Origin of the sequence: Pseudomonas sp. DE0010 (assembly GCF_007680745.1) — a bacterium.
Lineage (GTDB): Bacteria > Pseudomonadota > Gammaproteobacteria > Pseudomonadales > Pseudomonadaceae > Aquipseudomonas > Aquipseudomonas parafulva_B.
In genome coordinates, this window is sequence record NZ_VEJQ01000004.1 from 1 (window position 1) to 230686 (window position 230686).

Consider the following 230686-nt stretch of genomic DNA (forward strand, 5'->3'; position numbering starts at 1 on the left):
TAGGGGCCGTATGAATGGAGCGCAGCGTTTTTTGGTTACTTTTTGTCGCGTTTGACAAAAAGTGACTCGCCGTAAGGCGAAAAGGTGACTCAGCGTCGCCATCGCAAATGGACTAAGCTCTCTTTCAATACCCACGCCAAAGCATTAAAGCTCTAAACTTAAAACTTAAAACATCACAAGCGTTAAAAGTCCGCCAACCGATAAACCTCATAGGCCGGCGTCTCATAGGGATGACTCTGCTTGAGCGCAGCAACGACCTGTAGAATCAGGTCATCGCCCACCACAAGCTCCACCCTCCACTCCTCCACCACCTCGACCTGACCCGCCCGTCCGAGAAACGGCGAACTGCCGTCCAACGGACGAAACTGGCCCTGGCCCAAGGTCTGCCAGGCGCAGTGGTCATAATCACCCACGTGCCCACCACCCGCGGCGAACACAGCAGCCTTGACCACCTCCACATGGCTGGCAGGAACGAAGAAGGCGAGCTTGTACACGCCTTAGTTCACCCACACCCGCGCATTACGGAACATGCGCATCAACGCCGCATCTTCCAGCCACTCATCCGGACGCCACGAGTTCTGCACGGCACGGAACACACGCTCAGGGTGCGGCATCATGATGGTCACGCGGCCGTCGCGGCTGGTGAGGCCGGTGATGCCTCGTGGCGAACCGTTCGGGTTGGCCGGATACTGCTCGGTGACCTTGCCGTGGTTGTCCACGTAACGCAGCGCCACGCAACCGGACACATCAGCCTCCAGCAAGGCCTCTTCACTGGCGAACTCGGCGTGGCCCTCGCCGTGGGCAATGGCGATCGGCATGCGCGAACCGGCCATGCCCTGCAGGAAGATCGAGTTGGACTTCTGCACCTCGACCATGGCCACCCGTGCCTCGAACTGCTCGGAGCGGTTACGCACGAAGTGCGGCCAGTACTCGGTACCCGGAATCAGCTCGTGCAGATTGGACATCATCTGGCACCCGTTGCACACGCCCAGGGCGAAGCTGTCGTTGCGCTCGAAGAACGCCTGGAAGGCATCACGCGCACGGCTGTTGAACAGGGCCGACTTGGCCCAGCCCTCGCCGGCACCCAATACGTCGCCGTAGGAGAAACCGCCACAGGCGACCAGGCCCTTGAAGGCCTCGAAGTCCACGCGACCGGCAAGGATGTCGCTCATGTGCACGTCGATGGCTGCGAAACCGGCACGGTCGAAGGCAGCCGCCATTTCGACCTGGCCGTTGACCCCCTGCTCGCGCAGGATGGCCACTTGCGGGCGCACGCCTTTCTTGATGTAGGGCGCGGCGATGTCATCGTTGACATCGAAGCCCAGCTTGACCGACAGCCCCGGGTTGTCTTCTTCGAGCAGCAGGTCGAATTCCTGATCGGCGCAATCGGCGTTGTCGCGCAGGCGCTGGATCTGGTAACTGGTTTCAGCCCACTGGCGCTGCAGCATGCGGCGGTCGTCATCGAACAGCACTTCGCCGTTCAGGCTGATGGAGACTTCGGCGTTGTTGACCGGCTTGCCGATCACCGCCACGCACTGCTCACCCAGGCCTGCGGCGCTGAACTGGACCAGTACGTCCGGAGTAGCGTCCTGGCGCACCTGGATGACCGCGCCCAGCTCTTCGTTGAAGAGGATCGCCGGGATGTCGGCCTTGCTGTCGGTCAGCGGATCGAGGTGCAAGTCCAGGCCGCAGTGGCCAGCGAAGGCCATTTCCAGCACGGTGGTGACCAGGCCGCCGTCGGAACGGTCGTGGTAGGCCAGCAAGTGACCGTCGGCGTTAAGACCCTGGATCACGGCGAAGAACGCCTTGAGGTCTTCGGCGTCGTCGACGTCCGGCGCCTGGGCTGCGATCTTGCCGTAGGTCTGGGCCAGGATCGAGGCGCCCATGCGGTTCTTGCCACGGCCCAGGTCGATCAGGATGAGGTCGGTCTCGCCCTTGTCCATGCGCAGTTGCGGGGTCAGGGTCTTGCGGATGTCAGTGACCGGGGCGAAGCCTGTGATGATCAGCGACATCGGCGAGGTGACGCTCTTCTCGACGCCCTCTTCGCTCCACTTGGTCTTCATCGACATCGAGTCTTTGCCGACCGGGATGGTGATGCCCAGCTCAGGGCACAGCTCCATGCCGACAGCCTTGACGGTGTCGTACAGGCGCGCGTCTTCACCTGGGTGGCCGGCAGCGGACATCCAGTTGGCCGACAGCTTGATGTCGGACAGCTTGTCGATGTGCGAAGCGGCCAGGTTGGTGATGGTTTCGCCGATGGCCATGCGCCCGGATGCCGGGGCATCCAGCAGTGCCAGCGGAGTACGCTCGCCCATGGCCATGGCTTCGCCGGTGTAGACATCGAAGCTGGTGGCGGTGACGGCGCAGTCGGCCACCGGTACCTGCCAAGGGCCGACCATCTGGTCGCGGGCGACCAGGCCGGTGATGGTGCGGTCGCCGATGGTGATCAGGAAGCTCTTGCTGGCCACGGCCGGGTGGCTCAGCACGCGCTGTACAGCGGTGTCCAGGTCCAGCTCGCTCGGGTCGAAATCATCGCCCAGCTCGGCTTCGCGGGTGACCGAGCGGTGCATGCGTGGCGGCTTGCCCAGCAACACGTCGAGCGGCATGTCGACCGGAGTGTTGTCGAAGTGGCTGTCGGTGACGGTCAGGTGCTGTTCTTCGGTGGCTTCGCCGACCACGGCGAACGGGCAGCGCTCACGCTCGCAGATGGCCTTGAAGCGCTCGAAGTCGACAGCGCTGACGGCCAGCACGTAACGCTCCTGCGATTCGTTGCTCCAGATTTCGTGCGGGGCCATGCCCGGCTCGTCGTTGGGCACATTGCGCAGCTCGAAGCGACCACCGCGGCCACCGTCGTTGACCAGTTCCGGGAAGGCGTTGGAGATGCCGCCGGCGCCGACGTCGTGGATGAAGGCGATCGGGTTGGCGTCGCCCAGCTGCCAGCAGCGGTCGATGACTTCCTGGCAACGGCGCTCCATCTCCGGGTTTTCGCGCTGTACCGAGGCGAAGTCCAGGTCAGCCGAGCTGGCACCGGTGGCTACCGACGAGGCAGCGCCGCCGCCCAGGCCGATCAGCATGGCCGGGCCGCCGAGCACAATCAGCTTGGCGCCGACGGTGATCTCGCCCTTCTGCACGTGGTCTTCACGGATGTTGCCCATGCCGCCGGCGAGCATGATCGGCTTGTGGTAGCCGCGCACTTCTTCACCGTGCGGGGTGTTGATGCTCTGCTCGAAGGTACGGAAGTAACCGGTCAGGGCCGGGCGACCGAATTCGTTGTTGAACGCGGCGCCGCCCAGCGGGCCTTCGATCATGATGTCGAGGGCGTCTACGATGCGCTCAGGCTTGCCGTAGGCCTGCTCCCAGGGCTGCTCGAAGCCTGGGATGCGCAGGTTGGACACGGTGAAGCCGGTCAGGCCGGCCTTGGGCTTGGCGCCGCGGCCGGTGGCACCTTCGTCACGGATTTCGCCGCCCGAACCGGTCGAGGCGCCGGAGAAAGGTGCGATGGCGGTCGGGTGGTTGTGGGTTTCCACCTTCATCAGGATGTGTACCGGCTCCTGCACCGCACCGTACTGGCGGGTTTCAGGGTTCGGGTAGAAACGACCTGCAACGTTGCCGACGATGACAGAAGCGTTGTCCTTGTACGCCGACAGCACACCTTCGCTGTGCATCTGGTAGGTGTTCTTGATCATGCCGAACAGGCTCTTGTCCTGCGCCTGGCCGTCGATGTCCCAACTGGCGTTGAAGATCTTGTGGCGACAGTGCTCGGAGTTGGCCTGGGCGAACATCATCAGTTCGATGTCGTTGGGGTTGCGCTTGAGGCCCTGGAACGCGGTGACCAGGTAGTCCACTTCGTCCTCGGCCAGTGCCAGGCCCAGGTCGATGTTGGCCTGGGCCAGGGCGTCGCGGCCGCCGGCAAGGATATCCACCGACGTCATGGGCCTTGGCTGGGCGTGGCTGAACATGTCGGCGGCCTGCTCCAGCTGGCCCAGCACGCGCTGGGTCATGCGGTCGTGCAAGTGCGCCGACACCTGCTCGGCATCGGCGTCGCTGAGGTCACCGGCAACGTAGTACGCAATACCGCGCTCCAGGCGCTGGATCGACTGCAGGCCGCAGTTGTGGGCGATGTCGCTGGCCTTGCTGGCCCAGGGCGAAATAGTGCCCAGGCGCGGCACGACCAGGAACAGGCGACCGGCGGGCTCCTGCACCGGTACGCTCGGGCCGTACTTGAGCAGACGGCCCAGCACCTGCTGCTGGTCGGCGGTCAACTCGCCGTCGGTATCGGCGAAGTGGGCAAATTCGGCATACAAACCAGTAACAGCGGGGACTTTCTGGCTCAGTTGCTCGAGTAACTTACCGTGGCGAAAGGCAGAAAGGGCAGGAGCGCCGCGCAGGATCAACATCGTCGGGACAGCCTCAGAAGGGGTGTGCTTGGAGGCCGTGCATTCTAGCCTAATTCGTTGGCTTGCGGCACCCGCTGTAGCGCAGGGCTGCCGGGCGGCGGAACCGGACCTGCGGGTCAAAATTTCCGGGGGTTCTTGCACCTTGCCCAGACGCTGATACAGCCCCACAGGCAACCTCCGTCCAAGCTTTGCGCAGTGAGGTCCGAGTGCTCTGTTACAGGGCTTGCCCCATCAACCGGGCTTGGCTCACAACGCTGGACGGCACGATCAGACAGCAAACGCCTGAAAAGCGCTATCAGACAAGCTAACCGTTGTCGAGATATGGCACGGCCAGTCCTTTGCGTATACTGCAACCTATGTTCACCCACACTGCTTTGCGCCAGCGTTGCGCCAGATGGCTTTTCGCAACCGGACTCTTTCTGCTGCTTGGTGGCTGCGTTGAAAAACCCAGTACCCTCGAGCGCGTGAAGGAGGACGGCGTGCTGCGCGTGATCACCCGCAACAGCCCGGCCACTTATTTCCAGGATCGCAACGGTGAGACCGGCTTCGAGTACGAACTGGTCAAGCATTTTGCCGACGACCTGGGCGTGAAGCTGGAAATCGAGACCGCCGACAACCTCGACGAGCTGTTCGACGACCTTGGCAAGCCGTCCGGCCCGGTGCTGGCAGCCGCCGGGCTTGTCAGCAGCGAACGGCGCCAGGCCCAGGCGAAGTTTTCACACCCCTACCTGGAGGTGACGCCTCAGGTCATCTATCGCAATGGCCGCTCGCGCCCGACCAACGCCCAAGGCCTGGTCGGCAAGAAGATCATGGTGCTCAAGGGCAGCAGCCACGCCGATCAACTGGCCGAGCTGAAAAAACAGTACCCGGGCCTGCAATACGAAGAATCCGATGCCGTGGAAGTGGTGGACTTGCTGCGCATGGTCGACGAGGGGCAGATCGACCTTACCCTGGTGGATTCCAACGAACTGGCCATGAACCAAGTGTACTTCCCCAACGTGCGCGTGGCCTTCGACCTGGGCGAGTCCCGCGACCAGCGCTGGGCTGTCGCCGCAGGCGAGGACAACAGCCTGCTGAACGAGGTGAACGAATTCCTCGACAAGTCCCAGAAGAACGGCACCCTGCAGCGTCTGAAGGACCGTTATTACGGGCATGTCGATGTACTGGGCTATGTGGGCGCCTACACCTTCGCCCAGCACCTGCAGCAACGTTTGCCCAAGTACGAGAAGCATTTCAAGAGCTATGCCAAGGTCGAGCAGGTGGACTGGCGCCTGTTGGCCGCCATCGGCTACCAGGAGTCCATGTGGCAGCCGGAAGTCACCTCCAAGACCGGCGTGCGCGGCCTGATGATGCTGACCCAGCGCACCGCACAGGCCATGGGCGTCTCCAACCGCCTGGACCCCAAGCAAAGCATCAAGGGTGGCGCCAAGTACTTCATGAAGATCAAGGCCGAGCTGGACGACAGCATCCAGGAGCCCGACCGCACCTGGTTCGCGCTGGCCGCCTACAACGTTGGCAGCGGCCACCTGGAAGACGCGCGCACCCTGGCCAAGCGCGAGAAGCTCAACCCCAACAAGTGGCTGGATGTGAAGAAGATGCTGCCGCGCCTGGCGCAGAAGCAATGGTACCGCCAGACCAAGTACGGCTATGCACGGGGCGGCGAACCGGTGCACTTTGTCGCCAACATCCGCCGCTACTACGACATTCTCACCTGGGTTACCCAGCCTCAGCTCGAAGGCCAGGTGGCAGAGGGCAACCTGCATGTCCCGGGTGTGAACAAGGCTAAACCGGCAGAGCAGTCACCGCCGCTGTAGCCGGTCACGTCACGGCTTGGCCCGGCGAGCCCTGAAGAAGTCGCTGAGCACTTGCCCGCACGCCTCGGCCATCACGCCACCCTCCACCAGCACACGGTGGTTCAGAAAGCCCTGCCCGAAGAACTGGCCCTGGCTCTGCACGATCCCCGCCTTGGGTTCCAGTGCGCCGAAAACCACGCGCATCACCCGCGCATGCACGATCAAACCGGCGCACATGCTGCAGGGTTCAAGGGTCACGTACAACGTGCTGCCAGGCAGGCGGTAGTTGCCGACCGCGCGAGCTGCGGCGCGGATCGCCACCATCTCGGCATGGGCACTGGGGTCGCTGTCGATGATCGGGCGGTTGAAGCCCTGGCCGATGACCTGGCCGTCCTGCACCAGCACGGCGCCCACCGGTACTTCCCCCAGCTGTGCGCCCTCGGCGGCCAATGCCAACGCCATGCGCATGTAGGTCTGGTCGTGGCTGCGGTCGATGATCTGCGGTCGCATCAGACCACCGCGATCGCGGCCATCAGGCCGGTTTCCATGTGGTCGATGACATGGCAGTGGAACATCCAGGTGCCCGGGTTATCGGCGACCAGCGCAACCTGGGCGCGCTCGTTCTTGCCCAGCAGGTAGGTGTCGGTGAACCACGGCTCCTTGATGTCATGCCGGTTGGAACCAATCACTTTGAAGCTCATGCCGTGCAAGTGGATGGGGTGCTGGTACTGGGTCATGTTCTTCAATTCGAAAATGTAGCTCTTGCCCCTGGTCAGCGTTGCGATCGGGCGATCTGCGCAGGTCTTGTCGGTGATGTCCCAGGCCTGGCCGTTGATCTGCCAAAGGCTCGGCGGCTTGCCCTGGTCGGTGCCGACCGACACCTTGCCTGCCCACTCGAAGTTGAAGTTGAGCTTTTCGGCGTTTTCCAGGTCCGGCTCGGCGATGGGATTGGGCGGCAGCGCCGCTGGCCAGTCGCTGGGCGCATCCGGGTTGGCCACCGCGCGCAGGGTGCCCAGGCGCACGAAGCCGTCGCGCAAGGAAATTTCTTCACCGGCGTTGGGAATGCGGATCGCCAGGCAAATGCGCATGCCAGGCCCCAGCCAATAGTCATCTTCCAATGGCCGGGGGGTGACGGGGTTGCCATCGAGCGCGTAGATCCGCGCTTCGCAGTTGCCCTTGAGGTTGATGCGGTACGTCCAGGTGTTGTCCAGGTTCAGCAAGCGCACGCGCACCACCTGCCCTGCCGGTAGCTCGGTCACGGCATCGGCCTGGCCGTTGATGGTGATCAGCCGCCCTGCGGTGCCATTGCGCGCCGCCTCGCGCGGGATGCTGAACGGCATCCAGCCCCCCTGCTCGTCCACATGCCAGGTCTTGAGGTTGAGCGTACGCTCATGCTTGAAACCGGTGGGTTCGCGCTCCTCGACGATCAGCGGGCCTACCAGGCCACGGCCTAGCTCCTCGGAGCTGCTGACGTGGGGGTGGTACCAGTAGCTGCCGGCATCGGGCACCCGGAACTTGTAGTCGAAATACTCCCCTGGCTTGACCGGCAACTGCGACACATACGGCACGCCATCCATTTCCAGCGGCAGGCGGATGCCATGCCAGTGGATGGTGGTCTCGATCGGCAGGTGGTTGATGAAGCGCACGCGCAACCAGGTGCCCTGCCGCACGCGCAGCTCGGTCCCAGGGGCACTGGGCCCGAACGCCCAGGCTTCGGTTGTATGTCCAGGGACCAGTTCGACGTCCAGCGGCGCTGCGATCAGCTCGTAGTCATGGCCGGCATTGTCATCTTCGACCTTGCCCAGCCAGTACCGCGCGGCGCCCCCCGCGCCCAGGCCAACCACAACCAGGCCGGTCAGGCCCTTGAGCATTTGTCGACGGGTGAAGGACATCGCAGCGGGTACCTCGTGTTCGGCACAAACAGTTCACCAGCGGGCGCTGATGAGGAAGGGCGAATACGATACACCTGCAAATGGGAAAGATTAAGTGAATGATCGCCCCAATGTGCCCTGCCGCGCTCAATCGGCTTGCGCGCGCGGCGCTTTGCACAGTTGGCCGAACCAGTGACGTTCCTCAACGCCCGGCGCCCGGGTAGCGGCGCACAGCAGCGGCGGGTCGGGCACCACATTCAATGCGTGCAGGCGGGAAGCGGCTGCAGGGTGAGTGTCGAACGGGTGCGCCATGACAGCACTCAGCACCTCGTCACCGACCTGCAACGGGTGACGCTCGAGGTAGCCAGGCAAGGCTCGATCGACGCCTTGCCCACCACACGTCGCCAGCACCGTATCGACCGCAGGCTGCAGCGCAATGATGCGCAGCAGGGTCTGTGCGAACAGCCGTTGCCCGCCGACTGCAGCGCCTGCCTGGTCCGCCAGCAGCTCCTGCGACCGCCCCCAATGCAGCACCGCACGCTGGAAATGGTGCAGGAACTGCCAGGCCATCCACAGCGTTGGGCGCTGCGTCCAGGGCGCGGGCTCGTCGTGGCCGACCAGCGCCGAGAAATGGGCAAGCATCATGCTGAACTGTGCGTTGGTCTGGCTCGCGCGTTCGGTGTCCTGATGCCGGAAATGACCCAGTTCGTGTCCAATGACCGCGCCAGCTTCCGCCTGGCTGAGCATGCCCAGGTAAGGCAGCGGCAAGTACAGCGTGCGCCCCGTCAACGGCAAGCCGGCAGGCTGAAGCAGAATCGGCACGCTGGTGACGAAAAAGCCCTGGTCGAGCCCGACCACGATGTTGTCGGGGACCGGTGCCTGAAGCTGCGCCGCCAGGCCTTCGACCCAGCGCCATACGCCGGGTGCACTGTCCCGATCAAGCGCCCTGCCCAGAAAGGATGTGCTCTGATCGAGCACCAGCGGCCAGCGTCGATGCAACCGCCTGGCCAGTTGCAGGCAGACCAGCACGCACGAGGCCAGCGGCAGCACGATGAACAGCACCGTCAACCCACCCTCGGCCACCCGGCTGGTCGCAACGCTCAGCTCGTACAGCAAGGCCAGGCTCAACGCAGCAGCCAGCAAGCCCAGATGCAGTACCAGCCACTTGCCCAGGGCACGCCAACGCTGGGTCATGTGCCGCTGCAAGAACTCAATTGAGCGCAGCGCCCGCCAGGCGTCCAGCCTGAGCCTGAGCCATGCCCCGACCGCAGTCAGCAAGGCCAGCACCGCCAGCAGCCCGCTCGTGACGGCCAGGACCTTGCGCAGAGACTGTCCGCCAAGGCCCGCCTCATAACGGTCAAGCTCACGTTGAAGCCGCTCACGTCGGTCTGCTTGGGGGATGTAGGGGTTACGTTCGGCCTTGGGCAGGGCCTGCAAAAGCGTGTCGCTTGGCGCATCTAGCCACTGGCGTATCGCCTGCGCCTGCGCCTGGGCCACCTCGACGCGCCAGAGTTGCACCTGGCTCCACCCCAGCACCAGCAGCGGCAACAACAGCAGGGCCAAGCCCCAGCCTACGCGCCTGAACAGCCGTATGGCCCCGTTGCTCATGGCGCAGCCCGCCGCAAGGTATCGCCTTGGCGAGCCACGGCCGGGAACAACTGTGCCAAGGTGCGCCTGGCCTGTGCTGCCTGCAGGTAGGGGTAGAGTACGTCCACCAGTTCTGCCAGCGTGAGCCTGCACCCCGCCCGGGTGAAGTGGCAGGCCCACACCGTGAGCCGCAGGCCACCGGCGATCAGCTGGGCATCAGGTGCTACGAGCGCCTTGAAACCTGGGGCCTTGAGAACAGGTGCGGCGCCGAATGCGGCGAGGCTGAACACCAGGTGCGTACTCAGCCGCCGCTGTTCGACATCGAAGCCTTCGAACGCTTCCCATGGCACTGGGGCCAAGGCGTTGGCGAAAGCGACCGTGTCACGGGTCACCGCCAGTGCGCACCGTCCATGGCGCTGGTACAGCGCCCAGGCACTGACCAGGGCCACCAGCCCGATGCCGACCAACCCTGCGCCGAATGCCCACAGCAGCACCTTCACTGTGCTGGCGGTCTGCGGACCGAAGAGCATGGGCAGGCTCGCGAGCCAGCCACCGAGCCCAATCGCCACCAACCCGATGGCCGCACACGCAAGTGCCTTGCCCAGCGAGTGTTCAAGCAGCTCGAACGACTCATCCGGGCCGACGGCATGGGCCTGCAGGTAGGCCAGGTCGGCATCGGCGCCGGTATTATCCATTGGCCTGCAGCAACTCAAGTTGACGCTGGGCGTGGGCGGCATCGCAGTAGGCCGTCAGCACGGCCAGCACTTCTTCGTTGGACAGCTTGCGCCCGTTCTGCGCAAGCCCCGCCGACATGATGCGAACCTGGGGGCGCGGCTTTTTCAGCACCATGGCCTGGTTACCGAAGAACTGCAGCCTCGCCACCCGATGGGTCGGCAATACGGCATCGCTGCTCATCTCCAGCGTCTGCATCATCACCAACCCTTCATCCTTGACCGAGATATCCTGCACCTGCGCCAGGTCCACCGGCGCGTCCAACGTATCGACGAACAACTGCCGGCGCGTCAGGCGCATGAACACCTGGGTACCGGCGTTGCGATGCTGCCAGGTCACGGCAGCGGCAATGAGCACGATGAAGGCGGTGGCCACGATCGGCCCGGTGCGCTGCATGCTGATGCCGATTGCGAACAGAATCAGTGCACCGACCAGCAGCACCGGCCCCCACACGCGGTAACGACGAGAGTTGGTGAACTCGCTCTGCTCCGGCACGCGCTCGATCACTTGCCGAAGCTCGGCGATCACGCGCTCGCGCTGGGCCGTGCGCGACTGGTCGTAGTCATTGCCCAGCGAACCGGACAGGTCGGCCAATGGATCGGTATGTTCGCTCATGCTCGATGCCCCTCGATTATTTCTTGGCAGCCAGGTAATCGGTCAGGAACGCCTCGGCATTGCCTTGGTGCGACAGACCTTCCGAATAGCCGACCTGACGCGGTTGCGCCTCGCCCGGCAGGTACAGCTCGCCCCCCCACATGCCCTGGACGATCAGCACAACGAATTTCTTGCCGTCGACGTCGGTCCAGTAGCGGGTATCCTTGGCGGTTTTCTCGACGTGCATTTTCTGGATGCGCATATCCCAGTCGTGATCGACGCCTTCCACCTGCACCAGCGCCTCGTTGGCGGCGCGATCGCCAATGCGCAGCGTCCATACCTTGGCCCCTTCGGTGCCCAGGTAGGCGACGACGTTCTTGGCTACGTCCGGGCGGTCTTCGGCCTGAGCCTGACCGATACACAGGGTGAACGCGGCAACCAGCAAGGCGGCCCATTTTCGATAAGCGAACATGATTTTGTTTCCTGATCTGCAACAAAACGCGTATTGAAGGACTCAATAGGCAGGCTGCCAACCCAGTTGCCCGTTCATCACAACAAACAGCGGGTTGGTCACAACGACTGTTGTCGAAACTGTGCGCGCGTTACCATTTCCGGCCGACGCTGCCCCACCGAGAAACCGAGTCTGCATGCAATCGCTAACCCCCTACCTGGATACCGCCTTCTGTTTCGACAGCCCTGGCTCCCTGGCCCAGGCAGGCGTGCTGGATGCGCGTGCCGCCCATGTCATGGGCAGTGCCACGGGGCATTATCGGGCACAGACCGTGCGCCAGGGCCTGCAGTACTTCGATTGCCACCTGCACTTTCCTGAGCCCCTGCGCATCAACAAGGTGCTGCCCGAGAGCCTGTGCATCGTGCAGGTGTTCGACGGCGCCTGGCAGCACAAGGTCGATGGCAGGCTGAACCAGTACGATACCGGTCGGCTGCACGTGCTTGGCCTGAGCGAGAGCCTTGAAGCCCAGGACCAGTTGCCGGTCGATAGCCATGCGCGCATGGCCGGCGTGCGCATTGCCGGTGACGCATTGCGCGAGCTGGCCCAGGATGATCCGCAGTTTCATCCGTTGCTGGCGTTGCTGGCCGATGGCATGCAGTTCGACCAGTTGCCTCAGTGTCCCTCGCTCAGCCGCCTGTTCCAGCAGCTCTATCGCTCACCCTACAGCGGTAGCTTGCGCCGCCTGCACTATGAAAGCCTGAGCCTGGGGATCGTGCTGGAGCTGGCCAGCCATCTGTCAGGCCAGGCCCTGACACCTGAGCCGCAGCAAGACCGTGGCCGCCGTGACCTGGCCCTGGAAACGCGTCGGCTGCTGGACACCAGCCCCACTGCCCCGCCGTCCGTCGCCGTCCTGGCCAAGCAGCTGAAGGTGAGCGAGACCACCCTGCGCCGAGCCTTCAGCCAGCAGTTTGGTTGTTCGATCCTGCAGTACATTCGCCAACAGCGCCTTGAGCTTGCGCGCCTCCTGGTACTGGAGCGCAAATGGCAGATCTCGCAGATCGCCTATCACGTCGGCTATGCCAACCCGGCGAACTTCTGCCATGCCTACAAGGCTTATTTCGGGCACACCCCCGGCGCGGAATAACCGTCACTACTCACGGTGGCGTTGGCAGGCGGGAACGAAATCAAAGTGCCACCAGTCTGAACGATTGCAGCAACCAGAGGATCGGCCGATACGGTCCGTGAGAGCAGCGTCCCGCCCTGCTCGGTTCAAGCTGAAAAGGGCAATCCGTTCGGTATTTATCTGGTTGTATTTTCAGAGCGTCGCCTGATGAAAAAAACACTACTCGGCGTGCGAGCTTTGATGTCCGTACCCAAGGACAACCCCGACCTGGTCAAGGCGCAATACATCGCGCTGTCGCGCCAGCTGCCCATGATGTACTTCATCCTGCTGATCAACACGCTGATGCTGGCGGGCACCCACTTCACGGTGGCGCCGCGCTGGCTGGCGGTGTATTGCCCGATGATCATGACGTTGTTCGGCCTGGTCCGAGGCGTGGAGTGGATACGTACCCGCAGGCGCGTGCGCAGCCCGGCCCAGATGATCACGGCACTCAGGCGCACCAACACGCTCGCACCCTTCGTTGCCGTTGCCTTCACGGCCTGGTCGCTGGCGCTGTTCCCCTATGGCGACAGCTACACCCAGGCGCATGTCGCTTTCTACATGGCCATCACCGTGATCGGCTGCATTTTCTGCATGATGCACCTGTTGCCAGCGGCCTTGGCCACTACCGCAGTGGTCAACACGGCGTTCGTGGTGTTTTTCGCCTCCACTTCCATCATCACGTTCATTGCCACCGCGCTTGATGTACTGCTGGTATCGATCGCCATGCTGGTCATCCTCAAGGCGCAATACACCGATTTCACCCGGCTGGTGAACATGCAGGCGCAAACGGCCAGGCTCAGCGAGGAAAACCTGCAACTGGCCAACCTGGACAGCCTGACCGGGCTTGCCAATCGCCGGCAGTTCTTCTCCCGCCTCGACACGCTGTTGACCCATGCCGGCGAGCAGAACACTCGCCTGGCCGTCGGGCTGATAGATCTGGATGGCTTTAAACCAGTCAACGACCTGTATGGCCACAGTGTGGGCGACAGGCTGCTGTATCAGGTCGGTCAGCGCCTCACCGGGATGCTCGACCACGGTGTGCACCTGAGCCGGCTGGGGGGCGACGAGTTCGGCCTGATCATCACCCAGGCCCTGGATGACGAGCAGCTACGCGCCTTTGGCGAGAAGCTCTGCACGCGCATGCGCGAGCCGTTCGTACTGGTGGACATCCCCATTCAGATCAGTGCGTCGCTGGGCATCGCCACCTTTCCAGATCAGGCTTCGTCAGCCACGCAAGCGTACGAATATGCCGACTACGCGCTGTACCAGAGCAAGCGTAATCGCCCTGGCACGGCGTGCCTGTTCAGCGCTGCCCATCGCCAGCAACTCAATCGACAAGGGCTGACCGAGCAGGCCCTGCGCAGGGCGGACCTGGATCGCGAGTTTCACATGGTGTTCCAACCCATCGTGGATGTCCGCAGCGAGCGAACCGTTGCGTTCGAGGCACTGGCGCGCTGGGAAAGCCCAGAATTGGGTAATGTGCCACCCAGTGACTTCATCCCGATCGCCGAGCGCATCGGCATGGTCAATCGTCTCACCCTGCCTCTGCTGACCAAGGCACTGGACACGGCTGCCAGTTGGCCAGCAGGCATGCGCCTGTCCTTCAACCTCTCCACCCATGACTGTGGCTCGGAAGAGGCCGCCCAGCAGATCGTCGAGCTGATCAAGAGCAGCCGGTTCGACCCTACGTGCCTGGACCTGGAAATCACCGAAACCGCGGCCATCCAGGACCTGCCGCAGGCCCAGCGCGCCATCAGCCGCCTGCGTGAGCTGGGCTGCGGCATTTCCCTGGACGACTTTGGCACCGGTTACTCCAGCCTCAGCCAGATCCATGCGTTGTCGCTGACCAAGCTGAAGGTGGACCGCACCTTCGTTACCGGCATCCAGCTCAACCCGGCCAGCTTGAAAATCGTCAAGTCGCTGATTGCGCTGTGCCAGGACATGCAACTGGAATGCATCGTCGAGGGCGTGGAAACCGCAGCAGAACTCAGCACTTTGAAGGCCCTGGGCTGCACATGGGCACAAGGCTACCTGTTCTCCAAGCCAATGCGCCCCAACGCGATCGGGGCGTGGCTTGAGGCCGAGCAATCGGCCAGGGTGCAGGCGATCTGACTGGCCGCGCTTTGGGCCGTGACAGCCTGCCGATGTAACCGCGCTTCTAGCCTTGATCAAGCGCTGGTAGAACCGCTTGGCGAGCTGTGCAACGCCTCCAACCGCTCCTGCATGAACGCCAGCAGGGCTCGCACCCGCGCCGTCACTGAATGGCGGTGGCTGTATGCCGCCAGCAACTGCAAGGGTGCCGGGCACAGGTCCAGCACCACCTCCTGCAACCGGCCAGCCGTCAGATCGTCCTGGCAGGGATGAGCCGCCACAATGGCAAAGCCTATCCCCTGCCGCGCGCCTGCCACGGCCAACTCACCGCTGTTGACGCGGTAACGGCTGCGCACCGGCACCTTGACGGTTTCGCCCCTGGCGCCTTGAAACTGCCAGGGCTGACCTCCGAGCGCGCTGAGCGTGGTGATGCAAGGCAGCGACTTCAACGCTCGCACGTGCTGCGGGATACCCGTGCGCGCGAGCAGAGACGGGGCAGCGACCACAATGCTCGGCAAGCAGGCGAGCTGGCAGGTGATGAACTCACTGTCGTCCTGGCGGCCACGGTGAAAGAGGATGCACAGGTCCACGTCCTCACGCAGCACTTGCAGCCCAGTCACCCGGGTATCGCACTCAAGCTCGATGCCAGGGTGCAGGCTGCAGAATTCGGCCAGGATGGGCGCCAATAGCCTGGGGGCCTCACCTGGCATGCACAGTTTCAGTGGCCCGCGCAGCTCGCGCTGTACAGCACCGAGTTCTTCCTGGGTGCAGCACAAGGCGTCGAGCAAGGGCTTGGCTCGCGCGTACAACAGCCGCCCCGCTTCGGTCATGCGCAGATGCCGGGTGCTGCGCTCAAGCAGGCGCGTACCGAGCTGTCGCTCCAGTGAAGCGACATGGCGACTGACATTCGAAGACGGCATGGCCAACACACGCGAGGCGCCGACGAAGCTCTGCTCATCCACCACTGCTGCATAGACACGGACTGCATTCAGATCCAGTTCATTGCGCACTGACTATCCCACCTGAGGTATGAAAACGTCCCATTTTTGCACGCTAGTGATCTGGAACGGGGAAATCTACGATGGTTCTTTACCCCACGCGTCCGCTGACCTGGCGCGGGGCAGCGGATGAAACAAGGAGAACTGGCACGTGGACATTGCGATAGTGGGTGCAGGCATTGCAGGGCTGAGCGCAGCGTTGGCGTTGCGCAAGCAGGGCTTCAGCCCGCGGGTCTTTGAGCGTCGTAGGGTGCCAGCAGCCGGAGGCGCCGGCGTGACGCTTTGGCCCAATGCCAGCTTCGTGCTGGAGCAGCTCGGCGTGTTGCAGGACATCCAGGCCGTTGGCGGCAGGCCCCTTGCCATGCGCCGATACGATGCAGCCGGCAATGCGTTGGGAGGCCTGGACATCGAATTGCTGGACCGAACCATGGGCTACCCCACCGTTACGGTGCTGCGCCGGGATTTGCAGGATGTGTTGCTCGCCCATGCACGACGGATGGGGATTGCAGTCGAATTCGGGTACCAGGCAATGGCCATCGACCTGGATGCCCAGGGCAAGGCGGTGGCCCGCTTCGACACTGGTACACGCATCTGCCCGGACGTGCTGATCGGTGCAGACGGACGCATGGCCTCGGTGACGCGCCAGTTCGTCGCGGGTGACAACACCCCGCGCTATCAAGGGTTCGTGAACTGGATCGGTGTGGCACAAGGGTCGGGGGCGCTGGTGGACGATGTGTCGATCCAGGATTACTGGGGAACGGGGCAGCGCTTTGGTGCGGTGGCAGTTCGACCGGACCTGGTGTATTGGGCCGCAGCGCAAGCATGCCCGTTGAACGAAGGGGCTGGCCAAGCCGATGATCGGGCGCAGGTCGAGCACAGGTTCGCCCAATGGCCCGAGCCCGTTTCACGCATCATTCGGGCAACCCCCGAACAGGCCATCCGGCGTATCGCGGTCCACGACCTGGAACCGCTGCACACGTGGAGCCGCGCGAACGTGCTGTTGATCGGCGACGCCGCGCATGCGCCATTGCCCACCTCCGGGCAAGGCGCTTGCCAGGCCCTGGAAGACGCCTGGCACCTGGCTCGCTGCCTGGCCGTTGCCGGCAACGAACCCACCGAGGCTTTTGAGGTATTTACCACGATGCGCGCCCCTAAGACCGCACGGCTTTCGGAACAGGGCCGGGGCTTTGCGCGTGCCTTGTTCGCGACGGACGCCGAGACGTGTCGGTTGCGTGATGCGAGGGTCAGTGCGTGCGACCCAGCGCGGGACGTGCAGGTATTGGCTGCGGGATGGGCGCAGGGTTTGCCGATAGCAGGAAGGGTGCTCAATACGCCATTGACGGAAGACGGCCGGGACAGCGTTTATCGTTTGAGAGGATGACGATGCTTCATGCACATCAGAAGGTGTGCGCGGATTTGGCTGATTCCCCCTCGATTCATCGCCTTTTTGTCGCCATCGGTCGTCCGCTCATGCGAAACATGATGTAGCACCTCAACTATCGGGCTGGGCTGCCGTAATCATTGAGAGCCAACCTAAATTTTGTGGAGCTTCAGCATGTCGCTACTTCCCAATCGCATCTCCGGGCGCATGACCCTGGGAATCCTGACGTTGCTGGCACTCACCGCCTTGGCGATCTATTCGGTCATGACCCTGGGCGGCAAACCTGAGTTGGTGGCAGCCGGCACCGAGGCGGCCGAACAGTCGGCCAGCGCCATCACCCGCCAGCTGGCCATGCAGGTGAACCGCATCGAGGGCACCGCAACGGCCATGGCGCACCTGGCCGAGACCCTGCCCCACGATGAAAACCTGATCAAGGCCAGCCTGCCCAACGTGATCGACAGCCAAGGCGATACCGCCATCGCAGGCGGCGGGCTGTGGCCAGAGCCCAACGGCTTCGTTGCTGGTACCGAACGCCGCAGTTTCTTCTGGGCACGCAACGCCAGCAACGGCTTGGATTACTCGGACGAGTACAACGCTGCGCAAACGGCGCCGTATCAGGCTGAGTCGTGGTACACCGGCGCCAAAGCCGCGCCCTTGGGTCGCTGTGTCTGGTCGGACGGGTACCAGGACCCGGTCAGCGGCGTAGCCATGACGACCTGCAGCGTGCCCTACCACGCCCAGGGCGCGTTTGCCGGGGTCGCCACCATTGACCTGAAGCTCGACGGTCTTGCCGCCTTCCTCAAGGCCAACGGCAATGTCACCGGTGGCTACGCCTTTGCGGTGGACGCGTCCGGTAATTTGCTGTTCTTCCCCGATGCAAAGAGCGCCAAGGGCTTGCCGACCATTACTGGCCTGAGCCAGGAACAACCGTGGTTCAAGCCAGTGGCCGATAGCCTGGCGAGCAAGCCGGCTGGCACCACCACCCTCTACCTGGATAACGATGCGCGCCTCGATGGGCCGGCCTACGTCACCTTGGCCACCATGGAAGGTACGGGCTGGCGCATTGGCCTGGTCACCCCCGAGGCCCGTGTGGTCGGCCTGGCGAACAAGCTCACAGGCCAGATCCTGCTGTTCCTGCTGCCATTGCTGGCCGTTTTGCTGGGGCTGGCATGGCTGGCTGGCAAACGGCTGCTCACCCAGATCGAGGAAACCACGGCGCAAATCGAGAGCCTGGGTCAAGGCGGCCAGGCGGGTGCTCAACTGGAAATTATGGGCAATGACGAACTGGGCGCGCTGCGCACGGCCGTCAACCAGTACGCAGGCTCTCTGCAGGCCATGCTCCGTCACATTGCCGAGGAATCGGTGTCACTGGAAGAGCGAGCCAACGAGCTGGCGCAACTGTCCACCGGCCTGGCCGATCGGGCGGAGGCGCAACGGGTCGACAACACCCTGCTCGCTACCGCCATCACCGAAATGTCGGCCAGCGCCAATGAGGTCGCGCGCAACACCACGGACTGCTCGGACACGGCCCGCAGCTCATTGGTCGAAGCGCAGAAGAGTCAGGACCAGGTCAACCGCAACGGTGAATCCATCGAAAGCCTGGCGACCGACATCTCGGGCGCGGCCACCGCGATCACCCAGCTGGGCGAAGACATCGAGCGCGTAGGCGGCGTGCTGGAGGTGATCAAGTCGATCTCCCAGCAGACCAACCTCTTGGCGCTCAACGCTGCCATCGAGGCCGCACGCGCTGGCGAACAAGGTCGCGGCTTTGCGGTGGTAGCCGATGAGGTGCGCACGCTTGCCGGCCGCACGCAGACGTCTGCCAACGAAATCCAGGAAATGATCACTCAGCTACGCGAGGCATCGAACGCTGCCGTCACCACCATGCAGAACGGCGCGCAGCGCACCCGCGAGTCGGTGCAGCAGGCCGTGGGCGTGGCCACTACCCTGGGCACCACAGTGGGCAGTTTCGACGACATCGTCCAGCGCGCCCAGCAGATTGCAGTTGCCGCCCAGGAGCAGAGCCACGTAACGCAGGAAATCAACGAGCTGGCGGTACGGATCCATGCGGCCAGCGAGGAAGGTGCCCGGGATGCAAGTGCGCTCAGGGAATTGGGCAAGGGGATGCAGTCGATTTCGGCGCGGCTGGGTGGGTTGAGTCGAGGTGGTCGTTAGGGCCTAGGGCCTGACCGTCAGGCGTTGAGGGCGCTAGCCTACCGCTCAGCGATCAGGCGCTGCCAGGTATACGTGAACAGGGTCGCTAAGCGGCCCTTTCCATTCTGAATAGGGCTCGGACAAACTACCGCTGCCAATGAAGCTAACTGCCGGCACCGCCCACTGCATGTCATCTGCCTGAGCCCGGCAGATTCAGAATACGTTCTCGAGACCGTAGCTCGAGCCTCCCATAGCGGGCAAAGCAGCAACTCGGCAAGACGACTGCAGGACTCAGGGTACTGTGAAGGGGCAATCACTCATTTGTTTCCGATCAGCCCAGCTATCCAATCAGCGAACGAACTCACAGCGGGCGAAAGAAATCGCTGGTGTGGGTATAGCAGGCTCACCTGCACCGGAGCCGGCTGCCAATCGGCGAGCACTTCAATCAACCGCCCTTGCTGCAGGTGCTCGCTCACCACGTTCTCGGCGAGCTGAATCAACCCGAACCCATCAAGGCACATTTTGATGTAGAGCCCGGTCTCGTTGACGGCGGCCGTACCGCTTACCAAAACCGAGATCTTTTCCGTATCGCGTGCGAAGCGCATTTCACCTGCGTGTTTCGCGCCACCCGAAAAGTAGTGAATAGCTCGGTGGTGCGATAAGTCATGGGGTGTTTGCGGAATACCGTTTTCCTTGAGGTAGGCGGCTGACGCACAGGTCACCCAACGAAATCGGCCGAGTGGGCGCGCAACCAAGGTTGAGTCATGGAGCTCACCTGTACGAATAACGCAATCGATACCCTCCTGAAGCAGATCAACCTGTCGATCGTTCACGCCGATCATCAGATAGATATCCGGATAGCGCCGATAAAAGTCGCGCAGGTTCGGCATGACAATGGAGTGCGCAACGCCACCAGGCATGTCGACGCGCAAACGCCCCTGCGGCCGTTTTACGGAATCCGCCAGGCTGCTCTCCGTGTGTTCGATCAGTTCAAGAATCTCCCGGCATTGCGCCAGGTATTGTGCGCCTTCAGGTGTAAGGCTGACCCGCCGCGTCGTTCGGTTGAGCAGACGCACCTGCAAGTACTTTTCCAGGTTCTTGACACTGCTGGTCACAGTCGAAGCGGGTAAGGAGAGCGTCTGCGCCGCTTGGGTAAAGCTTCCCGCTTGCGCTACGCGTACGAAAATCTGCATCGCCTGAATTCGATCCACGACGGTTAATAACCTCAAACAGTGATCAGGGACGGCCTTATTATTCGTGCAAATTGAATAATAAAAACAGTTTATCCATCTTTTTCCCGCAGTGTTGCCTTGCGTACCTTTCTTGCAATCACATTTGAAGAGGTGTACCTCAATGGCTGAATACAATCGCGGCATCGTACAGGCGCAGACCGCACCGGTTGCCCGCACACTCATCCAAGGCGCCACTGTACTGAGTATGGATGGCGACATCGGCAATCTGGTACGCGGCGACATTCTCATCGAAGGCAGCACCATCAAGGCCATTGGTGAACATCTCGAAGTTGGCGACGCTATGGTGATCGATGCATCCGGCATGATCGCCATGCCCGGCATGGTCGACACGCACCGCCACTCGTGGGAAGGGCAACTGCGCCGGATCAATCCCAACGCAGCCACATTGGAGGACTACTGCAACGCCACTCACTTCTCGTTCGCCAAATACTATCGCCCGGCGGACATGTACATCGGCAACTTGCTGAGTGCGTTAGGGTGCATCGATGCCGGCATCACGACCTTGGTGGACAACTCGCATAACAGCCGCACCGGTGCACACTCCGACGCCGCCGTCGAGGCGCTGCTTGATGCAGGTATACGCGCCGTACATGCCTCCGGGGCGCCGGTGGCGGGTGAGTGGGATAAAGCCCACTGGCCGGGCAACCTGGAGCGTTTGCAGGAAAAATACATCAAGCACGGTGATAACCCGTTGCTTTCGCTGGCGGTGATGGCGCAGCTGGAACCTGAGCTGTGGGCTGAAGCCAGACGCCTGGGGCTGCCGATCATCACCGAGTTTTTTGGTGGGGGCATGGCGGCGCAATTGCCAGAATTGCATCGTAAAGGTCTGCTGCGATCCGATAACATCTTCAACCACTGCACCGCGCTGCCGGACGCCGGCTGGGAAATCCTTCGCGAAGCTGGGGTGCAAGTCAACGTATGCCCACGCTCAGATGCCCATTACGGCATTGAAGATGGAATGTTCGCCATGCAGTCGGCCCAGCGTCACGGCATCAGCCCGGGACTGAGTGTTGACAACGAAACCTCCTACAGCGGCGACATGTTCATGGAAATGCGGGTGGCGTTCTACCTGCAACGTGTCATGGGCATGCACCAGCAGCGTTGCTGCGGTGAGGACCATCATCCGGTGGTGACGCTGCCCGCCCACAGTCTGCTCAAATCCGCGACTATCGACGGCGCCTTCTGTGCCGGCTTGCAGGACAAAGTCGGTAGCCTGGTTGCGGGCAAACAGGCAGACCTGATCCTGATCAACGCACAGGACATCAACCTCTATCCTGTAGGTAATGCCTTCGGCACCGTGGTACATGCCGCCGAGCGCAGCAATGTCGATACGGTCATGATTGGCGGGCGAATCGTCAAACGCGACGGCAAAGTATTGGGTGTGGACAGTGAGAGGCTGCGTGCGGCGATCGATGAGTCACGTGAGCATCTGTTCGCTGCAGCAGGCTATGCGCCGGATATGTTTGCCGAGACGTTCCTCCCGCTCGACTCAGCCAACTAAGAGGGCACGAGATGAACGTAGCCTACTATGTGTTGGCCATCGCTGCGGGGCTCGGCATTACCCTGCAGACCACACTCAACGGCCAGCTCGCTAAAGGTGTAGGTGGAGACTCCGTTGCGGCGGCACTGTTCTCGTTCACTGCCGGCGCAGTGTGCCTGTGCATTTACGCATTGATGCGCGGAGGAATAGCGGCCTCACTGGCCGCGATTCCTGCCCAGCCCCTTTGGAGCCTGCTGGGCGGTTTGCTGGGGGCGAGTGCGCTGCTTAGCTATGTGGTGCTTGCACCGAAGATAGGCCTGTCCGCCCTGCTCGGCCTCGCTATCGCCGGGCAAATCGTTTCATCACTGGTCATCGATCATTTCGGCTTGATGGGGGCATTGGAAAGGCCAGTGTCTGCCATCAAGTTGGCTGGGGCGGTGGTGATGCTCGCAGGCTTGGCTATCGCGTTGTTCGGTGACAGGTGGTCAGCGGTTTTCTCCAACTGAGCGTCTTGATTACGCCGGATCCAGCTGGTATCCCGCACCATGCCGAACAATCATGCTGATGCTGGGAAACATTGCCTGTACTTGCCAGACCCAAAAAGCCAAAAGCCCGCAATTACGCGGGCTTCAGGGCTTTTTTTGCTAGATCGTGCCGGGCAGTGCCGGACGCGGGATCACTCCCACTCTATTATCAATTGATCACTTAAGACCTTATAAACCGGCGCATACAGAGATTAAAAAATTGAAAGACCATTTAAAATACCATGATGGCACCACAACACGCTCAAGAAGCAGGGTTTGCCTCTTTCATGGCAAAGGTAGCCAATAGCTGCCGCTCTAGGATGGCCAACTCTTCCGCATCACCATTACGAACAACCTCGGCCAGCAGCTCAGCCGCATACGCCGGATCAGCCCGGAAAAGCTCTGCCATCGCCACATCGTGACCACGGTCTTTCATCAATCGCCCCTAGTTCTTGGATGCCCTGAAACGTCAAGAATAGCCTGTTCAGGCCACTACAAAACCGTCCGACTCTCGCTGACTCCAGCTGCGCGATTGCTCAGTCACCTACAGTGGTCGCTAATGCTAAGCCGTATTGGCCGCTAGGTACGATGCCACCATTACCTTGGCAGCGGCAAAGCATTCAGCCCAAAGTCAGACCTACCAACGCTTTACGAAGTAGAAGCTTGGGTGAGCAACGTGTCGGCAGCTTCGTCAATTCTGCACCAGCTGCGACAAACAGAAGCCTTAGAAGAAGAGACGATGGCAGAGAGAGTCGCTAAGATCACATGAAATCGCGAAAAGGAGCTGCGCGTGACGATCCTCTACAAGTACTACGGCTGCGCCGGTGGCAAAGCCGCTCTTAAAAGTCAGAATTTGGGATTTCGAAAACCCGAATTCTTCAACGACCCTTTCGAGCTTACCGCGCTGTCCAACAGCGTCGGGCCGGCGAACAAGCAGGAAACGCTCAAAATAAGGATTGACCAGCTAAAGGATCAGGTAGCTGTTCTTTGCTTAACACGCAGCGCGTTTAACCCACTGATGTGGGCCCACTACGCCGATCAGCACAAGGGTTTTGTAATTGGTTACGATACCTCAGGCCCATTTCTCAATTCGCCGGAATACAACCTAATCACGGTTGATTCAGGCGATGTTCTGTACACAAATACAAAGACACCATTTGCTCTCAATCCTGAAAGCATGGAGGCGCTGAATGGGGTGTATCAACACGCTATGGGATTCGAAGTGGCTGCTGACCGAGCCTTGGCCAGGCGGCTCTTCTTAACAAAGCATGCTAGCTGGGTTTACGAAGAGGAGGTGCGAGTAGTCAAAAAGGTGATGGACTGGACGCATACCGTGGAGGACGACCAAGCTGACCCACTTCGTTCATTTTATATGCTCACCCGGAATCTTGAGCCACACGAGCTTCCTGACGTGGACTTCGAGCCTGGTTATTTTGTCACGGCCAGTAACGACAATGCCCGCGAGCTGTACCTGTACAGCCACAAAGTGCCGATTCGTGAGGTGTACCTAGGGGCAAGGAGCACTTATATGGATGATCCTGATTTTTCTGACATATTTCAGCCTGAACGCCATATATACAAGTTAGATGTCAACCAGACATCGTGGGATTTTGAACGGCGAGCGCTTACCCAAAGCTAATTCTGGGGGTGAGGACTGAAAATCATGCTATGGCGATCTATTAATGATCCCCAGACAGGAAATTGCACTGGCTAATTTGAAATCCTTTAAGCAACCGCCATATGAAAAACTTGCCCCCCCGTTGCGCTACTAGCTTATTTATAACGCATAAAAAAGATAATGGCTTGCAATTCTTAGCTACTACCCAAGTGAAGGTCGCACTGAAATGCTAATTGACATCCCTGAATCGAGCGACTTTTATACATCCGCCGAGAACCTAATCAACAGCGCATGGAATAGCTTAACAAAACTACTTGAAAATCATGAGGTATTTGAAGATCTGGGGTCGAAGCAAAATACCTTGGATAAGTTCTGGACGTATGCAAAGCCTGAACTTACATCCGCCCTAGCGATGGTACAGCATGCGGTAGAATTTTACTTAAAAGCCAAAATATTAGCTATTTCTCCTTACCTCTTGATCTCATTAGACCCTCGCTCTTTACCCAGCAAAAGTGAAACTATTGACATAAGCTTCAGCGAGTTCAGGACGCTTGACGCACAGGATTTATTGAAAATCCACAACAGCTTCTCGTCCGACAGGCTGCCCGATGAGTTCAAACAATGGTTTAGCGAAATGCGTACTATGCGGAATAAAATCATGCATACAGTTGACAAGAGCCTTTCCGTTGAACCAGGACGCCTCGCCCGATCAATACTGGAATGCCACGAATACCTCGTAGGCGAAAATTGCTGGATAAAATCCAGAATCAGTTATCTAAACCGTTCGCCCGAGCATGGCGAGGGAATTTTAATCGATGAAGACGAGCAAAACGACTCATCTATACATTTGACAATTCATAGGGAGCTTTCTTTAGTTATAAAATATCTGGCACCTTCTTACACGAAGCGTTTTTTTGGATACGATAAACGTATGCGCTCAGATGTATGCCCTGCATGCTACAAGGCATTTTCACAAAATGAATTCTTTGATTGCAAATGGATAGACTCCTATGTCAAAACCCTGCAACTAACAACAAACCCCGGTAGCGAGGCGAAATGTTTTGTCTGCGGTCATGTTGCAGTAATTTCGCAGACCCCCTGTGAGAAATGTGAGCACTTGGTAGTGGATCTGTCTACGAGAAAGTGCTCAATGTGCGCTCAGGGCTAACATGAAAATTCTTTGCCAGCAGCCAACGGGCTGCTCTTAGCCTGTAGTTGCCCCTCGCGAAGGTATGCCACCGGCTAGAAGGGCAGACTTAATCTTAGAAATAAATGCGTTCCCTTTTCTTGTAGGTGGCAGCAAGCAATCTGATTGCCGAGCCCGGGTGGTCGCTATATTGCCTTCAAGCTCCAAAAGTAAAGATTAACCATCCGGCTTAGCCCATAAATGTCCCTTAGGCATTCGCTAGTGAGTTTGTGCGCAACAGCGTATCGGTCGTAATTTTGATTGCGACCCGACACTGGGGTGGATAAACCTCTAATAGGTACAAACTAACCCAGCGTAAAGCAAGAGCACTCATTGAATAGTGGTAACTCCATAGACCTGGGGGTCGGCACAGAAAATATGAGAATGGGCCTGATACGCGGCAAGCACGTTAAACCGCTCAAGTAATATCATGTTATTGTGATGATGCTGTGCCGAGAATTTCATATTGAACGACTCCACTTGCCCCCTCATCTGCGGCGGGACCTCTACAAGAGTCTGCCTTGATAGGTCCACAACATTAAAGGAAGCAAATGCACTCCGACTCAAATTAAAGAGAAACATATTATGATTTGGATCCTGAGTTCCTTGAAGGTAACCAGTATCAGGTATAGCGACTCGGCAACCAGCAATGTCATCAAAGGTTGCCACTATCACATGGCCCATGTGACCTTTTGACTCAATAATCTTCTCAACGGACGATTCCAAAATACTTTTTGTGCCGCCAGGTGGGATCATCAGCGCCAGAAAAAGAATTTCCAGCCACTGGAAGTACTGATCACTCGTCACCCCAAACTCTGCACAAACACCAGCTAGGTGGGGCTTTATTCCCCTGCGTATTTCGCAGAAGTCGGCTAGCAACAGAGGATCAGTTGGATACATTCCTATCAGCCCCTTATACATATCAATAGTTCGAGCAATAGAATATGGATTTCTTATCCACCCCATGAACTTTGCCTTGAAAACTTGTTCAGCGGCGCGCTTCAAAACATCGCTTCCAGAATTGACTTTTGACTCAGAAACAAGAAGATCAGCGGCTGGAGCCAGACCCACTTCAAACCTATGAAAAAAACTCTCTAAATTTTTTCTGAGAGATGGGTTTTTTACATCAAAGCTAAAGAGATCATCAAAAGAGAGATTCTTCTTTATTCTGACGCCTTCAACATTTGTTAGACGAACAACGCTATTTTCTCGATCTGCTATTTCAAATTTGTAGATTCGCTGCTTTTCCTTTGGCCTGCTCTCGTCTATGGAATTACTACGTTGCTCAGACTGAGAGATAAAATGTTGATTCCTTGTTAGATTCTCCATAACTTCTCCTTGTTCCGGCAATCTACCGGACGCGCAACCAATGTTCCGTAACCACCATCACGCAAATTATCATCGAAAAAAGGAGACGCATTTATTTTTAGGATCGAGCAGCCGCTTTTGACCAAAACCAACTGTTCATGAGCTCAACCTTTCTCCTTGGCGTCCTGACGGATGCCATTCGTCAATTGCTCGACCAAATTAAGAGCTTCAGCCACAGCCTCGCGCTTGATCACCAACCGCTGCCCAGATTTATACCGTGTGTCACCAGTTTTCCGAATGTAATCATCATCGACGACACCCTGCGTATGAGCAAGCAGATGTCGCTGCTGAAAGGCCGTTATCAGTTGTCCCATCTCGAGTGACTTGAGATGCTTGTCGTACCCGCCTCCAGTAGCGTCAGCCCAAAGAGCTGACCCCTCGGCAAGATTCTGAAATGCGTTGCGCCGGGCCCTCGTTGTCGGCGCTATGCGCGCGTGAAGCGCTTCTGCAACCCTCTGAAATGCCGTCACTGCGTTCTGCAAAGCGCTCTCAACGATCAGACGGCACGTGTTCTCAGCAGTGTCTGCATCTGTAATGGCAGCTCTGATGGCGTCAACTGCTTCAAGCGACTGCCGAATGCCCTGGGCCGTGAGGTCGAAGACAAGCTCCGCAGCGTTTGCCCCGCAAGACGGACAAAAATACGCCGCTCCAACAACGGCATACCGACACCCACAATCACTACAGGTGATTTTGAGACGCATGGGTGCTGCCGCGGCATAGGGGATCGGGACATGCTCAGGTCTGCTGTCCACCTTCAAGCTCATCGAGATGAATCCACCCTTGGGCTGCCTCTGATTAAATCTCTGCGCATCAAGGCGAAGTGCACCACCTAACGCCGCTTGAACCTTCGCTAGAGCAACGTCCCGAGCATGATTGAGCTGTTCCTGCGTCCACCAACTCTGAGCATCAGCGGTATGGCCACAAAACGGACAAAAGACTTCTTCGTCCCTAACCTTGTCCTCCCAATCTGCCATCAGAACCTTAAACTGGGCTAAGCATTCTGGCGCGGGGCACTCTCGATCAAAGTAGTTGTCATCATCTGCTGAGATCGCAACGGTAGAGCTTTCTTCGCCAAGCTTTGTTAATGCGCGGACTGTTTCTTCGAACATCGCCTTTCTCCCTGCAGCGGCACCGTGAGCAAGCACTTCGTCACACCCAAGCTAGCATCGTCGGCCCTCTGTGCCATCCTGATAGTAGCTGCTCGCGAGAGGCTGCAAAAAAAGTCCTCGGGCGATGGTCAGGCAAGACGCAATTCTAGCAACTGCCATCCCTGAATTGGATTGCAATCCAAAGGATTGCAGGTGTCAGCGTCACGCTTTTCGGGCAAAAACGACGGCGCTCATTTTTTCCCGAATCCCCGCTTGCAGCTCACGAAACTCAATCATCATCCGCTCGATCTCGACCGAGCTTGCTCCCTGACCGTTTTTCTCCGAGAGCCAGAGCTTCAACAAGCCAGCAACACGTCCCAAGTCGCCACTGATCTTGCCTAGATCAGCTACCGCCTTCAGGTCGACGACTGAATGAATGGGCGTATTCAAACCCAACGCCCGCAGATAGCCCGAGCGGGACATGCCCGCCTCTTCGGCTCGCTCAGTGATCACGACTTTTTCTCCGTCCGTCACCCACACCTCTATCGGTTTCCCACGTCGTCGGGGCGTGGCCTTTCTTTTGGTGTCATCTGTCATGGCTTGTGCTCCTTCTTGTTGCTTTCAGCTTTAAAGCGCGGCAGCAGCTGTGGCCTCGCAGAGCAAGATTCCGTTGAGCCGAAGGCGAATAAGGGGCAGGGTTGGATGGGCGCGGGCTTGCCCGTACCCGTACAACACACATCTTGCCGTCCGAATAAACGCAGCTCAAATAAATTTAAGACAACTTCGATTCCTTACAGCATTACACCGCCAAAAATCCTCTCAAACTCAAGCTTTTATACCTGAGCTGCCTTGAGTTGCCTTGAGTTGCGTTGAATTTCGCTAAATTGCACTAAATTGCCTTAATTAAACACTGTCACACGCAATTAAGAACGCAGACCAAGGGCGCCTCCCCTCTGTTGATTTCGGTACACTTTCGGGACTTTTCAAGCGAGTGAAGGCGGATAGAAAACTATCCGCATATTTATAACCTCTGCATATCAGTGAATAATCAAAACTCGAGCGTCACAGATGAGGAATCCGATATGGAGCTGGAACCAGGAAAACCTTTGACTTATGCTTCCCGAAAGTCAGGTCGAAACGTAAGGCTTGCTATCGCGCTGGCGAGTACACTCGTCGGAGTGGGTATATACACTGCGCCCTCCCCTGCTTACGCCATCTACTGCGCAAACTGCTCGACGTTTTATCAACAGATGTTTGAGTATGCCGAACAGGTCAACACAGCACTAAATACGGCAGAGCAACTTCAAACTCAGATACAGCAGTACCAAAACATGGTCACACAAGGCACTGGGCTACCCAACTCGATGTTTGGGAGCATCGCTGCCGACCTTAAAAGCGTGGTCAATATTTATCAGCGTTCGCAGGCGCTGGGCCGTCAAATTGAGAACATGGATGCACAGTTCAATGCTGCGTTTCCAGGCTTCGAATCCTACCTTCAACAAGTGGCAAACTCGGCAGAAGCTCCGATACGGGATCGTTATAAAGAATGGTCGAAGCAAAGCCGCGACAACGCCAAAGCAGCAATGGAAGCTGCGAACCTCAACACCAGCACTTTCCAGTCGGAAGACGCCCTGCTCAACCGCATGGTGGCACGCTCACAAAGCGCCGCAGGACGGATGCAAGCCATTCAGGCGGGTAACGAAATAGCCTCGCAGAACGTGCAGCAACTGCAAAAGCTACGCGATCTGGTGGCCACGCAAATCAATATGCAGGGCAATTACATAGCTCAGCAGGGCGACCGAAAAGCCGCTAGCGAAGCAGCCGAGCAGCAATTTGAATCGCGTGAAAGTAAACGCGGCGGTGTGAAGGGGTACTGAGGATGGTTATCTCGAAATGGCTAATGACCCTCATTTGCGCCGGGGCCGCGATATTGGGCTCAGTTGTCACTGTGGTCATTCAAAGCGATAGCGACTGTGCAGTAGCGTCTGAGCAACAGAGAAAGCTGCATGACGCAGATGCTGATTTTGAGGCACGTCCTAACTCGCGCGGCGGCGTTAAGGGGTACTGATTATGGAACGTCGCCTGCTGTTGTTTATTGCCCTAGCAAGCATGCTCTTGGCCGGAAATGCGATGGCTGCAACAGACCTGGCCCATGCCGACACCTCGGTTCAGGGCCTGCTAGATCTTGTTTTGCAGCAATCTCACCAGTGGTCAGGAAAGTTGTACGACTACGCCATAAGATTATTTTGGCTGCTCGCCACCATCCAGTTCATCTGGACGTTTATGCCTCTGGTCATGAAACAAGCTGACTTGGGCGAGATAGTCGGAGAGCTGCTGCGTTTCATCATGGTGATCGGTTTCTTCCTGGCGGTAATGACCTACTCCGTGGAATGGTCGACAGCCATTGTTGACAGTTTCCGCGACGCGGCCGCATCGGCGAGCGGTCTTGGCCGAGCGTTAGAACCCGGCGATATGCTCGCGGTAGCCCTAGACTTCGGCCGCACTATGGTGAAGGGTATTTCAGTGTTCTCTCCGGGCAAAGGAGTTCTGATCGCAGTATGCGCAGTACTGGTCTTGGCGTGCTTCGCCTTTATCGCAGCGTTTATGTTTGTGACGCTCGTAGAGGCCTACGTAATCATCAACGCGTCAGTGCTGTTCTACGGTTTTGGCGGCTCGCAATGGACACGCGATTTCGCGATTGCGCCCATGCGGTTCACCGTGGCAATCGGCGCGAAGTTGTTCGTCTTGACTCTGATCGTCGGTCTGATCGTACAGTCGGCCAAAGAATGGTTAGCTGCCTACACCAACGACGAAGCCTCATTGATGACAATGGTCGGTTTAGCCTTAGTGTGCTGCTACCTTACGAAGACGATTCCTGACCTAATCGGCGGCATGATTAGCGGCACGTCAATGGGCGGCGGCTCGGCCATTGGTGGGATGGCAGTGGCTGGTGCTGCCGGGGCGGCAGCTGCTGCGGCCACTATCGCCACGGCTGGGGCTGCCGCTCCTGCAGCTGGTGCTCTCGGTGCTTCTGGGACTGGCGTTGCCGCCGGAGCCAGTGGGGCTGGCGGCGGTCTGGCCACCTCGATCAACTCCAGCTTTGCCGGTGCGCCTGCGGCGAGCGCCTCCAGTGGCGGTGCAACCGCTGGCATCGGTGCGAACACGGGCGGACAAGCAGCAGCCAAAGGAGCAGCGGCGTCCGGTGCTCGAGTAGGCGGCAGCGCGGCCCCACAACAAATGGCGAGCAGCGCTAAGCAGGCCATCGAGCAGGCTGGAAAAAACGCCCAGGGCAGCAATGACAAAGACCAACAAGCGACACAGCAAGGGAGCGTCGTCAGTTCCGGCAGCGCCCTTTCCCAAGCAGCCAATGGCGGAGCGAAGGCACTCGGGGTGATGGCCTCAATGGCCGTGCCGGGCATGGAAAACGCGCACTCTTTTTCTCTTGGTGCCGGCTCTTCATCACCAGCTTCTGATGAGTCCAATACCACCGTTCAGCCCAAAAGCGGAGATGCTGCAGAAGCAGAGTCCAACCTTATCCGTCCGGCCTATGAAAGCAATCCCGCCCCCGGCCAACTGACATCGCTAAATGTGCCAGGAATGGCCTCAAGCAACGACCAACCGGAGAAACAACCATGATGGCAATTTTGAAGTTCGCAGGATTCGCCGTGTTCGCATCAACCTCCGCAATCGCCTTGTGGGCGCTCGGTAAGTGGCTACGGAGCAAAGGCCATGGACCATTGCTCGATAGGCTGGATCAACAATGGACTGCTTTGCAGCTTCGGTTAAGTCCATTTGCCATGTCAGCTTCCTATCGGATGTTTTGCGGAGCACAAGCCTTGAATCGCCTACCACTGCTAGGAAGTAAAAATAGTGTCGCGTTGAACCAGCAAGTTCTGACAGCTATACGAGTTGCGCAGGAGGCTCAGAGACGGAAGGATCACGGCAATCGCTGACCACACAGAACCCTGCTTGAGTGCGGGGTTTTCTTTTTCAGACTCCCCCAATACGAGGGAGCTCCGATTCACAGCCACCTAGTAATACGCACGGACCTGTCTCAGCTCGCCCTATCACACTTGCCGCAAGCCATTAAAGTGCCCTCGGCACCGGGGGCTTATGTCGCGCGAATACCTCGATCAACCGGCATCGGGGTCACACAGATACGGAGCGCCCGCCATACCAGCAGAACAGGTTCTGACGGCGCAGATCAAAAGCTCAGAGGCTTCGCCATTAGTAATACGGACGGATGTGGGACACCCGTCGAGGCTTTGCCAGTAATACGCACGGGTTCTACCCAACGGACTTAGTACACCCATCGTCACCAACCTGAATCAGGGTGAACGGGTCGCCATCAAAGGCACTGAGGCTTCGCCATTAGTAATACGGACGGACATGGGACGCTTGGCTCAGCTGCCTAGATAACGACCTACGGCCGACTTGCTCACCCCCATCTGGGCAGCTATATCCCTAACGCTCAACCCCCTGGTTCTTAGCGCTTGGGCTTGAGCACGGCGGCCCTCTGCCGCTTTCAGGAAGGCTTCGCGGCTGACGGCACCGGCGGCACGCCTACGTGCCTCCTGCCGTGCCCTATCACGCTCTAGCGTTATCTCAGAGCTGATGATGGTTTTAAGCTGCCGCTGCTCATCTGTGGATATCCCAAACAGGTTTATCAACGTGTCATTTTTGGGCGTATATAGCGGCGGGTAGTCCTTGCCCGCGAAGCTGACACGTTCGCCTAATTCAAAAGCCTTAGCCTTGCTGAACAGAGTCATGAGCTCCTTGGAACGGCTGTTCCACTGCGGATCGAGTTCGCGGGCCAGCGCTGCGGCTTCGTGGTACATCTGCTTGCTGTTGGTCGCCCCGGACAGCAGCAGGAAGTTGAGCCGCCAGAATAGGTGCTGCATCCGGCTGCCTTCTCCGACGCCGCCGCGCAGCTCGGCCAGCTTGCGCAGGTCTTCGAGGCGATCCCAAGCAAGCTGTCGGCCTGAGAATCCGCGCAGATTGTCGGCTTTGTTTCCGTGCACCAAAAGGAAAGGCTTTTTCTTGGTGCGGGTCTCGGCCTGTTCCTGCCGTTGCTGCTCGATAGTCCAGCGGGCCGCCGGTAGCAGTGCCTCGGCCAGATACTCGAAGTTATAGCGGATTGGCTGGCCATCGGTTCCCGTCTGGACGTGAACCACGCGGCAGACCTCACCGCTCTTGCTGTTGACCGTCTCTACGGTACGCAGCACGCGGCTAGCGTCCTTGGCCATGGGATCGGCGCCGACGTGGGTAAGGCGATCGACAAGGTAGCGTTGGCAGGCGTTCCAGCGAGGTAAGGCTTGGCGAGGTATCGTACCCTCAAGCAGCCATTTGGCCTGTATGCCTCGGCCGCTGTAGATCAGTATCGAGGGCGCGGGTAACCCCGTGTCGGCGCATAGGAACAGCACCGAGGCGGCCAGCTCGTCGGGCTTACGGCTGGCCAGCGCGGGCACGCGGTAGGTATCTAGGTCAGCGAACAGCAGCCCCAGCCGCAACAGATTGACGACACGCCGATTGGGCCGGATGAACTCAGCCTGCGAAATCCAAGTGTCAATCTTTTTGTCCAACAGATTGAGCACCTTTGGCATGTCGGCCAAGCGATGAGAGGACTGCCGCTTTCCACCACGAGAATCGACGAGCAATGAGAAAAATCCGCTCCTAGTACTATCGTGATACATCTGCGCCTCGTCCCCGGGACTGAACAGCGCAAGCTGCGGGATAGCACCCCGCACCGCTTAGACCGCCCTTCCCGGCCTACGCGCAGGGCCTCCCTCCTTGCAAGTATCTATCCACTGTTCAACCTCAGCTAAATCCCAGACGACCTTGCGGCTACTCAACGCAATTCGGCGCGGGAACTTGCCCTTCATCTCAAAGTTATAGATCGTGCGCTCACACAGTGGAATCATCGTCAGGAGCGTCTTTTTGTCGATGAGTTTTCTATTCAATGTATGCATTGCTAGGCCCTACCAGTCACTGCGAATGAGTGCCTGATCGTGCCTTTGGGTGCCTATTGCTTCGACGGAATGATTGGCTAAAATGGTTGACATGAAAAAACAATCAACCATAGCTATTTGGGAAGGGTGTAACGCCACCGTTGCAGAGGCGATAGAACAGTTCCGTGACCGATGGAGCGCCTACTCCACGGCCTCGAAACGCTATCCAATCGCAAGGCTGGTAGAGGAGCTAATCGACCCGGCCGTAGCGGCGTACGCCAAAGAGATTCCTGCGCGCTACCAAGGGCATATACCCGGAGCCGGTACAGGCGTGGCGTTCAGTGCGATCATGAAACTGGTAGGGTTTCCCGCCATGATCCGCTTGCAGCGCCAATTACTACGCGCGTTTGTTTTGAGCCACGACCAACAGTCGAAGAAAGATCGCAGCTTTATTGCAACGCTTGAGACGCTGATTGAGTTGGTGATGGCGTGTAAGCGCAAGAAGCCGTCATCTGAAGCTGTAGGCGGCTTAAACAACCAGCGCTTGAAGGGCTTTTGTAGGTTCTGTGGCACTCAAGCCGAGCTAGCATCCTTCGCTACTGGAGAAGGTCAGCGCGACCCCGACGAGCACCTACGTTTGAGCAACCTTTACTGCACAACGCATCGTCCAAAGACGCATGATGGCAGCTGGAATCCCGCGTACAGGCAAGCAAAAAGGTCCGTAGAGCAGTTTGACCTTGAACTGGAGAGATTGAGCAGACAGTGCGCTATACGAGCGAAGCCTCAAGCGAAATCAGGTGACGAGCTTGTCGACTCATACTTCTTTCACTACATGCTGAGCCTGACGGTTCAGATGGCAGATGAGGCCGAGCTCAGAAATATCGCTCGCCTTATGGTCGACACACGATTTTCTGACCGAAAGAAGCAAATGGTTGTGCTTCAGAAACTCGGTTTTAACCAGTCAGAAATTGCGCGAAGGCTGGAAATCGAGCGCCAAGCAGTATCCAAAGCTCTCCGTTCAATTCCTGAATGCTTTCGACATATCCAGACATTCGACCGGACAAGTGTTTAACGCCGCTATGGGACTAAACAATCCGCAATCAGCAACTAACACCTCTTGTGGAGCCCTTATTTCTAAATAAAACCGTCCGCGTGATTATTTTCGCACTCATACGTCATGTGTCATAGCGGTCGCCTATAAAGTTGGGATTTTACAGATTATCTCAGACAACACCAGCCACCTCAATTACCTAGAGTTTTATTTACATGGAAATAGTTACGGAACCCAATGCAACCCTAGACTACGCAGCTGCGATAAAAGACTTGAAAAGAAGAGCCAATCGCTCTAGAACAGCAAGACTCTTTATAGCATTAGGCCTACTAATATTAATGAGCATTGCAGTGGCGGCAGTATTTAGTTCGAGTCAGAATGAGATATATTCACTCAGAACACTTGGCGAAAAAATATCATTCAACAAAATGCGTGACCCTGGATTATTTTTACGCAAGTCCAATGATCTTCTCGAGAAAGTCTATCCCGATGACATCATCAACATGGGAAGACGGATGGATGGCGAGAACGTCAAAGAAGAGAATTTCACAATAGATGAGCGGTCCGCTTACATGCGGGAGCTTGAGCAATTAGTGAGCTTTTACGAGCGCACTCAGACAGCATATTCGAAACAGCCATTCACACAAGAAACACCGGATTGGACAAGTTCTGTATCGTCAATGGCTTTTACTTTCGGCGCCATAGCTATTTCAATCCTATTATTCCAGACAGCAGTTTCCTTTATAAGATACTACTCACAGCTAGCGGAGCTTTATGACTCACAAGCTAGCGCACTACTGGCCGCCAATAACGATCTAGAAAAGTTTGTAAAATACTCAGAGATGCTTTCCCCTTCAGTAGTTAGTTTTGGAAAGCCTCCTTTGAGCGTTTATGAACGAGCATTTGAAGCGATAGCATCAATTAGGGGAAGCGCGGCGAAGTAAACGCCGAACATGGTTCTCAGAAGAACCCGCCTCTGGCGGGTTCCTTTTTGTTACTCATTTGTTTGCCGAGGTCTCTTAAGAGTCCACTCATCAATCATGTCGGCCCAATCCTGCAACATCGCTCGCCGTTGGTCCCGGTACTCGGCCTTGTTATAAACGGCTCGAACGCCTTTCTGCTCATGCGCGAGGCACTTCTCGATCCAGTCGGAGTTATAGCCCGCCTCATGCAGCAGCGTGCTGGCCGTGCGGCGTAGGTCGTGGGGGCCGAACTTTCCTAGCGGTACACCTTCCTTTTGAGCAAGACGGTAGGTAAGCGTCAGTACCTGGTTGATCGTGGCTGCACTCATTGGCAAGTCGGAGTCGTAGCGTGACGGCAGAACGTACTCAGAACCTCCTGCCAGGGTCTTCAACGCAATGAAGAAATCCAATGCTTGCCGTGACAGAAACACCAAATGAGGGTTTCGGCGCTTCATCCGTTCTTTGGGGATCGTCCATAGCGCCTCGCTGAAATTGATCTCACTCCACGTTGCGTTGGTCAGCTCGCTCTTGCGCACCATCGTCAGCAGCAGAAGCTTGGCTGCGGCGCGAACCGACGTCGCGGTACCAATCCTGTCCATGTACTGATACATCAGCGCAATTTCATCAGGCGTCAACGCCCGGTCGCGTGGCTCGAATTTAGCGATGCTGGAAGACCTTACTAGATCCGCGGGGTTCTCAACCTTCTGACCACGCTCAATGGCCCAACGAAAGACCTGCAGCACAATCTCACGCGAATGGACGGCGGTTGCAGGCGCCCCCCGCTCCACTATCGCATCAGTCAGCGCTCGCAGATCCTCATGAGTGATTTCAGCCAGCTTCTGATTACCAAACTTCGGCTTCAATTCGCGCTCGTAGACTGAACGGCGCATATCTCGTGTCGAGTCCGCCATCTGATAGCCGCGCAGCCATTTTTCAGCCCAATCATCAAAGGTCTCAGCACCTTTGGTGCGCGCCTTCGCACGCGCCTTTTCCTTAGCAGGCGACTTGCCTGCGGCAATCATCTTCTTCGCCTCCCCTAGCCGCTCGCGTGCCTCGGCCAAGGTGATCCCACCTAAGCCATAACGACCGAAGGTGACGGTCTCCTGCCGGCCATTGATGGAGTAGTTGTAGCGAAAGGAGATAGAGCCAGCCGGGGTGACGGCGACGTACAAACCATCACGATCAATCACCTTGTAAAGCTTGTCTTGCGGCTTGAGGTTTCTGAGCTTGGTATCAGTGAGCATGACTTCCATATATTCCATGAAAAAATACCATGCTCTGAAAGCGCGGAAGAATGGGGCTTAACCCCCAGTAAAACCGGGCCTCTTGGCCACTTCGATACCATGCCCATCCTGAAACAAGGAACATGGTATCAAGCGTCATGCATGGCATCAGATGCAGTTGGTACCCCGTACCATGCCATAAAAAAACCATGCTTGGCGATGCAGAACGCTACCTGAACTTGCCAGACCCAAAAAGCCAAAAGCCCGCAATTACGCGGGCTCCAGGGCATTTTTTGCTAGATTGTGCCGGGCTATGCCGGACGCGGGATCATTCCCACTCAATCGTTGCCGGCGGCTTGCTCGACACGTCGTAGGTCACCCGCGAGATACCGTCAATCTCGTTGATGATCCGGCCACTGACGGTTTCCAGCAGTTCGTAAGGCAGATGAGCCCAGCGAGCGGTCATGAAGTCCACGGTCTCGACGGCGCGCAACGCGACGACCCAGGCGTAGCGACGGCCGTCACCGACCACACCCACCGATTTCACCGGCTGGAACACCACGAAGGCCTGGCTGGTCTTGTGGTACCAATCAGCCTTGCGCAGTTCTTCGATGAAGATGTGGTCCGCGCGACGCAGGATGTCGGCGTACTCTTTCTTCACTTCACCCAGGATGCGCACACCCAGGCCCGGGCCTGGGAACGGGTGGCGGTAGACCATGTCGTAAGGCAGGCCGAGCTCCAGACCGATCTTGCGCACTTCGTCCTTGAACAGTTCACGCAGCGGTTCGACCAGCTTGAGGTTCATTTCCTCCGGCAGGCCACCGACGTTGTGGTGGGACTTGATCACGTGGGCCTTGCCGCTCTTGGCGCCGGCCGATTCGATCACGTCCGGGTAGATGGTGCCCTGGGCGAGGAACTGGATGTTCGGCAGCTTGCTAGCCTCGGCATCGAAGATGTCGATGAAGGTGCGGCCGATGATCTTGCGCTTCTTCTCCGGGTCGGCTTCGCCGGCCAGGTTGTCGAGGAACTGCTTTTCAGCGTCGGCACGGATCACCTTGACGCCCATGTTCTCCTTGAACATGGCCATCACCTGGTCACCCTCGTGCAGGCGCAGCAGGCCGTTGTCGACGAAGACGCAGGTCAGCTGGTCGCCGATGGCGCGGTGCAAGAGGGCCGCGACCACCGAGCTGTCCACGCCGCCGGACAGGCCGAGCAGGACGTTGGCCGAACCCACTTGCTCACGCACCTGGGCGATGGCGTCCTCGACGATGTTGGACGGGGTCCACAGGGCTTCACAGCCGCAGATGTCCTGCACGAAACGGGACAGGATGCGACCGCCCTGCTTGGTGTGGGTCACTTCCGGGTGGAACTGCACGCCGTAGTAGCCGCGGGTGTCGTCGAACATGCCGGCGATCGGGCAGCTCGGGGTGCTGGCCAGTACGTGGAAACCGGTTGGCAGCTGGGTGACCTTGTCACCGTGGCTCATCCACACGTCCAGGCCCAGTACGCCGTCGGCGTCGATATGGTCCTCGATGCCGTCGAGCAGGCGGCTCTTGCCGACCACGTCCACGCGGGCATAACCGAACTCACGCAGGTCAGACCCTTCGACCTTGCCGCCCATCTGTTCGGACATGGTCTGCATGCCGTAGCAGATGCCCAGCACAGGCACATTCAGGTCGAACACGGCCTGGGGTGCACGGGGGCTGTTGGCTTCGTGAACCGACTCGGGGCCACCGGCGAGGATGATGCCGCGCGGGTTGAATTCGCGGATCGCTTCATCATCCATGTCGAACGGGTGCAGTTCGCAGTACACGCCGATCTCGCGCACGCGGCGGGCGATCAGCTGGGTGTACTGGGAGCCGAAATCGAGGATGAGGATCCGGTGAGCGTGAATATCGAGGGCCATGGGGAATCTCTGATTCAGCTGCGAGCTTGAAGCTGCAAGCTGCAAGTTGATCGGGGAAAACGCAGTGGCTGCGCGAACGCAGCCACCGTCTGGAGCTTACCGCTGAGCTATCAGCCAACCCGGTAGTTGGGGGCTTCCTTGGTGATCTGCACGTCGTGAACGTGGGATTCGGCCATGCCGGCGCCCGTGATGCGCACGAACTCCGGCTTGGTGCGCATCTCGTCGATGGTGGCACTGCCGGTGTAGCCCATGGACGAACGCAGGCCGCCCATCAGCTGGTGAATGATCGCAGCCAGTGCGCCTTTGTACGGCACACGGCCTTCGATACCTTCGGGGACCAGCTTCTCGGCACCGGCCGAGGAGTCCTGGAAGTAACGGTCGGAGGAGCCTTGCGACTGCGCCATGGCGCCCAGCGAACCCATGCCACGGTAAGCCTTGTAGGAGCGGCCCTGGAACAGCTCGACTTCGCCTGGGGCTTCTTCGGTACCGGCGAACATAGAACCCATCATCACGCAGCTGGCACCGGCGACGATGGCCTTGGACAGGTCACCAGAGAAGCGGATGCCGCCGTCGGCGATCAGTGGCACACCGGTGCCTTCCAGGGCAGCGGCGACGTTGGCGATGGCGCTGATCTGCGGCACGCCGACGCCGGCCACGATACGGGTGGTGCAGATCGAGCCAGGGCCGATACCGACCTTGACCGCATCAGCGCCCGCCTCGGCCAAGGCCTTGGCAGCAGCGCCGGTGGCGATGTTGCCGCCAATCACCTGCACCTGCGGGTAGGTTTGCTTGACCCAGCGCACGCGCTCGATCACGCCTTTGGAGTGCCCGTGAGCGGTGTCGACCACGACCACGTCAACGCCAGCGGCTACCAGGGCGGCAACACGCTCGCCGGTGTCCTTGCCGGTGCCGACCGCTGCGCCAACGCGCAGACGACCCTGGTCGTCCTTGCTGGCCAGTGGGTAGGCCTTGGCCTTCTCGATGTCCTTGACGGTCATCATGCCCTTGAGGCTGAAGTGCTCGTCGACGATCAGCACTTTCTCGAGGCGGTGCTTGTGCAGCAGCTCGCGCACCTCGTTCTTGTCCGCGCCCTCGCGGACGGTGACCAGGCGTTCCTTGGGCGTCATCACTTCGCGGACCTTGGCGTCCAGGCGGCTTTCGAAGCGCACGTCGCGGGAGGTCACGATACCGACCAGGTCACCGTTTTCCAGCACGGGCACGCCGGAAATGTTGTTCAGCCGCGTCAGGTCGAACAGGTCGCGCACGGTGGCGTCGGCCTCGATGGTGATCGGGTCCTTGACCACGCCAGCCTCGAACTTCTTGACCTTGCGCACTTCGCCGGCCTGCTGCTCGATGGTCATGTTCTTGTGGATGATGCCGATGCCGCCTTCCTGGGCCATGGCGATGGCCAGGCGCGCTTCGGTGACGGTGTCCATGGCAGCGGAGACCAGCGGGATGTTCAGCTCGATGCCACGGGTCAAACGGGTCTTGAGACTGACTTCATTGGGCAGTACCTCGGAATAACCAGGTACAAGGAGAATATCGTCGAAGGTCAGGGCTTCTTGGCTGATACGCAACATCGCGGGGGCTCCCGGGCGGGAAAAATGGAAGCGCGCCATTATACTCATGCGTGCCCTGCCACTCAATGTAAATCAAGCCTGAAGTTACAAGTGGCCGTTGCCGCCCTGCGCACCAGAGCCCTGCCCCGCCCTCGTCAGGCGAGCCGGACCTGCACCACGGCCACCGGTTGGTCCAGCCAGTCGGCGAAGCTGTCGATGAAGGCCTGGGTGAACCCGGCATCGCCCCAGTTGTTGAAGATGAAGCCCAGGTTGGAGAAGGCGCAGGGTTGCAGGAACAAAAACCCGTTGATGTCGTCTTCGAACCCGCACAGCGGGCAGGTGAAGTTGTCACTGACCCCGGGCATCCACTCTTCCAGACTGTCGAACAACGGCTCGCCCACTTCCCGCCGGCACTGCGGGCAGCCCGCCTCTTCCTTGAAGCCTTCGGTGGGCGTATAGATGCAGCGCTTGAGCATCACCTCAAGGCCGTTGACCGGCGCATCGAAGGGCAGTTTTTCGGGGTGCAGCGCCACCTGGCGGGCACCTGGCCCAAGGGCATGGGCCATACGGTTGCCAGTACGCCCGCAGGTGGTCAGCTGCTCTTGCACGATCTTTTCGCGGACCAGCCAGCGCAGGATGGCGCGGGCGCGGGCCTCGTGCACCGGGACGGTGGACTGCCTGGGAACGATGATGCTTTGGGTATTCATGAGCGGACAAGCCTTGGATCGGGTAGTCGGCCAATTCTAACCCCTGCTCAAGCGCTCACATAGCGAGCGATGAGCGCCAGGCCGCTGGCCAACACCAACCAGGTGACCAGCCGGACGAAGGCCTCGCGTGACAGCCTGTGCGTGAGCCTGCGCCCAGCCCATAGGCCGATGACCATCACCGGCAGCAGGCAGGCCGCCATCAGCAGCAGTTGTCGATCGGCGTAGACACCGGCGACAAGGAACAGCGTCAGGCGCACCAAGGTGCTGCAACTGATCAACGCGCTCTGGGTGGCGCGCACCTGCTCCTTGTCGGGCAGGCGGGCGCTCAAGTAAAGGGCGTAGAGAAACCCGCCGCTGCCGAACAAGGCGCCGAACAACCCGCCCACGGTACCCACCGGTGCCGCCCACCAGCCGGCAAGCGACGCCGGGCGTACCTTCAGCGCCAGGCTATAGACGGCATAGGCCGTGATGAACAGGCCCATCAGCAGCATCAGCAGGTCCGACTTGAGCTGCAGCAGGAACGCAACGCCCAGGGTGCACCCCAGCGCCATGAACGGCAGCAGGCGCAGCAGTTCGCCCCGTATCACATCGCGCCGTGAGGGCAACAGGTTGCCGAACGCCGCCACGAAATCGAGTAACACCAGCAAGGGAATGATCTGCGACAGCGGCATGAAATGGATCAGCACCGGGCCTGCCACCAACGCCGTGCCGAAGCCGGCGATGCCGAACACCACATAGGCCGCCGCGGTACCCAACACGATGGGTAGCCAGTCAAGCCCCGAGAACGGTATAGCGAGGTCAGCGAGCATTGGCGCATTGTCCTTGAAGGTTCAGCGCACCATAACCAAACCCGCGCCAACCCGGCTAATATGCAATCTCGCCCTGATCCATCTCGAAATGGCATCGCTCATGATCTCGACCCGCCAGCTGCGTTACTTCGTGGAAATCGCCGAATGTGGCAGCTTCAGCGCCGCCGCCGAACGACTGTATGTCGCCCAGTCCGCCCTCAGTCGCCAGGTGCGCGAACTCGAACTGCAGCTGGACACCGCGTTGTTCGAGCGCACGGCCAGGTTGCCTCGCCTGACCGATGCGGGCCGGGCGTTCCTGCCGCGTGCGCGCAACCTGCTGCTGGACCTGGACAAGGCTGGCGAGCTGGCCCGAGCCGTCGGCCAGGGCCTGTGCGGCAGCCTGAACATCAGCCACTCCAGCACGGTGCCGCTGACCGGTCGGCTGCTCGAGCACCTGGGTGATTACCTGCGGACAAACCCTGATGTGAGCATGGAGATCGCCCAGCTGTCCTCCGAAGGGCAGCTTGCAGCACTGGCCGAAGGGCGCCTGGATATCGGGCTGCTGAGGCTGCCGGTGCTGCGCCAGCACGATGGGTTGACCATCGAGCCGTTGTTTGAAGAGCCCCTGTTGCTGGCGCTCGCCCCTACCCATGAACTGGCGGGGCGCGATTGCATTGCCTTGGCAGAGCTTTCCAGCCAGCCGTTCATCTCCATTCCCCACCACCAACGCGGTGGCCTGAGCTACCTGTCTGCCGAGTTGTGCATGGCGGCGGGGTTCTTTCCCCAGCCTGCGCGGGTGGTGTCACGCAAGACCACCCAGTTGCAGCTGATCCAGGCGGGGTTCGGGGTGGCCTTGCTGCCACGCTGCATGCAGGACATCGCCCCTGCGGCGCTGCGGTTCATCCCGCTGACGGACCCCGGCTGCGTCAGCACCGTCGCCATCGCCTACCGCCGCGATGCCGGGCCACTGGTGAGTCAGTTCATCGAGCACATGACCTGCGCAGCGTCGGCAATCGGTACGCCAGGGCAGGCACCAGCGGCCCAGGCCAGCTCCTGATCGACCGGGCACGACACTCGGCCCCCTCATCCTTTATAGTGCCTTCCCATGATCAAAGACCCTTTCGAACGCCTCGGCCTTGACCGTGATGTGCTCACCGTCAGCCAACTCAATGGCCGCGCCCGGGTGCTGCTGGAAGACGTGTTCCGCAGCGTATGGGTGGAGGGCGAGATTTCCAACCTGGCCCGGCCGGCCTCCGGCCACATGTACTTCACCCTCAAGGACAGCGGTGCCCAGGTGCGCTGCGCCCTCTTCCGGCAGAGCGCCACGCGGGTGCGCCAGGCGCTGCGTGACGGCATGGCGGTACGGGTGCGCGGCAAGGTGTCCCTGTTCGAAGGCCGTGGCGACTACCAGCTGATCCTCGATACCGTGGAGCCCGCCGGCGATGGTGCACTGCGCCTGGCCTTCGAGGCGCTCAAGGAAAAGCTTGGCGCCGAGGGCCTGTTCAGCACCGACAGCAAGCGAGCGCTGCCTGCGCACCCCCAGCGTATCGGCATCATCACCTCCCCGACCGGGGCCGTGATCCGCGACATCATCAGTGTGTTCGCTCGTCGTGCGCCCCAGGTGGAGTTGAACCTGATCCCCACCGCCGTGCAGGGCCGCGAAGCCATCGCCCAGATCGTGCGGGCCATTCGCCTGGCCGACAGCCGCGGTTTCGACGCCTTGATACTGGCCCGCGGCGGCGGTTCACTGGAAGACCTGTGGTGCTTCAACGAGGAAGCCGTGGCGCGGGCCGTGGCCGCGTGCAAGACGCCGATCGTGAGCGCCGTGGGCCATGAAACCGACGTGTCGATCAGCGACTTCGTGGCCGACGTGCGGGCCCCTACCCCGTCTGCTGCGGCCGAGCTGCTTGCGCCCGACAACAGCGGCCTGCAGCATCGCCTGGACGGCCTGCAACGGCGCCTGACCCTGCGCATGCAGAACCGGTTGGTGCATGATCGCCTGCGCCTGGAGTCCCTGATTCGCCGCCTGCGCCATCCGGGCGAGCGCCTGCGTCAGCAGGCTCAGCGCCTGGATGACCTGGACATGCGCCTGCGCCGTGCCTTCCTGCATAACCTCAATCAACGCCGCGAGCGCCTGGTGCGCCTGGAGACGCGTCTGGCCGCGCAACATCCCGGGCGTACTCTGGCTTTGCTGGGCCAGCGCCTGGACAGCCTGGCCGAGCGGCTGCCCCGGGCCATGCGTGACGTGCTCAAGGACCGGCGCCAGCGCTTCCAGGCCCAGTTGCAGACCCTGCAGATCGTCAGCCCGCTGGCGACGCTGGCGCGCGGCTACAGCATCCTACTCGACGAACAAGGCCAGGCCATCCGCAGCGCCGAACAGACGCGCAACGGCCAGCGCCTGACTGCACGCCTGAACGAAGGCGAGCTGCAGGTGCGGGTCGAAGACAATCACCTGGCTCCGGTCACGCTCTCACTTCTGGACTGACATATGCCCCGCTTGCTCGCGTCACTGCTCGCCCTCGCCTTCACCGTCCTGAGCGCCACAGCCCAGGCCAGCTACATCACGCGCACGCTGAACAAACCGGTGCCCGGCGGCGTTGCCGTGGTCGACCTGGGGCCGGCAGCCAGTGCTCCCAGCGCACGCTTCGATGGCAAGCCCGTGCTGGTGGTCAAGGAACAGGACAACTGGCTGGCCATCGTTGGCATCCCCCTGACCCAGAAGCCCGGGCAGGCGGTGGTGCAGCAAGGCAGCCGAAGCCTGCCTTTCACCGTAGGGCACAAGCAGTACCCCGAACAGCGCATCACCTTGAAGAACACCCGCCAGGTGAACCCCAATCCGGCCGACCTCAAGCGCATCGATCGCGAACTGGCCGAGCAGATCAAGGCCTACCGCAGCTTCAGCCCGGCATTGCCAAGCAACCTGATCCTCGACAAGCCGGTCAACGGGCCGCTGTCGAGCAAGTTCGGCGTGCGCCGGTTCTTCAATGGCGAGGAACGCAACCCCCATGCGGGGCTGGATTTTGCCGTACCGGCTGGGACGCCGATCAAGACGCCTGCTAACGGCAAGGTGATTCTGGTGGGCGATTACTTCTTCAATGGCCGCACGGTGTTCGTTGATCACGGGCAGGGCTTTATCAGCATGTTCTGCCATATGTCCCGTATCGACGTGCAGAACGGGCAGTCGCTGCGCCGTGGTGATGTGGTCGGGCGCGTGGGCTCAACGGGGCGCGCTACCGGGCCGCACATGCACTGGAACGTCAGCTTGAACGATGCGCGTGTTGACCCGGCGATCTTCATCGGTGCCTTTCAGCCCTGAGGCAGGGCTGACACTGCGTTGAGTGACGTTTGAGCCGCCCCGCAATACGGGCGGCGCTTGCCCCAACGCAGGGCCCAGGAGGCTCTCATGCGACTGACATACCATTGCGCCAAAGAAAAATACCGCGCAACAAAACCTAAGCATTTTATTCGTATCAACAATTAGATCTCGCCATATCACTTTTTTTAAGCATTCCTCTCAATTTTTTTTCAACGCTTGCCAACCCTCAGTGCACTGGTTAGGGTTGAGGCCATGAAAACCTTCAGCACCCTCATCTTGCTCCGACAACATCGCAGCCTCTGCCTGGTCAGCGCTCGACTACCAGGCTGAATCGCGTCGCCTCGCCCCCACCTCGTTACTGCTCGGCAGGCCCGATCTCGGCCGCACATAAAAGGATTGCTTCCATGACCATGCTCAAAGACCCGTCGAAGAAATACCGCGCCTTCCCTTCCATCGATCTGCCTGACCGTACCTGGCCGTCCAAGACCATCACCGAGGCGCCGATCTGGTGCAGCTCGGACCTGCGTGACGGCAACCAGTCGCTGATCGAGCCGATGGATGCGGAGAAGAAGCTGCGGTTCTGGAAGACCTTGGTGCAAGTGGGCGTGAAGGAAATCGAAGCCTCCTTCCCTTCGGCCTCGCAAACCGACTTCGACTTTGTCCGCACCTTGATCGAAGACGGTCATATTCCAGAGGACACCACCATCCAGGTGCTGACCCAGGCGCGTGAAGACCTGATCGCCCGGACCTTCGAGTCCCTGCGCGGGGCCAAGAAGGCCATCGTTCACCTGTACAACGCCACCTGCCCGGCCTTCCGCCGCATCGTCTTCAACCAGGACAAGCAGGGCGTCAAGGACATCGCGGTCAATGCAGCCAAGCTGTTCGTCAAATACGCCGCACAGCAGCCCGATACGCACTGGACATTCCAGTACTCGCCCGAAACCTTCAGCGCTACCGAGATGGAATTCGCCAAGGAAGTGTGCGATGCGGTGATCGAGGTGTGGAACCCAACGCCCGAGCACAAGATCATCCTCAACCTGCCGGCCACCGTCGAGGTCGCCACGCCCAACGTGTACGCCGACCAGATCGAATGGTTCTGCCGTAACATCAATCGCCGTGACAGCGTGATCATCAGCCTGCACTGCCACAACGACCGGGGAACCGGCATCGCCGCGACCGAGCTGGGCCTGATGGCCGGCGCCGACCGTGCCGAGGGCTGCCTGTTCGGCAACGGTGAGCGTACCGGCAACGTCGACCTGGTGACCCTGGCCCTGAACCTGTACACCCAGGGCATCGACCCGGGTCTGGATTTCTCCGACATCGACGGTGTGCGCAAGGTCGTCGAAGAATGCAATCAGCTGCCGGTGCACCCGCGCCACCCGTACGTAGGTGACCTGGTGCACACAGCCTTCTCCGGCTCGCACCAGGATGCCATTCGCAAGGGCCTGACCAAGCAGCAGGAAGGCGAGTTGTGGGAAGTGCCATACCTGCCGATCGACCCGGCCGACATCGGCCGCAGCTACGAGGCCGTGATTCGCGTCAACAGCCAGTCCGGCAAAGGCGGCATCACCTACCTGCTCGAGCAGGAATACGGCATCAGCCTGCCGCGCCGCATGCAAATCGAATTCAGCCAGGTCGTGCAGGGCGAAACCGACCGCCTGGGCCTGGAAATGACTGCCCAGCAGATCTACAGCTTGCTGCACAAGGAATACCTGCAAGCCAACGCACCGTACGCGCTGGTCAGCCATCGCCTGCAGGAAGAAAACGGTCACAGTGCCGTGGAAGTGGAAGTAGCCGGCGAAGGCGAGACCACGCTGCACTGGCGCGGCAAGGGCAATGGCGCCCTGGAAGCCCTGGTGGCCGGCCTGCCGGTTGCCGTCGAAATCATGGACTACAACGAACACGCCATCGGCGCGGGCACCAACGCCAAGGCAGCGGCCTATATCGAGCTGCGTGTAGCCGGCGGGCGTCCTGTGCATGGTGTGGGCATCGATGAAAACATCACCACAGCCAGCTTCAAAGCCCTGTTCAGTGCGTTGAACCGTTCGCTGAGCCAGCAAGAGGCCAAGGCGGCCTGAGTACCGTTAGGGAGAAAGCGGCCTCTTTAGCTGATGCTGTTGACTTGAGATTGTTGGGGCCGCCTTGCGGCCCATCGCGGCGCGAGGCCGCTCCCACAAATGACCGCGTGAGGCCTTGGCTGACAGGCTCAGGCAGTGTGGGAGCGGCCTCGCGCCGCGATGGGCCGCAAAGCGGCCCCAACGACCTAAGGGCGCGCTTACCCTTCGTATACGCGCACATAACCCGCAAACGCCAATCACCAGGCAAAAAAATGGGCGCCGACCAAGCGCCCAAAAAGCCGTAAAGCACACAACGAAATTCAGTGACCGTCCACCAGCGCCATGGCCTCGGCACTGCAGGCCTCGATGCGGGCCCAGTCGCCATTCTTGATCCAGCTGCTGTCGAGCATCCAGGTGCCCCCTACACACATCACATTGGCCAGTGCCATGTAGTTGCGCACGTTGGCCGGGTTGACGCCGCCGGTTGGGCAGAAGCGGATGTCGCCGAACGGGCCAGCAAACGCTTTGATCGCCGCCACGCCTCCGCTGATTTCGGCGGGGAACAGCTTGAAACGGCGGTAGCCCAGCGCGTAGCCCATCATGATTTCGGACGGGGTACTGATACCCGGCAGCAATGGAATTTCGCTCTCCACGCCCGCTTGCAGCACATCCTGGGTAATGCCGGGCGTGACGACGAACTGGGCGCCCGCGGCCTCGACGGCTGCGAACATGGCGCGGTCGAGCACCGTCCCGGCACCTACGCACAGCTCGGGGCGCTGCTCACGCAGCACTTCGATGGCCTTCAGGCCATGCTGTGAACGCAGGGTCACTTCCAGCGTGCGGATGCCGCCAGCCGCCAGGGCGTCGGCCAGGGGCAGGATGTCCTGTTCGCGGGCGATGGTGATCACCGGCAGGATGCGCGCCGCTTCGCAGATGGCGTCGACCCGGGCGGCCTTGTCGGCCATCGAGAGCTTGGGCTGTGGACGTTCGAGGGTGATCATTGCTGTGGATCCTTGGCTCATGGGCACCAGTAGATGTCCAGGGGTGCGTGAAGAAAAGCGCGAATGGGCATTTCGGCGAGGTCGTCATCCGCCAGCGCGGCGCGCAGGGTAGCGAGTTTGCCTGGCCCTTGCACGGACAATGCGGTGAACCCTGCGGTGGCCAGCAGCGCTCGGGTCATGGAAAGGCGCTGATGGGGAACGGTTGGCGCCATTAGCGGTAGGCAACGGCGAGGAGTGTTCGGATCCAGGCCCTCGGCCAGGTTAGGACTGGCTGGGAACAGCGAAGCCGTGTGGCCATCGTCACCCATGCCCAGTACCAGCACGTCGATGGGCGGCAGATCGGCCAGGGCGCGGTCAGCCTTGTCGGCGGCCTCTTCCAGCGAAGGCGCCTGCTGGTACAACCCGATGAAACGCGCCTTGGCGGCCTGCCCTTTGAGCAGATGCCGGGCCAACAGGCCGGCATTGCTGTCGGCGTGCTCCACCGGCACCCAGCGCTCATCGGCAAGACTGACCGTCACCTTGCTCCAGTCCAGGTCCTGCTTGGCCAGTTGCTCGAGAAAAGGCACCGGGCTCCGCCCACCGGACAGCACGACGCAGGCTTGGCCTTTATCGTCGATGGCTGCACGCAGGCGCTCACTCACATCCTTGGCCAATGTGCCAGCCAACGTGCTGGCGTCGGGCAGTTGATGCACCTCGGTGCTCGCCGGAAACTGCAATTCGGACAATGCTTCAGATGTCGCCATACCAGGCCCTCCCATCGCGGGTGATCAGTGCAATCGAGCTCATTGGCCCCCAGCTGCCCGCAGCATAGGGCTTGGGGGCATCGCCCGTGTTGCGCCAACCGGCAATCAGCTGGTCACACCACTTCCAGGCGTACTCGATTTCGTCCTTGCGCACGAACAGGTTCTGGTTGCCCCGCATCACTTCAAGCAGCAAGCGTTCATAGGCATCCGGAATCCGCGCGCTACGCCAGGCATCGGAAAAATTCAGTTGCAGCGGGCCACTGCGCAGTTGCATGCCCTTGTCCAGGCCTTGCTCCTTGGTCATCACGCGCAAGGAGATACCTTCGTCCGGCTGCAGGCGAATGATCAGCTTGTTGCCCACTTGCAGACGCTGTTCCGGGGCAAAGATGTAATGCGGCGTTTCCTTGAAGTGAATGACGATCTGCGACAGCTTTTGCGGCATGCGCTTGCCAGTGCGCAAGTAGAAAGGCACACCCGACCAGCGCCAGTTGCGGATGTCGGCGCGCAGGGCGACGAAGGTCTCGGTGTCGCTCTGGCTATTGGCATTGTCTTCTTCAAGGTAACCCGGAACCGGCTTGCCATCGCTGTAGCCGGCAATGTACTGCCCGCGCACCACCCGCGTGCTCAGCCCGTCTCCGGTGATCGGGGCCAGCGCCTTGAGTACCTTGACCTTCTCGTCGCGGATGGCGTCGGCCGACAGCTCGCTCGGCGGGTCCATGGCAATCAGGCACAGCAACTGCAACAGGTGGTTCTGGATCATGTCGCGCAACTGACCGGCCTTGTCGAAGTAGCCCCAGCGACCCTCGATACCCACCTTCTCCGCCACCGTGATTTCCACGTGGGAGATGGAGTTCTGGTTCCATTGGGTTTCGAACAGGCTGTTGGCAAAGCGCAGGGCGATCAGGTTCTGCACCGTCTCCTTGCCCAGGTAGTGGTCGATGCGATAGACGCGGCTTTCGGGAAAGAATCGCGCCACGGCATCGTTGACCCGGCGTGAAGACTCGAGGTCATGACCGATCGGCTTTTCCAGCACTACACGGGTGCGCTCGCTCAGGCCCACCTTGTCCAGGTTTTCGCTGATGGCACCATACACGGCGGCGGCCGTGGCGAAATAGGCGATCAGGGGGTGCCCGTCGGGCACTTGCGCGGCCAGTGCCTGGTAGCCTTCTGGCTGCAGAAAATCCAGGTGCTGGTAATCGAGCCTTGCCAGGAAGCGCTCGAGGGCCGCGGCCTCGATGTCAGCCTCGGGCACATGCTTGAGCAAGTGGGCCTCGATGCTATTCAGGTGCTCCTGGGCACTGCCGGCCTCCCGCGCCAGCGCCAGCAGGCGCGTCTGTGCGTGCAATAGCCCGGCGCGGTCGAGCTGGTAGAGCGCAGGGAACAGCTTGCGCAAGGCCAGGTCGCCCAGGGCGCCAAACAGGGCAAATGTGCAAGGTTCGACACTGATTGCAGCCATGATGTTGGTTCTTTCCTAAAGTTGATTTAGAAATACCGTTTTCAGTTAGGGTTTTCAAGGACAAATGTAGTAAAAACCATAACATTAGTCGGATGTATGACAGACAAGTGGTGCGCAACCGGCGCCGCCAGTACGATAGACGACCCTGCAAACAGGCCTGCTGCTCCCTCAGCCGGCTGCCTTCCCGACCCAAGGACACCCCATGGACCGCGTGAGAAACCTCCTGGAACAAATCCAGGGACGCCTCGACGAGCTGAACAAGGCCGAACGCAAAGTCGCCGAAGTCATCCTGCTCAACCCGCAACAAGCCACACGCTTTAGCATCGCGGCGCTGGCCCAGGCGGCCAAGGTCAGCGAACCGACCGTCAACCGCTTCTGCCGCTCATTCGGCGTGAGCGGTTACCCGGAGCTGAAACTGCAACTGGCGCAGAGCCTGGCCAGCGGCGCGGCCTACGTGAGCCGCGCGGTGGAGGCCGACGACGATCCGGCGGCCTACACCCAGAAGATCTTCGCCAGCGCCATCGCCTCGCTCGACAGCGCCTGCCAGCAGCTCGACCCCCAGCAGGTCAGCCGCGCGGTCGACATGATGATCCAGGCCCGCCAGATTCATTTCTTTGGCCTGGGCGCCTCTGCACCGGTGGCGCTGGATGCCCAGCACAAGTTCTTCCGCTTCAACCTGGCCGTGTCGGCGCACGCCGACGTACTGATGCAACGCATGCTGGCGTCGGTGGCCCATACCGGCGACCTGTTCGTGATCATTTCCTACACCGGGCGTACACGCGAGCTGGTGGAAGTGGCTCGCCTGGCCAGGGAAAACGGCGCCTCGGTGCTGGGTTTGACAGCGGCCGGGTCGCCGCTGGCCAACGCCTGCAGCCTTAGCCTGCACATTCCTCTGCCCGAAGACACCGATATCTACATGCCGATGACCTCGCGCATCATCCAGCTGACCGTGCTCGATGTGCTGGCGACCGGCATGACCCTGCGCCGGGGCGTGGATTTCCAGCCACATCTGCGCAAGATCAAGGAAAGCCTCAACGCCAGTCGCTACCCCATCGAGGACGACGAACTCAGCTGAGCCGGTGCGCCTGCAGACTCAGATGCGCGCGCTGCCCCGGTGCCAGGCTCAGGCCGTCGTCGCTGCCGCTGGCGGCCTCCACACACACGAAACGCTGGCACTCGCGCCCGGTAACCCCCAATAAGGGCCGGCTGCCGGGGTGCCACACGACCGTATCGTCGCTGTCGCCGGTGTCGATACACAGCTGGCGCTTCCAGGCCGGATCATGCAGTTGCACACCGGGAATGCCCGGATAGACCCGCTGACAGCCGCCCTTGGGCTTGAGCGCCCCTTCCTGGCGGCATGCCTGACGGTTGAGGTGGTCGTACCCCTCGATGTCTTCGAGGCCGGACAGCGCTACCTCCGAGACGTCACTGATGCGCCAGTAGGCCAGCAAGGCGTGACTCAACTGGCACGGTTCGCTGTCCTGGTGCTCGGTGCTCAGGCTCAACTCCATGCGGCTGCCCAGCCGCGCCTCCAGGTCGACCTGCCAGTCGCACAGTTCCAGGCGCCACTTGAGCACCACGCCCTGCGCGTCTTCATGGCTGTCCATCAGCTTCCAGTCCAGCAGGCGGGCCCAACCATGGGCAGGCCACAGGTCTTCGCTGGGATGGCGCCCGTACCAGGGCCAGCAGACCGGCACGCCGCCGCGAATGGCGCCCACCTGCGGCCACTGTTCGGCGCACCACAGCCAGGGCCGTTCACCTGTGGGTTGGAAATGCAGCAACTGCGCGCCCTGGCGACTGAACGCCGCCTGGCACAGGGGGTGATCGATGATCAGCACATCGCGCTGCTGGTAGCGCTCCCATTCGAACGTCGGCCGCGGCCGCCGTGCGGTGAAGAAGCGATGGAGCGGATGCTCAGGCATGGTGCAGGGCTCTTGTTGTTTGAGATAGCGCTGTCTTGGCCTGTCCACGGCAACCACTGCAGGTCAGTGGTTGCCGGGCGCCAAACGGGATTGGCGTAAATTTACAACAAATGGACTTAGAAAGACGACTGAATCTTCAAGCCCGCCACCAGGGCATTGTCCACTTCATCCACGCCGCCGGGGCTCTTGATGTACTGAAGGTTCGGCCGCACGGTCAGCCAATTGGTGACGTGGAAACCATAGTACAGCTCGGCGTTGTACTCGGTACGTTGCAGCGGGACGAAGCCTGGGTTGTCGTAGTCGTTGATACCGCTCATGTCGTTGAGCTGGCGCGCACGCTTGCGCACATCGTCGTTGACGTGGATGCGGGCGATGCCGAAACCGATGTCGTCCTTGGGCCGGGCGTCGAAGGCACCTTTGTAGACCATGCCCACCTGTTGGTAGTTGTCTACCACGTTGGTGGCCTTGTCGTGCACCGTAAAGTTGGCGAACAGGCTCAGCCCACGGTTGACGTCGCCCGCCTGGGCCGTGACCTGCTGCTGCGCCACCACCCACCAGCCATGCTTGCTGGAGTGAGACTTGAAGCCCGAACCACTGAGCCCCTGGGCGTTGCCGTTGACGTCCTTGTATACATCCTCGGCATCGGCGGTGCTGTAGTAGTAGCCCAGGCGGTATTCGCCCGGCAGGCCGTTGAGCTTGGGCGTCCAGACCATTTCCACCGGCAGGATCGCGCCCTTGGTGCCGCTGCCGCTCAGCTTGAAGCCATTGCCGGTTTCCAGGTTGGACGGGTTCTGCTCATAGGCACCGACTTGTACGTAGAACTCGGGGGTGACGTTGTACTTGACGCGCGTCGCCCATTGGCTGACGGGCCAGTTGTACCAGATGCCGCCCACCCAGTTACCCACTTGCGAGCCGCAGAACGCCAGGTTCTGGAAGTCGCAGGGGAAACTGTTGAAGTCCTCGCCCGGCCCGAAGCGGCCGAATTTCACGTCCAGCGCGCCGTCGAAATACTTCTGCTTGAACCACATCTGGGTCAGGCGCCAGGTCTGGCCACGCCCCCACACTTCCTGCACCGAACTGAACTGCCCGGCGCGTGGGTCGCTGATGCGGTCGTTGGACAGGTTGCGACCGCTTCGCTCGGTGATGGCCAGCTTGAATTCGGCATCGTGCCAGCCGAAGATCTTCTGCAGGTCCAGGTGCGCGCCCAGGGCGAACTGATCGCTGTAGCGGGCGGTCTTGTCGTGGTTGTAGCCACCGTGAAGGTTGCCGGCCACTTCGCCGACATAATCGACGGTGAAGTCGTAGCCTTTTTCCAGCAGCTCGGTGCGGGTACCGCCCCAGTCCCCGGTCATCCATTTCGACTCGCTGGAGAAAGCTTCGGCAGCCTGCAGGCCACTGCTGGCGGCCATCGCCAGCGGCGCAAGCAACGCCAGTGAGCCCCAGGTGGTAGTACGATTGCGCTGTTCCATTGCGTTGCGTCCTCTTTTTCTTATTGATGGTGTAGACAGTTCAACGGCCACCGAGGGCAGCCATGTTTTCCTTGACGGTGGTGGCGGTACGGTTTGCCTGCAGGCGCTCGCCGCTCTGGGCGTCGAACAGCAGCACCCGCGCCGGGTCCAATTGCAGGGCCAGGGTGTCGCCCACCTGGCAGGCCACGTCAGGGGCCAGTCGGCAGCACACTTTGGTCTGGTTGAGGGTCACGAACACCAGCATGTCCGGACCAGTGGGCTCGGTGACCTGTACCTGGGCGCGAATGCTTGGTCCGCCGTTGCCGCCCTCAGCGCCCAGGGCAATTTGCTCGGGTCGAATGCCCAGGACGATTTCGCGCCCTTCCAGGCCCAGGTCGGCGCCGGGCAGGGGCAGCTCGCAGCGTGCCTGGCCACTGTCGAGCACTGCATGCAGCTGACCGCCCTGGGCCACCAGCCGCGCCGGCACGAAGTTCATGGGCGGCGAGCCAATGAAGCTTGCGACGAACTGGTTGGCTGGGTCGTTATAGATCTGCTGTGGCGTACCGAACTGCTGGATGATGCCGTCTTTCATGACCGCCACCTTGTCACCCAGGGTCATGGCCTCGATCTGATCATGGGTGACGTAGACGGTGGTGGTTTTCAGGCGCTGGTGCATCAGTTTCATTTCGGTCCGCATCTCGACCCGCAGTTTGGCATCGAGGTTGGACAAGGGTTCATCGAACAGGTAGATCTTCGGTCGGCGCGCGAGCGCCCTGCCCATGGCCACGCGCTGCTGCTGACCGCCAGACAGCTGCGCGGGCTTGCGCGCCAGCAGGTGCTCGATCTGCAGCAGCTTGGCCACCCGCGCCACTTCCTCGTCGATGGCGGCCTGGGGCATCTTGCGGATCTTCAGGCCAAATTCGATGTTCTCGCGCACGGTCATGGTCGGGTACAGCGCATAGGACTGGAACACCATGGCGATGTCACGGTCCTTGGGGCTCATGCCGCTGACGTCCTGCTGGTCGATCAGAATAGCGCCGCCGGTGATCTGCTCGAGGCCGGCGATGCAGTTCATCAATGTCGACTTGCCGCAGCCCGAAGGGCCGACCAGGATCAGGAACTCACCGTCCTTGATCGACAGCTGGATGTCCTTGAGGGTATCCGGCAGCCCGGCACCGTAGGTTTTGTTCACGTTGCGAAGTTCGAGCGTTGCCATGACTTACCCCTTTACCGCGCCGGCCGTGAGCCCGCGCACGAAATATTTGCCTGCCACTACGTACACCAGCAGAGTCGGTAGGCCGGCGATCATCGCGGCGGCCATGTCGACGTTGTATTCCTTGGCCCCGGTGCTGGTATTGACCAAGTTGTTCAAGGCCACCGTGATCGGTTGCGAGTCGCCACTGGAGAACACCACGCCAAACAGGAAGTCGTTCCAGATCTGGGTGAACTGCCAGATCAGGCAGACCATGATGATGGGCGTGGACATGGGCAGGATGATGCGCCGGAAGATGGTGAAGAACCCTGCCCCGTCCAGGCGTGCGGCCTTGACCAGGGCATCGGGGATGCTGACGTAGAAATTGCGAAAGAACAGTGTGGTGAAGGCCAGGCCGTAGACCACATGCACCAGCACCAGGCCAGTGGTGGTACTGGCCAGCCCCAGCTTGCCCAGGGTAAACGAGGCCGGCAGCAGCACCGTCTGGAAAGGCAGGAAGCAGCCGAACAACAGCAGACCGAAGAACAGCTGCGAGCCACGGAAGCGCCACATCGACAGCACGTAGCCATTGAGCGCGCCAATGGTGGTGGAAATCAGCACCGCAGGCACGGTGATCAGAATCGAGTTCCAGAAGTAGCCGCTGACGGTGCCCCAGGCCTTGACCCAGCCAATGGCGGTGATCGCTGTCGGCCAGCTGAGCAGGTTGCCGGTGCTGATGTCCTCGGGGGTCTTGAAGCTGGTCAGCAGCATGACCACCAGTGGCACCAGGTACAGCACCACGGCGATCAGCAACACGGCATGAATGGCAAGCCGGCTGGGGCTGAGCGCGGGTTTGTCGACAGGGCTATGCATGGCGTTTGCTCCGCAGCTCCGAATACAGGTAAGGCACCAGGATGGCCAGGATCGCCCCCAGCATGAGGATGGCACTGGCCGAGCCCATGCCCATTTGCCCCCGGCTGAAGGTGAAGGCATACATGAACATCGCCGGCAGGTCGGACGAGTAGCCAGGCCCGCCTGCCGTCATCGCGGCGACCAGGTCGAAGCTCTTGATGGCAATGTGCGAAAGGATCATCACCGAGCTGAAGAACACCGGGCGCAAGCTGGGCAGCACCACGCGCCAGTAGATGCGCGGCAGGCTGGCACCGTCGATCTGGGCGGCGCGGATGATCGATGGATCGACGCCCCGCAGGCCGGCGAGAAACATCGCCATGATGAACCCCGATGCTTGCCACACCGCCGCGATCACCAGGCAGTACACCACCCGGTCCGGGTCCAGCAGCCAGTCAAGGCGAAAGCCCTCCCAGCCCCAGTCACGCAGCAGTTTGTCCAGCCCCATGCCTGGGTTGAGCAGCCACTTCCATGCCGTGCCGGTCACGATCATCGACAGGGCCATGGGATACAGGTAGATGGTGCGGATGAACCCCTCGCGACGAATGCGCTGGTCCAGCAGCACCGCCAGCAGCACGCCGATCGCCAGGCTGATGGTGATGAACAGCCCACCGAACACCAGCAGGTTCTTGCTCGCCACCCACCAGCGGTCGTTGTCGAACAGGCGCATGTACTGCGCCAGCCCTGCCCATTTGTAGGTGGGCAGGAACGTGGACGTGGTGAAGGACAGCACGAAGGTCCAGAGGATGTAGCCGTAGAAGCCCACCAGCACGATGAACATGCTCGGCGCCAGCACCAGCTTGGGCAGCCAGCGCTGTAGCGCATCCATGGGAGAGGCCCGCAGACGGGCGGTGGTAGTGGTCATGGTTCACCTCGAAGGCGCTGCTGCGCATGGCGCGCGGCAGCGACTGTCTTGCTCAGGTTGGAAGGTCGCTTGGGCGCTGCGTGGCGCCGTGTCGCGTGGCTGCGCGAGTTTGACGCAGCCACAGTTCGAAGGCCCCCGAAGCCTGCGTTTCACGCAGGGCCCGATGGCGCAGCGCCCCGTCAGGCACGCCCGGCACCGGGCCGCATTAGCCCGCCCGTGGGCTACTTGGCTGCTCGGATGGCGGCTGCCAGCTTCTTCGCAGCGTCAGCCGGATCGGCCTTGGGGTCGTTGATGTAGTTGGTCACCACATCGAAGAAAGCGCCCTGCACGGCCAGCGTCGTGGCCATGTTGTGCGCCATGCTCGGTTGCAGGCCGCCGGTCTTGGCGTCGGCGAGGAAGTCCTTGGCCGAGGTCTGGGCACACGCATCGAACCCATACTTGCCCATGTCGGCGAGCATGTCGTTGCGCACCGGGATCGAGCCCTTGTTGGTGCTGAACACCTTCTGGAACTCCTCACCCAGCACCTTGCGTGCGATGTCCTGCTGGCCGGCAGCAGTGCCCTCATTGCTCTGCTTGAACACCACCAGCGAATCAATGTTGTACAGGAAGGCCTTCTCGGTACCGGGGAACGGCACGCACTGGTAGTCCTTGCCGGCGGTTTTCTTGGCCAAGGTCCATTCGCTCTTGGCCCAGTCGCCCATGATCTGCATGCCGGCCTTGCCGTTGATGACCTTGGCAGCTTCCAGGTTCCAGTCCTGGCCTTTGCCATCAGGGTCCATGTACGTGGCGACCCGCTTGAGTTCGGTCAGGGCCTTGATCATGCCGGGGCCGGTCAGGGCGTCGTTGTCCAGGTCGACCAGGGCTTTCTTGTAACCGTCGACACCCATCACCGACAGCACGACGCTTTCGAAGACCGTGCTGTCCTGCCACGGCTGGCCACCGTGGGCGAGCGGGATGATGCCTGCGGCCTTGAGCTTGTCGGCAGCGGCATAGAACTCATCGAGGGTGGCGGGCGCCTTGTCGATCCCGGCCTTCTTGAAGGCTTCAGGGTTGATCCACAGCCAGTTGGTACGGTGGATGTTGACGGGAACGGCTACATAGTCGCCGTCGTACTTCACGGTGTCGGCGACTTTCTTGTCCAGCAGTGCATCCCACTTTTCCTGCTTGGCCACATCCTTGAGCACGTCGCTGTCGAGCAGGCCGGTCGCGGCCCAGTCCTGGATGTCGGGGCCCTTGATCTGTGCGACGCCTGGCGGATTGCCAGCCACCGCTCGGCTTTTGAGTACGGTCATGGCGGTAGCGCCGCCACCGCCGGCCACGGCCCCGTCCTTCCAGGTGAAACCGTCTTTCTCGACCTGGGCCTTGAGCACATCGACGGCCGCTTTTTCACCACCGGACGTCCACCAGTGCACCACTTCGACGGTGCCCTTGGCATCGGCAGCGTGCGCAGTCAGGGGGAACAGGGAAGCCAGGGAGATCGCGGCAGCGAGACGAAGGTAGGAAGTCATTTCTACACCTTATTGTTGTTATGCCGTGCAAGTCGTTCGCTTGCGTTGCATGGAGTCTAAACAGCGTGCGCGCACCGCCAGGTAACGAAGCGATGCGCGAATGTCATCGTTTGGTTACATTCAGGGCCACACCAGTCGCCAGGCTGCGTGCCAAGGGCAGGCCGGGTAGCAACAGGGCCTGGTAGGCATGGTACAGGTCGGGCTTGCCGGGCCAGATCGTGCCGGCTGGACGGTTGTCGGCATCGAGTTCGTGGTGCCAACTGCCGCCTGCAAGGTCGATGAAATGCTCGTATATGAAGTCCCAGCAGCGCCGGTACCACTGCTCGAAGCGCGCCTGCCCCGTGCGCTGCAACAGGGCCGCTGCGCATGCGCAGGCTTCGGCGTGAACCCAGTGCAGCCGCGCGCGTACCCGTGGTCGGTCATCCCAGCCAAGGGTATAGACGAGGCCAGGCTGGCCATCAACGCCCCATGCCTGTTCGCAGGCGGTGTCGAACAACGTGCGGGCACTGTCGACCAGCCAGGCCGGGGGCGCGTGCCCGCAGCGGGCCAGGCTGGCCTCCAGGTGAAGCAAAAGCCTCGCCCACTCGAAGGCATGCCCTGGCGTGGTGCCATAGGGGCGAAAGTGGTCGGTCGGGTGTGCCTGGTTGTAATCCTTGAGCGGCTGCCAGGCAACGTCGAAGTGTTCCACCACTCGGTAGCCGTTGGCAGCGGCGTGGGTATGGATGATGCGCTCGGCAATGCGCAGGGCGCGTTGCAACCACACAGGGTTGCCGGTTACATCGGCCAGGGCCAGGAACGCCTCGGTCGCGTGCATGTTGCTGTTGGCGCCGCGGTAGGGCTCAGGCGTCTGCCAGGCGCGATCATAGGCTTCGCGAAGCGCACCTTCCCCTTCGCTCCAGAAATGCCGCTCGATGACGTCGATGGCGTCGGTCAGCAATGCCTCGGCGCCCTCGATGCGCGCCACGACGGCGGAGCTGGCCGCCAAGGCGACGAAAGCATGCAGATACGCTGCCTTGCCGCTTCCCTCGCAGCCCCCCGCCTTGGCAAACCAGCCGCCGTAGCACGCATCCCTCAGGGGCCCGCGCAGGGCAGTCACACCGTGGGCAGCCAGCCCCAGGCAGCCCGGTAGGCCCTGAAGGTGAGCCAGGGCGAAACAGTGGGTCATCCGGGCAGTGGTCAGGGTCTGGGCGCTTGCATCATCGGCAAGCCTGCCTGCCGCATCCAGGTCACCAAACCCTTCTGGGAGCCTTGCAGCCCTGGCGAAGGCCAGTAACCGCTGCCCCTCGGCCAGACGCCATGCAGTGTGCCCAGGCGCTTGGAGCCAGGACACCTGTGAAGAAAGATCATTGTTCATCGCCAGCGAGGTCCTTGCCAGTCGTGTGCCGATTCTAGCCAGCCAGGCCACGGGGGATGTCACGAACGCGGGTATGATTGTCACGTGCCTGTGACGTTCGACCATCTGCGCGCAGTTGTACGTTCAACGCGTGCAGGTGCGTCAATCCACGCCCCGTGGCAGGTACAAGGTCACCCGCAAGCCGCCTTCGCGCAGGTTGAGCAGGCTGACCTCACCGCCATGGCTGTGGGCGATATTGCGGGCAATGCCCAACCCCAGCCCGTAGCCTTGCTGATGACCGGCCAGCCGCACATGGGGCTCGAACACCTGCTCCATCTGCTGTTGCGGCACCCCCGGCCCCTGATCATCGACCTGCAGCACGAAGCCTGCGGCACCGTCGATGATGCGCAGCCGCGCCCGCTCGCCGTACTTGATGGCGTTGTCGATCAGGTTGCCGATGCAGCGCCGCAATGCCAGCGGCTTGCCTGGATACGGCGCCAGGGCATGCCCTTCGAGGGTGATTCGGCCGTCTCGCAGGTACGGCTCAGCCAGCAGTTCGAGGACCTGATTGAGGTCCACCGGCTCGATGTTCTCGTGAATGTCGGTGTCCTTCACGCATTGCAGCGCGCCCTTTACCAGCAGCTCCAGTTCGTCCAGGTCCTGGCTGAACTTGGCTTGCAGGTGTTCGTCTTCAAGCAGCTCGACACGCAGGCGAAGCCGGGTGATGGGCGTGCGCAGATCATGGGAGATGGCGCTGAACAGTTGGCTACGCTCGGTGAGGTAACGGCTGATCCGTTCGCGCATGCTGTTGAAGGCCCGGCCCACCTCCACCACCTCGCTGCCGCCGCCTTCGGCCACTGGCGCTACATCGGCGCCCAGTGACAGCTCGCGCGCTGCACGGGCCAGGCGCTTGAGCGGCCAGCTTTGCCAATGCACCAGCAGCCCGATGAACAGCAACAACAAGGCTGTGGTCAGGACGATGAAGCCGATCTGCTGACGCGGCAGACGCTCGGCTTCCAGGCTGGTGTAGGGCTCGGGCAACAACGAGGCGATGTACAGCCATTCGCCTTCGGCCAGACGAATCTGGGTGACCAGCACCGGCGGGTTGAGCGGTTCGAGGGTGAGTGAGTAATGCGCCCATGACCTTGGCAGCTCGTCGAGCTTGAGCCCACTGTTGAAGATGCGCAGTTCATCGGGATCGACGAATTCGACGGAGATGTCCATCTGCGGCCCGAGGCGCTCATGCAGTACCTGCTGGAACACCTCCACCACGGCCTGCTTGCGCGGCGTGACAGGCAGTACCTGCATGTCCAGCGGCTTGGCGTTCAGAGAAACGAAAAACCGCGTGCCCCCCATGCTGCGCAACTGGTCGAGCACCATCGGCCGGTAGGCCACGGGCAGTGAGCGAAAGTAACTGACGCTGGCGCTCATGGAGTGGGCCAGGCTGCTGGCACTGGCACGCAGCCCTTGCAACTGGCTGGCGCGCAGCTGGGCCACCCAGATGATGCTCGACAAGCCTTGCGCCAGCAGAACCACCAGCAAGGTCAGCAGCAGCATGCGCCCCAGCAGCGAGCGTGGCAGCAGGCGCCAGCGCCGCTCAGGGTGCAGTGCAGACATGGGTCGCCAGCAGGTAGCCGCTGCCGCGCACGGTGCGGATCAGCCGGGGTGGCTTTTCGGTGTCGCGCAAGCGCTGGCGCAGACGGCTGACGGCCATGTCCACGATGCGGTCCAGTGGCATCGGCTCTCGTCCTCGGGTGGCGTTGCCAATGGTGTCGCGGTCGAGAATCTGCTGGGGGTGGTCCAGGAACAGCTTGAGCAGCGCAAAGTCCGCACCCGAGAGAATCACCTCCTCTCCATCGCGGTGGAACAGGCGATGGCTGACCGTGTCGAGCCGCCAGTCGTCGAATGCCAGCACCGCCCCGCCCGGCGCTGCCTGCCCGAACTCGGCGCGGCGCAGCAAGGCTTTGATACGGGCCTGCAGCTCGCGCGGGCTGAACGGCTTGCCCAGGTAGTCATCGGCGCCAAGCTCAAGCCCGATGACCCGATCGGTCTCGTCCGAGCTTGCCGTCAACATGATGATCGGCACCCGCGCCTGGCGCGGGTGCTGGCGTACCCAGCGACACAGGCTGAAACCGTCCTCGTCCGGCAGCATGACGTCCAGGATCACCAGGTCACACGCTGTGGTGTCCAGGGCATGACGAAACCCGGCGCCATCGGCCTGGGCATTGACCTGAAAGCCCGAACGGCTGAGGTAGGTTTGCAACAATTCGCGAATTTCCTGATCGTCGTCAACCATCAGGATGGATTTGCCGGCAGTGCTCAAGGGTATGTCCTTTTGTGCTGGCGGGTCTTGTTGCCCGCTGACCTGTGTCGCCTTGCAGGGTGCCCAGCCGGTTAACCTTGATCCAGCGCTTGCTGCAAGGCCACACCAGCGCCCAGCAGCCCGGAAAACTCGGCCGTCACCAGCCACACGGGCACGCCTTCGAAGTAACCGCTCATGCAGCCTTTGTCGCCGAAGCTGGCGGTGAAACCGCTGCGCAGGAACAGCTCGGCAAAACGCGGGATCACGCCGCCGACGATATATACCCCACCGCGCGCGCCCAGGGTAAGCACGTTGTTGCCCGCCACCCGCCCCAGGAACCGGCAGAACTGCTCGATCACCGCCCGCGCCCGCGGCTCGCCGCCCAGGGCTGCATCGGTGATCTGCGCCGGTGAAGTGTGCCGCGGGTTTTCGCCATCCAGGGCGCAGATGGCCTGATACAGGCGCACCAGCCCGCCGCCGCTGAGCACCGTCTCGGCACTGACATGGCCGATCTGGCCATGGATGTATTGGTGGATCGCCGCCTCTCGGGTATTGCCCACGGGCAGATCGACGTGCCCGCCCTCGCCTGGCAAGGCATGCCAGTGCTTGCCCCCCAGGCGCAACAGCGAGCCGACACCCAGGCCTGTACCCGGGCCGATGACCAGCGCCGGGCGCAACGGATCGGCCTGCCCTGGGCATACCTCTCGAAACTCACCTTCGCGCAGGCGGGTCATGCCAAGGGCCATGGCGGTGAAATCGTTGATCAGCAACAGGTGTCCGATCTGTAACCGCTGGCAAAAGGCGGTCCGGCTCAGGCGCCAGTGGTTGTTGGTGAAGCGAAATTCATCGCCATCGACCGGGCCGGCTACGGCCAGGCAAGCGGCGGCTACGCCACCACGGGGTATGGCCAGGGCTTCTAGATACGCCTCGATAGCCTGTTCGGGGCTTGTGTAGTCCTCGGTGGCGAAAACCTTCACCTCGTGCAGCTGGTTGTCACGCCATAACGCAAAACGGGCATTGGTGCCGCCGATGTCGCCAACCAGCAGGTCATTCATTTCAGGTTCTCCAGGGCAGAAGTAAAGGCGCTGGCGCCCTGTTCTGCCGGGCTGAACGCCATGCGCATGAAACCGAAGAGCTCGCGCCCGCAGCCCAGGTCATTGCCTTGGGGCGCGGTTGCCAGGTCACGCTGGGCCAGCTCGTCGGCCGGTACCATCACCCGCAACGTACCTTCAGCGCCGTCGACCCGCACGATATCACCATCGCGCAGCCGTGCCAGCGGGCCGCCATCATAGGCTTCGGGGCACACGTGAATGGCGGCGGGTATCTTGCCCGATGCACCGGACATGCGCCCATCGGTCACCAGGGCTACCTTGTAACCGCGATCCTGCAACACGCCAAGGAATGGGGTGAGTTTGTGCAGTTCAGGCATGCCGTTGCAGCGCGGGCCCTGGAAGCGCACCACCGCGACGAAGTCCCGCTCCAGCTCGCCTGCCTTGAAGGCATCGGCCAATGACTGCTGATCGTGGAAGATGCGCGCCGGCGCCTCGACCACACGGTGCTCCGGTGCCACGGCGGAGACTTTCATCACGCCACGTCCCAGGTTGCCCTCCATCACCCGCAACCCGCCTTCGGCGGAGAATGGCCGCGCCACGGGCCTCAGGATGCTTTCGTCCAGGCTCTGCTGCGGCCCTTCGCGCCAGACCAGCTTGCCGTCCTCCAGGAACGGCTCCTGGGTATAACGACGCAGGCCAGGGCCGGCGACGGTGTTGACGTCTTCGTGCAGCAAGCCGGCATCGAGCAGCTCGCGGATCAGGAAGGCCATGCCGCCAGCGGCCTGGAAGTGGTTGATGTCGGCCTTGCCGTTGGGGTAGACGTGGGACAGGGTCGGCACCACGTCGGACAGATCGGCCATGTCCTGCCAGGTCAGTTGGATACCGGCGGCCTGGGCGATGGCCGGAATGTGCAGGGTATGGTTGGTGGAGCCGCCTGTGGCATGCAGGGCCACGATCGAGTTGACCAGCGCCTTCTCGTCGACGATCTCGCCCAGGGGCATGAAGGTGCCGCTGGCCTTGGTCATGCGCGTGACCTGCTGCGCCGCCTCGGCGGTCAGTGCGTCGCGCAGCGGCGTGTAGGGGTTGACGAAGGAGGCACCCGGCAGGTGCAGCCCCATCACTTCCATCACCAGCTGGTTGGTGTTGGCCGTGCCGTAGAAGGTGCAGGTGCCAGGGCCGTGGTAGGACTGCATTTCAGATTCCAGCAGTTCCTCGCGGCTGGCCTTGCCTTCGGCATAACGCTGGCGCACATCAGCTTTCTGCTTGTTGGAAATACCCGAGACCATCGGCCCGCCCGGTACGAACACCGTGGGCAAGTGACCAAAGCGCAAGGCCCCCATCATCAGGCCCGGCACGATCTTGTCGCAGATGCCCAGCATCAGGGCCGCATCGAACATGTTGTGGGACAACGCCACGGCAGTGGACATGGCGATCACTTCACGGCTGGCGATGGCCAGTTCCATGCCCGGCTCGCCCTGGGTGACGCCATCGCACATGGCCGGCACACCGCCAGCGAACTGGCCCACCGAGCCGACTTCGCGCAAGGCACGCTTGATCTGTTCAGGAAAATGCAGGTAGGGCTGGTGGGCCGACAGCATGTCGTTGTAGGCCGAGACGATGGCCACGTTGGCCGCGTTCATCAGGCGCAGGGTCTGTTTGTCCTCGCTGCCGCAACCGGCCACGCCATGGGCGAAGTTGGCGCATTGCAGGCTGGCACGCATCGGGCCCTCGCTGGCGGCCCCGCGGATCAGCTGCAGGTAGCGTTCGCGGGTGGCGCGACTACGCTCGACCAGCCGTTGGGTGACCTCAAGGATGCGCGGGTGCATGTACTGGACTCCAGGCTAATTGTAAGGGCGGTTTACCAAGTGACCGTGCCCTGCCGATTGCCGCCTAGGCTCAAAGGGACAGGCGCGCACTGCTTCGGAAGGCTCACGATCGAACCGCTCGTTGTAGGTTTAAACAAAATACTGCCACTAAAAAGGCTTGTTTTCTATCTGCAACTGAATAATCTTGTAATTCCAACAACAAAACCGTTTCAGTGAAGCACCTTTGTGCCACAGGTTTGACTCGGACTGCCAGAGGTATCGCCATGACCCTTCGCATCGCCATCAACGGATTCGGCCGCATCGGGCGCAATGTCCTGCGCGCACTCTATACCCAGGGCTACCGCCAGGATATGCAGGTCGTCGCCATCAACGACCTGGGCGACAGCACCATGAACGCCCACCTGCTCAAGTACGACAGCGTGCACGGTACCTTCGAGGCCAGCGTCGAAGCCGACCACGAGAGCCTTACCGTCAACGGCGACCGCATCGCGGTCAGCGCCATTCGCAACCCGGCTGAACTGCCCTGGAAAGCCCTGGCGATCGATGTGGTCTTCGAATGCACGGGGCTGTTCACCGAGCGCGACAAGGCTGCTGCGCACATTGCCGCCGGGGCTGGCAAAGTGATCGTCTCGGCGCCAGCCAAGGGCGCTGATGCCACCGTGGTATATGGCGTCAACCACGACGTGCTGCGCGCCTCTCATCAGGTCATTTCCAACGCCTCCTGCACCACCAATTGCCTGGCGCCGATTGCGCAGGTGCTGCACCGCGAGTTCGGTATCGAGCAAGGCCTGATGACCACCATCCACGCCTACACCAACGACCAGGTGCTGACCGACGTCTACCACAGCGACCCCTATCGCGCCCGTTCGGCCACCCAGTCGATGATCCCGAGCAAGACCGGCGCTGCCGAAGCCGTGGGCCTGGTATTGCCGGAACTGGCCGGCAAGCTCACTGGCATGGCCGTGCGGGTACCGGTGATCAACGTTTCGCTGGTGGACCTCACCGTCAACCTCAAGCGCGAAGCCACGGCCGAACAGGTCAACCAGCTGTTCCTGGAGGCCAGCAAGCATTCGCGGGTACTGGGCTACAACGCTCTGCCCCTGGTCTCGTGCGACTTCAACCACAACCCGCTGTCGTCGATCTTCGATGCCAATCACACGCGGGCCAATGGGCGCATGCTCAAGGTGCTGGCTTGGTACGACAACGAGTGGGGCTTCTCCAACCGCATGCTGGACAACTGCCTGGCGCTCTGCCGCGCGCAGTAACGGCTGTGCCAGCACGCGCTGGCCACTGGAATGGGCCACACGGCTGGCACTCAATGCTGGGGTATATAGCCCGTATCGTCGTAGCCGCTTCGCGGCTTCGGCGAGACCCGCGGCGCCGTTACGATTTGCCTACATAGTGCAGCTTGACCTCAAGCAGGGATGATAAGCATTATCATTGGCCGCTTGTCAGGTCAGGTCGCTCCGTGAGTCAGTCCCGGTTCAATTCCGTATTCCTCAGCCAGAGGCCCATCTTGCTGCGCACGCTCCAGCGCATGGTCGGCAACCGCTGTACCGCCGAAGACCTGCTCCAGGAAACCTACCTGCGCGTCTCACGCGCACTGGGCGAGCGTTCGGTCCAGCACATCGAACCCTTCGTCTTTCAGACCGCGCGCAATCTTGCGCTCGACCATTTGCGTGCCCGCCGCGTACAGGCCCGAACCCTGGTCGAAGACGTGTCTGACGAGGTGGTAAACAATGTCGCCGTGCCCGCCAGCAGCAACGAAGAGGCTGCGCATGCCGAGCACCTGCTCCGTCACCTGAGCGAAAGCCTGAAGCAACTGACCCAGCGCCAGCAAAGGATCTTCACGCTAAGCCGGCTGCACGGTGCCACCTATCTTGAAATCGCCCAGCAGCTGGGGGTTTCTGCGAGCACGGTGCAAAAGGAACTGAAGTTGATCATGGGTATCTGCCTGGGTGTTGCCCAGCGCCTGGACGACTGACGGGCCACCGCGATGAGGCCTGCTTGCCACATCACGCCAGCGCCCTGATCATCTGCGCACGCCCGCTCAAGGATTCACCGTGACCGACAGCCCCGAACATCCTCCATCACCTGCCACGCCCAATGCGCGTCGTCGCGCCACGGACGAGGCCTTGGCGTGGCTGGTCCGTCTTGAAACCGCCGAGCCTGCTGACCACCTTGCCTTCGAAACCTGGCTGCACGCCAATCCTGAAAATGCTGAAGCGTTCGTGCAGGCCGAGGCCTTGTGGAACGGTGCAGCGCTCAAGCAGGCCGCTGCACAGCTGCAGGGCCACCCACCTAGCCCTCGCGCCGGTCGTCTGCGCCGCCATTGGAAACCACTGGCCACCGCCGCCGCGCTGCTGGTAGGCCTGTTCATGTTCGGCAACGTGCCAGTGCGCCTGCAAGCTGATCACCTGACGGTCGTGGGTGAACGTCACCGGGTGGAACTGCAGGACGATGCCCGGGTGCTGCTCAATACCCAATCAGCGTTAGCCAGCGAGCGCAGCGACGGGCAACAGGTCGCCCGCCTGCTGCAAGGCGAGGCATACTTCCAGGTTTCCAAGGGCGCGCCGGCCCCGCTTGAGGTGCAAGCCGGGCCTCTGCGCGCCCAGGCACGCGACACTGATTTTGCCGTCCGCCTGCTCGATGGCCAAGCTTGGGTCAAGGTGCAACGCGGCGACGTCGACGTACAAGGAGGACGCGATCAGCGTATCCGTTTGCAGGCCGGCGAGAGTATTCGCGTCGGGCCCGACGGGTTCGGTGCACGCAGGCAGCTGGACATGCGCAAGGACCTGGCCTGGGTCGATGGGCGCCTGGTCTTCGAAAATTGCCCCTTGAGCCAGGTGCTGGCCGAGCTGCGCCGCTATTACCCCGGCTGGATCATCAATCGCAATGAGCGCCTTGAGACTATCGCCGTCACCGGCAATTACCGCCTCGACCAGCCGCTTGAGGCGCTACGTGCCTTGGCCCACATCACCTCGGCACAGCTGCATGAGTATCCGGCGTTGGTCATCCTGAACTGAAGCGCTTGTTCGCGCAGGCGCTGCCTCGACCGCTGCCAGCCCACGCGTGGTTGCGCGCCACACGCCCTGCTGGGCGCCTGCAATTTATTTTTACGCGATAGCACCGCCCTGTCCGTCTCGTCATAGCCAATGCAATTGATTCTTGTTCAATCAAGAACGCACACCCTATGAACAGTTCGCGCGTCAGGGAGCGCTTTCGATGCCCACCAGTCCTACCCGTTCGACCCTACGTCCCCGCCTGAAGGGGCAACTGTCCCTGTTATCACTCGCCTTGCTCACCACAGGCGCCTACTCCCTCCCCACGCTGGCGGCCGAGCCAGCGTCGGTGAGCACCTCGCGCGTGGGCGCTTACCACTTCGGCATCGCCCAACAGCCGCTGGTATCGGCCATCAATGCCTTTAGCCAGGTCACGGGCTGGCAGGTGGGCTTCGACGCCCGCCTGGCCGAAGGGGTCGCCTCCCCCGGCATACAAGGTTCACTGCCCCCGGAGCAGGCACTCAAACGCCTGCTACAGGGTACTGGCCTGGTCCCGCGCACCATCAGCCGCGGCAACGTGGTGCTCGAACGCCAGTCAGGCCGCGGGGCCATAGCCCTGCAACAGGTGACCGTCAGCGCTACCCGCAGTGCCCAGGACGTAAGCCAGGTCCCCAGCACGGTCAGCGTGCAGACCCGAGAACAACTGGACCGGCAGAACGTCAACACCCTCCAGGACTTGGTGCGCTACGAGCCGGGCGTCTCGGTGGCGGGGACCGGGCAGCGTAGCGGCCTGAACGGCTATAACATTCGCGGCATCGACGGCGAACGGATACTCACCCAAATTGACGGTGTGGCCATCCCGGACAGCTTCTTCTACGGGCCCTACGCCCAGACGCAACGCAATTACGTCGACCCGGAAATCATCAAGCGTGTGGAAATCCTGCGCGGCCCAGCTTCGGTGCTCTACGGCAGCAATGCCATCGGCGGTGCGGTGAGCTATTTCACCCTTGATCCTGAAGACATCATCAAGCCCGGCCGAGACGCTGGCGCACGACTGAAAACCGGCTACAGCTCAGCCGATGACAGTTGGCTGACGTCCGCCACCGTAGCTGGTCGTGAGGGCAGCCTGGACGGCCTGCTGCACCTGAGCCAGCGCAACGGTCACGAAACCCAGAGCCACGCCGATCACGGCGGCGTGGGCCTTGCACGCACCCGCGCCAACCCGGTGGATGCGCGCACCACCAACGTGCTGGCCAAGCTGGGCTGGGACTACGCCGATGACGCCCGGCTGGGCGTGACCTACGAACGCTTCAAGGACGACCGCGACCAGAACCTGCTCAGCGCCGTAGGCGGGCCGTTCATTCCGGGTTTTGGTGCCATGAATTCGTACCGCATGCGCCAGGGCAACGACACCATCACCCGCGAGCGCTTCGGCCTGAACCACCGTTTCGGCCTGGACAGCCTTTTCGCGGACGAGGTCAAGTGGAGCCTGAACTACCAGATCGCCAAGACCGATCAGCGCACCGACGAGCTGTACGTCGCTTCGGGGCGTCAGGTACTGCGCGACCGCCAGACCACCTACAAGGATCGCCAGTGGATCTTCGATGCCCAGCTGGAGAAGGCCTTCAGCCTAGGCCAGACCGATCACTCGCTGACCTATGGCACCACCCTCAAGCACCAGGACGTCACCGGGGCGCGCAGCGGTACGGGCACGTGCGTGAGCATCGGCGGCACTTGCCGGGGTATCGGCCAGGACAGCCCGCGCGACGGCCAGGCGCTGGTCAGCGACTTCCCGGACCCGACCGTCAATACCTACAGTTTGTTCGTTCAGGACGAGGTTCGCTGGGGCAACTGGACGTTCCTGCCAGGTGCGCGCTACGACTACACACGCATGGCGCCTCACTTCACCGACGCCTTCCTGCGCGGGCTTGACGCCAGCGGTACGGCCCCGGCTTTCCAGGATGATTCGGATAAGAAGTGGCACCGCGTGTCGCCCAAGCTGGGGGTGACCTATGCCTTCAACGACCACTACACCGGATACGCGCAATACGCCCAGGGCTTCCGCACGCCCACGGCCAAGTCCATGTACGGCAAGTTCGTGAACCTGGAGCAAGGCTACCGCGTGGAGGGTAACCCTGGCCTGCAGCCTGAGCGCAGCAAGGGCCTGGAAACCGGCCTGCGCGGCCGTTTCGACACGGGCAGCTTCGATGTGGCGGTCTACTACAACAAGTACCGCGACTTCATTGACGAAGACGCCGTGCAGAGCGCCAACCTCGAGCAGACATTCCAGGCCAACAACATCAAGCGCGCGACCATCAAAGGTGCCGAGGTAAAAGGCCAGCTGGAACTCGACCGGTTTGGCGCGCCAGAGGGGCTGTATGCACAAGGCTCCCTGGCGTACACCTACGGCCGCAACGACGACAGCGGCCAGCCGCTCAACACCGTCAACCCGCTCAAGGGCGTCGTGGGCCTGGGCTACACGCAGGGCGACATGGGTGGGCTGCTGAGCTGGACGCTGGTCAAGCGCAAGACGCGGGTCGACGACAGCACCTTCTATTCGCCCGATGGCTCGGCGTCGAAGTTCCGCACGCCCGGCTATGGCGTACTGGACCTGACCGGCTTCTACAACGTCACCGATGACATCACTGTGAACGCCGGCCTGTACAACCTCACCGACAAGAAATACTGGCAGTGGGACTCGGTGCGCAGCTACGACGGCCAAGGGGAGGCCGCGGTGACCCAGCCGGCCAACATCGACCGCCTGAGCATGCCGGGCCGTAACTTCGCCATCAACGTGGTGTGGGATATCTGAGGGGCTGGCGCAGCTGGGGCTGGCCGGGCCGCTGTGCACCCGGCTTGGCCTCCAGCACCCACGCCTGCTCCTGCGGGGCTTTTTACGCCCCCGCCCCTGTTGATTCGTCTTGTATTGAAACACTCGCTTTCCAAGGACTGCATCATGAACAACCGCACTTCTTCGCGTACCCAACGCCTGAACCTGGTGACCCAGGCGCCCCATGCCGCACTCGACGCCCTGGTCAAATCCCATGCGCCATTCGATAGCCGCGAAAGTTTTGCCCGCTTCGTGGTTGCCCAGTACCTGTTCCAGGCCGAACTACAGCCGCTTTACAACGACCCGCAATTGATCGCCCTCCTACCCGACCTTGCCGAGCGCTGTCGAGCCCATCAGGCCCGCCAGGACCTGGCGGACCTGGACATGCAGGCGCCTGCCGAGCTACCGGGGGCAGTGCAACGCCCAAGCATGGCAGAGGCATTAGGCTGGATCTTCGTGTCCGAAGGCTCCAAACTGGGCGCCGCGTTTCTGATCAAGCGGGCCGCGGCGCTGGGCTTGTCGGAGACCTTCGGCGCCCGTCACCTGGGCGAGCCCGCCGGTGGGCGCGCCGAAGGCTGGAAGCAGTTCACGCGAACACTCGATGGCCTGATACTGTCAGCTGAAGAAGAGGCGGCTGCCGAACACGGCGCCGTCGCAGCGTTCGAGCGCTTCACCGTCTTGCTCAAACAGGCCTATGCCATGAATGCCGAGCAGGCTTGAAACACTTTCAAAGGCCCTCTGACCGGGGCCGTTCGTTCTAGCAGTGAGCCCATGACCCAACCTGCCCGCTCCAAAATTGCCCGTCTGCTGTATGCGATCCTGGCTTACGCAAGCCTGGGGGTAGGCTTGGTCGCCATTGTCATTCCGGGCTTGCCGACCACCGAATTCATCCTGTTGTCGGCGTGGGCGGCCACGCGAAGCTCGCCTCGCCTGTCCGCCTGGCTGGAAAGCCACCGGTTGTTCGGCCCTATTCTGTACAACTGGCGCAACGGCAAGGTGATCCAGCGGCGGGCCAAGGTCAGTGCGACGGTCAGCATGTTGCTCTGCGCGGTTTTGATGCTGGTGTTTCTTGAGCATCACTGGCCGGTATTCCTGGCCATTGCCGGTATGAGCCTGGGCAACCTGTGGATCTGGTCGCGACCGGAACGGCCGTTCACAGCCGGCTCACAGGCTCAGCAGCCCTGACCAGAGCGCATAGCCGGCCAGCACCGCACCCGATAGCACGGCGGCGAAGATCAGTTTCTCTGTCAGCGTGAAAAGCTTAAGCCCTTGTTCATGTTTGGCCCGGGCAAACAGGATCACCCCCGGTGCGTACAACAGCGCCGAGAGCAGCAGGTACTTCAGGCCACCGGCATACAGCAGCCAGACGGCGTACACCACCGCGAGCGCGGCCACGAGCAGGTCCTTGCGCCGCTGGGCCGTTTGGCCTTCGTAAGTCTCCCCCCGCACGGCCAGCCACATGGCGTACGCGGCGGACCACAGGTACGGCGCCAGGATCATGGACGAGGCCAGGTAGATCAGGCTGGTATAGGTACCGGCGGACACCAGCGTGATCAGTAAAAAACCCTGGATCATGCCGTTGGTCAGCCACAGTGCATTGGCAGGTACCTGGTTGGCGTTCTCCTGGGCAAGGAAACGGGGCATGGTCTGGTCGCGCGCCGTGGCATAGATAATCTCGGCACACAGCAGCGCCCACGACAGTAACGCCCCCAGCAACGACACCGCCAGCCCCAGGCTGATCAGCAACGCGCCCCAAGGGCCGACGATGTGGGCCAGGACCGCCGCCAGCGAAGGGTTCTGCAAGCCGGCCAGCTCCGGTTGCGTCATGACCCCTAGGGAGAGGACGTTGACCAGTACCAGCAGTGCCAGCACACCCACAAAGCCGATGACCGTGGCCCTGCCCACGTCGGCCCGCCGTCGAGCCCTGCCTGAGTACACACTGGCGCCTTCGATACCGATGAAGACGAACACCGTTACCAGCATCATGTTGCGCACTTGCTCGAGCACGCTGCCGAACGCCGGATTGCCCAGCCCCCAGATGTCCTGGGTGAAGATATCCAGGCGAAAAGCGCAGGCCGCGATGACGACGAACAGCACCAGGGGCACCACTTTGGCCACCGTGGTGACCAGGTTGATGAACGCCGCCTCGCGAATTCCGCGTAATACCAGAAAATGCACCGCCCAAAGCAACACCGAGGCACACCCGATGGCCACTGGGGTATTGCCTTCACCGAACACCGGGAAATAGAACCCAAGGGTGCTGAACAACAGCACGAAATAGCCGACGTTCCCCAGCCAGGCACTGATCCAGTAGCCCCACGCCGAGGAGAACCCCATGTAGTCGCCGAACCCAGCCTTGGCGTAGGCATACACGCCTGAATCCAGTTCGGGCTTGCGGTTGGCCAGCGTCTGGAAGACGAAGGCCAGGGCGAGCATGCCCACGGCAGTGATCCCCCAGCCAATCAACACCGCCCCGGCCTGGGCACGGGCCGCCATGTTCTGGGGCAAGGAAAAAATGCCGCCACCGATCATCGAACCCACGACCAGCGCCACCAATGCCCCTAGACGTAGTTTCTGTCCTTGTTCGCCCATAGGTCTCCAAATATTTCCTGACAGTCGTGCAGTTGTAACAAGACGCTGTTTATTAATAGAGGCTGACCTCAATTACAGCCGTACTTTCATTTAGCCACTAAGCCATTAACGTCTAAGCGTGCGGTTGTTAAGAACTCCAGAGTGCCAACCGGTTCACACTATTTCGATAAAAGCATAAATACCGGTAAAAAATTTGCGCTCTGCCCAGAAGCGACTAGTTTCAACCTTCGCAGGCTAGAGGGATGAAGCGTAGCAAGACATGGAGGTGCCAGCGTACAAGGCCTGCAACCATGGCAGTCGGCAATCTCCAGGAGTTCGGCAAGGTAATTCAACGGCCTTACCTTGCAATGCACTGATCCATATCAGCGTATGGCCACGGCATCAGATTTAATCTGGGGCCAACTTCCTCCTGGCAGGAGTTGTTAAATGTCTGATTCTCCCGCAAAACTAAAACTCGGTGCGTTAGTTGCGCTGGTCGTCGGCTCGATGATCGGTGGCGGCATCTTTTCCCTTCCGCAGAACATGGCCGCCAGCGCCGGCGTAGGCGCAGTGTTGATTGGCTGGGCTATCACCGCCGTGGGCATGCTGACCCTGGCCTTCGTATTCCAGACGCTGGCCAACCGCAAGCCTGACCTGGACGGCGGGGTCTATGCGTATGCCAAGGCCGGTTTCGGCGATTACATGGGCTTTTCTTCGGCCTGGGGCTACTGGATCAGTGCCTGGCTGGGGAACGTCGGCTATTTCGTGCTGTTGTTCAGTACCCTGGGCTACTTCTTCCCAGTGTTTGGCGAGGGCAACACGCCGGCCGCGATCATCGGCGCCTCGATCCTGCTGTGGGCAGTGCATTTTCTGGTGCTGCGAGGCATCCGTGAAGCGGCGTTCATCAACCTGGTTACCACGGTGGCCAAGGTGGTGCCGTTGGTGCTGTTCGCGCTGATCTGCCTGTTCGCCTTCCGGTTGGACATCTTCACCGCCGATATATGGGGCACCGGCACACCTGAACTGGGTGGCGTGATGAATCAGGTGCGCAACATGATGCTGGTGACGGTGTGGGTGTTCATCGGCATCGAAGGCGCGAGCATCTTCTCATCCCGTGCGGAGAAACGCTCCGATGTGGGCAAGGCCACCGTCATCGGCTTCATCACCGTGCTGTTGTTCCTGGTGCTGGTCAATGTGCTGTCGCTGGGCATCATGACCCAGCCTGAACTGGCAGGGTTGCAGAACCCCTCGATGGCGGCCGTGCTCGAGCACGTGGTCGGCCACTGGGGCGCCGTGCTGATCAGCGTCGGCCTGATCATCTCGCTGCTCGGTGCGCTGCTGTCCTGGGTGCTGTTGTGCGCCGAGATCATGTTCGCCGCTGCCAAGGACCACACCATGCCGGCCTTCCTGCGCCGCGAGAACGCCAACCTGGTGCCTGCCAACGCCTTGTGGCTGACCAACGCCATGGTGCAGATCTTCCTGGTGATCACGCTGTTCTCCAACAGTACCTACCTGTCGCTGATCTACCTGGCCACTTCGATGATCCTGGTGCCCTACCTGTGGTCGGCGGCCTACGCCGTGTTGCTGGCGGTGCGCGGTGAAACCTACCAACAGGCGCTGGCCGAACGCCGCAAGGACCTCTTCATCGGCAGCGTCGCCCTGCTCTATGCCATCTGGCTGCTGTATGCCGGCGGAGTGAAATACCTGCTGCTCTCGGCGCTGCTGTATGCCCCTGGCGCCATCCTGTTTGCAAAGGCCAAGCGTGAAGTGGGCCAACCCGTCTTCACCCCCGTGGAAAAACTGATTTTCACAGCCGTGGTCGTCGGTGCCCTGGTGGCAGCCTTCGGCCTGTACGACGGCTTCCTGACGCTGTGATCCCTCTTCGACTCAATGGAGGATTGAAACCATGTCCGCTGAAAAACAGAAATACGGTGTGCATTCCGAAGCCGGCAAGCTGCGCAAGGTCATGGTGTGCGCGCCGGGCCTTGCGCACAAGCGCCTGACCCCGACCAACTGCGACGAGCTGTTGTTTGACGATGTGATCTGGGTGGATCAGGCCAAGCGTGACCACTTCGACTTCGTCACCAAGATGCGCGAGCGGGGTGTCGATGTGCTGGAAATGCACAACCTGCTGACCGACATCGTGCAGCAACCCGAAGCGCTCAAATGGATACTGGACCGCAAGATCACCCCCGACACCGTCGGGGTAGGCCTGACCAATGAGGTGCGCAGTTGGCTCGAGGGCATGGAGCCGCGTCACCTGGCTGAATTTTTGATTGGCGGTGTGGCTGGCCAGGATCTGCCGCAAAGCGAAGGCGCCGAAGTGGTCAAGATGTACAACGACTACCTGGGCCATTCCAGTTTCATCCTGCCACCGTTGCCCAATACCCAATTCACCCGCGACACCACCTGCTGGATCTACGGCGGCGTCACGCTCAACCCCATGTATTGGCCGGCACGGCGCCAGGAAACGCTGCTCACCACCGCCATCTACACGTTCCACCCGCAGTTCACAGGCGCCGACTTCCAGGTCTGGTACGGGGACCCGGACAAGGACCATGGTCAGTCCACCCTCGAAGGCGGTGATGTCATGCCCATCGGCAACGGCATCGTGCTGATCGGCATGGGCGAGCGCACCTCTCGCCAGGCCATCGGCCAGTTGGCACAGAGCCTGTTCGCCAAGGGCGCCGTGCACAAGGTCATCGTCGCCGGCTTGCCCAAGTCCCGCGCCGCCATGCACCTGGACACCGTGTTCAGCTTCTGCGACCGCGACCTGGTCACGGTCTTCCCCGAGGTGGTCAGCGAGATCGTACCGTTCATCATCCAGCCCGACGAAAGCCGGCCCTATGGCATGGACGTGCGCCGCGAGCACAAGTCGTTCATCGAGGTTGTGGGCGAACAGCTGGGTGTGCGTCTTCGGGTAGTCGAAACCGGCGGCAACAGCTTTGCCGCCGAACGCGAGCAATGGGATGACGGCAACAACGTGGTGGCGCTGGAGCCAGGCGTGGTCATTGGTTACGACCGCAACACCTACACCAATACCTTGCTGCGCAAGGCCGGGGTAGAAGTGATCACCATCAGTGCTGGCGAACTGGGCCGCGGCCGCGGCGGTGGCCACTGCATGACCTGCCCTATCGTTCGCGACCCCATCGATTACTGACGTCCATCAACCAGGCCGCCCCTACTCGGTAGCGGCCCGGCGTTCACCACACCCAGGAGAAAAGTCATGGCGTTCAACATCCACAACCGCAACCTGCTCAGCCTGGAACACCACAGCACCCGTGAGCTGCGTTACCTGCTGGACCTGTCCCGCGACCTCAAGCGGGCCAAGTACACCGGCACCGAACAGCAGCACCTCAAGGGCAACAACATTGCGCTGATCTTTGAAAAAACCTCCACGCGTACCCGTTGTGCTTTCGAAGTGGCCGCTTACGACCAAGGCGCCAACGTCACCTACATCGACCCGAACTCCTCGCAGATCGGCCACAAGGAAAGCATGAAGGACACCGCTCGCGTGCTCGGGCGCATGTACGACGCCATCGAATACCGCGGCTTCAAGCAGGAAATCGTCGAAGAACTGGCCAAGTATGCCGGCGTGCCAGTATTCAATGGCCTGACGGATGAATACCACCCTACCCAGATGATTGCCGACGTGTTGACCATGCGCGAACACAGCGACAAGCCGCTGCATGACATCAGCTACGCCTACCTGGGCGATGCGCGCAACAACATGGGCAACTCGCTGCTGTTGATCGGCGCCAAGCTGGGCATGGACGTGCGCATCGCTGCGCCCAAGGACCTCTGGCCCCACGATGACCTGGTGCAACGCTGCAAGCAGTACGCCGAGCAAAGCGGTGCCCGCATCACCCTCACCGAAGATGCCAAGGCGGCCGTCAAGGGCGTGGACTTCATTCATACCGACGTGTGGGTATCGATGGGCGAACCCATCGAAGCCTGGGGCGAACGCATCAAGCTGCTCAAGCCCTACCAGGTCAACGCCGAGCTGATGAAGGCCAGCGGCAACCCCAGGACCAAGTTCATGCACTGCCTGCCGGCGTTTCACAACTGCGAGACCAAGGTGGGCAAGCAGATCGCCGAGCAGTACCCGGAACTCACTAACGGCATCGAAGTGACCGATGACGTGTTCGAGTCCCCGGCCTGCATTGCGTTCGAGCAAGCGGAAAACCGCATGCACACGATCAAGGCGATCCTGGTGTCGACACTGGCCGATCTGTAGATCGCCGCCTGCCGTGGCATTGCGGCTGTTAGCGGGCCGCAATAGCCGTCCTGCAGCCGCTCACGACTTTCGATAAAGGACATTCTCCATGCGTATCGTTGTTGCACTAGGCGGCAATGCCCTGCTGCGCCGTGGCGAGCCCATGACCGCGCAAAACCAGCGCGCCAACATTCGTACCGCTGCCGAGCAGATTGCCAAGATCCACCCTGGTAACGAGCTGGTAATCGCCCATGGCAATGGGCCGCAAGTGGGCCTGCTGGCCTTGCAAGGGCTGTCGTACAAGCCCGACGAGGCCTATCCGCTGGACGTGTTGGGCGCCGAAACCGAGGGCATGATCGGCTACATGATCGAGCAGGAACTGGGCAACCTGCTGGACGTCAGCGTGCCGTTCGCCACCCTGCTGACCCAGGTCGAAGTGGACGCCGAGGACCCTGCGTTCAAGGACCCGAGCAAGTTCATCGGCCCGGTCTACAGCAAGGATGAAGCCCAGCGCCTGGCTGCTGAAAAGGGCTGGGTGGTCAAGCCTGACGGGGACAAATACCGCCGGGTGGTGGCAAGCCCCAAGCCCAAACGCATCTTCGAAATCCGCCCTATCAAATGGCTGCTCGAAAAGGGCAGCATCGTGATCTGTGCCGGCGGCGGCGGCATCCCGACCCTCTACGATGAACACCGTAAACTCAAGGGTATCGAGGCGGTGATCGACAAGGACCTGTGCTCGGCACTGCTGGCCGAACAGCTCGAGGCCGACCTGCTGATCATTGCCACCGATGTGGAGGCGGCGTACATCGATTTTGGCAAGCCGACCCAACGCGCCATCGCCCAGGCCCACCCTGACGAGCTGGACACGCTAGGTTTCGCGGCAGGTTCGATGGGGCCCAAGGTGCAAGCGGCCTGCGACTTTGCCCGGCACACGGGCAAGGTGGCGGTGATCAGCTCGCTGGCCAATATCGAGCGCATCGTGAGCGGTACCGCCGGCACGCGGGTTTCGACCGCTGCCCTTGGGATCAGCTACCGTTGAATACCGTCGGCGGGCCATGTGCCCGCTCAATCTCATACAGGAGAGCCCATGGCCAAATATGAACCCGGTCACGTCCACATCGAGCGCACCGCGCTCAACAGCAGTGACCACAGCTATGACCTCAAGGTGGACTACGAGGCCTTTACCGACCCTCGTGAAGGCAGGGGCATTCAGTTCCGCATGAAGGGCAGTATCGAGGGCAAGCCTGTCGACGAGGCTTTCTTTCTGCCCAAGGATCAGGTGCTGCCCAGTTTTCTGATGCAACTGAGTCGCCGCGCCCAGGCTTACCTGGCCCCACCGAAGAAATTCGAAAGCCTGGCTTCACCCCACAGGATCTACGACTGGATGTTCGAGGACATCCGCGCCAAGCTGGACGTGAAGTCCGGTGACCCCATCAAGCCTGAGCATCTGGAGTAGGACGCGACCCGTCACGAGCAGGATCCGCTTGAGGCATACTAGCGCCCTACCCGGCCACTTCGTATCGCCCCATGCGTATCCATGTCAGCTTCATCGACCGCGTCGGCATCACTCAGGAAGTCTTGGCGCTGCTCGGTGCGCGCAACCTCAACCTCGATGCCGTGGAGATGGTGCCGCCGAACGTCTACATCGACGCACCGACCCTCAGCCCCGCCGTGCTGGAAGAGCTGCATGACGCCTTGTTCGACGTACAGGGTGTGAAGGCTGTGGAGGTGGTCGACATCCTGCCGGGGCAACGTCGTCACCTGCAGCTCGATGCACTGCTGGCCGCCATGAGCGACCCGGTGCTGGCGGTGGACAGGGCCGGCAAGGTGTTGCTGGCCAACCCTGCGCTGGTGGCGCTGTGTGGTCGGGAGTCGGCCGGGCGCTGCGTAGGCGAGTTGTTTGGCGACCCGGGCCTGCTGCAAGCGTTGCTCGACAGCAACTTTCACCTGCCCATGCGCGAAATGCAGCTTAATGGCCAGAGCCTGCTGCTCGACGCCATGCCAATCACCCACACCGGCGGCCTGCTGACACTTTACCCGCCCACGCGATTGGGTGAGCGGCTATCGGCCCTGCGCCATGACCATGCCGAGGGTTTTGACGCCCTGCTGGGCGAATCACCCGCCATCCGTACCCTGAAAGCTCGGGCCCTGCGTGTGGCCACCCTGGATGCACCGCTGCTGGTGCATGGCGAGACCGGCACCGGCAAGGAACTGGTGGCCCGCGCCTGCCACGCGATCAGCAGCCGTCACGCGGCCCCCTTTCTGGCCCTGAACTGCGCCGCCTTGCCTGAAAGCCTGGCCGAGAGCGAACTGTTCGGTTATGCACCAGGCGCCTTCACTGGCGCTCAGCGCGGCGGCAAGCCAGGGCTGATGGAGCTAGCCAACCAGGGCACGGTGTTTCTCGATGAGATCGGCGAGATGTCCCCCTACCTGCAAGCCAAGCTGCTGCGTTTTCTCAGTGACGGCAGTTTCCGCCGCGTGGGGGGCGACCGGGAAGTGAAGGTCAACGTGCGTATCATCAGCGCGACCCACCGTAACCTGGAGCAGATGGTGGCCGAGGGCACGTTCCGCGAGGACCTGTTCTACCGCCTCAACGTGCTGAACCTGCAGGTTCCCCCCCTGCGTGACCGCGGCCAGGACATCCTGATGCTTGCGCACTTCTTCATGCAGCAGGCCTGCACGCAGATCCAGCGGCCTGCCTGCAGGCTCACCCCCGCCACCCACAGCGCCATGCTGGCTAACCCATGGCCGGGCAATGTGCGGCAATTGCAGAACGTGATCTTTCGCGCCGCCGCTATCTGCGAAAGCAACCTGGTGGACATCGGCGATTTGGACATCGCTGGCACGTCTGTCAGTCGCACCCATGAGGGCGACGTGGCCAGCCTGGAACAGGCCGTGGGTGATTTCGAGCGTGAACTGTTGCAACGGCTGTATACCAGCTACCCCTCGACCCGGTTGCTGGCGGCCCGGCTGCAGACCTCACATACCGCCATTGCCCAACGCCTGCGCAAATACGGAATTCCTGGAAAAACCTGAGGTTGACGACAATTCCCTCTGTTTTAGCAGACTTTTCCTAGGCGTTCCCCGGATACGTCTTTCCTCACGCCTCGTAGAATGGCCCCAGTGCAATCCTGCCTGTCACCCCGCCAGACCGCCCCAGAGCGGTCAGCGGTCCGTTATGGATTCAACGAGAGTACCTGATGTTCGAACTCGATTTTTACGGCACGCTGGTGGCCGCTTCCCTGGTGCTGCTGCTAGGTCGCGGTCTGGTCGCACGCATAAGTTTTCTGCGTGCCTACAACATCCCTGAACCGGTCGCCGGCGGCCTGGTGGTCGCGATTGCCCTGCTGGTGCTGCGCACCTTCGATGTGCAAGTTCACTTCGACACCTCCCTGCAGACACCTTTGATGCTGGCATTCTTCGCCACCATCGGCCTGAACGCCGATTTTGCCAGCCTGAAAAAAGGTGGGCGTGCGGTGGTCGTGTTCCTGGCGGTGGTGACCGGCCTGCTGGTGGTGCAGAACGCCCTGGGCATCGGTCTGGCCACGGCGCTGGGGTTGGACCCGCTGATGGGCCTGCTGGCCGGCTCGATCACCCTGTCGGGAGGCCATGGCACCGGTGCTGCGTGGGGCGCCACCTTCACTGAAAAGTTCGGCCTGGCCTCGGCCTCGGAGCTGGCATTGGCCTCCGCCACGTTCGGGCTGGTATTGGGCGGCTTGATTGGCGGTCCCGTGGCCCGCCTACTGATCAAACGGGTCGCGACCCCTGGCTTGGCTAACAACACGCCCCAGTTGCCCTCAGGCTTCGAGCAACCGGAGAAAGAACGCCTGATCACCTCGTTTTCCGTGATCGAGACGCTTGCTTTGATTGCAGTGAGCCTGTTGACCGGCACTGTATTGAATGAGCTGCTCAAAGGCACTGCCTTCGAGTTGCCAAACTTCGTCTGCGTATTGTTCGTGGGCGTACTGCTGCGCAATGGCCTGTCAGCCTTCGGCTTTTATCAGGTGTTCGAGCGGGAAGTGTCGGTACTGGGCAATGTGAGCCTGTCGTTGTTTCTGGCCATTGCGTTGATGTCGTTGAAACTGTGGGACCTGGCTGCACTGGCACTGCCGTTCTTCGTGCTGCTGGCGGCGCAGACCCTGCTGATGGCGCTGTTTGCCATCTTCATCACCTTCCGGGTCATGGGCCGCACCTACGACGCGGCTGTCCTGTCCGCCGGCCATTGCGGCTTCGGGCTGGGTGCAACGCCTACCGCAATCGCGAACATGCAGGCGGTAACCCAGCGGTTCGGGCCTTCGCATGTGGCATTTCTGGTGGTGCCGATGGTGGGGGCGTTCTTCATTGACTTGATCAATGTGGTGGTGATCAAGGTGTATTTGGCGTTGCCGTTTTTTCAGTGATGAAGCCGTGATGGCGTTGCCGAACCGGTAAGCTGAAAGACTCCCGCTCGATGATCTGCGGGAGTCGTCTGTTTTGGATTCAGGATGGCTTGAAACCTGGAAGCCCCTGTTCAGCTCGCCACCGTTTCACTTCGTCAACTACCGCTTGAGGGGAGGATTCAATCCCGACCCTGTGTGGGCGGTAAATCAGATTTGATTTTGCGGGGTGCTGGACAAGGCGTTCGAATTCAAGTACGCCACGAGTATGCTCCCTGTCATTAGGGAAGTACTGAGGGTCACTGTGGTATAAGGCATACACCAATTGAAAAAATTCTCGCTCAGTATAATCACTTATTTCTTTAGGCATCGTTTCGATTCCGCTTATGCAGGGACTGATGGAATTTTGGTGATACTATTCTCAGGTTGTCAATGTCATACACGTCTCCGCCATCAGCAATACGTTTCACATGGTGAATTTCATATTTGATCTTTTTTCCAACTCGTTCGTCAAGTTCTGCCAACGGCGCAAGCCCCCTGCGCATACTCAACAATTCAGCTGGCATAAACTCGCTCTCGAATAACGGGCTTCTTCCAATAGTCTGCCACAGGCGACGCCTGAACGCCGCCCAACTGCTAAACTTCCTACCCCTCAATTTACTGGCAACTTGCTGCGGAATCGGCACCCCCTCGCGGTTCCCCGCCGTCAAAAAGGTGCCTGTGATCAGCTGTCCTTTACCTTTCACCACCCCCGGCATGTTTCGACGGCTCTTGAACATCACGTAGAGCGGTGGCAGCCCGGAGTCGCTGGGGAATATGATGACAACGTCATCGAACCCGAAGTCCGGCAAGTCCGGATACGTGTCCAACCGCCCTTGAAGGGGTTCGAGGATGGGGCCAATGAGGTGGGTAGGAGACGGCGGTGCAGGTGGCAGGCTTGTCGAACTGTCTGTCGGTTCGACCGCCGGTGTCCAGGTCAGGGTTCTGGGCGGCACATCCTCGGTGACGACCGTGTACTGACCGCTCTGGGCGTCGTAAGCGGCCTTCAATACGGGCACTGCCGAAGGGATCACCTGGCCATCTGTATTGGCCACGAACAGTTCGGTTGGCCCGCCCAGCGTCTGCACCTCGCCCATGCGCAACGGCAGGTCGATCACTGCCCGCTCGACCGCCTGCGTTTGAGCGGCGGAATCAAGCTCGATCGACAATTCGGTCAGAGGCACACTCAGCAGATAGTTGCCAAGCGGCAACACCTTTGACTTGCGCTCCCCATTACCCAGCTTGGGCGCATGCAACAGTGCGGCAATGCCGATCAGGAACGGGGTGGCAACCGCTTCCAATGATGCGGCGTTCAACGCGGAGATGGCACCGCGTACAGCGGCTCCAAGCGAAGCGCCAGCAGCGAGGCTAACCGGCGTAGCGCCAGCGGACAGGCCGAGATGCGCCTGTGCCTTTGAGATGGCCAGCGGCACTGGGTAGGTATTGGCCTGTTTGAGGGTTTGCTCGGCCAGGGCTTTTTCAGCGGCGGCTTTGGCGGCGGCTTCACGCGCAATAGCCTCGGCCTCGGCTTTTGCTTTTGCCAGGGCCTGTGCTTGTTTGAGGGCCTGCTCCTGAGCGCGTGCCTGGGCTTGGGCCTCAGCACGTGCCCGTGCTTCAGCCTCGGCACGTGCCTGTGCCTCAGCCTGGGCGCGTGCCTGAGCCTCGGCTATCCGCTGCGCCTGCGCGTCAGCGAGCGCCTGCGCCTCGGCTTGTGCAAGCGCTTGCTGCAATGCGCCGATCTGACCCTGGAGCATTTGAATTTCGGCATCGCGCAGTTGCGTTTGATAGGCAGCGGTGAACGATTCCTGGATCAGCGTGCGCAAAACGTCCTTTCGCACGACACCTTTTTCAAACCATCTGTAGGTGGCGTCGATATAGTCTTTTCGCGTCTTGCCCAGTGGCGTCGATCCAAAATATCGGTCTGCTACTTCAGTCTGAACATGACGGTCTTCAACTTTACGCGCGATCAACAGGTTACGTGCGGCAATGTCGTGTGCGAGCATGCCGGCGGTAGACGCGGGTGGCGGCCCTAGCGTCTGCTTTACCAAAGCGACATCATGCTCGAGGGTTTGAGCCGCACGTCCCAGCGCCTGGGTAAATGCTGCACTGGCATGGTCATTTACAGTTTCCAGAATCTGCGGTTCACTGTTTATCACATACCGGAAATGTTCAATTATTGTACTGCCAGGGTGATACTGGTCGGCGGGAAACAATGGCCCTGAATAGCCGGGAGGAAGAAGATTGGGCCCTGAGGGTGTACCTCCCACATAGGTAGGAGGCAATTCAACTTGCCTGCGCTTGCGTGTCATACATCATCCTTAATCAAGCTTACAAACAAGCCAGGCATCATGAACATGCCTGACGGTCGTCATGAGCGATCCGCCTGAATTGTCACTCAGGCATGTAGAGGATCACGCGTGAACCGTACAGGCGATCCATGCGGACAATGAGAGGGTCAAAGTTCCCGACAACTAAAGTTATGCAGGAAGTAGATCCTGCTAAAACGTTGTTGACCCCCGTCAGGGAATTCTGGCTATTGTTTACCATCTTTAATTTTTGACGAGTGCTGTGCAGCGTCATCCATTTCTCAAGTTGGAACAGGAAATCAGCCGTATCAAATTCAATACACCGTATCAAAAACGGTACACCGCCCCTCCCACACCGCGCTGAGAGATGAACGGCGCCCAACGGAATAACCAAGACTTGAGCGTATCGATTTCGTTACAGAAGCCTATTCGGTAATCAGCGAGCCAGCACTCCCTCCCCCGCTTTCATGGGTCTATGCCCAGTTGGCCACGTTATTGCTTACTGGAAACCCACCAGAGCGCGAACCTAATCGTGCCACCCGGTCCACGAGGATTTTTCATGAGCGAGTTGCGTTTCACCGACGACCACGAATGGCTGCGTGTAGAAGCCGATGGCAGCGTCACCGTAGGGATCACCGCCTATGCCCAGAATGCACTGGGCGATGTGGTGTTCGTGCAGCTGCCGGAGCTGCAGCACTATGACAAAGGCAGCGAAGCGTCGACCGTCGAGTCGGTCAAGGCTGCCAGCGGCGTGTACATGCCGCTGGCCGGCGAAGTGATTGAGGTCAACGCTCAGCTTGAAGATAGCCCCGAGCTGGTCAACGAGGACCCGCTGGGCGAAGGCTGGTTCTTCCGCTTCAAGCCTGCCGACGCCAGCGCTGTGAGCGCCCTGCTCGACCAGGGTGCCTACGACCGCCTGCTCAACGCCAACGACGACGCCTGAGGAACCACGCCATGACTATCAACCTCGGCACTGCCAATGAGTTCATTGCCCGTCACATCGGGCCACGCAGCGAAGACGAGCAGGCCATGCTCGCCACCCTGGGCTTCGATTCACTGGAGGCCATGACCGACGCCGTCATCCCCGCCAGCATCAAGGGCACCAGCGTGCTGGGCACGGACGATGGGCACAGCGAAGCGGATGCGCTCGCCGTCCTGAAGGCCATCGCCAGCAAGAACCAGCTTTTCAAAAGTTACATAGGCCAGGGTTACTACAACACCCACACGCCCGCGCCCATCCTGCGCAATCTGCTGGAAAACCCCGCCTGGTACACCGCGTACACGCCCTACCAGCCAGAAATTTCCCAGGGCCGGCTGGAAGCCTTGCTCAATTTCCAGACCCTGATCAGCGACCTCACAGGGTTACCGATCGCCAATGCTTCGCTGCTCGATGAAGCCACGGCGGCTGCCGAAGCCATGACGTTCTGCAAGCGCCTGTCGAAGAACAAGGCCAGCAACCGCTTCTTCGCCTCGATGCATTGCCACCCGCAGACCCTCGATGTACTGCGTACCCGCGCAGAGCCCTTGGGCATCGAGGTGGTGGTAGGCGACGAGCAGGCGCTCGATGATGCCAGCCCGTTCTTCGGCGCCTTGCTGCAGTACCCCGCCAGCACCGGTGGTATCTTCGATTACCGGGAAGTGGTGCAGCGGTTCCATCACGCCAATGCGTTGGTGGCCGTGGCGGCAGACCTGCTGGCCTTGACCCTGTTGACCCCACCTGGCGAGTTCGAGGCTGATGTGGCCATCGGCAGCGCCCAGCGTTTTGGTGTGCCCCTGGGCTTCGGCGGGCCGCATGCGGCCTACTTCGCGACCCGCGATGCCTTCAAGCGTGACATGCCAGGGCGCCTGGTCGGCGTGTCAGTCGACCGCTTCGGCAAGACGGCCCTGCGCTTGGCCATGCAGACACGGGAGCAGCACATTCGCCGCGAAAAGGCCACCAGCAACATCTGCACCGCCCAGGTGCTGCTTGCCAACATTGCCAGCATGTTCGCCGTCTATCACGGCCCTGAAGGCCTCAAGCGCATTGCACAACGTATCCATAGCTTGACCGCCATCCTGGCACAGGGCCTGCGGGCAATGGCTGTGACGGTGGTAAGCGACACTGCATTCGACACCCTGACCTTGGCTACTGGCGATGCCACCCTCGGCCTGCACGAGAAAGCCCGCGCCCAAGGCATCAACCTGCGCCAGGTCGATGCCGGCCATGTAGGCGTATCGCTGGACGAAACCACCACCCCGGCCGATGTACAGGCGCTGTGGCAGCTGTTTGGCGAGGGTCAAACGCAGCCTGACTTCCAAGCGCTGGCCGCCAGCAGCGGTGCACTGCTGCCCGAGGCCTTGCTGCGTCGCTCGACGTTCCTCGAACATCCCGTATTCAATCGCTATCACAGCGAAACGGAGTTGATGCGCTACCTGCGCAAGCTGGCCGATAAGGACCTGGCCCTGGACCGCAGCATGATCCCGCTGGGCTCGTGCACCATGAAGCTCAACGCTGCCAGCGAAATGATCCCGGTCACCTGGGCAGAATTCGGCAACCTGCACCCCTTCGCCCCGGTGCAGCAGAGCCAGGGTTACTTGCAATTGACGTCGGAGTTGGAGGCCATGCTCTGCGCAGCCACGGGCTACGATGCCGTATCGCTGCAACCCAATGCCGGTTCTCAGGGCGAGTACGCGGGCCTACTGGCGATCCGCGCCTATCATCGCAGCCGTAACGAAGGGCATCGCGACATCTGCCTGATCCCTTCTTCAGCCCATGGCACCAATCCGGCAACGGCCAACATGGCCGGCATGCAGGTGGTGGTCACGGCCTGCGACGCGCGCGGCAACGTTGACGTCGCCGACCTGCGTGCCAAGGCCATCGAGCACCGCGAGCGCCTGGCGGCGCTGATGATCACCTACCCGTCCACCCATGGGGTGTTCGAGGAAGCGATCGGCGAGATTTGCGCCATCGTCCACGACAACGGCGGCCAGGTTTACATCGACGGCGCCAACATGAACGCCATGGTCGGCCTGTGCGCGCCGGGCAAGTTCGGGGGCGATGTGTCGCACCTGAACCTGCACAAGACCTTCTGCATTCCCCATGGCGGCGGTGGGCCGGGCGTAGGGCCGATCGGCGTGAAATCGCACCTGGCGCCCTTCCTGCCGGGCCATGCCTCCCTGGGCACTGCCGAAGGCGCGGTATGCGCCGCACCCTTCGGCAGCGCCAGTATCCTGCCGATCACCTGGATGTACATTCGCATGATGGGCGGCGCGGGGCTCAAACGGGCTTCGCAGATGGCCATCCTCAATGCCAACTACATCGCTCGCCGCCTGGAGGAGCACTACCCGGTGCTGTACACCGGCAGCAATGGCCTGGTCGCCCATGAGTGCATCCTGGACCTGCGCCCGCTCAAGGACACCAGTGGCATCAGCGTCGACGACGTGGCCAAGCGCCTGATCGACTACGGCTTCCACGCCCCGACCATGTCGTTCCCGGTGGCAGGCACGCTGATGATCGAGCCGACCGAAAGCGAATCCCGGGAAGAGCTGGACAGGTTCTGCGAAGCCATGATCCAGATCCGCGAGGAAATCCGCGCGGTGGAGGACGGCACCCTGGACAAGGACGACAACCCGCTCAAGAACGCGCCGCACACCGCAGCGGAACTGGTGGGCGAATGGGCCCATGGTTACTCCCGCGAGCAAGCGGTCTATCCGCTGCCTGGCCTGGTACAAAGCAAGTACTGGCCGCCTGTAAGCCGGGTCGACAACGTCTTTGGCGACCGCAACCTGGTCTGTGCCTGCCCGTCGATCGAAAGCTACCAGGACGCCTGACAGCGCCAGATCGTGAGTGTGTCATTCGCCTGGCGGTCAATGTCCCGGGACATTGACCGAAACCCATGCAAGGAGTCATCGATGTCCGAAACACTGCTCAAAACCCCACTGCATGCCCTGCACCTGGAACTGGGTGCGCGCATGGTGCCCTTCGCGGGCTACGACATGCCGGTGCAGTACCCTCTGGGCGTGCTCAAAGAGCACCTGTACACCCGTGAACACGCCGGGTTATTCGACGTCTCGCACATGGGGCAGATTCTGCTCAAGGGCCGCGACGCAGCCAGTGCCCTGGAAACGCTGGTGCCGGTCGACATCATCGACCTGCCCGTTGGCATGCAGCGCTATGCCATGTTCACCAACGAACACGGCGGCATCCTCGACGACCTGATGGTCGCCAATCTGGGTGACGAAACGCTGCTGCTGGTGGTGAACGCCGCCTGCAAGGATCAGGACCTGGCGCACCTGCAGCGGCATATCGGTCAACGCTGCGAGGTCCAGCCGTTGTTCGACCAGCGTGCCCTGCTCGCCTTGCAAGGGCCGGCAGCGGTTGAGGTCCTGCAGCGTCTGGCGCATGAAGTGGCGGACATGACGTTCATGCAGGTGCGCCCTGTCAAGTTACTGGGCCACCTGTGCTGGGTCAGTCGGTCGGGCTACACCGGGGAGGACGGTTATGAAATCTCCGTGCCGGTGGCGGGCGCAGAGACGCTCGCCAGGGAGCTGCTCAAGCAGCCAGAGGTCCAGCCGATCGGGCTAGGGGCCCGTGACTCGTTGCGCCTGGAAGCTGGCCTGTGCCTGTATGGCCATGACATGAGCGGCGACACCTCGCCCGTGCAAGCCAACCTGATGTGGGCAATGTCCAAGCCACGTCGGGCCGATGGTGCCCGTGCCGGGGGCTTTCCGGGCGCGCAGGCCATCTTCGGCCAGCAACATGAGGGTGTAAAACGCAAGCGGGTTGGTTTGCTGCCCCAGGAACGCACACCTGTGCGCGAAGGCGCCGAGATTGTCGATGCAGAAGGTACCCCGGTCGGCACCATCTGCAGTGGCGGCTTTGGGCCCACACTCAGCGCCCCCGTGGCGATGGGGTATGTGGACACCGAACATGCCGCCCTGGACACGCTTTTATATGCCCTCGTGCGCGGTAAGAAGGTGGCCTTGAAAGTCAGTAAAACGCCATTCGTACCGCCCCGTTACTATCGCGGTTAAGGCAGTTTCATCGACGGCGTGGCAGCGTTCGGTATCTTCGGTTACGAACGTTGCGTGCGCCACTGCGAACATGGCGCCAGGCCAGGCGCCATGCACTTTTCGGCGATTTGGCCAAGGGTTATAAAACAGTCACTTTTACACCTGCTGGAAGGCTTGTTTTTCGCTCGGCAGTTGGCGTAGAGTCAATGCACTGTGTTTGCATGGGTCGCAACAGTTCGTGACCTGGGCCAGTAGCCGCAATCTGCTACAACCCGTTCGACGTCTCTTACTTTCCTGCAACCCAGCCCAGTACTCTTTTGCTTGTTTGAAAGCGAAAGAAAACTGTCATCCAAACCTAAGTTTCATAGGAAATAAGACCATGTCTCAGCGTCAGACCGGTACCGTCAAGTGGTTCAATGACGAAAAAGGTTACGGCTTCATCACCCCAGAAAGCGGTGCTGATCTGTTCGTGCACTTCCGCGCCATCGAAGGCAACGGCTTCAAGAGCCTGAAAGAAGGCCAGAAAGTCACTTTCGAAGCCGTACAAGGCCAGAAAGGTATGCAGGCTGACAAGGTACAGGTAGCTGAATAAGCCTTGTTACCCCCCAAAAAGCCCCTGCTCAGTGCAGGGGCTTTTTTTTGCCCGTAGAATGGCGGCTTTGCGTGATGGAGCTGTTCTACATGTCCAAGCCTGTGCTGCTTCCCCAAGGTGATTTCCCTCCGGTCGGCCTCGGCAGGCGCCTGGCGGCGGTGTTCTATGATTTCTTGCTGTGCACGGCCCTGCTGATCGTCACCGCAGGTCTCTACAAGATGGTCCAGATGGCGATCATCGGCCAGCAGCGTATGCGCGAACTCACCGAAGCAGGCGCGTTGGACGGCGACCCTTTGCTGTCCACGGTGCTGCTGTTCGTGCTATTCGGTTTCTTCGCCAAGTTCTGGACCCATGGCGGGCAGACACTGGGCATGCAGGTCTGGGGCGTGCGTGTGCAGAACGCCGATGGCTCGCCCATCACGCTCTGGCAGGCGCTGTTGCGGTTTGTCGTTTCCATCGCCTCGTGGCTATGCCTGGGGCTGGGTTTCTTCTGGGCCCTGGTCGACAAGCGCAAACGCAGTTGGCACGACATCTACTCCGAGAGCCAACTGGTTCGAGTCCCCAAGCCGAAGAAATGAGCGCTCTACTCAAGCGGCAGCGGCCCTGAAACACAAGGGGCCGCTCTAGCGGCCCCTAGGGTCAAGCACGCAGCCATGCGGCTGCGCAGCAGGTTTATCCAGCGCGGCGCAACAACCACAAGCCTGCCACGGCACAGATGCCCGCTGGCAGCACCACCGCAAGCAACGGCGGGAAGCCGAACACCTGGCTGGATGGGCCCAGCAGGTCCTGGGCAATACGGAACACGAAGCCCACCAGCACGCCGGTGAAGACACGCTGGCCAAGCGTTACCGATCGCAGCGGCCCGAAAATGAACGAAATGGCCATGAGTACCAGGGCTGCCGTAATGGCCGGTTGCAGGACCTTGGTCCAGAAGGCCAGCCAGTAGCGGGCGTTGTTCAGCCCTTGGTCGGACAGATAGTGGATGTAGTCCCACAGGCCGGTGATCGACAGCGATTCAGGCGCCAGCACCACCGTGTTGAGCAACTGCGGTGTGACCGACACATCCCACTGTTCTTCAGGGTTTTGCACGACTTCAGTACGGTCGCCATGGAACAGTGTGGTGCGCACATCGGTCAGCAGCCAGTGATCGTTTTCGTAACGCGCCCGGCGCGCGAAGCTGGAGCTGATGATATTGCGCTTGTCGTCGAACCGGTAGCGGGTCACACCCAGCAGAAGGCCGTTGGGCTGCACGGAGTTGATGTGCACGAACTCCTCGCCCTGCCGGTGCCACATGCCACGCTTGGAGCTTTGCGCTTCACCGCCACCCTGGGCCAGGGAGCGATCGGCCTGGGCTTTGTTTTCGGTGACCGGTGCCACGTACTCGCCGATCAGCAGGCCAACCAGCATCAGCACCAGCATCGGTTTCATCACCGCCCAGACGATACGACCGATCGACACCCCAGCGGCGCGCATGATGGTCAACTCACTGCTGCTGGCCAGCGTACCCAGGCCGATCAGGCAGCCGATCAGCGCAGCCATCGGCAGCATGTCGTACAGCCGCCGCGGCGCGGTAAGTAGCACATACTTGCCTGCTTCGAGCACCGTGTAGGTATCGCTCAGGTCGCCCATTTCGTCGATGAAGGCGAACAGCGAGGCCAGCCCCAGGATGATGCCCAGGACAGCCAGGATAGCCACCAGCACGCTCTGGCCGATATAACGATCGAGCTTAGCCACGGGCCACCTCCGCACGACGAGCTGCGCGCTTGAGGCGAAGAGGTTCCCAGTACATCAGGCCCAAGCCGATGAGCAGGAACAGCCCATGCACCCACCACATGCCAAGGGCGATGGGCAGCTTGCCCTTCTCGAGTGCACCGCGCACGGAAATCAGCATTGTCAGGTACGCCATGTACAGGAGGATGGCCGGCAGCAGCTTGAGGAAGCGCCCCTGCCGAGGGTTGGCCCGCGACAGCGGCACGGCAAGCAGGGTCACGATGAACACCAGGATCGGCAGGGACAGGCGCCATTGCAATTCGGCGCGCTCTCGCAAATCCTGGGCACCGAACAGATCGGTGGTGGGGATCGCCTCGCGCTCGGTGACCTCCTCGCTGACTTCAGGCTTGGGCAACAACACGCCATAGGTGTCGTACTTGATGGCGCGGTAGTCGGCCTGGCCTGGGTTGCCGTCATAGCGGTAGCCGTTTTCGAGCACCAGGTAACGGTTGCCGTCAGCCTGGATTTCCTGGTGCCCGCGCTCGGCCACCAGCACCGACGGGGCGCGGTCCTTGGTCTTGTCCTGGTTGAAGCGTTTTTCCGAGATGAACACGCCGCCCAGGTTTACCCGGTCATCGGAAAGCTGCTCGGTGTAGGTCACCCGCGAACCATCACGCAGGGTCTGGAAGCGGCCCGGCACCAAAGTGTCGAATTCGGTCAGGGCATCCTGCTGGCTGATGATCTTCTGCACCTGGGCCACGCCCAGGGGTGCCAGGCTCAGGCTCAGCCAGGCCACCAGCAGCGCCACCAGTGCCGCGGGCGCCATGGTCATGGCCAGCAGGCGCTGCTGGCTCATGCCGGTGGCCGACAGCACGGTCATTTCGCTTTCCAGGTACAGCCGGCCATAGGCCAGCAGAATACCCAGGAACAACCCCAGCGGCAGGATCAGTTGCAGGAAGCCCGGCAGGCGGAACCCCATGATCAGGAACAGGACGCCAGGGTCGAGCACCCCCTGTGCAGCCTGGGCCAGGTATTTGATGAAGCGCCCGCTCATGATGATCACCAGCAGCACGGCGCTGACGGCGCTCAAGGTCACCAGGACCTCGCGGGATAGATAACGAAAGACGATCAAACCAGACACTCCTGGGTTGTCAGCACGGACTGCCAATCGATGGCACCAGACGATGACTTAGTACATCCAAGGCCAATGCTGGTTCGCCCAAGGCGAACCTCCATATAAAGTGCGCGCATTATCCTGTGATTGACCGCGCCTGTCACTTGGCCGCGCATCGCACAGCACGCCGGGGTTGTCAGCACGCCGGCCGCAGGCTCAAACTGGCAGCTTTTCCACTGGCCTGCCACCGCGCAGCCAGTCGCGTTCCAAGCGCCGGCCAGCACGGCGCCACACGTATCGATCATTCGGGGACCCTGAGATGGAACTGGTTGTAAAAAGCGTAGCCGCTGCATCGGTCAAGACCGCAACGCTGGTCATCCCAGTCGGTGAAAAACGTGCCTTGGGCACCGTGGCCCAGGCCGTGGACCTGGCAAGCGAGGGCGCCATCAGCGCTGCGCTCAAGCGTGGCGACCTGGCCGGCAAGCCTGGCCAGACGCTGCTGCTGCACGCTGTTGCGGGCCTGAAGGCCGAGCGTGTGCTGCTGGTGGGTAGCGGCAAGGACGAGGCGCTGGGTGATCGCACCTGGCGCAAGCTGGTGGCCAGCGTTGCCGGTGTGCTCAAGGGCCTCAACGGCGCCGACGCCGTTCTGGCACTCGATGACATTGCGCTGAGCAACCGCGATACAGGCTACGGCAAATATCGCCTGCTGGGTGAAACCCTACTCGATGGCGAGTACGTATTCGATCGTTTCAAAAGCCAGAAGGCCGAGCCTCGGGCGCTGAAGAAAGTCACCCTGCTCACCACCAAACTCAACCAGGCCGACGTGGAACGCGCCGTGCGCCACGCCAGTGCCATTGCCACCGGCATGGCCTATACCCGTGACCTGGGCAACCTGCCTCCCAACCTGTGCCATCCAAGCTACCTGGCCGAGCAGGCCAAGGAGCTGGGCAAGGCGCACAAGGGCCTGAAAGTCGATGTGCTGGACGAGAAGAAGATCAAGGACCTGGGCATGGGCGCGTTCTACGCCGTCGGCCAGGGCAGCGATCAACCTCCGCGTCTGATCGTGCTCAACTACCAAGGCGGCAAGAAAGGCGACAAGCCCTACGTGCTGGTGGGCAAGGGCATCACCTTCGACACCGGCGGCATCAGCCTCAAGCCCGGTGCCGGCATGGACGAGATGAAATACGACATGTGCGGCGCAGCCAGCGTGTTCGGTACCCTGCGTGCGGTGCTGGAACTGCAGCTGCCCATCAACCTGGTGTGCCTGCTCGCCTGTGCCGAGAACATGCCCAGCGGTGGCGCCACTCGCCCTGGTGATATTGTCACCACCATGAGCGGCCAGACCGTGGAGATTCTCAACACCGACGCCGAAGGTCGCCTGGTGCTGTGCGATACCCTCACCTACGCCGAGCGTTTCAAGCCCCAGGCGGTGATCGATATCGCCACGCTCACCGGCGCCTGCATCGTCGCCCTGGGCAGCCACACCAGCGGCCTGATGGGCAACAACGACGAGCTGGTCAGCCAACTGCTCGAGGCAGGCAAGCGCGCCGATGACCGCGCCTGGCAATTGCCGCTGTTCGATGAGTACCAGGAACAACTGGACAGCCCGTTCGCCGACATGGGCAACATCGGCGGGCCGAAAGCCGGCACCATCACTGCCGGTTGCTTCCTGTCGCGGTTCGCCAAGGCCTATGACTGGGCGCACTTGGATATCGCCGGTACCGCCTGGATCAGCGGCGGCAAGGACAAGGGTGCCTCCGGTCGCCCGGTGCCCCTGTTGACCCAGTACCTGCTGGACCGTGCCGGCGCCTGAAGGCGAGCGCCGGCAGTGCCTCGGGCACTGCTGGCCAACGGAACCCACATGAGCAAAGTCGACTTCTACATACTGCCCACCGATTCGCTGGAGGCGCGCCTGGATTTCGCCTGCAAGCTGTGCGACAAAGCCTGGCGGCTGGGCCATCGCGTCTACCTGCATTGCCAGGATAACGATCAGCGTGCCGCCTTGGACAAGCGTTTGTGGGCATTCAGGGGCGAAGCCTTCGTGCCCCATGACCTGGCCGAAGACCACGCCGATGCGCGCGTGGCGCTTGGTGTCGGGGATCATGCACAGGGGCACCAGGACTTGTTGATCAACCTGGGCGCCAATGTTCCCGGTTTTGTCAGCCAGTTCGAGCGGGTTGCCGAGATCGTGGTTGAAGAGGCCGCCATCCGCCAATCGGCGCGTGAGCGATTCCGTTTCTACCGTGAACAAGGCTATGCTCTGCAAGACCACCGCTTACAGCGATTTTGATAACGATGGACAAGCACGCTCCCCTGCCCGGCTCCACCCACCTGCTCGACGACCTCGAGTCGATTCGCCAACTGCTTGGCGATGCCGACCTGCAACCGCCTTTGCTCACCGACACGGTGGAACAGGCGCCTTCGCCCGTTGACAGCGCTGCCGACCCGGCTGCCAGCGACAACCCCCTTGATGACCCGCAAGCACGTCGCCAGGACACCCTGCTGCACCTTGAAAGCGAACTGCGCGCTGCAGCGCAGATGATCATGCAGGATGTGATCAACGACTTTACCCCGCACATCGAAAACGAGATCAAGCGTCGCCTCGATGCGCGCATCGAGCGGTTGATCAAGCGTTCGGAGTGAAGGGGCTGCTGAGCCCTGGTCTTTACAACCCCTGCAAGCTACGCCCCTCTGGCAGGAGCGGCCTCGCCGGGGCGCCGGACCGGCCGCGATGGGCCGCGCAGCGGCCCCATTTTATATGTTGTGATTCAAATACTGGGGCCGCTTCGCGGCCCATCGCGGCCGGTCCGGCGCCCCGGCGAGGCCGCTCCTACGCGCCAATCGCTAACGCCAACTGCGATGAAGTCCGCTTGCCCACCCAGCAGCCGCTTGTCGCCTGCGCCCTTCGGCTTGGTTATACTTCCCGGCTTTCCCGAATAAATGCACAGGGTCCCGCCGCGCATGGATAAGACCTACCAGCCGCACGCCATCGAAACTTCCTGGTACAACACCTGGGAAGCCGAGAACTATTTCGCCCCACAAGGTGCAGGCGAGTCCTACACCATCATGATCCCGCCGCCGAACGTGACCGGCAGCCTGCACATGGGTCATGGCTTCAACAACGCGATCATGGACGCCCTGATCCGCTTCCGTCGCATGCAGGGTCGCGACACCCTCTGGCAGCCGGGTACCGACCACGCGGGCATCGCCACGCAGATGCTGGTCGAGCGCCAGCTCGAAGCCAAGGGCCTGAACCGTCATGACCTGGGCCGCGAACAGTTCCTGGAAAAAATCTGGGAGTGGAAGGACCAGTCGGGCGGCAACATCAGCCGGCAGATTCGTCGCCTTGGCTCCTCCGTGGACTGGAGCCGCGAGCGCTTCACCATGGACGATGGCCTGTCCGAAGCGGTCAAGGAAGCGTTCGTGCGCCTGCACGAAGACGGCCTGATCTACCGGGGCAAGCGCCTGGTCAACTGGGACACCAAGCTGCACACCGCCATTTCCGACCTGGAAGTGGAAAGCCACGACGAGAAAGGCCACCTGTGGAACCTGCGCTACCCGCTGGCCGACGGTGCCACCACCGCCGAGGGGCTGGATTACCTGGTGGTCGCCACCACGCGTCCGGAAACCCTGCTGGGTGACGCTGCCGTCGCGGTTAACCCCACCGACGAACGCTACCAGGCCCTGATCGGCAAGTTCGTCGAGTTGCCGCTGGTTGGCCGTCGCATCCCCATCATCGCCGATGACTACTGCGACCCTGAGTTCGGCACCGGTTGCGTCAAGATCACCCCGGCCCACGACTTCAACGACTATGAAGTCGGCAAGCGTCACAATCTGCCGCTGCTGAACATTTTCGACAAGAATGCCGTGGTACTGCCAGCGGCCCAGGCGTTCAACCTCGATGGTTCGCTCAATGACCAGGTAGACACCGCCCTGCCGTCCCAGTACGCCGGCCTCGATCGCTTCGTTGCACGCAAGCAGATCGTTGCTGACCTGGAAGCCCAGGGCCTGCTGGTCGGCATCGACGACCATGCCTTGAAAGTGCCCAAGGGTGACCGCTCGGGCACCATCATCGAACCGTGGCTGACCGACCAGTGGTACGTTTCCACCAAGCCACTGGCCGAGCCTGCCATTGCTGCGGTCGAAGATGGTCGTATCCAGTTCGTGCCCAAGCAGTACGAGAACATGTACTTCTCCTGGATGCGCGACATCCAGGACTGGTGCATCAGCCGTCAGCTGTGGTGGGGCCATCGCATCCCGGCCTGGTACGACGAGGCGGGCCGGGTCTACGTCGGGCGCAACGAAGAGGAAGTGCGCAGCAAGCACGGCCTCGGCGCGGACGTGAACCTGCGCCAGGATGACGACGTACTCGATACCTGGTTCAGCTCGGGCCTGTGGACCTTCTCGACCCTGGGCTGGCCGGAGCAAACCGAGTTCCTCAAGAAATTCCACTCCACCGATGTACTGGTGACCGGGTTCGACATCATCTTCTTCTGGGTTGCGCGCATGATCATGTTGACCATGCACCTGATCAAGAACGAGGATGGCACGCCCCAGGTTCCGTTCAAGACCGTGTACGTGCACGGCCTGGTGCGTGACGGCCAGGGCCAGAAGATGTCCAAGTCCAAGGGCAACGTGCTGGACCCGCTGGATATCGTCGACGGCATCACCCTCGATGCCCTGCTGGAAAAACGCACCAGCGGCATGATGCAGCCCAAGCTGGCCGAGAAGATCGCCAAGCAGACCAAGGCCGAGTTCCCCGAGGGCATTGCCAGCTACGGCACCGACGCCCTGCGCTTCACGTTCTGCTCCTTGGCCTCGACCGGTCGCGACATCAAGTTCGACATGGGCCGCGTCGAAGGCTACCGCAACTTCTGCAACAAGATCTGGAACGCCGCCCGCTACGTGCTGGACAAGGGTGAGGACTGCGGCCAGAACGGCGAAGCCTACGAGCTGTCGCTGGCCGACCGCTGGATCATCTCGCAGCTGCAGCGCACCGAAGCCGAAGTGACCCGTCAGCTTGAGCAGTTCCGCTTCGACCTGGCCAGCCAGGCGCTGTACGAATTCATCTGGAACCAGTACTGCGACTGGTACCTGGAGCTTTCCAAGCCTGTGTTGTGGGACGAGCAGGCCCCTGTGGAGCGCGCCCGTGGTACGCGCCGTACCTTGGTTCGCGTGCTGGAAGTGGCATTGCGCCTGGCCCACCCGTTCATGCCGTTCATCACCGAAGAGATCTGGCAGCGCATCGCGCCCCTGGCCGGCGTCGAAGGCAAGACCATCATGCTGCAGCCCTGGCCCCAGGCCAATGATGCACGCATCGACGTGGCTGCCGAGGGCGACATCGAGTGGCTCAAGGAGCTGATGGTCGGCTTGCGCAACATTCGCGCCGAAATGAACATCGGCCCCGGCAAGCCCCTGCCGCTGTTCCTGAAGAACGCCAGCGCCGACGACCAGCGTCGCCTGCAGGAAAACGAAGCCTTGCTCAAGAAATTGGCCAAGGTCGAATCGTTCACCGTGCTGGGCGACAACGACGAGGCGCCATTGTCCGCCACGGCGTTGGTGGGCGACCTGCAGGTGCTGGTACCGATGGCCGGGCTGATCGACAAAAATGCCGAACTGGCCCGCCTGAACAAGGAAATCCAGCGCCTGCAAGGCGAGGTGGCGCGCGTGGGCGGCAAGCTGTCCAACGCCGCGTTCGTCGACAAGGCACCGCCTGCCGTCATCGAGAAGGAACGCGCCAAGCTGGCCGAGTCCGAGCAGGCGTTGGCGAACTTCACCGAGCAGCATGCGCGGATTGCAGCGCTGTAACTTGACAATGCTGACCTGACCAGCGAGGGCTTCGCCCTCGTTTCGCGGCACAAGGCCGCTCCCACAGGAACGGCGCTGCCTTCAAGGAGCCCCACTATCCTGTGGGAGCGGCCTTGCGCCGCGAATGGGCCGCACAGCGGCCCCCTGGCCAGCACATGCAGCACCGGACCCGAGCATGACTCAAAATAAACCCACCCTGCACCCGCGCAACCGCCACCAGGGCCGCTACGACTTCCCGAGCCTGATCAAGGCCCACCCTGACCTGGCGCGCTTCACCATCACCAACCCTCACGGCAAACCCAGCATCGATTTCGCCAACCCCGAAGCCGTGCGAGTGTTCAACCGTGCCCTGCTCAAAGCCCAGTACGGGATCCAGCACTGGGACATCCCGGCCAACTACCTGTGCCCGCCGATTCCCGGTCGCGCCGACTACATTCATGTGGCCGCCGACCTGCTGGCTGCCGACAACGCAGGCCAGCCCCCCAAAGGCGCCCAGGTGCGCGTGCTCGACATCGGCGTGGGTGCCAACTGCATCTACCCGCTGCTGGGCCATAGCGATTACCGCTGGCGCTTTCTGGGCTCGGACATCGATCCCGTAGCATTGGCGTCGGCCAGGACGATCATTCAGGCCAATGGCCTGGACAAGGTCATCAACCTGCGCCAGCAGAGCAACCCTGCGCATATCCTAAGCGGCCTGCTCAAGGACGATGAGCGCTTCGATCTGACCCTGTGCAATCCGCCCTTCCATGCCTCACGCGAGGAAGCCACCCGTGGCAGCCAGCGCAAATGGAAGAACCTGGGCAAGCAGGACCCCAAGCGCAAGCTGCCCGTGCTGAACTTCGGTGGCCAGAACAACGAACTGTGGTGCGAAGGCGGTGAGATCCGCTTCGTCACCCAACTGATCAACGAGAGCGCGCCCTACGCCAGCCAGACACTGTGGTTCACCAGCCTGGTATCGAAGGCCAGTAACCTGCCGGCGCTGGAGGCCATCTTGAATAAGACCGGGGCCGCGGCGGTGCGCGTTGTCGAAATGGGCCAAGGGCAGAAACAAAGCCGCATGCTCGCCTGGAGCTTCCATGACGATGCTGCACGCAAGGCATGGCGCGCCAAGCACATTTCACAGGCATGAAAAAACCGCGCTCGGGCAACCCGAGCGCGGTTAGGTCACCGCATCGACAATTACTTGTTGATGGCGTCGGTCAGCACTTTGGCCGGTACGAACTTGACGACTTTCTTGGCAGCGATTTCGATGGCGGCGCCAGTCGAAGGGTTGCGGCCGGTACGGGCAGGACGCTCGGAGACTTTCAGCTTGCCGATGCCTGGCAGGGTGATTTCAGCGCCGTTTTCCAGTTGGTCGGCAACGATCTGGCCCAGTTGCTCCAGAGCGTTCTTGGCGGTGGCTTTAGGCGCTGCGATCGATTCGGCGATGTCGGCAATCAGTTGGTCTTTGGTCAATGCCATGGTGGTGTTCCTTCCCTATCAAATTCGATGGTTATGCAGCGAACGACGACGTTATCGGGCCAGCCCCGACGAGATTGGAGGGCCGCGCCAATTGGGTATGTAGATACGCAAATCAGCGTTTGGTTCGACACGCCGAGCGCGTACTGCAGCAATGCGCCACAACAGGGGCGCAAGACCGCGCAAAACTACCACAGCAGCGGACAAATATCCGCTGCCGCCCCTGATTTAATGCAGGTTTTCAGGCCCTACTGATGAAAACACCGCGAATTTGAGCAAAAAACCGCCAACCTTCATTTCTGCTACGATCCGGCCACTGAATCACCGAGCGTCTGAGGTAAACTTCAGCGCTTTTGCAGCTGGCCGAGAACCCCATGCCAATCCGACATTGCATCGTTCACCTGATCGACAAAAAGCCCGATGGCAGCCCTGCCGTGCTGCACGCACGCGACGCCGAGCTGGCAGCCTCCGACGCCATCGAGAACCTGCTCGCCGACCTCAATGACAGCTACAACGCCAAGCAGGGCAAGGCCTGGGGGTTCTTTCACAGCGAGTCCGGTGCCTACCCGCTCAGTGGCTGGTTGAAGCAGTACCTGGACCAGGAGCAGGATTTCACCGCCTTCAGCCGGCTGGCCGTGGAGCACCTGCAAAAGCTGATGGAAGAATCCAACCTGTCCACCGGCGGGCACGTGCTCTTTGCGCACTATCAGCAAGGCATGACCGAGTACCTGGCCATCGCACTGCTGCACCACAGCGAAGGCGTTGCCGTGAACGCCGAACTCGATGTCATGCCTTCGCGGCACCTGGACCTGGGTCAGTTGCACCTGGCGGCGCGCATCAACCTTTCGGAATGGAAGAATAACCAGAACTCCAAGCAGTACATCTCGTTCATCAAGGGCAAGAACGGCAAGAAAGTCTCGGATTACTTCCGGGACTTCATCGGGTGTCAGGAAGGTGTAGACGGGCCGGGCGAGACGCGCACGTTGCTCAAGGCGTTCAGTGACTTCGTGGAAAGCGAGGACCTGCCCGAGGCCTCTGCCCGTGAAAAAACCCAGACACTGGTGGACTACGCCACCACGCAGACCAAGCTGGGCGAGCCTGTGACGCTCGAAGAACTGTCCAGCCTCATCGATGAAGATCGGCCCAAGGCGTTTTACGACCATATCCGCAACAAGGACTATGGGCTGTCACCGGAGATTCCTGCCGATAAGCGCACCCTGAACCAGTTCCGTCGCTTCACCGGCCGTGCCGAAGGGCTGTCGATCAGTTTCGAGGCCCATTTGCTGGGTGACAAGGTGGAGTACGACGAAGCGGCTGGCACCTTGATCATCAAGGGTCTGCCCACAACGCTCGTGGATCAGCTCAAGCGTCGCAAGGACTGACTGCACCGCATGCAGGTTCGGCGTTGTAGGAGGACACCAGTGCCTCTTTCGCCGACTTGCGCAGGCGCTTGACCAGCCTTTCCTGGCGCAAGGCTTCGCCTTTGTCCGGCCACCGCTCCACGTAGACCAGGGCCTGGGCAGGGCTGGTCTTGAAAAAGCGTGCACCCTGGCCTTTGCAGTGCGCCTCGAAGCGCCGCCTCGGGTCATCGCTGATGCCACAGTAAAGCGCGCCATTGGCCGCCCTGACCAGGTACACATACCAAGGTTTTATTACCTGATCCGACACGTTTTCACTCACCACAACGGCTGTATCCATCATTAACTTCATGAGCCCACTCGACGAGGGCTCATCATGCTCCATTTACAGATCCGTTCACTGCTGGCCACTGCGGTACTCGCTGCAACCGCCAGCGCACAGGCTTCGATTGGCGCCCAGACCGCCGCCCGCATGCAGGAAAACTATAACGCCATCCCCACCCAGTGCGAGGGCAATGCCGTGCCGGCCCATGCCTGTTCCGGCGTCTTGCTGAGGTCCACGCTTCCATCCCCGCACTATCACACCTGGCATCATAGCCAGAACAGCAAGGACAAAGGTGGTGTTTCGTTTTCCTACCTGCGCAGTGACTTGCCGACCACTGGCCTGGCCGCCGATGGTCGCAGTGGCTTCACCTTGTATCCGCTGTTGCAGCGACCCGCCGGCTCCTTGCGCTATGAAATGCTCTGCGCATGGCCCACCGACGGCGACACGTGGGAACGAGACAACCGGGGATGCGGCGACAATCGACAAACACCCGAACGTGAAGCGGCCTGCCATGAGCAAGGCGTGCACACGGCCGAAGACTGGATCGCACGCTTCAGGCTGACCGGCGACTACAAGCGCCAATGCGCCTTCGATATACGCCGGACGCGCGTACCGGAACGTGCGCAAGCCTTCCACCAGACCCTGCGCGCGCAACGACTGTTTGCTGACGAGCTGCCCTTTGTCTGGAACGAGATAGTGATCGGCGCTTGGGATGAAGCCCACGCGGGCGAGTTGCCCATCCAGTCATTCTTCTACATCGACGGGGAGTACGGTGCCCTGGAGCAAGCTCAAGCTGATCAAAGAGACTGGCACCGCACCCATGGCGGCTTCATACCCGTGATCAAAATACGGCTACCCTGGCAGGCCGGCGAGCGTGCCACGTTCACCTATCACGAGCCTGATCAGGCGGTCGCCGCCCCTTGAGCGTGCTGGTACGCCCGCAAGCCCTTGAATGCCTGGTGGCGTACTTTCGCTTGCAGCCAGGGTGTCCAGCCCAGCAGCAGCCCTGGCGCACCCAAGGCCTGGCGGGACCAGGCCCACAGGTCGAAGTTGTCTTCATGCCGGTGTATCAGCCCATCGCGGATTTCAAAACGTGCCTGGATGGTGTTGACCACGCCTCGTCCGGTCTGGGCGAAAACGTAAGTGGCAATCCATTGCGCCGAACCACCGCGCTCATCGGCACGCACGTTGTCGTAGCGCAGGGAGAAATCCTTGGCGCGCCGGGTCAGCATCCGCCACATGTCGCCGGCGTCCTTGCCACGCAGCGTGCCGAAGACCGGATCACTGAACACCACGTCATCGCTGTAACAGGCGACCATGGCCTGGGCATCAAGCCGCTGGAAAGCCTGGTAGAAACGGGTGATCAACTCGCGGTTGGCATCGCTCATCAAAGGGGCTTCCTGAGGGTGAAAACCGCACGATAATCTGCCTCGCCCGGTTACGCCAGTACCACCGCGAAGCTATTGGACCTTCTCGCTGGTAACCTGCACATGCAACGCGCGCCCGGCCCCCAGGCCGAACACGATGGCCCCTGCACCGAGCACGGCAAACACCCAACCCAAAGCATTCCAGCCTCCGGTCAGGTCATGCACCAGGCCCACGGCGAACGGGCCCATCGACGCCAGCGTGTAGCCAACCCCCTGAGCCATGCTGGAGAGGTTCGCCGCCACATGCGCATCCCTTGAGCGCAGCACGATCAAGGTCAGTGCCAGGGCAAACGTGCCGCCTTGGCCCAGGCCCAGCAGCACTGCCCAGCCCCACAGCCCCGACAAGGGTGCGTAAAGGCAGCCGAACAGCCCGCACAAAGTCACCAGCATGACCACCACGATCGCCAGGCGCTGATCACGCCCACGGGTGGCCAGCCAAGGTGCCGCAAGCGAGCTGACCAGTTGCATGATCACCGACCCCGACAGCACCAGGCCCGCCTGGGTTGGGCTAAGGCCGCGGCCGATCAGGATCGAGGGCAGCCAGCCGAAGACAATGTAGGCGAGTGAGGACTGCAGCCCCATGTACAGTGTGACCTGCCATGCCAGCGGATCACGCCAAAGGCCACGCACGCGATAGGCGACCTTGTGCACGCCATGACCGTTGCGCGCCTGCGGCAGCCATACCAGCATGGCCAGCACGGCCGGTAGCATCCAGAACCCCAGTGCCGGGGCCCAGTTGTCGCCCAACGCGTGCGCCAACGGCACGGTCGCCCCCGCCGCCATCGCCGCCCCCAGGCACAGCGCCATGGTATAGACGCCGGTCAGCGTGCCGGCATGCTGTGGAAAGTCGCGCTTGACGATACCCGGCAGCAGTACACCGATGATGCCGATACTGGCACCGGCCACCAGGCTGCCCAGAAACAGACCTGTCGTGCCCAGGACACTGCGCAGTACGATGCCCAGCGCCAAGGTCGCCAGAATGCCCAGCACCACCCGTTCGCTGCCCAGACGGCGCGCCAGCATGGGCGCGAGCGGCGCGAACAGGCCCAGGCACAGCACCGGCAATGTCGTCAGCAGACCTGCCTGCGCTGCGCTGAGCCCCAGCCCGTCAGAAACCTGCCCCAGCACCGGCGCCACGCTCGACAACGCAGGGCGCAGGTTCAAGGCCACCAGTACCAGGCCGAGCAACAGCAGCCAGGGCTTGTGCCTGACCGGCGGCTGGCGCTGTACCTGCTCGTCGTCCGCCTCGGCGTCGATGAGCAACGGGTCGCGGTCAGGATCCACTGCGTGGGTTTGGGGCGTGCTAGGTTCAGGCATTGGTAACTCGTGTCAGAAGGCGAGCAAGATCAGGTGCGTAGCCTGGTCCGCACTCGTGGTTCGATAACCTTGAAAAAGACACTCGCCATGACCCTCGCGGGACATGGCGAACGCAACGGCGTCAGACCAGGGCGTCGAGCAACGCCTGATTCATTTCAGGAGTGCCAATGGTGATGCGCAGGAACTGATCGATCCGCGCCTGCTTGAAGTGACGCACGATCACCCCTTGCTCGCGTAGCCGGGCCGCGAGGGCGGCGGCATCGTGTTGGGGATGGCGGGCGAAGACGAAGTTGGCTGCCGATGGCAGCACCTCGAAGCCACGCGCTTGCAACTCGCCCACCAGCGCTCCGCGACTGTCGATCACTTTCTGGCAGGTCTGCTGGAAATAAGCGCGATCGGCGAATGCCGCTGCCGCACCGACGATAGCGGCGCGGTCCAGCGGGTAGGAGTTGAAACTGTTCTTGATCCGCTCCAGCGCCTCGATCAGGTCCGGATGACCTACCGCCAGGCCCACCCGCAGGCCGGCCAGGGAGCGCGATTTCGACAGGGTCTGGGTGACCAGCAAATTGTCGTAACGGCCTACCAGGCTGATCGCCGTCTGACCGCCGAAATCGATATAGGCCTCATCGACGACCACCACCGAATCTGGGTTCTGCTGCAACAGTTGCTCGATGGCCTGCAACGGCATCAGGCAGCCAGTCGGCGCATTGGGGTTGGGGAAAATGATGCCGGCATTGGGCTTGCGGTAGTCCTCGACGCGGATCTGGAACTGCTCGTCCAGGGGCACCTGCTCGTAGGCAATACCGTACAGCCCGCAATACACTGGATAGAAGCTGTAGCTGATGTCTGGGAACAGCAAAGGTGCATCGTGCTGGAACAGGCCATGGAAGATGTGCGCCAGCACCTCGTCCGAGCCGTTGCCGACAAACACCTGGGCAGCGGTGATGCCGTAGTAGTCCGCTACCGCCTGCTTCAGGTGATCGCCATTGGGATCAGGGTAAAGGCGCAGGCTGTCGTTGATTTCACCGCGCATGGCTTCGAGCGCCTTGGGCGACGGGCCATAGGGGTTCTCGTTGGTGTTCAGCTTGACCAGGCGGGCAAGCTTGGGTTGCTCACCAGGGACATAGGGCACCAGTGCCTTGACGAAAGGGCTCCAGAATCGACTCATGTTCAGTTCCCCTTCTCGGTAGTCAGAATGCGGTATTCGGCGCTGCGCGCGTGGGCGGTCAGCGACTCGCCGCGGGCCAGCACGGAGGCCGTTTGCCCCAGTTCGGAAGCGCCCTGCTCCGAACAGAAGATGATCGATGAACGCTTCTGGAAGTCATAGACCCCCAGCGGCGACGAGAAGCGTGCAGTGCCGGAGGTGGGCAATACATGGTTCGGGCCCGCGCAGTAGTCACCCAGCGCCTCGCTGGTGTGACGCCCCATGAAGATGGCGCCGGCATGACGGATGTGCGGCAGCCACGCCTGTGGATCTGCCACTGACAACTCGAGGTGCTCAGGCGCGATACGGTTGGCCACCTCGATGGCCTGCTGCATGTCGCGCACCTGGATCAATGCACCCCGCCCATTGACCGACTTCTCGATGATGTCGGCCCGCTCCATGGTCGGCAGCAGCTTGTCGATGCTCGCCGCGACGCGGTCGAGGAATGCAGCGTCCGGGCTTACCAGAATGGCCTGGGCGTCCTCGTCGTGCTCGGCCTGGGAGAACAGGTCCATGGCGATCCAGTCAGGATCGGTCTGGCCGTCACACACCACCAGGATCTCGGAGGGGCCGGCGATCATGTCGATCCCGACCTGCCCGAACACATGACGCTTGGCCGTGGCGACATAGATGTTGCCCGGGCCGACGATCTTGTCGACCTTGGGTACGCTGGCAGTGCCATAGGCCAGGGCAGCCACCGCCTGGGCGCCACCGACGGTGAACACCCGATCGACACCGGCGATACAGGCCGCAGCCAGCACCAGTTCGTTGACCTCGCCACGCGGTGTGGGCACCACCATGACCACCTCGCCCACACCAGCCACCTTGGCTGGAATGGCGTTCATCAGCACGGATGAGGGGTAGGACGCCTTGCCGCCAGGTACGTACAACCCGGCGCGATCCAGCGGGGTGACCTTCTGGCCCAGCACCGTGCCATCGGCTTCGGTGTACTGCCAGGAGTCCTGTTTTTGCCGCTCGTGGTAAAGGCGCACGCGCTGGGCGGCTTTTTCAAGGGCCGCACGCTGGGTGTCGGTGATGCGGGTCAGTGCGAGCTCAAGCCGCTGACGATCGAGGATCAAGTCCTGGATGGAGTCGGCTTGCAGGCCATCGAAGCGCTGGGTGAACTCTACCAGGGCGTCGTCGCCGCGCTCGCGCACAGCCTTGATGATGTCGAGCACGCGCTGGTTGACCGCCTCATCGGACACACTCTCCCAGCTCAGCAGATGATCCAGATGTCGGGCGAAGTCCGGGTCAGCAGCGTTGAGACGGGCAATTGCAGTGGACACGGTCATGGCGAGGGCCTCGGTTGATAGCGAATGCTCAGGCGCCCTAGGCTACCAGTCCATCCGCGCGGGCACCTGAGAAAAGTGGCTATGACGCGGATAGACGGGCGCGACAGCGAAGGTCGCGCGCAGAAGTCAGCCGCGGTGTCGCGATTCGACCGCTTTGCGCAGGGTGTCGATCAGGCTTTGGATGCGGGCGTGCTGCATTTTCATGGAGGCCTTGTTGACCACCAGGCGGGAACTGATGTCGGCGATCATTTCCTGGGGTTCCAGGCCGTTGGCACGCAAGGTGTTACCGGTATCGACCACGTCGATGATCTTGTCGGCCAGGTTGATCAGCGGCGCCAGCTCCATGGAACCGTACAGCTTGATGATGTCGACTTGGCGGCCTTGCTCGGCATAGTAACGCTTGGCCACGTTGACGAATTTGGTGGCCACCCGCAGACGCCCCTTGGGCTCTGGCGCACCGACCACCCCGGCCGTCATCAGCTTGCAGCGGGCAATCTGCAGGTCCAGCGGTTCGTAGAGACCTTGGCCGCCGTACTCCATCAGCACGTCCTTGCCAGCCACGCCCAGGTCGGCGGCGCCATGCTCGACATAGGTCGGCACGTCGGTGGCACGCACGATCAGCAAGCGCACGTCGTCCTGCGTGGTGGGAATGATCAGCTTGCGGCTCTTGTCCGGGTTCTCGGTGGGTGCGATACCGGCTTCGGCCAGCAACGGCAGGGTATCGTCGAGAATTCGGCCTTTGGAAAGCGCGATGGTCAGCATTGGAACGTCAGTCCTTAAGCGGCTACTGCTGGCCAGGTCAACGACCTGGCGGCATTCAATTCATGAGGCGCAGGCAGGACAAGCGAGGCTGCAAGCCCTCCTACACTGCGCCAAAGGGCTCCTAGCCCGGAACGCGACGGATCTTCGCGCCCAGCATCTGCAGTTTTTCCTCGATGCACTCGTACCCACGGTCGATGTGGTAGATACGATCGATCAGGGTGTCGCCCTCGGCAACCAGGGCCGACAGTACCAGACTGGCCGATGCGCGCAAGTCGGTGGCCATGACCGGGGCGCCCTTGAGCGCATTGACGCCAGTGACGATGGCCGTGTTGCCCTCAACCTGGATCTGCGCGCCCATACGGTGCATTTCATACACGTGCATGAAGCGGTTTTCGAAGATCGTCTCGATGACAGCGCCAGTGCCTTCGGCGATGGCGTTGAGCGAGATGAACTGCGCCTGCATGTCGGTCGGGAACGCAGGATAGGGCGCGGTGCGCAGGTTGACAGCCTTGGGCCGCTTGCCGTGCATGTCCAGCTCGATCCAGTCCGCGCCGGTGTTGATGTCGGCACCGGCCTCCTTGAGTTTTTCCAGTACGGCTTCAAGGATGGTTGGATCGGTGTCCTTGACCTTGACGCGGCCACCGGTCACGGCAGCGGCGACCAGGTAGGTGCCGGTCTCGATACGGTCGGGCATGACCCGGTAGTTGGCCGAACCCAAACGCTCCACGCCATCGATGGTGATGGTGTCGGTGCCCGCGCCCTGCACGTTACCGCCCATGGCATTGATGAAGTTGGCCAAGTCAACCACTTCAGGCTCGCGCGCAGCGTTCTGCAACACGCTGCGGCCTTTGGCCAGGGCTGCGGCCATCATGATGTTCTCGGTACCGGTCACGCTGACGGTATCGAAGAAGAAGTGCGCGCCGCGCAGCCCGCCTTCAGGCGCCTTGGCCTTGATGTAGCCGGCCTCGACTTCGATGGTTGCGCCCATGGCCTCCAGGCCGCGGATGTGCAGGTCGACCGGGCGTGAGCCAATGGCGCAACCGCCGGGCAAGGCCACTTCGGCTTCACCGAAGCGGGCTACCATGGGGCCGAGCACCAGGATCGAGGCACGCATGGTCTTGACCAGTTCATACGGCGCGACCAGGGTCTTGATGCTGCGCGGGTCGATTTCCACAGCCAGCTTTTCGTCGATCACAGGCTCGATGCCCATGCGCCCGAACAGCTCGATCATGGTAGTGATGTCGTGCAGGTGCGGCAGGTTGCCTACGGTGACCGGGCCATCGGCCAGCAAGGTGGCGGCCAGGATCGGCAGGGCGGCGTTTTTCGCACCCGAAATGCGGATCTCGCCGTCAAGACGAGCGCCACCAGTGATAATCAGTTTGTCCATTTGGAATCTCGCCGCCTTGTGGCTCAGGTGCGCTCAGCCCAAGCTGCGCTGCTGAAAAATTTCATGGTTACCGCATGAATGCTGCCATTGGCGATCCATGGATTGAGGTGGGCGTAGATCGCCTGCTGACGCTTGACCGGGCTAAGGCCAGCCAGCTCGTCGCTGATCACGTTCAACTGGAAGTTGCAGCCTTCGCCTTCAACTTCGACCCGGGAACCCGGCAATTTTTCTTCAAGGAAGCTTTTAACTTCTAGGGCCTGCATGCTCAACCTCAATCGGCGCCCGATGCGCACGGGTCGGCCATCATACAAAAAAGCCCCTCGCCTGCGAAGCCCAACGAAGGGGTTCACTGACCGAGGGGCGATTCTACCGCTAGCGCTTCAGCTCGCCAGCACCTCGTCGAGGTCATAAACCTGGGCGATGTCGCGCATGTCATCAGGCATGCCACGCACCTGGCAACGCTTGCCAGCGGCCTGGGCGTCGCGCAGGAAAGACAGCAACAGCGACAGGCCCACGCTCGTGGAGTGCTCGACAGCCGTGCAGTCGATGATCAGCTGCGCGTCACCGCTGGCCTTGATCAGCGCCTGGCCCTGCTTGCGCAGTGCAGGGCCACTGCGGTAGTCCAGCACGCCGGCCAGGCGCAGTACGCCAGGCTCGGCCATGCTTGCGGTGGCGGCCTGGCTCATTTGACAGCCTTTTCCGGCGAGCTGTCGGCGCTTTGCTTGGCCTTGGCCACTTCGCCGGCCCAGCCGTCGATGGTCTTGTCCAGGTCGTTGCCGTTGCGCTGCATGGCATCGGCGAACTGGTCACGGAACAGCTTGCCGATGTTGATGCCGTTGACAATCACATTGCGGACCTTCCACTCGCCAGCGATGTTCTGCAACGTGTACTGCACCGGGTATACCGCGCCGTTGTTGCCGGTGACCTTCATGCCAACGCTGGCACGCTTGCCATCATCGGCCTTGGCAGGGTCGACCACAATTCCTTCGTTGTTGTATTCGAGCAGGGCATTACCGTAGAACTGCAGCAGGCTGCGCTTGAAGTTTTCCTGGAAGCGCTGCATCTGCTCAGGCGTGGCCTTGCGCGAATACTTGACGGTCATGATGCTCCTGGAGATACCGTCGGCATCGACCACTGGACCGAGAATCCGATTGAGCGACTCGTAAAACGCATTGGGGTTGGCCTTGTACTGCTGCTTGTTGGCCTTCAGATCACTCAACAGCTCGTTGGTGGTGCTCTGGATCACATCGTGGGGCGATTGTGCCGCCACGGCCAGCAAGGGGAAAGCCGCCAGCAGAACCAGCAGGCCACGTCGCAGAATCGATATCATGGAAACTCCTCAGTTGTCCGGTTGCGCGTCTCTGGGTTCCTTGCCAACGGAGTTGAGCAGGAACTTGCCAATCAGGTCTTCGAGTACCAGCGACGACTGGGTGTCGTGAATGGTCGCACCCTCCTTGAGTACGTCTTCCTCACCGCCCACGCTGATACCGATGTATTTCTCGCCAAGCAGCCCGGCCGTCAGGATCGACGCCGTGGAGTCGGTCGGCAGGTTATCCACCGACTTGTCCAGTTGCAGCGTCACCCGACCGGTGTACGAATCACGGTCCAGGTCGATGGCGGTGACCTTGCCGATGGTAACGCCGGCCATGGTCACCTTGGCTCTGACAGTCAAACCGGCGATATTGTCGAAGTAGGCATAAACTTTGTACGTATCGGCGGCCGGGCTGGCCGATAGGCCACTGACACGCAGGGCCAGCATCAGCAACGCCAGAATGCCGGCCAGGAGGAACAGGCCGACACCGATTTCCAGGGTGCGGTTTTGCATCAGAAATCTCCAAACATCAAAGCGGTCAGAATAAAGTCCAGACCCAGTACAGCCAGCGAGGCATAGACCACGGTCTTGGTAGTGGCACGGCTGATCCCTTCAGAAGTGGGCTCGCAGTCGTACCCTTGGAACACGGCAATCCAGGTGGTAACAAAGGCGAACACCAGGCTCTTGATCAGCCCGTTGAGCACATCGTCGGTGAAGGAGACACTGTTCTGCATGTTGGCCCAGAAAGACCCCTCGTAGACGCCCAGCCAGTCGACCGCCACCCACGAGCCACCCCAGATACCGACCACGCTGAAGATCAGCGCCAGCAACGGCAGCGAGATGAACCCTGCCCATAGGCGCGGCGCAACAATGTATTTGAGGGGGTCGACGCCGATCATCTCGAGGCTGGAAAGCTGCTCGGTTGACTTCATGTTGCCGATCTCGGCCGTCAGGGCAGAACCGGCCCGGCCTGCGAACAGCAAGGCGGTGACGACCGGGCCCAGTTCGCGCAGCAGGGTCAGGGCGACCATCTGCCCTACCGCCTGCTCGGAGCCGTACTTGGTAAGGATGCTGTAGCCCTGCAGGGCCAGCACCATGCCGATGAACATGCCCGAGACCACCACGATGGCCAAGGACAGCACACCCACCGAATACAGTTGGCGAGTGAGCAACTGAAAGCCGCCGCCGATGCCGCCGCGTCCGACCAGCGCATGGAACAGAAACAGGCAGGACCGCCCCAGCACCGCCAGCACGTCAATGGCCGAGCGCCCCAGCAGGCGCACACGTTCAAGAATGGATTTCTGACGCATCAGCGCGCCCCCAGCAGGTCGGCGCGGTAATCGGGCGCAGGGAAATGGAACGGCACGGGGCCATCGGGATCGCCTTTCATGAACTGGCGAATGCGCGGGTTATCCGAACCCATCAATTCGTCCGGGGTACCTTGCCCCAGCACCTGGCCATCGCCCACCACATAGATGTAGTCGGCGATGCTGGCAGTTTCTGCCAGGTCATGGGACACCACGATGCTGGTAATGCCCAGGGCATCGTTGAGCAGGCGGATCAGGCGCACCAGCACGCCCATGGCGATCGGGTCCTGGCCCACGAAGGGCTCGTCGTACATGAGGATCTGCGGGTCCAGTGCGATGGCCCGGGCCAGGGCCACGCGCCGCTTCATGCCGCCGGACAGTTCGTCCGGCATCAGGTCGATGGCGCCGCGCAAGCCCACTGCCTGCAGTTTCATCAGCACGATGTCGCGAATCATCTCGTCTGGCAGTTGGGTGTGCACGCGCAGGGGGAACGCCACGTTCTCGAAGACATCGAGGTCGGTGAACAGGGCGCCGCTCTGGAACAGCACGCCCATCTGCTTGCGTGCATCGAACAGGTCACTGCGTGAAAGCGCCGGCAGGTTCTGCCCGGCCACCCACACTTCCCCGCTTGCAGGGCGCAGTTGCGCACCCATCAGACGAAGCAACGTGGTCTTGCCGCAACCCGATGGCCCCATGATGCCGGTGACCTTGCCGCGTGGGATACGGATGTCGACATTGTTGAAAATGCTGCGCGAACCGCGTTTGAAGGTAACCCCCTTCAACTCGACCGCGCAGGCGCTATCCACACTCATCTAGACTCCTTGCTAGTGCAGCCCTGTCCTAGTGGACGTCAGCCTTCATCGGGAAGGCACACACCCCGGGCCAGGCCGAATAGCCGCGAACTATAACACCGCTCTGAACGCCGCCCCAAGGCCGTACCGCCCGCTGTTCAGCTAGCCGACAGTGTCTGGGGATATTGCCTACGACAATCGAAAGCGTGAGGGTTTCAATCATTACCGCTATAATCGCCGCCTTTTTATCAGACACTGCTTTTTCGACATGAGCCAATCCAGCGAGCTGATCCAATCCGCCCAGCGCACCCTGCGCCTGGAACTCGAGGCCGTCACGGCCCTGATCGAGCGTATCGGCGACGACTTCGTCAAGGCCTGCGAGCTGATCCTGGCCAGCAAGGGCCGGGTCGTGGTGGTCGGCATGGGCAAGTCCGGGCATATCGGCAACAAGATCGCCGCCACCTTGGCCAGCACCGGCACGCCAGCCTTCTTCGTGCACCCGGCCGAAGCCAGCCACGGCGACATGGGCATGATCACCCGCGACGACGTGATCCTCGCGCTGTCGAACTCCGGCAGCACTGCCGAAATCATCACCTTGCTACCACTGATCAAGCGCCTGGGTATCAAGCTGGTGAGCCTGACCGGCAACCCGGCCTCGTCCTTGGCCCAGGCCGCCGACGTCAATCTTGACGCCAGCGTCGCCCAGGAAGCCTGCCCGCTGAACCTGGCACCCACATCCTCCACCACCGCCTCGCTGGTTTTGGGGGACGCCCTTGCCATCGCCCTGCTCGAAGCACGCGGCTTTACGGCCGAAGACTTTGCTTTCTCGCACCCCGGCGGTGCGCTGGGACGCAGGCTGCTGCTCAAGGTCGAGAACGTCATGCATGCCGGCGACGACCTGCCCAGGGTCACGCGCGGCACGCTGCTCAAGGACGCCCTGCTTGAAATGTCCCGCAAAGGCCTGGGCATGACCGTGATCATCGAAAACGATGGCACCCTGGCCGGCGTCTTCACCGACGGCGACCTGCGCCGCAGCCTGGACCGCAACATCGATGTGCGCACCGCCTTGATCGAGGAGGTGATGACGGTACACGGCAAGACCGCCCGGGCTGAAATGCTGGCTGCCGAGGCATTGAAAATCATGGAAGACAACAAGATTGGCGCACTGGTGGTGGTGGACGCCCACGATCGCCCCACCGGCGCCCTGAACATGCACGATCTGCTGCGCGCTGGCGTACTGTGAGGAGCTCCACGATGAATCAGGATCTGATGCAACGCGCCAAGGCCATCAAACTGGCGGTCTTCGACGTCGATGGCGTGCTCACCGACGGGCGCCTCTATTTTCTTGAGGACGGCAGCGAGTTCAAGACCTTCAATACCCTCGACGGGCATGGCATCAAGATGCTGATGGCGTCAGGCGTCACCACCGCGATCATCAGCGGACGCAAGACACCGGTCGTCGAGCGCAGGGCGAAGAACCTGGGTATCGCGCATCTGTATCAGGGGCGCGAGGACAAACTCGTTGTGCTCGACGGCCTGCTCGCCGAGCTGGGCCTGAGCTATGATCAGGTGGCCTACCTTGGCGACGACCTGCCGGACTTGCCGGTCATTCGTCGCGTGGCACTGGGCATGGCCGTGGCCAATGCGGCGCCGTTCGTGCGCGAACACGCTCATGGCGTAACCCAGGCCCGCGGGGGCGAAGGTGCCGCGCGCGAATTCTGCGAACTCATCATGCAGGCCCAGGGCACCCTGGATGCTGCCAACGCCAACTACCTGTAAGGTTGCCCATGTTCAGCAAGAAAGCCAGAAACATCGTGCTGCTCGGGGCCATTGCAGCCCTGCTGGTGGCCGTCGGCTATTGGAACGTCAGCCCGGAGAGTTTCCTGGAGAAGCCAGTCGCCCAGGTCGACGAAAGCGCCATCGACTACTACGCCATCAACGCCCACAGCGTCCAGTTTCTGCCCGATGGCAGGCTCCAGTACGAAATGACCGCTGACAAAGTCGAACATCTCAAGGCCAGCGAGGTCACGATGTTGACCACGCCGGACTTGCACCTGTACCGCGGCACCGCGTTCCCGTGGCATGTACAGAGCACCCGCGCCGAGGTCAACCCCGACGGCAGCGAGGTCGAGTTGATCGACAATGTGCGGGTTGCCCGCACTGACGAACAGAAGCGTGAGACCATCATCACCAGCTCGCGCATGACCGTGTTCCCGCAGAAGCAATATGCGCAGACCGAGCAAGCCGTTAGAATCGACGGCGCCGGTGGGACGACCACGGGCAAAGGAATGAAAGCGTACCTGAAAGAAGGCAGGATGGACCTGCTCTCTAACGTAAGAGGACAGTATGAGGCTCGTTAAAACCCTCCCCCTTTTGCTCAGCCTGAGCGCAGCACTGGGAAGCGCGAGCGCCCTCGCCCTGCCGAACGACCGTGACCAGCCGATTCGCATCCAGGCCGACAATGCGCACCTGGACGACAAGAAAGGCGTGGCCACCTACACCGGTGACGTGATCATTACCCAGGGCTCGATGATGATCAAAGGCAACACCGTGACCATCACTCGCACGAACGGTGGCGATATCGACGTGGTTACCTCGGTGGGCAACCTGGCCTACTTCGAGCAGCAACAAAGCGCGTCCAAGGCGGACAAGATGAAAGGCTGGGGCGTTACCATCCAGTACCAGGCCCAGAAAGACCTGGTGGTACTCACCGACCGAGCCAAGGTGGAGAACGAAGGCAACACCACCGAAGGCGAGAAAATCGTCTACAACACCCAGACACAAGTGGCCACTGCCGGTCGGGGTGGCAACGTAACCACGCCGCGTCAGCGCATCGACATGGTGATCCAGCCCAAGAAGAAGGCCGAGTAAATGGCAACCCTCAAAGCCCAGCACCTGGCCAAGAGCTACAAGGGCCGCCAGGTCGTGCGAGACGTCAGCCTGTCGATCGACAGCGGTCAGATCGTCGGCCTGCTCGGCCCCAACGGCGCCGGCAAGACCACGTGCTTCTACATGATCGTCGGCCTGGTTCAGGCCGATCAGGGGCGCGTGCTGATCGACAGCCTCGATGTCAGCCACCAGCCCATGCACGGTCGCGCCCAGGCCGGTATCGGCTATCTTCCGCAGGAAGCGTCGATCTTCCGCAAGCTGTCGGTGGCCGACAACATCAAGGCGATCCTGGAAACCCGCAAGGACCTCGATCGCGAGGGCCAGCGCCAGGCGCTCGAAAGCCTGCTCCAGGAATTCCACATCACCCACATTCGCGACAACCTGGGCATGAGCCTGTCCGGTGGTGAGCGGCGCCGTGTCGAGATTGCCCGGGCATTGGCAACCGCGCCAAAATTCATTCTGCTCGATGAGCCCTTCGCAGGCGTGGACCCGATTTCGGTTGGGGATATCAAGCAGATCATTCATCACCTCAAGGCCAAGGGCATCGGTGTGCTGATCACGGACCACAACGTGCGTGAAACGCTCGATATCTGTGAAACGGCCTACATCGTCAATGACGGTCGCTTGATCGCCGAAGGCGATGCCCAGACCATCCTGGCCAATGACCTGGTGAAAGAAGTTTACCTGGGGCACGAGTTCAGGCTTTGATCAAGACGCGCGCCTTGGGCACGGACAAAGACGCCCACAAGTTGGGCCAAGTTGTTACAGTGCTCTAGGCAAACGCTACAATTTAAGGCATAAATCTTGCTTGAAATGGCGCCCCGGCGCCCTCGTGTAGTGGAAGGCGCATGTGCGCCGGCGAACAAGGTACAAAGCATCTGCCATGAAACCATCGCTCGTCCTAAAAATGGGCCAGCAACTGACGATGACACCGCAGTTGCAACAGGCCATCCGCCTGCTCCAGCTTTCCACCCTGGACCTTCAGCAGGAAATCCAGGAAGCCCTGGAGTCCAATCCGATGCTCGAGCGCCAGGAAGACGGCGACGACTTCGACAACACCGACCCCATGGCGGATAACGCCGAGAACAAACCCACCAGCGACGTTCAGGACAACAGCTTCCAGGAAACCACTGCCAGCGCCGAGAACCTCGAAGACGGCGAGTGGAACGAACGCATTCCCAACGAGCTTCCCGTCGACACCGCCTGGGAAGACATCTACCAGACAAGCGCCAGCAGCCTGCCGAGCAATGACGACGACGAGTGGGATTTCACTACCCGCACTTCGGCTGGGGAGAGCTTGCAAAGCCACCTGCTATGGCAGTTGAACCTGGCCCCGATGTCCGATACCGATCGGCTCATTGCAGTCACCTTGATCGACAGCATCAACAACCAGGGCTACCTGGAAGACAGCCTGGACGAGATTTGTGCAGGGTTTGACCCCGAGCTCGACATCGAGCTGGACGAAGTCGAGGCAGTGCTGCACCGTATCCAGCAATTCGAACCTGCTGGTGTGGGCGCCCGTACGCTGGGCGAATGCCTGTTGCTGCAACTGCGCCAGCTGCCGGCCAGCACCCCGTGGATGACCGAGGCTATGCGCCTGGTCAGCGACTTCATCGACCTGCTGGGAAGCCGCGACTACAGCCAGCTCATGCGCCGCATGAAACTCAAGGAAGACGAGCTGCGCCAGGTCATCGAACTGGTGCAGAGCCTCAACCCTCGCCCAGGGTCGCAAATCGAGTCCAGCGAGCCCGAGTACGTTGTCCCGGATGTGATCGTGCGCAAGGACAGCGAGCGGTGGTTGGTAGAGCTAAACCAGGAGGCGGTGCCACGCCTGCGCGTGAATGCGCAATACGCCGGGTTCGTGCGCCGCGCCGACACCAGTGCCGACAACACCTTCATGCGCAACCAGCTGCAGGAAGCCCGCTGGTTCATCAAGAGCCTGCAAAGTCGCAACGAAACCTTGATGAAGGTGGCTACGCAGATCGTCGAGCACCAGCGCGGCTTCCTGGACCACGGCGACGAGGCGATGAAGCCGCTGGTGCTGCACGACATCGCAGAAGCCGTGGGCATGCACGAATCGACCATTTCCCGGGTCACCACCCAGAAGTACATGCACACCCCCCGTGGCATCTACGAGTTGAAATACTTTTTCTCGAGCCACGTCAGCACCTCCGAGGGCGGTGAATGCTCGTCCACGGCGATCCGCGCGATCATCAAGAAACTGGTTGCGGCGGAAAATCAGAAAAAGCCATTGAGTGACAGCAAGATCGCTGGTTTACTGGAGGCACAAGGCATCCAGGTCGCCCGTCGCACCGTCGCCAAGTACCGCGAGTCCCTGGGTATCGCACCCTCGAGCGAGCGCAAGCGATTGATGTAGCCCCTGAGATGTGCCACCGCGTTTGTGTGGCAGGTGCAACACCTGCCTCTTTGATGCACGGGCAACAAAAGGAGAAGCTGTATGCAAGTCAATATCAGTGGACAGCATGTAGAAGTCACCCAGCCAATGCGCGATTACGTGCTCGAAAAGCTCGCCCGCGTGGAGAGTCACTTCGACAAGATCACTAACGTGCAGGTCATCATGAAAGTCGAGAAGCTGCAGCAGAAGGTCGAAGCGACCTTGCAGATTCCTGGCGGTGAAGTGGTAGCCAACGCCGAACACGAAGACATGTATGCAGCGATCGACGCCTTGGCCGACAAGCTCGACCGCCAACTGAAAAAACACAAGGAAAAACAGCAAAGCCTGCTGCAAGGTGCAGCAGCCCGCTGATCCCCCTCATCCATGATCCGACTTGAAACCATCCTGACCCCCGGCCGTTCCCTCGTGAACGTGCCGGGCGGCAGCAAGAAGCGCGCCCTTGAAAAGGTCGCCACCCTGATTGCCGATCAAGTGCCTGAACTTGAGATGCAAGACGTCTTCGAAAAACTGGTGGCCCGCGAAAAGCTGGGCTCCACCGGTTTTGGCAATGGCATCGCCATCCCCCATTGCCGCCTTGAAGGATGCTCCTCACCGGTCAGCGCCCTTCTGCACCTCGACGCGCCTATTGATTATGACGCGATCGATGGCGCGCCCGTGGACCTGCTTTTCGTTCTGCTGGTTCCGGTTGCGGCCACTGACGCCCATCTTGAACTGCTGCGCCAGATAGCCAGCATGCTCGATCGCAAGGACGTTCGTGATCGCTTGCGTGCAGCCCAGAGCAGCGAGGCCTTGTTCCAGGTCGTCCTGGACGTGCAGAACGAGCATTGAACATGCGCTTGATCATCGTCAGTGGCCGGTCCGGCTCCGGCAAGAGCACGGCCCTCGATGTCCTTGAAGACAACGGGTTCTACTGCATCGACAACCTGCCCGCCGGGCTGCTGCCGCAGTTGGCGGAAAGCGCGCTGCTCAACACCGAGTTGCCGCAGCCCAAGGTTGCCGTATCGATTGACGCGCGTAACCTGCCAAGCCACTTGTCGCGTTTTCCCGAACTGCTCGAACAAGCGCGTGCCCGTCACATCCAGTGCGATGTGCTGTACCTCGATGCCGACGAAGACACGCTGCTCAAGCGCTTCTCCGAAACCCGCCGGCGCCACCCGTTGACCAATGCTGATCGCTCACTGGCCGAGGCGATTCGCGTCGAACGGGATTTGCTGGGGCCGATCGCCGATCTGGCCGACCTCAAGATCGATACCACCCGCCTGAATCTCTATCAATTGCGCGACTCGATCAAGCTACGCCTGTTGGACAAGCCAGAGCCGGGTACGGCTTTTCTAGTGGAATCATTCGGCTTCAAGCGGGGTATGCCGGTCGATGCCGACCTGGTGTTCGACGTGCGCTGCCTGCCCAACCCCTACTGGAAGCCAGAACTGCGCGAGCACTCCGGCCTTGAACAGCCCGTCATCGACTACCTCGCCGCCCAGCCGGACGTCGAAGAGATGTTCACCGACATTTCCAGCTACCTGCTCAAGTGGCTGCCACGGTTCGCCGCCAGCAACCGTGCCTATGTCACCATCGCCATCGGATGCACTGGCGGCCATCATCGCTCGGTGTACCTAACCGAACGGCTGGGCCAGTTGCTCCAGCAATCTTTGAAAAACGTCCAGGTTCGCCACCGCGACCTCTAGCCCAAGGATCCGCCAGCTCATGCCCGCCCGCGAAATCACGATCATCAACAAACTGGGTCTGCATGCCCGGGCGGCAGCCAAATTCGTCGGGGTTGCCGGTCGCTTTCCCTGCCAGGTCAAGGTGGGTCGTGCACCGGACAAGCTGGTCGATGGCAAGAGCATCATGGGTGTCATGATGCTGGCGGCGGGCAAAGGCACTCAGGTCTACCTGCATACCGAAGGCGAGCAGGACAGTGAAGCCATGGAGGCACTGGTCGAGTTGATCAACAACTATTTCGACGAGGGGGAGTGAACCCTCAGCACGGCCAGCATGCGTTTCCATCGGCCGTCGCCAAGTGCGCCACCCTCCTCCTTGCGCCCGCAGTCTCACGGGCGCTTCAGGACAGCGCGGTATCCATCACCATCATCAAGCAGAAACCGATGCACAGCCCCAGGCTGGCCAGGCGGTGATTACCGTGGCTGCGTGATTCGGGGATGATTTCCTGGGTCACGACCAGCAGCATCGCCCCTGCAGCGCAGGCCAGGCCCAGCGGCAAGAGCAGTTGCGCCACATTCACAAGCCAGGCGCAGATAACGGCCGCCACTGGCTCCACCAGACCGGAGGCGGCGCCGATGAGAAAGGCCTTGAAGCGTGACATGCCTGCGCCGGCAAGTACCAGCGCAATGACCAGTCCCTCCGGTACATCCTGCAAGGCGATGCCCATTGCCAGGCTATCGGCGTCTGCCATGCCCCCGCCCGCTGATACGCCTATGGCCATGCCCTCTGGAATGTTGTGGGCGATGATGGCGAACACGAACAGCCACACGCGCGAGGCGATGACCGGTTCGCCAGAGGTCAGCCCTGAGGGTGAGCCTGCCGAGAGTTTCAAGTCCACCAGATAAAGGCACAGCGCGCCTGTCAGCAGGCCCGCGCTAATGAGGACGCCGGCTCCCCATGCACCAAAGCCGATTGCCTGAGCGGCCTCCAGCCCAGGCACCAGCAGCGAGAAGGCCGTGGCCGCCAGCATGACGCCAGCACCAAAGCCCAACAGGGTGTCCGCCAGCGCCACGGGCATGGTGCGAATTACCAGTACGGGGACCGCACCCAGGGCCGTCCCCAATGCGCATAGCGCGCCGCCCTCCAACGCCCGCAACACACGTGGGTCCAGGTCGAGCCAGGCAAGTGCGCGCGCCACCAGCAACGCGGTGCCGGCCAGCAGCAACAGGGTGCCAAGCGCCAGCCTGAACAAGCGCACGCTGTTGACGGACATCACTTCGGCGCGCATGCCTGCCTGGCTCATTTCATGGCATCGAGGTAGCGGCGGTTCACTTGCGCCCAGTCGATGACGTTGTAGAAAGCGCCAATGTACTCAGGCCGACGGTTCTGATACTTCAGGTAGTACGCGTGCTCCCAGACGTCCAGGCCGAGAATAGGCGTATGGCCGTGCATCAACGGGCTGTCCTGGTTGCCGCTGCTCTCGACCACAAGGGTCTGCTGCGGGGTAACGCTGAGCCAGGCCCAGCCACTGCCGAAGCGGGTCAGAGCGGCCTTGGTGAAGGCTTCCTTGAATGCCTCGAAGCCACCCAATTGTGTCTCGATGGCACGGGCTACTTCGCCCTGGGGTTCACCTCCACCACGGGGGGACATCACCGTCCAGAACAGACTGTGGTTGGCATGTCCGCCGCCATGGTTGATCACGGCGCCTCGCATCTTTTCAGGTAACTGCTCGACCGCCGCCACCAGTTTTTCCACAGGCCAGTCGGCCCATTCGCTGTCCTCGACCGCTGCGTTAAGGCCATTGACGTACGTCTGGTGATGCTTGGTGTGATGGATTTCCATGGTCTGCGTGTCGATGTGCGGTTCCAGCGCATCGTAGGCATAGGGCAGTGCAGGCAATGCATGGGGCATGTCAATGGACTCCGTGGGCAGGTTGAAGTGAACAGGCGCTGTGCCGATTGAGCAGGTGCTCGGTGCGCGGGTACTGGCCATGTTCGGCGATGAAACTCAACAACTCGGTATAGGTGCGGGCGCTGTGGCGCAGTGCTGCATCACGCAGCGCCCGTGGCAGGCACACGTCCTGACTGGCCTGTAATAGCCGTTGGTGCACGGCGCACAGGTAATCGGCGCTTTCATGGGGCTGCTGCAGGCGCAGGTGCAAGTCGGCCAGGTTGTGATGCGCAATTACCAATGAGGCCACGGCTTCATCGGCATCCTGCCAGCGCGTGAACAGCACCTGGGCCAATGCCAGGGCCTGGAGGTAGTGTTCGCGAGCGTCCACCAGCTCACCTTGCGAGAACAGGTGATTGGCGACTTGCGTGATGCGTTTCCAGTGCTGCATGACGAGCCTCCAGGGCCATTTCGCCCTTCAGATACCGCCGGCGGTCAGCTTTTCCGGGTTCAGCAAGGCCTGCAACCGATCACGGGAAAGGTCAGTGTGTTCGAGCGCCACATCAATGATGGGGCGCCCTTGCGCGTAAGCGGCCTTGGCGATTTCGGCTGCCTTGAGGTAACCAATGATCGGGTTCAGCGCCGTGACCAGGATCGGGTTGCGTGCCAACGCCTCGTTGAGTTTGTGTTCATTGACCTTGAATGTGGCGATGGCCTTGTCTGCCAGCAACCGGCTGGCGTTGGCCATCAGTTCGATGCTTTCGAGCAGGTTGCGGGCGATGACCGGCAACATGACGTTGAGCTCGAAGTTGCCAGACTGACCCGCTACCGCGATCGTTGCGTCATTGCCGATGACCTGGGCGGCGACCATGGCGGTGGCTTCAGGAATCACCGGGTTGACCTTTCCTGGCATGATCGAGGAGCCAGGTTGCAAGCCCTGCAGCTCGATTTCACCCAGGCCCGCCAATGGCCCTGAGTTCATCCAGCGCAGGTCGTTGGCGATCTTCATCAGCGCCACCGCCGTGGTCTTGAGCTGGCCGGACAGTGCAACGGCAGTGTCCTGGGAGCCGATCACCGCAAACAGATTCTGGGCAGGGCGAAACGCTACGCCAGTCAACGTGCTGAGGTAACGGGCGAAGCCGGCTGCAAAATCAGGGTGGGCATTGATACCGGTGCCTACGGCCGTGCCACCTTGGGCCAGGGCCTGCAGGCTGGGCAAGGTCGCCTCGATATGCGCCTTGGCACCGGCAACCTGCGCCGCCCAGCCATCGAGCACTTGGCTCATGCGCACAGGCATGGCGTCCATCAAGTGCGTGCGGCCTGTCTTGATATACGGACGAACCTGGACCGACTTGGTTTCGATCACCTGTACGAGGTGGCTTAGCGCTGGCAGCAGTTGCTCGTGAAGCGCCAGGGCGGCGCTGACATGAATGGTGGTCGGAATGATGTCATTGCTGCTCTGCCCGCAATTGACGTGATCATTGGGATTGATCGCCTCGCTTGAGCCCCGGCTGGCCAGCGTTGCAATCACTTCGTTGGCGTTCATGTTGGAACTGGTCCCGGAACCGGTCTGGAACACATCGACCGGAAAATGCACGCTGAAGTCTTGTGCAAGCAGTTGCTGTACCGCCGTGACGATCGCCTGGCCTTGCTGCGCGGACAACTGCTCCAGTTCGACGTTGGCGTTGGCCGCCGCTGCCTTGGCCAGCAGCAGCGCGCGTATGAACTGGGCAGGCATGCGCTGGCCACTGATGGGGAAGTTGTCGACCGCACGCTGGGTCTGCGCGCCGTACAGCGCGTCTGCCGGCACGTGCAACTCGCCCATGCTGTCACGCTCGATGCGGGTATTGGTCATCATCGGATCCTTGCATCAATTCATCGGGGGAAATCGAGGGCAGCAAACGGCAATTGGCCAGTTGCAGGGCATAGGGCTGCCAGCGTTGGTTCTGCTCCTGCCGGTCGAGGTTGCGCAGGATCAGCAGTGGCCGCCAGGCTTGATCCAGGCACTGGCAGCGCCAATGCCAAGGCAGCATGCGGTCGCAGGCGGTATCGAGCAGCAGGCGAAAGGACGTCAATGCCACGGTCCAGGGTGAGGTCTGGGTGCAGCACACCAGGTAACGCCCTTCCGCCAGGTAATGTTCGATCAGGCGCGGCTCATCGGGCTCCAGGGCACAGCGGATCCGGCGACTGAGCCAGCGCCAGTTTTCGAGATAGGGCAGTTCGCGGAGGGCGGTAGTCATGAACATCATCATCGTGTAGCTGTGAAATGATATTCATTATTAATTGATAAATAGAATCAGTTCAACCGGTAGATGGTATTGAGTATCCGCTGATTGATTTTTTGCTGTTAATAGAGAGGACCGCCGCGATGGGCCGCACAGCGGCCCCACGGTCTCAAATGAAAAGGATCAACTGCCAGCAACCATCATCCGCTCGATCAGCACTGAGCCTGTGTGAATGTTGCTACGGGTCTCCAAGTCGCTGCCAATGGCTACGATCTGCTGGAACATGTCCTTCATGTTGCCGGCAATGGTGACTTCCTGGACAGCGTGCTGAATCTCGCCATTCTCGATCCAGAAACCGGCCGCGCCCCGGGAATAGTCCCCTGTCACCATGTTCAGGCCATGCCCCATCAATTCGGTAACCAGCAGGCCGCGCCCCATGCGCCGGATCAATGCCGCCTGGTCGTCGCTGCCATGGGTGACGAACAGGTTGTGCACGCCGCCTGAGTTGGCGGTGCTGGGCAGACCCAGTTTGCGGCCTGAGTAGGTACCGAGCAGGTAGGACACCAATTGGCCCTTGTCCACGAACGGTTTGGCATAGGTCGCCAGGCCATCACCATCGAAGGCCGCGCTGCCCAATGCCCGCGGGATGTGAGGGCGCTCGTCCAAGGTCAGCCAGGCTGGAAACAACTGTTGGCCGAGGGCGCCCTCCAGGAAGGAGGACTTGCGGTACAGGTTCCCACCGGAAACCGCCGACAGGAAGCTGCCGAACAGCCCGCCTGCCAATTCGGCCGAGAACAGTACCGGCACCTCACAGGTCGGCACCGGCCGTGCGCCCAGGCGACTGGCAGCGCGTTGGGCGGCACGGATGCCGATACTGCGCGGGTCAGCCAGCAGGTGGCCTTGGCGATTGACGTCGTACCAGTAGTCACGCTGCATCTGCCCATCGCCCTCGGCGATCATCACGCAGCTCAGGCTGTGACGCGTGGAGGCGTAGCCACCGACAAAGCCGTTGCTGTTGCCATACACCCTGCACCCCTGGTGGGTGTTGAGCGAGGTGCCATCGGCGTTGAGAATCCGAGGATCAGCGTCGAAGGCCGCAGCTTCGCACGCCAAGGCCATTTCAATGGCCTTCTCCGGCTCCAGGTTCCAGTCGTGATAAAGGTCGAGGTCCGGGATATCGCGGGCCATCAGGGCGGCGTCCGCAAGCCCGGCGCATTCGTCCTCGGAGGTGTGCTTGGCAATGGCCAGCGCGGCTGCAACGGTTTCGCGAATGGCATCCGGACCACTGGCCGAGGTGCTGGCCGAGCCTTTGCGCTGCCCCACGTACAGGGTGATGCCAAAGCCCTGGTCACGGTTGAATTCTACCGTCTCGACCTCGCGCTGGCGGACCGTGGTGGACAGGCCCTGCTCCAGCGACACCGCCACCTCGCAGGCGCTGGCGCCCTGGCGGCGGGCCTCGGCAATGATCGCTTCGACCTGCTCTTGCAAGGCTGGCAGATCGTTCGGGCCGATACTCTGGACTGCACTCATGGTTTTCTCCACTCAGAATTCTGCGTTCGGCAAGGGCCATTCAACGGCCGGGCCGGACAAGCGGCCCCCGACTGGTTATCATGGCGGCGATCTTTAGCGGACTGCCACCATGGTTGATTCAAACGACGACGCCTTCGACGGCGAAAAAAGCAAAACCCAGATCAAGCGCGAACTGCATGCGCTGGTCGAACTCGGCGAGCGGCTTACCACCCTCAAGGCCGATACCCTGGCGCGCCTGCCCTTGACCGATGAACTGCGCAAGGCATTGGCCGAAGCCAGCAAGCACACCGCACATGGGGCTCGCAAACGCCACATGTCGTTCGTCGGCAAGCTGATGCGTGTCCAGGACCTGGACGCCATTCATGCCCTGCTGGAACAGATGGACAGTTCCACTCGCCAGTACAACGAGCGTTTCCACGGTCTTGAACGCTGGCGTGATCGGTTGATCGACGGCAACGACGAGGACCTGGAACGGTTCGTCAACGAATACCCGGAGACCGACCGCCAGCAGTTGCGCTCGCTGGTGCGCCATGCCCAGCACGAGAAGGCCAGGAACAAACCCCCTGCCGCTTCGCGCAAAGTGTTCAAGTACATTCGCGATCTGGACGAGCTGCAGCGCGGGCTGCGCTGATCGCGGCGGGGCCGCCATGCGGCCCCAGCCGACCCTCACGCCCCGGTACCGCCCACCGTGATCGCATCGAGTTTCAAGGTCGGTTGGCCTACTCCGACCGGCACGGACTGCCCGTCCTTGCCACATGTGCCTACCCCACTGTCGAGCGACAGGTCGTTGCCGACCATCGACACACGGCTCATCGCCTCCGGGCCATTGCCAATCAAGGTCGCGCCTTTGACCGGTGCGGTGATCTTGCCATCCTCGATCAGGTAGGCCTCGCTGGTCGAGAACACGAACTTGCCGCTGGTGATGTCCACCTGCCCGCCACCTAAATTCGCGCAGTAGATGCCCTTCTTCACCGAAGCGATGATTTCCTGCGGGTCGCTTTCACCGGCTCGCATGTAGGTGTTGGTCATGCGCGGCATCGGCAAGTGGGCATAGGATTCGCGCCGACCGTTGCCCGTCACCGCCATGCCCATCAGGCGCGCGTTGAGCTTGTCCTGCATGTACCCCTTGAGCACGCCGTTTTCGATCAGGGTGGTGCACTCGGTTGGCGTCCCCTCGTCGTCCACGCTCAAGGACCCACGGCGCCCTTCCAGGGTGCCATCATCGACGATGGTGCAGAGGCTGGACGCGACCTTCTGGCCTATCCGGCCGCTGAATGCCGAACTGCCCTTGCGGTTGAAATCGCCTTCCAGGCCATGGCCGACCGCCTCGTGCAGCAGCACGCCGGACCAGCCAGGCCCCAACACCACGGGCAAGGTGCCGGCAGGCGCGGCAACGGCTTCCAGGTTCACCAAGGCCTGGCGCAGTGCTTCGCGGGCATAGCCCATTACTCGCTCCTCAGTGAAGAAGCGATAGTCGGTGCGCCCGCCGCCGCCCTGCCCGCCGCGTTCGCGACGGCCGTTCTGCTCGACGATGACACTGACGTTGAAGCGCACCAGGGGCCGCACGTCCGCCGCCAGGCTGCCGTCGGCGGCCGCGACCAGAATTCGCTCCCAGACGCCGGCCATGCTGACGCTGACCTGCTGGATACGCGGGTCCAGCGCGCGAGTGGCGGCATCGACACGCTTGAGCAGCTCGACCTTCTCGGCACGGCTGAGCACGTCCAATGGGTTATCCGCCGGGTAGAGCGTGGTCACGTCCTGGGCACGGAACGCCTGGACCGTGCCGTTCTGCCCGGCACGGGAAATCGACCGCGCGGCGCGCGCGGCAGAGGTCAAGGCTTCGAGGTTGATGGCATTGCTGTAGGCGAAACCGGTTTTTTCGCCGGCCTGGGCACGAACACCGACCCCCTGGTCAAGGTTGAAGCTGCCCTCTTTGACAATCCCATCCTCCAGCGCCCAGGTTTCCGAAATCTGGCCCTGGAAATACAGGTCGGCGGCGTCGATGCCAGGGCCGGCCAATTCACCCAGCACACTTTGCAGGCTGTCCAGGGTCAAGCCGCCTGGGGTCAGGAGCTGCTCGCTGACGGTGGATAACATCTGGCTCATAGTCACTCCGAGGTGTGCGCAGGCCGCAATGCGCCCTGCGAGAAGAAGCGCCGGTGATCGATCACCGGCATGCGCGCCCGAATGGACGCCTGTTCGTCACTGTCGCGCTCGGCAAGCAGTACCGCTTCGCCTTGCGCCTGTTGCGCCACGATGCGCCCCCATGGGTCGACGATCGCCGCGTGGCCGTGGGTCTGGCGCTGGCCGGGGTGTAGCCCGCCTTGGGCTGCGGCCAGCATGTAGCATTGCGTCTCGATGGCGCGTGCGCGGATCAGCACGTCCCAATGCGCCGCCCCAGTCACCGCCGTGAAGGCCGACGGTGCACTGATCAGCTCCGCCCCGGCTGCCCGCAGATGGCCGTACAACTCGGGAAAGCGCAGGTCGTAGCACACGCTCAGGCCCAACCGCCCGACCGGCGTATCGGCAACCACCACTTGCGCACCTGGGGCATAGTCATCGGATTCACGATAACGGCCACGATTGTCGGCGACATCCACATCGAACAGGTGCAACTTGTCGTACCGCGCCACCTGCTGCCCATGCTCGTCGATCAGCAACGAGCAGGCATGTGGCTTGGCCCGGGGCTGCCCGTCCGGTGGCAGGGCAATGGTGCCTGCGACAATCCATAACCTGAGGTCGCAGGCCACGCGTTTCAACCAGGGCAGGATCGGGCCTTCGCCAAGGGCCTCGGCGCGGCCGATGGCCGCGGCGTCTGCACGCCCCATGGCAGCGAAGTTCTCCGGCAGCACAGCCAGCCTGGCGCCACCTGAAGCCGCCTGCTCCAGAAGCCTGCTCGCCTGGCGCAGGTTACCCTGCACATCATCCTGGCTGACCATCTGGATTACCGCAGCCTTCATCGACCCTCCTGACGCTATTTCTGGAATGGTTTCACAAAGGTAATCTTAGGCTCTTTCCACGGCCCAACTACCCGGTAATGCACGCTGGCAAAGCGCGACACCCGGTCGCCGATCAGGCGGTCGACCAGGAACAGTGCGCCGCCCACGGCCGGGGCGCCGACGATCAACGCTGCCAGGGGCAGGTTGTTGGTGACCGGCAGGCTGACCTGCAGGTTGGCAGCGACCCGCTCACGCACCATGTCCAGCGTACCATCGAGTTCGAAATCGCTCGACGGGCCGGTGACCTTGATCGGCGTGCGGGTTACGTAGACCCCTTCACTGGCCACCAGCAGCCCCTTGAGCCGGTCGTAGGCCAGGCCCTTTTCGAACAGATCGGAGAAGTCCAGGCGCAAGCGCCGGCCGATGGCGTTGAAGTTCAACAAGCCAAATACCCGCAACGCTTGCGCCCCACCATCTACCTCGACGAACTGCCCGCTGTGCAGCACCGCATCGAGGCTGCCGGAGAAGCGTTTCAGGCTGATCGCCGCCGGGGATCCCGGCCACCGCCCGTCCACGTCCATGCGAAAGTCCCGGCTGGTTACCGTCGGGGCAAAGCCCCAGGCCGTGAGCACATCGCCCAGTTGCTTGCCCTGCACGCGGCCTTTGTACCAGCTCGTGCCGCCAGCGCCATCCCAACCACCGCTGCCGTCGATACGCAGCCCCTTGAGGTTCAGATCGATGTCGCTGGCGTTCACACCGGTACGGGTCGGGCGCAGCTTGATCGCAGCGCTGCCGTACAGATCATCACCGCGGTAGAACCTGTCGATACGTACGTCCAGCGGCGGCACCTTGCGCGGGTCGAAGGACGCCAGCGGGTCGGCGCCGTCTTCGTCCTGCGCCTGGTCGGCATTGCCTGCAGGCAGGCGCAAGGTTTGCAGCCGCACGACGATAGGGGCGCCCTCGGCGTCTGGCACGCGCGCGTCACCCACCACCTGCCGACTGTCCAGGCGCACGTCCCAGGCCGCCGACCCACGCGCCAGGCGCACCCTCGACTGGTTCAATTCCGTACCGTAAGCCTTCAGGGTTCCTATGCTCAGGTCCACGCTCTGCAAAGTCTGCCGCGCACTGCCGCCGGGATCGTCGCCCCCGAGCTTTTGCGCCTGAGCCTGCCAAGGCTCAAGGTCCAGGGTATCGAGGTGCCCACGAACGCGCAGGCCGCGCCCGCCAGGAGGCTGCGCTTGCCCAGCGCCAAGCAGCAACTCGCCAGCACCCTGGTCCAGGTGCTCGGCGGGTGCTACATAGGCCAGTCGGGCGAGATCGGTGTAGGCGGCGTCGATGCGCCGTTGCGCGCCTTGCAGGTTCATGCTGAAACGGCTGGCCCGGCTGTCGGCAGGCGCTTTGCCAAAGGGTGCCGGCAGGTCGATCGACAGGCCTTTGAGGTCCGAATCGACGCTCAACAGGTTTTCACGTGCGCCAATGCTCAACTGCACCTGGTACGGCAGCTCGCCCGAGGCTGGCAGTGACTGGTCGAAATGCAGCCATTGGGTCAGCGCCTGCAGCGAAACCCGACCGTTGGCACTGATTCGTGTCTGCATCTGCCCCGGTTCGCCTTCAGCCGCGATCTGCGCAGTGACCGGCTTGCCGAATGCCTGCAGGGAAATGCCCTTGCCACTGAGGCCTTTGTCATAGTCGAAGCTGAAGTCGCCCTTCAAGCGCGTGAGCTCCAGCTCAGGTGAAGCAATCTTGAGCCGCGCATCGCGCGTGGCGAAATCCACCTTCACCTTGGGCTGCTGCCCATGGGCCAGCGGTATGTCCAGCTTGACCTTGCCTTTGAGGGGGCCCTCGCCTTCCCATCCGGCGAAGATCTCATGGGTGCCGATGGGCGCTTGCTTGAGTATCTTGAGCCCGTCCACCAGGCCACCGTCGAAATTGCCGTCCAAGTGCAAGTGGCTGTCACCGTTGCCTTCCACATGTGGAATGTCGACGTTCACGTCGCTGACCTTGGTATCGAGCAGCACGCCGCGTTGTGCCTTGATGCGCACACCACTGTCCTCGATGAACACGTCCCCGTCCACATGCTGTACCTGTGGCCAGCCGGGCTGGAAGTCCAAGGTGGCATCATGAACCTTGAAGAACAGGCTGATGCTGCGGGCTTCGGGCCTGGCGCCGTGATTGAGCGAGCCTTGGTACTGGAAATAACCCTGGTCGACGCTGCCCTTGACGATTGCGCTGCGCAGCCATTGGTCCAGGGCCGGGCTCAAGACCTCAGGCAGGTACTTGGCGGTGTAGCGGCCATCGCCATCGGTCAGACCAACACGCAGGTCCATGTAGTCTTCACGCCCTTCCTCGAACAGCAGGCGGATGAGGAAGTCGCCTGCTATGTTGCCCTCCTCGCCCACGACCTTCAGATAAGGGGCAACCAGGGTGAAACCTGCCTTGTCCAGCGTCCAGGTCAGGCGCGCATTGGCTTTCTGGTAGTGCCAGGGTTTGGCGAAGATCGGATCCAGGTGCAGCATGAACGCGTCGGTATCCAGACGCAGCTCGCCGTGCCCAAGGTCGCCGCTGATGCTGCCGTTCACGTTACCGGCAGCCGGGGCACCGTGATACGCATCGAAACCCACGCGCTCCAGGTTGCCTTCGAACGCCAACCGGCGATCACCGTCGGCATGGGGCCGGGCCGTCAGCTGCACGTTGCGCAAGGCACCTGTGACATTGAGGCCATCGACCACCGCCAGCGCCTGCTGGCCCATGGGCGCCAAGGCGTGGATCAACGGCGTGAGGGGGGTCAGCTCCAGACGATCGGCCTGCACCTGCCAGCTTTCATCAGCCGGCGCAGCACCGTTGCGCTGCCTCAACCGCAGCCGCGACGCCCAATGCGTGTCGCCAAGGTCCATCGCCAGCGAGTCGACAACGACGTCGAAGCCCTCATCCTGACGCTCGAACCAGGCATTGAGGGCCAGATTGTCTACCTTGGCCGGCTTGCGCGTGTCATAGGCCCCTTCAAGGCGCGGCGCATTCAGGCGTACGGCGCCCTGGTGCAACTGGCGGTCGCGCCAGCCGAACCAGGCCTCGCCGCCAGCCTGAAGCACCTGGGCATGCCACTGCCCCAACAGCCGAGGCGGCAACCAGCGCGCCCAGTCACTGTCCGGCAGGTTGAGGTAGCCGTCTACCTGCGCGTCACGCCAGGCCTCGGCCGAAGCGCGGCTGCGCGCGCTCAGCGTCAGGGGTTGGCCATCTGGCAAGGTTGCCCGTAGGTCCAGCGATTGCCGCGAAGGCCCTGCCAGCAAGCCTGCGCTGACATAGGTCAGCGTCAGCGGATCACGCTGCCAGGCGTGCAGGGTGACCTGACTGTCGAACACATCGACCCGCCCGAGCCGGCGCAGGTCCTTGAGCAATTGTTCGGGTTGCAGCGGTGCGTCGTCCTGCTTGGGCAGGCCCTCGAGCTTCCACTTGCCGGTTTCATCCTCGCGGGCGATCAGTTGCAGGCCGGCCAGCTGGATGCGCGCCAGGCGCACTTGACGTGCGACCAGGCTGCCCCAGACATCCGGCACCACGATGACGTCATCGAGCCGCAAGGCCGTGGCGCCTTCACCGATTTGCAGGTCGTGTACGGTCAGCACCGGTGACAGCCTGCTCCAGCGGCCCTGGAGCGCGCCAATGTGCACGGGCACACCCAGTGCCTCGGCAACCTTGGCCTGCACCGTGCTGCGGTACTCGGCCACCAGCGGCACCAAGGCCCGGCCGAGGCTTGCGTACAGCGCCACTGCGATAAGCAGCAAGGCGCAAGCCCCCAGCCCCCAACGGGTCAGGACACTCAGAACGCGGCTTAGACGTCCCATGGCCATGGCCCTCCAGGTCGTATATGCATAATGGCCCGTGGTGCCGTTTTCGCCATGCCGACCGAAGCGCGTCGGGTTTCAGCAGGCCTCAGAGCAGCACCACGTCATACTGCTCTTGCGAATACATCGACTCGACCTGGAAGCGAATGGTTCGCCCGATGAAGGCCTCGAGTTCAGCCACGTTGCCAGACTCTTCGTCCAACAGGCGATCGACCACCTTCTGATTGGCCAGCACGCGATAGCCTTCAGCCTGGTAGGCGCGGGCTTCACGCAGGATTTCGCGAAAAATCTCGTAACAGATGGTTTCGGGGGTTTTGAGCTTGCCTCGCCCCTGGCAGGCCTGGCACGGTTCGCACAGCACCTGCTCAAGGCTCTCCCGGGTGCGCTTGCGGGTCATCTGTACCAGGCCCAACTCGGTGATGCCGATGATGTTGGTCTTGGCGTGGTCGCGCTCCAGCTGTTTTTCCAGCGTTCGCAGCACCTGGCGCTGGTGATCCTCGTCCTCCATGTCGATGAAGTCGATGATGATGATGCCGCCAATGTTGCGCAGCCGCAGTTGCCGGGCAATGGCGGTGGCGGCCTCAAGGTTGGTCTTGAAGATGGTTTCTTCCAGGTTGCGGTGGCCCACGAAGGCGCCGGTGTTGACGTCGATGGTAGTCATCGCCTCGGCCGGATCGACCACCAGGTAGCCACCGGACTTCAACGGCACCTTGCGATCCAGGGCGCGCTGGATTTCGTCTTCGACACCGTACAGGTCGAAGATGGGCCTTTCGCCTGGGTAGTGTTCCAGACGGTCGGCGATTTCAGGCATCAGCTCTTGCACGAACTGCGTGGTGCGCTGGAAGGTTTCCCGCGAGTCGATGCGGATCTTTTCGATCTTCGGGTTGACCAGGTCGCGCAGGGTACGCAGCGCCAGGCCCAGGTCCTCGTAGATGACCAGGGGTGCGCCACAGGTCTTGATCTGCGCCCCGATCTGCTCCCATAACCGTCGCAGGTAGCGGATGTCCTGCAGGATTTCCTCAGCCCGCGCGCCCTCGGCGGCGGTGCGCAGGATGAAGCCGCCGGCCCCTTGTATGTTCTCGCTGTCCACGCAGTCGCTGACCACGCGCTTGAGGCGTTCACGCTCGGCCTCGTCCTCGATCTTGAGCGAAATGCCCACGTGGCTGCTGCGGGGCATATAGACCAGGTAGCGCGACGGGATCGACAACTGGGTGGTCAGCCGCGCGCCCTTGCTGCCGATGGGGTCCTTGGTGACCTGCACCACCAGCGCCTGGCCTTCATGGACCAGGGCGGTGATGTTTTCCACCGCCGAGCCTTCGCGCTGCGAAATTTCCGAGGCATGGATGAATGCGGCCCGTTCCAGCCCGATGTCCACGAACGCCGCCTGCATGCCGGGCAGCACCCTGACCACCTTGCCCTTGTAGATATTGCCGACGATGCCGCGACGCTGGGTGCGCTCGACGTGCACTTCCTGCAGTACCCCGTTTTCCACCACCGCCACGCGTGACTCCATCGGGGTGATGTTGATCAGGATCTCTTCGCTCATGGCAGGTTCTCGTCCAGGGTCTTGTTCTAATGATGGATGGCGCAAACGGTGCTGGCTACTGCGGGCGTGTCACCTCAGGTGTCGAGGCCGCCGGTTGCCAGCAAGCGATGCCGAAGCGCTCGAGCAACTGCGCCGTTTCACTCAATGGCAGACCGACCACGGCCGAATAGCTGCCCACCAGCCCGGTGACGAATACCGCGCCCAGCCCTTGAATGGCATAGCCGCCCGCCTTGTCCGCCGGCTCGCCGCTGGCCCAGTAGCGCTGGGCCTCCTGCTGGTCGATGAGGCGAAAGCGGACAGTGCTGCTGACACACAGGCTCTCCACACGCTTGCCGTCATCGAGCGCCACTGCCGTCAACACCTGGTGTTCGCGGCCAGACAACCGGGCCAGCATGCCAAGCGCGTCGTCACGGTGCTCGGGCTTGCCGAGAATACGGCCGTCAAGCACCACGGCCGTGTCAGCGCCCAGCACCACAGCGTCTGCGTTCGCCATCTTGGCCGGTTCGAGACTGGCGCGACCGGCTGCAGCCTTGGCTTTGGCCAGGCGCTGCACATACGCCTCTGCGCTTTCGCCAGGCAGCGGGGTTTCATCGATGGGCGCGCTGGCCACCCTGAAGGGCACACCGATCTGCGTCAGCAGCTCACGCCGACGTGGAGAGCCGGAAGCCAGGTATAGCGGGGTCATTCGGACATCTCCCTGTCAGCGGCCAGCAAGCCGTCAATTGATGTGCAAGCGTCGGCGAAGATCGCGCAAGGCAAAGCTGATCCATGGCCAGAGCAGCGCGCTGATCACGGCCGACCAGACCAGCGCCAGGGTTGGCAGGCGGTTGCCGGTCAGGGCGCTGAGCCACAGCTGAAGCAACTGCGCAATGCCAAAGACCACCAGGATAATCAGGCTTTGCTGCCACATGGGGAACATGCGCAGGCGCTGTTGCAGGGACAGCACCAGGAATGTGATCAGGGTGAGGATCAACGCGTTCTGCCCCAACAGGGTGCCGTACAGCACGTCCTCGGCCAGGCCAAGCATGAACGCCGTGGCCATGCCGACCTTGTGCGGCACGTTCAAGGTCCAGAACGACACCAGCAACGCCAGCCACATGGGCCGAAAGACTTCCATGAACTGCGGCATGGGCGAGACGCTGAGCAGCAGGCCGACGGCAAATGTCAGCCAGATGACCCAACCATTGTTGCGGCGCGATGCGGCCATCACTGCCTCCGGGGTTGAGTGGGCACAGCGGGTGCTGCGGCCGGGCTTGCAGGCTGTGCAGCAGGCGCCGTTACAGGCGTACCGGGCTGGGTTGCAGGCGCAGGGGTCGCGGCAGGGGCGGTGTTTGCGGGCGTGCCGTTTACAGGCGTACCTTGACCGGTCGTACCAGTACCCTGAGCAGGAACCTTCTCACCCTTGCGGTCCGCTTCTTCCTGGGCAATCGCGGCATCGGTGGCGCGCTGCTCGGGCGTGCGCCGGTCGCTGAACACCAGCAGCATGTAACGGCTACGGTTGAGCGCCGCGGTGGGGATGGCGCGCACGATGGCGAATGGCTGGCCAGAATCGTGGATCACCTCGTTGACGGTGGCCACGGGATAACCGGCGGGGAAACGTTGGCCCATGCCGGAGCTGACCAGCAGGTCGCCTTCCTTGATGTCCGCCGTATCGGCCACATGGCGCAGCTCGAGGCGCTCAGGGTTACCGGTACCGCTGGCAATGGCGCGCAAACCGTTGCGGTTGACCTGCACGGGGATGCTGTGGGTGGTGTCGGTGAGCAGCAAGACCCGCGAGGTATAGGGCATCAGTTCGACCACCTGCCCCATCAGGCCGCGAGCGTCGAGCACCGGTTGACCGAGAAACACACCATCGCGCTCACCCTTGTTGATCAGGATGCGGTGGGTGAAGGGGTTGGGGTCGACACCTATCAATTCGGCAACTTCGACCTTTTCGTCGACCAGCGCCGAGGAATTGAGCAGCTCCCGCAGGCGCACGTTCTGCTCGGTCAACGCCGCCAGCTTCTGCAGGCGGCCTTGCAACAGCAGGGCCTCGGTCTTGAGTTTCTCGTTTTCGGCAATCAGCTCGTTGCGGCTGCCGAACTGGCCCGCCACCCCTTGCCAGGCGCGTTGCGGCAAATCGGTGATCCAGTAGGATTCCATGAGCACCAGGCCCATCTGGCTACGAACCGGCTTGAGCAGGTCGAAGCGCGCGTCGACGACCATCAACGCGACCGACACCACCACCAGGACGAGCAGGCGAACGCCCAGCGAGGGGCCCTTGGAGAAAAGCGGTTTAATGGGCCGTTCCTCGTGGACGACTCAAGAAGTCATTGGACATGGGACAAGGCACCAGCCTGGTTGCGAATTGATGGATGAGGCACCCGAACGGGCACCGGCCAGCACATACAGGTAGCACTGTGCGTGCTACCTGTAAACCGGGGCTCACGAGCAGCGAGGAAGAATCACTCGCTCGAGAGCAGGTCCATCGCGTGCTTATCCATCATTTCCAGGGCTCGACCGCCGCCGCGTGCGACACAGGTCAGCGGGTCTTCGGCGACGATGACCGGCAGCCCGGTTTCTTGGGCCAGCAGCTTGTCCAGGTCACGCAGCAGTGCGCCGCCGCCAGTCAACACCAGGCCACGTTCGGCGATGTCGGAAGCCAGTTCAGGTGGCGATTGCTCCAGGGCACTCTTGACCGCCTGGACGATGGTCGCCAGCGACTCCTGCAGCGCTTCGAGCACTTCGTTGGAGTTCAGGGTGAACGCACGCGGTACGCCTTCGGCCAGGTTACGGCCGCGGACATCGACTTCACGCACTTCACCACCCGGATAGGCAGTACCGATTTCCTGCTTGATGCGCTCGGCGGTGGATTCGCCGATCAGGCTGCCGTAGTTGCGGCGCACGTAGGTCACGATGGCTTCGTCGAAGCGGTCGCCACCGACGCGCACCGATTCGGCATACACCACGCCGTTGAGCGAGATCAGCGCAATTTCGGTGGTACCACCGCCGATGTCGACGACCATGGAGCCACGGGCCTCTTCGACCGGCAGGCCGGCACCGATGGCAGCGGCCATGGGTTCTTCGATCAGGAACACTTCGCGGGCACCTGCCCCCAGGGCCGACTCGCGAATGGCGCGGCGCTCAACCTGGGTGGACTTGCACGGCACGCAGATCAGCACGCGGGGGCTGGGCTGCAGGAAGCTGTTCTCATGAACCTTGTTGATAAAGTATTGCAACATTTTTTCGCAGACGCTGAAGTCGGCGATCACGCCGTCCTTCATCGGACGAATGGCTGCGATGTTGCCAGGCGTACGGCCCAGCATGCGTTTGGCTTCGGTACCGACGGCGACGACGCTTTTCTGATTGCCATGGGTACGGATGGCAACAACCGAGGGCTCATTCAGGACGATACCGCGCTCACGCACGTAAATTAGGGTGTTGGCAGTACCCAGGTCGATGGACAGATCGCTGGAAAACATGCCACGCAGTTTCTTGAACATGGGAAAGTGACCCTGGGGAAAGCGTGGGTAAAAAAGTGCGGCAAACTCTAACAATGGCAGGGATTTTGGGCAAGGAGCCAATATGTTAAATTGGCTGTTTTTCCGAGCATGCCAGCCGATGATCGCGGCCATTGGACCGCCAAAAAGCTGACATGTTCCTCATTGCGGACACTGAATCCGTTCTTTCTATCCTTCTGGAGATCCCCATGGCGCTTGAACGCTGCGACGTGGAAAAGATCGCCCATCTGGCCCGACTGGGCCTAAATGATGGCGAACTGCCACGCATTACCGACGCCTTGAACAGCATCCTCGGGTTGGTCGACCAGATGCAAGCGGTGGACACCGCCGGCATCGAACCCCTGGCTCACCCCTTGGAGGCCAGCCAGCGCCTGCGCCCCGACCAGGTCACCGAGCACAACCAGCGCGACGCTTATCAGGCCGTCGCCCCGCAGACCGAGAACGGTCTGTACCTGGTTCCGAAAGTCATCGAGTAAGGGATAGAGCCTGCCATGCATCAATTGACCCTGGCCGAGATCGCCCGCGGACTCGCCGACAAGTCGTTTTCCTCCGAAGAGCTGACCGGCGCCCTGCTGGCCCGTATCAAGCAGCTCGACCCACAGCTCAACAGCTTCATCACCGTGACCGACGAGCTGGCCCTGGGCCAGGCACGTGCCGCCGATGCCCGCCGTGCCGCTGGCGAAGGCGGGGCGTTGCTGGGCGCGCCCATTGCCCACAAGGACCTGTTCTGCACACAGGGCGTGCGCACCAGCTGTGCCTCGAAGATGCTCGACACCTTCAAGGCGCCCTATGACGCCACTGTGGTGGCCAAGCTCGCCGAAGCCGGCATGGTGACGTTGGGCAAGACCAACATGGACGAGTTCGCCATGGGCTCGGCCAACGAGTCGAGCCACTACGGCGCGGTGAAGAACCCCTGGAACCTCGAGCACGTATCCGGTGGCTCGTCCGGCGGCTCGGCCGCTGCCGTAGCCGCGCGCCTGTTGCCGGTGACCACCGGCACCGACACCGGCGGCTCGATCCGTCAGCCGGCCGCGCTGACCAACCTCACTGGCCTCAAGCCCACGTACGGGCGCGTCTCGCGCTGGGGCATGATCGCCTATGCCTCAAGCCTGGATCAGGGCGGCCCCCTGGCCCGCACGGCCGAGGACTGCGCGCTGTTGCTGCAAGGCATGGCCGGCTTCGACGCCAAGGACTCGACCAGCATCGAGGAGCCGGTTCCCGACTACAGCGCCACCCTGGGTGATTCGCTGCAAGGGCTGCGCATCGGCCTGCCGAAGGAGTACTTCGGTGCTGGCCTGGACCCGCGCATTGCCGACCTCGTACAGGCCAGCGTCAAGGAACTGGAAAAGCTCGGCGCGGTGGTCAAGGAAATCAGCCTGCCGAACATGCAGCACGCCATCCCGGCGTACTATGTGATCGCCCCGGCAGAAGCGTCCTCGAACCTGTCGCGTTTCGACGGTGTTCGCTTCGGTCATCGCTGCGAAGCGCCCAAGGACCTGACCGACCTGTACAAGCGTTCCCGTGGCGAAGGCTTCGGCGCCGAAGTGCAGCGCCGCATCATGGTCGGCACCTACGCCCTGTCGGCGGGCTACTATGACGCTTACTACGTGAAGGCCCAGCAGATTCGCCGCCTGATCAAGAACGACTTCATGGCTGCCTTCAAGGACGTCGACCTGATTCTCGGCCCGACCACGCCCAACCCGGCCTGGAAACTGGGCGCCAAGAGCAGCGATCCGGTTGCCGCCTACCTCGAGGACGTCTACACCATCACGGCCAACCTCGCGGGCCTGCCAGGCCTCTCGATGCCAGCCGGCTTCGTCGATGGCCTGCCGGTGGGCGTGCAGTTGCTGGCGCCCTACTTCCAGGAAGGCCGCCTGCTCAACGTAGCCCATCGCTACCAGCAGGTGACCGATTGGCACACCCGCGCCCCTAACGGCTTCTGAGGAACAGACACATGCAATGGGAAGTTGTGATCGGGCTGGAAATCCACACTCAGCTCGCCACCCAGTCGAAAATCTTTTCCGGTAGTGCCACCACGTTTGGCTCGCAACCCAATACCCAGGCGAGCCTGGTCGACCTGGGCATGCCAGGTGTACTACCGGTCCTGAACCAGGAAGCGGTACGCATGGCGTGCATGTTCGGCCTGGCCATCGATGCCGAAATCGGCAAACGCAACGTGTTCGCGCGCAAGAACTACTTCTACCCTGACCTGCCCAAGGGCTACCAGATCAGCCAGATGGACCTGCCCATCGTGGGCAAGGGTCACCTGGACATTGCCCTGGAAGACGGCACCATCAAGCGCATTGGCGTGACCCGCGCCCACCTGGAAGAAGATGCGGGCAAGAGCCTGCACGAAGATTTCAGCGGCTCCACCGGCATCGACCTGAACCGTGCCGGCACCCCGCTGCTGGAAATCGTGTCCGAGCCTGACATGCGCAGCGCCAAGGAAGCGGTGGCCTACGTCAAGGCCATTCATGCGCTGGTGCGCTACCTGGGCATCTGCGACGGCAACATGGCCGAAGGGTCGCTGCGCTGCGACTGCAACGTGTCGATCCGGCCCAAGGGCCAGACCGAGTTCGGCACTCGCTGCGAGATCAAGAACGTCAACTCGTTCCGCTTCATCGAGCGCGCGATCAACAGCGAAATCCAACGCCAGATCGACTTGATCGAGGACGGCGGCAAGGTGGTTCAGGAAACGCGCCTGTACGATCCGAACAAGGACGAAACCCGCTCCATGCGCAGCAAGGAGGAAGCCAACGACTACCGTTACTTCCCCGACCCGGACCTGCTGCCGGTGGTCATCGAGGACAGCTTCCTGGAAACCGTGCGCGCCGGCTTGCCGGAACTGCCCACCCAGAAAGTCGAGCGCTTCCAGAGCCAGTACGGGCTGTCGGCGTACGATGCCAACGTACTGGCCTCGAGCCGTGAACAGGCGGACTACTTCGAGGAGGTGGTCAAGCTCGGGGGCGACGCCAAAATGGCCGCCAACTGGGTCATGGTCGAGCTGGGCAGCCTGCTCAACAAGCTGGGCATCGAGATCGACCAGGCCCCGGTCACCGCCGCACAGTTGGGCGGCATGCTGGTGCGCATCCGCGACAACACCATCAGCGGCAAGATCGCCAAGACCGTGTTCGAGGCCATGGCCGCAGGTGAAGGCGATGCCGACACCATCATCGAAAGCCGTGGCCTCAAGCAGGTCACCGACAGTGGCGCTATCGAATCGATGCTCGACGAGGTGCTGGCGGCCAATGCCGAACAGGTCGAACAGTACCGCGCCGCCGACGAGGCCAAGCGCGGCAAGATGTTCGGCTTCTTCGTCGGCCAAGCCATGAAGGCATCCAAGGGCAAGGCCAACCCTGGGCAGGTGAATCAGCTGCTCAAGGCCAAGCTCGAAGGTTGACCGTCCCCTCCAGCGGGGGCTCGCCCTCGCTGACAGACCAGCCGAGGCTGACCAGCGCACCCTGGTCAACCTTGGTTTGTCCCGCGCCCGGTCACAAGCTGCGGCGCACTGGAGTACCTGCATGTTGAAACGTTCTCTGGCCAGTTTGGCCCTCTTTTCCTGTCTGGCAGGCTGCGCCAGCCACGACATCGACCCGCGAGGTTATGACCGCACGGGTACTGCCTCCTACTACGGCGCCCGCCATCACGGCAAACGCACCGCCAGCGGCGAGGCGTTCAATCAGCATGGCCTGACGGCGGCTCATCGCAACCTGCCGTTCGGCAGCCGGGTGCTGGTGACCAACCTGGCCAATCGACGCAGCGTCGTGGTCCGCATCAATGACCGCGGCCCGCACGCCCGCAGTCGACTGATCGACCTGTCTCGGGCTGCCGCTGAAAAAATCGGCATGGTGCGTAGCGGAACGGCGCGCGTGCGAGTACAAGGTCTTAGTGACTGACGCCCAGGAGCCCTACCATTTTCGATCTGGCCACCCTCCCCACGTTCAGCCTGCTGCAGCTGGGCATCGCCTTGCTGCTGTTGGTCGCAGGCGCCGAACTGCTGGTACGGGCTGCACTGCGCCTGGCGCAACGCCTTCATGTCCGGCCGCTGATCATCGGGCTGAGCCTGGTGGCATTCGGCAGTACCGCACCCCAGTTGACCCTCAGCCTGCAGGCCGCCTACCAAGGCGCACCGGACGTTGCCGTGGGCAGCGTCATCGGCAGCAACATCTTCAATGTGCTGGCCATTCTTGGCCTGGCAGCACTGGTCATTCCTCTTCGCGTGTCTCGCCAGCTGGTACGCCTGGACATCCCGTTGATGATCCTGGCCAGTGCCTTGGTCTACGGGTTGGCTGCCAATGGCTATCTGGGCCGCGTTGAAGGCGTGTTGCTGCTGCTGGGGCTGGTGGGTTATCTGGCCATGCTCTGGCACCAGTCCCGTCACTACGCACGCACCTACCCTGCCCCGGCATCTGTGCCACAAAGCCCGGCGCGCTTCTGGTGCGCAGCGCTGCTGTTGGTGATGGCAGGCCTGGGGCTGCTGAGCCTGGCCGGTCATCTGCTGCTCGACGCTGCCGTGGAGGTGGCCACCGACCTGGGCCTGTCCGAGCGCGTCATCGGCCTTACGGTGGTTGCCATCTGCACATCGTTGCCGGAACTGGCGGCAGCCCTGATCGCTGCCTTGCGCGGTGAACGCGAGATCGCCGTGGGCACGGTGATCGGCAGCAACCTGTTCAACCTGCTGGGCGTGTTGGGCCTGACCGCCGTGGTGCCCCCCGAGCCCTTGTCGATTTCGCCCAATGCGCTGGATTTCGACCTGCCCGTCATGCTGGGCGTGGCCGCGTTGAGCTTGCCGGTGTTTTATTCGGGTTATCGCATCACCCGCGCCGAAGGGCTGGTGTTCCTGTGCCTGTACCTGGCCTACGGCCTGCACATCGCCGCGTTCACCATGGGCATGCCCCTGGCCGAGCGCCTGGAGCGCCTGATGCTGCTCTATGTATTGCCCGTGCTGGCGGTGGTGTTGGTGTACACCACGGTGCGCGCCTGGCGCCGCCAGCATTGAGTACCGAGCGTCAGGTCAGCGGCTGGCCTGACGAGCCTTCTTCAACTTGAAGGCTACCCACAGCAGCAGGATCCAGCCCGGGATCAACATCACGGAGATGCGAATAGGTGGCGTCAGGTACATCACCACCAAAATCAGTACGATGAAGGCCAGGCACAGGTAGTTGGTGAACGGATGACCCAAGCTCTGGTAGAACGGCTGTACCCCTGCCGCGCGCTTGGCCTTGCGGAACTTGAGGTGGGTGATGCTGATGCTGGCCCAGTTGATCACCAATGCCGACACCGCCAGTGCCATCAGCAGGCCAAAGGCTTGGCCGGGCATCAGGTAATTGATCACCACGCACAGGCCCGTGGCCAGGGCAGAAATGCCTAAAGCTGCCAGGGGAACACCGCTGCGGCTGACCTTGAGCAACTGACGTGGGGCATCGCCTTGGCTGGCCAGGCCGAACAGCATGCGGCTGTTGGCGTACACGCAACTGTTATAAACCGACAGCGCCGCTGTCAGGACCACGATGTTGAGGATGGTCGCGACCAGGTCGCTGTCCAGTTCATGGAAGATCATCACGAACGGGCTACCGCCTTGTACCACTTTCTGCCAGGGGTACAGCGAAAGCAGTACCGCAAGCGCGCCGATGTAGAAGATCAGGATCCGGTAGACCACCTGGTTGGTGGCCTTGGGAATGCTCTGGCGCGGATTGTCGGCCTCGGCGGCCGTGATGCCTACCAGTTCCAGGCCACCGAACGAAAACATGATCACGGCCAGGGCCATGACCAGGCCGGTCACGCCGTTGGGGAAGAACCCGCCGTATTGCCACAGGTTGGCCACACTGGCATCCGGGCCGCCGCTGCCGGTGCTGAGCAACCAGGCGCCAAAGCCTATCATGCTGACGATGGCGACGATTTTTACCAAGGCGAACCAGAACTCCATCTCACCATAAACCTTCACCTGGGTGAGGTTGATCAGGTTGATCACCACGAAGAAGATCGCGGCCGTGGCCCAGGTTGGAAACTCAGGCCACCAGTACTGGACGTAGATACCCACCGCCGTCAGCTCGGCCATGCCGACCAACACGTAGACTACCCAGTAGTTCCAGCCAGACACGAAGCCTGCGAACTCGCTCCAGTACTGGTGGGCAAAATGGCTGAAGCTACCGGCGACCGGCTCTTCGACGACCATTTCCCCAAGCTGGCGCATGATCAGGAAAGCCATCAGGCCAGCAATGGCATAGCCCAGCAAGACCGAGGGGCCGGCCAGCTGGATGGTCTGGGCAATGCCCAGGAACAACCCCGTGCCGATGGCGCCGCCGAGCGCGATCAGCTGGATGTGACGATTCTTCAGCCCGCGCTGTAACCGCTCGGGCGTGCTCTGGTCTTGCATGAAGTGTCCTTTCGCTCAGTGAGGCAATGCTGTTGCTGTTGTTTGCAGTCAAGGATCTAGATCCATCCGCCCCACTGCAAGATGAAAATACCAATGTTGGTGGTGATCGCGGCCATCAGCGTGGTGATCACGATGATCGAAGCGGCCAGTTCATGGTTGCCGTTGGCCGCACGCGCCATCACGTAGCTGGCCGCTGCGGTAGGGCTACCGATGTAGAGGAACAGGATGCCCAGTTCGGCCCCGCGAAAACCACAAAGCCAGGCACCAAGGGTACCGATCAGCGGCAACCAGGCCATTTTTACCAGGCTGGCGTCCACGGCCAGCCGACCGCTGTCGCGCAGAGCCGTCAGCGACAGGGTGCCGCCAATGCAGATCAGGGCCAGGGGCAGCGTCATCTGCGCCAGGTAATCACCGGAGGTAAGCAGCCAATTTGGCAACGGTACCTGCCCGTAGGCCATGGGAATGGCGACCAGCACGCTGAGGATCAGGGGGTTTTTCAGGATGCTTTTGAGGATGCTCCACGGGTCGGACTTCAGATCGGGGCTGTAGACCGCCAGCACGATGGCAGACAACGAGTTGTACAACAGGATCACTAACCCGGCCAACACTGCACCCAATGAGATGCCATAGTCGCCGTACAAGCTTGCGGCCAGTGCCAGGCCAATCACGCCGTTGTTGCCGCGAAAGGCCCCCTGGGTGTAGATGCCTCGGTCGGCCCACGGGCTGCGCCAGACGGCCATGCCCCAGGCGATGGCAAATCCGGCCAGGGTGGCCACCGTGAAATAGAGCATGATCCCAGGCCGTACCGCAGCCGCCAGGTCGGCATGATAGATGCCCAGAAACAGCAAGGCCGGCATGCAGACGTTGAACACCAGTTGCGAAGCGACCTTGTTGAAGTTGTCGTCGATCAGGTGGATACGGCGAAGCAACACGCCCAGAAACAACATGGCGAAAACGGGCGCCGTGATGTTCAGCGTCTGGATGAGAAGGGCGAGCATGGGCGCACAATCCTGAAAGGGGGGTTGCCGTTAGGGGGCTAATGATACGCCAACGGCCAGGATTTGCGGGCATTGTGCCGATATGGCCTTGCAAGCGGCCCTGCTGGAGTACTGAACCGGACGCGATGGGCCGCACAGCGGCCGCAGGATTTCAACCTCGCAGCCCCAGTGCATCAGGGCTCATCGCGGCCGGTCCGGCGTCCGCCAAGATCACGCCTGCAGCAGCATTCAACGCCGCACTGGCCGCTTCTGCAATTTGCGCTGCAATGTCCGGCGGTGCATGCCCAGCGCGCGCGCGGTCGCCGAGATGTTGCCCTCGTGCTCATTGAGCACACGCTGGATGTGTTCCCACTGCAGACGGTCCACGGACATGGGGTTTTCCGGCACCAGCGTGTCCAGGTCGGTGTGCTCGGACAACAAGGCCGCCAGCACGTCGTCAGCGTCAGCCGGCTTGCACAGGTAGTTGCAAGCGCCGCGCTTGACCGCTTCCACTGCCGTGGCGATGCTCGAGTACCCGGTCAGGATGACGACCCGCATTTCCGGGTCCAGCTCCAGCAGCTTGGGCAGCAGCACCAGGCCCGAATCCCCGTCCATTTTCAGGTCGAGCGTGGCGTAGTCCGGCAGGTCTTGCTGGGCCAGGATCAAACCTTCTTCGGCCGAGCTGGCGGTGCTCACCCGAAAGCCCCTGCGGCTCATGGCCCGGGCCATCACCCGGGTAAAGGTAGCATCGTCGTCCACCAGCAGCAGGTGCGGCAGCTCTTCGGTTTCAACCTGGTTTTCTTCACTCATCATGCTTCTCCTCGCGTGCCGTAGGGCAGGCGCAATTCGGTCAGGGTGCCACCTTGTTCATGACTATAGAGTTTCACTGAGCCACCCGCACGGGTAACGCTGGCCTTGCTCAGGAACAGGCCCAGGCCGAAGCCCTTGCCCTTGGTGGTAATGAAAGGTTTGCCAATGGCTTCGGCGATGGCTGGCGGTACGCCAGGGCCATGGTCGCGGATGCTGATGACGATGTCCTGGTGATCCCAATCCAGGCGCACCTCCAGGTCATCGGGACAGGCATCGGCGGCGTTGTTCAACAGGTTGAGCAGCGCCTGGGTCAGGTCAGGCGGCGGCGTCAGCCGTGGGACGAGACCATCACGCAGGCGCTGGAAGCGGTAACTGGCTTCCGGGCGCATCAGGTGCCAGCGGTTGAGGGCCTCGTCAAGCCAGACGGTGACCTCCTGCTCGACGATGGCCAGCCGGCGATTGGCCTCGGCTGCGCGAACCAGCTGTTGCAGGGTTTCCTTGCACAGCTTGACCTGGTCCTGAAGGATCTGCAGGTCTTCCTGCAGCAGCGGATCGGTGTGATCCTGGCGCATCTCGTTGAGCAACACGCTCATCGTCGCCAGCGGCGTACCCAGCTCGTGGGCTGCGCCCGCAGCCTGGGTGGCCACGGCCAGCAACTGCTCATCGCGCAGGCTTTCTTCGCGCCGCTCCGAGCGCAGGTGCTCCTGGCGCCGAAGTTCCTCGGCCATGCGCGCGGCAAAGAACGTGATCACCGCCGCGGCCAGCGCAATGCTCAGCCACATGCCGTAGACCTGCATCTTGTCCCGTGCCAGGGGCAGGCCTTCGAGCGGGTAGAACTGCACCAGCAGCAGGCTGTAGGCCGTCAGCGCGATGCCCGACAGAATCAGCGAATACAGCCAGGGCAGCGTAACCGCCGCGATCGCCAGCGGCACCAGGTAGTAGGACACGAAGGGATTGGTCGAGCCGCCGGAGTAGTACAGCAGGGCGCTGTGTATCAACAGGTCGCACGCCAGTTGCAGGGCATATTCGAGTTCGGTGACCGGCAGCGACAGGCGCAGGCGCAGCGCCGTGAAGGCGCACAGCAGCGAGGACAAGGCCAGGGTGCCGGCCAGCGACAGCCAGGGCAGTGGCAACAGCTCGGTCCAGTAGGCCACGCCCACCGAGCCGGCCTGGGCGGCCAACACAAGAACGCGAATGACGGTCAGTCGCCAGAGGTTCTGGCGTGTAGCGGACAGCGGTTGTACGGCGGCGAGCATGAGCTCTCCTGATGAGTGCTCCAGAAAATCGGCTGGAGTATACCGAAGCGGGACATGCTGCTGCAGTGATGCGGCAAACCGCCACACTTTGTCACAGCTTCATGGGGCCAGCGCTGAACCCACTACACTGTTCCCGGTCTGATGGGCCATGCGTGGAATGGATGGCCACACCCCACGCTTTCATCTGCCAAGGAGCACCTTATGCTAATCCAACGTCGCGGCGCTGCCCTTCTCTTGTCCTGCGGTCTGCTGGCCAGCCTGCCAGCGCTGGCCGCCGATGAACCGCGCTTCAACCAGGTGTCGCTGCGCGCCGAAGTGAGCAAGGAAGTGGCACGCGACCTAATGGTCGTGACCCTCTACAGCGAAGCGCAGAACACCGACCCGAGCAAGCTTGCCAAGCAGATCACCGAGACCATGAACAAGGCCGTGCAGCAGTCGCGCCAGGTCAAGGACGTCAAGATCAGCCAGGGCAGCCGCAACAGCTACCCGGTGTACGACACCAAGGGCCAGAAAATCACCGGCTGGCGCGAGCGTGCCGAGCTGCGGCTCGAAAGCGCGGACTTCCCGGCGCTTTCACAGCTCACCGCCGAGCTGCTGCAAGACCTGAAAATGGGCGGCATGGACTTCTCCATCGCACCGGCTACCCGCAAGTCCAGCGAAGACGCGCTGCTCAAGGAGGCCGTCGACGCGTTCAAGGCGCGCGCCCAGCTGGCCACCGAAGCCCTGGGCGGCAGCGGTTACAAGGTGGTCAGCCTCAACTTGAACAGCAGCGGCTATCCACGTCCTTACCTGCGCAGTGCGCCGATGGCGATGAAAGCCATGGCAGCAGACGAGGCTGCGCCCGCGCCAGACATCGAGGCGGGCACCAGCGAAGTGAGCATGAACGCCGATGGCTTGATCGAAGTTCAGATGCCCTGACCTCAAGGGGGCAGGGGTAGGTCCAAGGCCAGCCCCTGACCAGCAGCAGATGCCCTGGCGCCTTCACCGGCCCGCCAGGGCTTTTATTCTTCCCCTAACGGGTAGCCCGCATTTAAGAGATTTCCTACACCCTCTTAAGCCTTTCCCGACATCTTCCTCTAATCAGCAATATTCTGCAAAAAGCCAGCATTCTGCCCTCGCAAACGTTTAACTCCGTCAAAAGTTACACCGATGCGACATTCATGTACTCCCGTGCCACATTTCAAGTCCCGACTAAGCTTGTGCATATTGCATTGGGCCCACCCCTGCATAAGTATCCGCAGGTCGGCTCACGAGGCCGCCTCTTCTGAACAATGACAACAATGAGGCCAACATGCTCAAACATGCAGTCATTCCGTTCCTGCTAGGCGCAGGTTTGCTCACCGGCGCCCCGTCGGCCGTCGCCGCTTCCAACCTGGTGTTCTGTTCAGAAGGCAGCCCGGCCGGTTTCGACCCGGGGCAATACACCACCGGTACCGATTTCGACGCCTCGGCCGAAACGGTTTTCAACCGGTTGACTCAGTTCGAGCGAGGCGGCACCGCGGTCATTCCTGGGCTGGCAACGCGCTGGGAGGTCGCCGACGATGGCAAGACCTACACCTTCCACCTGCGCGAAGGCGTGAAGTTCCACACCACCGATTACTTCAAGCCCACCCGCCCGTTCAATGCAGACGACGTGCTGTTCACGTTCAACCGCATGCTCGACAAGGACCATCCGTTCCGCAAGGCCTACCCCACCGAGTTCCCGTACTTCACCGACATGGGCATGGACAAGAACATTGCCGGGGTCGAGAAACTTGACGACCACACGGTCAAGTTCACCCTCAACGACGTCGACGCCGCTTTCATCCAGAACCTGGCCATGAGCTTCGCCTCCATCCAGTCCGCCGAGTACGCCGACCAGTTGCTCAAGAACGGCAAGGCCGCCGACATCAACCAGAAGCCGATCGGCACCGGCCCCTTCGTGTTCAGCAAGTACCAGAAAGACGCGCAGATCCGCTTCAAGGGTAACAAGGACTACTGGAAACCCGAGGACGTGAAGATCGACAACCTGATCTTCGCCATCACCACCGATGCTTCGGTGCGCATGCAGAAACTCAAGAAGAACGAGTGCCAGGTCACGCTGTTCCCGCGCCCGGCCGATATCGCACCGCTCAAGCAGGACCCCAAGCTGCAGATGCCCCAGCAGGCGGGCTTCAACCTGGGCTACATCGCCTACAACGTGATGGACCAGGTCAAGGGCAGCAACCAGCCCAACCCCATGGCCCAGCTCAAGGTGCGCCAGGCGCTGGACATGGCCGTGGACAAGCAGAAAATCATCGAGTCGGTGTACCAGGGGGCAGGCCAGCTGGCGGTCAATGCCATGCCGCCGACCCAGTGGTCGTATGACAGCAGCATCAAGGACGCTCCCTACGACCCCGACAAGGCCCGCCAATTGCTCAAGGAAGCCGGCATCAAGGACGGCACCGAAATCACTCTTTGGGCCATGCCGGTCCAGCGCCCGTACAACCCCAACGCCAAGCTGATGGCCGAGATGCTCCAGGCAGACTGGGCCAAGGTCGGTATCAAGGCCAAGATCGTCAGCTATGAATGGGGCGAGTACATCAAGCGCTCCAAGGCGGGCGAACAGGGCGCCATGCTCATTGGCTGGAGCGGGGACAATGGCGATCCTGACAACTGGCTGGGCACCTTGTATGGCTGCGACGCCATCGACGGCAACAACTTCTCCAAGTGGTGCTACAAGCCCTACGATGACTTGATCAAGCAGGCCAAGGCCACCTCCGACCAGGCCAAGCGCACCGAGCTTTATCAGAAAGCCCAGCACATCCTCAAGGAACAGGTGCCGATCACCCCGATCGCCCACTCCACCGTCTACCAGCCCATGAGTGCCAAGGTGAAGGACTTCAAGATCAGTCCATTTGCCCTGAACGCGTTCTACGGCGTCAGCGTGGACAAATAACCTGAGGGCTGCGCCCGCCTGACGGGCGCCTGACCCACCCAATCCATACCCCGTCGTCCCGCTGCCAAGCGTGCGGGACAGGCGAACTGTTGCCGCGATTCGTGCCCGGAGCCGGCCCCGCACCCAAAAGGACTTAGCATGCGCCACCTGACCCGACTTTCTACACTGCTCGCCCTGGCCCTCGTCGGCCAGACGCCAGCGGTGATGGCCAACAACCTGGTGTTCTGCTCCGAGGGCAGCCCGGCCGGTTTCGATACGGCCCAATACACCACCGCCACCGACAATGACGCCGCCCAGCCGATCTACAACCGCCTGGTGGAGTTCGAACGCGGCGGCACGGCGGTGCACCCTGCCCTGGCCACCCGCTGGGAAGTCAGCGAGAACGGCCTGCGCTACACCTTTCACCTGCGCGAAGGCGTGAGCTTTCACAGCAACAAGGCCTTCACCCCCAGCCGGCCCTTCAACGCAGACGACGTGCTGTTCACCTTCAACCGCATGCTCGACAGGCAGCACCCGTTTCGCAAGGCCTACCCCACCGAGTTTCCCTACTTCGTCAGCATGGGCCTGGACAAGAACATCGCAGGCGTCGAAAAGACCGACCCATACACCGTGGTGTTCACGCTGCACACGGTAGACGCCGCGTTCATCCAGAACCTGGCCATGAGCGTTGCATCGATCCTGTCCGCCGAATACGCCGAGCAACTGATCAAGACCGGGCGGCCCAGCGACATCAACCAGCAACCGATAGGCACCGGCCCGTTCGTGTTCCAGCGTTACCAGAAGGACTCGCAGATCCGCTACAAGGCCAACCGTGCCTACTGGGCGCCCGAGCAGGTGAAGCTCGACAACCTGGTGTTCTCGATCAATGTCGACCCGTCGGTGCGCATCCAGAAACTGCGCCGCAACGAGTGCCAGGTCACCCTGCATCCGCGGCCGGCCGACCTGCCAGGGCTCAAGCAGGACCCCAAAGTGCAGGTCTTGCAGCAAGCAGGGTTCAACCTGGGCTATATCGCCTACAACACCCAGCACCCGCCATTCGACCGGCTTGAGGTGCGCCAGGCCATGGACATGGCGGTCAACAAGCAAGCCATCCTGCAGGCGGTGTACCAGCAAGCCGGGCAACGGGCGGTCAACGCGATGCCACCCACACAATGGTCCTACGACACCAGCATCACCGATGCACCCCATGACCCGGACAAAGCCCGCCAGCTGCTCGAGCAGGCCGGGGTCAAGCCCGGCACCGAAATCACCCTGTGGGCCATGCCGGTGCAACGCCCCTACAACCCTAACGCCAAGCTGATGGCCGAAATGCTCCAAGCCGATTGGAGCAAGCTGGGCTTCAAAGTGCGCATCGTCAGCTACGAATGGGGCGAATACATCAAGCGCCTCAAGAGCGGTGAGCACGATGTGGCGCTGATCGGATGGACCGGTGACAACGGCGACCCCGACAACTGGCTGGGCACGCTGTACAGCTGCGATGCCATTGGCAGCAACAACTACTCGCAATGGTGCGACCCGCAGTACGACAGCCTCGTCAAGCAGGCCAAGCAGGTCACCGACCAGGCCCAGCGCACCACGCTCTATCAGCAAGCCCAGCAGCGGCTCAAGCAGCAGGTTCCGATCACGCCAGTCGCCCATTCAACTGTCAATCAGCCCCTGAGCACCCAAGTGTCCGGGTTCAAGGTCAGCCCGTTCGGGCGCAACGATTTTTCCGGCGTCAGCGTCGATTAGCACCGCCGGGCAGGCGTGGCGCGCAGGTGGGGAGACCCGCGCGCCATGCCTGACCATCGTCCGCTTCAGCCTCGGTGATCCCGGGGCGCTCCAGGCAACACGGCAACACCCACCCGGCCCACAAGGCCGGCAATAACTAGAAATGAAAAGGAGCTTCTATCGTGAGACTGTTCAATTCGAGCGCGCTGGCGTTAGCCATAGGCGCGGCAACCTCCACCGCCCACGCCGACCCACAGAGCCAAGCCTACCTGCCGCTCACCGTCGCAGCCCAAAGCGCCCAGGCGCAGGCCAAGGGTTTCGTCGATGGCCAGAGCTTGAGCGGGACGACGCGCAACTGGTACGCCCGCGAACGCGCCACCCGCGCACCGCTATGGCGCTACTACAAGAGCGACGGTACCCGTCACCCCACCCACACGCGTGAAAACTGGGTGCAGGGCACCATCCTCAATTACACCTCGGGCTTTACCCAGGGCACGGTGGGCTTTGCCGTGGAGGCAGCCGGCTACAATGCCATCGCCCTGCAGCAGGATCGCGAAGCGATTGCAGGACCCAACAACCGTACCCTGACCCACAGCGACGGCGATGCCATCGGCCAGTGGAGCAAACTGGGGTTGGGCAACGTCAAGGCGCGTATATCCAATACCACCCTGACCCTCGGTCGTCAGGCCGTCGATACCCCGATGATCGCTTTCATCGGCAACCGCGCCCTGCCCTCCAGTTTCCAGGGCGCGTTCCTGCACAGCGCTGAATTCGACAACCTGACGTTCGACCTGGGTACCTTCGACCGGGTCTCGCCACGTACCGAGCAGAGCCTGAGCAAGTTCCGCAGCGAATACGGGGCGGCCGGGGTGGAAACCGACCGCGCCAGCACGGTCGGTATCAACTACCAGCCCCTCAAGAGCCTGACCACCAGCCTGTACGCCACCAAGGTCGACGATTTCTGGAACCAGTACTATTTCGGCGCCAATCACCTGTTCGGCGACAGCGCCGTGCTCAGCCTGTCCACGGGCCTTAACTACTACAAGACGGTGGACGCCGGCAGCCGCAAGATGGGCGACATCGACAACGATACCTACAGCCTGTCGCTGGGCCTGACCCATCAGGCGCACACCCTTACCGCCGCCTGGCAGCAGGTCAATGGCAACGAGTATTTCGACTACCTCCACGAAACCAACGGCATCTACCTGGCCAACTCGCTGCTGTCGGACTTCAACGGCCCGAACGAGAAATCGCTGCAGCTATCCTATGTGCTCAACATGGCCTACTACGGCGTGCCAGGGCTGAAATTCAACCTGTACAACGCGCGTGGCTGGGGCATCGACGGCACCCATTACCGAGGCAGCGCCTACGACGTCCAAGGCCTCGATGGCGAGACCCATTACGAGTGGGGCATCGGCACCAGCTACGCGGTACAGAGCGGACCGCTCAAGGACACCAGCATCCGCGCTACCTACACCACGCACCGCGCAAGCAAGGCACAGGGCGATGGCAGCCTGAACGAATTCAGGCTCGTGACCACCATTCCGTTCAACATCCTCTGACCGGCCGCCCGGCCCGCTTGCCAGCGGGTCGGGCGTCAGGCTGGAGCACAACGCAGGGAGAATTGATCCATGCAAGCTGTGACCAAGAAGACATCGGCACTGCGGCTGTTGCTGGCAACGCTGATCCTGGGCAGTACGTCTCAGCTGGCCGCCAAGCCGCTGGTGGTGTGCACCGAGGCAAGCCCCGAAGGGTTCGACGTGGTGCAATACACAACGGCGGTGACGTCCGACGCTGCAGCTGAAACCCTCTTCGACCGCCTGGTGGACTTCAAGCCCGGCACCACGGATGTACAACCAGCCCTGGCCGAGCGCTGGGACATTTCTGCCGACGGCCTGGCCTATACCTTCCACCTTCGCCGTGGGGTCAAGTTCCACACCACCGACTATTTCAAGCCCAGCCGCGATCTGAACGCCGACGATGTGCTTTGGAGCTTGCGCCGCCAGCTTGACCCGAACCACCCCTGGCACGACAAGACCAGCATCGGCTACCCCTACTTCGAGAGCATGGCCTTCAAATCGTTGCTCAAGTCGGTGGACAAGACCGACGACTACACCGTGGTGATCACCCTGACCCGGCCCGAGGCGCCTTTCCTGCGCGACATGGCCATGGGCTTCACGTCCATCTATTCCGCCGAGTACGGCGATCAGTTGCTGGCAGCCGGCAAAACGGCAGAGCTCAACAGCAAGCCAATCGGCACCGGGCCGTTCATTTTCCAGCGCTACAACAAGGATGCCCAGGTGCGCTTCAAGCCCAACCCGGACTACTTCCGTGGCAAGCCGCCCGCCGATGCCCTGGTTTTCGCCATCGCCACCGACAGTAACGTCCGCCTGCAGAAGTTGCGCGCCAACGAGTGCCAGGTTGCGCTGTATCCCAAACCGGACGATGTGCCGTCGATCATGGCGGATCCGCGCCTGAAGGTCGCGCAGACCGAAGCGCTGGTGACCGGCTACATTGCCATGAACACCCAGCATCCGTACCTGAGTGATGTACGCGTGCGCAAGGCGATCAACATGGCCTTCGACCGCCAGACCCACGTTGACCAGCTGTTCGGCAAAGGCAATGCGCTGGTCGGCGTCAACCCGTATCCCCCTTCGATGATCGGCTATAACACCGCCAACCAGAACCCGCCACGCGATCTGGACCAAGCGCGTGCGCTGCTTAAACAAGCCGGTGTGCCCCAGGGCACGGTCATCACCCTGTTCACCCGCAATGGCGGCGGCCCGACCAACCCAAACCCGCGACTGTCCGCCGAGATGCTTCAGGCCGACCTGGCGCAGATCGGCCTGAAACTGGATATCCGTGTCATGGAATGGGCCGAAATGCTGCGCCGTGCCAAGAAAGGCGAGGCGGACCTGGTGTCCAGTGGCTGGGCCGGCGACAACGGCGACCCGGACAACTTCCTCACCCCCTTGCTTAGCTGCGAGGCGGCCAGCAATGGCGAGAACTATGCACGCTGGTGCAACTCGAAATTCCAGGCACTGATCACCCGCGCCCGCGAGGTGAGCGACAACGACGAGCGTGCCAGGCTCTATAGCGAGGCATTGACGGTGTACGATGAGGACCAGCCCTGGATCAGCATGGCCCACCCCAAGGTGTTCACGGCCATGCGTGACAACGTGGAGGGCTACGTGATCAGCCCCTTGACCAGCAACAACTTCGCTACCACCCGAGTGAAGTAGAACAACAACGACCGCCGTTGCTTTATGGCAACGGCGGCACTGCCGTGGCAGGTACCTGCCATGCGGCCTGATGAGGTAACTGCGACCATGTTGAGTTTTATTGCCCGGCGCCTCGGCCTGTTGATCCCGACCTTTTTCGGCATCACCTTGCTGACCTTCGCGCTGATACGCCTGATCCCCGGTGACCCGGTGGAAGTGATGATGGGCGAACGCAGGGTGGACCCGCAAATGCATGCCCAGGCCATGGAACGGCTGGGCCTGAACAAACCGTTGCCAGCCCAGTACCTGGACTACATCGGCAAGCTGGCCCAGGGCGACCTGGGCGAGTCGCTGCGCACGCGCGAGAGCGTATGGAGCGAGTTCACCACCTTGTTCCCGGCTACCCTGGAACTGGCCATGGCCGCCCTGCTATTCGCCGGCGTGGTCGGCTTGCTGGCCGGGGTGATCGCCGCGCTCAAGCGCGGCTCGCTGTTCGACCATGGGGTGATGGGGATTTCGCTTGCCGGCTACTCGATGCCGATCTTCTGGTGGGGCCTGATCCTGATCATGTTCTTCTCGGTGAGCCTGGGCTGGACCCCGGTATCCGGGCGCATCGACCTGCTCTATGACATCGAACCCAAGACCGGCTTCATGCTCATCGACACCCTGCTCAGCGATGAAGAGGGTTCGTTCAAGGATGCGGTGATGCACCTGATTCTGCCGGCCATCGTCCTCGGTACCATCCCGCTGGCCGTGATCGCACGCATGACGCGCTCCTCCATGCTCGAAGTGCTGCGCGAGGACTACATCCGCACGGCGCGCGCCAAAGGGCTTTCCCCGGCCCGGGTCGTGTTCATGCACGGCTTGCGCAACGCCCTGATTCCCGTCTTGACCGTGTTCGGCCTGCAGGTCGGCACCTTGCTGGCCGGTGCAGTGTTGACCGAAACCATCTTCTCCTGGCCGGGCATCGGCAAATGGCTGATCGAAGCCATCGGTGCCCGTGACTACCCCGTGGTCCAGAACGGCATTCTGTTGATTGCCTGCCTGGTGATCCTGGTCAACTTCGTCGTGGACATCCTCTACGGCCTGGCCAACCCACGCATCCGTCATCAGCGCTGAGGCCCCGTCATGACCAACCCGACTGCAAAAAACCTGTCCCCGGTCAGCCCAGTGGACCAGAGCCTTCTCTACCCCTCGCCCTACAAGGAATTCTGGCAGGCCTTCGCGCGCAACAAGGGCGCGGTGATGGGCCTGGCGTTCATGTGCGTGGTGGTGTTCTGCGCGCTGTTCGCGCCCTGGGTCGCCCCCCACGACCCCAGCGAGCAGTACCGCGATTTTCTGCTCACCCCTCCGGTGTGGCTGGAGGGCGGCACCTGGCAGTTCATCCTGGGCACCGATGAGCTTGGCCGCGACCTGCTCTCGCGCTTGATCCAGGGGGCGCGCCTGTCCTTGCTGATCGGCTTGTCATCGGTGGTGATATCGCTGATCCCCGGCATTCTCCTCGGGTTGCTGGCAGGCTTCTTCCCGCACTTCGTCGGCCCTTCGATCATGCGCCTGATGGACGTGATGCTGGCCCTGCCCTCGCTGCTGCTGGCCGTTGCCATCGTCGCCATCCTCGGCCCTGGCCTGATCAACACCGTGATCGCCATTGCCATCGTCTCGCTGCCCTCGTACGTGCGCCTGACCCGCGCCGCCGTGATGGGCGAGCTTAACCGCGACTACGTCACCGCCGCCCGGCTGGCGGGCGCTGGGCTGTGGCGCCTGATGTTCGTGACCGTGCTGCCCAACTGCATGGCGCCGCTGATCGTGCAGGCCACCTTGAGCTTTTCCTCGGCCATCCTCGATGCCGCCGCCTTGGGTTTCCTGGGCCTTGGCGTGCAACCCCCGACGCCGGAGTGGGGCACCATGCTGGCCTCGGCAAGGGATTACATCGAGCGCGCCTGGTGGGTGGTGAGCCTGCCGGGCCTGACCATTCTGCTCAGCGTACTGGCGATCAACCTGATGGGTGATGGCCTGCGCGATGCGCTCGACCCCAAACTCAAGAACGCCGCCTGAGGAGCACACCCATGTCTTTGTTGCAGATCAACAACCTCAACGTGCGTTTTGGCGACGCGGACGCCGTGCCGGTGGTGGACGGGCTGGACTTGCAGGTTCATGCCGGCGAAATCCTGGCCATCGTCGGCGAGTCCGGCTCGGGCAAATCGGTGACCATGATGGCCCTGATGGGCCTGGTCGAGGCCCCGGGCCGGATCACCGCCGATGCCATGACCTTCGACGGTACCGACATGCTTACCCTCAGCGGCCGGCAACGGCGCAAGGTGGTGGGCAAGGATATCGCCATGGTCTTCCAGGACCCGATGACGGCCCTGAACCCCAGCTACACCGTGGGTTATCAGATCGAAGAAGTGCTGCGTCAACACTTGGGCCTCAAGGGCAAGGCGGCGCGACAACGGGCCCTGGAACTGCTGCAGAAGGTCGAGATCCCGGCCGCCGAGAGTCGCCTGGACGCCTATCCGCATCAACTGTCCGGCGGCATGAGCCAACGGGTGGCCATCGCCATGGCCATTGCCGGCGAGCCCAAGCTGCTGATCGCCGACGAGCCGACCACGGCGCTGGACGTGACCATCCAGGCGCAGATCATGGAGCTGCTGGTCAACCTGCAGCAGGAGCGCAACATGGCCCTGATCCTGATTACCCATGACCTGGCGGTCGTGGCCGAGACCGCGCGCCGGGTGTGCGTGATGTATGCAGGCCAGGCCGTGGAGGTGGGCCAGGTGCCAGAGCTGTTCGACATCCCTGCCCACCCCTATACCGAAGCCCTGCTGGCGGCGATCCCCGAGCACAGCCTGGGTGCCGAGCGATTGGCCACCCTGCCCGGCATCGTTCCAGGCCGCTATGACCGCCCCACGGGTTGCCTGCTGTCGCCGCGTTGCCCGTATGTGCAGGATAACTGTCGACACCAGCGCCCGGCCCTGGACCCCAAAGCCCAGAGCCTGGCCCGCTGTTTCTACCCACTGAACCAGGAGGTGGCGTGATGGCCGTCGTTCTATCGGCCCGGGACCTGACCCGGCATTACGAAGTCTCCCGCGGGTTGTTCAAGGGCCATGCGCTGGTACGCGCGCTCAATGGCGTTTCGTTCGAGCTGGAGGCGGGCAAGACGTTGGCGGTGGTCGGCGAGTCCGGTTGCGGCAAGTCGACCCTGGCCCGCGCCCTGACCCTGATCGAGCAGCCCACCTCTGGCTCGCTGCAGATCGCAGGTACCGAGGTAACCGGTGCCAGCAAGGTCGAGCGCAAGCAACTGCGCCGGGACGTACAAATGGTCTTCCAAAGCCCTTACGCCTCGCTCAACCCGCGGCAGAAGATCGGTGACCAGTTGGCCGAGCCGTTGCTGATCAACACCACGCTGAGCAAGGCGCAGCGGCGTGACAGGGTGCAGAAGATGATGGAGCAGGTGGGGCTGCGCCCGGAGCATTACCAGCGCTATCCGCACATGTTCTCGGGTGGACAACGCCAGCGTATCGCGCTGGCACGGGCCATGATGTTGCAGCCCAAAGTGTTGGTGGCCGACGAGCCGACGTCTGCGCTGGATGTGTCGATCCAGGCCCAGGTGCTGAATTTGTTCATGGACATGCAACAGCAGTACGGTACCGGTTACGTGTTCATTTCCCACAACTTGGCGGTAGTACGGCACGTGGCCGACGATGTACTGGTCATGTACCTGGGCAGACCGGCGGAGATGGGGCCCAAAGCCGACATCTACGAAAAGCCGCTGCATCCGTATACCCAGGCCCTGCTGTCTGCCACCCCCGCTATTCATCCAGATCCGTCCAAACCGCGTATCCGCATTGCCGGCGAGCTGCCCAACCCGCTCAACCCGCCGGATGGCTGCGCTTTTCACAAACGCTGCCCCTACGCGACCGATCGCTGCGCCAATGATGTACCGGCGTTCAGGCAGGTGGAGACCCGGCAGGTAGCTTGTCACTATGCGGAGCAGTTTCTCTAAGGAAGGTATGGATCGGCCAGTCCGGCGGGCCGGCAAGACCGCTGCCAATTCACTGGCTTTCAGAACCGGTGCAAGACGGCAAATCGACAAGTAAGACATAAACGAAAAGGGCCGCTAAGCGGCCCTTTTCGTCAGTGCATGAACAGTGCAATCAGAATGATGATTGGAATCGGTACACCCAGCATCCATAGCAATATCGAGCGCATGTTCGTTCTCCTTACTTAGCGTTGAATAGTGCGGTGAGCGACGTAGTCGCCTTCGAGCCACTGGACCTGGTCGCGACGACGACCACCGTACAGCGCGGCGAGGCTGGCGAAGAAGGCGCCGCACAGCAGGGCCACGAAGGTCCACAGGGCAGTCCAGGCAGCCACTTTGGCAGCGGTGTCTGCAGCCTGCTTGGCATCGGTCTTCAGTTGTTGAACTTGAGCCATGACCTGGTCGACGCGCGCTTCAGCTTCCGGCTGGGACAGGCGGGTGCGCTGGGCAACCAGCTGCGCCAGGTAGGCACGGTCTTCAGGTGCCAGGGCACCGTCACCGGCAAAGCCTTTGGCCAGGATGCGAGCGGCAACGCCATTGGCCGCATCATCGCTGACAGGCGCTGGGCCCTCGCCACGGAACAGGCCGTCCACGAAGTAGTCCAGGGACTCGTCCGAGGCATTGGAGGCGGCAGCACCACCGGCAGCGGCGGTCATGCCGGCCGCTTGAGTCGCTCCACTGGCACCAGCACCGACGATGTTGCCGGCGGTACCCAGTACCAGCATGGCCGTCACCAGGGTAGCCACGGCCCACGACAGGAAGCCGTGTGCAGTGTCGCGGAAATACACTTCGTCACCATGCAGATTGGCCCATTTCACCCGCAGACGGCCGGCAATGTAGCCGCCCATGCCCGAAGCGATGATCTGGGTCAGCAGCAACCAGACAATGGTGGAAATACCCAGGGCTTTGGCACTGGCCCCTTCATCTGCCCACGGCGAGGTCGCGGCAAAGCCGAGCCCTGCACCGAGTACTACCAGAAGGAGAGAGATGGCAGCAGCACCGGCTGCGCCAGCGAAGATCGCTGCCCAGGAAACACCTGAGCGGCTTTGTGTATCGACAACGGGATAGTCGGCAGATGAGATCATGATGTGGTCGCCTGTGTTGTTAGCGAGAAGTCCATTCGCGCATTAAACGTTGCAGCCGTTGTGCCAGTTGCCATAAAAAATCCCGCCCTTTTAAATCAAGGAGTTACAAAAACAGGTTAATTATTGACCGTGCAAAATGCGCGAATCGGCCTCTAGCATCAGGTGTTCTGCAATTCTTGTCGCCACGCCAGGGAACAGGCATGATCCTGCCATGACCCTGCCCGATGGCCCGTCCCAGACGCCGATCACCGCCGACACCGTGATGCGCTACCACCTGTGCTGGAAGCATCGCGATCTCGATGGCATGATGGCGCTGTACCACCCCGACATTCAATACCACGACTTCTTCCAGAATCGCGTGCTGAGCCATGCCGAGCTGCGTGCGTACGTGAGCGCCTGCCTGCCCCATGCCGCCGGCGAGGACATCGTGCACAGCGACCGTATCCGCGTCGATGGCTGTACGGCGTACATTCAGTACCAGGTCACCGTGCAGGGCGGGGACGGCCTGGTGGCGTTCCAGTCCAGCGAGGCGATCACGGTAAAGGACGGCCTGATCTGGCAGGTCAATGAGTACGCCACACTCGTGCGTCAGCAAAGTGCCGGCAGCACCCGTCGTACTTCTCGGCCCGCCACCAGCCGGCTAGGGCTGTCCCCGCGTCAGTTGTCGACCATGGCGCAAGACCTTGAACACTACTTCCAGCGACAACGCCCGTACCTGGATCCTGAGCTGAGCCTGCAACAGGTCGCTCAGGCCAGCGGTTACAGCCGCAATCAGATCTCCTACCTGTTGAACCAGGTGCTGGGCCAGAGCTTTTATCGCTACGTCAACCAGGCGCGCCTGCAGCACCTGATGACGATCCTGGCAACTGATAGCGGCCAGGCGTCCATCGATGACCTGGCATTCAACGCTGGTTTCAACTCGCTGTCCGCGTTCTACAAGTGCTTTCGCGAGCATACCGGGCTGACGCCCAAGGCCTACCTCAAACAGATTTCCTCGCGTGCACGCACGTAAGACAACCGCTGCCGTTGCCCACTAGCATCGCTCCATCACCTGACCGCTTGTGGAGCCCGGCCCATGCAGCCCCTGCGTACCCTCAGCTTGTGGATGGACCAGCTGCAAGAGCCGCTGCGCGCGCGCCCTGCCCTGCGTGAAAACGTCGAGGCCGACGTCTGCATCATCGGCGCTGGCTACACAGGCCTGTGGACCGCTTACTACCTCAAGCGCCAGGCGCCGCACCTCAACATCGTGGTGATCGAGGCCAACATCGCCGGGTTCGGTGCCTCGGGGCGCAACGGCGGATGGCTGATGGGCAATTTGCTGGGTGAAGATCGCCTGCTGGCCAGCCTGTCGCCGCTGCAGCGCCGCGCCAGCATCGACCTGCTGCATGACATTCCGGACGAAGTACAGCGCGTCTTGCACCGCGAACAGCTCGATTGCGACTACCGCAAGGGCGGCGTGTTGTACTGCGCGGCGCGGTATCCCGAGCAGGAGCGAAGCCTGCGTGCCTACCTGGACCACTTGTACAACCTGGGCATGACCGAGGACGATTACCGCTGGTTGCGCCCAGCACAGCTGCAGGGCCAGTTGCGCGTGAGCAACGCCTATGGCGCCATCTACAGTCCGCACACGGCCACGATACAGCCGGCCAAGCTCGTCCGTGGCCTGGCCAGCGCGGTCGAGGCCATGGGGGTGCCAATTTACGAGAACACACCGGCGCTGGACTGGCAGCCTGGCGAAGTGACCACCCCGTTGGCACGCCTGCGGTGCAACTGGATCGTCCCGGCAGTGGAAGGCTATGCCGCCAGCTTGCCGCCGTTGGGCAAACACCAGTTGCCGGTTCAGAGCCTGATGGTGGCCACCGAACCCTTGCCGCAAGCCACGTGGGCGCAGATCGGCCTCGACCAGGGGCAAGCCTTCAGCGAGGGCAGCCGGCAAGTGACCTATGGTCAGCGCACCGCCGACGATCGCCTGGTGTTCGGTGCCCGAGGTGGCTACCGCTTCGGTGGCAGGTTACGCGAGGACTTCAACCTCCAGGCCCATGAGATCGAGCTGCGTCGCTACCTGTTCAGCGAGCTGTTTCCACAACTGCGCCATGTGCGCATCACCCATTCGTGGGGCGGCAACCTGGGGATGGCGCGGCGCTTTCGGCCGCACATGCTGTGCGACCGCCAGCGGGGTATCGCGTTGGCCGGTGGCTATGGCGGCGAAGGCGTAGGCGCGACCAACCTGGGCGGTCGCACCCTGGCCGCACTTATCCTGAATCAGCAGAACGCGCTTACCGGACAGCCCTGGGTACACGACAACAGGCCGCTATCGAGCTTGGCCAGCTGGCCTGCGGAGCCCAGCCGCTGGCTGGGGTACAACGCCATCATCCAGAGCTTCGTCCACGAGGATCGCACCCTGGCCAACCCCGCGACACCGCCATGGAGACGGCAACTGGCCACCAAGCTGGCAGATTTCATGGAAGGCTTCATGCACTGATTCTTCACCCAAACAGGATCGACCTGTCATGAGCATCACTCAGTTCAAACGGGCAGACAGCGCCGTTTTGCAGTCCAGCAGCCCTGTTGCCGTACCCCTCGGCCAGCCCGTGGCGGTGACATCGATCACGTGCGTGCAACGCAGCGATGGCGTGGAAACGGGCATCTGGGAATGCACCCCAGGACGCTGGCGACGGCAAATCACGCAACAAGAGTTCTGCCATTTCATCAAGGGCCGCTGCACCTTCACCCCTGACGATGGCGAACCCTTGGTCATAGAAGCCGGAGACGCATTGATGCTACCGGCCAACAGCACCGGCACCTGGGATATCCAGGAAACCGTGCGCAAGACCTACGTACTCATCTTCTGATCCGCTGATCGCCTGCCTTCGATAACAACACACAAAGCAAGGTAACCCGACATGCGCACGCTAATCATCGCCCCCTTGATGCTGGCCGCCAGCGTGGCCAGCGCGGCAGAAACCGTCAAGATCTACAACTGGTCCAGTTATATAGCGCCCGACACTTTGAAGCAGTTCCAGCAAGCCACCGGCATCGTGCCCACCTACGACGTCTACGACAGCAACGAGACCCTCGATGGCAAGTTGATGACCGGCAATTCCGGCTACGACGTGGTGTTTCCGTCCAACCATTTCATGGCCCGGCAAATCCAGGGCAAAGCCCTCAAACGGCTGGACAAGTCGCAGTTGCCCAACTGGAAGAACCTCAACCCGGTGCTACTCAAGGCACTGGAAGGCAATGATCCGGGCAACCAGTACGGGTTCCCGTACCTCTGGGGCAGCACGGGCATTGGCTACAACATCGACAAGGTCAAAGCCGTATTGGGCGACGACGCGCCGGTCGATTCCTGGGACCTGATCTTCAAGCCGCAGTACATGAGCAAGCTCAAAGGGTGTGGCGTGGCGGTACTGGACAATGGCCCCGAGTTGCTGCCCATCGCGCTGCACTACCTGGGTCTGCCCCACCACAGCCAGAACCCGGCCGACTACGACAAGGCCAAGGCGCTGCTGATGCAGGTGCGGCCGTACATCAGCTATTTCCACTCATCCAAGTACACGGCGGACCTGGCCAATGGCGACGTCTGCGTCGTGGTCGGGTTCTCGGGGGATGTGCTCCAGGCAAAAAATCGCGCCGAGGAGGCCCAGAACGGGGTCAAGGTCGGCTACTCGATACCCAAGGAGGGGGCGCCGATGTGGTTCGACATGGTGGCCATGCCCGCCGATGCGCCGGACGAACACGCCGGGTATGCCTACATGAACTACCTGCTTGACCCGCAGGTGATGGCCGCCATCAGCAACCACGTGCAATACGCCAACGCCAACCTGCAAGCCGATGCACTGGTTGACCCGGCGCTCAAGGCCAACACCATGATCTATCCAAGCGAAGCGGTGATGGGCAAGTTGTACGCGCTTGAAGCGATGCCGGCCAAGATAGACCGCATCAGGACACGTATCTGGACCAGTGTGAAGGCGGGCAACTGATGCCTGCCCTTGCGGGAGCGGCGTCGAACGGTTGAGATGAGCGAGACGGGCGTCGAGCCGCCCTGTTCGCCCAACGGCCTGGCCACCGAAGTGGCCGGGCCCTTTACGCTCAGTGGTGCTCGCGCGTGGCGCGGAACTTGACGTCAGGCCAGCGCTCTTCCATCAGCGACAGGTTGACCCGGGTAGGTGCCAGGTAAGTCAGGTGCCCGCCACCATCGATGGCCAGGTTCTCCATGGCCTTGTTCTGGAATTCCTCCAGCTTCTTCTTGTCATCGCAGGCGATCCAGCGCGCCGACCATACGGTGATGGGCTCATAGGCGCACTCGACCTTGTACTCTTCCTTCAGGCGGCTGGCCACCACGTCGAACTGCAGCACACCGACCGCACCGAGGATGATGTCGTTGCTGCGCTCGGGGAAGAACACCTGGGTAGCACCTTCTTCGGCCAGTTGCTGCAGGCCCTGACGCAACTGCTTGGATTTCAGCGGGTCTTTCAGGCGCACGCGGCGGAACAGTTCCGGGGCGAAGTGCGGGATACCGGTGAAGCCCAGTGCCTCGCCTTCGGTGAAGGTGTCACCGATCTGGATGGTGCCATGGTTGTGCAGGCCGATGATGTCGCCGGCAAAGGCCTCTTCCAGCTGCTCACGCTCGGAAGAGAAGAAGGTCAGCGCATCACCGATGCGCAGGTCCTTGTTCAGCCGCACGTGGCGCATTTTCATGCCCTTTTCGTACTTGCCCGAGCAGATGCGCATGAAGGCGATACGGTCGCGGTGTTTCGGGTCCATGTTCGCCTGGATCTTGAACACGAAGCCGGTGAATTTCTCTTCCACGGGCTCGACGGTACGCTCGTGGGCGACACGGCCCAGCGGACGCGGCGCCCAGTCGACGACGGCATCGAGCACATGGTCGACACCGAAGTTACCCAGTGCGGTACCGAAGAACACAGGGGTCAGTTGACCGTTGATGAACTCGTCCTGGTCGAACTCGTGGCAGGCGCCTTGCACCAGCTCCAGCTGCTCGACGAACGCGTCGTACTGGTCGCCCAGGTGAGCGCGGGCTTCGTCCGAGTCCAGCTTGCGAATGATCTTGGCTTCGGTACGCTCGTGGCCATGGCCCGGTGTGTAGACGATGATGTAGTCACCGGTCAGGTGGTACACACCCTTGAAGTCACGGTAGCAGCCGATAGGCCAGGTAATCGGCGCGGCCTTGATCTTCAGAACGGCCTCGATTTCGTCGAGCAGTTCGATCGGGTCGCGGATGTCACGGTCGAGTTTGTTGATGAAGCTGACGATGGGCGTATCGCGCAGGCGGCACACGTCCATCAGGGCGATGGTACGCGGCTCTACACCTTTACCGCCGTCGAGCACCATCAGCGCCGAGTCCACGGCCGTCAAGGTGCGATAGGTGTCTTCGGAGAAGTCTTCGTGGCCGGGGGTGTCGAGCAGGTTGATCATGTGCTCGCGGTACGGGAACTGCATCACCGAGGTGGTGATGGAGATGCCGCGCTGCTTTTCCATTTCCATCCAGTCGGAGGTGGCGTGGCGGTCGGACTTGCGCGACTTCACGGTGCCGGCGACGGAGATGGCCTTGCCCATCAGCAACAGCTTCTCGGTGATGGTGGTCTTACCGGCGTCGGGGTGGGAAATGATTGCGAAAGTGCGGCGCTTCGCGACTTCGGCGGCCTGGTTGGTCATGGGAAATCGCCTGACTGGGGGATCAAAAAGGGGCAGCATCATACCTGAAATTCGACTCGGCGAAAATCGGCCAGTGGCGGACGGTTGGGTACCGCGCCGTCCCTCGCTGGCAAGCCAGCGCCTACCTGAGGTGCGCAAACGCCTGCCGTGCGGGGATGGGAACTGGCGCTGAGCAGACAGAACGCGAATACGTGCAAGACCAGTGCTTTCAACGTCTCCAGCTGCATTTATCGATTCTTTTCACTTGCCAGATCGCTGTTAACCAGTGATTAGTGCTGGCCAAACGCCCCCCAAGATGGGAACCTTTGCGCCCGAGGAGACGTCCATTCCCCTGTAAACCGCTTCGGTTGGGGAACGGTTTCACCAGCGTTTTCGAACCCGACGGGGTTTGGCTCATGGCCTGATCGGCGCCTATGGCTCGCATCGGGCTGCTAATCGCGAACACACCACCGCTGCCTCTCGGGGCTGGCCAAGAAGAAGTGTGCTCGCCGACTACAAGAAGGAGTCCACCTGTGGCGACACGCTACGGAAAAGGGCTGTTGGGATGGGCCGCCGTGCTCGTCATCCTGGCCCTGCTGGTCCATTGGATCGGCCTTGACACAATCGCGCGCTACCGCCTTGATCTGATGTTTTACCTGCAAGCGCACCTGGTTCTGGTGCTGGCTTCGATGGCGGCGGCATTGGCCGTGGGCATCCCCGCCGGCATTGCCTTGAGTCGACCGCACAGGGTCGACAAAGCCGAGCGGTTCATGCAGTTCTTCAACATTGGCAACACCATCCCTCCCCTGGCCGTACTGGCCATCGCCCTGAGCGTGCTAGGCATCGGCGCCGGGCCTGCCATTTTCGCTCTGTTTCTCGCCTCCCTCCTGCCCATCGTGCGCAACACGTACGAAGGGCTTAAAAACGTTCCCACCTCGCTCAAGGAAGCCGCTACCGGTATCGGCATGACGCCGCGCCAGCAGTTGTGGCAGGTCGAGCTGCCCAATGCCGTGCCCATCATCGTCGGCGGCGTGCGTGTGGCGCTGGCGCTGAACGTAGGCACCGCCCCGCTCGCCTTCCTGATCGGTGCCAATAGCCTGGGCAGCCTGATCTTCCCCGGCATCGCCCTGAACAACCAGCCTCAGCTCTTGCTGGGCGCCGCTTGCACGGCACTGCTGGCATTGCTGCTGGACGCACTGGTGACGTTCGCCAGCAAGCGCTGGCTGGAACGTGGCCTGGCCCAATAACCCGAGGAAAACCATGAAGAACGCAATCGCCTTGCTCCTGGGCGCGGTCCTGCTGTCGGCGGGTTTTGCCCAGGCGGCAGACAAACCGTTGATCCGTATCGGCGCCCGGGTGTTCACCGAACAGACCGTGCTGGCCGAAATCACTGCTCAATACCTGCGTGCCAATGGCTTCGAGGTGCGCGTCACTGGCGGCCTTGGCAGCAGCCTGGCCCGTCAGGCGCAGGAAACCGGGCAGCTTGACCTGATGTGGGAATACACCGGGGTCTCGCTGGTGTCCTACAACCATGTGGAAGAACGCATGCCCAGCGCGGCGGCCACCTATGCCAGGGTCAAGGCTCTGGATGCCGAAAAGGGGCTGGTCTGGCTCAAGCCTTCCAAATTCAGCAACACCTATGCATTGGCATTGCCCAGCGAAGTGGCCAAGGCCTACCCACAGGTCAATACCATCAGCCAGTTGAACCAGGTGTTGATGGACGAGCAGGCGCGCAAGCATGTGGTTGCGCTGGACACCGAGTTCGCCAACCGGCCCGACGGCCTGGATGGCCTGCAGGCGCGATACGGCATGCACCTGGGGCGCGCCAACATCCGTCAGATGGACGCAGGCCTGGTCTACACCGCGCTGCGCAATGCCCAGGTGTTCGCAGGCCTGGTGTACACCACCGATGGCCGACTCAACGCGTTCAAGCTCAAGCTGCTTGAAGACGACAAGCACTACTTTCCGGATTACACGGCAGGCCCGGTGGTGCGCAAGGCCGTGCTCGACGCTCACCCGCAGTTGGCCAGCCTGCTCGCCCCGCTTGCCGAACAATTGGACGACGAGACCATGCGCCAACTCAACGCCAAGGTCGATGTGCAGCACCAAAGCCCCTCCTCGGTCGCGGCCGCCTTCCTGCGAGAACATCCCCTGAAGGAGGTGACGCCATGACTTTGTTCGATACCTTCGCGCACCTGGACTGGGCCCTGGTGTTGCAGCTGACCTGGCAGCACATCATGTTGGTGGGCGTGGCCGTTGGCCTGGCCATCCTGATCGGCGTACCGCTGGGCATCGTCATGACCCGCTTCCCCTTCCTGGCCGGGCCCGTGCAGGCCAGCGCCACGGTACTGCTGACCATCCCGTCGATCGCCCTGTTCGGGCTGCTGTTGCCGTTCTACTCCACCTTCGGCCAGGGCCTGGGCCCGCTGCCTGCCATCACGGCGGTGTTCCTCTATTCCCTGCTGCCGATCTTGCGTAACACCTACCTGGCGCTGACCAACGTCGAGCCCGGTATTCGCGAGGCTGCCCGGGGCATCGGCATGACCTTCGGCCAACGCCTGCGCATGGTCGAGTTGCCCATCGCAGTGCCGGTGATCCTCGCCGGTGTGCGTACTGCCGTGGTGATGAACATCGGCGTGATGACCATCGCCGCCACCATCGGCGCCGGTGGCCTGGGCGTTCTCATCCTCACCTCCATCAGCCGCAGCGACATGTCGATGCTGCTGGTCGGCGCAGTGCTGGTCAGCCTGCTGGCGATCATCGCCGACCTGCTCCTGCAAACCCTGCAACGTGCCCTGACTCCAGAAGGAATGCGCTCATGATCGAACTGAAGAACCTCAGCAAGACCTTCAACGTCAACGGCAAGGACGTCAAGGCCGTGGACGCCGTCAGCCTCACGGTCAACGAAGGCGAAATCTGCGTGTTCCTGGGCCCGTCAGGGTGCGGCAAGAGCACCACCCTGAAGATGATCAACCGCCTGATTACCCCCACCTCGGGGCAGGTGTTCATCAATGGCGAAGACACCAGCGGCCTGGACGAAGTCAGCCTGCGTCGTCACATCGGCTATGTGATCCAGCAGATCGGCCTGTTTCCGAACATGACCATCGAGGAGAACATCACCGTCGTGCCGCGCCTGCTCGGGTGGGACAAGCAGCGCTGCGCCGAGCGCGCTCGCGAGCTGATGCACATGATCAAGCTTGAGCCCAAGCAGTACCTGCAGCGCTACCCCCGCGAACTCTCCGGTGGCCAGCAGCAGCGGATCGGGGTGATCCGCGCCCTGGCAGCCGACGCCCCGGTGCTGTTGATGGACGAGCCGTTCGGCGCCGTGGACCCCATCAACCGGGAGATGATCCAGAACGAGTTCTTCGAGATGCAGAGGGCCTTGAACAAGACCGTGATCATGGTCAGCCATGATATCGACGAAGCCATCAAGCTGGGCGACAAGATCGCTATCTTCCGTGCAGGTAAGCTGTTGCAGCTGGATCACCCGGACACCTTGCTGGCGCACCCGGCCGATGACTTCGTGAGCAACTTCGTCGGCCAGGACAGCACCCTCAAGCGGCTACTGCTGGTCCGTGCCGAAGATGCGGCTGACAATGCCCCTGCGGTGAGCCCGCAGACCCCAGTGGCTGATGCGTTGGAACTGCTGGACGAACATGATCGCCGCTACGTGGTGGTGACCGACGCCGCGAACAAGGCGCTCGGCTATGTGCGTCGACGCGACATGCACCGCCAGCAAGGCACGTGCGCCGACTTCCTGCGGCCATTCAATGCCACGGCGGCACACGATGAAAACCTGCGTATCCTGTTGTCGCGCATGTACGAGTTCAACCGCGCCTGGCTGCCGGTACTGGACGCCGAGCAGGTGTTCCTGGGCGAGGTCACGCAAGAGTCGATTGCGGCCTACCTGAGCTCGGGCCGCTCGCGCGGGGCGAAATCCACCATCGTCTCGCCCGCCGAGATGGTGACGTCCTAAAAGCCTTTCATCTTAAAAAAAGCGTGACGAGGGCGGACGGAACAAAAAATTCATGGACCGTTTTCTGAACGCCAGTACCAGGCTCGGGTGGCCATAAATATGAACACCCGAGCCTAACCGCCGCACCGCTGGATAATCTAGTAAAGCGCGTCGTGCCCATGCAGAGGGGCTTGGGTTTACGCCCCCTGCCCAGGGCTATTCCACAATTCTTTACGTCTGGAGCGCCCTGGGGAACATCAGCCGTTCACATGGGTCGTTTATCCCAGGCATGGCCACTCGAACATCGCCGATTCGTCAGGGATTGCCTGTTGATTCTGCCGAGTTCACGCCCTAAAGTGCGCGCCGAACGTCCATGCTGGAAACGATCCATCCGGCTCAAGTACTGAGTAGGCGAACCAAAGTGGGGATACGGAGGGCGTTCAGTTTGCAGCCACTTAAATTTTCAGTTTGCCCATGGAGTCCCTGAGCATGTCGATCCAGGTCGAAGACTATTTCGCACGCGACACCTTCCAGAAGATGAAGGCGTTTGCCGACAAGCAGGAAACGCCGTTCGTACTCATCGATACCCAGATGATCAGCAAGGCTTATGACGACCTGCGCGCCGGGTTCGAATTCGCCAAGGTGTACTACGCCGTCAAGGCCAACCCAGCCGTCGAGATCATCGACCTGCTCAAGGACAAGGGCTCGAACTTCGACATCGCCTCCATCTACGAGCTGGACAAGGTGATGAATCAGGGTGTCAGCGCCGATCGCATCAGCTACGGCAACACCATCAAGAAATCCAAGGACATTCGTTACTTCTTCGAGAAGGGTGTGCGCCTGTACGCCACCGACTCCGAGGCCGACCTGCGCAACATCGCCAAGGCCGCGCCGGGCTCGAAGGTGTATGTGCGTATCCTGACCGAAGGCTCCACCACTGCCGACTGGCCGCTGTCGCGCAAGTTCGGTTGCCAGACCGACATGGCCATGGACCTGTTGATCCTTGCCCGTGACCTGGGCCTGGTGCCCTATGGCATCTCCTTCCACGTGGGCTCGCAACAGCGCGACATCAGCGTGTGGGACGCCGCCATCGCCAAGGTGAAGGTGATCTTCGAGCGGCTCAAGGAAGAAGACGGCATCGAACTGAAGCTGATCAACATGGGCGGCGGCTTCCCGGCCAACTACATCACCCGCACCAACAGCCTGGAAACCTACGCAGAGGAGATCATTCGCTTCCTCAAGGAAGACTTCGGCGACGATTTGCCGGAAATCATCCTGGAGCCGGGCCGCTCGCTGATTGCCAACGCCGGCATCCTGGTCAGCGAAGTGGTGCTGGTGGCACGCAAGTCGCGCACGGCCGTCGAGCGCTGGATCTACACCGACGTCGGCAAGTTCTCGGGCCTGATCGAAACCATGGACGAGTCCATCAAGTTCCCGATCTGGACCGAGAAAAAGGGCGAAACCGAGGAAGTGGTCATCGCCGGCCCTACCTGTGACAGCGCCGACATCATGTACGAGCACTACAAGTATGGTCTGCCGCTGAATCTGGCAATCGGCGATCGCCTGTACTGGCTGTCGACCGGTGCCTACACCACCAGCTACAGCGCGGTGGAGTTCAATGGGTTCCCGCCGCTCAAAGCCTTCTACCTGTAATCCATGACGGGGCCCAAGGGCCCCGTTTTCATGTCTGCGCCACACAGCCAATCGCACCTCGATCATCAACGCTACGCCAGCAGCTACTCACCTTGTGAATGTGAACGAATCTCAATTGCCGCGTGCTGGAGCTTCCATTAACATCCGCCAGCGCGACGCAGGGTGCGGCGGCGACACAGGGTGATCGAAGGTGTTGAAGAAGACGCTGTTCCAGCTGCATTGGTTATTCGGCATCACGGCCGGGCTGGTACTTGCAGTAATGGGTATCACTGGGGCGCTCTATTCGTTTCAGGACGAACTGCTGAGCGCGTTCAATGCCGATGTACTCAGCGTGAAGGTCCGTCCTGAGGGTGTGCTGCCGCCCGCTGAACTGGTGCGGCGCGTCGAGGCCCAGCAACACGACAAGGTCGCCATGCTGTGGGTCGACGTTCGTGAAGGCGAAGCTGCCAGGATCTTTTTCACCCCTGCAGCGGGCGAGCGGCGCGGTCCGTTGCGCTACGCAGACCCGTATACGGGCCAGCTGCTGGGCGAAGTGTCGGGGCAAGGCTTCTTCACCCTTATGCTTACGCTTCACCGCTTTCTGGCCATGGGCGACACGGGCAGGCAGATCACCGGTGCCTCGACGCTGCTGCTGGTGTTCTTCTGCCTGTCGGGCCTGTACCTGCGGTGGCCGCGCCATGCCACAAACTGGCGAACCTGGCTGACGCTGGATTGGGCCAAGAAAGGGCGCGCGTTCAACTGGGACCTGCACGCCGTAGCAGGCACCTGGTGCCTGCTCTTCTACCTGTTGTTCGCCCTGACGGGTCTGTTCTGGTCCTACGAATGGTACCGGGCAGGCCTGAACCGGCTAATGGCCGATCCGCCGGCCGCCGGGCAGCCGCAGCTGCAACTGAAAAAAGGCCGGGGCTCCGGCGCTGCGCCCATCGACCCAAAGGCACCGGCGCTGAACGTCGACTATGACGCCATCTGGGCCAGCCTGCGCAACGCCGCAGGGCCAGGCCTTGCCAGCTACAACCTGCGCCTGCCCCCAGTTGGCGGCCAACCGGCCAATCTGTTCTACCTGCTCGATGACGCCGACCATCCCAGGGCCTTCGACACCTTGGTCCTGGACCCTGCCAATGGCAAGGTCAGCCGTCACGAACGCTACAGTGACAAGTCATTCAAGGCCCAACTGCTCCAGAGCGTGTACGCACTGCATGTCGGGGAATACTTTGGCCTGATTGGGCGCATCGTTCTGACCCTGGCCAGCCTGGCCATGCCGGTCTTCTTTGTCACAGGCTGGCTGCTCTACCTGGATCGACGGCGCAAGAAACGTCAGGTTAGGGCTGCCCGCCGCCACGTGACCCGCGACGAGGTCAATACCGAGAGCTGGCTGATCGGCTACGCCAGCCAGAGTGGTATGGCCGAGCAGCTGGCCTGGCAAAGCGCCGGGCAACTGCAGGCGGCGGGCTTGCCGGTGCAGGTCAAGGCGTTGGGTACGTTGTGTGAAGAAGATCTGCGTGCGGCACGCCGTGCGTTGTTCGTCGTCAGTACCTTCGGGGATGCAGAAGCCCCTGACAACGCGCGAGGCTTTGAGCGCAACGTGCTGGGTCAGCCTTTGCCCTTGCAGACACTCAGCTATGCACTGCTGGCGCTGGGTGATCGTCAATACCCACAGTTCTGCGGGTTCGCCCGTCGGCTTCAGGCGTGGTTGACCGAGCGTGGTGCTCACTGTGCATTTAGCCCCGTGGAGGTCGACAACGCCGATCAGGCGGCCCTTCAGCAATGGCATCAGGCGCTGGCACTGCTGACCGGCACCGCGCCGGTATCCGCTTGGCAAGCCCCCCGTTTCGGCAACTGGTCGCTGATCCGCCGTGAACTGCTCAACTCTGGCAGCCAGGGCCAGCCGGTGTATCTGCTCGGCCTGCAGGCGCAGGAGCCTGCCGTGTGGGAAGCCGGCGACCTGGTGGAGATTATGCCGCTCAACGGTCGGCCGAGGGTCGATGCGTTCGTCAGAGACCTGGGGCTGGACGCCGACACGCACGTGCAGGTCGAGGGGGTGGTAGTCAGGCTTGCTCAGGCACTCGCAGGCCGTCAGTTACCTGCCGTCGGTGGGCATCTGGTCGGGCTGCATGCCCAGGCGATCGTGGACGCACTGGTGCCGCTCGGCAGCCGCGACTATTCCATCGCCTCGATTGCCAGTGACGGCGTGTTGGAACTGATCGTGCGCCAGGAGCACCACCCAGGTGGCGACTTGGGCGTAGGCTCTGGTTGGCTGACCGAATACCTGCCGCTCGACGGCACACTGAGCCTGAGGCTAAAGCGCAACAGTGGCTTCCATATGCCCCAGGGCAATGTACCGATGATCCTGATCGGCAACGGTACTGGCCTTGCGGGCCTGCGCAGTCTGTTAAGGGCCCGCGTCGCTGCGGGCGAGCGGCGTAACTGGCTACTGTACGGCGAACGCAATCGCGCCCATGATTTTCTGTGTGGCAAGGAGCTGCAAGGGTTGCTCGCCGCTGGGGAGCTGGCACGGCTGGACCTGGCGTTCTCTCGCGACCAAGCCGAAAAAATCTACGTGCAGGATGTGTTGTTGCAACAGGCCGCGCTGTTCGAACGCTGGATGGATGAAGGTGCCTGCGTATACGTCTGCGGCAGCCTGCAGGGCATGGCCGCTGGCGTCGATGCGGCACTCGCAGGCCTGCTTGGAGATGCTGCTGTGCAACGGCTGATCGAGGAGGGGCGATACCGGCGGGATGTGTACTGAGCGGCAACAGGCAAAGCCGGCGTCCTGGCAGTAATCCTCCAGGATGCCGGCGCTGCGATCAGTGCAGCTCGAAGGTATCGGCATCCAGGTTGGCCGGGAACTTGGCTCTGTAGGCAGCCAGTTCCGAGGCACTCAATACCACGGTGAACACGCCATCGGCCTCTCCAGCACTGAGCAAGCTCTCGCCCTGAAAATCCAGCACCTGGCTGTCACCGCTGTACGCGAAGCTCTTGCCGTCAATGCCCACCCGGTTCACCGCCGCCACATAGCACAGGTTTTCGATCCCTCGCGCCGGCAACAGGCGGTTCCAGTGCAGGCGCCGCGCCGCCGGCCAGTTGGCTGTGTACAACAGCAGGTCGGTGTCGGTGGCATCCCGGCTCCAGACCGGGAAGCGCAGGTCGTAGCAGATGAGCGGGCGAATGCGCCAGCCCTTGAGCTCGAACTGCACCTGCCGCTCGCCCGGCGTGTAGTGCTCGTGCTCACCGGCCATGCGGAACAGGTGACGCTTGTCGTAGTGCAGGATCTCGCCATCAGGCCGTGCCCAGAGCAGGCGGTTACGGTGGCTGCCATCGGCTGCCTGAATGATCACGCTGCCCGTGACCACGGCGTTGCACTTCTGCGCCTGAGCCTTGAGCCACTTGTACGTGGGGCCATTCTCCGGCTCGGCGAGGCTTTCGGACTGCATGGAAAACCCGGTGGTGAACATTTCCGGCAAGATTACCAGGTCCACCTCGCCCACCTGCTCAAGCAGCACGTCGAAATGGGCGAAGTTGGCTTCCCGGTCGTGCCAGGCCAGGGTGGTCTGCACCAGAGCCAGCCTGAGGTCTGGCAACGTACTCAGATCGCGCATAGTTTCTCCGCTGCCTGACGCAGCGTCTCCTCTCGTTTGGCAAAGCACAGGCGCAGCAGCCGTTGACCGGGAACAGCTTGCTGATAGAACACCGAGATCGGGATGGTGGCCACACCATGCTCGCGGGTCAACCATGTCGCCATCTGCACGTCATCGAGGTCTGGTCGGATGTTCGAATAGTCAACCAGCTGAAAGTAAGTACCAGCCGTGGGGGTGAAGCTGAATCGCGAATCTTGCAACAAGCCGCAGCACAGGTCGCGCTTGGCTTGATAGAAAGCCGGTAACGCATCGACATGTTCGGGATGCTCGGCCATGAAGTCAGCCAGGGCGTACTGCAAAGGGGTCACGCCACAAAAGTTGACGTATTGATGCACCTTGCGCAGTTCGGTGGTGAGGGCCGGCGGTGCGATGACATAGCCCGTCTTCCAGCCGGTGACGTGGTATGTCTTGCCAAAGGAACTGACCACGAACGCACGTCTGTAGATCTGCTCATGAGCCAGTACGCAAGCGTGCTGCACGTCGTCATAGACCAGGTGCTCGTAGACTTCATCGCTCAGTACGTAGATGTCTCGATTGGCGATCAGCTGTGCCAGGTGGTCCAGATCCTTGCGGGACAGCAAGGCACCGCTTGGGTTATGGGGCGAGTTGAGCACGACCAGACGTGTGCGTGGCGTAAGTGCGTCCGCGAACTGCTGCCAATCGATGGCAAAGTCGCTGGGGTCCAGCTGCAAATGCACGCAACGGCCGCCGGCCAGTGCCACCGAGGGCGCGTAGCTGTCGTAGCAGGGGTCGAAGATGACGACCTCGTCCCCTGGCTGCACGACAGTCTGGATAGCGCAGAAGATCGCCTCCGTCGCGCCGGGCGTAATCGTCACTTCATGGTCGGGGTCTACCGTCGCACCATAGAGGCGCTTGACCTTCAAGGCCACCTGCTGGCGTAAGGCTGCAAGGCCCGACATTGGCGCGTATTGATTGTGACCCGCCATGACATGTCGGCCCACCGACTCGAGCAGGGCCTGGGGCCCGTTGAAATCCGGGAAGCCCTGGGAAAGGTTCAGCGCCCCGGTCTGGGCGGCGAGCTCTGACATGGTGGTAAAGATGGTAGTGCCGACGTTCGGCAATTTGCTGGGGATCATGGCGCCCTCGCTCCTGGTGCAGCCGGCACGGGAAGAAAGCACGAGCATAGCGGATCGTTTCGTTGGTAAGAAGCCAGTCAAGGCGGGTGACCCACCGCACTGGCTTTCCTGACGATCACCGTCGGAGCTAGCTCAACCCTCTGTTTGAGCGACGAACTCGAGTATGAAGGTCGCTACGGGCGCCACGTCCGCCGTATGGAAGCGCAACCAGTCGCTTGGCTGGCTCTCCCAGACGGGTACCTTCTTCTTATCATTAGGCTTGAGGCTGAACCAGACCCAGCCTACGGGGACTTCTTTATAGCCCACCAACACACGATCATGGGCTGAGACATAGCGGGCATCGAGGGTTTGCAATTGAACCTGATTAACATGAGGCTCGCCATCGATGTTTCCAGCCAGATGATTGATTCGCAGAGCAGGACCAGGCGTGCCCAGCTCTTTGTCCGACGCATGAAGTACGCGCCCACCGCGTCCAGTAACCTGCTTGCCTGCTGACGTTCGAAACTCAAAAGCCACGCCACCCTCCAGCGATGGGTGGGCGAGCATGCCGATGTCGAAGCACTCGGGTGTATCCAGAGCGCCAGCGACCTGCAATTCATTCAAATGATTGACGATGATCGGGTGACGTTCGCCATTCTCGAGCAGATAGAGCTTACCTTTGGCTTTTTGTAAGTAGATATCGTTCATAGCGTTCCCTTTGATTGATCCGACGCAGCATTCACAGGCACGTGAATAGCCAACGAGCCACCAGCGCGGAGCACAGACTGAGGGCCTTGTGCACCACCCGCACACAAACTACCGGTGCAAAGTGGAGGGCGGCATAGATCAATGTTTCCTCCCGAGCCTGGCGGCATGGCCGTGCTCGTGAGGAAACGGGAACTGGGGTGCGGCGCTGGAAACGCGCGGCACGGGAGGCGAAGCATGGAACGGGCAGCGTGACGCGCCCAGCAGCCGCCTATCGCTTGTCGCGGCGTTTCTTCTCGGCCTTCTTGTGGTGCGACATCAGGCGACGCTTCTTGTTGACCTGGCGGTCTGTGAGGGTGTTCTTCTTGCCCTCGTACGGGTTCTCACCGCCTTTGTACTCGATGCGAATCGGCGTGCCGACCAGCTTGAGCACGCGGCGGTAGGTGTTTTCCAGGTAACGCGAGTACGACTTGGGAATGCTGTCGGTCTGGTTGCCGTGGATCACGATCAGCGGCGGGTTGGCCCCACCCAGGTGCGCATAACGCAGCTTGATGCGACGGCCATTGACCAGCGGCGGCTGGTGCTCGCTGACGGCGTCTTCGAGGATCTGCGTCAGACGGCTGGTCGGCCAGCGGGTCACAGCTGAGGTGAATGCGGCCTGCACCGACTTGTACAGGTTGCCCACGCCGGTGCCGTGCAGGGCCGAAATGAAGTGGATATCGGCGAAGTCAACGAAGAACAGCCGGCGCTCCAGCTCGGTCTTCACATAGGCACGCTCACCCGGCTCCATGCCATCCCACTTGTTCAGGGCGATGACGATGGCGCGGCCAGCTTCCAGGGCAAAGCCCAGCAGGTTCAGGTCATGATCGACCACACCTTCGCGAGCATCCATCACGAAGATCACCACGTTGGCGTCCTTGATCGCCTGCAGCGTCTTGACCACCGAGAACTTTTCGACTTCCTCGTGGATCTTGCCGCGCTTGCGCACACCGGCGGTGTCGATGAAGGTGTACTTGTCACCATCACGCTCGAACGGAATGTAGATACTGTCGCGCGTCGTACCCGGCTCGTCGTAGACCACCACACGCTCTTCACCGAGCATGCGATTGACCAGGGTCGACTTGCCGACGTTAGGGCGACCAATGATGGCAATCTTGATGCCATCCTTTTCGCTTGGGCCAGGGATGCGCACGGCTTCTTCGCCTTCGGCGACATCCTGGTCCAGGGCTTCTTCTTCGGCATCGCGCGGCAAGTGGCCGAGTACGGCCTCCATCAACGCATTGATGCCTCGACCCTGGGAGCCTGCTACCGGAATGGCATTGCCCATGCCCATCGGCGAGAACTCGGCGCGGGCGACGTCAGCGTCGATGTTGTCGATCTTGTTGGCGACCAGAATCGCCGCCTTGTTGCGCTTGCGCAGATGCTCGGCAATCATCTGGTCTGCCGCCGTCATGCCCGCCCGGGCATCGACCAGAAACAGCACATAGTCGGCTTCTTCGATGGCCATGAGCGACTGCTCGGCCATTTTTTCGTCCATGCCCACTTCATCACCGGTGATGCCACCGGTGTCGATGAGGATGAAGGAGCGACCCTGCCAGCTGGCATCACCGTACTGGCGATCACGGGTCAGGCCCGACAGGTCACCCACGATGGCATCGCGGGTCTTGGTCAGGCGGTTGAACATGGTGGATTTGCCGACGTTCGGGCGGCCCACCAGGGCGATTACGGGAACCATTCGGCTCTCCACTCTTGAATTCTTGAAAATACAAAGGCCGCTGCAAGGCAGCGGCCGGAGTTCGGGCGGCGTGTCCCACGCCGCAGCCTGAAGCCGCACGGCTTCAAGCATAGCTTCAGCGGATGGTCAGTGCCTCGAGCTTGCCGCTGTTGCCGAAGACATAGATGGTATCCCCAACCACCAGTGGCCGTGCGCGCAGGCCACTGCTGTCGACACGCTCACGGCCAACGAAGCGACCGTCGACCTGGCTGAGCAGGTGCAGGTAGCCTTCGAAGTCGCCTACTGCCACGTAGCTGCTGTACACCTCGGGGGCGGTCAGCTGGCGACGGGCCATGGCATCGTTGGACCACAAGGCGCTGGAGGATCGCTCATCGACGCTTTCCACGGTACCCGAGGCTTCACTCACGTAGACGTTGCCAAAGCCCTGGGCGACTCCTACGTAGCTGGAGGCATCGCGCTGCCAGAGCACGCGGCCGCTTTCCAGGTCCAGGCCCGCAACGCGCCCCTGGTACGTGCTGACGTACAGGGTACCACCAGAAAGCAGCAGGCCGCCGTCGATGTCGACGACACGCTCAAGCTCCGAACGGCCCTGCGGGATCGCCACACGGCTTTCCCATACAGGTACGCCATTGCTGATGTCGACTGCCACGACCTTGCCGGTGGAAAGGCCCGCGACAGCCAGGCGGTTGGTCACGATCGGCGCGCCGGTGCCGCGAAGGGTCAGTACCGCCGGGGTGCTTTCATAGATCCAGCGACGGTCACCAGTGGCGGCATCCAGCCCGATCAGGCGATCGTCCTGGGTCTGCACCACCACCACATCACCGTTATTGGCCGGAGGCGCCAGCACTTCGCTGGTCACGCGGGCGCGCCAGCGCTCCTCGCCGGTGCTCGAATCCAGGGCGATCACTTCACCCTTGAGGGTGCCGAGCATCACCAGGCCGTAGCCTACGCCAACCGCACCGGAAACCGGCAGGTCAAGGTCCTTGTTCCACACCACGTTGCCCGTGATGCGGTCCAGGGCATAGACATCCCCAGTGACGTCGGAGGCATAGATCCGGTCATTCTCGATGGCCGGCACGAGGGTATTGTAGGTTTCACCCTGGCCATCACCGATGGAGCGGCTCCACTGCTTCTTGAGCACCACTTCCTCGGTGAACTTGGTCAGTTCGGCAGGAGGCAGTTCCTTCTTGCTGTTGCTGCTGCACCCTGCGGCCAATACCGCCAAGGTCAGCACTGCTGCTTGTTTCCAACCGATCACTTACGCGTCCCCTCTGGCCAGATCATCGAGCTTCAACTGCAAGCCACCCACTGCTGCCTCGTCGGACAACGCAGCCTTGGCCTTTTCGTAGGCACCGTGCGCGTCAGCAGCGCGGCCCAGCTGTACCAGCAGGTCCCCTTTCAACTCCTCGCGACTGGCGAGGAAGGCTTTCTCGGCATCCCCATCCAGCAACTTGAGGGCATCCTCGGCCTTGTTCTGGGCAGCCAGCACACGGGCCAGACGCTGGCGTGCGATCTCGCCAAGGGTGGCGTCTGCTGGCTTGTCCACAATTGCCTTGAGCTCGCCAGCGGCATCGTCGAGCTTGCCGCTCTCGACCGCTACCTTGGCCACGAACAGGCTGCCGTACTGGGCATAGGCCGTGCCGCCGAACTCGCTCTTGAGCTTGCCGGCCAGTTCCGCAACCCGGGTGGCGTCCGGCTGACCAGTAGGCGTGAGGCTGGTTTCCAACAGCGCCTGATACAGCTGCGAGGCACCTTGCGACTGGTTGTTCTGGTACTTGTGCCAGGTGTTCCACCCCAGCACCACCACGCCGGCGAGCAGCGCGCCGGTCAGCAGCGGCTTGCCGTTACGGTTCCACCAGTCCTTGACCCCTGCCAGGTCATCATCATCGGTACTCGACACCCCAATACTCCTTTTCGCCTATTCGCTCGTTGAACCGCGTTACGCCTGTGCGATCGCGGTTTCCAGGTGCCCTGCAAGGGCATCCCAGGCAATGTTCTGTTGTTCGCCCTGACCACGCAGGGGTTTGAAGCCGACTTCCTGCTTGGCCAACTCGTCATCGCCAAGAATCAAGGCGAACAATGCGCCGCTCTTGTCGGCTTTCTTGAACTGGCTCTTGAAACTGCCCCCGCCCGCATTCACGGCCAGACGCAGGCCGGGCAGACGGTCACGCACCGCTTCGGAGAGTCGCAGGCCCGCCAGCTCGGCCTGCTCGCCAAAAGCGCAGAGGTAGACATCGACCTGACGGCTGATGGAGTCCGGTACCTTGCCCAGGGTTTCGAGCAGCAGAATCAGACGCTCGATACCCATGGCGAAGCCAACGCCAGGGGTAGGCTTGCCGCCCATTTGCTCCACCAGCCCATCGTAGCGGCCGCCGGCACATACGGTGCCCTGGGCGCCAAGCTTGTCAGTGACCCACTCGAAGACGGTCTTGCTGTAGTAATCCAGTCCCCGCACCAGCTTGGTGTTGAGCACGAATGGAATGCCGGCAGCGTCCAGGCGGGCCTTCAGGCCTGCGAAGTGCGCACGGGATTCTTCGTCCAGGTAATCTTCGAGCTTCGGCGCATCGACCAGCACCGCCTGGGTATTGGTGTCCTTGCTGTCGAGGATGCGCAGCGGATTGCTCTTGAGGCGGCGCTGGCTGTCTTCGTCCAGTTGCTCCAGGCGCGCGGACAGGAACTCCACCAACGCGTCGCGGTAGCGGGCGCGCGCTTGGCTGGTGCCAAGGCTGTTGAGTTCGAGCTTGACCGCATCCTGAATACCCAGCAAGCCCCACAGGCGCCAGGTCAGCATAATCAACTCGGCATCGATGTCCGGGCCATCGAGGTTGAACACCTCTACACCGATCTGGTGGAACTGCCGGTAGCGGCCCTTCTGGGGGCGCTCGTGGCGGAACATTTGCCCGATGTACCACAGCTTCTGCACCTGGCCATTGCCGGTGATGCCATGCTCCAGCACCGCGCGGACGCAGGCCGCCGTCCCTTCCGGACGCAACGTGAGCGAGTCACCGTTGCGGTCCTCGAAGGTGTACATCTCCTTTTCGACGATATCGGTCACTTCACCGATCGAGCGCTTGAACAGCTCGGTGAATTCCACGATGGGCGTGCGGATCTGGCTGTACCCGTAGGTGTCCAGCAGGCCGGCAACGGTACCTTCGAAATAGCGCCACAACGGCGACTGCTCAGGCAGGATGTCGTTCATGCCACGGATGGCTTGCAGCGATTTGCTCACGAATGATCCTTACGAATTCTGTGTATCAGCCACGGGCGATCAGTGCCGCGTCGGCTTCGACCTTCTCGGCCGCTTTCTGTCGGATGAGCCTTTCGAGATCATCGACCAGGTTGTCGTTGGTCAGTTTCTGCGCAGGTTTACCGTCGATGTAGACCAGGTTGGGCGTACCACCGGTGAGGCCGACATGCGCTTCCTTGGCCTCCCCCGGGCCATTGACCACACAGCCGATGACGGCCACGTCCAACGGTACCAGCAGGTCCTCGAGGCGCCCTTCGAGCTCGTTCATGGTTTTTACCACATCGAAATTCTGCCGCGAGCAGCTCGGGCAGGCGATGAAGTTGATACCTCGTGAACGCAAATGCAGGGACTTGAGGATGTCATAGCCTACCTTGACCTCCTCCACCGGGTCTGCCGCCAGCGAAATGCGGATGGTATCGCCAATGCCTTCGGCCAGCAGCATACCTAGGCCAACGGCAGATTTCACCGTACCCGAACGCAGGCCACCGGCTTCGGTGATCCCCAGGTGCAGGGGTTGCACGATTTGCCGCGCCAACAGGCGATAGGCTTCGACGGCCATGAACACGTCCGACGCCTTGACGCTCACCTTGAAATCCTGGAAGTCGAGGCGATCAAGGTGCTCCACATGACGCAGCGCCGATTCGACCAGGGCAGCAGGCGTAGGCTCGCCGTACTTTTTCTGCAGGTCCTTTTCCAGTGAGCCTGCGTTGACCCCGATACGAATCGGGATACCGCGGTCGCGAGCGGCGTCCACGACGGCCCTGACCCGGTCTTCACGACCGATGTTGCCGGGGTTGATGCGCAGGCAGTCCACACCCAGCTCGGCCACGCGCAAGGCGATCTTGTAGTCGAAGTGAATGTCGGCGACCAGCGGCACGCTGACCTGCTGCTTGATGCGGCCGAAGGCTTCGGCTGCGTCCATGTCAGGTACCGAGACGCGAACGATGTCCACACCGGCATCGACCAGACGTTGGATCTGCCCCACCGTGGCGGCGACATCATTGGTATCGGTGTTGGTCATGCTCTGCACTGCAATGGGCGCATCACCACCCACCGGCACATTGCCGACCCATATCTTGCGGGATTCGCGACGTTTGATCGGGGATTGGCCGTGCATGAATTACTGTCCCAACTTCAGGCGAGCGGTTTCGCCACTGGTGAACGGGGCAACGTCGACGGACTGGCCGTTATAGCTGACCTTGGCGCCACGGGCAAAGCCCAGGCGGAGCGCAAAGGGCGCCTTGCCAGTCAGCTCGAGGTTGTCCCCCTTGCGCTTGATGCCGCTGAACAGCACCTTGCCGTTGCCATCGGAAACCTGGGTCCAGCAATCGGCGACGAACTCAATCGCGACCTTGCCGCTGCCCGCTGGCGCAGCTGCGGGCTCGGCTGCGTCTGCACTTGTCGCAGGTGTGGCTGCCGTCGGCGCGCTGACAACAGGGGTAGCAGTGGCCGGCACTGGAGCCGGCTGAGGCGTTGCGGTGCCAGTTACCGGAGCCGACCCAGCGGCAGGCGTGTCGGCCGCCGGTGCCTGACCGGTACTTGCAGCCTGCTGCTCGTCGGCGCTCTGGGCCAGCGGCAGGGGGGCGCTTTCAGGTTGCTGGGCGGCAGAGACGGCTTGGTCTTCGGGTTCGTCAAGCGGGTGAATCTGGGTGGTGCCGTCGGCGCTTTCGACCTCAACATGCTCAAGGGCAACGCTAGAGAGGTCCTTGCCGCGCATGCTGCCCTGGTCCTGCCACCAGACGAAACCGCCACCCACCACAGCCAGCAGCAACAACAGGCTGACCCCGCGCAGGATATTGTGGGACAACCGTGAAGGCTCTTCGATACGCCCCAGCGAATGGACGTCGCTGCCTTTGGCGTGAGTGCCGGTGTAGCGATCGAAGGCTTCGACCAGGGCGGCCTGGTCCAGCTCCATCAACTTGGCGTAGGCGCGGATGTAGCCTCGGGCGAAGGTATGCCCGGGCAGCTTGTCGAAGGCGCCGGTTTCCACATGGTTGAGCGAGCTGACAGTAAGATTGAGCTTGCGGGCCACCTCGGCTTGGGACCAGTCCCGTTTCTCACGGGCCAGGCGCAACAGCTCACCAGGGTTCTGGCCAGGCGCTACAGCTACTTCGGGATGCGCGGCGTTCATCGTTGCTCCGACAGGTATTGCTGATATTCCGGCGTACCGGGATAAAGTCGTTGTAGTTGCTGCCCCAACTCGGCCACCGTGCCTTGCTCGTCGAACACCTTGGCAAGGCGGCTACCCAGCAGCAGGCTCCGGGCATCGTGGCCACTTAACCGGCTGAAACGATCGTAGTAATCCCGGGCCGGCACATAATGCCTGTTTTCGTAGGACAACTCAGCCATTTCCAGCAACGCTTGTGGCTGTCGCTGGTTAAGCTGCAATGCTTTTTGCAAATAGGCGTGAGCCTGATCGCGCTGGCCGAGCCTCAAGGCTGTCAGGCCAAGGTTTTCATAAACCCGTGAACGCTCAGGATACAGGGTATCGGCGCTGGCAACGCGAAACATCTGCTGCGCTTCGGCAAACCGGCCTTGAGCATAAAGGAAACTGCCGTAATTGTTGCGAATTCGCGTGGTGCTGGCACCCGCCCCGAGCGCCTGCTTGAAATGACGCTCCGCCAGCGCAGGCTCGCCTTCGGCCTGATAGACCAACGCCAAGGCTGCATGCGCGTCGGCATCGTTGCCATCCAGCGCCAATGCCTTTGCCAAGGGCGCCTTGGCCTGGCCCAGCATCCCCTGTTGCAGGTAGCCCAGCCCCAGTTGCACATAAGCGCGCCCGGCCTCAACCCTGCGCTGTTCAGCCACCTGCGCATCGCTGCCCCCACCCGACATGCAGCCGGCGAGCAGCGAAAGCGCAAGGATCGGCAGCGCAGCGCGCAGGTTCATAGGCCAGTTCCGGTCAGTGGGCGGCTGGGCTGTCCGGCCGCTCGGCGTCTGCCGACAGCTGCCGGACGGCGATGTAACGTTCGCTGCGCCGTGTGCGGTCGTTGACCTGCCCCACCAGCTGGCCGCAGGCTGCATCGATGTCATCACCGCGGGTGGTGCGCGTCGTCACGTTGTAGCCGCCGTGGTGCAGCAGGTCCTGGAAACGACGAATGGCGTTGTTGCTGGGGCGCTCGTAACCGGAGTGCGGGAACGGGTTGAATGGAATCAGGTTGATCTTGCACGGCACGTCGCGCAGCAGTTCGATCATCTGCGCCGCATGCTCGGGCTGGTCGTTGACGTCCTTGAGCAGGGTGTACTCGATGGTGAGCACACGCTTGCCACCCAGGGTCGCCATGTAACCCATGCATGAGTCGAGCAGCATTTTGAGCGGGTACTTCTTGTTGATCGGTACCAGCTTGTTGCGCAGCTCGTCATTGGGTGCATGCAACGACAAGGCCAGGGACACATCGATGTGCTTGGCCAGCTCGTCGATCATCGGCACGACACCCGAGGTGGACAGGGTGACGCGACGCTTGGAGATGCCATAGCCCAGATCTTCCATCATGATCTTCATGGCGGCGATGACATTGTCGAAATTGAGCAGGGGTTCGCCCATGCCCATCATGACCACGTTGGTGATGGCGCGGTCGATCTTGGCAGGCACGGTCCCGAAGGATTTGTTCGCAAGCCACACCTGGCCGATCACTTCGGCGGCGGTGAGGTTGCTGTTGAAGCCTTGTTTACCGGTGGAGCAGAAGCTGCAGTCCAGGGCACAACCGGCTTGCGACGACACGCACAGGGTGCCGCGATCGTCGGTGGGAATGTAGACGGTTTCGACGCAGCTGCCAGAGGCAACGCGGATCACCCATTTGCGGGTGCCGTCTGCGGAAATGTCTTCGCTGACCACTTCCGGCGGGCGAATTTCGGCAACGGCCTCGAGCTTTTCACGCAAGACCTTGCCGACGTTCGTCATGGCGGCGAAATCATCGACGCCAAAGTGGTGAATCCATTTCATCACCTGACCGGCGCGGAAGCGCTTCTCTCCGATGGAATCGAAGAATTGTTCCATTTCCTGCAGGGTCAAACCCAGCAGGTTGATTTTGTCAGTCGATGTCGTCATGGATTCACCCTCACCCGTAAGCTTTCGCTTAGCGAGTGGTTACCTCGGTAGCAGCGAAGAAGTAAGCGATTTCGCGAGCGGCAGCAGCTTCGGAGTCCGAACCGTGAACGGCGTTGGCGTCGATGGACTCGGCGAAGTCGGCGCGGATGGTGCCGGCAGCTGCTTCTTTAGGGTTGGTAGCGCCCATCAGCTCACGGTTCTTGGCAATGGCGTTCTCGCCTTCCAGGACCTGAACGACAACCGGACCGGAAGTCATGAAGGCAACCAGGTCACCGAAGAAGCCGCGCTCGCTGTGCTCGGCGTAGAAGCCTTCGGCCTCAGCCTTGGACAGTTGCTTGATTTTCGAGGCAACGATTTTCAGGCCGGCTTCTTCGAAGCGGGTGGTGATCTTGCCGATGACGTTCTTGGCAACGGCGTCAGGCTTGATGATGGAGAAAGTACGTTGAACAGCCATGGAAAACTCCAGAATATGAGTGTTACGAAAAATTAAACCCGCGAATTATACGCGGGTTCCAGGGGATTGCCTAACCTGCGGTACGTGTTCAGTCGGCTTCGTCGATCCAGGCCGCCTGGATGGCCTCGAGCACCTTCTCGCCGGCGCGCGACGGATCGTCGCTGAAACCAGGCAATGCCACCACCCAGCGGTGCAAATCGACGAAATTCACATAGCGAGGATCGACGTCCGGCTTGCTTTCTGCAAGCTCGATGGCGATATCAAGTACATCAATCCATTTCAGACTCATGTCCAGGACCTCAGTGCGGCGCTTCGGCAGCGTGGTTGAGCGAATACTTGGGGATCTCGATGGTGAGGTCCTGATCGGCTACCACCACCTGGCAACCCAGGCGTGACTGCGCTTCCAGGCCCCACGCCTTGTCCAGCATGTCTTCTTCGAGCTCGTCGGCTTCTTCGAGGGAATCGAAGCCCTTGCGCACGATGCAGTGGCACGTAGTGCAAGCCTTCACACCGCCGCAGGCGCTCTCCATCTCGATGTGATGGTCGTGGGCCAGCTCCAGGATGTTGGTGCCGGCAGGCACGTCCACGGTCAGCCCGTCCGGGCAGAACTTCTCATGCGGCAGGAATGTCACCAGCGGCATCGGTTACTCCTCGATCTCATTCAGGTTGCGCCCGGCCAGTGCGGCTTTGACCGTCGAATCAAGGCGTCGGGCGGCAAATGCGTCGGTCACCTGCGACAGACGCTTGGTCTGTTGCTCGATGGCAACGCCATCGGTGCCCGCCAGCAAATCACGTAGTTCTTGCATCTGGAATTCAATGGCCTGGCGCTCTTCTTCGCTGAGCAAGCGCTGACCGTCGGCGTCCAGGGCGCCCTGCACCGCTTCGAGCAGCCGCTCGGCGTCCACCTGGTGCTCACGCAACTGGCGGGCCTGCTTGTCGGTACCGGCATGCTCGAAGGAGTCCTTGAGCATGCGCGCGATTTCGCCATCGGTCAGGCCGTAGGACGGCTTGACCTGAATGCTGGCTTCCACGCCTGATGCCAGTTCGCGGGCAGCGACGCTGAGCAGGCCGTCGGCATCGACCTGGAAGGTGACGCGAATTTTCGCCGCCCCTGCCACCATGGCCGGGATGCCGCGCAGTTCAAAGCGCGCCAGTGACCGGCAATCGCTGATCAGTTCGCGCTCGCCCTGCAGCACATGGATCATCATGGCCGACTGGCCGTCTTTGTAGGTGGTGAATTCCTGAGCACGCGCCACCGGGATGGTGGTGTTGCGCGGGATCACTTTCTCCATGAGCCCGCCCATGGTCTCAAGGCCCAGCGACAGTGGAATCACATCGAGCAGCAACAGCTCGCCGCCTTCGCGACGATTGCCGGCCAGGGTATCGGCCTGGATCGCGGCACCGATGGCCACGACCTGATCGGGGTCGATGGAGGTCAGCGGGCTACGACCGAACAGGCCACCGACGGCATCGCGAACACGAGGCACGCGCGTGGAGCCACCTACCATGACCACGGCGCTCACTTCCTCGAGCTCGACACCGCTGTCACGCACGGCACGGCGGCAGGCCTTGAGGCTGCGCGCCACCAGCGGCTCGATCATCGCATCGAAACCGGCACGGGTGAGCTCACCCTGCCAGGCGCCATGGGTGACGCTCACCACCTCGGCATCGGTCAACGCTTCCTTGGCGGCGCAAGCGGTCTGCAGCAGCGCACGCTGGGTAGCCGGATCGAGGTCGGAGGACAGGCCCGCCTGTTCGATGATCCAGCCTGCAATGGCGTGGTCGAAGTCATCGCCACCCAGGGCGGTATCGCCGCCGGTGGCCAGCACCTCGAACACCCCCGCCGTCAGGCGCAGGATGGAGATATCGAAGGTACCGCCACCCAGGTCGTAGATGGCGACCACGCCCTCGGCGTTCTGGTCAAGGCCATAGGCCACGGCGGCAGCAGTGGGCTCGTTGAGCAGACGCAGTACGTTCAGGCCAGCCAGGCGTGCCGCATCTTTGGTGGCTTGGCGCTGGGCGTCGTCGAAATAGGCGGGAACGGTGATCACCGCACCTACCAGTTCACCTCCCAACGTCGCTTCGGCACGCTCGCGCAGCACCTTGAGGATGTCTGCCGACACCTGCACCGGGCTCTTGGGGCCCTGTACCGTGTCGATGAAGGGCATGTGCGATTCGCCACCGACGAAGCGGTAGGGCAACTGCTCGCCCAACTGCTTGACGTCGGCCAGGCCGCGACCCATCAGGCGCTTGACCGACAGCACGGTGTTCAGCGGATCGCTGGAGGCGGCGTCACGCGCTGCTTGCCCGACATCGCTGCCACCAGCTTCGAGGTAACGCACCGCCGAAGGCAGAATCACATTACCTTGCGCATCGGGCAGGGGCTCGCTGACGCCACTGCGCAATGCAGCAACCAGGGAGTTGGTGGTGCCCAGGTCAATCCCTACCGCCAGGCGGCGCTCATGGGGCTGGGGCGTTTGACCGGGTTCGGCAATCTGCAATAGGGCCATGCTTATCTGAATACCTTAGGTGCCATCACGGGCAGCACCGGGTTAATCGTCGAGGCGCTCTTCCAGTTGGCGCACTTCTTGGGCGAGCTTGTCGAGGAATTGCATGCGGCGCATCAGGCGTTCGGCCTGTTCACGCGCGTCGGCAACATCCCAGCAGGCGGCGAAATCCTCGTTGAGCGTGTCCTGAGCAGCCTTCAGGCGCTTCTTGAACACGGCCACGCCATCAAGGTCGGCTTCGTCCTGGAGGTCCTCGAGCTCTTCACGCCACTGCATCTGCTGCAGCAGGAAATCCGGGTCATGGACCGTGACTTCCTGCGGCACTTCGTGGCCACCGATCGCCAACAGGTAGCGCGCACGGCGCGGTGGACTGCGCAGCGTCTGGTAGGCGTCGTTGAGGGCAGCGGATTTCTCCAGCGCGGAGCGTTGCTCGCGCTCGGAGGCGTCGGCAAACCGATCAGGATGGACTTCGCGGGCCAGCTCGCGGTAGCGAGTGGCCAGCATCTCCAGGTCCAGTCGAAAACTCGGCTGCAAGTCAAACAATGCAAAATGACAAGGAGTACCCACGGCCGGCCTCAGACGTTGAAGCTTTCGCCGCAGCCACACTCACCGCGCACGTTGGGGTTGTTGAACTTGAACCCTTCGTTCAACCCTTCCTTGACGAAGTCCAGCTCGGTGCCGTCAAGATAGACCAGGCTCTTGGGATCGATGATCACCTTGACGCCATGGTTCTCGAACACCTGGTCCTCGCCAGCCAGCTCGTCGACGAACTCCAGCACGTAGGCCAGGCCCGAGCAACCGGTGGTGCGTACGCCAAGGCGAATGCCTTCACCCTTGCCACGCCCTTCCAGGGAACGCCGCACATGGTTGGCGGCGGCTTCTGTCATGCTGATAGCCATGAGAACTCCTTACCTTGCAACAGGCGACGTTAGATCAAGCCTTTCTTCTGCTTGTAATCGCGGACAGCGGCCTTGATGGCATCTTCGGCGAGTACCGAGCAGTGGATCTTGACCGGCGGCAACGCCAGTTCTTCAGCCAGCTGCGTGTTCTTGATGGTCTCGGCTTCGTCCAGAGTCTTGCCCTTCATCCACTCGGTGGCCAGGGAGCTGGAAGCGATGGCCGAACCGCAGCCGTAGGTCTTGAACTTGGCGTCTTCGATCACGCCCTGCTCGTTGACCTTGATCTGCAGGCGCATCACGTCGCCACAGGCCGGTGCGCCGACCATGCCGGTACCGACATCCGGGTCCTCGGCGTTCATCTTGCCGACGTTGCGCGGGTTTTCGTAGTGGTCGATGACCTTTTCACTGTATGCCATGGTGCAATTCCTTCCTCATCAGGGAGCCGCTCTTGCCGGCGACTGCTTAGTGGGCGGCCCACTCGATCTTGGAGATGTCGACGCCGTCTTTGTACATGTCCCAGAGTGGGGACAGTTCACGCAGCTTGTTCACGGCCTCGCAGACTTTCTGCGCGGCGTAGTCAACTTCTTCTTCGGTGGTGAAGCGGCCGAAGGAGAAGCGGATGGAGCTGTGTGCCAGCTCGTCGTTACGGCCCAGTGCACGCAGCACGTAGGACGGCTCGAGCGAGGCGGAGGTGCATGCCGAGCCGGACGAGACGGCGATGTCCTTGAGCGACATCAGCAGCGATTCGCCCTCGACATAGTTGAAGCTCAGGTTCAGGTTGTGCGGCACGCGAGCAGTCAGGCTGCCGTTGACGTACAGCTCTTCGAGGCTGGAGACCTGCTTGAAGAAGCGGTCGCTCAAGGCCTTGATGCGTGCGTTTTCAGCCGCCATGTCCTGCTTGGCAATGGCGAATGCCTCGCCCATGCCGACAATCTGGTGAGTCGGCAGCGTGCCCGAACGCATGCCGCGCTCATGACCACCGCCGTGCATGGCTGCCTCAAGGCGTACCCGCGGCTTGCGGCTGACATAGAGCGCGCCGATCCCCTTGGGGCCGTAGACCTTGTGCGCGGAGAACGACATCAGGTCGACCTTGAGCTTCTGCAGGTCGATTTCGACCTTGCCGGCAGACTGAGCGGCATCGACATGGAACAGCACGCCGCGCGAACGGGTCAGTTCACCGATGGCGGCGATGTCGTTGATCGAGCCGACTTCGTTGTTCACGTGCATCAGCGAGACCAGGATAGTGTCGTCACGCAAGACCGCCTCGACCATGGCCGGGGTGACGATGCCATCTTCGCCCGGTTCCAGGTAGGTGACCTCGAACCCCTCACGCTCGAGCTGGCGAGCGGTATCAAGTACCGCCTTGTGCTCGATCTTGGAGGTGATGATGTGCTTGCCCTTGGTCTGATAGAAGTGCGCAACACCCTTCAGGGCCAGGTTGTCGGACTCGGTGGCACCGCTGGTCCAGACGATTTCGCGCGGGTCGGCATTGATCAGCTCGGCGACCTGGCGGCGACCGTTCTCCACCGCTTCCTCGGCCTTCCAGCCAAACACATGGGAACGCGAAGCCGGGTTACCGAAGTTACCGTCGGCCGTCAGGCACTCGGCCATCTTCTGGGCTACGCGTGGATCGACCGGGGTGGTCGCGGAGTAATCGAGGTAGATCGGCAACTTCATTTTTCTCTCCTATCAGGCGGTGGCGTCGCTCGTCGTCCCGAAGGATCAATCGACGGCGGACGTCTCAATCTTGTCCAGCGGGGCAGACAGACCGGCGACGCGACGCAGGTCCTGGCGCTGGGCGACTTCCTGCACCTCGCGGCGCATGACGAGGTCGGCCAGACTGATGCCACTGAGGAACTCGTGGATCTGCTGACTGAGGTCGCACCACAGGTGGTGGGTCAGGCAGGTATCACCGGCATGGCAGTCCCCGAGCCCTTGGCAGCGGGTGGCATCGACCGACTCGTTGACCGCGTCGATGACCTGGGCGACCTGGATGGTTTCCATGCCGCGCGACAGCTGATAGCCGCCACCGGGGCCGCGAACACTGGAAACCAGGCTACTGCGGCGCAGCTTGGCGAACAGCTGTTCCAGATAGGAAAGGGATATGCCCTGGCGCTCGGAGATGTCGGCCAAAGACACCGGCCCATGCTGCGCGTGCAACGCCAGGTCGAGCATGGCAGTCACGGCGTATCGGCCTTTGGTAGTCAGTCGCATGGCTATTGGGTACCACGGGAGTTACGGGATGTGTGCAAGTATGCTATTCCCGAGCATTTAAGTCAACTATTAGACCTAGTGCCTTAGTCGGGTTTGCATGAGGGGAGGCGGCCGCGATTGTAGCAGACACGGGGGCGATAACACACGCCCCTGAGCCAGACACCGCGCCTGGCGCGGCGGTATCAATGCGGCTGGATGTCGCGCTTGGCCAACTGCGCCTGTTCGGTGAAGTCATCTTCTGGCAGCGCAGGAAGCTCCTTGGCACAGTAATCGCTGCCCATTCGCGTGAGCGCCCCGCACATACCCTCCAGGCGCTCATCGACGGCCTGCAGGTGATCGAGCATCTGGCCAATGGCGCGGGCGACCGGGTCAGGCATATCGCCACTGACCCCATAGGCATCGAAACCGATTTTCTCGGCCATGGCCTTGCGCCGCGCCTCGACATCGCCCTGCTCGTCCTTGACGATGATGCGCCCGGGGATGCCGACAGCCGTCGCACCGGCGGGCACGGCCTTGGTCACGACCGCGTTGGAACCGATCTTGGCCCCCGCACCCACGGTGAATGGCCCCAGCACCTTCGCCCCTGCCCCGACCACCACGCCGTCTTCGAGCGTTGGGTGGCGCTTGCCTTTATTCCAGCTGGTACCGCCCAGCGTTACGCCTTGGTAGAGCGTGACGTCGTCACCAATCTCGGCGGTTTCGCCAATGACGATGCCCATGCCGTGGTCGATGAAGAACCGCCGACCGATGGTGGCGCCCGGGTGAATCTCGATACCGGTCAGCCAGCGACCGAAGTTGGACACCAAGCGTGCCAGCCACTTGAAATCCCGCCGCCACAGGGCATTGCCCAACCGGTGCAGCCAGATGGCATGCATGCCAGGGTAGCAGGTCAGCACCTCGAAAGCGTTGCGCGCCGCCGGGTCACGGTGGAATACACTTTGAATATCTTCACGCAGACGTTCCAGCATCTGTCAGTCCTTCCGTTTATGCGGCTCACCCCGGACCACTTTCTGGGTCTCGGTAAGAATGCCGCGCAAAATGCTCATTTCCGTGCGCTCCACTGCCACCCGACCATATAGCCGGCGAAGACGCGGCATCAGGTGCTTGGGCTTTTCGGGGTCAAGGAAACCAATGCCAACCAGGGTTTTCTCCAGGTGGTCGTAGAACAGCTCCATCTCATCCATCGTCGCCAAGGCGTCGGCATCGGGCTTCTCGACCTGGGCCGGCGAGCGGTCGGTCGCAAGGCTGGCCATGCGCACTTCATAGGCAAGCACCTGAACGGCTGCAGCCAGGTTCAGCGAACTGAAGTCCGGGTTGGACGGAATATGCACATGGAAGTGACATCGCTGCAGCTCTTCGTTGGTTAGCCCGGCATGCTCGCGCCCGAACACCAGGGCGATCTGCTCGCCCCCGGCGGCGTGCTGCACTGCCTTGTCGCCGCACTCCCGAGGGCCGATGAGCGGCCATGGGATGCTGCGCTCGCGTGCGCTAGTACCCATCACCAGGTTGCAGCCGACCAACGCCTGCTCCAGGCTGTCGACAACGACGGCGTCATTGAGCACATCGTCCGCGCCGGAAGCGCGAGCACTGGCCTCTTCGGCAGGAAACTGCCTGGGCTGCACCAGCACCAGACGCGACAAGCCCATGTTCTTCATGGCGCGCGCAGCGCCGCCGATATTGCCGGGGTGGCTGGTATTGACCAGCACGACACGAATATTCTGCAGCAAGGTCTCGTGCTCACAGTGGCGGAAATCAGGGCCTGGAATCTTACAGAACCGACAGGCGTAACGCCACGCACGCGAATGCGCACTTCTGCCGCCCTGTTTTTCTGATAGAATGTTCGGCTTTCTTCTTTAACATCTCCAGGTGACCCGCCCATGCAGCCTATGCTGAATATCGCCCTGCGCGCCGCTCGCAGCGCCAGTGAACTGATCTTCCGCTCCATCGAACGCCTGGATAGCATCAAGGTCGATGAGAAAGAGGCCAAGGACTACGTTTCCGAAGTCGATCGCGCCGCCGAGCAGAGCATCGTCAATGCTCTGCGCAAGGCCTACCCGAACCACTCCATCCTGGGCGAGGAAACCGGCCTGCACGCCGGCTCCGGCGAAGAAGGCAAGGACTACCTGTGGGTCATCGACCCGCTGGACGGGACCACCAACTTCCTGCGCGGCATTCCGCACTTCGCCGTCAGCATCGCCTGCAAGTACCGTGGCCGCCTCGAACACGCCGTGATCGTCGACCCGGTTCGCCAGGAAGAATTCACCGCCAGCCGTGGCCGTGGCGCCCAGCTCAATGGTCGCCGCGTGCGCGTCAGCTCGCGTACCAGCCTGGACGGTGCCCTGCTGGGCACCGGCTTCCCGTTCCGGGACAACCAGATGGCCGACCTGGACAACTACCTGGGCATGTTCCGTAGCCTGATCGGCCAGACCGCCGGCATTCGCCGCGCTGGCTCAGCGAGCCTTGACCTGGCCTATGTTGCCGCAGGCCGTTTCGATGCATTCTGGGAGTCGGGCCTTTCCGAATGGGACATGGCCGCAGGCGTGCTCCTGATTCAAGAAGCGGGCGGCCTGGTGAGCGACTTCAATGGCGGCCATGACTTCCTCGACAAAGGCCACATCGTCGCCGGCAACATCAAGTGCTTCAAGGCAGTACTGACTGCCATCCAACCGCACCTGCCAGAAAGCATGAAGCGTTGAACATTTGACGCAGGAAAACAAAAGCACCCCTCGGGGTGCTTTTTTTATGCCTGCCAGCCATGCATCAGTGGCCCCGGCACAGGGCCAAAGCCGGCAGCAAGATCACTGACCCGCGTCGCTGAGAATCAGCTTGCCATTCTTGTCCACTGGAATGGTAGACCCTGGCTCACGGTTCATTTTCACCTGGCCGACCTGATCGCCGATGGTGTACTTGACGTTGTAGCCCACCACTTTTTCACTGACGTCATTGACCGTGTTGCAGCGGGTCTGGGTCGTGGTGTAGGTATCACGCTGCTGCATGCCCTCCTGCACCTTGTTGCCCGCATAACCACCACCCACAGCACCGGCCACGGTCGCGATTTTCTTGCCGGTGCCGCCGCCGATCTGGTTGCCCAAAAGGCCACCGGCCAGCGCGCCGACCACGGTGCCGGCGATCTGATGCTGATCCTTGACCGGCGCCTGGCGAGTAACGGTCACGTCCTTGCACACTTCGCGCGGGGTCTTGACCTGCTGCTTGATCGGCTGCACGTCGGTGACCTGAGCATACTCAGGCCCTTTGTTCACCAAGCTGTAGGTCGCCACAGCACCTCCGGCAGTGACACCGACAGCACCTAGCACCGCACCCACCAGCATTGATTTATTCACGTGAACCTCCTGATCATACATACGGGACTTGGCCCGCTTTCTCCTTGCCTTGGAGCAAAAAAAAGGGCGCGAGTTCAACACTCGCGCCCTGTCGTCCGCCAAGCGGAGCGTCAGTGGGTCATGGACGGTCGTCCACACCCTCGGTCTTGGCCGGCGGAATCAGGTCTTCGCTGTTCAGGTTGAGCCAGATCAGCACCACGTTGGCGATATAGATCGACGAGTAGGTACCGGCCATGACGCCGATGAACAGTGCCAGCGAGAAGCCAAACAGGTTGTCACCGCCGAAGAACAGCAAGGCGGCAATGGCCAGCAAGGTGGACACCGAAGTCGCCACGGTACGCAGCAACGTCTGGGTGGTGGAGACGTTGATGTTTTCGATCAGAGACGCCTTGCGCATGACCCGGAAGTTCTCGCGCACCCGGTCGAACACGACAATGGTGTCGTTGAGCGAGTAGCCGATAATGGCCAGCACCGCCGCCAGCACCGTCAGGTCGAAGGTGATCTGGAAGAACGACAGAATGCCCAGGGTCACGATCACGTCGTGGATCAGCGAGATGATGGCCCCCACAGCGAATTTCCACTGGAAGCGGAACGCCAGGTAGATAAGGATGCCACCCAGCGCCAGGAGCATGCCCATGCCGCCCTGGTCACGCAGCTCTTCACCCACCTGCGGGCCGACGAACTCGACACGCTTGACGGTGGCAGGGTTGTCACCGCCTGCCTTCTGCAGGGCCGCGGCTACCTTGTTGCCCAGCTGCGGGTCGTCACCCGGCATGCGCACGAGCAGGTCGGTGGTGGCACCGAAGCTCTGCACCACCGCCTCGTGGAAACCCGACTCGACCAGCTCGGCCCGCACCGCCTTGAGATCGGCCGGGCGCTCGTAGGTCAGCTCGATCAACGTGCCGCCGGTGAAGTCCAGGCCAAAGTTCAGGCCCTTTTGCCACCAGCTGAACAGGGCCAGCACGGTGAGCAGTACGGTGACGCCGAAGGCGACATTGCGTACGCCCATGAAATTGATGGTTTTCATCGCAGCTCCCTCAAACCCACAGCTTCTTGATGTCACGCCCGCCACAGGTCAGGTTGACCAAGGCACGGGTGACCATCACAGCAGTGAACATCGACGTGAAAATCCCGAGGGACATGGTGACCGCAAAGCCTTTTACCGGCCCGGTGCCCATGGCGAACAGGATGCCGCCCACGAGCAGGGTAGTCAGGTTGGCATCGACGATGGCCGAATAGGCGCGGTTGAAACCTTCATGAATGGCGCGCTGAACCGACATGCCCGCAGCCAACTCTTCACGGATCCGCGAGAAGATAAGCACGTTGGCATCCACCGCCATGCCCATGGTGAGCACGATGCCCGCGATGCCTGGCAATGTCAGCGTAGCGCCCAACAAGGACATCAACGCCAGCAGCAACACCATGTTGCCGGCAAGGGCGATCGTGGCCAGCACACCGAAGGCTCGGTAGATCGCGATGATGAACAGCGAGACGAACAGCATGCCCCACAGCGAGGCGTGGACACCCTTGGTAATGTTGTCAGCACCCAGGCTTGGGCCGATGGTACGCTCTTCGGCAAAGTACATCGGTGCAGCCAGGCCGCCGGCACGCAGCAGCAGGGCCAGCTCGGACGATTCGCCCTGACCGTTCAGCCCCGTGATACGGAACTGGCTACCCAGCGGCGACTGGATGGTCGCCAGGCTGATGATCTTCTTCTCTTCCTGGAAGCTCTGGACCGCAACGTCCTTTTCGACGCCATTGACGGTCTGCTTCTCGTAGCGGGTGACAGGCTTCTGCTCGATGAAGATCACCGCCATGCTGCGACCGACGTTGCTACGCGTCGCGCGGCTCATCAGTTCGCCGCCATGCCCGTCCAGGCGAATGTTCACCTGCGGGCGGCCATGCTCATCGAAGCTGGCCTGGGCGTCGGTCACCTGGTCACCGGTGATGATCAGGCCACGCTCGACGGGCGCCGAACGCCCCCCCTCACGGAACTCGAACACTTCGGTGGTGGCTTTGGACGCGCCCGGCTCGGCACCGAAACGGAACTCCAGGTTAGCCGTCTTGCCCAGGATACGCTTGGCTTCGGCGGTGTCCTGCACACCTGGCAGCTCGACCACGATGCGGTTGGCGCCCTGGCGCTGCACCAGCGGCTCGGCGACGCCCAGCTCGTTGACACGGTTGCGCACGGTGGTGAGGTTCTGCTTGATCGAGTATTCGCGAATCTCGGCCACTTTCGCCTGAGACAGCGCCAGACGCAGCACGGCGAGGTCGTTGCGCTCGGTGGTGGTCAGGTCGAAATCGTTGAAATTCTTGCGGATCAGGGCGCGTGCCTGTTCGCGTGTAGCGTTGTCAGCAAAGCCGAGCATGATGCCGCCGTCCTGCTGCGGCAGGCTGCGGTAGCGGACCCGCTCCTTGCGCAGCAAGGTCTTGACCTCGCCTTCATAGACTTTCATGCGGGCGCTCATGGCCTTGTCCATGTCCACTTCCAGCAGGAAGTGCACGCCACCGGACAGGTCCAGGCCCAGCTTCATGGGGCTGGCACCCAGGTTGCGCAACCACTGCGGGGTGGTTTGTGCCAAGTTCAGCGCCACGACATAGTCATCGCCCAGCGCCTTGCGCACCACATCCTTGGCGGGCAGCTGGTCTTCCTGATTGGTCAGACGAATCAGGCCACTGCCCTTCTCACCCAGGCTTACGCCTTTGACTGGGATGTTTGCATCGACCAGCGCCTTGCTGACGCGATCGAGATCGGCCTGGTTGACCTGCAGCGCCGAACTGGCACCGCTGATCTGCACGGCCGGGTCATCCGGGTAGAGGTTGGGAGCGGAATAAATGAAACCGATCGCCAGTACCAGCAGGATCAGTGCGTATTTCCACAGAGGGTATTTGTTCAGCATCACGCCGCCCGTTCAAGACGCGGGGCGCGTTGCGCGCCCCGACTGGAAAAAATGAAACCGGTAACTCAGATAGCCTTGAGCGTACCTTTTGGCAGGGTCGCGGCAATGGCGCCCTTCTGGAACTTCAGCTCGACAGTGTCGGACACTTCCAGCACCACGAAATCATCGGCCACTTTGACGATCTTGCCGGCAATACCGCCGTTGGTGACAACTTCGTCACCTTTTTGCAAGTTGCCCAGCAGGTTCTTCTGCTCTTTGGCGCGCTTGGCCTGTGGACGCCAGATCATCAGGTAGAAGATGACCAGGAAACCAACCAGGAAAATCCACTCGAAACCAGTACCGGCGGGGCCGGCGGCAGGGGCTGCAGCGTCCGCGTATGCGGCGGGGATCAAGAAGCTCATGGGTGCACTCCTAATGCAAATATTTTAATAATGGATGCAGACAGTCAGTCCAAGGGCGGTACAACAAGCCCGCGCTTGGCGTAGAAGGCGTCGACGAAGGCGGCCAATTTACCTTGTTGAATAGCCTCGCGTAAACCGGCCATCAAGCGCTGGTAATGGCGCAAGTTATGGATGGTATTCAACATGCTGCTGAGCATTTCGCCGCACTTGTCCAGGTGATGCAGATAGGCGCGGGAGAAGTTGCTGCAGGTGTAGCAGTCACAGGTCGGATCCAGTGGCGATTCATCATGGCGATGGAACGCGTTGCGGATCTTGATCACCCCCGTGTCGACGAACAGGTGCCCGTTGCGCGCATTGCGCGTAGGCATCACGCAGTCGAACATGTCGACGCCGCGGCGCACACCCTCAACGAGATCCTCCGGTTTGCCTACCCCCATAAGGTAACGAGGTTTGTCAGCCGGCATTTGCCCTGGCAAGTAGTCCAGCACCTTGATCATCTCGTGCTTGGGCTCACCCACCGACAGGCCGCCGATGGCCAGTCCGTCGAAGCCGATGTTCTCGAGCCCCTCCAGCGAGCGCATGCGCAGGTCCTGGTACATGCCGCCCTGAACGATGCCGAACAGCGCGGCGGTGTTGTCGCCATGGGCGTTCTTCGAGCGCTGGGCCCAGCGCAGCGACAGCTCCATGGAGGTACGGGCGATGTCGTGCTCGGCAGGGTACGGGGTGCACTCGTCGAAGATCATCACCACGTCCGAGCCCAGGTCACGCTGCACCTGCATGGATTCTTCCGGGCCCATGAACACCTTGGAGCCGTCCACGGGAGAGGCGAAGGTCACGCCTTCTTCCTTGATCTTGCGCATGGCGCCCAGGCTGAAGACCTGGAAGCCACCGGAATCGGTAAGAATCGGGCCTTTCCACTGCATGAAATCGTGCAGGCCGTTGTGCTTCTTGATTACCTCGGTGCCTGGGCGCAGCCACAGGTGGAAGGTGTTGCCCAGGATCATCTCGGCGCCAATGGCCTCGATGTCACGGGGCAGCATGCCCTTGACCGTGCCGTAGGTGCCCACCGGCATGAACGCCGGGGTTTCGACCGTGCCACGGGGGAAGGTGATGCGGCCACGACGGGCCTTGCCGTCGGTGGCCAGCAGTTCGAAGGACATTCGGCAGGTGCGACTCATGCTTGCTCCTCGGGGCCGCGAGGCGCCGGATTGCGGGTGATGAACATGGCATCACCGTAACTGAAGAAGCGGTACCCCTGCTCGACCGCCGCCGCGTAGGCAGCCATGGTCTCGGGGTAACCGGCGAAGGCCGAGACCAGCATCAGCAGCGTGGACTCGGGCAGGTGGAAGTTGGTGACCAGCGCATCGACCACGTGGAACGGGCGACCGGGGTAGATGAAGATATCGGTGTCACCGCTGAAGGGCTTGAGCTGGCCATCACGGGCGGCGCTTTCGAGCGACCGCACACTGGTGGTGCCCACGGCGATCACACGCCCGCCACGGGCGCGGCAGGCCTCGATGGCATCGACCACAGCCTGGCCCACTTCGAGCCATTCCTTATGCATGTGGTGGTCTTCGATCTTGTCGACCCGCACTGGCTGGAATGTGCCGGCCCCCACGTGGAGGGTAACGAACGCCTGCTCTACCCCCTTGGCGGCGATCTGCTCGAGCAGCGCTTCGTCGAAATGCAGGCCCGCCGTGGGGGCGGCGACAGCACCTGCCTTTTCGGCGTAGACCGTCTGGTAGCGCTCCCGGTCGGCGCCTTCGTCAGGGCGATCGATGTAGGGCGGCAGCGGCATGTGACCAACCCGGTCGAGCAGCGGCAACACCTCTTCGGTGAAACGCAGCTCGAACAAGGTGTCATGGCGCGCGACCATTTCAGCTTCACCACCGCCGTCCACCAGAATGACCGCGCCCACCTTGGGCGCCTTGCTCGCCCGCACGTGAGCCAGCACGCGATGGCTGTCGAGCACGCGCTCGACCAGCATTTCAAGCTTGCCCCCGGACGCCTTCTGGCCGAACAGCCGTGCCGGAATGACCCGGGTGTTGTTGAACACCATCAGGTCGCCAGGGCGCAGGTAGCCGAGCAGGTCGGGGAATTGCCGGTGCTCGAGGGCACCGCTTGGCCCATCGAGCACCAGCAGGCGGCTGCCATGGCGCTCGGCCAACGGATGGCGGGCGATCAGGGAATCGGGAAGTTCGAAGGAGAAATCGGCAACGCGCATGATGATGTTCGGTTCGGCAGGGCCGGGAAGTTTAGCCCAAGGAATGAAAATTGACCATGAAAGACGATTGACCGACCGACGGCACCTCTCTATACTGCGCGCCACGCCCTGATGGCGGAATTGGTAGACGCGGCGGATTCAAAATCCGTTTTCGAAAGGAGTGGGAGTTCGAGTCTCCCTCGGGGCACCAAATCCGAAAAAGCCGACCTTAGATGGTCGGCTTTTTTTTGCGCCGTGAAAACCGCTCAGTGCATCACATTTGCCTGGCGTCAGCCCATTGATTCGCTGGTGCCTGACCATGCAGCAATGCTATTGGCCAGTGGCCAGCCCCCCCGCCTACCCTCACTTCGTCGGATAACAGCCGAACGCGTTGCCTAACTGATGGCATTTAGCCATAGTGCGGCTCCCCTCAACCCCTCCCCCCCTCGTGTGATCAATGAAAACAACCGCGCCCTGTATGGCGGCAATGATGCTGCTAAGTGGGTGCAATGGAGTGCCAACGTCCTACGTTTCAGACCCGGTCTACAGTCAAGCTTTCGTGGTGACGTCCGGAGCGCCGCTGCCCATGCTGCTGATGGCAAGCGCCATCCAGTGGAACGCGGATTATGCAGTCACCGCCAAACACACCCCTTTCCTGCGCAACGTGGTCCATGAAGGCCTGGGCGATGTGGTGTTCTTCAAGCACAAAGCCAGCCAAATACCGCACTGGCGCCAATATGTGCCCGGGGAAGCGGTCACAGCAGTGGGCTACAACAGCTTGATGATGCCCATGCAGGGTAAGGGCCATGCGCTCTCGTCACTGGTCCGGCTCGATGGCACCCCTGGTAGCGTGTTCTATTCGGTGCACGACGGGCCGATCACCAAGGGGATGTCTGGCGGCCCGGTATTCGCCGATGACGGTAACGTGGTAGGCATCAACATCGCCATCATCCCCACCAGCGGCATTGATGCCGTCAGACGACCGGACCTGGTGGGCAAGGACCGGGTCAGCGTGTTCATGTCCTTCAGCGAGATTGACAAGGAATGGCGGCGCTACCAGTACATGCTGGCGCGCAAGTCCAAACCCCAGGCCCCAACATCGATCAAGGGCTTTGTGGCCGTTGCTGCAAAACCCTGATCAGGCAGGCTCAGAGGCCTGGGGCGCCAGGACGATGCAATTTCGCCCGGCGCGCTTGGCGGCATACAACGCCATATCGGCGGCATGCAGCCAGGCTTGGGCATCGGTAATGCCTGCATGGTAAGGGGCGATGCCGATGCTCAGGCTCAGGTTGAGGTGCGGCAGCGCTGGGTCGCGGAACGCCTCCACGGCCAGGCGCAGCCGCTCTAGCACTTCTCTGGCCTGCCCTGGCGTCGTATCGGGCAGCATCACGCAGAATTCGTCCCCTCCATAGCGCGCCGCAGGGTCTTGCTTGCGCAGGTGCAAGGAAAGCGTGGCACTGATCACCCGCAGGATGTTGTCACCCACCTGATGGCCATGACGGTCATTGACCTGCTTGAAGTGGTCGACGTCGATCAGGGCAAGGCAACTGCTCCCGGCGCTGGCTCGGCAACGAGCGAACTCACGCTGTAGCAGTTCCTGCCAAGCCCCGTGATTGCTCAAGCCCGTGAGGCTGTCGGTCTGGCTCAGGCGGGCCAGTGCACGTTTATGCTGGCCCAATTGGACGGTCACCTGATAGCAGATCATGCCGATGGCCATGGGGTAGATCAGCAGGATCGGCAGGCACGCCAGCATCTGCGCCTGCGTGGTGACCGGAAAAAGCGGCGGCGCGAACAGCCATAGGCCCAGGGCGATGCCGATGCCTTGGGCAAGTACCGTTTTGAGGAACAGGGGCCAGCCACCTGCCGCGATCTTGTCCATGGCGATCATCGACAGGATGATCACGCTGGGCAGTGGATTGAGCCCCATGACACCCGCCCAGCAACCCCCGGCGAATCCATCGACCACCAAGTTGCGCTGCTCGGCCTTGTAGGGCTGGGCCGATACCCGAGCAATCTGAAACGCCAGGTGCGGCCAGACAAAACCGTGTGCCAGTAGCAACGCCCACACCCACCCCCCTGGCTGCAATGGCGCGATGCCGATCAGCACACAAAAAAAGCCTAGGCCAGTTCCGATGGCGCGTGGGGCATACATGCGTTTGGCGAAGGAAAGGCCCGTGCCGGTGCGCTCGATCATGGTGGGATACCGAGAAGATAAGGCTGAAGGTGCACGGTACAACTGCGACGCATGTGCATGCTGAGGCAAGGCATTGTGCCACCATCCAAATCAGGCCGGCAAACGCGTCTGGATGAAATGCACCCCTCCATTCGGATGTCACGCCAGCACCTGTCAGCACCACATGCGTTGCAACAACCTCCTGCAGAACCTTCGGCGCGAGCCGACGTCCCATCCAAGGTCCTGAACCCCTTAAGGTGCGCCATTTGAGAGACGTCATCATCCGCAAATACCGCTTGGTCGTGAAAACCTTCGGCTACATCGGTTGGTCACTGTTCTGGCTGCTGATCTGGGACGTATTGGTCACCATTGATTTCATGCTGTTTCTCAACAGCAAGTTCACCCTGCCCTTGATCCCGCTTTCGTTGATGGGTTCGGCGCTGGTCGTGCTGGTGAGCTTTCGCAACAGCAGCGCCTACAACCGCTGGTGGGAAGCACGTACCTTGTGGGGTGCCCTGGTCAACAGTTCCCGCAGCTTTGCCCGCCAGACGCTGACCCTGATCGATGACCCCGACGATGGGCTCAATCCGGTCAAGGCGACCCTGCTGCGTCGGCACATCGCCTACATCAACTGCCTGGCGGCGCACCTGAAAGGGGAGAAATGCCCGCAGGAGCTGGTGGCGTTTATCCCTGAGGCAGAATTTGAGCGGCACCACGGCTCCAACAATTTTGCCAATGACATCTTGAGTGGTTCGGCCACGTTACTGGCCAGGGAATATCAGGAGGGCCGGCTGGACAGCATCCGCTTGGCTCGCCTTGAGTCCACGCTGGTGGACTTGTCCAATGCACAAGGGGGCATGGAGCGAATCGCCAATACGCCACTGCCCTACCCTTATGTCTATTTCCCCCGGTTGTTCATCACGCTGTTCTGCCTGATCGTACCGGTCGGCCTGGTGGAGTCGCTGGAATGGTTCACGCCCCTGGCCTCCACGGTTGTAGGCTTCATGCTGCTGGCAATCGAGCGCATCGGTACCGACCTGCAGAGCCCATTCCGCTTCAGCGAACACCAGATACAGATGGATACCATCTGCGAGACGATCGAGCGCAACCTGGAATCGATGCAGCGCGGGGCGCAATCGGCCGAGGCCGTGAGCGCTTGAGAACAGGCAGCGGCCGCAGGGCCGCTGGCCTGATCAGGCCCTTACGAAACGCTGGCGCAGTACATCACTGAGCGCATCGACCAGGAACACCAGCACCAGCATCCCGATGATCACCGTACTGGCCTGGGCCTCCTGAAACAGACTCAAGGTGGTATAGAGCATCTGCCCCAAGCCTCCAGCCCCCACAAAGCCCAGCACACTGGCCATGCGTATATTGTTTTCCCAACGGTACAAGCTATAGGCCAGCAACTGCGGCCACAGGTTAGGCAAGGTACCGTAGCAGAATGCTGCGACCTGCCCCGCGCCTTGCAGGCGAATGGCTGCGGCAGGCTCAGGCGAGGCATTTTCCAGCGCCTCGGCAAACAGACGCCCCAGTACGCCGGCGGTGTGCAGCGCCAACGCCAGGGTGCCAGCGTTTGGCCCAAGTCCAGCTGCCAGCACCGTCAGCGCGGCCCACACCAGCTCCGGAATGGCGCGCAGCGCATTGAGCAGCAACCGGGCCAGCCCCTGCAACGGCCAGCCAAACCGGCCCGCCGCCGGCAGCGCCAGCAACAGGCCCATGACGACGGCCAGCAACGTGCCGATACCGGACATGGCCAGGGTTTCCAACGCGCCATGCGCCACCGCACGCAGATGCTCGCTGGACAGGTCCGGGGTCAGGAACCGTCCGGCATACTCACCCATCTGGGCCAGCCCACCATTGCCGATCAACGCCCCGAAATCCAACCCCAAATAGGCGAACGAAGCGACGATGGCTGCCAGCAGCGCGGCCAACAGGGCCAGGTTGATCAGCCGATTCATGCAAGCCTCCCGCGCAATAGGCGGCTGAGCCCATCGGCAAGCATCACCAGGGCCAGGAACGTCAACAACATGCTCGCTACCTCGGCGCCAGCGAACATGCGCATGGACAGGTCGATCTGCTGACCCAGCCCGCCGGCCCCCACGAACCCCATCACCACCGATGCCCGTACTGCACATTCCCACCGGTATACCGTGTAGGACACCGCTTCGCTGACGGCATTGGGAAGGATGCCGTAGAAAAAGGCGGCCAGCCGCCCACTGCCCGCCTGCAACAAGGCGTGGGCAGGCCGCTGGTCCACCGATTCGAAGATTTCCGCATACACCTTGCCCAGCATGCCGCTGTAGGTAATGGCGATTGCCAGCACCCCGGCCGTGGGCCCGAGGCCTACGGCGCGCACGAACAACAGTGCCCAGACGATCTCAGGCACGCTGCGCAGGAAGATCAGCACGCCCCGTACGGGCAGCCGCACTAGGCGCGACAAGGCTCCCGGGCGCCCGCTACGTGAGGCAGCGCTCAGGGACAAGGCGCGGCTGGCCAGCAACCCTGCCGGCACGGCCAGCAGCCAGGCTAGCGCCATGCCGGCTGTGGCCACAGCCAAGGTTTGCAGGGTGGCCTCAAGCAATAGCTCGAGAAAGTCGCGCTCATGTGCAGGTGGCCAGAATGCACCCGTGAAACTCGCCATCTGCTCGCGGTTTTCGGCCTGCAACAGCACGGCCGGGTTCAGCTCGCTCAATTGAATGCCCGGCCACAGGACCGCAATGGCCAGCAACCCGATCAGTATCCTTGGCATCATTGCCGGATCACGTTGACTGGCGTTCAGCATCTGGGCAACTGCACGTGGGGGCTTGCATTAACGCCGTGCTTGGCCAGCAGCTGCTCGTTGGCATACAGCGCCTGCAGCAGCTCTTCGGTCACAGCCTCGGCTGGGCAATCAAACAGCACCTGCCCTTCGCGTATGCCGATCACCCGGGGAAAGTGGGCCAGAGCCAATTCGACCGCATGCAGGCTGGCTACCAGCGCCACGCCAGTGGCCTGGGCATGCCGGTTAAGCAGCGTCAGGCTGTGATCGGCCAATACCGGGTCCATCGCCGACACAGGCTCGTCGGCGAGCATGATACGAGGCTGCTGATACAGCACCCGCGCAATACCCACCCGCTGAAGCTGGCCACCGGACAGTTGACCGCACTGCACGAACAGCTTGTCTGCTAGCCCCAGTTCGGCCAAGGCCTGGCGCGCACCAGGCACATCGCAGGGATACAGCAGGTTGAGCAGGCTGCGACCAAGCCCCCACCGGCCTAGACGGCCCGCCAGCACGGCAGTGACCACCCGCTGGCGCGGCGGCAGTGGCGGCGCCTGGTGAACCAGACCTACCTGGGCCCGCAGGCGTTGCCGGGCCCCTGCCGACAACGCCCATGGCTGCTGCCCGAGCACCTCCAGACGGCCGCTGCTCGGCCTGGTCGCCGTGGCCATCAGGTGCAGCAAGCTGGACTTGCCCGCCCCCGATGGGCCGATGATGGCGACGCGCTCAGCCTGCGCGATGCGCAAGGTCACGCCCTCCAGGGCGCGCACCGCGCCATGCCGCAAGCTTGCGCCTTGCAGCGCGATGACTGCCTCAGAAGGCACGGCAGACGTCACTTGAGCAAGCCAGCCTCGCGGGCGGCTTGCTCGGTGCCCGCGTAGTTTTCCGGCTTGGTTTCGATGAAGCGGCTGGCTGCCTGCAGGTCGAGAATGGCTTTCTGTTCTGGATCGGCGGGGTCAAGGTTCAGGAAGGCCTGCTTGATCTTCTCCTTGAGGGCCGGGTCCATGTTGCCACGCACCGTCCAGTTGTAGTCGAAATAGGTCGGGGTCGTGGCGAACACGCGCACCTTGGCGGTATCGACCTTGCCGGCGTCCACCAGTTTCTGCCAGACGCTGGCGTTGAGCACACCGGCATCGACCTTGCCAGCCTGTACCCAGGCCACGGTGGCGTCGTGGGCACCGGAATAGGCTACGCGGCTGAAGTACCCTTCAGGTTTGATGTTGTCCTGCTTGAGCATGAAATAGCGTGGCATCAAGCTACCGGACGTGGAAGAAATTGACCCGAAGGCGAAGGACTTGCCCTTGAGGTCCGCCAGGCTTTTTACTGCAGGGTTGGCAGTGATGAACTTGGAGGTGAATTGGGCGTCCTGCTCGCGCTGCACCAGCGGCGTGGCAGTCGGGTCCTTCAGGTGCACCTGCACGAACGTGAACCCGCCCAGCCACGCCATGTCCAGCCGGTCGGAGGCCAGCGACTCGACCACGGCCGGGTAGTCAGTCACCGGCACAAACTTCACTTGCATGCCCAACTGCTTGGACAAGTATTCGCCCAAGGGTTTGAACTTGCGTTGCAGTTCGGTGGGCGCTTCGTCGGGAATGGCGCTGACACGCAGTGTCTCTGCGGCCTGGACGGCCAGGGCACAGCAGGACAGCACGAGGCTGGCGGCGAGCGCCAAGGGACGTTTGAGCATGGGTTTCTCCGGTTCAATAGCGGGGAATGGGGTGAGTTCGAGGCTGCGCGCAATAACAGGCAGTGCAGGTGGGCTGCCTTGCCGACGTGCAGGTTGCAGCTCGATGCGAGTCATTGACCCGACGATTATAAGAGCCGCAGGCCCAATGACCAGCTTTGCTACAATCGCGCAATAAATTGACCTGCCGAGGTACACATGAGCGAGCCGATTCGCCTGACCCAGTACAGCCACGGTGCCGGCTGTGGCTGCAAGATATCCCCCAAGGTGCTGGACGTCATCCTGGCCGAAAGCGGTGCCCAGGCCCTGGACCCGAAGCTCTGGGTCGGCAATGCGTCGCGTGACGATGCCGCCGTGTATGCCCTGGACGAGGAGCGCGGTGTGGTGTCGACCACCGACTTCTTCATGCCCATCGTCGATGACCCCTACGATTTCGGCCGCATCGCGGCAACCAACGCCATCAGCGATATCTACGCCATGGGCGGTGATCCCCTGATGGCCATTGCCATCCTGGGCTGGCCCGTCAACGTCCTGGCACCAGAGGTTGCCCGTGAGGTGATCCGCGGTGGCCGGGCGGTATGCGCCGAAGCCGGTATCCCGCTTGCCGGTGGTCATTCCATCGATGCACCCGAGCCGATTTTCGGCCTGGCGGTGACCGGCGTGGTCAACAAGCGCCATCTCAAGCGCAACGACACCGCCACGGCGGGCTGCCGCTTGTATCTGACCAAGCCCCTGGGCATCGGTATCCTCACCACCGCCGAGAAGAAAGCCGTGCTGCGCGAGCAGGATCGAGGCGTGGCGCGCGACTGGATGTGTACCCTGAACACACCAGGCAGCCGCTTTGGTAAGCTCGACGGGGTCAAGGCCATGACGGACGTCACCGGGTTCGGCCTGCTCGGCCATCTGGTTGAGCTTGCAGAAGGCAGCGGCCTGACCGCACACCTGGACTACGCCAAGGTGCCCCGCCTGCCGAGTGTCGAGCACTACCTCGCCGCCGGCTGCATTCCAGGGGGGACGCTGCGCAACTTCGAGAGCTACGGGCACAAGCTAGGCGCGCTCAGTGACGATCAGAAGCACTTGCTGTGCGATCCGCAGACCAGCGGTGGGCTGCTGGTGGCCGTAACCCCGGAAGGTGAGGACGCATTTCTCGCGGCAGCCGCTGAGCTGGGCTTGCAGCTGTCGCCTATCGGCTACCTGGCGGAGCGACAGCGCCACGCAGTCGAGGTCGTCTGATGCGGCCCGACTGCACCGATTTCCGCCAGTTGTTTCTCGATGATGTACCGATGATGGACATGCGTGCGCCCGTCGAGTTTGCCAAGGGCGCCTTTCCCGGCGTGGTCAACCTGCCCCTGATGAACGATGTGGAACGGCAGAAGGTTGGCACCTGTTACAAGCAGCAGGGGCAGGCTGCCGCCATCGCCCTGGGTCATCAACTGGTGGGCGGCGCCAGCAAGCAGGCTCGTCTGGAGGCGTGGGTGGCATTCACCCAGGCTCACCCGGAAGGCTATCTGTATTGCTTTCGTGGTGGCCTGCGCTCGCAGATCGTCCAAGGGTGGTTGCGCGATGAAGCCGGTATTCGCTACCCGCGTATCACCGGGGGCTACAAGGCGATGCGCAACTACCTGCTCGAGACCACGGAGCAGGCCGTAAGCGAGTGCGATTTCGTGTTGGTTGGCGGCTTGACCGGTACTGGCAAGACCGATGTGCTGCAACAGCTGGGCAACGTACTGGACCTTGAAGGCCATGCCAATCATCGCGGGTCGAGCTTTGGCAAACGCGCCACCGGGCAACCGGCTCAGATTGACTTCGAGAACCAGCTGGCCATCGATGTGCTGAAAAAGCGCGCGCAAGGCATTGGCCAGTTCGTGCTGGAGGATGAAGGCCGCATCGTTGGCAGTTGCACGGTGCCTTTGTCTTTGTATCAGGGCATGCAGCACTACCCGCTGGTGTGGCTGGAGGACAGTTTCGATGGCCGGGTCGAGCGCATCCTGCGCGACTATGTCATCGACCTCAGTGCCGAGTTCATCGCCCTGCATGGCGAGCAAGCCGGGCAGCAATTGTTCGCGCAGCGCATGTTTCAGAGCATGGCCAACATCCGCAAGCGCCTGGGCGGTGAGCGCCATCAGCGGCTCACGGCGCTGCTCGAGCAGGCCTTGGGAGAGCAATTGCGTAGTGGCTGCGTGGACCTGCACCGAGGCTGGATCGAGGGGTTGCTCAACGAGTACTACGACCCGATGTATGCCTATCAGCGTGAGGCGAAGGCCGAGCGGATCGAGTTTGTTGGGGATGCTGTGCAGGTGCGGGAGTATCTGGAGCAACGCGCGCGGCGAGGGATAGGATTGAGTCAAGCAGCCCGATTAGGTTAGCAACTCTCAGCTCTCGGCCCTACTCATCTCTTGATCTTGATCTTGATCTTGATCTTGATCTTGATCTTGATCTTGATCTTGATCTTGATCTTCGCGACTTCAGAAGGCCGAACGCAGGTCTTGCGGAGGGAGGTGACAGGCATGGATGCCTGTCAAGCGCTGGGCCCCAGGATGGGGCCTACAGCGCGGTCCTCCCGGGAGCAAGACCGGAGTGAGGGAACCCCGAAGCGCAGCGTAGGGGCCGTATGAATGGAGCGCAGCGTTTTTTGGTTACTTTTTGTCGCGTTTGACAAAAAGTGACTCGCCGTAAGGGCGAAAAGGTGACTAAGCGTCGCCATCGCCAATGGACTATGCTCTCTTTCAACACCCAAACCAACGCAATTAAACTTCAAACTTCAAACTTCAAACTTCAAACTTCAAACTTCAAACTTCAAAGCGTGGGCGCGCAAAGCAAGTTGGTATTCATTGGCGCGGGTGGCGCACAGTCACCTTTCCGCCCTTACGGCGGCTCACTTTTTGTCTTGTCAAAAAGTGAGCAAAAACCGCCTGCTCCTATCATCCGGCCCCTGCGCTGCGCTCCGGGGTTCCCTCGCTCCGGGCTTGCTCCCGGGAGGACCGCGCTGCAGGCCCCATCCTGGGGCCCAGCGCTTGACAGGCATCCATGCCTGTCACCTCCCTCCGCAAGCCCTGCGCTCGGCCTCCTGAAGTCGCGATTTGCGGCGCTTGGACTACCGCGCGCTTAGAAGCAACTGCAGCTGCAACTGCAATATATAAATTCAATAGATGAGTTGACGCCTGCAAATCCTTTGAATACTACACAGTTCTATGTAGGAGCGACCTTGCGCCGCGATGGGCCGCGCAGCGGCCCCAGTCATTAGCGCACTGCCTCAACGCTTGGAGCCGCTGCACGCTCCATCCTACAGAAGATATATACCGTGGCAAGTTTAGAACTCATCACCGCTGCGGTTCCATAACCCGCTCAAGTTCCGCCGCCCGCTCTCGGGTCATGTCCATCAGGCAGGTCCCGCCCTCCAGCTGCGCCATTGTGCCGCCGCTGGCCTTGCGATGAAACTGGCAGTTGCCATCCCGATAGACCAGCCATTTGCGCTGCACATCACGCAGACTCTTTTGCTGATCCGCCGACAGTTTACCCATCAGCTGCTTGTAGACGCGGTTCAGGCGCTGGTCCTGTACCTGCGTCTCGGCCTTGAGACATTCACCCATGGCCAGGGTACTGGAGGCATCGTCCATGCAACGGGCATAAGCGGGCGACGGATCGTCGGCCATGGCCAGCGGCGTGCAGCACGCCAATGCCAGCCCCGCCAGGTAGTGCTTGATCATGCAAACTCTCCTTGAGTGTCAAAGCGTCTGAGGCTGCTCCGGCGGCATCAATACCCTGCTCGGCTCGAAGCGCAACGACGGCATCTGCGTGGCGGCATACAACGTCACGGCCAATGCCGCAATCAGGGTAACGTCCGCCCAATTCCACCCAGGCATATCAGCGGCCTGGCGCGCTTTCAAACAGTACCAGCCCTGACCAAGGCAAAATACCAGCATGGCTGCCACCCACACATAGAACCCTGCCGCCAAACCTGTCAGGTCGTGAAACTCATAACTCTGATTGTCCGGCAGGCGGTCGATACCCAAACTGGATGCCGCCAGATACAGAGCACAAAGCCCTAGCAGCAGGGCCAAGCGGCGAAAGCGCCGATGCGCCAGAATGGCCAGGGCGAGCAACGGATTGGCGAACCACTGGTTCAGGCCGAAGGGTACGCCCCAAGGCCCGTACAGCAACATCTGCAGGGCGGGCATGTGGTGGCCATCGCTCATCGAGGCGCCATCGAAGCACAAAGCGACCAAGTAAAGCAGGAGCGTGATGCAGAGATAAAAAGCGGGCAAAGGACACCTGGAAGGACGGTACAGGGGATGACCATAACCCATGTCATCCCCCGCTTCCAAACTGGGTGTTCGCAGTCTTTCAAGCCACCGGCGGTTCGAGCAGCAGCCCGTAGATGCCCGAGTCGGAAAGCTCACCGCCTACGCACCAGCGTGCCCGCAGGGTGCCCTCCAGCACAAACCCCTGGCGCTCCAACGTACGCGCCGAGCCTTGGTTGCGAGGGTCGATCTCGCCTTCCAGGCGGCGCATGTGCAGGGTGTTGGCGATGTAGTCGATAAAGCACGTCAATGCTTCATCCATATACCCCCTTCCCTGCACGGCGCTGGCCAGGCAATAGCCGATCTCACCTCGCCGGGAGGTGTCGTCGATGTTGAACAGTTGAACCATGCCAATCAGCTCGCCGTTGTCCCGGCGATACATGCCAAGCTTGAGTTGCTCACCATTGGCATACGCCTCACGATCAGCTGCCAGTGCGCTCTGGGCTTCAGCCAGACTCTGCCAGGGCGCGTGGTGCCAGTACCGCATGACTTCCGGGTCGGCCATGATCGCCAACCACTTTGCCGCATCGGCGTGGCGCATGGGGCGCAGGTAAAGGCGCGGGCTATCGAGACACAGATCACTCGGGAAACTTCGGGGTGGGGTCACGCCGGCTCACCTGTCCATTGCTGGGTAAGATGACAGTTTAGCGTCAAGCGCGGCGTTCAGGCATTGCAAAACTCCACGGCGGTGCACAGTCGCCAGTCAGGACGCTCAGATGCGCGTCTCTGCCTTGTCAAAGATTGCGACTATGCCCGACTTCCATGTCATGGACTCAGGTGAAGGATGCTCATAAGCGAACCCCTACATGCCGACTTAGGCGACCTCAGCCCCATCATCGGGCCAATGCGGCTCATTGGCCCCAGGCGGAGTCAATGGCGGTAGACCGTAGGCGGCCCGGGCGGTATCACAGCGTGGATTGTGTACGCCCCCCTCCCACGACGCCTCGAACTCGCGGCAGGTGCTGGAACGGTTGGCGTAGATGGTGCAGGCAACGCCTTGCCCCACCTCGCCCTGAAGGCTGGTGCAACGGCAGGGCTTGGCGTCGGTGCCAATCATGGCCACCCGAGACGGACTCACCTGTACCACCAGATCGTCAGGCACCACACCGCCGGAGGACTGGCATTCACCCCAGAAGAAGGACACACGGAAATACCCGCAGCAAGCGCCGCAGTCAAGGCAAGGGTTATATTCGGACATGATTGCACGGAAGGAAGGTGGTTGAGATCGGGGCTGGCCCGAGCAGCCATTCTCGGGCCAAGCGGGGGTGATTGAATAGAGGGACAGAAAAAAATAACTGCAGGCGATTGACTGTCACCAGACGCTCTCTTCCCCCTCGGATCAAGTTAGCGCAACGCTTTATAGGTATCGCCATCGCACTGCGTCAGACCAAGACCTGCAGCTGGGTAATAGGGATCGCCGCGTACATGGCTGAAGGTCGTTTGCCGTGTGCCTTGATGTAATAGCCTGTCGTCACGGCTCCCTTCGGTCACGACGGTGTAGGACTCGCGACGCATTGCTTGGTACTGGTCTTCACGGTCCGCCATTGCCTTGTGATAGGCCATCACTTGTCCGTCACTCAAGTCCAGGCACTTGGCCAATTCGACACCCCAGCGCCTGAGGCACACTTCGGCGTAGTGCCTGACCACCAAGCCCGGCTCGACCAGCACTTGGCCGCTGCCAGCACCGTCAACCGACGCGTTCCCCACCAGCGTCGCGTGCCGACCCGGCATGGGAAACACGCTTATCCGGGTACCGGGTTGCACGTCTGGCACCACACAGGCGAACCCTTTGGAACGTTCGTCACGGGAGTAGAACCCTACGTACTCACGTACATTGGCCGACAGCATCACGCGCTCTGGCTGTACATTGCCAATGCCTGGAACCGGGTCAATGGTAAAAATATTGACCGGGACATCGCACAGCTCAGGGTCCTTGGCCATGGCATTGGCCAGCATGTGGCAGCTGATGCCGCCGCGGCTCCAGCCGACCAGGTTGACCTGTGTAGGCACAAGCGGCTTACGAAACAGGTGAATGATGCGTTCCTGTAGCGCCTGCGGCGTGGGTTGGCGGTCACCGTAGTCATAGGTTCTCCAGAACCACGAAGCGGTCGAAGCCACTTCCGGCACAGGGACGCCGGCATCTTTGAGCCGCCTATATTCGGCCTCGCTCAGTTTGGTGCGCTGCCAGCGGCTTTGCCCTTTGATGATCTGAAGCACATGGCTGACGTTTTCTTCCCAGCCGCGGCCAAACAATTGCCCTGTCCAGTTGTAATAACCGCCGGGATCGACGAACAGGCTGTCGTCCTGAAGATTGCCGCTGCCCGGACCGTCGACAGCGACCCAGTGGGCAAACTCGCGGCCCTGGTCATGGCTGGCCAGGGTCGAAACCAGTTCGCCATTCCAGAAATTGGTGTTGGTGTCGTCGAAGCGATGGGAACCTGTCCCACAGAAATAGGCGGTAAAAACACTCATGTCACTGTCATCGTGCGAGAAATGAGTGCCGAAGGTAGTCAGTTAGCACGATAGGGAACATACGGAAGTCCGTCCTGCCATCGTGCGCTGCGCACCTGCCGCCGGGAATTCCAACGGCAGGCCGTCAAAGGTTACTTGCGCGCCAGCCCGTCAGTCCGGAACATCTGGCGGATACCGCGAATGGCCTGACGAATCCGATCCTGGTTTTCGATCAAGGCAAACCGCACATGGTCGTCACCATAGTCGCCAAAGCCGATACCTGGCGAAACACACACCTTGGCCTCGGCGAGGAGCTTTTTGGAAAACTCGAGCGAACCCAGGTGTGCGTACTCAGGCGGGATCTTGGCCCAGACGTACATGGACGCCTTGGGGTTCTCGACCATCCAGCCCAGCTCGTGCAAGCCCTTGACCAGCAAATTGCGACGCTGACGGTACTGCTCGGCAATATCCCGTACGCACTGCTGATCCCCTTCCAGCGCTGCAATGGCAGCCACCTGCAAAGGCGTGAATGTACCGTAATCGTGGTAACTCTTGATGCGCGCCAGGGCGTTGACCAGTTCGGGGTTACCGACCATGAAGCCGATCCGCCAGCCGGCCATGTTGTAGCTCTTGGACAAGGTGAAGAACTCCACCGCAATGTCCTTGGCGCCAGGAACCTGCATGATAGACGGCGCTTTCCAGCCGTCGTAGACGATGTCGGCATACGCCAGGTCGTGCACCACCAGCACGCCATATTGCTTGGCCAATGCCACCACGCGCTCGAAGAAGTCCAGCTCCACGCACTGGGCGGTTGGGTTGGACGGGAAGCCGAGAATCATCATCTTGGGCTTGGGGATGGACTCGCGAATGGCCCGCTCAAGCTCGTTGAAGAAGTCCACGCCCGGCACAAGCGGAACAGAACGCACCTGGGCCCCGGCGATCACAGCGCCGTAGATATGAATCGGGTAGCTGGGGTTGGGCACCAGTACCGTATCGCCTTGATCCAGGGTGGCCAGCATCAGGTGTGCCAGGCCCTCTTTCGAGCCAATGGTGACGATAGCCTCTTCTTCAGGGTCGATGTCGACCTCGTAGCGCTCCTTGTACCAGTTCGAGATAGCGCGACGCAGGCGCGGAATGCCGCGGGATGTGGAATAGCCATGGGTATCCTCGCGCTGAGCGACTTGCACCAGCTTCTCGACGATATGCGGCGGCGTGGCGCCATCGGGGTTACCCATGCTCAGGTCGATGATGTCCTCGCCACGGCGGCGGGCAGCCATCTTGAGCTCGGCAGTGATGTTGAAGACGTAGGGCGGGAGACGATCGATGCGCGCAAAGCGGCGCGGCAAACCTGGATTGGCCATGGTTTCCTCTGAGGACGTAAGCGCCCGGAACCGTCCGAGCGACGCTGGCCGCATGAGGCGGCCTGACTCAGAAGATAGTGCCGAAAGTAGTCACCTGTAAAGGTCTATTTGCTGTTTTTTTATATCTATTCAGGGTTATTTTTTGTTATGTGAGCATACGCAGCAGCCTTTACAACATCGCGGTCAAGCCTGTTGCAAAAAGGCTATCAGTACAGAGCATGCGTGCTGGCTGACACGCGACAGGCCCCGCACAGGCATAAAAAAACCCCGGCACACAGGCCGGGGTTTTCGTGAAGCAGGCGTGGTTTCAGCGTGCGTAGGTCATCAGCACGTCAGCAGCCGTCTGGCTGTCCACACCCATCATCAGGCTCAAGGCCATGACGGTAAGGATGGAAAAGCCAAACACTTTGCGTGCCCACTTGCTGTCATCTTCGGCCTTGTAGCCACCCCATGCCATGTACAGCCAGTAAAGGCCCATGGCAGCTGCCACGGCCATGTAGCCGAGGCCGGCGTAACCGCCGAGGGTGAGCATCAAGGTCGCAAGCACGAATGCCAGCACATACAGCACGATCTGCTTTTTCGCAGCCAGGATGCCGCGCGCCACCGGCAATACCGGAATGTTTGCGGCACTGTAGTCCTTGAAGCGGAAGATGGCGATGGCAAAGCTGTGCGGCATCTGCCACAGGCTGAACATCACTAGCAGGGTCACCGCCGCCAGGTCGAAGCTATTGCTGACAGCGCAATAACCAATGACAGGCGGCATGGCACCGGACAGGCTGCCGACCAAGGTGCCGTGCACGGATTTACGCTTGAGCCACAGGCTGTAGAAGCCCACATAGACCACGAAGCCGATCAGTGCGCAGTACGCGGACAAGGGGTTGGCCTGGACGTAGAGCAAGCTGAAACCCGCCACCCCAAGCAGGGTGGCATAGATCAGCGCGAGGGGCAGTGACATGCCACCCTGTACCATCACGCGGTTCTTGGTGCGCTCCATTTTCTGGTCGATGTCGCGGTCGATGCAGTTGTTGAATGCACAACCGGACGCCACCACCAGGGAGGTACCAACAACCACTGCCAGCAGCAGGGCGAAGTCCACATGGCCCTTCGCGGCAAGGAAGAAACCGCCTGCCACGGAAAGCACGTTACCGAAAATGATCCCCGGTTTGGTGATTTGGATAAAGTGCTTAACGGACATGCAGTCTTACCTCACTTGGCCAGCATTTCGGCGTGGATGCTGAACATGATCCACAGCGACAGGCCAACCAGCAGCGCGATCACCATAACGGTGAACAGGAACGTCGATACGTTGTTGCGTTGCCCTTTCGAGCGGTCCATGTGCAGGAAGTACACCAGGTGTACCACCACCTGGATCACGGCCATGGCCACAACGACCAGAACGGTCAGGTTCTTCGGCAGGCTTGGGAACATCACCAGGCCGAACGGGATCGCGGTCAGGATGATCGACAGGACGAAACCGATCATGTACGACTTGACGCTGCCGTGGCTGCCTTCGTGATGAGTGTCGTGTGCGTTAGCCATTACAGAACCCCCAGCAGGTAGACGACGGTGAATACGCAGATCCAGACCACGTCCAGGAAGTGCCAGAACAGGCTCAGGCAGCTCATGCGGGTCTTGGCGGTCGGCGTGATGCCGTGCTTGTTGATCTGGTACATCATGATTGCCATCCAGATCAGACCAGCCGTCACGTGCAGACCGTGGGTGCCTACCAGGGCGAAGAAGCCCGACAGGAAGCCACTGCGGTTCGGGCCGAAGCCTTCGCCGATCAGGTGATGGAACTCGTAGATTTCCATCGCGATGAAGCCTGCACCGAACAGGAAGGTCACAGCCAACCAGCCCAGGACGCCTGCCTTGTTACCGGCGAACATCTTCAGCATGGCGAAGCCGAAGGTGATCGAGGACAGCAGCAGGAACAGCGTTTCAACAGCTACGAAATCGAGCTGGAAGATGTCATGACCCGACGGGCCGCCGGCAAAACTGCCGGACAGCACCGCGTAGGTGGCGAAGAGCGACGCAAACAGGATGCAGTCGGTCATCAGGTACAGCCAGAAGCCCAGTACGGTCATCTGGCCCGAGTCGTGGTGGTGATCGTCGTGCCCATGGTCGTGACCATGAGCACCGTGCATTACTTGACTGGACATTGATTACACCCGCTCAAACGATTCGACACGTGCGCCGGCAGGCAGAGCACCTGCATTGGCCAACGCTTTCATGCGCTCGCCTTCGATGCGCGCCACTTCTTCGGCCGGAACCATGTAGCCCTGGTCGTCACGCGCAGCGTGGCGAACGAAGACAGCGATGGTTGCAACCAGGCTTGCGCCGACCAGCCACCAGATGTGCCAGATGAAAGCGAAGCCGAAGATGGTCAGGAACAGACCCATGAACAAACCGGTAGAGGTATTGCTCGGCATGTGGATCGCTTCGTACTTGCCCGGCACCTTGTAGGCAACACCGGCTTCCTTGGCTTCGTGCCAGGCATCCAGGCCAACCTTCTCAGGCATGTGGGCGAAGTTGTAGAACGGAGGTGGCGAGGAAGTCGACCATTCCAGGGTACGGCCGCCCCATGGGTCGCCGGTCACGTCCAGGTTCTGGTGACGATCGCGAACCGATACGAACAGCTGGATCAGCTGGCAGGCGATACCGAACAGGATCAGCACGGCACCAACCACGGCCACGTACAGGTAGGGTTCCCACAGTGGGTTGTCCGAGTGGTTCAGACGACGGGTCATACCCATGAAGCCCAGTGCGTACAGCGGCATGAACGCCACGTAGAAGCCCGAGATCCAGAACCAGAAGGCAGCCTTGCCCCACTTCTCGTTCAGGGTGAAACCGAAGGCTTTCGGGAACCAGTAGGCGAAGCCAGCGATATAGCCGAATACCGCACCACCGATGATCACGTTGTGGAAGTGGGCGATCACGAACAGGCTGTTGTGCAGCACGAAGTCAGCACCCGGTACAGCCAGCAGAACGCCGGTCATGCCACCGATGGAGAAGGTGATCATGAAGCCCAGGGTCCAGAGGATCGGCGCGGTGAAGCGCAGACGGCCCTGGTAGATGGTGAACAGCCAGTTGAACAGCTTCACACCCGTCGGGATGGAGATCAGCATCGTCGCCAGGCCGAAGAAGGTGTTGACGCTGGCGCCGGCACCCATGGTGAAGAAGTGGTGCAGCCAAACCGCAAAGCCCAGTACAGCGATCGCACCCGATGCGTAGATCATCGCGTGGTGGCCGAACAGGCGCTTGCCGGAGAAGGTGGAGGTGACTTCCGAGAACACGCCGAAGGCCGGCAGGATCAGGATGTAAACCTCAGGGTGACCCCACGCCCAGAACAGGTTGACGTACATCATCGGGTTCCCACCAAGCTCGTTGGTGAAGATATGGAAGTCCAGATAACGGTCAACGGTCAGCAGTGCCAGTGCAGCGGTCAGGATCGGGAACGAAGCCACGATCAGGACGTTTGCCCAGGTGCAGGTCCAGGTGAAGATAGGCATGTCCATCAGCTTCATGCCAGGTGCGCGCATCTTCATCACGGTGACGAGGAAGTTCACGCCTGTCAGTGTCGTACCCAATCCTGAGAGCTGTAGCGCCCAGATGTAGTAGTCGACACCCACGCCCGGACTGTACTGAATGCCCGCGAGCGGCGGATAGGCAACCCAACCGGTCTTGGCGAATTCACCAACGCCCAGCGAGATGTTCACCAGCAGCACGCCTGCCAGCAGCAGGTAGAAGCTCAGGGAGTTCAGGAAAGGGAAGGCCACGTCACGTGCACCGATCTGCAGAGGAACCGCAAGGTTCATCAGACCGGTGAAGAATGGCATCGCCATGAAGATGATCATGATCACACCGTGGGCGGTGAAGATCTGGTCATAGTGTTCAGGCGGCAGGTAGCCTTCGGAACCACCGGTGGCAACAGCCAGCTGGGTCCGCATCATGATGGCGTCGGCGAAGCCGCGCAGCAGCATGACCATCGCGACGATGATGTACATCACCCCGATTTTCTTGTGGTCGACGGTCGTCAACCACTCGGTCCACAAGTAGGACCACTTGCGGAAGTAGGTGACCGCACCAACGACAGCGATACCACCGAGCGCGATAATGGCGAGTGTCACCATGACTATCGGCTCGTGATAGGGTATCGCCTCCAGGCTTAATTTACCGAACATCTCTTACTCCTCTGCACCGGCAGCTGGTTGCATACTCGATTCCACACCCTTGGTGGTGGCCAGGTCTTTGCTGCCAGCTTCTTCGTGGCTCGAACGACCGCGGTTCATGCCTTCGTACTTGTCGACGATCAGCTGGAACTGGTCAGGCGAGGCCTCGCTATACAGCGTGACTGGGTTGTTTTCGCTTGGTTTGGCCAAGGCTTCGTATTCGGCCTTGCCCAGCTTCTTCGGCGACTGCTTGACTTCGGCGACCCACTTCTCGAAGTCTTCCTGGGACGTGGCAGTAGCCTTGAATTTCATGCCGGTGAAGCCAGCACCGCTGTAGTTGGCGCTGATACCGTCAAACACGCCGTTTTCGTTGGCGATCAGGTGCAGCTTGGTGGTCATGCCCGCCATGGCGTAGATCTGGCCACCCAGGCCCGGGATGAAGAACGAGTTCATCACGGCGTCGGAGGTGACGCGGAAATTGACCGGGGTATTGGCCGGGAAGACGATCTTGTTGACCGTGGCGATACCTTGTTCCGGGTAGATGAACAGCCACTTCCAGTCTAGCGCGACGACGTCGATCTGCACGGGCTTCACGTCGGAATCCAGAGGACGGTACGGGTCGAGCTTGTGGGTGGACTTGTAGGTCACGTAACCCAGCACGATGATGATCAGGATCGGGATGATCCACACCGCAGCCTCGATCTTGGTCGAGTGCGACCAGTCCGGGGTGTAGGTGGCTGCCTTGTTGGAAGCGCGATACTTCCAGGCGAACACCACGGTCATGATGATGACTGGCACGACGACCAGCAGCATCAGGCCGATTGCGATCAGGATCAGGTTCTTTTGCTCAATGCCGACCTGTCCCTTCGGGTCGAGCAGGGTCCAGTTGCACCCACTGAGTAAAAGCATGCCTAAAAAGGGCAATATGCCAAACAGTCTGGGGTAACGCTTTTTACTCATCTCACGACCTCTAGATCAGCTTGCTTCAATGCAATTGGTGTTTGATAGCCAACACTTCGTCCAACCAAGTGAGGCATTGCGCGCCCGTACCCGCTCCTGCCTGGGCCCGACTGCAGGACCTTGGCTTCAAGCGAGTTAGCGGTGCTTTTGGTTTCGTAGGCAAAGGCCTGTATAGCAGACCAATTCCATTTGGTGCGGAAAACGCGGAGGGGGGTCCGCCCGGTATCGCCGTTGGGCGAAACTTGACGAAGTCAGCAAAAAGGAGCGCTGGGGCTTCCTTCAATCCTGCGACTTGCAAGCAGTGCCGAACGGAAATTGGGGGCGATTGTAGATAGGTCGCCAACCCTTGACTATGACTTATTGAGCAACAGTCCTTTACAGGATCTGTAACAATAACGCCGATAAATTCAACTTCGCGACACTTTGTCGCACCCCTGGCTATAGCCCTGGAACCCGCATCCAGCAAGGGCTACAGCTTGATCTGGATCAACTTCCCAGGGGTTTTCGTACCTCGATGGCGCCCGCAAAAAACCTTGTCGTATTCAGGGACTTTTGTCTAAGGACGGCGACGGTTGCGGTAGATACCAAGTGGCACCAGCAACGCCGTCAGGACGAAGGCGATCAATGCCCATTGCGCCAGTGAAAGGCCCAGCACCGGTGGGTAAGGCGTGCTGCAGAAACCATCCACCTGAAACGCCAGCGGCCAGACCTTGGCCAAGGGCAAGTCATCGACGATGGGCTGCAGGGTATCGATGCCACAACTGACCATGGGGTTGGCGAGTATATACACATGGTTGCCGGCTGCAATGATTCCGCCAATGGCGCTGACCACCACCAGTGCCTCGAAGAAGGTCAGGCTGCGTCGCCCGGGCATGGCTGCAGCCAGGAATGCGAAGACGGCGATGAACAGGAGCGCATAGCGCTGAAGAATGCACAACGGGCATGGCGCCTCGCCCAGCACCACCTGCATGTAGAGGGCGCCACCGATCAGCGAAACGCAGATCAGGCCCAACAGTACCAGAAAGCGCCGTTCCCGATTCAGGCGCGATGTTTGATCATTCATTGCCGGTTCCTTGGATGGATAGTCGCAGCGTAGTCCGCCAGCTTGGCGCAATTCTACACAGACGCCGGTGGCCTGGGCGCCCCGCCTTTCATGGATAGATACTCCTGGCGACAATGGGGTGTGGCTCAGACCGGGCGTTGGCAGAACGGTTCAACGAGGGGGCAGCAAAAATTGAAGCTGCCGGACAGGCCGCAGTTGCCGCCTGCTTGTCGTTCAGCAGGAGTGAATGGCAGCTGGGTTAATGCAGGATTAACGCATCAGGCAAGCATCGCCCTGGCGGGTTTCGTCAATACAGCAAGGGGCTGCTATGCAGCCCCTTACGGCCGACCTTCGGCGTGGCCGTTACGCTTCTTTATATATAGTCACTAGGCACTAAGGCCCTTACACCAGCGACGCGGCCGGCCCGTAGAACTCGTAGCGGGTCTGCTGCTCGGGTACGCCCAGGGCCAGAAGCTGGCGTTTGACCGCAGCCATGAAGGGCTTCGGCCCGAGGAAGTAGGCGTCCACGTCGCGTTCACGAGGGAGCCACTCGCCCAGCAGATGCTGGTCCAGCAAGCCCACGGCATTGGCGTGAGCTGCATCATCTGCTTCGGCGTAGCAGTAGAAACGCTTGAGTTGCGGGTGCTGCGCTGCCTGGGTGTCGAGCCACTCGCGAAACGCATGCACCTGCCCGTTGCGCGCGCAGTGAATAAAGTGCACCGGCCGGCCAGTCGGCAAGGCCGCCTCTAGCATGGCCAGGGTAGGCGTTATGCCCACGCCCCCGCTGATCAGCACCAACGGCTTGTCACTGGCGGCCAGTATGAAATCACCGGCTGGTGGGAACAATTGGAGGGTGTCACCTACCATCAGTTGGTCATGCAGGTAGTTGGAGACCGTGCCACCCGATTCGCGTTTGACGCTGATCCGATATTCACCACCGTCGCACAACGCGGAAAGCGAATAGTTGCGACGATGCTCTACACCATCGATCATCAGCCTCAGGCCGATGTACTGCCCAGGTTCGGCCTTGAGCACCGGCTTACCGTCCACTGGGGCGAAGTAGAAAGAGACGATTTCGCGGCTTTCCACCACTCGCCGTGCCAGTCGGAACTCGCGGGTCCCTCGCCATCCGCCGTCGGCCTCTTCTTTTTGCTTGTAAAGGCTTTCTTCAGCATTGATGAGAATGTCTGCCAACTGGCCGTAGGCTGCGCCCCAGGCGTCGATCACCTCGGTCGTGGCAATGTCCTTGCCCAATACTTCCTCGATGGCCCGCAACAAGCAGCGGCCAACGATCGGGTAATGCTCGGGCAGGATCTGCAACGCCACATGCTTGTTGATGATCTGGCCCACCAGACCGCCCAACTGTTCGAGCTGATCGATGTGACGGGCATACATCAGCACGCCATTGGCCAAGGCACGCGGCTGGTCACCGCTGGCCTGGTGCGCCTGGTTGAACAGTGGACGTACCTCGGGGTACTCGTTGAGCATCATTTGGTAGAAATGAGTGGTCAGTGTCTCGCCGCCGGTTTCCAGCAATGGAACGGTGGCCTTGATGATCGCACGTTGTTCGGCATTGAGCATTGCAGCAACTCCTGAGCCATGGGCTTCGAATGATGCCTGGATCATTTCATCATTCGTGCCAAGTCCAGGGCCCTGCAAATTCGGGGCCTTCAAGCCGTAGCATGTCGAAATGACACACGATGGCTTATAGTCAATTAGACACACAGGAGTCCCTATGACTGCCAAGCCATTGCTTACCGCCTTGCTGCCACTGGTCAGCGACCTGTCCCGCGACCTGCCCGATCAAGAGCGCTATCGCCGTTTGCTGCAAGCCATGCGCAGTCTGCTGCCCTGTGACGCTGCCGCCTTGCTCCGGCTCGATGGCCAATGGCTAGTACCCTTGGCCGTGGACGGCCTGAGCCCAGATACCGTTGGCCGTCGCTTCAAGGTCAGTGAGCACCCACGTTTTCAGATTCTGTTGAGCAGCCCCTCCCCTACCCGCTTTGCCAGCGACTCCGAGCTGCCGGACCCCTACGATGGCCTGGTCAATACACCGGACGTGGACCTTGAGGTTCACGACTGCATGGGTTGCCCCTTGATGGTCGATGAGCGCCCGTGGGGGCTGGTCACCCTCGATGCCCTGACGCCCGGCCAGTTCCAGAGCCTGGAGCTCGACGCCTTGCAAGCCTTTGCCAGCCTGGCCGCTGCCACCGTGACCGTGGCCGAGCGGATCGAACGCCTGGCCCTGCGCGCAGAAAACGAGCATCAGCGAGCAGAGGTGTATCGCCAGGCCAGTGGTCAGGACCGCGAGCTGATCGGCCAGAGCCCGGCCCACAAGCGCATGCTGGAGGAAATCCGATTGGTGGGCAGCAGCGACCTCACCGTGCTGATCACCGGCGAGACCGGGGTGGGCAAGGAGTTGGTAGCCCAAGCCCTGCACCAGGCGAGCAGCCGCGCCCACAAGCCGTTGATCAGCCTGAACTGCGCAGCGCTGCCCGACACGCTGGTAGAAAGCGAGCTGTTCGGCCACGTGCGCGGAGCCTTCACCGGCGCCCATGCAGAGCGCCGAGGCAAGTTCGAACTGGCCAATGGGGGCACGCTGTTTCTCGACGAGGTGGGCGAGTTGCCGCTAGCCGTACAAGCCAAGCTGCTGCGCGTGTTGCAAAGCGGGCAGTTGCAGCGGCTGGGCTCGGACCGCGAACATCACGTCGACGTGCGCCTGATCGCCGCCACCAACCGCGATCTGGCCGCCGAGGTGCGCAGCGGGCGATTGCGTGCCGATTTCTACCACCGCCTGAGCGTATATCCCCTGCATGTCCCCCCTCTGCGGGAACGAGCACGCGACGTGCTGCTTCTGGCGGGCTACTTCCTCGAACAGAATCGCTCACGCCTGGGCTTGAGCAGCCTACGTCTGGACGCGGACACCCAGGCTGCACTTCTGTCCTACGACTGGCCGGGCAATGTGCGTGAACTGGAGCATCTGATCGGCCGCTCGGCGCTTAAGGCGTTGGGCCGACAAACGGTGCGTCCCAAGATCTTGTCCTTGACCGCTGCCGACCTGGATCTTCAGCCACTTGCCTCACTGCCTTCACAGCTCGCCCCTGCCCGTGAAACGGCGGTGCCGGAACTGGGTGCTGGAGGCCTGCGCCAAGCGCTGGACACCTACCAACGCCAGCTGATCCAGGCCTGCCTGGATCAACATCAGGGCAACTGGGCCGCCACCGCAAGAGTGCTCGAACTCGACCGCGCGAACCTCAGCCGCCTAGCCCGGCGGCTGGGCATTCGCTAGGGATGCCTCACAAAAGGATTAACCCAGAAAGCCTCTGGTTGGTCTGAACAAGGCTGCTATATCTCCTAAACGCCCACGCCTCGACTGACCGGTCGAGGCTGCCGCATCGCGTTCCAGAGGACCTGGTGCAGCAATGCCGGCCGCATTCAGGCCGGGGGGGATCAGTCGACCAGCAGGGAGCACTTCATGGAAAACATCGTCGTCGCCGATAAGCAGTCCGCCGTCGCCACCCAGAATGCCTGGGGCAATATCACTCTCAATGGCCCAGGCGTCGTGCAAATGCCCGTCGCGCCCGACCAGGTCGCCACCGTCACGCAACGCGGGCAGGATTTGATCGTCACGCTCAAGTCCGGCGAAAAGGTCACCATCGGTAATTTCTTCGCGGTGAACCAGGCAGGCGTCGGCAGCGACATGGTGTTCGTCGGCGAAGACGGCACCCTCTGGCAAGCCGAATACGATGCCCAGGCTTTCACCGGTTTCACCTTCAACGAAGTGGCTTCTCTGGACGAACTGGTTGCAGGCATCGGTACGGCGGGCGACGCGATGCCGACGTGGGCCATCGCAGGCTTGGGATTGCTCGGCGTGGGCGGCGGCGCGGCGGCGGTGGGCGGCGGTAGTGGCGGCGGCGGCGGTGGTGGCGGTGCAGTACCTGACACCACGGCACCGGCAACCCCCATCGACCTGCTGGTTTCCCCGGATGGCCTGCGCCTGTCGGGGCGCGGTGAAGCGGGTGCGATCGTGAACATTCGCGATGCCGCTGGCAACCTGCTCGGTACCGGTACGGTCGGGGCCGATGGCAGCTTCGATATAGCGCTCAACGCCCCCCAGATCAACAACGAAAACCTGCAGGTGACCTTGACCGATGCAGCCGGCAATGTGTCTGCACCGGGCACCGTGACCGCGCCGGATGCGACCGCTCCGCTGGCGCCGACCGAACTTGCCATCGACGCCCAGGGTACAACGCTCACAGGCCGCGCCGAGCCCGGTTCCACGGTGTCGGTCAGAGGGGCTGATGGCGTGCTGCTGGGCTCGGCCACGGCTGGGGCGGACGGCTTGTTCAGCGTTACCCTGCAACCGGCACAGACAGCGGGCCAGGCGTTGCAGGTCACGGCCGAGGATGCAGCGGGCAACACGTCCGCCGCAGCTGGTATTGTGGCTCCAGTGGTCGATGGCACCGACACCACCGCTCCTGATGCGCCCGTGGCGCTCGTTGTCTCCGCTGATGGCACGCGCCTGTCGGGCCGCGGCGAACCCGGCACCACGGTCAACGTTCGCGACCCTGCCGGCAATGTGATCGGCAGCGGCGTGGTGGGGGCCAATGGAGCCTTCGAGGTGGTGCTCACACCGGCGCAGCTTGATAGCCAGAACCTGCAAGTCACCCTGACCGACGCCGCTGGCAACGTCTCTGCACCGGGTGCCGTCGTTGCGCCAGACCTCACGGCGCCACTCGCACCGACCAACCTGGCCGTCGATGCCCAAGGGGCCACCCTGACCGGGCGGGCCGAACCTGGATCTACCGTTTCGGTACGCGGCCCTGGCGGTGCGTTGCTGGGCACCGCCATCGCGGGCGCCGACGGCCTGTTCAGCATCACGCTGCAACCCCCGCAGACCACTGGCCAGGCCTTGGCGGTGAGCGCCACCGACGCAGCAGGCAACACGTCGCCGGCAGCCAACATCACCGCGCCCTTGGTCGATGGCGGTGACACCACACCGCCAGACGCGCCCGTGGACCTGGTGGTCGGCCTGGCCGGCACACAGTTGAGCGGCCGCGGCGAAGCCGGCACCACCGTGCAAGTGCGCGACGCGGCAGGCAACCTGCTCGCCACTGGCACCGTCGGTGCCGATGGGACCTTCACCGTCAGCCTGGACCCCGCCGTCAAGGACGGCAGCAGCCTACAAGTCACCCTCACCGACGCGGCAGGCAACACTTCGCCGGCCGCCAGCGTGGCGTCGCCAGACCTCGTAGGGCCTGCGCAACCCACCGACCTGGCCTTGGCCGATGGCGTCACCTTCACCGGCCGCGGTGAGCCGGGTGCTACCGTGCAAGTGCGCGATGCCGCCGGCACCGTGATCGGCACAGGCACCGTGGGCGCAGACGGCGCCTTCAACATCACCCTCTCCCCTGCCCAGGCCAACGGCCAGGCACTGGACGTACGCCTGGTCGATGCGGCAGGCAATGCCTCGGCGCCCTTGCAGTTCGACGCCCCTGACATCACTCCGCCAGAAGCGGTCACCAATGTACTGGTCGGCCCTGGCGGCACCGTCATCGGTGGCCGAGGCGAGCCAGGTGCAACGGTGGAGGTGCGCGATGCGAACGGTACCCTGCTGGGCAGCGCCGTGGTCACTGCCAACGGCACCTTCCTGGTCAACCTCGACCCCGCCGTGCAACCCGGCGAGCAACTGAGCCTGGTGCAGACAGACCCTAGCGGCAACGCCTCGCCCGCAGTCGACTACGAAGTGCCCCTGACCCCAGCCCTGGAAAGCCCAGCCAACCTGGCGGTAAACGCCGACGGCACTGTGCTTACCGGTACTGCCCCGGCAGGCTCACGCGTCGAAGTACGCGATGCCAGCGGTGCGTTGATCGGCAGCGCCATCGCCAATGCCGACGGCAGCTTCAGCATCGACCTGAACCCGGCTCAAGCCAATGGCGAACTGCTGGATGTGGTGGCCATCGCCGACGATGTATCGTCACTGCCCGCCCAGGTCACCGCCCCCGATATCACGGCCCCCGCCGCCCCTGCAGAGCTGGCGGTGAGCGCCGACGGCAGCGTGGTCACAGGCCGCGCCGAGCCGGGCAGCACCGTGCGCATTCTGGCCGCTGACGGCACCGAGCTGGGCTCGGCGGTGGTCGGCGCCACTGGCGTGTTCAGCATTACCTTGAACCCTGCCCAGGTGGACGGCGAAGTGCTGCAAGCCACTGCCACCGATGCGGCGGGCAACGTATCCCAAGCCAGCGCAGTCACAGCACCGGACATCGATGGCGGTGGTGACGTCACACCGCCAGACGCGCCCGTGGACCTGGTGGTCGGCCTGGCCGGCACACAGTTGAGCGGTCGCGGCGAAGCCGGTACCACCGTGCAAGTGCGCGACGCGGCAGGCAACCTGCTCGCCACGGGCACCGTCGGTGCCGATGGGACCTTTACCGTCAGCCTGGACCCCGCCGTCAAAGACGGCAGCAGCCTACAAGTCACCCTCACCGACGCGGCAGGCAACACTTCGCCGGCCGCCAGCGTGGCGTCGCCAGACCTCGTAGGGCCTGCGCAACCCACCGACCTGGCCCTGGCCGATGGCGTCACCTTCACCGGCCGCGGTGAGCCAGGCGCTACCGTACAAGTGCGCGATACCGCCGGCACCTTGATCGGCACAGGCACCGTGGGCGCAGACGGCGCCTTCAGCATCACCCTCTCCCCTGCCCAGGCCAACGGCCAGGCACTGGACGTACGCCTTGTCGATGCGGCAGGCAATGCCTCGGCGCCCTTGCAGTTCGACGCCCCTGACATCACCCCGCCAGAAGCGGTCACCAATGTGCTGGTCGGCCCTGGCGGTACCGTCATCGGTGGCCGAGGCGAGCCAGGTGCAACGGTGGAGGTGCGCGATGCGAATGGGACCCTGCTGGGCAGCGCCGTGGTCACTGCCAACGGCACCTTCCTGGTCAACCTCGACCCCGCCGTGCAACCCGGCGAGCAACTGAGCCTGGTGCAGACAGACCCTAGCGGCAACGCCTCGCCTGCAGTCGACTACGAAGTGCCCCTGACCCCAGCCCTGGAAAGCCCAGCCAACCTGGCGGTAAACGCCGACGGCACCGTGCTCACCGGTACTGCCCCGGCAGGCTCACGCGTCGAAGTGCGCGATGCCAGCGGTGCGTTGGTCGGCAGCGCCATCGCCAATGCCGACGGCAGCTTCAGCATCGACCTGAACCCGGCCCAGGCCAATGGCGAACTGCTGGATGTGGTGGCCATCGCCGACGATGTGTCGTCACTGCCCGCCCAGGTCACCGCCCCCGATATTACGGCCCCCGCCGCTCCCGCAGAGCTGGCGGTGAGTGCCGACGGCACCGTGGTCACGGGCCGCGCCGAGCCGGGCAGCACCGTGCGCATTCTGGCCGCTGACGGCACCGAGCTGGGCTCGGCGGTGGTCGGCGCCACCGGCGTGTTCAGCATCACCCTGAACCCTGCCCAGGTGGACGGCGAAGTGCTGCAAGCCACTGCCACCGATGCATCGGGCAATGCATCCCAGGCCAGTTCGGTCACTGCGCCGGACATTGACGGCGGCGGCGATACGACGCCGCCTGAAGCGGCTTCCAACCTGGTAGTGGGTGTGGCGGGTACACAGTTGAGTGGTCGCGGTGAAGCCGGCGCCACGGTCCAAGTGCGCAATGCGGCCGGTGACCTGATTGCAACCGGTACCGTAGCCGCCGATGGCACCTTTACTGTCAACCTGGACCCCGCCGTCAAAGACGGTAGCGACCTGCAGGTCACGCTCACCGATGCCGCTGGCAACGTGTCCGAGGCCGCGACCGTTACCTCCCCTGACTTGATCGCCCCGGTACAGCCAACCGAACTGGCCTTGGCTGGCGGCGTGACCCTGACTGGCCGCGGTGAAGCAGGTGCGACCGTACAGGTCCGTACCGCAGCCGGTACCCTGATCGGCTCGGCAATCGTCGGTGACGACGGCCTGTTCACAGTCACCCTCTCCCCTGCCCAGGCCAACGGCCAGGCATTGGACGTACGCCTGGTCGACGCAGCGGGTAACACGTCTGAGCCGCTGCAGTTCAACGCCCCGGACATCACGCCACCCGAAGGCGTGACCAACCTTCTGGTCGGCCCAGGGGGTACCGCACTCAGTGGCCGTGGCGAAGCCGGTGCCACGGTTGAAGTACGTGACATCGATGGCAACCTGCTGGGTCGCGGCGTGGTTACCGCCAACGGCACTTTCCTGGTCAATCTCGACCCTGCCGCGCAGCCCGGTGAGCAACTGAGCCTGATCCAGGTGGACCCCAGCGGCAATGCTTCGATCGCCGTGACATTCGCGGTGCCAGCGACCAATCCGCCCGCCAGCCCCGCTGAACTGGCGCTGTCAGAAGACGGTACCGCCCTGACCGGCACCGCCCCGGCAGGTACTCGGGTAGAAGTGCGCGGCGCGGACGGTGCGTTGCTGGGCAGCGCAGTCGCAGGCCCTGACGGCAGCTTCTCGGTCGAATTGGCACCCGCGCAGGCCAACGGCGAACTGCTCGATGTGGTCGCGATCGACGGTGCAGGGCTTTCTTCCCTGCCCACCCAGATCATCGCCCCGGACATCACTGCGCCTGCAACGCCAAGCGAACTGGCCGTCAATGCCAACGGCACGGTGCTCAGCGGACGTGGCGAGCCAGGCAGCACTGTGCGCGTGCTGGCAGCCGATGGCACCACGGTGTTGGGCAGTGCAGTGGTCGGCGCCACCGGCAGCTTCAGCATCACACTGAACCCGCCGCAGGTCGACGGCGAGGTCTTGCAGGTCACGGCCACCGACGCGGCGGGCAACAGCTCTGCTGGGGGCAATGTCACAGCGCCCGACATCGACGCCGTGGACAACACGCCGCCTGCACCTGCCACGGGCCTGGCCATCAACCTTGCCGGCGCGCAACTGAATGGGCGCGGCGAGGCTGGCGCCACCGTGCAGGTACGCGATCGCCAAGGCAACCTGTTGGCCAGCGGCACCGTCAATGCCGACGGTACCTTCCAGGTCACCCTGGACCCTGCGGTCAAGGACGGCAGCACCCTGCAAGTCGTGCTAACCGATGCCGCCGGCAACGCCTCCACCCCAGCCACCGTGGTCAGCCCCGACCTGCTGGCGCCTGCCCAACCAACCGCGCTTGCCCTTGAAGGCGGCGTCACGCTGACCGGTCGCGGCGAGCCTGGCGCAACGGTGCAGGTACGCACTGCTGGCGGGGCGGTGATCGGCACCGGCCTGGTCGATGCAAACGGCAACTTCAGTATTACCCTGGCACCCGCGCAGGCCAACGGCGAAGCACTCGATGTACGCCTGGTAGATGCCGCCGGCAACACCTCGACACCGCTGCAGTTCGAAGCGCCAGACATCACGCCGCCGGCTTCGGTAAGCAACGTGGTGGTGGGTAACGCCGGCCTGACCGTGGCCGGTCGAGGCGAAGCGGGCGCGCGCGTGGAAGTGCGCGATGCGAACGGTAGCGTAATCGGCAGCGGCACTGTGAGTGGCAACGGGACCTTCCTGCTCGAACTCAACCCACCTGCCCAGCCCGGCGCACGCCTGAACCTCGTGCAGACCGACCCAAGCGGCAATCCGTCCGAACCGCTGCTGTTCGACGTTCCTCTGGTTCCGGCCTCGGCCAGCCCGAGCGATCTGGTGGTGGCCGAGGACGGCACCAGCATCAGCGGCACGGCCCCGGCAGGCAGCCAGGTGCAGGTACGCGATGCCGATGGCAACGTAGTCGGCAGTGTGGTGGTAGGCGCCGGTGGCACATTCACCGTCGTGCTCAACCCGGCTCAGGCGAACGGCGAATTGCTCGACGTGGTGGCCATCGATGGCGCCGCAAATGCCTCCCTGCCTGTGCAGGTGACGGCGCCGGACATCACGCCACCGGCCATCCCCGGCGAGCTGCAAGTCAATGGCGACGGCAGCATCGTCACGGGGCGCGCCGAAGCAGGCAGTACCGTGCGCGTGCTGGCCGCTGATGGGGTCACTGTGCTGGGTTCGGCCGTAGTGGGTGCGACCGGTGTCTTCA

206 protein-coding genes, 1 tRNA gene and 1 pseudogene (1 of these 208 cut by a window edge) are annotated in these 230686 nt (G+C 61.7%); 88 read left to right on the top strand and 120 right to left on the bottom strand.

Annotated elements, in window-relative coordinates; all coding sequences use genetic code 11:
- Nucleotides 1–182: 182 nt before the first annotated feature.
- Complete coding sequence (locus FS767_RS04160) at nucleotides 183–494, bottom strand: NGG1p interacting factor NIF3 (protein WP_144964304.1); 312 nt, start codon at nucleotides 492–494, stop codon at nucleotides 183–185.
- A 3-nt stretch (nucleotides 495–497) separates the two neighbouring features.
- Nucleotides 498–4397 carry a phosphoribosylformylglycinamidine synthase gene (purL, locus tag FS767_RS04165; protein WP_144964306.1) on the bottom strand — a complete coding sequence of 1300 codons (3900 nt, stop codon included), beginning with the start codon at nucleotides 4395–4397 and terminating at the stop codon, nucleotides 498–500.
- Nucleotides 4398–4753: 356 nt separating this feature from the next.
- Here purL and mltF point away from each other — a divergent pair, with 356 nt between their 5' ends.
- A complete protein-coding gene (gene mltF / locus FS767_RS04170; protein ID WP_058604478.1) occupies nucleotides 4754–6211 on the top strand; it encodes a membrane-bound lytic murein transglycosylase MltF in 1458 nt (485 codons plus the stop codon).
- 9 nt (nucleotides 6212–6220) lie between these two features.
- Here the strand turns inward: mltF and tadA are convergent, their stop codons facing one another.
- From tadA to FS767_RS04200, 6 genes are all read right to left on the bottom strand, one after another.
- Nucleotides 6221–6700 carry a tRNA adenosine(34) deaminase TadA gene (tadA, locus tag FS767_RS04175; RefSeq protein ID WP_144964308.1) on the bottom strand — a complete coding sequence of 160 codons (480 nt, stop codon included), beginning with the start codon at nucleotides 6698–6700 and terminating at the stop codon, nucleotides 6221–6223.
- Nucleotides 6700–8082: a multicopper oxidase family protein gene (locus tag FS767_RS04180; protein ID WP_058638582.1), complete on the bottom strand. Its 1383-nt coding sequence runs from the start codon at nucleotides 8080–8082 to the stop codon at nucleotides 6700–6702. The genes tadA and FS767_RS04180 overlap by 1 nt, the downstream gene beginning before the upstream one ends.
- Nucleotides 8083–8208: 126 nt before the next feature.
- Nucleotides 8209–9669 carry a M48 family metallopeptidase gene (locus FS767_RS04185; protein ID WP_144964310.1) on the bottom strand — a complete coding sequence of 487 codons (1461 nt, stop codon included), beginning with the start codon at nucleotides 9667–9669 and terminating at the stop codon, nucleotides 8209–8211.
- Complete coding sequence (locus tag FS767_RS04190; protein ID WP_144964312.1) at nucleotides 9666–10343, bottom strand: hypothetical protein; 678 nt, start codon at nucleotides 10341–10343, stop codon at nucleotides 9666–9668. Before FS767_RS04190 ends, FS767_RS04185 begins: the two co-directional genes overlap by 4 nt.
- The gene (locus FS767_RS04195; protein WP_144964313.1) at nucleotides 10336–10995 is read right to left on the bottom strand and encodes a hypothetical protein; all 660 of its coding nucleotides are present in this window, start codon (nucleotides 10993–10995) and stop codon (nucleotides 10336–10338) included. The genes FS767_RS04190 and FS767_RS04195 overlap by 8 nt, the downstream gene beginning before the upstream one ends.
- A 16-nt stretch (nucleotides 10996–11011) precedes the next feature.
- Nucleotides 11012–11446: a hypothetical protein gene (locus tag FS767_RS04200; RefSeq protein WP_144964315.1), complete on the bottom strand. Its 435-nt coding sequence runs from the start codon at nucleotides 11444–11446 to the stop codon at nucleotides 11012–11014.
- Nucleotides 11447–11621: 175 nt separating this feature from the next.
- Here FS767_RS04200 and FS767_RS04205 point away from each other — a divergent pair, with 175 nt between their 5' ends.
- Nucleotides 11622–12569: an AraC family transcriptional regulator gene (locus tag FS767_RS04205; RefSeq protein ID WP_144964317.1), complete on the top strand. Its 948-nt coding sequence runs from the start codon at nucleotides 11622–11624 to the stop codon at nucleotides 12567–12569.
- 186 nt (nucleotides 12570–12755) lie between these two features.
- Complete coding sequence (locus FS767_RS04210) at nucleotides 12756–14702, top strand: bifunctional diguanylate cyclase/phosphodiesterase (RefSeq protein WP_144964318.1); 1947 nt, start codon at nucleotides 12756–12758, stop codon at nucleotides 14700–14702.
- A 56-nt stretch (nucleotides 14703–14758) separates the two neighbouring features.
- Here the strand turns inward: FS767_RS04210 and FS767_RS04215 are convergent, their stop codons facing one another.
- Complete coding sequence (locus FS767_RS04215; RefSeq protein ID WP_144964320.1) at nucleotides 14759–15691, bottom strand: LysR family transcriptional regulator; 933 nt, start codon at nucleotides 15689–15691, stop codon at nucleotides 14759–14761.
- A 139-nt stretch (nucleotides 15692–15830) separates the two neighbouring features.
- Here FS767_RS04215 and FS767_RS04220 point away from each other — a divergent pair, with 139 nt between their 5' ends.
- The 3 genes and pseudogenes from FS767_RS04220 (at nucleotide 15831) to FS767_RS23395 (ending at nucleotide 19235) form a co-directional block, all read left to right on the top strand.
- Entirely contained in the window at nucleotides 15831–17060 is a 1230-nt protein-coding gene (locus tag FS767_RS04220; protein WP_144964322.1) for an FAD-dependent oxidoreductase, read from the top strand.
- A 264-nt stretch (nucleotides 17061–17324) separates the two neighbouring features.
- Nucleotides 17325–18116: pseudogene (locus FS767_RS23390) on the top strand (cache domain-containing protein); the annotation flags it as partial.
- A gap of 417 nt (nucleotides 18117–18533) precedes the next feature.
- Nucleotides 18534–19235, top strand: a complete 702-nt coding sequence (locus FS767_RS23395; RefSeq protein ID WP_371921573.1) for a methyl-accepting chemotaxis protein — start codon at nucleotides 18534–18536, stop codon at nucleotides 19233–19235.
- A 296-nt stretch (nucleotides 19236–19531) separates the two neighbouring features.
- On the opposite strand, the gene FS767_RS04230 is transcribed toward FS767_RS23395, so the two are convergent.
- Nucleotides 19532–20425 (bottom strand): LysR family transcriptional regulator, encoded by an 894-nt coding sequence (locus FS767_RS04230; protein ID WP_144964326.1) that lies wholly within the window; start codon nucleotides 20423–20425, stop codon nucleotides 19532–19534.
- A gap of 142 nt (nucleotides 20426–20567) precedes the next feature.
- Between FS767_RS04230 and FS767_RS04235 the strand changes: the two genes are divergently transcribed.
- Together FS767_RS04235 and FS767_RS04240 are read left to right on the top strand one after the other, a co-directional pair.
- Entirely contained in the window at nucleotides 20568–21968 is a 1401-nt protein-coding gene (locus FS767_RS04235; protein WP_144964462.1) for an amidohydrolase family protein, read from the top strand.
- Between the two features lie 11 nt (nucleotides 21969–21979).
- Complete coding sequence (locus FS767_RS04240) at nucleotides 21980–22453, top strand: DMT family transporter (protein WP_144964328.1); 474 nt, start codon at nucleotides 21980–21982, stop codon at nucleotides 22451–22453.
- Between the two features lie 280 nt (nucleotides 22454–22733).
- Here the strand turns inward: FS767_RS04240 and FS767_RS22810 are convergent, their stop codons facing one another.
- Entirely contained in the window at nucleotides 22734–22907 is a 174-nt protein-coding gene (locus tag FS767_RS22810; protein WP_178102712.1) for a hypothetical protein, read from the bottom strand.
- A gap of 354 nt (nucleotides 22908–23261) precedes the next feature.
- Here FS767_RS22810 and FS767_RS04245 point away from each other — a divergent pair, with 354 nt between their 5' ends.
- Nucleotides 23262–24110 carry a DUF2971 domain-containing protein gene (locus tag FS767_RS04245; protein ID WP_144964329.1) on the top strand — a complete coding sequence of 283 codons (849 nt, stop codon included), beginning with the start codon at nucleotides 23262–23264 and terminating at the stop codon, nucleotides 24108–24110.
- A 205-nt stretch (nucleotides 24111–24315) separates the two neighbouring features.
- A complete protein-coding gene (locus tag FS767_RS04250; protein WP_144964331.1) occupies nucleotides 24316–25257 on the top strand; it encodes a hypothetical protein in 942 nt (313 codons plus the stop codon).
- 348 nt (nucleotides 25258–25605) lie between these two features.
- Here FS767_RS04250 and FS767_RS23150 read toward each other — a convergent pair whose 3' ends face one another.
- The 3 genes from FS767_RS23150 to FS767_RS04265 form a co-directional block, all read right to left on the bottom strand.
- Nucleotides 25606–26604 (bottom strand): hypothetical protein, encoded by a 999-nt coding sequence (locus FS767_RS23150; protein ID WP_256674226.1) that lies wholly within the window; start codon nucleotides 26602–26604, stop codon nucleotides 25606–25608.
- Nucleotides 26605–26747: 143 nt separating this feature from the next.
- Nucleotides 26748–27752: a hypothetical protein gene (locus FS767_RS04260; protein WP_144964333.1), complete on the bottom strand. Its 1005-nt coding sequence runs from the start codon at nucleotides 27750–27752 to the stop codon at nucleotides 26748–26750.
- A 201-nt stretch (nucleotides 27753–27953) separates the two neighbouring features.
- Nucleotides 27954–28328, bottom strand: a complete 375-nt coding sequence (locus FS767_RS04265) for a CopG family transcriptional regulator (protein WP_144964334.1) — start codon at nucleotides 28326–28328, stop codon at nucleotides 27954–27956.
- Between the two features lie 485 nt (nucleotides 28329–28813).
- Here FS767_RS04265 and trbJ point away from each other — a divergent pair, with 485 nt between their 5' ends.
- From trbJ to FS767_RS23155, 3 genes are all read left to right on the top strand, one after another.
- Nucleotides 28814–29608, top strand: coding sequence for a P-type conjugative transfer protein TrbJ (gene trbJ, locus FS767_RS04270; RefSeq protein ID WP_144964336.1), 795 nt, complete (start codon nucleotides 28814–28816; stop codon nucleotides 29606–29608).
- 193 nt (nucleotides 29609–29801) lie between these two features.
- On the top strand, nucleotides 29802–31367 hold the full coding sequence (gene trbL / locus FS767_RS04280; protein WP_144964337.1) for a P-type conjugative transfer protein TrbL: 1566 nt from the start codon (nucleotides 29802–29804) through the stop codon (nucleotides 31365–31367).
- Nucleotides 31364–31684: a hypothetical protein gene (locus FS767_RS23155; protein WP_144964339.1), complete on the top strand. Its 321-nt coding sequence runs from the start codon at nucleotides 31364–31366 to the stop codon at nucleotides 31682–31684. The genes trbL and FS767_RS23155 overlap by 4 nt, the downstream gene beginning before the upstream one ends.
- Before the next feature lie 450 nt (nucleotides 31685–32134).
- On the opposite strand, the gene FS767_RS04290 is transcribed toward FS767_RS23155, so the two are convergent.
- The gene (locus FS767_RS04290; RefSeq protein WP_256674227.1) at nucleotides 32135–33424 is read right to left on the bottom strand and encodes a replication protein; all 1290 of its coding nucleotides are present in this window, start codon (nucleotides 33422–33424) and stop codon (nucleotides 32135–32137) included.
- Between the two features lie 57 nt (nucleotides 33425–33481).
- Entirely contained in the window at nucleotides 33482–33700 is a 219-nt protein-coding gene (locus tag FS767_RS04295; RefSeq protein ID WP_055135788.1) for an AlpA family transcriptional regulator, read from the bottom strand.
- A gap of 82 nt (nucleotides 33701–33782) precedes the next feature.
- Between FS767_RS04295 and FS767_RS04300 the strand changes: the two genes are divergently transcribed.
- Nucleotides 33783–34751: a LuxR family transcriptional regulator gene (locus FS767_RS04300; RefSeq protein WP_144964343.1), complete on the top strand. Its 969-nt coding sequence runs from the start codon at nucleotides 33783–33785 to the stop codon at nucleotides 34749–34751.
- Nucleotides 34752–34945: 194 nt separating this feature from the next.
- Nucleotides 34946–35674, top strand: coding sequence for a hypothetical protein (locus FS767_RS04305; protein WP_144964344.1), 729 nt, complete (start codon nucleotides 34946–34948; stop codon nucleotides 35672–35674).
- Nucleotides 35675–35724: 50 nt separating this feature from the next.
- On the opposite strand, the gene FS767_RS04310 is transcribed toward FS767_RS04305, so the two are convergent.
- From FS767_RS04310 to FS767_RS04330, 5 genes are all read right to left on the bottom strand, one after another.
- Nucleotides 35725–36936 carry a site-specific integrase gene (locus FS767_RS04310; protein WP_144964463.1) on the bottom strand — a complete coding sequence of 404 codons (1212 nt, stop codon included), beginning with the start codon at nucleotides 36934–36936 and terminating at the stop codon, nucleotides 35725–35727.
- Nucleotides 36937–37243: 307 nt separating this feature from the next.
- Nucleotides 37244–38821, bottom strand: coding sequence for a glutamine-hydrolyzing GMP synthase (gene guaA, locus FS767_RS04315; RefSeq protein WP_058604467.1), 1578 nt, complete (start codon nucleotides 38819–38821; stop codon nucleotides 37244–37246).
- A gap of 110 nt (nucleotides 38822–38931) precedes the next feature.
- Nucleotides 38932–40401, bottom strand: coding sequence for an IMP dehydrogenase (gene guaB / locus FS767_RS04320; RefSeq protein WP_058604466.1), 1470 nt, complete (start codon nucleotides 40399–40401; stop codon nucleotides 38932–38934).
- Nucleotides 40402–40535: 134 nt separating this feature from the next.
- Nucleotides 40536–41087, bottom strand: coding sequence for a hypothetical protein (locus FS767_RS04325; protein WP_058638592.1), 552 nt, complete (start codon nucleotides 41085–41087; stop codon nucleotides 40536–40538).
- Between the two features lie 47 nt (nucleotides 41088–41134).
- The gene (locus FS767_RS04330; RefSeq protein WP_144964346.1) at nucleotides 41135–41896 is read right to left on the bottom strand and encodes a sulfite exporter TauE/SafE family protein; all 762 of its coding nucleotides are present in this window, start codon (nucleotides 41894–41896) and stop codon (nucleotides 41135–41137) included.
- 100 nt (nucleotides 41897–41996) lie between these two features.
- On the opposite strand from FS767_RS04330, the gene FS767_RS04335 reads away from it, so the two are divergent.
- The 4 genes from FS767_RS04335 to leuA all read left to right on the top strand — a co-directional run bounded on the left by FS767_RS04335 (nucleotide 41997) and on the right by leuA (nucleotide 47269).
- Nucleotides 41997–42932 (top strand): LysR family transcriptional regulator, encoded by a 936-nt coding sequence (locus tag FS767_RS04335; protein WP_144964348.1) that lies wholly within the window; start codon nucleotides 41997–41999, stop codon nucleotides 42930–42932.
- Nucleotides 42933–42980: 48 nt separating this feature from the next.
- Nucleotides 42981–44360 (top strand): exodeoxyribonuclease VII large subunit, encoded by a 1380-nt coding sequence (gene xseA, locus FS767_RS04340; protein ID WP_144964350.1) that lies wholly within the window; start codon nucleotides 42981–42983, stop codon nucleotides 44358–44360.
- Between the two features lie 3 nt (nucleotides 44361–44363).
- On the top strand, nucleotides 44364–45191 hold the full coding sequence (locus FS767_RS04345; protein WP_058604462.1) for a M23 family metallopeptidase: 828 nt from the start codon (nucleotides 44364–44366) through the stop codon (nucleotides 45189–45191).
- 404 nt (nucleotides 45192–45595) lie between these two features.
- Complete coding sequence (leuA, locus tag FS767_RS04350; protein ID WP_144964352.1) at nucleotides 45596–47269, top strand: 2-isopropylmalate synthase; 1674 nt, start codon at nucleotides 45596–45598, stop codon at nucleotides 47267–47269.
- A 299-nt stretch (nucleotides 47270–47568) separates the two neighbouring features.
- On the opposite strand, the gene FS767_RS04355 is transcribed toward leuA, so the two are convergent.
- Genes FS767_RS04355 through zwf form a run of 3 tightly spaced genes read right to left on the bottom strand, consistent with a single transcriptional unit; the run spans nucleotide 47569 to nucleotide 50448 of the window.
- Nucleotides 47569–48249, bottom strand: a complete 681-nt coding sequence (locus FS767_RS04355; RefSeq protein WP_023533406.1) for a bifunctional 4-hydroxy-2-oxoglutarate aldolase/2-dehydro-3-deoxy-phosphogluconate aldolase — start codon at nucleotides 48247–48249, stop codon at nucleotides 47569–47571.
- Nucleotides 48250–48266: 17 nt separating this feature from the next.
- On the bottom strand, nucleotides 48267–49007 hold the full coding sequence (gene pgl / locus FS767_RS04360) for a 6-phosphogluconolactonase (RefSeq protein ID WP_144964354.1): 741 nt from the start codon (nucleotides 49005–49007) through the stop codon (nucleotides 48267–48269).
- A complete protein-coding gene (zwf, locus tag FS767_RS04365) occupies nucleotides 48979–50448 on the bottom strand; it encodes a glucose-6-phosphate dehydrogenase (protein ID WP_144964356.1) in 1470 nt (489 codons plus the stop codon). The genes pgl and zwf overlap by 29 nt, the downstream gene beginning before the upstream one ends.
- A gap of 211 nt (nucleotides 50449–50659) precedes the next feature.
- On the opposite strand from zwf, the gene hexR reads away from it, so the two are divergent.
- The gene (gene hexR, locus FS767_RS04370) at nucleotides 50660–51523 is read left to right on the top strand and encodes a DNA-binding transcriptional regulator HexR (protein ID WP_178091267.1); all 864 of its coding nucleotides are present in this window, start codon (nucleotides 50660–50662) and stop codon (nucleotides 51521–51523) included.
- Here the strand turns inward: hexR and FS767_RS04375 are convergent.
- From FS767_RS04375 to edd, 11 genes are all read right to left on the bottom strand, one after another.
- Nucleotides 51516–52370, bottom strand: a complete 855-nt coding sequence (locus FS767_RS04375) for a D-hexose-6-phosphate mutarotase (RefSeq protein WP_144964358.1) — start codon at nucleotides 52368–52370, stop codon at nucleotides 51516–51518. The genes hexR and FS767_RS04375 overlap by 8 nt on opposite strands.
- 116 nt (nucleotides 52371–52486) lie before the next feature.
- Nucleotides 52487–53779 carry a carbohydrate porin gene (locus tag FS767_RS04380; protein WP_228385197.1) on the bottom strand — a complete coding sequence of 431 codons (1293 nt, stop codon included), beginning with the start codon at nucleotides 53777–53779 and terminating at the stop codon, nucleotides 52487–52489.
- Between the two features lie 100 nt (nucleotides 53780–53879).
- Nucleotides 53880–55034, bottom strand: coding sequence for an ABC transporter ATP-binding protein (locus FS767_RS04385; protein ID WP_144964360.1), 1155 nt, complete (start codon nucleotides 55032–55034; stop codon nucleotides 53880–53882).
- 3 nt (nucleotides 55035–55037) lie between these two features.
- Nucleotides 55038–55883, bottom strand: coding sequence for a carbohydrate ABC transporter permease (locus tag FS767_RS04390; RefSeq protein ID WP_023533435.1), 846 nt, complete (start codon nucleotides 55881–55883; stop codon nucleotides 55038–55040).
- The gene (locus tag FS767_RS04395; RefSeq protein WP_058604453.1) at nucleotides 55876–56784 is read right to left on the bottom strand and encodes a carbohydrate ABC transporter permease; all 909 of its coding nucleotides are present in this window, start codon (nucleotides 56782–56784) and stop codon (nucleotides 55876–55878) included. The genes FS767_RS04390 and FS767_RS04395 overlap by 8 nt, the downstream gene beginning before the upstream one ends.
- A 221-nt stretch (nucleotides 56785–57005) precedes the next feature.
- Entirely contained in the window at nucleotides 57006–58292 is a 1287-nt protein-coding gene (locus tag FS767_RS04400; protein ID WP_144964361.1) for an ABC transporter substrate-binding protein, read from the bottom strand.
- Nucleotides 58293–58395: 103 nt separating this feature from the next.
- A complete protein-coding gene (locus tag FS767_RS04405; protein ID WP_144964363.1) occupies nucleotides 58396–59646 on the bottom strand; it encodes an AGE family epimerase/isomerase in 1251 nt (416 codons plus the stop codon).
- Between the two features lie 141 nt (nucleotides 59647–59787).
- A complete protein-coding gene (locus FS767_RS04410) occupies nucleotides 59788–61242 on the bottom strand; it encodes an ATP-binding protein (protein ID WP_058637539.1) in 1455 nt (484 codons plus the stop codon).
- Nucleotides 61223–61948 (bottom strand): two-component system response regulator GltR, encoded by a 726-nt coding sequence (gene gltR / locus FS767_RS04415; RefSeq protein WP_058604449.1) that lies wholly within the window; start codon nucleotides 61946–61948, stop codon nucleotides 61223–61225. The genes FS767_RS04410 and gltR overlap by 20 nt, the downstream gene beginning before the upstream one ends.
- A gap of 71 nt (nucleotides 61949–62019) precedes the next feature.
- Entirely contained in the window at nucleotides 62020–62982 is a 963-nt protein-coding gene (locus FS767_RS04420; protein ID WP_144964365.1) for a glucokinase, read from the bottom strand.
- Entirely contained in the window at nucleotides 62979–64805 is a 1827-nt protein-coding gene (gene edd / locus FS767_RS04425; RefSeq protein WP_144964366.1) for a phosphogluconate dehydratase, read from the bottom strand. Before edd ends, FS767_RS04420 begins: the two co-directional genes overlap by 4 nt.
- Nucleotides 64806–65068: 263 nt before the next feature.
- Here edd and gap point away from each other — a divergent pair, with 263 nt between their 5' ends.
- The 6 genes from gap to FS767_RS04455 all read left to right on the top strand — a co-directional run bounded on the left by gap (nucleotide 65069) and on the right by FS767_RS04455 (nucleotide 71822).
- A complete protein-coding gene (gene gap, locus FS767_RS04430) occupies nucleotides 65069–66070 on the top strand; it encodes a type I glyceraldehyde-3-phosphate dehydrogenase (RefSeq protein ID WP_027913781.1) in 1002 nt (333 codons plus the stop codon).
- Nucleotides 66071–66273: 203 nt separating this feature from the next.
- Nucleotides 66274–66789 (top strand): RNA polymerase sigma factor, encoded by a 516-nt coding sequence (locus FS767_RS04435; RefSeq protein WP_058637535.1) that lies wholly within the window; start codon nucleotides 66274–66276, stop codon nucleotides 66787–66789.
- A 79-nt stretch (nucleotides 66790–66868) separates the two neighbouring features.
- A complete protein-coding gene (locus tag FS767_RS04440) occupies nucleotides 66869–67831 on the top strand; it encodes a FecR domain-containing protein (RefSeq protein ID WP_144964368.1) in 963 nt (320 codons plus the stop codon).
- Between the two features lie 199 nt (nucleotides 67832–68030).
- Nucleotides 68031–70619, top strand: a complete 2589-nt coding sequence (locus tag FS767_RS04445; RefSeq protein ID WP_144964370.1) for a TonB-dependent receptor — start codon at nucleotides 68031–68033, stop codon at nucleotides 70617–70619.
- Between the two features lie 144 nt (nucleotides 70620–70763).
- On the top strand, nucleotides 70764–71357 hold the full coding sequence (locus FS767_RS04450; RefSeq protein ID WP_144964372.1) for a biliverdin-producing heme oxygenase: 594 nt from the start codon (nucleotides 70764–70766) through the stop codon (nucleotides 71355–71357).
- Between the two features lie 51 nt (nucleotides 71358–71408).
- Nucleotides 71409–71822, top strand: coding sequence for a YbaN family protein (locus tag FS767_RS04455; RefSeq protein WP_058604441.1), 414 nt, complete (start codon nucleotides 71409–71411; stop codon nucleotides 71820–71822).
- Here the strand turns inward: FS767_RS04455 and arcD (FS767_RS04460) are convergent.
- On the bottom strand, nucleotides 71802–73229 hold the full coding sequence (arcD, locus tag FS767_RS04460) for an arginine-ornithine antiporter (protein WP_144964374.1): 1428 nt from the start codon (nucleotides 73227–73229) through the stop codon (nucleotides 71802–71804). The genes FS767_RS04455 and arcD (FS767_RS04460) overlap by 21 nt on opposite strands.
- Nucleotides 73230–73655: 426 nt before the next feature.
- Here arcD (FS767_RS04460) and arcD (FS767_RS04465) point away from each other — a divergent pair, with 426 nt between their 5' ends.
- The 7 genes from arcD (FS767_RS04465) to gltS all read left to right on the top strand — a co-directional run bounded on the left by arcD (FS767_RS04465) (nucleotide 73656) and on the right by gltS (nucleotide 81824).
- A complete protein-coding gene (arcD, locus tag FS767_RS04465) occupies nucleotides 73656–75083 on the top strand; it encodes an arginine-ornithine antiporter (RefSeq protein WP_144964376.1) in 1428 nt (475 codons plus the stop codon).
- Nucleotides 75084–75114: 31 nt separating this feature from the next.
- Nucleotides 75115–76368 carry an arginine deiminase gene (arcA, locus tag FS767_RS04470; RefSeq protein WP_058604438.1) on the top strand — a complete coding sequence of 418 codons (1254 nt, stop codon included), beginning with the start codon at nucleotides 75115–75117 and terminating at the stop codon, nucleotides 76366–76368.
- A 66-nt stretch (nucleotides 76369–76434) separates the two neighbouring features.
- Nucleotides 76435–77445, top strand: coding sequence for an ornithine carbamoyltransferase (locus tag FS767_RS04475; RefSeq protein WP_144964377.1), 1011 nt, complete (start codon nucleotides 76435–76437; stop codon nucleotides 77443–77445).
- An 88-nt stretch (nucleotides 77446–77533) separates the two neighbouring features.
- Nucleotides 77534–78463, top strand: a complete 930-nt coding sequence (arcC, locus tag FS767_RS04480; protein ID WP_144964378.1) for a carbamate kinase — start codon at nucleotides 77534–77536, stop codon at nucleotides 78461–78463.
- Nucleotides 78464–78511: 48 nt separating this feature from the next.
- Nucleotides 78512–78880 (top strand): DUF5064 family protein, encoded by a 369-nt coding sequence (locus tag FS767_RS04485; protein ID WP_144964379.1) that lies wholly within the window; start codon nucleotides 78512–78514, stop codon nucleotides 78878–78880.
- A gap of 71 nt (nucleotides 78881–78951) precedes the next feature.
- The gene (locus FS767_RS04490) at nucleotides 78952–80460 is read left to right on the top strand and encodes a sigma-54-dependent transcriptional regulator (protein WP_058604434.1); all 1509 of its coding nucleotides are present in this window, start codon (nucleotides 78952–78954) and stop codon (nucleotides 80458–80460) included.
- A gap of 164 nt (nucleotides 80461–80624) precedes the next feature.
- Nucleotides 80625–81824 (top strand): sodium/glutamate symporter, encoded by a 1200-nt coding sequence (gltS, locus tag FS767_RS04495; RefSeq protein ID WP_144964380.1) that lies wholly within the window; start codon nucleotides 80625–80627, stop codon nucleotides 81822–81824.
- A 79-nt stretch (nucleotides 81825–81903) separates the two neighbouring features.
- Here gltS and FS767_RS04500 read toward each other — a convergent pair whose 3' ends face one another.
- Both FS767_RS04500 and FS767_RS04505 read right to left on the bottom strand, forming a co-directional pair.
- Nucleotides 81904–82170 (bottom strand): bacteriocin immunity protein, encoded by a 267-nt coding sequence (locus tag FS767_RS04500; RefSeq protein ID WP_144964381.1) that lies wholly within the window; start codon nucleotides 82168–82170, stop codon nucleotides 81904–81906.
- Nucleotides 82163–84148, bottom strand: a complete 1986-nt coding sequence (locus tag FS767_RS04505; RefSeq protein ID WP_144964382.1) for an S-type pyocin domain-containing protein — start codon at nucleotides 84146–84148, stop codon at nucleotides 82163–82165. The genes FS767_RS04500 and FS767_RS04505 overlap by 8 nt, the downstream gene beginning before the upstream one ends.
- A 556-nt stretch (nucleotides 84149–84704) precedes the next feature.
- Between FS767_RS04505 and gcvH the strand changes: the two genes are divergently transcribed.
- The 5 genes from gcvH to FS767_RS04530 all read left to right on the top strand — a co-directional run bounded on the left by gcvH (nucleotide 84705) and on the right by FS767_RS04530 (nucleotide 90307).
- Nucleotides 84705–85088 carry a glycine cleavage system protein GcvH gene (gene gcvH / locus FS767_RS04510; RefSeq protein WP_100852164.1) on the top strand — a complete coding sequence of 128 codons (384 nt, stop codon included), beginning with the start codon at nucleotides 84705–84707 and terminating at the stop codon, nucleotides 85086–85088.
- Between the two features lie 11 nt (nucleotides 85089–85099).
- Entirely contained in the window at nucleotides 85100–87955 is a 2856-nt protein-coding gene (gene gcvP / locus FS767_RS04515) for an aminomethyl-transferring glycine dehydrogenase (protein WP_144964383.1), read from the top strand.
- Nucleotides 87956–88036: 81 nt separating this feature from the next.
- A complete protein-coding gene (gene gcvT / locus FS767_RS04520; protein WP_144964384.1) occupies nucleotides 88037–89158 on the top strand; it encodes a glycine cleavage system aminomethyltransferase GcvT in 1122 nt (373 codons plus the stop codon).
- A 358-nt stretch (nucleotides 89159–89516) separates the two neighbouring features.
- Nucleotides 89517–89729, top strand: a complete 213-nt coding sequence (locus tag FS767_RS04525) for a cold-shock protein (RefSeq protein ID WP_144964385.1) — start codon at nucleotides 89517–89519, stop codon at nucleotides 89727–89729.
- An 89-nt stretch (nucleotides 89730–89818) separates the two neighbouring features.
- The gene (locus FS767_RS04530) at nucleotides 89819–90307 is read left to right on the top strand and encodes an RDD family protein (protein WP_144964386.1); all 489 of its coding nucleotides are present in this window, start codon (nucleotides 89819–89821) and stop codon (nucleotides 90305–90307) included.
- A gap of 94 nt (nucleotides 90308–90401) precedes the next feature.
- Here the strand turns inward: FS767_RS04530 and lptG are convergent, their stop codons facing one another.
- Together lptG and lptF are read right to left on the bottom strand one after the other, a co-directional pair.
- Nucleotides 90402–91463, bottom strand: a complete 1062-nt coding sequence (gene lptG / locus FS767_RS04535) for an LPS export ABC transporter permease LptG (RefSeq protein ID WP_144964387.1) — start codon at nucleotides 91461–91463, stop codon at nucleotides 90402–90404.
- Nucleotides 91456–92571, bottom strand: coding sequence for an LPS export ABC transporter permease LptF (lptF, locus tag FS767_RS04540; RefSeq protein WP_058604428.1), 1116 nt, complete (start codon nucleotides 92569–92571; stop codon nucleotides 91456–91458). Before lptF ends, lptG begins: the two co-directional genes overlap by 8 nt.
- Nucleotides 92572–92872: 301 nt before the next feature.
- On the opposite strand from lptF, the gene FS767_RS04550 reads away from it, so the two are divergent.
- From FS767_RS04550 to rlmF, 5 genes are all read left to right on the top strand, one after another.
- On the top strand, nucleotides 92873–94366 hold the full coding sequence (locus FS767_RS04550) for a leucyl aminopeptidase (RefSeq protein ID WP_144964388.1): 1494 nt from the start codon (nucleotides 92873–92875) through the stop codon (nucleotides 94364–94366).
- Nucleotides 94367–94414: 48 nt separating this feature from the next.
- Complete coding sequence (locus FS767_RS04555; RefSeq protein WP_144964389.1) at nucleotides 94415–94843, top strand: DNA polymerase III subunit chi; 429 nt, start codon at nucleotides 94415–94417, stop codon at nucleotides 94841–94843.
- Nucleotides 94844–94848: 5 nt separating this feature from the next.
- Nucleotides 94849–95196: a hypothetical protein gene (locus FS767_RS04560; protein ID WP_058637516.1), complete on the top strand. Its 348-nt coding sequence runs from the start codon at nucleotides 94849–94851 to the stop codon at nucleotides 95194–95196.
- Between the two features lie 318 nt (nucleotides 95197–95514).
- Nucleotides 95515–98361: a valine--tRNA ligase gene (locus FS767_RS04565; RefSeq protein ID WP_144964390.1), complete on the top strand. Its 2847-nt coding sequence runs from the start codon at nucleotides 95515–95517 to the stop codon at nucleotides 98359–98361.
- Between the two features lie 175 nt (nucleotides 98362–98536).
- Nucleotides 98537–99490, top strand: coding sequence for a 23S rRNA (adenine(1618)-N(6))-methyltransferase RlmF (gene rlmF / locus FS767_RS04570; protein ID WP_144964391.1), 954 nt, complete (start codon nucleotides 98537–98539; stop codon nucleotides 99488–99490).
- A 50-nt stretch (nucleotides 99491–99540) separates the two neighbouring features.
- On the opposite strand, the gene FS767_RS04575 is transcribed toward rlmF, so the two are convergent.
- Nucleotides 99541–99822 carry an HU family DNA-binding protein gene (locus FS767_RS04575; RefSeq protein ID WP_003255106.1) on the bottom strand — a complete coding sequence of 94 codons (282 nt, stop codon included), beginning with the start codon at nucleotides 99820–99822 and terminating at the stop codon, nucleotides 99541–99543.
- A 371-nt stretch (nucleotides 99823–100193) separates the two neighbouring features.
- On the opposite strand from FS767_RS04575, the gene yejK reads away from it, so the two are divergent.
- On the top strand, nucleotides 100194–101201 hold the full coding sequence (yejK, locus tag FS767_RS04580; RefSeq protein ID WP_023533422.1) for a nucleoid-associated protein YejK: 1008 nt from the start codon (nucleotides 100194–100196) through the stop codon (nucleotides 101199–101201).
- Here the strand turns inward: yejK and FS767_RS04585 are convergent.
- Nucleotides 101182–101517: a GIY-YIG nuclease family protein gene (locus FS767_RS04585; protein ID WP_240928561.1), complete on the bottom strand. Its 336-nt coding sequence runs from the start codon at nucleotides 101515–101517 to the stop codon at nucleotides 101182–101184. The genes yejK and FS767_RS04585 overlap by 20 nt on opposite strands.
- Nucleotides 101518–101553: 36 nt before the next feature.
- Between FS767_RS04585 and FS767_RS04590 the strand changes: the two genes are divergently transcribed.
- A complete protein-coding gene (locus tag FS767_RS04590) occupies nucleotides 101554–102426 on the top strand; it encodes a hypothetical protein (RefSeq protein ID WP_144964392.1) in 873 nt (290 codons plus the stop codon).
- Here FS767_RS04590 and FS767_RS04595 read toward each other — a convergent pair.
- From FS767_RS04595 to FS767_RS04650, 12 genes are all read right to left on the bottom strand, one after another.
- A complete protein-coding gene (locus FS767_RS04595) occupies nucleotides 102405–102890 on the bottom strand; it encodes a nuclear transport factor 2 family protein (protein WP_144964393.1) in 486 nt (161 codons plus the stop codon). The genes FS767_RS04590 and FS767_RS04595 overlap by 22 nt on opposite strands.
- Nucleotides 102891–102962: 72 nt before the next feature.
- On the bottom strand, nucleotides 102963–104246 hold the full coding sequence (locus tag FS767_RS04600) for an MFS transporter (protein ID WP_144964394.1): 1284 nt from the start codon (nucleotides 104244–104246) through the stop codon (nucleotides 102963–102965).
- 121 nt (nucleotides 104247–104367) lie between these two features.
- The gene (hisC, locus tag FS767_RS04605; protein WP_144964395.1) at nucleotides 104368–105414 is read right to left on the bottom strand and encodes a histidinol-phosphate transaminase; all 1047 of its coding nucleotides are present in this window, start codon (nucleotides 105412–105414) and stop codon (nucleotides 104368–104370) included.
- Between the two features lie 2 nt (nucleotides 105415–105416).
- Nucleotides 105417–106742, bottom strand: a complete 1326-nt coding sequence (hisD, locus tag FS767_RS04610) for a histidinol dehydrogenase (protein ID WP_144964396.1) — start codon at nucleotides 106740–106742, stop codon at nucleotides 105417–105419.
- Between the two features lie 126 nt (nucleotides 106743–106868).
- On the bottom strand, nucleotides 106869–107504 hold the full coding sequence (hisG, locus tag FS767_RS04615; RefSeq protein ID WP_058604418.1) for an ATP phosphoribosyltransferase: 636 nt from the start codon (nucleotides 107502–107504) through the stop codon (nucleotides 106869–106871).
- 121 nt (nucleotides 107505–107625) lie between these two features.
- On the bottom strand, nucleotides 107626–108891 hold the full coding sequence (murA, locus tag FS767_RS04620) for a UDP-N-acetylglucosamine 1-carboxyvinyltransferase (protein ID WP_058604417.1): 1266 nt from the start codon (nucleotides 108889–108891) through the stop codon (nucleotides 107626–107628).
- A gap of 23 nt (nucleotides 108892–108914) precedes the next feature.
- Entirely contained in the window at nucleotides 108915–109154 is a 240-nt protein-coding gene (locus FS767_RS04625; RefSeq protein WP_019471361.1) for a BolA family protein, read from the bottom strand.
- 117 nt (nucleotides 109155–109271) lie between these two features.
- Nucleotides 109272–109577 carry a lipid asymmetry maintenance protein MlaB gene (locus FS767_RS04630; protein WP_144964397.1) on the bottom strand — a complete coding sequence of 102 codons (306 nt, stop codon included), beginning with the start codon at nucleotides 109575–109577 and terminating at the stop codon, nucleotides 109272–109274.
- A complete protein-coding gene (locus FS767_RS04635; protein WP_023533395.1) occupies nucleotides 109574–110221 on the bottom strand; it encodes a phospholipid-binding protein MlaC in 648 nt (215 codons plus the stop codon). The genes FS767_RS04630 and FS767_RS04635 overlap by 4 nt, the downstream gene beginning before the upstream one ends.
- A 9-nt stretch (nucleotides 110222–110230) precedes the next feature.
- Nucleotides 110231–110716 carry an outer membrane lipid asymmetry maintenance protein MlaD gene (gene mlaD, locus FS767_RS04640; RefSeq protein WP_144964398.1) on the bottom strand — a complete coding sequence of 162 codons (486 nt, stop codon included), beginning with the start codon at nucleotides 110714–110716 and terminating at the stop codon, nucleotides 110231–110233.
- The gene (mlaE, locus tag FS767_RS04645; RefSeq protein ID WP_058604415.1) at nucleotides 110716–111513 is read right to left on the bottom strand and encodes a lipid asymmetry maintenance ABC transporter permease subunit MlaE; all 798 of its coding nucleotides are present in this window, start codon (nucleotides 111511–111513) and stop codon (nucleotides 110716–110718) included. The genes mlaD and mlaE overlap by 1 nt, the downstream gene beginning before the upstream one ends.
- Nucleotides 111513–112322 (bottom strand): ATP-binding cassette domain-containing protein, encoded by an 810-nt coding sequence (locus FS767_RS04650; RefSeq protein ID WP_023533446.1) that lies wholly within the window; start codon nucleotides 112320–112322, stop codon nucleotides 111513–111515. The genes mlaE and FS767_RS04650 overlap by 1 nt, the downstream gene beginning before the upstream one ends.
- A 247-nt stretch (nucleotides 112323–112569) precedes the next feature.
- On the opposite strand from FS767_RS04650, the gene FS767_RS04655 reads away from it, so the two are divergent.
- The 10 genes from FS767_RS04655 to FS767_RS04700 all read left to right on the top strand — a co-directional run bounded on the left by FS767_RS04655 (nucleotide 112570) and on the right by FS767_RS04700 (nucleotide 119583).
- On the top strand, nucleotides 112570–113544 hold the full coding sequence (locus FS767_RS04655; RefSeq protein WP_058637505.1) for a KpsF/GutQ family sugar-phosphate isomerase: 975 nt from the start codon (nucleotides 112570–112572) through the stop codon (nucleotides 113542–113544).
- 11 nt (nucleotides 113545–113555) lie between these two features.
- A complete protein-coding gene (locus tag FS767_RS04660) occupies nucleotides 113556–114080 on the top strand; it encodes an HAD family hydrolase (RefSeq protein WP_027913745.1) in 525 nt (174 codons plus the stop codon).
- 8 nt (nucleotides 114081–114088) lie between these two features.
- A complete protein-coding gene (lptC, locus tag FS767_RS04665) occupies nucleotides 114089–114661 on the top strand; it encodes an LPS export ABC transporter periplasmic protein LptC (protein WP_028687057.1) in 573 nt (190 codons plus the stop codon).
- Nucleotides 114648–115172, top strand: a complete 525-nt coding sequence (gene lptA, locus FS767_RS04670; RefSeq protein WP_023533341.1) for a lipopolysaccharide transport periplasmic protein LptA — start codon at nucleotides 114648–114650, stop codon at nucleotides 115170–115172. The genes lptC and lptA overlap by 14 nt, the downstream gene beginning before the upstream one ends.
- Complete coding sequence (gene lptB, locus FS767_RS04675) at nucleotides 115173–115898, top strand: LPS export ABC transporter ATP-binding protein (protein WP_144964399.1); 726 nt, start codon at nucleotides 115173–115175, stop codon at nucleotides 115896–115898.
- Between the two features lie 175 nt (nucleotides 115899–116073).
- Nucleotides 116074–117567: an RNA polymerase factor sigma-54 gene (locus FS767_RS04680; RefSeq protein ID WP_058637503.1), complete on the top strand. Its 1494-nt coding sequence runs from the start codon at nucleotides 116074–116076 to the stop codon at nucleotides 117565–117567.
- A gap of 81 nt (nucleotides 117568–117648) precedes the next feature.
- Entirely contained in the window at nucleotides 117649–117957 is a 309-nt protein-coding gene (hpf, locus tag FS767_RS04685) for a ribosome hibernation-promoting factor, HPF/YfiA family (RefSeq protein WP_058604411.1), read from the top strand.
- 12 nt (nucleotides 117958–117969) lie between these two features.
- Nucleotides 117970–118434: a PTS IIA-like nitrogen regulatory protein PtsN gene (gene ptsN / locus FS767_RS04690; protein WP_027913742.1), complete on the top strand. Its 465-nt coding sequence runs from the start codon at nucleotides 117970–117972 to the stop codon at nucleotides 118432–118434.
- A gap of 2 nt (nucleotides 118435–118436) precedes the next feature.
- Complete coding sequence (rapZ, locus tag FS767_RS04695) at nucleotides 118437–119291, top strand: RNase adapter RapZ (RefSeq protein WP_023533444.1); 855 nt, start codon at nucleotides 118437–118439, stop codon at nucleotides 119289–119291.
- Nucleotides 119292–119310: 19 nt separating this feature from the next.
- Nucleotides 119311–119583, top strand: a complete 273-nt coding sequence (locus tag FS767_RS04700) for an HPr family phosphocarrier protein (protein ID WP_078479052.1) — start codon at nucleotides 119311–119313, stop codon at nucleotides 119581–119583.
- A gap of 85 nt (nucleotides 119584–119668) precedes the next feature.
- On the opposite strand, the gene FS767_RS04705 is transcribed toward FS767_RS04700, so the two are convergent.
- The 6 genes from FS767_RS04705 to pmbA form a co-directional block, all read right to left on the bottom strand.
- Entirely contained in the window at nucleotides 119669–120556 is an 888-nt protein-coding gene (locus FS767_RS04705) for a ZIP family metal transporter (RefSeq protein WP_144964465.1), read from the bottom strand.
- A gap of 11 nt (nucleotides 120557–120567) precedes the next feature.
- Nucleotides 120568–121179 (bottom strand): superoxide dismutase, encoded by a 612-nt coding sequence (locus FS767_RS04710; protein ID WP_144964400.1) that lies wholly within the window; start codon nucleotides 121177–121179, stop codon nucleotides 120568–120570.
- 1 nt (nucleotide 121180) lies between these two features.
- Nucleotides 121181–121609, bottom strand: coding sequence for a hypothetical protein (locus tag FS767_RS04715; RefSeq protein ID WP_144964401.1), 429 nt, complete (start codon nucleotides 121607–121609; stop codon nucleotides 121181–121183).
- Between the two features lie 27 nt (nucleotides 121610–121636).
- On the bottom strand, nucleotides 121637–123013 hold the full coding sequence (locus FS767_RS04720; RefSeq protein ID WP_144964402.1) for a lyase family protein: 1377 nt from the start codon (nucleotides 123011–123013) through the stop codon (nucleotides 121637–121639).
- Entirely contained in the window at nucleotides 122988–123407 is a 420-nt protein-coding gene (locus FS767_RS04725) for a hypothetical protein (protein WP_058637550.1), read from the bottom strand. Before FS767_RS04725 ends, FS767_RS04720 begins: the two co-directional genes overlap by 26 nt.
- Nucleotides 123408–123566: 159 nt before the next feature.
- The gene (pmbA, locus tag FS767_RS04730; protein WP_144964403.1) at nucleotides 123567–124913 is read right to left on the bottom strand and encodes a metalloprotease PmbA; all 1347 of its coding nucleotides are present in this window, start codon (nucleotides 124911–124913) and stop codon (nucleotides 123567–123569) included.
- 109 nt (nucleotides 124914–125022) lie between these two features.
- Here pmbA and yjgA point away from each other — a divergent pair, with 109 nt between their 5' ends.
- Complete coding sequence (yjgA, locus tag FS767_RS04735; protein ID WP_023533376.1) at nucleotides 125023–125544, top strand: ribosome biogenesis factor YjgA; 522 nt, start codon at nucleotides 125023–125025, stop codon at nucleotides 125542–125544.
- Nucleotides 125545–125579: 35 nt separating this feature from the next.
- Here the strand turns inward: yjgA and tldD are convergent, their stop codons facing one another.
- From tldD to mreB, 8 genes are all read right to left on the bottom strand, one after another.
- Complete coding sequence (gene tldD / locus FS767_RS04740) at nucleotides 125580–127019, bottom strand: metalloprotease TldD (protein WP_058604405.1); 1440 nt, start codon at nucleotides 127017–127019, stop codon at nucleotides 125580–125582.
- Between the two features lie 2 nt (nucleotides 127020–127021).
- Entirely contained in the window at nucleotides 127022–127873 is an 852-nt protein-coding gene (locus tag FS767_RS04745; RefSeq protein ID WP_144964404.1) for a carbon-nitrogen hydrolase family protein, read from the bottom strand.
- A 14-nt stretch (nucleotides 127874–127887) separates the two neighbouring features.
- Nucleotides 127888–131697: a YhdP family protein gene (locus FS767_RS04750; protein WP_144964405.1), complete on the bottom strand. Its 3810-nt coding sequence runs from the start codon at nucleotides 131695–131697 to the stop codon at nucleotides 127888–127890.
- Nucleotides 131698–131779: 82 nt separating this feature from the next.
- On the bottom strand, nucleotides 131780–133237 hold the full coding sequence (rng, locus tag FS767_RS04755) for a ribonuclease G (protein WP_058604402.1): 1458 nt from the start codon (nucleotides 133235–133237) through the stop codon (nucleotides 131780–131782).
- A gap of 55 nt (nucleotides 133238–133292) precedes the next feature.
- Entirely contained in the window at nucleotides 133293–133922 is a 630-nt protein-coding gene (locus tag FS767_RS04760) for a nucleoside triphosphate pyrophosphatase (RefSeq protein ID WP_144964406.1), read from the bottom strand.
- A 33-nt stretch (nucleotides 133923–133955) separates the two neighbouring features.
- Nucleotides 133956–134444: a rod shape-determining protein MreD gene (gene mreD, locus FS767_RS04765; protein WP_027913729.1), complete on the bottom strand. Its 489-nt coding sequence runs from the start codon at nucleotides 134442–134444 to the stop codon at nucleotides 133956–133958.
- Nucleotides 134444–135475: a rod shape-determining protein MreC gene (mreC, locus tag FS767_RS04770; protein ID WP_371921574.1), complete on the bottom strand. Its 1032-nt coding sequence runs from the start codon at nucleotides 135473–135475 to the stop codon at nucleotides 134444–134446. Before mreC ends, mreD begins: the two co-directional genes overlap by 1 nt.
- A gap of 206 nt (nucleotides 135476–135681) precedes the next feature.
- Nucleotides 135682–136719 (bottom strand): rod shape-determining protein MreB, encoded by a 1038-nt coding sequence (mreB, locus tag FS767_RS04775; protein ID WP_003255163.1) that lies wholly within the window; start codon nucleotides 136717–136719, stop codon nucleotides 135682–135684.
- 206 nt (nucleotides 136720–136925) lie between these two features.
- Here mreB and gatC point away from each other — a divergent pair, with 206 nt between their 5' ends.
- The 5 genes from gatC (at nucleotide 136926) to FS767_RS04800 (ending at nucleotide 141736) form a co-directional block, all read left to right on the top strand.
- Nucleotides 136926–137213, top strand: coding sequence for an Asp-tRNA(Asn)/Glu-tRNA(Gln) amidotransferase subunit GatC (gene gatC, locus FS767_RS04780; protein WP_023533299.1), 288 nt, complete (start codon nucleotides 136926–136928; stop codon nucleotides 137211–137213).
- 15 nt (nucleotides 137214–137228) lie between these two features.
- Nucleotides 137229–138680 carry an Asp-tRNA(Asn)/Glu-tRNA(Gln) amidotransferase subunit GatA gene (gene gatA / locus FS767_RS04785; RefSeq protein WP_144964408.1) on the top strand — a complete coding sequence of 484 codons (1452 nt, stop codon included), beginning with the start codon at nucleotides 137229–137231 and terminating at the stop codon, nucleotides 138678–138680.
- Nucleotides 138681–138691: 11 nt separating this feature from the next.
- Entirely contained in the window at nucleotides 138692–140137 is a 1446-nt protein-coding gene (gene gatB, locus FS767_RS04790) for an Asp-tRNA(Asn)/Glu-tRNA(Gln) amidotransferase subunit GatB (protein WP_058604399.1), read from the top strand.
- 121 nt (nucleotides 140138–140258) lie between these two features.
- The gene (locus FS767_RS04795; RefSeq protein WP_078479061.1) at nucleotides 140259–140633 is read left to right on the top strand and encodes a septal ring lytic transglycosylase RlpA family protein; all 375 of its coding nucleotides are present in this window, start codon (nucleotides 140259–140261) and stop codon (nucleotides 140631–140633) included.
- 59 nt (nucleotides 140634–140692) lie between these two features.
- The gene (locus tag FS767_RS04800) at nucleotides 140693–141736 is read left to right on the top strand and encodes a calcium/sodium antiporter (RefSeq protein WP_144964409.1); all 1044 of its coding nucleotides are present in this window, start codon (nucleotides 140693–140695) and stop codon (nucleotides 141734–141736) included.
- A gap of 15 nt (nucleotides 141737–141751) precedes the next feature.
- Here FS767_RS04800 and FS767_RS04805 read toward each other — a convergent pair whose 3' ends face one another.
- The 4 genes from FS767_RS04805 to FS767_RS04820 form a co-directional block, all read right to left on the bottom strand.
- Nucleotides 141752–143113, bottom strand: coding sequence for an amino acid permease (locus tag FS767_RS04805; protein WP_058604397.1), 1362 nt, complete (start codon nucleotides 143111–143113; stop codon nucleotides 141752–141754).
- Nucleotides 143114–143169: 56 nt separating this feature from the next.
- Nucleotides 143170–144111, bottom strand: a complete 942-nt coding sequence (locus FS767_RS04810) for an AEC family transporter (protein WP_078479064.1) — start codon at nucleotides 144109–144111, stop codon at nucleotides 143170–143172.
- A gap of 228 nt (nucleotides 144112–144339) precedes the next feature.
- On the bottom strand, nucleotides 144340–144900 hold the full coding sequence (locus tag FS767_RS04815) for a response regulator transcription factor (protein WP_058637486.1): 561 nt from the start codon (nucleotides 144898–144900) through the stop codon (nucleotides 144340–144342).
- A complete protein-coding gene (locus tag FS767_RS04820; RefSeq protein ID WP_144964410.1) occupies nucleotides 144900–146156 on the bottom strand; it encodes an ATP-binding protein in 1257 nt (418 codons plus the stop codon). The genes FS767_RS04815 and FS767_RS04820 overlap by 1 nt, the downstream gene beginning before the upstream one ends.
- A 201-nt stretch (nucleotides 146157–146357) precedes the next feature.
- On the opposite strand from FS767_RS04820, the gene FS767_RS04825 reads away from it, so the two are divergent.
- From FS767_RS04825 to FS767_RS04865, 9 genes are all read left to right on the top strand, one after another.
- Nucleotides 146358–147074 (top strand): SIMPL domain-containing protein, encoded by a 717-nt coding sequence (locus tag FS767_RS04825; protein ID WP_058604393.1) that lies wholly within the window; start codon nucleotides 146358–146360, stop codon nucleotides 147072–147074.
- 373 nt (nucleotides 147075–147447) lie between these two features.
- Nucleotides 147448–149073, top strand: a complete 1626-nt coding sequence (locus FS767_RS04830) for an ABC transporter substrate-binding protein (protein ID WP_144964411.1) — start codon at nucleotides 147448–147450, stop codon at nucleotides 149071–149073.
- A gap of 138 nt (nucleotides 149074–149211) precedes the next feature.
- Nucleotides 149212–150804, top strand: coding sequence for an ABC transporter substrate-binding protein (locus tag FS767_RS04835; protein ID WP_144964412.1), 1593 nt, complete (start codon nucleotides 149212–149214; stop codon nucleotides 150802–150804).
- A gap of 161 nt (nucleotides 150805–150965) precedes the next feature.
- Nucleotides 150966–152345, top strand: a complete 1380-nt coding sequence (locus FS767_RS04840; protein WP_144964413.1) for an OprD family porin — start codon at nucleotides 150966–150968, stop codon at nucleotides 152343–152345.
- A gap of 69 nt (nucleotides 152346–152414) precedes the next feature.
- Nucleotides 152415–154025, top strand: coding sequence for an ABC transporter substrate-binding protein (locus tag FS767_RS04845; protein WP_144964414.1), 1611 nt, complete (start codon nucleotides 152415–152417; stop codon nucleotides 154023–154025).
- Between the two features lie 87 nt (nucleotides 154026–154112).
- Nucleotides 154113–155123 carry an ABC transporter permease subunit gene (locus tag FS767_RS04850; protein WP_058604498.1) on the top strand — a complete coding sequence of 337 codons (1011 nt, stop codon included), beginning with the start codon at nucleotides 154113–154115 and terminating at the stop codon, nucleotides 155121–155123.
- A gap of 9 nt (nucleotides 155124–155132) precedes the next feature.
- On the top strand, nucleotides 155133–156059 hold the full coding sequence (locus FS767_RS04855; protein WP_144964415.1) for an ABC transporter permease subunit: 927 nt from the start codon (nucleotides 155133–155135) through the stop codon (nucleotides 156057–156059).
- Nucleotides 156060–156070: 11 nt separating this feature from the next.
- Complete coding sequence (locus FS767_RS04860) at nucleotides 156071–157039, top strand: ABC transporter ATP-binding protein (protein WP_144964416.1); 969 nt, start codon at nucleotides 156071–156073, stop codon at nucleotides 157037–157039.
- On the top strand, nucleotides 157039–158007 hold the full coding sequence (locus FS767_RS04865; protein WP_144964417.1) for a peptide ABC transporter ATP-binding protein: 969 nt from the start codon (nucleotides 157039–157041) through the stop codon (nucleotides 158005–158007). Before FS767_RS04860 ends, FS767_RS04865 begins: the two co-directional genes overlap by 1 nt.
- Nucleotides 158008–158228: 221 nt before the next feature.
- On the opposite strand, the gene FS767_RS04870 is transcribed toward FS767_RS04865, so the two are convergent.
- Nucleotides 158229–159128, bottom strand: a complete 900-nt coding sequence (locus FS767_RS04870; protein WP_144964418.1) for a hypothetical protein — start codon at nucleotides 159126–159128, stop codon at nucleotides 158229–158231.
- Nucleotides 159129–159339: 211 nt separating this feature from the next.
- On the opposite strand from FS767_RS04870, the gene FS767_RS04875 reads away from it, so the two are divergent.
- From FS767_RS04875 to FS767_RS04890, 4 genes are all read left to right on the top strand, one after another.
- The gene (locus tag FS767_RS04875; RefSeq protein WP_144964419.1) at nucleotides 159340–160140 is read left to right on the top strand and encodes an AraC family transcriptional regulator; all 801 of its coding nucleotides are present in this window, start codon (nucleotides 159340–159342) and stop codon (nucleotides 160138–160140) included.
- Between the two features lie 63 nt (nucleotides 160141–160203).
- A complete protein-coding gene (locus FS767_RS04880) occupies nucleotides 160204–161610 on the top strand; it encodes an FAD-binding oxidoreductase (protein WP_058637476.1) in 1407 nt (468 codons plus the stop codon).
- A gap of 28 nt (nucleotides 161611–161638) precedes the next feature.
- Nucleotides 161639–161980 (top strand): cupin domain-containing protein, encoded by a 342-nt coding sequence (locus tag FS767_RS04885; RefSeq protein WP_058604382.1) that lies wholly within the window; start codon nucleotides 161639–161641, stop codon nucleotides 161978–161980.
- A 51-nt stretch (nucleotides 161981–162031) separates the two neighbouring features.
- Nucleotides 162032–163111 carry a polyamine ABC transporter substrate-binding protein gene (locus FS767_RS04890; RefSeq protein ID WP_144964420.1) on the top strand — a complete coding sequence of 360 codons (1080 nt, stop codon included), beginning with the start codon at nucleotides 162032–162034 and terminating at the stop codon, nucleotides 163109–163111.
- A gap of 109 nt (nucleotides 163112–163220) precedes the next feature.
- On the opposite strand, the gene FS767_RS04900 is transcribed toward FS767_RS04890, so the two are convergent.
- Nucleotides 163221–164804 carry a peptide chain release factor 3 gene (locus FS767_RS04900; RefSeq protein WP_144964421.1) on the bottom strand — a complete coding sequence of 528 codons (1584 nt, stop codon included), beginning with the start codon at nucleotides 164802–164804 and terminating at the stop codon, nucleotides 163221–163223.
- Nucleotides 164805–165316: 512 nt separating this feature from the next.
- Here FS767_RS04900 and FS767_RS04905 point away from each other — a divergent pair.
- The 6 genes from FS767_RS04905 to FS767_RS04930 all read left to right on the top strand — a co-directional run bounded on the left by FS767_RS04905 (nucleotide 165317) and on the right by FS767_RS04930 (nucleotide 173137).
- Nucleotides 165317–166030: an ABC transporter permease gene (locus FS767_RS04905; RefSeq protein ID WP_144964422.1), complete on the top strand. Its 714-nt coding sequence runs from the start codon at nucleotides 165317–165319 to the stop codon at nucleotides 166028–166030.
- Nucleotides 166031–166043: 13 nt separating this feature from the next.
- Nucleotides 166044–166955 (top strand): glycine betaine ABC transporter substrate-binding protein, encoded by a 912-nt coding sequence (locus FS767_RS04910; RefSeq protein ID WP_144964423.1) that lies wholly within the window; start codon nucleotides 166044–166046, stop codon nucleotides 166953–166955.
- Nucleotides 166952–167605 (top strand): ABC transporter permease, encoded by a 654-nt coding sequence (locus tag FS767_RS04915; RefSeq protein ID WP_023533317.1) that lies wholly within the window; start codon nucleotides 166952–166954, stop codon nucleotides 167603–167605. The genes FS767_RS04910 and FS767_RS04915 overlap by 4 nt, the downstream gene beginning before the upstream one ends.
- Nucleotides 167602–168759, top strand: a complete 1158-nt coding sequence (locus tag FS767_RS04920; protein WP_144964424.1) for a betaine/proline/choline family ABC transporter ATP-binding protein — start codon at nucleotides 167602–167604, stop codon at nucleotides 168757–168759. The genes FS767_RS04915 and FS767_RS04920 overlap by 4 nt, the downstream gene beginning before the upstream one ends.
- 468 nt (nucleotides 168760–169227) lie before the next feature.
- Nucleotides 169228–170391 (top strand): type III PLP-dependent enzyme, encoded by a 1164-nt coding sequence (locus FS767_RS04925; protein ID WP_144964425.1) that lies wholly within the window; start codon nucleotides 169228–169230, stop codon nucleotides 170389–170391.
- Between the two features lie 190 nt (nucleotides 170392–170581).
- The gene (locus tag FS767_RS04930; protein ID WP_144964426.1) at nucleotides 170582–173137 is read left to right on the top strand and encodes a sulfite reductase flavoprotein subunit alpha; all 2556 of its coding nucleotides are present in this window, start codon (nucleotides 170582–170584) and stop codon (nucleotides 173135–173137) included.
- 58 nt (nucleotides 173138–173195) lie between these two features.
- On the opposite strand, the gene FS767_RS04935 is transcribed toward FS767_RS04930, so the two are convergent.
- From FS767_RS04935 to trmJ, 22 genes are all read right to left on the bottom strand, one after another.
- Nucleotides 173196–173987, bottom strand: coding sequence for an amidohydrolase (locus FS767_RS04935; RefSeq protein WP_058604374.1), 792 nt, complete (start codon nucleotides 173985–173987; stop codon nucleotides 173196–173198).
- Nucleotides 173975–175123, bottom strand: a complete 1149-nt coding sequence (locus tag FS767_RS04940; RefSeq protein ID WP_144964427.1) for a pyridoxal phosphate-dependent aminotransferase — start codon at nucleotides 175121–175123, stop codon at nucleotides 173975–173977. Before FS767_RS04940 ends, FS767_RS04935 begins: the two co-directional genes overlap by 13 nt.
- Before the next feature lie 132 nt (nucleotides 175124–175255).
- Nucleotides 175256–175810 (bottom strand): hypothetical protein, encoded by a 555-nt coding sequence (locus tag FS767_RS04945; RefSeq protein ID WP_144964428.1) that lies wholly within the window; start codon nucleotides 175808–175810, stop codon nucleotides 175256–175258.
- Nucleotides 175811–176078: 268 nt separating this feature from the next.
- Nucleotides 176079–177542, bottom strand: coding sequence for a ribosome biogenesis GTPase Der (der, locus tag FS767_RS04950; RefSeq protein WP_023533412.1), 1464 nt, complete (start codon nucleotides 177540–177542; stop codon nucleotides 176079–176081).
- A gap of 115 nt (nucleotides 177543–177657) precedes the next feature.
- Entirely contained in the window at nucleotides 177658–178800 is a 1143-nt protein-coding gene (bamB, locus tag FS767_RS04955; protein WP_027913695.1) for an outer membrane protein assembly factor BamB, read from the bottom strand.
- Nucleotides 178801–179442: a tetratricopeptide repeat protein gene (locus FS767_RS04960; protein WP_058604369.1), complete on the bottom strand. Its 642-nt coding sequence runs from the start codon at nucleotides 179440–179442 to the stop codon at nucleotides 178801–178803.
- A gap of 39 nt (nucleotides 179443–179481) precedes the next feature.
- The gene (hisS, locus tag FS767_RS04965; RefSeq protein WP_028687033.1) at nucleotides 179482–180771 is read right to left on the bottom strand and encodes a histidine--tRNA ligase; all 1290 of its coding nucleotides are present in this window, start codon (nucleotides 180769–180771) and stop codon (nucleotides 179482–179484) included.
- A 25-nt stretch (nucleotides 180772–180796) separates the two neighbouring features.
- Nucleotides 180797–181906: a flavodoxin-dependent (E)-4-hydroxy-3-methylbut-2-enyl-diphosphate synthase gene (ispG, locus tag FS767_RS04970; RefSeq protein WP_023533296.1), complete on the bottom strand. Its 1110-nt coding sequence runs from the start codon at nucleotides 181904–181906 to the stop codon at nucleotides 180797–180799.
- Nucleotides 181907–181909: 3 nt separating this feature from the next.
- Nucleotides 181910–182920, bottom strand: a complete 1011-nt coding sequence (locus tag FS767_RS04975) for a RodZ family helix-turn-helix domain-containing protein (RefSeq protein WP_144964429.1) — start codon at nucleotides 182918–182920, stop codon at nucleotides 181910–181912.
- Entirely contained in the window at nucleotides 182917–183678 is a 762-nt protein-coding gene (pilW, locus tag FS767_RS04980) for a type IV pilus biogenesis/stability protein PilW (protein WP_058604366.1), read from the bottom strand. Before pilW ends, FS767_RS04975 begins: the two co-directional genes overlap by 4 nt.
- A 13-nt stretch (nucleotides 183679–183691) precedes the next feature.
- Nucleotides 183692–184837 carry a 23S rRNA (adenine(2503)-C(2))-methyltransferase RlmN gene (gene rlmN / locus FS767_RS04985; protein WP_023533387.1) on the bottom strand — a complete coding sequence of 382 codons (1146 nt, stop codon included), beginning with the start codon at nucleotides 184835–184837 and terminating at the stop codon, nucleotides 183692–183694.
- A gap of 28 nt (nucleotides 184838–184865) precedes the next feature.
- Nucleotides 184866–185291 carry a nucleoside-diphosphate kinase gene (gene ndk, locus FS767_RS04990; RefSeq protein WP_023533373.1) on the bottom strand — a complete coding sequence of 142 codons (426 nt, stop codon included), beginning with the start codon at nucleotides 185289–185291 and terminating at the stop codon, nucleotides 184866–184868.
- An 88-nt stretch (nucleotides 185292–185379) separates the two neighbouring features.
- Complete coding sequence (gene iscX, locus FS767_RS04995) at nucleotides 185380–185580, bottom strand: Fe-S cluster assembly protein IscX (RefSeq protein ID WP_023533289.1); 201 nt, start codon at nucleotides 185578–185580, stop codon at nucleotides 185380–185382.
- A gap of 10 nt (nucleotides 185581–185590) precedes the next feature.
- Nucleotides 185591–185932: an ISC system 2Fe-2S type ferredoxin gene (fdx, locus tag FS767_RS05000; RefSeq protein WP_078479079.1), complete on the bottom strand. Its 342-nt coding sequence runs from the start codon at nucleotides 185930–185932 to the stop codon at nucleotides 185591–185593.
- Nucleotides 185933–185935: 3 nt separating this feature from the next.
- Nucleotides 185936–187801 carry a Fe-S protein assembly chaperone HscA gene (hscA, locus tag FS767_RS05005; protein WP_144964430.1) on the bottom strand — a complete coding sequence of 622 codons (1866 nt, stop codon included), beginning with the start codon at nucleotides 187799–187801 and terminating at the stop codon, nucleotides 185936–185938.
- A 42-nt stretch (nucleotides 187802–187843) separates the two neighbouring features.
- A complete protein-coding gene (gene hscB, locus FS767_RS05010; protein ID WP_144964431.1) occupies nucleotides 187844–188365 on the bottom strand; it encodes a co-chaperone HscB in 522 nt (173 codons plus the stop codon).
- An 8-nt stretch (nucleotides 188366–188373) separates the two neighbouring features.
- Entirely contained in the window at nucleotides 188374–188697 is a 324-nt protein-coding gene (iscA, locus tag FS767_RS05015) for an iron-sulfur cluster assembly protein IscA (RefSeq protein ID WP_023533425.1), read from the bottom strand.
- 29 nt (nucleotides 188698–188726) lie between these two features.
- Nucleotides 188727–189113 (bottom strand): Fe-S cluster assembly scaffold IscU, encoded by a 387-nt coding sequence (iscU, locus tag FS767_RS05020; protein WP_003248539.1) that lies wholly within the window; start codon nucleotides 189111–189113, stop codon nucleotides 188727–188729.
- A gap of 46 nt (nucleotides 189114–189159) precedes the next feature.
- Nucleotides 189160–190374 (bottom strand): IscS subfamily cysteine desulfurase, encoded by a 1215-nt coding sequence (locus FS767_RS05025; protein ID WP_058637453.1) that lies wholly within the window; start codon nucleotides 190372–190374, stop codon nucleotides 189160–189162.
- Between the two features lie 45 nt (nucleotides 190375–190419).
- The gene (iscR, locus tag FS767_RS05030; RefSeq protein WP_023533322.1) at nucleotides 190420–190911 is read right to left on the bottom strand and encodes a Fe-S cluster assembly transcriptional regulator IscR; all 492 of its coding nucleotides are present in this window, start codon (nucleotides 190909–190911) and stop codon (nucleotides 190420–190422) included.
- A 182-nt stretch (nucleotides 190912–191093) separates the two neighbouring features.
- Complete coding sequence (cysE, locus tag FS767_RS05035) at nucleotides 191094–191879, bottom strand: serine O-acetyltransferase (RefSeq protein WP_023533458.1); 786 nt, start codon at nucleotides 191877–191879, stop codon at nucleotides 191094–191096.
- A gap of 3 nt (nucleotides 191880–191882) precedes the next feature.
- Nucleotides 191883–192638, bottom strand: coding sequence for a tRNA (cytosine(32)/uridine(32)-2'-O)-methyltransferase TrmJ (gene trmJ, locus FS767_RS05040; protein ID WP_144964432.1), 756 nt, complete (start codon nucleotides 192636–192638; stop codon nucleotides 191883–191885).
- Nucleotides 192639–192788: 150 nt separating this feature from the next.
- Between trmJ and suhB the strand changes: the two genes are divergently transcribed.
- Entirely contained in the window at nucleotides 192789–193607 is an 819-nt protein-coding gene (gene suhB / locus FS767_RS05045; protein ID WP_144964433.1) for an inositol-phosphate phosphatase, read from the top strand.
- A gap of 102 nt (nucleotides 193608–193709) precedes the next feature.
- Here the strand turns inward: suhB and FS767_RS05050 are convergent, their stop codons facing one another.
- The 6 genes from FS767_RS05050 to queA form a co-directional block, all read right to left on the bottom strand.
- A complete protein-coding gene (locus FS767_RS05050) occupies nucleotides 193710–194252 on the bottom strand; it encodes a glycine zipper 2TM domain-containing protein (RefSeq protein WP_128610202.1) in 543 nt (180 codons plus the stop codon).
- A gap of 118 nt (nucleotides 194253–194370) precedes the next feature.
- Nucleotides 194371–195279 carry a protein translocase subunit SecF gene (gene secF / locus FS767_RS05055; protein WP_058637451.1) on the bottom strand — a complete coding sequence of 303 codons (909 nt, stop codon included), beginning with the start codon at nucleotides 195277–195279 and terminating at the stop codon, nucleotides 194371–194373.
- Nucleotides 195280–195289: 10 nt separating this feature from the next.
- Nucleotides 195290–197152, bottom strand: a complete 1863-nt coding sequence (secD, locus tag FS767_RS05060; protein ID WP_144964434.1) for a protein translocase subunit SecD — start codon at nucleotides 197150–197152, stop codon at nucleotides 195290–195292.
- Between the two features lie 65 nt (nucleotides 197153–197217).
- Nucleotides 197218–197553: a preprotein translocase subunit YajC gene (gene yajC / locus FS767_RS05065; protein WP_023533309.1), complete on the bottom strand. Its 336-nt coding sequence runs from the start codon at nucleotides 197551–197553 to the stop codon at nucleotides 197218–197220.
- Nucleotides 197554–197597: 44 nt separating this feature from the next.
- Nucleotides 197598–198713: a tRNA guanosine(34) transglycosylase Tgt gene (gene tgt, locus FS767_RS05070; protein WP_167339778.1), complete on the bottom strand. Its 1116-nt coding sequence runs from the start codon at nucleotides 198711–198713 to the stop codon at nucleotides 197598–197600.
- Nucleotides 198714–198727: 14 nt separating this feature from the next.
- A complete protein-coding gene (gene queA / locus FS767_RS05075) occupies nucleotides 198728–199777 on the bottom strand; it encodes a tRNA preQ1(34) S-adenosylmethionine ribosyltransferase-isomerase QueA (RefSeq protein WP_144964436.1) in 1050 nt (349 codons plus the stop codon).
- Nucleotides 199778–199882: 105 nt separating this feature from the next.
- Between queA and FS767_RS05080 the strand changes: the two genes are divergently transcribed.
- Together FS767_RS05080 and FS767_RS05085 are read left to right on the top strand one after the other, a co-directional pair.
- A tRNA-Leu gene (locus FS767_RS05080) sits at nucleotides 199883–199967 on the top strand.
- 279 nt (nucleotides 199968–200246) lie between these two features.
- Complete coding sequence (locus FS767_RS05085; RefSeq protein WP_144964466.1) at nucleotides 200247–200894, top strand: trypsin-like peptidase domain-containing protein; 648 nt, start codon at nucleotides 200247–200249, stop codon at nucleotides 200892–200894.
- On the opposite strand, the gene FS767_RS05090 is transcribed toward FS767_RS05085, so the two are convergent.
- Nucleotides 200895–201950: a diguanylate cyclase gene (locus tag FS767_RS05090; RefSeq protein ID WP_144964437.1), complete on the bottom strand. Its 1056-nt coding sequence runs from the start codon at nucleotides 201948–201950 to the stop codon at nucleotides 200895–200897.
- 245 nt (nucleotides 201951–202195) lie between these two features.
- Between FS767_RS05090 and FS767_RS05095 the strand changes: the two genes are divergently transcribed.
- Nucleotides 202196–203089: a bestrophin family protein gene (locus tag FS767_RS05095; protein WP_144964438.1), complete on the top strand. Its 894-nt coding sequence runs from the start codon at nucleotides 202196–202198 to the stop codon at nucleotides 203087–203089.
- Between the two features lie 33 nt (nucleotides 203090–203122).
- On the opposite strand, the gene phnE is transcribed toward FS767_RS05095, so the two are convergent.
- The 4 genes from phnE to FS767_RS05115 are packed head-to-tail and all read right to left on the bottom strand — an operon-like array spanning nucleotide 203123 to nucleotide 206377.
- Complete coding sequence (gene phnE / locus FS767_RS05100) at nucleotides 203123–203890, bottom strand: phosphonate ABC transporter, permease protein PhnE (RefSeq protein ID WP_144964439.1); 768 nt, start codon at nucleotides 203888–203890, stop codon at nucleotides 203123–203125.
- Nucleotides 203887–204714, bottom strand: a complete 828-nt coding sequence (locus tag FS767_RS05105; RefSeq protein ID WP_144964440.1) for an ABC transporter permease — start codon at nucleotides 204712–204714, stop codon at nucleotides 203887–203889. The genes phnE and FS767_RS05105 overlap by 4 nt, the downstream gene beginning before the upstream one ends.
- Complete coding sequence (locus FS767_RS05110) at nucleotides 204708–205514, bottom strand: phosphonate ABC transporter ATP-binding protein (protein ID WP_256674229.1); 807 nt, start codon at nucleotides 205512–205514, stop codon at nucleotides 204708–204710. Before FS767_RS05110 ends, FS767_RS05105 begins: the two co-directional genes overlap by 7 nt.
- A gap of 8 nt (nucleotides 205515–205522) precedes the next feature.
- On the bottom strand, nucleotides 205523–206377 hold the full coding sequence (locus FS767_RS05115; protein WP_144964441.1) for a putative selenate ABC transporter substrate-binding protein: 855 nt from the start codon (nucleotides 206375–206377) through the stop codon (nucleotides 205523–205525).
- 195 nt (nucleotides 206378–206572) lie between these two features.
- On the opposite strand from FS767_RS05115, the gene selD reads away from it, so the two are divergent.
- Together selD and mnmH are read left to right on the top strand one after the other, a co-directional pair.
- Complete coding sequence (selD, locus tag FS767_RS05120) at nucleotides 206573–207607, top strand: selenide, water dikinase SelD (protein ID WP_144964442.1); 1035 nt, start codon at nucleotides 206573–206575, stop codon at nucleotides 207605–207607.
- Nucleotides 207607–208740, top strand: coding sequence for a tRNA 2-selenouridine(34) synthase MnmH (gene mnmH / locus FS767_RS05125; RefSeq protein ID WP_144964443.1), 1134 nt, complete (start codon nucleotides 207607–207609; stop codon nucleotides 208738–208740). Before selD ends, mnmH begins: the two co-directional genes overlap by 1 nt.
- A gap of 954 nt (nucleotides 208741–209694) precedes the next feature.
- Here the strand turns inward: mnmH and FS767_RS05130 are convergent.
- The 13 genes from FS767_RS05130 to hmpA form a co-directional block, all read right to left on the bottom strand.
- A complete protein-coding gene (locus tag FS767_RS05130; RefSeq protein WP_144964444.1) occupies nucleotides 209695–210081 on the bottom strand; it encodes a lysozyme inhibitor LprI family protein in 387 nt (128 codons plus the stop codon).
- Nucleotides 210082–210099: 18 nt separating this feature from the next.
- Complete coding sequence (locus FS767_RS05135; RefSeq protein WP_144964445.1) at nucleotides 210100–210639, bottom strand: hypothetical protein; 540 nt, start codon at nucleotides 210637–210639, stop codon at nucleotides 210100–210102.
- A 79-nt stretch (nucleotides 210640–210718) separates the two neighbouring features.
- Entirely contained in the window at nucleotides 210719–211282 is a 564-nt protein-coding gene (locus FS767_RS05140; protein WP_058606020.1) for a GNAT family N-acetyltransferase, read from the bottom strand.
- A gap of 207 nt (nucleotides 211283–211489) precedes the next feature.
- Nucleotides 211490–211873, bottom strand: coding sequence for a YkgJ family cysteine cluster protein (locus FS767_RS05145; RefSeq protein ID WP_144964446.1), 384 nt, complete (start codon nucleotides 211871–211873; stop codon nucleotides 211490–211492).
- 146 nt (nucleotides 211874–212019) lie between these two features.
- Nucleotides 212020–213147: a hypothetical protein gene (locus FS767_RS05150; RefSeq protein WP_144964447.1), complete on the bottom strand. Its 1128-nt coding sequence runs from the start codon at nucleotides 213145–213147 to the stop codon at nucleotides 212020–212022.
- A 131-nt stretch (nucleotides 213148–213278) separates the two neighbouring features.
- On the bottom strand, nucleotides 213279–214487 hold the full coding sequence (gene alaC / locus FS767_RS05155; RefSeq protein ID WP_144964448.1) for an alanine transaminase: 1209 nt from the start codon (nucleotides 214485–214487) through the stop codon (nucleotides 213279–213281).
- Nucleotides 214488–214794: 307 nt separating this feature from the next.
- Nucleotides 214795–215682: a heme o synthase gene (gene cyoE / locus FS767_RS05160; protein WP_023533464.1), complete on the bottom strand. Its 888-nt coding sequence runs from the start codon at nucleotides 215680–215682 to the stop codon at nucleotides 214795–214797.
- Nucleotides 215683–215693: 11 nt separating this feature from the next.
- The gene (gene cyoD / locus FS767_RS05165; RefSeq protein WP_058606015.1) at nucleotides 215694–216026 is read right to left on the bottom strand and encodes a cytochrome o ubiquinol oxidase subunit IV; all 333 of its coding nucleotides are present in this window, start codon (nucleotides 216024–216026) and stop codon (nucleotides 215694–215696) included.
- Nucleotides 216026–216646 (bottom strand): cytochrome o ubiquinol oxidase subunit III, encoded by a 621-nt coding sequence (gene cyoC / locus FS767_RS05170; RefSeq protein ID WP_058606014.1) that lies wholly within the window; start codon nucleotides 216644–216646, stop codon nucleotides 216026–216028. Before cyoC ends, cyoD begins: the two co-directional genes overlap by 1 nt.
- 3 nt (nucleotides 216647–216649) lie before the next feature.
- Nucleotides 216650–218668 (bottom strand): cytochrome o ubiquinol oxidase subunit I, encoded by a 2019-nt coding sequence (gene cyoB / locus FS767_RS05175; protein ID WP_144964449.1) that lies wholly within the window; start codon nucleotides 218666–218668, stop codon nucleotides 216650–216652.
- A 3-nt stretch (nucleotides 218669–218671) separates the two neighbouring features.
- Nucleotides 218672–219616 (bottom strand): ubiquinol oxidase subunit II, encoded by a 945-nt coding sequence (cyoA, locus tag FS767_RS05180; protein WP_144964450.1) that lies wholly within the window; start codon nucleotides 219614–219616, stop codon nucleotides 218672–218674.
- A gap of 556 nt (nucleotides 219617–220172) precedes the next feature.
- The gene (locus tag FS767_RS05190; protein WP_023533466.1) at nucleotides 220173–220679 is read right to left on the bottom strand and encodes a disulfide bond formation protein B; all 507 of its coding nucleotides are present in this window, start codon (nucleotides 220677–220679) and stop codon (nucleotides 220173–220175) included.
- Nucleotides 220680–221060: 381 nt separating this feature from the next.
- Nucleotides 221061–222239: an NO-inducible flavohemoprotein gene (gene hmpA / locus FS767_RS05195; RefSeq protein WP_144964451.1), complete on the bottom strand. Its 1179-nt coding sequence runs from the start codon at nucleotides 222237–222239 to the stop codon at nucleotides 221061–221063.
- A gap of 154 nt (nucleotides 222240–222393) precedes the next feature.
- On the opposite strand from hmpA, the gene norR reads away from it, so the two are divergent.
- Together norR and FS767_RS05205 are read left to right on the top strand one after the other, a co-directional pair.
- On the top strand, nucleotides 222394–223947 hold the full coding sequence (gene norR / locus FS767_RS05200) for a nitric oxide reductase transcriptional regulator NorR (protein ID WP_144964452.1): 1554 nt from the start codon (nucleotides 222394–222396) through the stop codon (nucleotides 223945–223947).
- 186 nt (nucleotides 223948–224133) lie between these two features.
- Nucleotides 224134–230686: the beginning of a BapA/Bap/LapF family large adhesin gene (locus FS767_RS05205; protein WP_144964453.1), read on the top strand. 10613 nt of this gene lie beyond the right edge of the window; 6553 of the gene's 17166 nt are visible here — the first part of the coding sequence; it begins with the start codon at nucleotides 224134–224136; its stop codon lies beyond the right edge, outside the window.

Excerpts from the sequence above, each read along its gene's own strand:
- queA (WP_144964436.1), bottom strand. The coding sequence starts at position 199,777 with ATGCGCGTTGCCGATTTCTCCTTCGAACTTCCCGATTCCCTGATCGCC.
- FS767_RS04705 (WP_144964465.1), bottom strand. The coding sequence starts at position 120,556 with ATGCGCGCCGAAGTGATGTCCGTCAACAGCGTGCGCTTGTTCAGGCTG.
- FS767_RS04700 (WP_078479052.1), top strand. The coding sequence starts at position 119,311 with ATGCCCGCCCGCGAAATCACGATCATCAACAAACTGGGTCTGCATGCC.
- mlaD (WP_144964398.1), bottom strand. The coding sequence starts at position 110,716 with ATGCAAAACCGCACCCTGGAAATCGGTGTCGGCCTGTTCCTCCTGGCC.
- mreD (WP_027913729.1), bottom strand. The coding sequence starts at position 134,444 with ATGGCCGCATCGCGCCGCAACAATGGTTGGGTCATCTGGCTGACATTT.
- FS767_RS04345 (WP_058604462.1), top strand. The coding sequence starts at position 44,364 with ATGCCCCGCTTGCTCGCGTCACTGCTCGCCCTCGCCTTCACCGTCCTG.
- FS767_RS04750 (WP_144964405.1), bottom strand. The coding sequence starts at position 131,697 with ATGGCCATGGGACGTCTAAGCCGCGTTCTGAGTGTCCTGACCCGTTGG.
- FS767_RS04595 (WP_144964393.1), bottom strand. The coding sequence starts at position 102,890 with ATGAGCGATGCCAACCGCGAGTTGATCACCCGTTTCTACCAGGCTTTC.
- FS767_RS04810 (WP_078479064.1), bottom strand. The coding sequence starts at position 144,111 with ATGCTCGCCCTTCTCATCCAGACGCTGAACATCACGGCGCCCGTTTTC.
- FS767_RS04845 (WP_144964414.1), top strand. The coding sequence starts at position 152,415 with ATGCAAGCTGTGACCAAGAAGACATCGGCACTGCGGCTGTTGCTGGCA.
- FS767_RS04825 (WP_058604393.1), top strand. The coding sequence starts at position 146,358 with ATGCTAATCCAACGTCGCGGCGCTGCCCTTCTCTTGTCCTGCGGTCTG.
- trbL (WP_144964337.1), top strand. The coding sequence starts at position 29,802 with ATGGAACGTCGCCTGCTGTTGTTTATTGCCCTAGCAAGCATGCTCTTG.
- FS767_RS05150 (WP_144964447.1), bottom strand. The coding sequence starts at position 213,147 with ATGAGTGTTTTTACCGCCTATTTCTGTGGGACAGGTTCCCATCGCTTC.
- FS767_RS04890 (WP_144964420.1), top strand. The coding sequence starts at position 162,032 with ATGCGCACGCTAATCATCGCCCCCTTGATGCTGGCCGCCAGCGTGGCC.
- lptB (WP_144964399.1), top strand. The coding sequence starts at position 115,173 with ATGGCAACCCTCAAAGCCCAGCACCTGGCCAAGAGCTACAAGGGCCGC.
- FS767_RS04870 (WP_144964418.1), bottom strand. The coding sequence starts at position 159,128 with ATGATCTCATCTGCCGACTATCCCGTTGTCGATACACAAAGCCGCTCA.
- lptA (WP_023533341.1), top strand. The coding sequence starts at position 114,648 with ATGAGGCTCGTTAAAACCCTCCCCCTTTTGCTCAGCCTGAGCGCAGCA.
- tgt (WP_167339778.1), bottom strand. The coding sequence starts at position 198,713 with ATGTCCTTCGAACTGCTGGCCACCGACGGCAAGGCCCGTCGTGGCCGC.
- rlmN (WP_023533387.1), bottom strand. The coding sequence starts at position 184,837 with ATGACGACATCGACTGACAAAATCAACCTGCTGGGTTTGACCCTGCAG.
- iscA (WP_023533425.1), bottom strand. The coding sequence starts at position 188,697 with ATGGCTATCAGCATGACAGAAGCCGCCGCCAACCATGTGCGGCGTTCC.
- FS767_RS04550 (WP_144964388.1), top strand. The coding sequence starts at position 92,873 with ATGGAACTGGTTGTAAAAAGCGTAGCCGCTGCATCGGTCAAGACCGCA.
- FS767_RS04525 (WP_144964385.1), top strand. The coding sequence starts at position 89,517 with ATGTCTCAGCGTCAGACCGGTACCGTCAAGTGGTTCAATGACGAAAAA.
- hpf (WP_058604411.1), top strand. The coding sequence starts at position 117,649 with ATGCAAGTCAATATCAGTGGACAGCATGTAGAAGTCACCCAGCCAATG.
- FS767_RS05190 (WP_023533466.1), bottom strand. The coding sequence starts at position 220,679 with ATGAATGATCAAACATCGCGCCTGAATCGGGAACGGCGCTTTCTGGTA.
- cyoD (WP_058606015.1), bottom strand. The coding sequence starts at position 216,026 with ATGGCTAACGCACACGACACTCATCACGAAGGCAGCCACGGCAGCGTC.
- murA (WP_058604417.1), bottom strand. The coding sequence starts at position 108,891 with ATGGACAAACTGATTATCACTGGTGGCGCTCGTCTTGACGGCGAGATC.
- FS767_RS04650 (WP_023533446.1), bottom strand. The coding sequence starts at position 112,322 with ATGAGTGTGGATAGCGCCTGCGCGGTCGAGTTGAAGGGGGTTACCTTC.
- arcA (WP_058604438.1), top strand. The coding sequence starts at position 75,115 with ATGTCCGCTGAAAAACAGAAATACGGTGTGCATTCCGAAGCCGGCAAG.
- gatC (WP_023533299.1), top strand. The coding sequence starts at position 136,926 with ATGGCGCTTGAACGCTGCGACGTGGAAAAGATCGCCCATCTGGCCCGA.
- tadA (WP_144964308.1), bottom strand. The coding sequence starts at position 6,700 with ATGCGACCGCAGATCATCGACCGCAGCCACGACCAGACCTACATGCGC.
- FS767_RS04920 (WP_144964424.1), top strand. The coding sequence starts at position 167,602 with ATGATCGAACTGAAGAACCTCAGCAAGACCTTCAACGTCAACGGCAAG.
- hisG (WP_058604418.1), bottom strand. The coding sequence starts at position 107,504 with ATGCTGACCATCGCGCTTTCCAAAGGCCGAATTCTCGACGATACCCTG.
- FS767_RS04235 (WP_144964462.1), top strand. The coding sequence starts at position 20,568 with ATGGCTGAATACAATCGCGGCATCGTACAGGCGCAGACCGCACCGGTT.
- FS767_RS04265 (WP_144964334.1), bottom strand. The coding sequence starts at position 28,328 with ATGACAGATGACACCAAAAGAAAGGCCACGCCCCGACGACGTGGGAAA.
- FS767_RS04390 (WP_023533435.1), bottom strand. The coding sequence starts at position 55,883 with ATGCATAGCCCTGTCGACAAACCCGCGCTCAGCCCCAGCCGGCTTGCC.
- cysE (WP_023533458.1), bottom strand. The coding sequence starts at position 191,879 with ATGCTGGAACGTCTGCGTGAAGATATTCAAAGTGTATTCCACCGTGAC.
- FS767_RS04195 (WP_144964313.1), bottom strand. The coding sequence starts at position 10,995 with ATGAGCGAACATACCGATCCATTGGCCGACCTGTCCGGTTCGCTGGGC.
- iscX (WP_023533289.1), bottom strand. The coding sequence starts at position 185,580 with ATGAGTCTGAAATGGATTGATGTACTTGATATCGCCATCGAGCTTGCA.
- secF (WP_058637451.1), bottom strand. The coding sequence starts at position 195,279 with ATGAAAACCATCAATTTCATGGGCGTACGCAATGTCGCCTTCGGCGTC.
- iscR (WP_023533322.1), bottom strand. The coding sequence starts at position 190,911 with ATGCGACTGACTACCAAAGGCCGATACGCCGTGACTGCCATGCTCGAC.
- FS767_RS04555 (WP_144964389.1), top strand. The coding sequence starts at position 94,415 with ATGAGCAAAGTCGACTTCTACATACTGCCCACCGATTCGCTGGAGGCG.
- der (WP_023533412.1), bottom strand. The coding sequence starts at position 177,542 with ATGGTTCCCGTAATCGCCCTGGTGGGCCGCCCGAACGTCGGCAAATCC.
- FS767_RS04475 (WP_144964377.1), top strand. The coding sequence starts at position 76,435 with ATGGCGTTCAACATCCACAACCGCAACCTGCTCAGCCTGGAACACCAC.
- FS767_RS04725 (WP_058637550.1), bottom strand. The coding sequence starts at position 123,407 with ATGATGTTCATGACTACCGCCCTCCGCGAACTGCCCTATCTCGAAAAC.
- FS767_RS04875 (WP_144964419.1), top strand. The coding sequence starts at position 159,340 with ATGACCCTGCCCGATGGCCCGTCCCAGACGCCGATCACCGCCGACACC.
- FS767_RS04815 (WP_058637486.1), bottom strand. The coding sequence starts at position 144,900 with ATGAGTGAAGAAAACCAGGTTGAAACCGAAGAGCTGCCGCACCTGCTG.
- gcvT (WP_144964384.1), top strand. The coding sequence starts at position 88,037 with ATGTCCGAAACACTGCTCAAAACCCCACTGCATGCCCTGCACCTGGAA.
- FS767_RS04385 (WP_144964360.1), bottom strand. The coding sequence starts at position 55,034 with ATGGCAACGCTCGAACTTCGCAACGTGAACAAAACCTACGGTGCCGGG.
- FS767_RS23155 (WP_144964339.1), top strand. The coding sequence starts at position 31,364 with ATGATGGCAATTTTGAAGTTCGCAGGATTCGCCGTGTTCGCATCAACC.
- FS767_RS04860 (WP_144964416.1), top strand. The coding sequence starts at position 156,071 with ATGTCTTTGTTGCAGATCAACAACCTCAACGTGCGTTTTGGCGACGCG.
- gltS (WP_144964380.1), top strand. The coding sequence starts at position 80,625 with ATGTTCGAACTCGATTTTTACGGCACGCTGGTGGCCGCTTCCCTGGTG.
- FS767_RS05130 (WP_144964444.1), bottom strand. The coding sequence starts at position 210,081 with ATGATCAAGCACTACCTGGCGGGGCTGGCATTGGCGTGCTGCACGCCG.
- FS767_RS04325 (WP_058638592.1), bottom strand. The coding sequence starts at position 41,087 with ATGAATACCCAAAGCATCATCGTTCCCAGGCAGTCCACCGTCCCGGTG.
- leuA (WP_144964352.1), top strand. The coding sequence starts at position 45,596 with ATGACCATGCTCAAAGACCCGTCGAAGAAATACCGCGCCTTCCCTTCC.
- gap (WP_027913781.1), top strand. The coding sequence starts at position 65,069 with ATGACCCTTCGCATCGCCATCAACGGATTCGGCCGCATCGGGCGCAAT.
- FS767_RS23150 (WP_256674226.1), bottom strand. The coding sequence starts at position 26,604 with ATGGAGAATCTAACAAGGAATCAACATTTTATCTCTCAGTCTGAGCAA.
- FS767_RS04835 (WP_144964412.1), top strand. The coding sequence starts at position 149,212 with ATGCGCCACCTGACCCGACTTTCTACACTGCTCGCCCTGGCCCTCGTC.
- FS767_RS04885 (WP_058604382.1), top strand. The coding sequence starts at position 161,639 with ATGAGCATCACTCAGTTCAAACGGGCAGACAGCGCCGTTTTGCAGTCC.
- yajC (WP_023533309.1), bottom strand. The coding sequence starts at position 197,553 with ATGAGCTTCTTGATCCCCGCCGCATACGCGGACGCTGCAGCCCCTGCC.
- FS767_RS04945 (WP_144964428.1), bottom strand. The coding sequence starts at position 175,810 with ATGAACGATATCTACTTACAAAAAGCCAAAGGTAAGCTCTATCTGCTC.
- fdx (WP_078479079.1), bottom strand. The coding sequence starts at position 185,932 with ATGCCGCTGGTGACATTCCTGCCGCATGAGAAGTTCTGCCCGGACGGG.
- mnmH (WP_144964443.1), top strand. The coding sequence starts at position 207,607 with ATGCGGCCCGACTGCACCGATTTCCGCCAGTTGTTTCTCGATGATGTA.
- gcvP (WP_144964383.1), top strand. The coding sequence starts at position 85,100 with ATGACTATCAACCTCGGCACTGCCAATGAGTTCATTGCCCGTCACATC.
- FS767_RS04330 (WP_144964346.1), bottom strand. The coding sequence starts at position 41,896 with ATGCTCGCTGACCTCGCTATACCGTTCTCGGGGCTTGACTGGCTACCC.
- FS767_RS04795 (WP_078479061.1), top strand. The coding sequence starts at position 140,259 with ATGTTGAAACGTTCTCTGGCCAGTTTGGCCCTCTTTTCCTGTCTGGCA.
- FS767_RS04405 (WP_144964363.1), bottom strand. The coding sequence starts at position 59,646 with ATGAACAATGATCTTTCTTCACAGGTGTCCTGGCTCCAAGCGCCTGGG.
- purL (WP_144964306.1), bottom strand. The coding sequence starts at position 4,397 with ATGTTGATCCTGCGCGGCGCTCCTGCCCTTTCTGCCTTTCGCCACGGT.
- FS767_RS04420 (WP_144964365.1), bottom strand. The coding sequence starts at position 62,982 with ATGAATGACCTGCTGGTTGGCGACATCGGCGGCACCAATGCCCGTTTT.
- FS767_RS04560 (WP_058637516.1), top strand. The coding sequence starts at position 94,849 with ATGGACAAGCACGCTCCCCTGCCCGGCTCCACCCACCTGCTCGACGAC.
- hisC (WP_144964395.1), bottom strand. The coding sequence starts at position 105,414 with ATGAGTCGATTCTGGAGCCCTTTCGTCAAGGCACTGGTGCCCTATGTC.
- ptsN (WP_027913742.1), top strand. The coding sequence starts at position 117,970 with ATGATCCGACTTGAAACCATCCTGACCCCCGGCCGTTCCCTCGTGAAC.
- pilW (WP_058604366.1), bottom strand. The coding sequence starts at position 183,678 with ATGAACCTGCGCGCTGCGCTGCCGATCCTTGCGCTTTCGCTGCTCGCC.
- FS767_RS04260 (WP_144964333.1), bottom strand. The coding sequence starts at position 27,752 with ATGTTCGAAGAAACAGTCCGCGCATTAACAAAGCTTGGCGAAGAAAGC.
- xseA (WP_144964350.1), top strand. The coding sequence starts at position 42,981 with ATGATCAAAGACCCTTTCGAACGCCTCGGCCTTGACCGTGATGTGCTC.
- FS767_RS04565 (WP_144964390.1), top strand. The coding sequence starts at position 95,515 with ATGGATAAGACCTACCAGCCGCACGCCATCGAAACTTCCTGGTACAAC.
- lptC (WP_028687057.1), top strand. The coding sequence starts at position 114,089 with ATGTTCAGCAAGAAAGCCAGAAACATCGTGCTGCTCGGGGCCATTGCA.
- FS767_RS04630 (WP_144964397.1), bottom strand. The coding sequence starts at position 109,577 with ATGAGCCAGGCCGCCACCGCAAGCATGGCCGAGCCTGGCGTACTGCGC.
- FS767_RS04710 (WP_144964400.1), bottom strand. The coding sequence starts at position 121,179 with ATGCCCCATGCATTGCCTGCACTGCCCTATGCCTACGATGCGCTGGAA.
- FS767_RS04720 (WP_144964402.1), bottom strand. The coding sequence starts at position 123,013 with ATGACCAATACCCGCATCGAGCGTGACAGCATGGGCGAGTTGCACGTG.
- FS767_RS04715 (WP_144964401.1), bottom strand. The coding sequence starts at position 121,609 with ATGCAGCACTGGAAACGCATCACGCAAGTCGCCAATCACCTGTTCTCG.
- hisD (WP_144964396.1), bottom strand. The coding sequence starts at position 106,742 with ATGACCGTGTCCACTGCAATTGCCCGTCTCAACGCTGCTGACCCGGAC.
- mreB (WP_003255163.1), bottom strand. The coding sequence starts at position 136,719 with ATGTTCAAGAAACTGCGTGGCATGTTTTCCAGCGATCTGTCCATCGAC.
- FS767_RS04455 (WP_058604441.1), top strand. The coding sequence starts at position 71,409 with ATGACCCAACCTGCCCGCTCCAAAATTGCCCGTCTGCTGTATGCGATC.
- FS767_RS04575 (WP_003255106.1), bottom strand. The coding sequence starts at position 99,822 with ATGGCATTGACCAAAGACCAACTGATTGCCGACATCGCCGAATCGATC.
- FS767_RS05025 (WP_058637453.1), bottom strand. The coding sequence starts at position 190,374 with ATGAAGTTGCCGATCTACCTCGATTACTCCGCGACCACCCCGGTCGAT.
- FS767_RS04310 (WP_144964463.1), bottom strand. The coding sequence starts at position 36,936 with ATGCTCACTGATACCAAGCTCAGAAACCTCAAGCCGCAAGACAAGCTT.
- FS767_RS04185 (WP_144964310.1), bottom strand. The coding sequence starts at position 9,669 with ATGAGCAACGGGGCCATACGGCTGTTCAGGCGCGTAGGCTGGGGCTTG.
- rlmF (WP_144964391.1), top strand. The coding sequence starts at position 98,537 with ATGACTCAAAATAAACCCACCCTGCACCCGCGCAACCGCCACCAGGGC.
- rapZ (WP_023533444.1), top strand. The coding sequence starts at position 118,437 with ATGCGCTTGATCATCGTCAGTGGCCGGTCCGGCTCCGGCAAGAGCACG.
- FS767_RS04760 (WP_144964406.1), bottom strand. The coding sequence starts at position 133,922 with ATGACCCCGCTATACCTGGCTTCCGGCTCTCCACGTCGGCGTGAGCTG.
- cyoB (WP_144964449.1), bottom strand. The coding sequence starts at position 218,668 with ATGTTCGGTAAATTAAGCCTGGAGGCGATACCCTATCACGAGCCGATA.
- tldD (WP_058604405.1), bottom strand. The coding sequence starts at position 127,019 with ATGAGCCAGATGTTATCCACCGTCAGCGAGCAGCTCCTGACCCCAGGC.
- FS767_RS04880 (WP_058637476.1), top strand. The coding sequence starts at position 160,204 with ATGCAGCCCCTGCGTACCCTCAGCTTGTGGATGGACCAGCTGCAAGAG.
- mltF (WP_058604478.1), top strand. The coding sequence starts at position 4,754 with ATGTTCACCCACACTGCTTTGCGCCAGCGTTGCGCCAGATGGCTTTTC.
- FS767_RS04820 (WP_144964410.1), bottom strand. The coding sequence starts at position 146,156 with ATGCTCGCCGCCGTACAACCGCTGTCCGCTACACGCCAGAACCTCTGG.
- FS767_RS04400 (WP_144964361.1), bottom strand. The coding sequence starts at position 58,292 with ATGACTTCCTACCTTCGTCTCGCTGCCGCGATCTCCCTGGCTTCCCTG.
- FS767_RS04250 (WP_144964331.1), top strand. The coding sequence starts at position 24,316 with ATGCTAATTGACATCCCTGAATCGAGCGACTTTTATACATCCGCCGAG.
- cyoC (WP_058606014.1), bottom strand. The coding sequence starts at position 216,646 with ATGTCCAGTCAAGTAATGCACGGTGCTCATGGTCACGACCATGGGCAC.
- FS767_RS04600 (WP_144964394.1), bottom strand. The coding sequence starts at position 104,246 with ATGCCTGAACCTAGCACGCCCCAAACCCACGCAGTGGATCCTGACCGC.
- FS767_RS04625 (WP_019471361.1), bottom strand. The coding sequence starts at position 109,154 with ATGCAGGCCCTAGAAGTTAAAAGCTTCCTTGAAGAAAAATTGCCGGGT.
- gatA (WP_144964408.1), top strand. The coding sequence starts at position 137,229 with ATGCATCAATTGACCCTGGCCGAGATCGCCCGCGGACTCGCCGACAAG.
- yjgA (WP_023533376.1), top strand. The coding sequence starts at position 125,023 with ATGGTTGATTCAAACGACGACGCCTTCGACGGCGAAAAAAGCAAAACC.
- FS767_RS04925 (WP_144964425.1), top strand. The coding sequence starts at position 169,228 with ATGTCGATCCAGGTCGAAGACTATTTCGCACGCGACACCTTCCAGAAG.
- FS767_RS04915 (WP_023533317.1), top strand. The coding sequence starts at position 166,952 with ATGACTTTGTTCGATACCTTCGCGCACCTGGACTGGGCCCTGGTGTTG.
- FS767_RS04485 (WP_144964379.1), top strand. The coding sequence starts at position 78,512 with ATGGCCAAATATGAACCCGGTCACGTCCACATCGAGCGCACCGCGCTC.
- suhB (WP_144964433.1), top strand. The coding sequence starts at position 192,789 with ATGCAGCCTATGCTGAATATCGCCCTGCGCGCCGCTCGCAGCGCCAGT.
- FS767_RS04505 (WP_144964382.1), bottom strand. The coding sequence starts at position 84,148 with ATGACACGCAAGCGCAGGCAAGTTGAATTGCCTCCTACCTATGTGGGA.
- guaA (WP_058604467.1), bottom strand. The coding sequence starts at position 38,821 with ATGGCCCTCGATATTCACGCTCACCGGATCCTCATCCTCGATTTCGGC.
- FS767_RS04940 (WP_144964427.1), bottom strand. The coding sequence starts at position 175,123 with ATGATCCCCAGCAAATTGCCGAACGTCGGCACTACCATCTTTACCACC.
- FS767_RS04635 (WP_023533395.1), bottom strand. The coding sequence starts at position 110,221 with ATGATATCGATTCTGCGACGTGGCCTGCTGGTTCTGCTGGCGGCTTTC.
- FS767_RS23395 (WP_371921573.1), top strand. The coding sequence starts at position 18,534 with ATGTCGGCCAGCGCCAATGAGGTCGCGCGCAACACCACGGACTGCTCG.
- FS767_RS04200 (WP_144964315.1), bottom strand. The coding sequence starts at position 11,446 with ATGTTCGCTTATCGAAAATGGGCCGCCTTGCTGGTTGCCGCGTTCACC.
- FS767_RS05085 (WP_144964466.1), top strand. The coding sequence starts at position 200,247 with ATGCTGCTAAGTGGGTGCAATGGAGTGCCAACGTCCTACGTTTCAGAC.
- FS767_RS04590 (WP_144964392.1), top strand. The coding sequence starts at position 101,554 with ATGCTCCATTTACAGATCCGTTCACTGCTGGCCACTGCGGTACTCGCT.
- zwf (WP_144964356.1), bottom strand. The coding sequence starts at position 50,448 with ATGGCTGCAATCAGTGTCGAACCTTGCACATTTGCCCTGTTTGGCGCC.
- FS767_RS05115 (WP_144964441.1), bottom strand. The coding sequence starts at position 206,377 with ATGCTCAAACGTCCCTTGGCGCTCGCCGCCAGCCTCGTGCTGTCCTGC.
- FS767_RS04180 (WP_058638582.1), bottom strand. The coding sequence starts at position 8,082 with ATGTCCTTCACCCGTCGACAAATGCTCAAGGGCCTGACCGGCCTGGTT.
- FS767_RS04830 (WP_144964411.1), top strand. The coding sequence starts at position 147,448 with ATGCTCAAACATGCAGTCATTCCGTTCCTGCTAGGCGCAGGTTTGCTC.
- selD (WP_144964442.1), top strand. The coding sequence starts at position 206,573 with ATGAGCGAGCCGATTCGCCTGACCCAGTACAGCCACGGTGCCGGCTGT.
- FS767_RS04490 (WP_058604434.1), top strand. The coding sequence starts at position 78,952 with ATGCGTATCCATGTCAGCTTCATCGACCGCGTCGGCATCACTCAGGAA.
- FS767_RS04935 (WP_058604374.1), bottom strand. The coding sequence starts at position 173,987 with ATGCGCGATCTGAGTACGTTGCCAGACCTCAGGCTGGCTCTGGTGCAG.
- FS767_RS04445 (WP_144964370.1), top strand. The coding sequence starts at position 68,031 with ATGCCCACCAGTCCTACCCGTTCGACCCTACGTCCCCGCCTGAAGGGG.
- FS767_RS04660 (WP_027913745.1), top strand. The coding sequence starts at position 113,556 with ATGAATCAGGATCTGATGCAACGCGCCAAGGCCATCAAACTGGCGGTC.
- FS767_RS05145 (WP_144964446.1), bottom strand. The coding sequence starts at position 211,873 with ATGTCCGAATATAACCCTTGCCTTGACTGCGGCGCTTGCTGCGGGTAT.
- FS767_RS04655 (WP_058637505.1), top strand. The coding sequence starts at position 112,570 with ATGAGCCAATCCAGCGAGCTGATCCAATCCGCCCAGCGCACCCTGCGC.
- FS767_RS04805 (WP_058604397.1), bottom strand. The coding sequence starts at position 143,113 with ATGCAAGACCAGAGCACGCCCGAGCGGTTACAGCGCGGGCTGAAGAAT.
- cyoE (WP_023533464.1), bottom strand. The coding sequence starts at position 215,682 with ATGTCCGTTAAGCACTTTATCCAAATCACCAAACCGGGGATCATTTTC.
- ispG (WP_023533296.1), bottom strand. The coding sequence starts at position 181,906 with ATGCACGGCCAATCCCCGATCAAACGTCGCGAATCCCGCAAGATATGG.
- arcC (WP_144964378.1), top strand. The coding sequence starts at position 77,534 with ATGCGTATCGTTGTTGCACTAGGCGGCAATGCCCTGCTGCGCCGTGGC.
- FS767_RS04240 (WP_144964328.1), top strand. The coding sequence starts at position 21,980 with ATGAACGTAGCCTACTATGTGTTGGCCATCGCTGCGGGGCTCGGCATT.
- FS767_RS05090 (WP_144964437.1), bottom strand. The coding sequence starts at position 201,950 with ATGATCGAGCGCACCGGCACGGGCCTTTCCTTCGCCAAACGCATGTAT.
- FS767_RS04395 (WP_058604453.1), bottom strand. The coding sequence starts at position 56,784 with ATGACCACTACCACCGCCCGTCTGCGGGCCTCTCCCATGGATGCGCTA.
- FS767_RS04530 (WP_144964386.1), top strand. The coding sequence starts at position 89,819 with ATGTCCAAGCCTGTGCTGCTTCCCCAAGGTGATTTCCCTCCGGTCGGC.
- mlaE (WP_058604415.1), bottom strand. The coding sequence starts at position 111,513 with ATGCGTCAGAAATCCATTCTTGAACGTGTGCGCCTGCTGGGGCGCTCG.
- arcD (WP_144964374.1), bottom strand. The coding sequence starts at position 73,229 with ATGGGCGAACAAGGACAGAAACTACGTCTAGGGGCATTGGTGGCGCTG.
- edd (WP_144964366.1), bottom strand. The coding sequence starts at position 64,805 with ATGCACCCGCGCATCCTTGAGGTCACCCAACGGCTGGTCGAGCGTAGT.
- FS767_RS22810 (WP_178102712.1), bottom strand. The coding sequence starts at position 22,907 with ATGAAAGACCGTGGTCACGATGTGGCGATGGCAGAGCTTTTCCGGGCT.
- FS767_RS04910 (WP_144964423.1), top strand. The coding sequence starts at position 166,044 with ATGAAGAACGCAATCGCCTTGCTCCTGGGCGCGGTCCTGCTGTCGGCG.
- FS767_RS04865 (WP_144964417.1), top strand. The coding sequence starts at position 157,039 with ATGGCCGTCGTTCTATCGGCCCGGGACCTGACCCGGCATTACGAAGTC.
- FS767_RS04295 (WP_055135788.1), bottom strand. The coding sequence starts at position 33,700 with ATGCATACATTGAATAGAAAACTCATCGACAAAAAGACGCTCCTGACG.
- yejK (WP_023533422.1), top strand. The coding sequence starts at position 100,194 with ATGCCAATCCGACATTGCATCGTTCACCTGATCGACAAAAAGCCCGAT.
- FS767_RS04375 (WP_144964358.1), bottom strand. The coding sequence starts at position 52,370 with ATGCCTGAGCATCCGCTCCATCGCTTCTTCACCGCACGGCGGCCGCGG.
- FS767_RS04355 (WP_023533406.1), bottom strand. The coding sequence starts at position 48,249 with ATGATCACCCTCGAACGTCCACAGCCCAAGCTCTCGATGGCCGACAAG.
- FS767_RS04205 (WP_144964317.1), top strand. The coding sequence starts at position 11,622 with ATGCAATCGCTAACCCCCTACCTGGATACCGCCTTCTGTTTCGACAGC.
- guaB (WP_058604466.1), bottom strand. The coding sequence starts at position 40,401 with ATGTTGCGTATCAGCCAAGAAGCCCTGACCTTCGACGATATTCTCCTT.
- FS767_RS04335 (WP_144964348.1), top strand. The coding sequence starts at position 41,997 with ATGATCTCGACCCGCCAGCTGCGTTACTTCGTGGAAATCGCCGAATGT.
- FS767_RS04855 (WP_144964415.1), top strand. The coding sequence starts at position 155,133 with ATGACCAACCCGACTGCAAAAAACCTGTCCCCGGTCAGCCCAGTGGAC.
- cyoA (WP_144964450.1), bottom strand. The coding sequence starts at position 219,616 with ATGAGTAAAAAGCGTTACCCCAGACTGTTTGGCATATTGCCCTTTTTA.
- FS767_RS04450 (WP_144964372.1), top strand. The coding sequence starts at position 70,764 with ATGAACAACCGCACTTCTTCGCGTACCCAACGCCTGAACCTGGTGACC.
- FS767_RS04745 (WP_144964404.1), bottom strand. The coding sequence starts at position 127,873 with ATGAAGGCTGCGGTAATCCAGATGGTCAGCCAGGATGATGTGCAGGGT.
- gatB (WP_058604399.1), top strand. The coding sequence starts at position 138,692 with ATGCAATGGGAAGTTGTGATCGGGCTGGAAATCCACACTCAGCTCGCC.
- FS767_RS04410 (WP_058637539.1), bottom strand. The coding sequence starts at position 61,242 with ATGTCTGCACTGCACCCTGAGCGGCGCTGGCGCCTGCTGCCACGCTCG.
- pgl (WP_144964354.1), bottom strand. The coding sequence starts at position 49,007 with ATGGGAGGGCCTGGTATGGCGACATCTGAAGCATTGTCCGAATTGCAG.
- rng (WP_058604402.1), bottom strand. The coding sequence starts at position 133,237 with ATGAGCGAAGAGATCCTGATCAACATCACCCCGATGGAGTCACGCGTG.
- FS767_RS04305 (WP_144964344.1), top strand. The coding sequence starts at position 34,946 with ATGGAAATAGTTACGGAACCCAATGCAACCCTAGACTACGCAGCTGCG.
- FS767_RS04300 (WP_144964343.1), top strand. The coding sequence starts at position 33,783 with ATGGTTGACATGAAAAAACAATCAACCATAGCTATTTGGGAAGGGTGT.
- arcD (WP_144964376.1), top strand. The coding sequence starts at position 73,656 with ATGTCTGATTCTCCCGCAAAACTAAAACTCGGTGCGTTAGTTGCGCTG.
- ndk (WP_023533373.1), bottom strand. The coding sequence starts at position 185,291 with ATGGCTGTTCAACGTACTTTCTCCATCATCAAGCCTGACGCCGTTGCC.
- FS767_RS04500 (WP_144964381.1), bottom strand. The coding sequence starts at position 82,170 with ATGCCTAAAGAAATAAGTGATTATACTGAGCGAGAATTTTTTCAATTG.
- secD (WP_144964434.1), bottom strand. The coding sequence starts at position 197,152 with ATGCTGAACAAATACCCTCTGTGGAAATACGCACTGATCCTGCTGGTA.
- FS767_RS04190 (WP_144964312.1), bottom strand. The coding sequence starts at position 10,343 with ATGGATAATACCGGCGCCGATGCCGACCTGGCCTACCTGCAGGCCCAT.
- FS767_RS04850 (WP_058604498.1), top strand. The coding sequence starts at position 154,113 with ATGTTGAGTTTTATTGCCCGGCGCCTCGGCCTGTTGATCCCGACCTTT.
- FS767_RS04290 (WP_256674227.1), bottom strand. The coding sequence starts at position 33,424 with ATGTATCACGATAGTACTAGGAGCGGATTTTTCTCATTGCTCGTCGAT.
- gcvH (WP_100852164.1), top strand. The coding sequence starts at position 84,705 with ATGAGCGAGTTGCGTTTCACCGACGACCACGAATGGCTGCGTGTAGAA.
- norR (WP_144964452.1), top strand. The coding sequence starts at position 222,394 with ATGACTGCCAAGCCATTGCTTACCGCCTTGCTGCCACTGGTCAGCGAC.
- FS767_RS04680 (WP_058637503.1), top strand. The coding sequence starts at position 116,074 with ATGAAACCATCGCTCGTCCTAAAAATGGGCCAGCAACTGACGATGACA.
- FS767_RS04975 (WP_144964429.1), bottom strand. The coding sequence starts at position 182,920 with ATGAACGCCGCGCATCCCGAAGTAGCTGTAGCGCCTGGCCAGAACCCT.
- FS767_RS04210 (WP_144964318.1), top strand. The coding sequence starts at position 12,756 with ATGAAAAAAACACTACTCGGCGTGCGAGCTTTGATGTCCGTACCCAAG.
- phnE (WP_144964439.1), bottom strand. The coding sequence starts at position 203,890 with ATGAATCGGCTGATCAACCTGGCCCTGTTGGCCGCGCTGCTGGCAGCC.
- FS767_RS04380 (WP_228385197.1), bottom strand. The coding sequence starts at position 53,779 with ATGGCCGCCAGCAGTGGCCTGCAGGCTGCCGAAGCTTTCTCCAGCGAG.
- trbJ (WP_144964336.1), top strand. The coding sequence starts at position 28,814 with ATGGAGCTGGAACCAGGAAAACCTTTGACTTATGCTTCCCGAAAGTCA.
- FS767_RS05105 (WP_144964440.1), bottom strand. The coding sequence starts at position 204,714 with ATGCTGAACGCCAGTCAACGTGATCCGGCAATGATGCCAAGGATACTG.
- hscA (WP_144964430.1), bottom strand. The coding sequence starts at position 187,801 with ATGGCCCTATTGCAGATTGCCGAACCCGGTCAAACGCCCCAGCCCCAT.
- alaC (WP_144964448.1), bottom strand. The coding sequence starts at position 214,487 with ATGGCCAATCCAGGTTTGCCGCGCCGCTTTGCGCGCATCGATCGTCTC.
- hmpA (WP_144964451.1), bottom strand. The coding sequence starts at position 222,239 with ATGCTCAATGCCGAACAACGTGCGATCATCAAGGCCACCGTTCCATTG.
- FS767_RS04900 (WP_144964421.1), bottom strand. The coding sequence starts at position 164,804 with ATGACCAACCAGGCCGCCGAAGTCGCGAAGCGCCGCACTTTCGCAATC.
- iscU (WP_003248539.1), bottom strand. The coding sequence starts at position 189,113 with ATGGCATACAGTGAAAAGGTCATCGACCACTACGAAAACCCGCGCAAC.
- FS767_RS04585 (WP_240928561.1), bottom strand. The coding sequence starts at position 101,517 with ATGGATACAGCCGTTGTGGTGAGTGAAAACGTGTCGGATCAGGTAATA.
- pmbA (WP_144964403.1), bottom strand. The coding sequence starts at position 124,913 with ATGAGTGCAGTCCAGAGTATCGGCCCGAACGATCTGCCAGCCTTGCAA.